Origin of the sequence: Chitinophaga pendula (genome assembly GCF_020386615.1) — a bacterium.
GTDB classification, from domain to species: Bacteria; Bacteroidota; Bacteroidia; order Chitinophagales; family Chitinophagaceae; genus Chitinophaga; species Chitinophaga pendula.
Genome location: NZ_CP077769.1, coordinates 57,672 through 288,357, shown reverse-complemented (window position 1 = coordinate 288,357; position 230,686 = coordinate 57,672). Strand labels below are relative to the sequence as shown.

The 230,686-nt window shown below is 48.9% G+C and carries 177 protein-coding genes (2 of these 177 only partly in view); 78 read left to right on the top strand and 99 right to left on the bottom strand.

Annotated features, from left to right (window positions below):
- The 6 genes from KTO58_RS01075 to kduI all read right to left on the bottom strand — a co-directional run.
- Positions 1-358 carry the start of a DUF2264 domain-containing protein gene (locus tag KTO58_RS01075; RefSeq protein WP_095841164.1) on the bottom strand. Its footprint begins 908 nt before the window's first position, so only the first 358 of its 1,266 coding nucleotides appear in the window; the start codon lies at positions 356-358; its stop codon lies off the left edge, out of view.
- A 9-nt stretch (positions 359-367) separates the two neighbouring features.
- Positions 368-1,567 (bottom strand): glycoside hydrolase family 88 protein, encoded by a 1,200-nt coding sequence (locus KTO58_RS01070; protein ID WP_095841165.1) that lies wholly within the window; start codon positions 1,565-1,567, stop codon positions 368-370.
- 135 nt (positions 1,568-1,702) lie between these two features.
- A complete protein-coding gene (locus KTO58_RS01065) occupies positions 1,703-2,767 on the bottom strand; it encodes a LacI family DNA-binding transcriptional regulator (RefSeq protein WP_095841166.1) in 1,065 nt (354 codons plus the stop codon).
- 110 nt (positions 2,768-2,877) lie between these two features.
- Positions 2,878-3,642, bottom strand: a complete 765-nt coding sequence (gene kduD, locus KTO58_RS01060; protein ID WP_095841167.1) for a 2-dehydro-3-deoxy-D-gluconate 5-dehydrogenase KduD — start codon at positions 3,640-3,642, stop codon at positions 2,878-2,880.
- 37 nt (positions 3,643-3,679) lie between these two features.
- Positions 3,680-4,849, bottom strand: a complete 1,170-nt coding sequence (locus KTO58_RS01055; protein ID WP_225860000.1) for a BT3233 family polysaccharide utilization protein — start codon at positions 4,847-4,849, stop codon at positions 3,680-3,682.
- A 54-nt stretch (positions 4,850-4,903) separates the two neighbouring features.
- Entirely contained in the window at positions 4,904-5,740 is an 837-nt protein-coding gene (gene kduI / locus KTO58_RS01050) for a 5-dehydro-4-deoxy-D-glucuronate isomerase (protein ID WP_095841169.1), read from the bottom strand.
- Positions 5,741-6,066: 326 nt separating this feature from the next.
- Between kduI and KTO58_RS01045 the strand changes: the two genes are divergently transcribed.
- Complete coding sequence (locus KTO58_RS01045) at positions 6,067-7,713, top strand: UxaA family hydrolase (RefSeq protein ID WP_095841170.1); 1,647 nt, start codon at positions 6,067-6,069, stop codon at positions 7,711-7,713.
- 80 nt (positions 7,714-7,793) lie between these two features.
- Here the strand turns inward: KTO58_RS01045 and KTO58_RS01040 are convergent, their stop codons facing one another.
- The 5 genes from KTO58_RS01040 to KTO58_RS01020 form a co-directional block, all read right to left on the bottom strand.
- Positions 7,794-9,086 (bottom strand): MFS transporter, encoded by a 1,293-nt coding sequence (locus tag KTO58_RS01040; protein ID WP_095841171.1) that lies wholly within the window; start codon positions 9,084-9,086, stop codon positions 7,794-7,796.
- Between the two features lie 106 nt (positions 9,087-9,192).
- Positions 9,193-9,858, bottom strand: coding sequence for a beta/alpha barrel domain-containing protein (locus tag KTO58_RS01035; protein WP_095841172.1), 666 nt, complete (start codon positions 9,856-9,858; stop codon positions 9,193-9,195).
- A gap of 1 nt (position 9,859) precedes the next feature.
- A complete protein-coding gene (locus KTO58_RS01030; RefSeq protein ID WP_095841173.1) occupies positions 9,860-10,858 on the bottom strand; it encodes a sugar kinase in 999 nt (332 codons plus the stop codon).
- 18 nt (positions 10,859-10,876) lie between these two features.
- Complete coding sequence (uxaC, locus tag KTO58_RS01025; RefSeq protein ID WP_095841174.1) at positions 10,877-12,271, bottom strand: glucuronate isomerase; 1,395 nt, start codon at positions 12,269-12,271, stop codon at positions 10,877-10,879.
- A 51-nt stretch (positions 12,272-12,322) separates the two neighbouring features.
- The gene (locus KTO58_RS01020; RefSeq protein WP_095841175.1) at positions 12,323-13,846 is read right to left on the bottom strand and encodes a tagaturonate reductase; all 1,524 of its coding nucleotides are present in this window, start codon (positions 13,844-13,846) and stop codon (positions 12,323-12,325) included.
- A gap of 278 nt (positions 13,847-14,124) precedes the next feature.
- Here KTO58_RS01020 and mnmA point away from each other — a divergent pair, with 278 nt between their 5' ends.
- Positions 14,125-15,231: a tRNA 2-thiouridine(34) synthase MnmA gene (gene mnmA / locus KTO58_RS01015; protein WP_095841176.1), complete on the top strand. Its 1,107-nt coding sequence runs from the start codon at positions 14,125-14,127 to the stop codon at positions 15,229-15,231.
- A gap of 164 nt (positions 15,232-15,395) precedes the next feature.
- Positions 15,396-17,069: a S8 family serine peptidase gene (locus KTO58_RS01010; RefSeq protein WP_095841177.1), complete on the top strand. Its 1,674-nt coding sequence runs from the start codon at positions 15,396-15,398 to the stop codon at positions 17,067-17,069.
- On the opposite strand, the gene KTO58_RS01005 is transcribed toward KTO58_RS01010, so the two are convergent.
- The 3 genes from KTO58_RS01005 to KTO58_RS00995 all read right to left on the bottom strand — a co-directional run bounded on the left by KTO58_RS01005 (position 17,070) and on the right by KTO58_RS00995 (position 22,977).
- Positions 17,070-18,242, bottom strand: a complete 1,173-nt coding sequence (locus KTO58_RS01005; protein WP_095841178.1) for an RsmB/NOP family class I SAM-dependent RNA methyltransferase — start codon at positions 18,240-18,242, stop codon at positions 17,070-17,072.
- Positions 18,243-18,459: 217 nt separating this feature from the next.
- Positions 18,460-20,034, bottom strand: a complete 1,575-nt coding sequence (gene odhB, locus KTO58_RS01000) for a 2-oxoglutarate dehydrogenase complex dihydrolipoyllysine-residue succinyltransferase (protein ID WP_095841179.1) — start codon at positions 20,032-20,034, stop codon at positions 18,460-18,462.
- 144 nt (positions 20,035-20,178) lie between these two features.
- The gene (locus KTO58_RS00995; RefSeq protein ID WP_095841180.1) at positions 20,179-22,977 is read right to left on the bottom strand and encodes a 2-oxoglutarate dehydrogenase E1 component; all 2,799 of its coding nucleotides are present in this window, start codon (positions 22,975-22,977) and stop codon (positions 20,179-20,181) included.
- A gap of 340 nt (positions 22,978-23,317) precedes the next feature.
- Here KTO58_RS00995 and rpsT point away from each other — a divergent pair, with 340 nt between their 5' ends.
- Positions 23,318-23,572, top strand: coding sequence for a 30S ribosomal protein S20 (rpsT, locus tag KTO58_RS00990; protein ID WP_095841181.1), 255 nt, complete (start codon positions 23,318-23,320; stop codon positions 23,570-23,572).
- Positions 23,573-23,671: 99 nt separating this feature from the next.
- The gene (locus KTO58_RS00985; protein WP_095841182.1) at positions 23,672-25,399 is read left to right on the top strand and encodes a M14 family metallopeptidase; all 1,728 of its coding nucleotides are present in this window, start codon (positions 23,672-23,674) and stop codon (positions 25,397-25,399) included.
- Here KTO58_RS00985 and KTO58_RS00980 read toward each other — a convergent pair.
- The 11 genes from KTO58_RS00980 to KTO58_RS00930 all read right to left on the bottom strand — a co-directional run bounded on the left by KTO58_RS00980 (position 25,396) and on the right by KTO58_RS00930 (position 35,739).
- Positions 25,396-26,439: a beta-ketoacyl synthase chain length factor gene (locus KTO58_RS00980; RefSeq protein WP_157753300.1), complete on the bottom strand. Its 1,044-nt coding sequence runs from the start codon at positions 26,437-26,439 to the stop codon at positions 25,396-25,398. The two genes, KTO58_RS00985 and KTO58_RS00980, sit on opposite strands and share 4 nt — an antisense overlap.
- Positions 26,440-26,455: 16 nt before the next feature.
- The gene (locus tag KTO58_RS00975; RefSeq protein WP_095841184.1) at positions 26,456-27,670 is read right to left on the bottom strand and encodes a beta-ketoacyl-[acyl-carrier-protein] synthase family protein; all 1,215 of its coding nucleotides are present in this window, start codon (positions 27,668-27,670) and stop codon (positions 26,456-26,458) included.
- A gap of 16 nt (positions 27,671-27,686) precedes the next feature.
- Positions 27,687-27,950, bottom strand: a complete 264-nt coding sequence (locus tag KTO58_RS00970) for a phosphopantetheine-binding protein (protein WP_095841185.1) — start codon at positions 27,948-27,950, stop codon at positions 27,687-27,689.
- Positions 27,951-28,043: 93 nt separating this feature from the next.
- The gene (locus KTO58_RS00965; protein WP_095841186.1) at positions 28,044-29,330 is read right to left on the bottom strand and encodes an ABC transporter permease; all 1,287 of its coding nucleotides are present in this window, start codon (positions 29,328-29,330) and stop codon (positions 28,044-28,046) included.
- 7 nt (positions 29,331-29,337) lie between these two features.
- Entirely contained in the window at positions 29,338-30,084 is a 747-nt protein-coding gene (locus KTO58_RS00960) for an ABC transporter ATP-binding protein (RefSeq protein WP_225859999.1), read from the bottom strand.
- Between the two features lie 35 nt (positions 30,085-30,119).
- Complete coding sequence (gene darH / locus KTO58_RS00955; protein ID WP_095841756.1) at positions 30,120-31,124, bottom strand: BtrH-related acyltransferase DarH; 1,005 nt, start codon at positions 31,122-31,124, stop codon at positions 30,120-30,122.
- 53 nt (positions 31,125-31,177) lie between these two features.
- Positions 31,178-31,576, bottom strand: a complete 399-nt coding sequence (gene DarG / locus KTO58_RS00950; RefSeq protein WP_095841188.1) for a flexirubin biosynthesis protein DarG — start codon at positions 31,574-31,576, stop codon at positions 31,178-31,180.
- Positions 31,577-31,684: 108 nt separating this feature from the next.
- The gene (gene darB / locus KTO58_RS00945) at positions 31,685-32,821 is read right to left on the bottom strand and encodes a dialkylresorcinol biosynthesis protein DarB (RefSeq protein WP_095841189.1); all 1,137 of its coding nucleotides are present in this window, start codon (positions 32,819-32,821) and stop codon (positions 31,685-31,687) included.
- Positions 32,822-33,076: 255 nt separating this feature from the next.
- Positions 33,077-33,997, bottom strand: coding sequence for a hypothetical protein (locus KTO58_RS00940; RefSeq protein ID WP_095841190.1), 921 nt, complete (start codon positions 33,995-33,997; stop codon positions 33,077-33,079).
- A 245-nt stretch (positions 33,998-34,242) separates the two neighbouring features.
- On the bottom strand, positions 34,243-34,914 hold the full coding sequence (locus KTO58_RS00935) for a class I SAM-dependent methyltransferase (protein ID WP_095841191.1): 672 nt from the start codon (positions 34,912-34,914) through the stop codon (positions 34,243-34,245).
- A gap of 96 nt (positions 34,915-35,010) precedes the next feature.
- Positions 35,011-35,739: a head GIN domain-containing protein gene (locus KTO58_RS00930; protein WP_095841192.1), complete on the bottom strand. Its 729-nt coding sequence runs from the start codon at positions 35,737-35,739 to the stop codon at positions 35,011-35,013.
- 166 nt (positions 35,740-35,905) lie between these two features.
- On the opposite strand from KTO58_RS00930, the gene guaA reads away from it, so the two are divergent.
- The 5 genes from guaA (at position 35,906) to KTO58_RS00905 (ending at position 43,962) form a co-directional block, all read left to right on the top strand.
- The gene (gene guaA, locus KTO58_RS00925; RefSeq protein WP_095841193.1) at positions 35,906-37,444 is read left to right on the top strand and encodes a glutamine-hydrolyzing GMP synthase; all 1,539 of its coding nucleotides are present in this window, start codon (positions 35,906-35,908) and stop codon (positions 37,442-37,444) included.
- 174 nt (positions 37,445-37,618) lie between these two features.
- The gene (locus KTO58_RS00920) at positions 37,619-38,935 is read left to right on the top strand and encodes an ABC transporter substrate-binding protein (protein WP_095841194.1); all 1,317 of its coding nucleotides are present in this window, start codon (positions 37,619-37,621) and stop codon (positions 38,933-38,935) included.
- Between the two features lie 164 nt (positions 38,936-39,099).
- A complete protein-coding gene (locus KTO58_RS00915; protein WP_095841195.1) occupies positions 39,100-40,995 on the top strand; it encodes a carbohydrate-binding protein in 1,896 nt (631 codons plus the stop codon).
- Positions 40,996-41,321: 326 nt separating this feature from the next.
- Positions 41,322-42,347: a ligase-associated DNA damage response exonuclease gene (locus KTO58_RS00910; protein ID WP_095841196.1), complete on the top strand. Its 1,026-nt coding sequence runs from the start codon at positions 41,322-41,324 to the stop codon at positions 42,345-42,347.
- Between the two features lie 10 nt (positions 42,348-42,357).
- Positions 42,358-43,962, top strand: coding sequence for an ATP-dependent DNA ligase (locus KTO58_RS00905; RefSeq protein ID WP_095841197.1), 1,605 nt, complete (start codon positions 42,358-42,360; stop codon positions 43,960-43,962).
- Here the strand turns inward: KTO58_RS00905 and KTO58_RS00900 are convergent.
- The gene (locus tag KTO58_RS00900) at positions 43,946-45,328 is read right to left on the bottom strand and encodes an MFS transporter (RefSeq protein WP_095841198.1); all 1,383 of its coding nucleotides are present in this window, start codon (positions 45,326-45,328) and stop codon (positions 43,946-43,948) included. The two genes, KTO58_RS00905 and KTO58_RS00900, sit on opposite strands and share 17 nt — an antisense overlap.
- A 120-nt stretch (positions 45,329-45,448) precedes the next feature.
- Here KTO58_RS00900 and KTO58_RS00895 point away from each other — a divergent pair, with 120 nt between their 5' ends.
- Positions 45,449-45,946 (top strand): Lrp/AsnC family transcriptional regulator, encoded by a 498-nt coding sequence (locus KTO58_RS00895; protein ID WP_095841199.1) that lies wholly within the window; start codon positions 45,449-45,451, stop codon positions 45,944-45,946.
- A gap of 13 nt (positions 45,947-45,959) precedes the next feature.
- Here the strand turns inward: KTO58_RS00895 and KTO58_RS00890 are convergent, their stop codons facing one another.
- On the bottom strand, positions 45,960-46,553 hold the full coding sequence (locus KTO58_RS00890) for a hypothetical protein (RefSeq protein WP_095841200.1): 594 nt from the start codon (positions 46,551-46,553) through the stop codon (positions 45,960-45,962).
- A gap of 79 nt (positions 46,554-46,632) precedes the next feature.
- Here KTO58_RS00890 and KTO58_RS00885 point away from each other — a divergent pair, with 79 nt between their 5' ends.
- The 3 genes from KTO58_RS00885 to KTO58_RS00875 all read left to right on the top strand — a co-directional run bounded on the left by KTO58_RS00885 (position 46,633) and on the right by KTO58_RS00875 (position 49,547).
- Complete coding sequence (locus KTO58_RS00885; protein WP_095841201.1) at positions 46,633-47,493, top strand: helix-turn-helix transcriptional regulator; 861 nt, start codon at positions 46,633-46,635, stop codon at positions 47,491-47,493.
- A gap of 59 nt (positions 47,494-47,552) precedes the next feature.
- Complete coding sequence (locus KTO58_RS00880) at positions 47,553-48,428, top strand: SMP-30/gluconolactonase/LRE family protein (protein WP_095841202.1); 876 nt, start codon at positions 47,553-47,555, stop codon at positions 48,426-48,428.
- Between the two features lie 75 nt (positions 48,429-48,503).
- The gene (locus KTO58_RS00875) at positions 48,504-49,547 is read left to right on the top strand and encodes a S66 peptidase family protein (protein WP_095841203.1); all 1,044 of its coding nucleotides are present in this window, start codon (positions 48,504-48,506) and stop codon (positions 49,545-49,547) included.
- On the opposite strand, the gene KTO58_RS00870 is transcribed toward KTO58_RS00875, so the two are convergent.
- Positions 49,540-50,865 carry an NCS2 family permease gene (locus KTO58_RS00870; protein WP_095841204.1) on the bottom strand — a complete coding sequence of 442 codons (1,326 nt, stop codon included), beginning with the start codon at positions 50,863-50,865 and terminating at the stop codon, positions 49,540-49,542. The genes KTO58_RS00875 and KTO58_RS00870 overlap by 8 nt on opposite strands.
- A gap of 56 nt (positions 50,866-50,921) precedes the next feature.
- Here KTO58_RS00870 and KTO58_RS00865 point away from each other — a divergent pair, with 56 nt between their 5' ends.
- From KTO58_RS00865 to KTO58_RS00855, 3 genes are read left to right on the top strand one after another with little or no spacing between them, the layout of a single operon-like run.
- Positions 50,922-53,384 (top strand): ligase-associated DNA damage response DEXH box helicase, encoded by a 2,463-nt coding sequence (locus KTO58_RS00865; RefSeq protein WP_095841205.1) that lies wholly within the window; start codon positions 50,922-50,924, stop codon positions 53,382-53,384.
- Positions 53,385-53,422: 38 nt separating this feature from the next.
- Complete coding sequence (pdeM, locus tag KTO58_RS00860) at positions 53,423-54,076, top strand: ligase-associated DNA damage response endonuclease PdeM (RefSeq protein WP_198315061.1); 654 nt, start codon at positions 53,423-53,425, stop codon at positions 54,074-54,076.
- 27 nt (positions 54,077-54,103) lie between these two features.
- Positions 54,104-55,003, top strand: a complete 900-nt coding sequence (locus tag KTO58_RS00855; RefSeq protein ID WP_095841206.1) for a histone deacetylase family protein — start codon at positions 54,104-54,106, stop codon at positions 55,001-55,003.
- Positions 55,004-55,119: 116 nt separating this feature from the next.
- Here the strand turns inward: KTO58_RS00855 and KTO58_RS00850 are convergent, their stop codons facing one another.
- Positions 55,120-55,872, bottom strand: coding sequence for an XRE family transcriptional regulator (locus tag KTO58_RS00850; RefSeq protein WP_095841207.1), 753 nt, complete (start codon positions 55,870-55,872; stop codon positions 55,120-55,122).
- Between the two features lie 108 nt (positions 55,873-55,980).
- On the opposite strand from KTO58_RS00850, the gene KTO58_RS00845 reads away from it, so the two are divergent.
- Positions 55,981-56,436, top strand: a complete 456-nt coding sequence (locus KTO58_RS00845) for a hypothetical protein (protein ID WP_095841208.1) — start codon at positions 55,981-55,983, stop codon at positions 56,434-56,436.
- A 102-nt stretch (positions 56,437-56,538) separates the two neighbouring features.
- Here KTO58_RS00845 and KTO58_RS00840 read toward each other — a convergent pair whose 3' ends face one another.
- A complete protein-coding gene (locus tag KTO58_RS00840) occupies positions 56,539-57,207 on the bottom strand; it encodes an SdpI family protein (protein ID WP_095841209.1) in 669 nt (222 codons plus the stop codon).
- Between the two features lie 332 nt (positions 57,208-57,539).
- Here KTO58_RS00840 and dinB point away from each other — a divergent pair, with 332 nt between their 5' ends.
- The 4 genes from dinB (at position 57,540) to KTO58_RS00820 (ending at position 62,765) form a co-directional block, all read left to right on the top strand.
- Positions 57,540-58,709, top strand: coding sequence for a DNA polymerase IV (gene dinB, locus KTO58_RS00835; protein WP_095841210.1), 1,170 nt, complete (start codon positions 57,540-57,542; stop codon positions 58,707-58,709).
- On the top strand, positions 58,700-61,666 hold the full coding sequence (locus tag KTO58_RS00830; RefSeq protein WP_095841211.1) for a DNA polymerase III subunit alpha: 2,967 nt from the start codon (positions 58,700-58,702) through the stop codon (positions 61,664-61,666). The genes dinB and KTO58_RS00830 overlap by 10 nt, the downstream gene beginning before the upstream one ends.
- A gap of 41 nt (positions 61,667-61,707) precedes the next feature.
- On the top strand, positions 61,708-62,166 hold the full coding sequence (locus KTO58_RS00825) for an Xre family toxin-antitoxin system antitoxin (protein WP_157753301.1): 459 nt from the start codon (positions 61,708-61,710) through the stop codon (positions 62,164-62,166).
- Positions 62,167-62,273: 107 nt separating this feature from the next.
- A complete protein-coding gene (locus KTO58_RS00820) occupies positions 62,274-62,765 on the top strand; it encodes an RES family NAD+ phosphorylase (RefSeq protein WP_225859998.1) in 492 nt (163 codons plus the stop codon).
- Positions 62,766-62,844: 79 nt separating this feature from the next.
- On the opposite strand, the gene KTO58_RS00815 is transcribed toward KTO58_RS00820, so the two are convergent.
- The 9 genes from KTO58_RS00815 to trpS all read right to left on the bottom strand — a co-directional run bounded on the left by KTO58_RS00815 (position 62,845) and on the right by trpS (position 75,402).
- Positions 62,845-64,167: an aspartate kinase gene (locus KTO58_RS00815; protein ID WP_095841213.1), complete on the bottom strand. Its 1,323-nt coding sequence runs from the start codon at positions 64,165-64,167 to the stop codon at positions 62,845-62,847.
- A 48-nt stretch (positions 64,168-64,215) separates the two neighbouring features.
- Positions 64,216-65,289 carry an Ldh family oxidoreductase gene (locus KTO58_RS00810; protein WP_095841214.1) on the bottom strand — a complete coding sequence of 358 codons (1,074 nt, stop codon included), beginning with the start codon at positions 65,287-65,289 and terminating at the stop codon, positions 64,216-64,218.
- Between the two features lie 31 nt (positions 65,290-65,320).
- Positions 65,321-65,635: a DUF3467 domain-containing protein gene (locus KTO58_RS00805; protein WP_095841215.1), complete on the bottom strand. Its 315-nt coding sequence runs from the start codon at positions 65,633-65,635 to the stop codon at positions 65,321-65,323.
- Positions 65,636-65,782: 147 nt separating this feature from the next.
- On the bottom strand, positions 65,783-67,279 hold the full coding sequence (locus KTO58_RS00800) for a SusD/RagB family nutrient-binding outer membrane lipoprotein (protein WP_157753302.1): 1,497 nt from the start codon (positions 67,277-67,279) through the stop codon (positions 65,783-65,785).
- Positions 67,280-67,307: 28 nt separating this feature from the next.
- A complete protein-coding gene (locus KTO58_RS00795; RefSeq protein ID WP_095841217.1) occupies positions 67,308-70,508 on the bottom strand; it encodes a SusC/RagA family TonB-linked outer membrane protein in 3,201 nt (1,066 codons plus the stop codon).
- Positions 70,509-70,684: 176 nt separating this feature from the next.
- Positions 70,685-72,733, bottom strand: a complete 2,049-nt coding sequence (locus tag KTO58_RS00790) for a ComEA family DNA-binding protein (protein ID WP_095841218.1) — start codon at positions 72,731-72,733, stop codon at positions 70,685-70,687.
- Positions 72,703-73,524: a PorV/PorQ family protein gene (locus tag KTO58_RS00785; RefSeq protein ID WP_157753303.1), complete on the bottom strand. Its 822-nt coding sequence runs from the start codon at positions 73,522-73,524 to the stop codon at positions 72,703-72,705. Before KTO58_RS00785 ends, KTO58_RS00790 begins: the two co-directional genes overlap by 31 nt.
- A 174-nt stretch (positions 73,525-73,698) precedes the next feature.
- Entirely contained in the window at positions 73,699-74,334 is a 636-nt protein-coding gene (locus KTO58_RS00780; protein ID WP_095841220.1) for a deoxynucleoside kinase, read from the bottom strand.
- Between the two features lie 57 nt (positions 74,335-74,391).
- On the bottom strand, positions 74,392-75,402 hold the full coding sequence (trpS, locus tag KTO58_RS00775; RefSeq protein WP_225859997.1) for a tryptophan--tRNA ligase: 1,011 nt from the start codon (positions 75,400-75,402) through the stop codon (positions 74,392-74,394).
- A gap of 212 nt (positions 75,403-75,614) precedes the next feature.
- Between trpS and gatC the strand changes: the two genes are divergently transcribed.
- From gatC to KTO58_RS00760, 3 genes are all read left to right on the top strand, one after another.
- Positions 75,615-75,905: an Asp-tRNA(Asn)/Glu-tRNA(Gln) amidotransferase subunit GatC gene (gatC, locus tag KTO58_RS00770; RefSeq protein ID WP_095841222.1), complete on the top strand. Its 291-nt coding sequence runs from the start codon at positions 75,615-75,617 to the stop codon at positions 75,903-75,905.
- A 2-nt stretch (positions 75,906-75,907) separates the two neighbouring features.
- Positions 75,908-76,621: an ABC transporter ATP-binding protein gene (locus KTO58_RS00765; protein ID WP_095841223.1), complete on the top strand. Its 714-nt coding sequence runs from the start codon at positions 75,908-75,910 to the stop codon at positions 76,619-76,621.
- A gap of 101 nt (positions 76,622-76,722) precedes the next feature.
- Positions 76,723-77,283 carry a cob(I)yrinic acid a,c-diamide adenosyltransferase gene (locus tag KTO58_RS00760; protein ID WP_095841224.1) on the top strand — a complete coding sequence of 187 codons (561 nt, stop codon included), beginning with the start codon at positions 76,723-76,725 and terminating at the stop codon, positions 77,281-77,283.
- Here the strand turns inward: KTO58_RS00760 and KTO58_RS00755 are convergent.
- Positions 77,280-77,933 carry an ABC transporter ATP-binding protein gene (locus KTO58_RS00755; protein WP_095841225.1) on the bottom strand — a complete coding sequence of 218 codons (654 nt, stop codon included), beginning with the start codon at positions 77,931-77,933 and terminating at the stop codon, positions 77,280-77,282. The genes KTO58_RS00760 and KTO58_RS00755 overlap by 4 nt on opposite strands.
- A 99-nt stretch (positions 77,934-78,032) precedes the next feature.
- Between KTO58_RS00755 and KTO58_RS00750 the strand changes: the two genes are divergently transcribed.
- On the top strand, positions 78,033-78,254 hold the full coding sequence (locus KTO58_RS00750; RefSeq protein ID WP_012794455.1) for a DUF2795 domain-containing protein: 222 nt from the start codon (positions 78,033-78,035) through the stop codon (positions 78,252-78,254).
- Between the two features lie 224 nt (positions 78,255-78,478).
- Here the strand turns inward: KTO58_RS00750 and KTO58_RS00745 are convergent, their stop codons facing one another.
- The 6 genes from KTO58_RS00745 to KTO58_RS00720 form a co-directional block, all read right to left on the bottom strand.
- Positions 78,479-79,306 carry an enoyl-ACP reductase FabI gene (locus tag KTO58_RS00745; RefSeq protein ID WP_095841226.1) on the bottom strand — a complete coding sequence of 276 codons (828 nt, stop codon included), beginning with the start codon at positions 79,304-79,306 and terminating at the stop codon, positions 78,479-78,481.
- A 123-nt stretch (positions 79,307-79,429) separates the two neighbouring features.
- Positions 79,430-81,079, bottom strand: coding sequence for a DNA repair protein RecN (gene recN, locus KTO58_RS00740; protein WP_095841227.1), 1,650 nt, complete (start codon positions 81,077-81,079; stop codon positions 79,430-79,432).
- A 207-nt stretch (positions 81,080-81,286) separates the two neighbouring features.
- Positions 81,287-81,505 carry a type II toxin-antitoxin system Phd/YefM family antitoxin gene (locus KTO58_RS28850; RefSeq protein WP_095841228.1) on the bottom strand — a complete coding sequence of 73 codons (219 nt, stop codon included), beginning with the start codon at positions 81,503-81,505 and terminating at the stop codon, positions 81,287-81,289.
- Positions 81,506-81,572: 67 nt separating this feature from the next.
- Positions 81,573-83,057, bottom strand: a complete 1,485-nt coding sequence (locus KTO58_RS00730) for a tetratricopeptide repeat protein (RefSeq protein ID WP_225859996.1) — start codon at positions 83,055-83,057, stop codon at positions 81,573-81,575.
- A gap of 167 nt (positions 83,058-83,224) precedes the next feature.
- Positions 83,225-83,977, bottom strand: coding sequence for a zinc ribbon domain-containing protein (locus tag KTO58_RS00725; RefSeq protein WP_095841230.1), 753 nt, complete (start codon positions 83,975-83,977; stop codon positions 83,225-83,227).
- Between the two features lie 3 nt (positions 83,978-83,980).
- Positions 83,981-85,075: a Nif3-like dinuclear metal center hexameric protein gene (locus tag KTO58_RS00720; protein WP_095841231.1), complete on the bottom strand. Its 1,095-nt coding sequence runs from the start codon at positions 85,073-85,075 to the stop codon at positions 83,981-83,983.
- A gap of 88 nt (positions 85,076-85,163) precedes the next feature.
- Between KTO58_RS00720 and KTO58_RS00715 the strand changes: the two genes are divergently transcribed.
- Positions 85,164-86,675, top strand: a complete 1,512-nt coding sequence (locus KTO58_RS00715; protein WP_095841232.1) for a carboxypeptidase M32 — start codon at positions 85,164-85,166, stop codon at positions 86,673-86,675.
- Positions 86,676-87,044: 369 nt separating this feature from the next.
- Here the strand turns inward: KTO58_RS00715 and KTO58_RS00710 are convergent, their stop codons facing one another.
- From KTO58_RS00710 to KTO58_RS00700, 3 genes are all read right to left on the bottom strand, one after another.
- Complete coding sequence (locus tag KTO58_RS00710) at positions 87,045-87,761, bottom strand: DsbA family protein (RefSeq protein ID WP_157753305.1); 717 nt, start codon at positions 87,759-87,761, stop codon at positions 87,045-87,047.
- Positions 87,762-87,890: 129 nt separating this feature from the next.
- Positions 87,891-88,595 carry a thioredoxin domain-containing protein gene (locus KTO58_RS00705; protein WP_095841234.1) on the bottom strand — a complete coding sequence of 235 codons (705 nt, stop codon included), beginning with the start codon at positions 88,593-88,595 and terminating at the stop codon, positions 87,891-87,893.
- Between the two features lie 6 nt (positions 88,596-88,601).
- Positions 88,602-89,183, bottom strand: coding sequence for a methyltransferase domain-containing protein (locus tag KTO58_RS00700; protein WP_095841235.1), 582 nt, complete (start codon positions 89,181-89,183; stop codon positions 88,602-88,604).
- 250 nt (positions 89,184-89,433) lie between these two features.
- On the opposite strand from KTO58_RS00700, the gene KTO58_RS00695 reads away from it, so the two are divergent.
- The 3 genes from KTO58_RS00695 (at position 89,434) to KTO58_RS00685 (ending at position 98,371) form a co-directional block, all read left to right on the top strand.
- A complete protein-coding gene (locus KTO58_RS00695; protein ID WP_095841236.1) occupies positions 89,434-94,302 on the top strand; it encodes a PKD domain-containing protein in 4,869 nt (1,622 codons plus the stop codon).
- A 159-nt stretch (positions 94,303-94,461) separates the two neighbouring features.
- Complete coding sequence (locus KTO58_RS00690; protein WP_198315062.1) at positions 94,462-97,290, top strand: T9SS type B sorting domain-containing protein; 2,829 nt, start codon at positions 94,462-94,464, stop codon at positions 97,288-97,290.
- A 55-nt stretch (positions 97,291-97,345) separates the two neighbouring features.
- Positions 97,346-98,371 (top strand): PorP/SprF family type IX secretion system membrane protein, encoded by a 1,026-nt coding sequence (locus KTO58_RS00685; protein WP_095841238.1) that lies wholly within the window; start codon positions 97,346-97,348, stop codon positions 98,369-98,371.
- A gap of 69 nt (positions 98,372-98,440) precedes the next feature.
- Here KTO58_RS00685 and KTO58_RS00680 read toward each other — a convergent pair whose 3' ends face one another.
- From KTO58_RS00680 to KTO58_RS00660, 5 genes are all read right to left on the bottom strand, one after another.
- On the bottom strand, positions 98,441-99,460 hold the full coding sequence (locus tag KTO58_RS00680) for a DUF4302 domain-containing protein (protein WP_095841239.1): 1,020 nt from the start codon (positions 99,458-99,460) through the stop codon (positions 98,441-98,443).
- Positions 99,461-99,479: 19 nt separating this feature from the next.
- Positions 99,480-100,334, bottom strand: a complete 855-nt coding sequence (locus KTO58_RS00675; protein WP_095841240.1) for a substrate import-associated zinc metallohydrolase lipoprotein — start codon at positions 100,332-100,334, stop codon at positions 99,480-99,482.
- 1 nt (position 100,335) lies between these two features.
- A complete protein-coding gene (locus KTO58_RS00670) occupies positions 100,336-101,772 on the bottom strand; it encodes a RagB/SusD family nutrient uptake outer membrane protein (protein ID WP_095841241.1) in 1,437 nt (478 codons plus the stop codon).
- Between the two features lie 11 nt (positions 101,773-101,783).
- Entirely contained in the window at positions 101,784-105,158 is a 3,375-nt protein-coding gene (locus tag KTO58_RS00665) for a SusC/RagA family TonB-linked outer membrane protein (RefSeq protein WP_157753306.1), read from the bottom strand.
- A gap of 263 nt (positions 105,159-105,421) precedes the next feature.
- Entirely contained in the window at positions 105,422-106,600 is a 1,179-nt protein-coding gene (locus KTO58_RS00660) for an acyltransferase family protein (protein ID WP_095841243.1), read from the bottom strand.
- Between the two features lie 151 nt (positions 106,601-106,751).
- On the opposite strand from KTO58_RS00660, the gene KTO58_RS00655 reads away from it, so the two are divergent.
- From KTO58_RS00655 to KTO58_RS00645, 3 genes are all read left to right on the top strand, one after another.
- Positions 106,752-107,219, top strand: a complete 468-nt coding sequence (locus KTO58_RS00655) for a redoxin domain-containing protein (RefSeq protein WP_095841244.1) — start codon at positions 106,752-106,754, stop codon at positions 107,217-107,219.
- 148 nt (positions 107,220-107,367) lie between these two features.
- On the top strand, positions 107,368-107,733 hold the full coding sequence (locus KTO58_RS00650; protein ID WP_095841245.1) for a T9SS type A sorting domain-containing protein: 366 nt from the start codon (positions 107,368-107,370) through the stop codon (positions 107,731-107,733).
- A 69-nt stretch (positions 107,734-107,802) separates the two neighbouring features.
- Complete coding sequence (locus KTO58_RS00645; protein WP_095841246.1) at positions 107,803-108,768, top strand: SEL1-like repeat protein; 966 nt, start codon at positions 107,803-107,805, stop codon at positions 108,766-108,768.
- Between the two features lie 204 nt (positions 108,769-108,972).
- On the opposite strand, the gene KTO58_RS00640 is transcribed toward KTO58_RS00645, so the two are convergent.
- Complete coding sequence (locus KTO58_RS00640; RefSeq protein ID WP_225859995.1) at positions 108,973-110,145, bottom strand: class I SAM-dependent rRNA methyltransferase; 1,173 nt, start codon at positions 110,143-110,145, stop codon at positions 108,973-108,975.
- 139 nt (positions 110,146-110,284) lie between these two features.
- Here KTO58_RS00640 and KTO58_RS00635 point away from each other — a divergent pair, with 139 nt between their 5' ends.
- The 9 genes from KTO58_RS00635 (at position 110,285) to KTO58_RS00595 (ending at position 122,463) form a co-directional block, all read left to right on the top strand.
- Positions 110,285-110,866 carry a nucleotide exchange factor GrpE gene (locus KTO58_RS00635; RefSeq protein WP_225859994.1) on the top strand — a complete coding sequence of 194 codons (582 nt, stop codon included), beginning with the start codon at positions 110,285-110,287 and terminating at the stop codon, positions 110,864-110,866.
- Positions 110,867-111,032: 166 nt separating this feature from the next.
- Positions 111,033-112,196 (top strand): molecular chaperone DnaJ, encoded by a 1,164-nt coding sequence (gene dnaJ / locus KTO58_RS00630; RefSeq protein WP_095841247.1) that lies wholly within the window; start codon positions 111,033-111,035, stop codon positions 112,194-112,196.
- 242 nt (positions 112,197-112,438) lie between these two features.
- On the top strand, positions 112,439-113,044 hold the full coding sequence (locus tag KTO58_RS00625; RefSeq protein WP_095841248.1) for an RNA polymerase sigma factor: 606 nt from the start codon (positions 112,439-112,441) through the stop codon (positions 113,042-113,044).
- A gap of 93 nt (positions 113,045-113,137) precedes the next feature.
- Positions 113,138-114,316: a FecR family protein gene (locus KTO58_RS00620; RefSeq protein WP_095841249.1), complete on the top strand. Its 1,179-nt coding sequence runs from the start codon at positions 113,138-113,140 to the stop codon at positions 114,314-114,316.
- Between the two features lie 253 nt (positions 114,317-114,569).
- Positions 114,570-118,097 (top strand): SusC/RagA family TonB-linked outer membrane protein, encoded by a 3,528-nt coding sequence (locus KTO58_RS00615; protein ID WP_095841250.1) that lies wholly within the window; start codon positions 114,570-114,572, stop codon positions 118,095-118,097.
- Between the two features lie 10 nt (positions 118,098-118,107).
- The gene (locus KTO58_RS00610) at positions 118,108-119,559 is read left to right on the top strand and encodes a RagB/SusD family nutrient uptake outer membrane protein (protein ID WP_198315063.1); all 1,452 of its coding nucleotides are present in this window, start codon (positions 118,108-118,110) and stop codon (positions 119,557-119,559) included.
- 18 nt (positions 119,560-119,577) lie between these two features.
- Positions 119,578-120,483: a hypothetical protein gene (locus KTO58_RS00605; RefSeq protein WP_095841252.1), complete on the top strand. Its 906-nt coding sequence runs from the start codon at positions 119,578-119,580 to the stop codon at positions 120,481-120,483.
- Between the two features lie 35 nt (positions 120,484-120,518).
- Complete coding sequence (locus KTO58_RS00600) at positions 120,519-121,640, top strand: TlpA disulfide reductase family protein (protein WP_198315064.1); 1,122 nt, start codon at positions 120,519-120,521, stop codon at positions 121,638-121,640.
- Positions 121,641-121,737: 97 nt separating this feature from the next.
- Positions 121,738-122,463, top strand: a complete 726-nt coding sequence (locus tag KTO58_RS00595) for an O-methyltransferase (protein WP_198315065.1) — start codon at positions 121,738-121,740, stop codon at positions 122,461-122,463.
- A 12-nt stretch (positions 122,464-122,475) separates the two neighbouring features.
- Here the strand turns inward: KTO58_RS00595 and KTO58_RS00590 are convergent, their stop codons facing one another.
- Together KTO58_RS00590 and KTO58_RS00585 are read right to left on the bottom strand one after the other, a co-directional pair.
- Positions 122,476-122,727: a phosphopantetheine-binding protein gene (locus tag KTO58_RS00590; RefSeq protein ID WP_095841254.1), complete on the bottom strand. Its 252-nt coding sequence runs from the start codon at positions 122,725-122,727 to the stop codon at positions 122,476-122,478.
- Between the two features lie 19 nt (positions 122,728-122,746).
- A complete protein-coding gene (locus KTO58_RS00585; RefSeq protein WP_095841255.1) occupies positions 122,747-123,604 on the bottom strand; it encodes a 3-hydroxyacyl-CoA dehydrogenase family protein in 858 nt (285 codons plus the stop codon).
- 845 nt (positions 123,605-124,449) lie between these two features.
- Here KTO58_RS00585 and KTO58_RS00580 point away from each other — a divergent pair.
- Genes KTO58_RS00580 through KTO58_RS00570 form a run of 3 tightly spaced genes read left to right on the top strand, consistent with a single transcriptional unit; the run spans position 124,450 to position 137,937 of the window.
- The gene (locus tag KTO58_RS00580; RefSeq protein ID WP_225859993.1) at positions 124,450-135,510 is read left to right on the top strand and encodes a non-ribosomal peptide synthetase; all 11,061 of its coding nucleotides are present in this window, start codon (positions 124,450-124,452) and stop codon (positions 135,508-135,510) included.
- A 46-nt stretch (positions 135,511-135,556) separates the two neighbouring features.
- A complete protein-coding gene (locus KTO58_RS00575) occupies positions 135,557-136,513 on the top strand; it encodes a class I SAM-dependent methyltransferase (RefSeq protein WP_225859992.1) in 957 nt (318 codons plus the stop codon).
- On the top strand, positions 136,510-137,937 hold the full coding sequence (locus tag KTO58_RS00570; protein WP_198315066.1) for a high affinity choline transporter 1: 1,428 nt from the start codon (positions 136,510-136,512) through the stop codon (positions 137,935-137,937). Before KTO58_RS00575 ends, KTO58_RS00570 begins: the two co-directional genes overlap by 4 nt.
- On the opposite strand, the gene KTO58_RS00565 is transcribed toward KTO58_RS00570, so the two are convergent.
- From KTO58_RS00565 to KTO58_RS00530, 8 genes are all read right to left on the bottom strand, one after another.
- Positions 137,938-139,704, bottom strand: coding sequence for a YfbK domain-containing protein (locus KTO58_RS00565; protein ID WP_095841257.1), 1,767 nt, complete (start codon positions 139,702-139,704; stop codon positions 137,938-137,940).
- A gap of 137 nt (positions 139,705-139,841) precedes the next feature.
- Positions 139,842-140,384: a hypoxanthine phosphoribosyltransferase gene (gene hpt, locus KTO58_RS00560; RefSeq protein WP_095841258.1), complete on the bottom strand. Its 543-nt coding sequence runs from the start codon at positions 140,382-140,384 to the stop codon at positions 139,842-139,844.
- 64 nt (positions 140,385-140,448) lie between these two features.
- Positions 140,449-141,864 (bottom strand): glucosaminidase domain-containing protein, encoded by a 1,416-nt coding sequence (locus KTO58_RS00555; RefSeq protein ID WP_095841259.1) that lies wholly within the window; start codon positions 141,862-141,864, stop codon positions 140,449-140,451.
- Between the two features lie 61 nt (positions 141,865-141,925).
- On the bottom strand, positions 141,926-142,567 hold the full coding sequence (locus KTO58_RS00550) for an O-methyltransferase (protein WP_095841260.1): 642 nt from the start codon (positions 142,565-142,567) through the stop codon (positions 141,926-141,928).
- Positions 142,568-143,081: 514 nt separating this feature from the next.
- On the bottom strand, positions 143,082-143,780 hold the full coding sequence (locus KTO58_RS00545; RefSeq protein ID WP_095841261.1) for an LOG family protein: 699 nt from the start codon (positions 143,778-143,780) through the stop codon (positions 143,082-143,084).
- A 25-nt stretch (positions 143,781-143,805) separates the two neighbouring features.
- Positions 143,806-145,287: a sodium:solute symporter gene (locus tag KTO58_RS00540; RefSeq protein ID WP_225859991.1), complete on the bottom strand. Its 1,482-nt coding sequence runs from the start codon at positions 145,285-145,287 to the stop codon at positions 143,806-143,808.
- 541 nt (positions 145,288-145,828) lie between these two features.
- Entirely contained in the window at positions 145,829-146,959 is a 1,131-nt protein-coding gene (locus KTO58_RS00535; RefSeq protein WP_095841264.1) for a TIGR03364 family FAD-dependent oxidoreductase, read from the bottom strand.
- A 56-nt stretch (positions 146,960-147,015) separates the two neighbouring features.
- Entirely contained in the window at positions 147,016-147,693 is a 678-nt protein-coding gene (locus KTO58_RS00530; protein ID WP_157753307.1) for an HAD hydrolase-like protein, read from the bottom strand.
- 643 nt (positions 147,694-148,336) lie between these two features.
- Here KTO58_RS00530 and KTO58_RS00525 point away from each other — a divergent pair.
- From KTO58_RS00525 to KTO58_RS00505, 5 genes are all read left to right on the top strand, one after another.
- On the top strand, positions 148,337-148,546 hold the full coding sequence (locus KTO58_RS00525) for a hypothetical protein (RefSeq protein WP_095841266.1): 210 nt from the start codon (positions 148,337-148,339) through the stop codon (positions 148,544-148,546).
- Positions 148,547-148,648: 102 nt separating this feature from the next.
- The gene (locus KTO58_RS00520; RefSeq protein WP_095841267.1) at positions 148,649-150,088 is read left to right on the top strand and encodes a S41 family peptidase; all 1,440 of its coding nucleotides are present in this window, start codon (positions 148,649-148,651) and stop codon (positions 150,086-150,088) included.
- Positions 150,089-150,105: 17 nt separating this feature from the next.
- A complete protein-coding gene (locus KTO58_RS00515) occupies positions 150,106-151,230 on the top strand; it encodes a histidine kinase (RefSeq protein WP_095841268.1) in 1,125 nt (374 codons plus the stop codon).
- Positions 151,214-152,329: a histidine kinase gene (locus KTO58_RS00510; RefSeq protein ID WP_095841269.1), complete on the top strand. Its 1,116-nt coding sequence runs from the start codon at positions 151,214-151,216 to the stop codon at positions 152,327-152,329. The genes KTO58_RS00515 and KTO58_RS00510 overlap by 17 nt, the downstream gene beginning before the upstream one ends.
- On the top strand, positions 152,326-153,072 hold the full coding sequence (locus KTO58_RS00505) for a LytR/AlgR family response regulator transcription factor (protein ID WP_095841270.1): 747 nt from the start codon (positions 152,326-152,328) through the stop codon (positions 153,070-153,072). The genes KTO58_RS00510 and KTO58_RS00505 overlap by 4 nt, the downstream gene beginning before the upstream one ends.
- Before the next feature lie 60 nt (positions 153,073-153,132).
- Here the strand turns inward: KTO58_RS00505 and KTO58_RS00500 are convergent, their stop codons facing one another.
- A complete protein-coding gene (locus KTO58_RS00500; protein ID WP_095841271.1) occupies positions 153,133-153,711 on the bottom strand; it encodes a hypothetical protein in 579 nt (192 codons plus the stop codon).
- Between the two features lie 58 nt (positions 153,712-153,769).
- A complete protein-coding gene (locus KTO58_RS00495) occupies positions 153,770-155,179 on the bottom strand; it encodes an FAD-binding oxidoreductase (RefSeq protein WP_095841272.1) in 1,410 nt (469 codons plus the stop codon).
- A gap of 78 nt (positions 155,180-155,257) precedes the next feature.
- Between KTO58_RS00495 and KTO58_RS28745 the strand changes: the two genes are divergently transcribed.
- On the top strand, positions 155,258-155,383 hold the full coding sequence (locus tag KTO58_RS28745) for a hypothetical protein (RefSeq protein WP_255408033.1): 126 nt from the start codon (positions 155,258-155,260) through the stop codon (positions 155,381-155,383).
- Between the two features lie 19 nt (positions 155,384-155,402).
- Here the strand turns inward: KTO58_RS28745 and KTO58_RS00490 are convergent, their stop codons facing one another.
- The 10 genes from KTO58_RS00490 to KTO58_RS00445 all read right to left on the bottom strand — a co-directional run bounded on the left by KTO58_RS00490 (position 155,403) and on the right by KTO58_RS00445 (position 173,207).
- A complete protein-coding gene (locus KTO58_RS00490; RefSeq protein ID WP_095841764.1) occupies positions 155,403-156,428 on the bottom strand; it encodes a PorP/SprF family type IX secretion system membrane protein in 1,026 nt (341 codons plus the stop codon).
- Between the two features lie 5 nt (positions 156,429-156,433).
- A complete protein-coding gene (locus KTO58_RS00485) occupies positions 156,434-160,114 on the bottom strand; it encodes a DUF7948 domain-containing protein (protein WP_157753308.1) in 3,681 nt (1,226 codons plus the stop codon).
- A 331-nt stretch (positions 160,115-160,445) separates the two neighbouring features.
- Positions 160,446-164,117: a DUF7948 domain-containing protein gene (locus tag KTO58_RS00480; RefSeq protein WP_225859990.1), complete on the bottom strand. Its 3,672-nt coding sequence runs from the start codon at positions 164,115-164,117 to the stop codon at positions 160,446-160,448.
- Between the two features lie 163 nt (positions 164,118-164,280).
- Positions 164,281-166,437, bottom strand: coding sequence for an ATP-dependent DNA helicase RecG (gene recG, locus KTO58_RS00475; protein WP_225859989.1), 2,157 nt, complete (start codon positions 166,435-166,437; stop codon positions 164,281-164,283).
- A gap of 43 nt (positions 166,438-166,480) precedes the next feature.
- The gene (locus KTO58_RS00470) at positions 166,481-167,806 is read right to left on the bottom strand and encodes a citrate (Si)-synthase, eukaryotic (protein WP_095841275.1); all 1,326 of its coding nucleotides are present in this window, start codon (positions 167,804-167,806) and stop codon (positions 166,481-166,483) included.
- Between the two features lie 869 nt (positions 167,807-168,675).
- Positions 168,676-169,488, bottom strand: a complete 813-nt coding sequence (locus tag KTO58_RS00465) for a hypothetical protein (protein WP_157753310.1) — start codon at positions 169,486-169,488, stop codon at positions 168,676-168,678.
- A 428-nt stretch (positions 169,489-169,916) separates the two neighbouring features.
- Positions 169,917-170,996 carry an LptF/LptG family permease gene (locus KTO58_RS00460; protein ID WP_095841277.1) on the bottom strand — a complete coding sequence of 360 codons (1,080 nt, stop codon included), beginning with the start codon at positions 170,994-170,996 and terminating at the stop codon, positions 169,917-169,919.
- Positions 170,997-171,120: 124 nt separating this feature from the next.
- Positions 171,121-172,251 carry a tRNA guanosine(34) transglycosylase Tgt gene (tgt, locus tag KTO58_RS00455; RefSeq protein ID WP_095841278.1) on the bottom strand — a complete coding sequence of 377 codons (1,131 nt, stop codon included), beginning with the start codon at positions 172,249-172,251 and terminating at the stop codon, positions 171,121-171,123.
- Between the two features lie 411 nt (positions 172,252-172,662).
- Entirely contained in the window at positions 172,663-173,046 is a 384-nt protein-coding gene (locus KTO58_RS00450) for a hypothetical protein (protein ID WP_095841279.1), read from the bottom strand.
- Positions 173,043-173,207 carry a hypothetical protein gene (locus KTO58_RS00445; RefSeq protein ID WP_157753311.1) on the bottom strand — a complete coding sequence of 55 codons (165 nt, stop codon included), beginning with the start codon at positions 173,205-173,207 and terminating at the stop codon, positions 173,043-173,045. Before KTO58_RS00445 ends, KTO58_RS00450 begins: the two co-directional genes overlap by 4 nt.
- Positions 173,208-173,242: 35 nt before the next feature.
- Between KTO58_RS00445 and KTO58_RS00440 the strand changes: the two genes are divergently transcribed.
- From KTO58_RS00440 to KTO58_RS00415, 6 genes are all read left to right on the top strand, one after another.
- Complete coding sequence (locus tag KTO58_RS00440; RefSeq protein ID WP_095841280.1) at positions 173,243-174,376, top strand: glycosyltransferase; 1,134 nt, start codon at positions 173,243-173,245, stop codon at positions 174,374-174,376.
- Positions 174,377-174,458: 82 nt separating this feature from the next.
- Positions 174,459-175,100 carry a 16S rRNA (guanine(527)-N(7))-methyltransferase RsmG gene (gene rsmG, locus KTO58_RS00435; protein WP_095841281.1) on the top strand — a complete coding sequence of 214 codons (642 nt, stop codon included), beginning with the start codon at positions 174,459-174,461 and terminating at the stop codon, positions 175,098-175,100.
- Positions 175,101-175,250: 150 nt separating this feature from the next.
- Positions 175,251-175,814 carry an RNA polymerase sigma factor gene (locus KTO58_RS00430; RefSeq protein ID WP_095841766.1) on the top strand — a complete coding sequence of 188 codons (564 nt, stop codon included), beginning with the start codon at positions 175,251-175,253 and terminating at the stop codon, positions 175,812-175,814.
- A gap of 14 nt (positions 175,815-175,828) precedes the next feature.
- The gene (locus KTO58_RS00425) at positions 175,829-176,302 is read left to right on the top strand and encodes a hypothetical protein (RefSeq protein WP_198315067.1); all 474 of its coding nucleotides are present in this window, start codon (positions 175,829-175,831) and stop codon (positions 176,300-176,302) included.
- Positions 176,303-176,400: 98 nt separating this feature from the next.
- Complete coding sequence (locus tag KTO58_RS00420; RefSeq protein ID WP_095841282.1) at positions 176,401-176,610, top strand: hypothetical protein; 210 nt, start codon at positions 176,401-176,403, stop codon at positions 176,608-176,610.
- Positions 176,611-176,717: 107 nt separating this feature from the next.
- Positions 176,718-177,998, top strand: a complete 1,281-nt coding sequence (locus KTO58_RS00415) for an MFS transporter (protein ID WP_095841283.1) — start codon at positions 176,718-176,720, stop codon at positions 177,996-177,998.
- Positions 177,999-178,086: 88 nt separating this feature from the next.
- Here KTO58_RS00415 and KTO58_RS00410 read toward each other — a convergent pair whose 3' ends face one another.
- Positions 178,087-179,970 (bottom strand): M1 family metallopeptidase, encoded by a 1,884-nt coding sequence (locus KTO58_RS00410; RefSeq protein ID WP_095841284.1) that lies wholly within the window; start codon positions 179,968-179,970, stop codon positions 178,087-178,089.
- 359 nt (positions 179,971-180,329) lie between these two features.
- Here KTO58_RS00410 and KTO58_RS00405 point away from each other — a divergent pair, with 359 nt between their 5' ends.
- Positions 180,330-181,013 carry a nitroreductase family protein gene (locus KTO58_RS00405; protein WP_095841285.1) on the top strand — a complete coding sequence of 228 codons (684 nt, stop codon included), beginning with the start codon at positions 180,330-180,332 and terminating at the stop codon, positions 181,011-181,013.
- Between the two features lie 41 nt (positions 181,014-181,054).
- Here KTO58_RS00405 and rsmI read toward each other — a convergent pair whose 3' ends face one another.
- From rsmI to KTO58_RS00385, 4 genes are all read right to left on the bottom strand, one after another.
- Complete coding sequence (gene rsmI / locus KTO58_RS00400; protein ID WP_095841286.1) at positions 181,055-181,726, bottom strand: 16S rRNA (cytidine(1402)-2'-O)-methyltransferase; 672 nt, start codon at positions 181,724-181,726, stop codon at positions 181,055-181,057.
- A gap of 91 nt (positions 181,727-181,817) precedes the next feature.
- Positions 181,818-182,063, bottom strand: coding sequence for a phosphoribosylformylglycinamidine synthase subunit PurS (purS, locus tag KTO58_RS00395; RefSeq protein WP_095841287.1), 246 nt, complete (start codon positions 182,061-182,063; stop codon positions 181,818-181,820).
- Between the two features lie 73 nt (positions 182,064-182,136).
- Positions 182,137-182,904, bottom strand: coding sequence for a CDP-alcohol phosphatidyltransferase family protein (locus KTO58_RS00390; RefSeq protein ID WP_225859988.1), 768 nt, complete (start codon positions 182,902-182,904; stop codon positions 182,137-182,139).
- A gap of 191 nt (positions 182,905-183,095) precedes the next feature.
- Positions 183,096-184,388, bottom strand: coding sequence for an aminopeptidase P N-terminal domain-containing protein (locus KTO58_RS00385; RefSeq protein WP_095841288.1), 1,293 nt, complete (start codon positions 184,386-184,388; stop codon positions 183,096-183,098).
- Between the two features lie 939 nt (positions 184,389-185,327).
- Between KTO58_RS00385 and pckA the strand changes: the two genes are divergently transcribed.
- The 4 genes from pckA (at position 185,328) to KTO58_RS00365 (ending at position 190,944) form a co-directional block, all read left to right on the top strand.
- A complete protein-coding gene (pckA, locus tag KTO58_RS00380) occupies positions 185,328-186,929 on the top strand; it encodes a phosphoenolpyruvate carboxykinase (ATP) (RefSeq protein WP_095841290.1) in 1,602 nt (533 codons plus the stop codon).
- 325 nt (positions 186,930-187,254) lie between these two features.
- A complete protein-coding gene (gene folD, locus KTO58_RS00375; RefSeq protein ID WP_095841291.1) occupies positions 187,255-188,142 on the top strand; it encodes a bifunctional methylenetetrahydrofolate dehydrogenase/methenyltetrahydrofolate cyclohydrolase FolD in 888 nt (295 codons plus the stop codon).
- 191 nt (positions 188,143-188,333) lie between these two features.
- Positions 188,334-188,915: a 7-carboxy-7-deazaguanine synthase QueE gene (locus tag KTO58_RS00370; protein ID WP_198315069.1), complete on the top strand. Its 582-nt coding sequence runs from the start codon at positions 188,334-188,336 to the stop codon at positions 188,913-188,915.
- A 133-nt stretch (positions 188,916-189,048) separates the two neighbouring features.
- Positions 189,049-190,944: an OmpA family protein gene (locus KTO58_RS00365; RefSeq protein WP_095841293.1), complete on the top strand. Its 1,896-nt coding sequence runs from the start codon at positions 189,049-189,051 to the stop codon at positions 190,942-190,944.
- Positions 190,945-191,278: 334 nt separating this feature from the next.
- On the opposite strand, the gene KTO58_RS00360 is transcribed toward KTO58_RS00365, so the two are convergent.
- A complete protein-coding gene (locus KTO58_RS00360; RefSeq protein ID WP_095841294.1) occupies positions 191,279-192,115 on the bottom strand; it encodes a 5'-nucleotidase, lipoprotein e(P4) family in 837 nt (278 codons plus the stop codon).
- A 52-nt stretch (positions 192,116-192,167) separates the two neighbouring features.
- Between KTO58_RS00360 and dprA the strand changes: the two genes are divergently transcribed.
- The 6 genes from dprA to KTO58_RS00330 all read left to right on the top strand — a co-directional run bounded on the left by dprA (position 192,168) and on the right by KTO58_RS00330 (position 200,938).
- Positions 192,168-193,271 carry a DNA-processing protein DprA gene (dprA, locus tag KTO58_RS00355; RefSeq protein WP_095841295.1) on the top strand — a complete coding sequence of 368 codons (1,104 nt, stop codon included), beginning with the start codon at positions 192,168-192,170 and terminating at the stop codon, positions 193,269-193,271.
- Between the two features lie 149 nt (positions 193,272-193,420).
- Positions 193,421-194,893: an IMP dehydrogenase gene (gene guaB / locus KTO58_RS00350; protein ID WP_095841296.1), complete on the top strand. Its 1,473-nt coding sequence runs from the start codon at positions 193,421-193,423 to the stop codon at positions 194,891-194,893.
- A gap of 132 nt (positions 194,894-195,025) precedes the next feature.
- Entirely contained in the window at positions 195,026-196,645 is a 1,620-nt protein-coding gene (lnt, locus tag KTO58_RS00345) for an apolipoprotein N-acyltransferase (RefSeq protein WP_225859987.1), read from the top strand.
- Positions 196,629-197,432, top strand: coding sequence for an alpha/beta fold hydrolase (locus KTO58_RS00340; protein ID WP_095841298.1), 804 nt, complete (start codon positions 196,629-196,631; stop codon positions 197,430-197,432). The genes lnt and KTO58_RS00340 overlap by 17 nt, the downstream gene beginning before the upstream one ends.
- 11 nt (positions 197,433-197,443) lie before the next feature.
- Entirely contained in the window at positions 197,444-200,077 is a 2,634-nt protein-coding gene (locus KTO58_RS00335) for a PKD domain-containing protein (protein WP_095841299.1), read from the top strand.
- Between the two features lie 105 nt (positions 200,078-200,182).
- Positions 200,183-200,938: an SDR family NAD(P)-dependent oxidoreductase gene (locus KTO58_RS00330; RefSeq protein WP_095841768.1), complete on the top strand. Its 756-nt coding sequence runs from the start codon at positions 200,183-200,185 to the stop codon at positions 200,936-200,938.
- A 528-nt stretch (positions 200,939-201,466) separates the two neighbouring features.
- Here the strand turns inward: KTO58_RS00330 and sov are convergent.
- Positions 201,467-208,723, bottom strand: a complete 7,257-nt coding sequence (gene sov / locus KTO58_RS00325) for a T9SS outer membrane translocon Sov/SprA (RefSeq protein ID WP_095841300.1) — start codon at positions 208,721-208,723, stop codon at positions 201,467-201,469.
- 39 nt (positions 208,724-208,762) lie between these two features.
- On the bottom strand, positions 208,763-209,350 hold the full coding sequence (gene ruvA, locus KTO58_RS00320) for a Holliday junction branch migration protein RuvA (protein ID WP_095841301.1): 588 nt from the start codon (positions 209,348-209,350) through the stop codon (positions 208,763-208,765).
- 226 nt (positions 209,351-209,576) lie between these two features.
- Between ruvA and KTO58_RS00315 the strand changes: the two genes are divergently transcribed.
- Complete coding sequence (locus tag KTO58_RS00315; protein ID WP_225859986.1) at positions 209,577-210,575, top strand: beta-ketoacyl-ACP synthase III; 999 nt, start codon at positions 209,577-209,579, stop codon at positions 210,573-210,575.
- 173 nt (positions 210,576-210,748) lie between these two features.
- On the opposite strand, the gene KTO58_RS00310 is transcribed toward KTO58_RS00315, so the two are convergent.
- Entirely contained in the window at positions 210,749-211,444 is a 696-nt protein-coding gene (locus KTO58_RS00310; RefSeq protein ID WP_095841303.1) for an NUDIX hydrolase, read from the bottom strand.
- A 29-nt stretch (positions 211,445-211,473) separates the two neighbouring features.
- Positions 211,474-211,971: a DinB family protein gene (locus KTO58_RS00305; protein ID WP_095841304.1), complete on the bottom strand. Its 498-nt coding sequence runs from the start codon at positions 211,969-211,971 to the stop codon at positions 211,474-211,476.
- Between the two features lie 115 nt (positions 211,972-212,086).
- Here KTO58_RS00305 and KTO58_RS00300 point away from each other — a divergent pair, with 115 nt between their 5' ends.
- Both KTO58_RS00300 and KTO58_RS00295 read left to right on the top strand, forming a co-directional pair.
- Positions 212,087-212,551 (top strand): GNAT family N-acetyltransferase, encoded by a 465-nt coding sequence (locus KTO58_RS00300; protein ID WP_095841305.1) that lies wholly within the window; start codon positions 212,087-212,089, stop codon positions 212,549-212,551.
- Between the two features lie 52 nt (positions 212,552-212,603).
- On the top strand, positions 212,604-213,449 hold the full coding sequence (locus tag KTO58_RS00295) for a GNAT family N-acetyltransferase (protein ID WP_198315070.1): 846 nt from the start codon (positions 212,604-212,606) through the stop codon (positions 213,447-213,449).
- Positions 213,450-213,503: 54 nt separating this feature from the next.
- On the opposite strand, the gene fabD is transcribed toward KTO58_RS00295, so the two are convergent.
- The 3 genes from fabD to KTO58_RS00280 form a co-directional block, all read right to left on the bottom strand.
- Positions 213,504-214,394 (bottom strand): ACP S-malonyltransferase, encoded by an 891-nt coding sequence (gene fabD / locus KTO58_RS00290; protein ID WP_225859985.1) that lies wholly within the window; start codon positions 214,392-214,394, stop codon positions 213,504-213,506.
- 351 nt (positions 214,395-214,745) lie between these two features.
- Positions 214,746-215,342, bottom strand: coding sequence for a GTP cyclohydrolase I FolE (gene folE / locus KTO58_RS00285; protein WP_095841769.1), 597 nt, complete (start codon positions 215,340-215,342; stop codon positions 214,746-214,748).
- Between the two features lie 112 nt (positions 215,343-215,454).
- Positions 215,455-215,868, bottom strand: coding sequence for a 6-pyruvoyl trahydropterin synthase family protein (locus KTO58_RS00280; protein WP_095841308.1), 414 nt, complete (start codon positions 215,866-215,868; stop codon positions 215,455-215,457).
- Positions 215,869-215,985: 117 nt separating this feature from the next.
- Here KTO58_RS00280 and mqnB point away from each other — a divergent pair, with 117 nt between their 5' ends.
- A complete protein-coding gene (gene mqnB, locus KTO58_RS00275) occupies positions 215,986-216,672 on the top strand; it encodes a futalosine hydrolase (RefSeq protein ID WP_095841309.1) in 687 nt (228 codons plus the stop codon).
- A gap of 59 nt (positions 216,673-216,731) precedes the next feature.
- Complete coding sequence (locus KTO58_RS00270) at positions 216,732-217,529, top strand: 1,4-dihydroxy-6-naphtoate synthase (protein WP_095841310.1); 798 nt, start codon at positions 216,732-216,734, stop codon at positions 217,527-217,529.
- A 1-nt stretch (position 217,530) separates the two neighbouring features.
- Here KTO58_RS00270 and KTO58_RS00265 read toward each other — a convergent pair whose 3' ends face one another.
- The 9 genes from KTO58_RS00265 to KTO58_RS00225 form a co-directional block, all read right to left on the bottom strand.
- A complete protein-coding gene (locus tag KTO58_RS00265) occupies positions 217,531-218,835 on the bottom strand; it encodes a cryptochrome/photolyase family protein (protein ID WP_095841311.1) in 1,305 nt (434 codons plus the stop codon).
- A gap of 83 nt (positions 218,836-218,918) precedes the next feature.
- Complete coding sequence (locus KTO58_RS00260) at positions 218,919-219,758, bottom strand: aminotransferase class IV (RefSeq protein ID WP_157753313.1); 840 nt, start codon at positions 219,756-219,758, stop codon at positions 218,919-218,921.
- A 148-nt stretch (positions 219,759-219,906) separates the two neighbouring features.
- Positions 219,907-220,563, bottom strand: coding sequence for a 3-oxoacid CoA-transferase subunit B (locus KTO58_RS00255; RefSeq protein ID WP_095841313.1), 657 nt, complete (start codon positions 220,561-220,563; stop codon positions 219,907-219,909).
- Positions 220,564-220,616: 53 nt separating this feature from the next.
- Positions 220,617-221,309 carry a CoA transferase subunit A gene (locus KTO58_RS00250; RefSeq protein ID WP_095841314.1) on the bottom strand — a complete coding sequence of 231 codons (693 nt, stop codon included), beginning with the start codon at positions 221,307-221,309 and terminating at the stop codon, positions 220,617-220,619.
- Between the two features lie 23 nt (positions 221,310-221,332).
- Positions 221,333-221,791: a DUF4296 domain-containing protein gene (locus KTO58_RS00245; protein ID WP_095841315.1), complete on the bottom strand. Its 459-nt coding sequence runs from the start codon at positions 221,789-221,791 to the stop codon at positions 221,333-221,335.
- A gap of 150 nt (positions 221,792-221,941) precedes the next feature.
- Positions 221,942-222,922, bottom strand: a complete 981-nt coding sequence (porD, locus tag KTO58_RS00240; RefSeq protein ID WP_225859984.1) for a type IX secretion system protein PorD — start codon at positions 222,920-222,922, stop codon at positions 221,942-221,944.
- Positions 222,915-224,126, bottom strand: coding sequence for a bifunctional phosphopantothenoylcysteine decarboxylase/phosphopantothenate--cysteine ligase CoaBC (gene coaBC / locus KTO58_RS00235; RefSeq protein ID WP_095841771.1), 1,212 nt, complete (start codon positions 224,124-224,126; stop codon positions 222,915-222,917). Before coaBC ends, porD begins: the two co-directional genes overlap by 8 nt.
- 143 nt (positions 224,127-224,269) lie before the next feature.
- Positions 224,270-224,611, bottom strand: coding sequence for a DNA-directed RNA polymerase subunit omega (locus KTO58_RS00230; protein ID WP_095841316.1), 342 nt, complete (start codon positions 224,609-224,611; stop codon positions 224,270-224,272).
- Complete coding sequence (locus tag KTO58_RS00225) at positions 224,580-225,410, bottom strand: outer membrane protein assembly factor BamD (RefSeq protein WP_095841317.1); 831 nt, start codon at positions 225,408-225,410, stop codon at positions 224,580-224,582. Before KTO58_RS00225 ends, KTO58_RS00230 begins: the two co-directional genes overlap by 32 nt.
- Positions 225,411-226,221: 811 nt before the next feature.
- Between KTO58_RS00225 and mraZ the strand changes: the two genes are divergently transcribed.
- From mraZ to KTO58_RS00200, 5 genes are all read left to right on the top strand, one after another.
- Positions 226,222-226,686 (top strand): division/cell wall cluster transcriptional repressor MraZ, encoded by a 465-nt coding sequence (gene mraZ, locus KTO58_RS00220; RefSeq protein WP_095841318.1) that lies wholly within the window; start codon positions 226,222-226,224, stop codon positions 226,684-226,686.
- Positions 226,686-227,606 carry a 16S rRNA (cytosine(1402)-N(4))-methyltransferase RsmH gene (gene rsmH / locus KTO58_RS00215; RefSeq protein ID WP_225859983.1) on the top strand — a complete coding sequence of 307 codons (921 nt, stop codon included), beginning with the start codon at positions 226,686-226,688 and terminating at the stop codon, positions 227,604-227,606. Before mraZ ends, rsmH begins: the two co-directional genes overlap by 1 nt.
- A 187-nt stretch (positions 227,607-227,793) precedes the next feature.
- On the top strand, positions 227,794-228,186 hold the full coding sequence (locus KTO58_RS00210; RefSeq protein ID WP_225859982.1) for an FtsL-like putative cell division protein: 393 nt from the start codon (positions 227,794-227,796) through the stop codon (positions 228,184-228,186).
- 85 nt (positions 228,187-228,271) lie between these two features.
- Complete coding sequence (locus tag KTO58_RS00205) at positions 228,272-230,338, top strand: PASTA domain-containing penicillin-binding protein (protein WP_225859981.1); 2,067 nt, start codon at positions 228,272-228,274, stop codon at positions 230,336-230,338.
- Positions 230,338-230,686, top strand: partial view of a UDP-N-acetylmuramoyl-L-alanyl-D-glutamate--2,6-diaminopimelate ligase gene (locus KTO58_RS00200; protein WP_095841320.1) — the beginning only. The gene runs 1,118 nt beyond the window's last position; only the first 349 of its 1,467 coding nucleotides appear in the window; the start codon lies at positions 230,338-230,340; the stop codon falls past the right edge of the window. The genes KTO58_RS00205 and KTO58_RS00200 overlap by 1 nt, the downstream gene beginning before the upstream one ends.

The window sequence follows — 230,686 nt, the reverse complement described above, 5'->3', positions numbered from 1 at the left end:
TCAGTTGCGCCCTTACGTTTCCTTCGGCAGTATTGTCAGGGCCTAGTTCCAGCCAGGGAGCGATACCCGCCATGGTGCGTCCGAATGCTTCCAGGTAGGTCACTTTCTCTACCGTTTTTGCGTATTGGGGAGCTTTTTCCGTTGGCATCCATTGCTTGAGCTGTCCTTTGGCCAGGTGTTCGAGGACTGGAGTTGCGATCTGCTGCAGTAAGGCTGCCCAGTAGGATCGATCTTTCCCGGCGGCGGATGCTGGATCTGCTGTAATTGTGGGCGGTGTACTCCACCAATCGGCAGTGGCCGGTATGGTACTCACCACGCCGGCCACTGGTATTGCTTTTAAAAAGTTCCTTCTATCCAAGGCTTTATATTATTTCGCCCATTGCTTATATCGCAGGAGCGCTTCTACAAAATAGTAATCGGCATAGGTCAGCGGTACGTCTACCTCTGAATTGTGGGGGAAGGAACCGGTGCTATGCATTAGTATAAAGTTATTATTTTCTCCGGCCTTTGCGAGATAAGCGGGGCTGGCGAGGTTGATCAGTACCTGTTCGGCGGCGTTCCAATAGCGTTTGGTGTCTGTACCGCTGGTATAGCGGCTCAATTCGAGCAATGCGGAGGCCATTACAGCGGCAGCGGATGCATCGCGGGGAACATTAGGGATGCCAGGTGCATCATAATCGTAGTAAGGTATGAGGTCTTTAGGCATCCTGGGATGATTGAGCATATAGTCGGCGATATGGCGGGCTTGCTCCAGGTAGGCCTTGTCTTTGGTTTCCCGGTACATCATGGTGTATCCATATAGGCCCCAGGCTTGTCCTCTTGACCAGGCGGAGCTATCTGCTGCTCCCTGGTGAGTTTTTTTCTGGAGTACGGCACCTGTTTTCGGATCATAATCGATGACGTGATAGGAGCTGTAATCTTTGCGGAAGTGGTTTTTGATCGTTGTATTGGCGTGGGTGGTGGCGATATGTTTAAACGAAGTATCGCCGGTGGTGCGGGTGGCCCAGGTGAGCAATTCGAGGTTCATCATGTTATCGATGATAACAGGGAATGTGAATTGTCCATGGTCCCAGGATTTGATACATCCGACCGTTGGGTTAAAGCGGGTTGACAGTGTGCGGGCGCTGGTAACCAGGACGTCTTTATATCGCTGGTCTTTGGTGATGCGGAGGGCATTGCCAAAGCTGCAATACATCATAAAGCCCAGGTCGTGTGTTCCTTTATTATACTGTTCTTTTTCCACAACGGCCAGGCGTTTGAGTGCTTCTTTTTTCAACGCTTCATCTTTGGAGAATTCATAGAGCAGCCAGAGGGTACCTGGGTAGAAGCCACACGTCCACCAGTTGGATTTGGCGGTTACCAGGCTACCATCTTTGGGATTGGTCGTTCTGGGTAACAGGCTATCTGGTACGGTGGTGGCCATGCGTTTGTATTGTTCTCCGGCGAAGGACAATGTTTTATCTGCCAGTTTTATGATTTCCCGGCGGCTCATTTTCTGTTGTGCCTGCGACTGTGTGATCATTCCTGCTAGCAGGAGGTGGCATGCGATCAGTGTTAGTTTTTTCATATCGAGTACAAGTAATATTTAGTGTGCGTCTGACAAGGGTGCAGACCTGCATCAGGTTGACGAATAGCGTACTGCAAACGTTTGAAATATTAGTGTATTAAAAGCAGGTATTGGCTACCTGCTTTTAATGTCATTCTATTTGGCTTTCTTCTTAGCCGGTTGTTTCACGGGTGTGGCGGCGGCGGAAGATAATCGTTCGATCAGCTGTGTAGGAATAATTTCCTGTGTATACTTAGACGGGCCGGAGGCTGGTGACTGGATCAGTTCTATGAGTGCAGCAACGACTCTTTCTCCCATCAGTGATGGATGTTGATCTACGGACGTGATGGGGGGTGTTACGATCTCAGTACGCGGGTCATTGGAGTATCCTACGATCTTTAATTGTTCCGGTACTTTGATATCTATGGTACGGCAATACTCCAGTATCGTGATAGCGGTGGTATCGTTGGCAGCGAAGACGCCATCCGGGTATGGCGGTTGTGCGAATATTTTTTCACATACCTGCCAGGCGTTGTCCCTTGTTAATTCCTGATAAAATACCCTGGATTTTTTGAAGGGTAATTTATGTTTCTGGAGGGCGGCCTTGTATCCGGCCACGCGTTCGACATAGAGGTTACAGGACAGGGGACCGGAGATATGTACGATATCTTTGCATCCTTTATCGATGAGGTGTTCGGTAGCGGTATATCCACCGAGGTAGTCGTCGCCTTTTATAACCTTTACATTATAGTCTTTAGGTACGCGATCGAAGAACACGAGGGGGATATTGTGTTGTGTGAACACGTCAAAATGGGAAAAGTCGGTGGTATGCAAGGTGGTGGAGACAGCGACAGCATCTACACGAGCGGAGTAGAGGGTGTTGACCAATGCTACTTCCTGTTCGTAAGAGTCGTTGGACTGGCAGATGATCAGGTTATAGCCATGCTCCTGCAGTTTGTTTTGTATGATGGTACTGATTGCTGCGGGGAAGAACATGGAAATGCGAGGTACTACCAGGCCTATTGTTTTGCTTTTATTGCTACGCAGGCCGGCTGCCAATGCATTTGGGCGATATCCCAGTTTGCGTGCCATTTTTTTTACTTTCTCTTTCGTTCGGGCACTGATGTTGGGATGATCGTTCAACGCTCTTGATACGGTAGATACTGATAGTTGCAGTTCTTGTGCGATGTCTACGATCGTTTTTTCTGATTTTTTGTTCATATGTCAGCAATTAGCTGTTAAAGCGTGGAGGTGGTATTATGCCTTTTGCCGTCCACTGTTCACTGTTTACCTGCCATCGTGGAATTGTCTGTCCTCCCGGGGGATGTGGTTTATCTTCCCATCCATCCTCCATCTACGGTTAATATAGTGCCATGGACATAATCTGCGGCATCAGAAGCCAGGAATACTACCGGGCCTTTGAAATCTTCGGGTTGCCCCCAGCGGCCGGCGGGTATACGTTCGAGAATGCTGCTGCTTCTTTTTTCGTCTGCCCGCAACGCCGAGGTATTGTCGGTGGCTATGTAGCCAGGTGCGATAGCATTGACATTAATACCTTTAGCGGCCCATTCATTTGCGAAAGCTTTTACCAGGGATCCTACTGCTCCTTTGCTGGCAGCATATCCCGGTACGTTGATCCCACCCTGGAAGGTAAGCAGTGATGCTGTAAAAATAATCTTTCCCTTTCCATGTGCAATCATTGTTTTGCCAATTTCTCTTGTCAGGATAAATTGGGCGTTGAGGTTGATATTGATCACTTCGTCCCAATATTCATCCGGATGTTCTGCGGCAGGCTTACGAAGAATGGTGCCGGCATTGTTTACCAGGATATCTATGACCGGGAATCCGTCATTTATCTCCTTGATAAATTTATACAAAGCATCCCGATTTCCAAAGTCGCATTGAAAGCCATAGAATTTTCTTCCGGCGGCGATGACTTCTTTTTCCACCTCGCTCCCTTCTTTTTCGAGGGAAGCGGAGACTCCTATTATATTGGCGCCTGCTTCTGCGAGGGCGACTGCCATTGCTTTGCCTATTCCCCGTTTGCATCCGGTAACGACCGCGGTCTTTCCCTCGAGGCTGAACATATTGATCATATAGTATTGCTGGTTAAGTAATGTAAGGTAGTGCGTGTTATTGCACTTTCACGGTAAGCGGCTGTTGTATTTTCCGGGCGAACTGTTGCAGGTAGGTAAACCACTGCTGTTCATTTTTGATGCGACCGGCTTTGTCCCAGGCTGCTCCGAAGTAATATACGAAAGGTTCGCCGGCGGTTGCTTTTGCTTTTGCCAGCAGGTGTTGGGAGGTCACTAACATGCCTGGTACAGCAGCAGGGAATACGCAGCCTATACCTGAGGTACCATCTTCTCCATGTTGGGGTTCCCAATATCCCAGTACGCCTTGTTTTTCGTCGAGCAGGACGGCCCCAGGTTCTTCTCTTTTAACGATACCTGCCACTACCGGCAATTTATCGCCATTGAATACATACTGTACGGACATTTTGTTGAGTTGGGAGCCGGCATCCAGTGAGATGGTCTTCGTCGCTGATACGGTGGTATTACCCGCCTTCCAGGTATCGTATATCAATTGAAAGGTGGTGCGCAGGGGGCCATTATCCAGTACCTTGTAGGTTTTATATTTCCTGGAGAAGTTGATGGAGTCTCCTACGAAAGGCGCATTATCACCAGCTCCGAGGGTGAATCCTACTTTATAATAATCGAGGCCTTGTCCATTATCGTGGTGATAATTGTCCAATTTGTACCAGTTGTCTACTACAAGGTCGCTGGTACGTTTGCTCCAGAAGTCGATGCCATGGGCATTTTCTTTAGGGAAGTTTTCGAGGGCCGGGCCGTACATGCGGAATACTACGCGATCGTTTTCCCAGGCGAAGTCGTCTTTGCGTTCGGGTACGAAACGGCCGAAAGTACGGGATTTGACTTTGGCCGGTTGTCCGGGTTGGATGCTCAGGGTAATGGCGCTCTTTGCGGGCAGGGATACCTGTACCAGCAGTGCTACCGGCGCTGGTTGTCCCAGGGTGATCAGTTGATATGGTATCTCTTTCCCTGTTTGTTTATTAATGATACGGAAGGGTGCTTTAGCGAGGGGCTCCCATTTGTTGCCGAATGCTGCCGCTGGTATTTCTACCACTTCTTCTTCGCGGGCGACGTCGGCCGGGTTGCTGATACTGATAGCTGTCTTTTCAACACTTAAAATCTGTTGTTTATTTGGCGCCGCTTGTACTAGCTGTTGTGAGGTCAGCCAGGTGATGCTGCAGCAAGCAAATGCCAGGATAATCTTTTTCATGACGGAATTTATTGGATTCATGTAATAGACGGCCCCTTGAAGGTACTGATCTGATTATCTGAGTTCGTTGATGGCACATACGTCCATATCTCCGTAGTCGAGGTTTTCGCCAGCCATTCCCCAGATGAAGGTATAATTGCTGGTACCGGCGCCTGAGTGGATGGACCAGGGTGGGGATATCACGGCTTGTTCATTCTGCATCCATATATGGCGTGTTTCCTGTGGCTGCCCCCAGAAGTGGCAGACAGACTGGCCTTGTGGTATTTCGAAATAGAAATAGACTTCCATCCTACGGTCGTGGGTATGAGCGGGCATGGTATTCCATATATTGCCGGTATGCAGTTCGGTCATTCCCATTTGCAGTTGGCAGGTTGGCAATACGGAGCTGACCAGTAATTTATTGATCGTACGATGGTTGGCGGTTTCCTGTGCGCCCAGTGTTACAATTTCGGCCTCTTTACGGGTGATGTGCCGGGTTGGATATTCGCGGTGCGCGGGGGTGGAATTCAGGTAGAACTTTGCCGGCGCGTTCTTTTCTTTGCTGCGGAAGATGATCTCTTGTTTACCCCTGCCGATGTACAAGGCTTCTTTATATTCCAATTCGAATACTTCTCCATCTACTGATACGGAGCCGTGGCCACCGACATTGATAATGCCGAGTTCTCTTCTTTCGAGGAAGTAGGATGCTTTCAGTTGCTCGACAGGAGTGAGTATTATTTCCTGATCTACAGGCATTACGCCACCGGTGATAAACCGGTCATAGTGGCTATATACCAGCTGTACGGTATCTTTTTCAAACAAGCTGTCGATCAGTAGTGCTTTCCTAGATTCTTCTGTGGACCATCTTTTTACTTCTTCGGGACTGCTGGCGTATCTGGTTTCTGCTTTCATACTCATGCCTAATTTTACATTAAATGATTATCAACTGCGGAGATACGGAAAGATATAGCTAAATACTGAATCTTGCAAACGTTTGCATTTTTTATGATGACGCTGATACTATCTATACATAGTATGCTAAAAATTATTATGTATGTTTTAGCAAATAGCCCAAGAATCCAAAAGGTTCATTTTTCCTGTATGGCATTGCATTTCAGGACTTGTACAATCCTTATAATAGTGGTAGTTTTAGGAAGATTTTAAATAGTCAAAATCACATTATGGATTAAGATTTTAGTATTAATTGAGCTAGGGCTAATTATCTACTTTTATCAATTATGAATACGTATTTACAGATACATCCGGATGATAATGTGTTGGTAGCATTACAGGATCTTCGGGCAGGTGCTATCATACCATTTAATGGCTCATCGATTGAACTTACGACAGATATTCCAGCGAAACATAAATTTCCCATATCGGCATTGCGCACGGGTGATCCTGTTGTGATGTATGGTGTATTGGTGGGTAAGGCGACGCAGGCGATAGCGAGCGGGGAAAAAATCACGACGACCAATATACAGCACGAGGCGAATTCCTTTCATGAGAAGGACAGTAATATTCAGTGGCAGGCACCGGACGTGAGCCAGTGGCGGGATCGTACATTTATGGGATACCAGCGGGAGGACGGGCAGGTCGGCACCCGTAATTTCTGGTTAGTGATACCCTTGGTATTTTGTGAGAACCGGAATGTGACGGTGATCAAGACGGCTTTTGAGAAGGGGCTTGGATTTGCGCCTACGGAGGTATATAACGAGCAGGTGGAAGACCTGGTTGCGTTGTATAAGCGCGGGGATATGGAGGCGCTGCGAGGTTATGAGGCCAGCCGGGCGAGTGCAGCTAGTAAGCGGCATACGATCTTTCCTAATATTGACGGTATAAAATTTCTGACACATGAAGGTGGTTGTGGCGGTACGCGCCAGGATTCTGATGCTCTATGCGCGTTGCTGGCCGGGTATATACATCATCCGAATGTGGCGGGGGCGACGGTACTTAGTTTGGGTTGTCAGCACGCACAGGTTTCCATATTAATGCAATCGGTGAAGCGTCTTAATCCCACGTTTAATAAACCGGTATTGGTATTTGAGCAACAGAAGAGTGCATCTGAGTTTGCGATGTTAAGTAATGCTATTAAGGAGACGTTCCTTTCATTGGTAGAGGTGAACAAGCAGACCCGTCAGCCGAGTCCCTTGTCTAAACTGGTGATTGGTCTGGAGTGCGGGGGATCTGATGGATTTTCGGGTATTTCTGCGAATCCGGCGGTAGGACATACTTCTGATTTGCTGGTGGCATTGGGAGGTACATCTATCCTATCTGAATTTCCGGAGTTGTGCGGTGTGGAGCAGGAGCTGATCAACCGATGTACGAGCACGGAGATATCTGACAAATTTATCCGGATCATGCGGGCATATGAGACACAGGCACGGTCTGTGGGTAGTGGTTTTTATATGAATCCTTCTCCCGGAAATATCAAGGATGGGCTGATCACTGATGCGATCAAATCTGCCGGTGCGGCCAAGAAGGGAGGTACATCTCCTGTTACTGACGTGCTTGACTATACGGAATATGCGACTAAACCCGGTCTCAACTTGCTTTGTACGCCTGGTAATGATGTGGAGTCTACTTCTGCGGAGGTAGGTTCTGGTGCTAATATTGTTCTTTTTACCACGGGTTTGGGTACCCCTACGGGCAATCCTATTGCTCCTGTGCTGAAGTTGTCCACTAATACGCGTCTGGCGCAGCGCATGCCGGATATTATCGATATTAACACGGGTACGATCATCAGTGGGGAACACAGTATTGCGGAGATGGGGGAACACATCCTTGAGATGGTGATCAAAACTGCCAGCGGTGAAATGTTGACAAAAGCGGAGCAGTTGCGCCAGGATGATTTCATTCCGTGGAAGCGAGGTGTAAGTCTATAGTTTATTTCATTTGTTATACGGTAAAGGGCCGGCTTCATTTGTAAGAAGCCGGCCCTTTGATATTTATGTCAGGTATTGTTTTATATTTTCACCTGTTCCATCTTGGGAGCGAAGAGGTGCATGACGAACCAGGCTAGGATATACATGCATCCGCAGATGGTAAAGAGGATGTTATAACCAGTGCCGATGTTGCCGAGACCTTTGTAGTGATCCAGGAGGGCGCCTACCAGTAATGGGAACAGGATACCACCGACAGAGCCTGCCATACCGCCGATACCTACTACAGAGCTTACTGCATATTTCGGGAACATGTCTGAGGCGGTGGTGAAGATATTAGCGGACCATGCCTGGTGTGCTGCTGCTGCGAGGCTGATCAATGCAACTACTCCCCATACGTTGGTAGCATACTGTGCGGCCATGATGGGGATTACGCAGATAGCGAATATGAGCATGGATATCTTACGGGAGCGGAATACGGGCCATCCTCTTTCTATCAACCAGGAGGAGAGGTATCCCCCGCCGATGCTACCTATGGTGGTGGCGGTATATACGATGATGAGCTGAGGGTTTGGTTTCTTCAGGTCGAGGTGAAATGTGGTGGAGAAGTAGGAAGGTAACCAGAAGAGGAAGAACCACCATATGGGATCGGTGAGCATTTTGCCGAATACGAAGGCCCAGGTTTGGCGGATAGAAAGCAGTTTACCCCAGGATACTTTTTGTTTGGGTTCTTCGGGTTTTAATTCCAATTCGTTATCGCTGTGAATGAAGTCGTATTCTTCTTTTGACAACTTTTTATGTCGGGCGGGGATCTCGTACATTACCAACCAGAATACGAGCCAGATAAAGCCGACGATACCTGTCCAGATGAAAGCTTCCTGCCAGCCGTAGTTACCTGCCAGCCAGGGTACTACTGCGGGAGCTACTACGGCACCTATATTGGCGCCGGAGTTGAAGATACCTGTGGCGAGTGCTCTTTCCTTTTTAGGGAACCATTCTGCTACTGATTTGATGGCGGCCGGGAAGTTACCCGCTTCGCCCAGTCCCAGCAAGGCACGGGCGAAACCGAAACCGAGGGTTGTTTTAGCCAGGGCATGTACCATTGCGGCGACGCTCCAGATGATGATGGATACGGTGTATCCCATTTTTGTACCGATACGATCGACGATTCGTCCGAAGAAGAGGAGGCCGATGGCATAGCAGGCAGAGAAGGCCATGACGATATTGCCATAGTCAGTTTCTGTCCAGTTGAATTCCTTTTCCAGTATAGGTTTCAGGAGACCGATCACCTGCCGGTCGAGATAATTAATGGTGGTGGCGAGGAACAGTAGTGCACATATGCGCCAGCGGTATTTTCCGACTATTGTGGCATTCATTAGAACGATTTTGGAATTTATAAAGTGCTTAAATTAAGCTATTGTTCCTAAAAATGCAAACGATTGCATTAACTTACTTCTATTCATGTTGATACGTATGCGGGTATTATCCCCGTAAGGCGTTTATTAGCGAGAGTGCCTGGCTGATAGCGATTTTGAGCGCCTGATAGTCTTGTTTATCTATGAGGCGTTTATCGAGCAAGTTGGATCCCATTCCTACGCATACGACCCCTGCTTCGAACCAGGCGTTGATGCTGGCGGAGCTGGGTTCTACGCCACCTGTTGGCATAAATTTAAGGCCAGGGAACAGTGGTTTGATGGCTTTGACGAATCCGGGTCCGAGGACATTGCCCGGGAATAATTTTACCAATGTGGCTTGTTGTTGTTCTGCCTGGGCGATCTCGGTAGGAGTCATGCAGCCAGGTATCCAGCAGATGCCTGCGTTGCGGCAGTAGGTGGCAGTGGCGCTATCGATGATAGGGCTGACGATGAAGTCGGCGCCGGCACCTGCGAATGCTTCTGCGTCGGCGGCTTGTTTGATGGTGCCGATACCCAGGTACATATCGGGCATGGAGACCAGTTTTTTATCCCGCATGGCGGCGAAGTTCCGGCGGGCGTTGTCGCCCCGGTTAGTGAATTCAAATACTCTTATACCTGCTTCGTAACAAGCCTGTAGTACTTCGCAGCAGACGGTTTCGTCATCATGATAGAATACTGGTATGATGCCGCTCTGTGAAAATGCGTTGATGATAGTGCCGGTTGCTGGTGCCATGTCAGATCAGTTTTAGGATGTTGTCTTTGCCGGTGAGGTTAAAGTCACCTTTATAGAATAGTTTCGCGTATGCTGCAGCAGCAGCGTAGTTGATGGTTTGTTGTGCATCCATCTTATTGAGTTGTGCATATATTAGGCCAGCCATAAAGCTGTCTCCGCTCCCTACTCTATCTACTACTTCGTTGGTTTCATATTCCCGGGATACGGTCTGTGCTGTACCATCGAAATAGGAGGCATAGTAGCGGTTGTGGGCGGGTGCGGCGGAGAATCGGAAGGTGAAGGCGACCTGTTTGCAGCGCGGGTAGCGGTTGATGATGGTGCGGGCTACTTTTTCTGCGTTGTCGAGGTATACCTGTTTATTATCGGCGGCCAGTGCTTCGGTATCGAGTGGTGTACCGAGCATTTGGTGTGCAGCCCAGATATTTCCCATTATCACATCGCAGTATGTGGCCAGTTCGGGCATGATGTCTCCTGGTTGTTTACCATATTGCCACAGTTTGCTGCGGTAGTTGAGATCTGTTGAGATGATCAGTCCTTTGCGGGAAGCGGCTTCCAATATTTCTTTGCAGACTATTGCGGCATCGGCGTTGAGTGCTGGTGAGATGGCGCTCCAGTGGAACCATCCGGCATCGCCGAGCCAGGCGTCCCAATCGACGGATCCGGGGGTGATGGTGCTGAAGGAGGAGTATTTGCGATCGTATACTACTTCTGCATGTTTCAGATCGGCGCCTTGTGCCAGGTAGTAGGCACCTATGCGGTCGCCGCCCCAGAGCATGCGATCGGTGGATACGCCCAGTTGCTGCAGTTGATCGAGCACTTGTCTGGACAAGCCGTTGTCGGGGACTTTGCTGATATAGGCGACGGGGACGCCCCAGTGCCCGAGGGCTGCGGCTACGTTTGCCTCTGCCCCACCTACGTATAGTGCAGCATTGTGCTCATTCCAGGAAGGCGATAAGCGTAATAATATTTCTCCGAATGTGATGACTTTTACTGGCTGCATGATATCTATCGAAAAATCTTAGAAGTTAAAATACGCTTTTGCGTTGTGATAGCAAATATCCTGTACCATCTTTCCCAGCCATTTTGTGTCGGCCGGCAGTTCTCCGTTTTCCACATCGTTGCCGATGAGGTTACAGAGTATGCGGCGGAAGTAGTCATGGCGGGAGTATGAGAGGAAGCTCCGGGAATCGGTGAGCATGCCTACGAAGCGGCTCAGGAGGCCCATGTTACTAAGCGTATTCATTTGTTTTTCCATTCCATCTTTCTGATCGAGGAACCACCAACCTGAACCGAACTGCATTTTGCCCGGGACGGTGCCATCCTGGAAGTTGCCTATCATGGTGGCGAATACTTCGTTTTGTGTAGGGTTGAGATTATAGACGATTGTTTTGGCCAGTTTGTCGCGCTGATCGAGTTGATCAAAGAAGGCAGCCATTGCGCTGGCGTTCTGCCAATCGCCTATGGAGTCTACGCCGGCATCTGCGCCCAGTTTGCGTAACAGGCGGCTGTTATTATTACGAATGGCGCCTACATGGAATTGTTGTGTCCATCCTTTTTCATGGTTCCATTCGCAGATGCACTGCAAGGTAGCTGTTTTAAACCTGGCGGCATCGGTTTCGCTCACGGTTTTGCCTGCACGCAGTGTAATGAATATAGTATCTAGTTCGGCAGCGGTAAAAGGCGTATAGAAGAATGTATTGAGGCCATGATCGGATAGTCTACCTCCCATTGCATGGAAGTAATCGTGTCGTTGCCGGAGCGCGCTGAGCAAGGCATTGTATGTGTTGATGGTCGTATTGGTAACGCCCTCCAGTTTATCCAGGTATTGATTAAAGGTTACTGGTTCTTCTACGGCGATTGCTTTATCGGGCCGGAAGGTTGGTAATACATTGACGCCAAATGGTTGTTGTTTTATCTGCTGATGATATTCCAGGTTGTCGCAGGGATCATCTGTGGTGCACAAGGTATCTACGCGGAAGTGTTTCAGCAGGCTTTGTGTGGACCATTGCGGTAGTTGTGCATTGCACTGTTCATATATGCTGGCGGCGCTGTCTGCGTTGAGCAGATCATGTATGCCGAATGGGTTGAGCAGTTCCATATGCGTCCAGTGGTAGAGTGGATTGCGCATGGTATAGGGTACTGTTTCTGCCCATTTCAGGAACTTGGTGTAGTCGTCGGCGGTGCCGGTGATATTCTCTTCGGCGATACCGTTGGCACGCATGGCCCGCCATTTATAGTGATCTCCTTTCAGCCAGATGGCGGTGAGGTTTTCGAACTGTTTATCCTGTGCGATCTCATCTGGCGGGAGGTGGTTGTGATAGTCGATGACCGGCATTTCTTTTGCGTAGTCGAAGTACAGAGTCCGGCTTGTTTCTGTTTGCAGTAAAAAGTCTTCTGACAAAAACTGTTTCATAAATCGTGGTTATTACTAAAGCAGCATTACGATGATGTGATAATATTCCTTTTATAGCTGAGGTGTTGCTATGCTTATCTGTTGTGCATACTTCATAGCGCCTTCGCGTATCATGCCTTGCAGGTGTGTGGCGACCAGGTCTGTGAAGCCAGGCAGTGTGGCAAGATTGGTTTCCCATAGCTGGATGTTGGTGCAGACTTCCTGTACGAGGGTATTGATGGCGGTATCGTTATAGTTTGCTTCGGCGGCATGTTGCCAGTAGGCAGCGAAGATGGCCACGTTGTCGTCTGTGATGAGATATTCGCCCGCCTCGCGTAATCCGAAATACTGGCCACTTTCTTGTTTTACCGGTTTAAGGAACAGGAGCATGGCGGCGAATCCCAGGCACATCATGGGAGGCAGCAGCTGGTGTTGTTCGTAGTAGCGAACCAGTGTGCGTACGTTCCGGGCGTTCATTTTAGCGCTTTCCTGGAAGGTGATGCTGATGAGTTTGTGGGCGATGTAGGGGTTGGCGAACCGGTCCAGTACATCTTGGGCGAAGGTATTTGCCTGGGGGCATATTTCGCGGATGGTCGGCAATATTTCCTGCAGTACGACGGTATGGAAGAATCGTTTCATGAAGGGATCTTCCAGGCATTCGTATACGGTATTAAGGCCGCTGAGGTATGCCAGTGGTACGGCGATGGTATGGCTGCCGTTGAGTATACGCAGTTTTTGTTCTCTGTAGGGGGTTATATCCGGGGTGATGAGCATTCGTTCGTCGGCCTGGTGGAAGCTCATGATTTCGCGGATATGTTCATTACCCTGGATGGCCCATAGCAGGAATGGTTCTACCTCTATCCAAAGTTGGTCCTTGTATCCTGCATCCTGCTGGAGCTGATCGAGGTCTTTGGGTTTACCCGGGACGATGCGATCGACGAGGGAGTTGCAGAAGTGGTTATCTTTTGTGATCCAGGAGACGAATGTTTCGGGTAGTTTATTGAAGGCCGCCAATTTGAGGACGATCTCGAAGAGGAGGTCGCCATTGTTTACGACCAGTTCTGTGGGTACGATGACGAACCCGGTATTTGATCTGCCCTGGAATGTCTGGAAGCGAGTCCAGAGGATGGCCAATAGTTTGCCCGGGAATGAGGTTGGTACGCCACTTGTGATATCTTCTTCGACATACTGTATACCTACTTCGGTGGTGTTGGAGATGATAGTTTGTAAAGTGGGCTGCTGTGCGGTTTTGAGCACCTCCTGCCATTCTGCATTCGATTGCAAAACACGGCTAATTGCAGTGTTAATAAGGACCTTATTCACCAGTTCTCCCTGGGCGACGCCTTTGATGTGGGTGGTGAAGAGGTTATCCTGGCCGGAGAAGTCTTTGGTATCGCCATCGGTGGATTTGATGATAACGATGCGGCCATTAAATATTTGTTGTTTATTGGCTTTATCGACGAGGTAGTCTACCAATCCGCGCAATAGGACGCCGGTTCCGAACTGGAGGATACGTTCGGGAAGTTGGAAGGTATCGGCGCTGATACCGGTTTGCGGGTGGCTCGTGATATAGTCTTTATTTAACATTGGTAACATGCTAATAAATTTAGAGTAAAATGGGCCTTTAGCCAATAAATATATGACCCACTTTTAACATTTTACACTTCTAATGCAAATTATTTATAAAAACCATTAAAACGGCAGCTTTCCTGCTGGAAAAATTTCAACAGGGGGAACACTTTATTAGGAACGGTCATTTTAGCAAGTTTTGTTATACTATAGCTGTAAACTATGGGGATATAGTCAGGATTGATAACCCGGGGTATGTGCTTGGCAGTAAATTCAGTAATTTTGCTCCTTTAATTCATAATAAGATGAGCAGACACGGTAAGGTGCTGGTTGCGATGAGCGGCGGCATAGATAGTACGGTTACGGCGCTGATGCTTCATGAGCAAGGTTACGAAGTGGTGGGCATCACCATGAAGACCTGGGATTATGCATCTGCCGGGGCCAGTAAGAAGGAGACCGGCTGCTGCAACCTGGACTCTTTCAATGACGCCCGTGCAGCGGCCGTACACCACGGATTTCCGCATTTTATCCTGGATATACGGGATGAGTTTGGTGATTTTGTGATCAACAATTTTGTGGAGGAATATATAGCGGGTCGTACGCCTAATCCCTGTGTGTTGTGTAATACGCATATTAAATGGCGGGCGTTGATGAAGCGTGCGGATGCGATGGACTGTGCGTTTATTGCTACGGGACATTACGGTCAGGTGCGTGCATTGGAAAGTGGCCGTCATGTGATCAGTAAGGGTGTTGACGAGCTGAAGGACCAGAGTTATGTGCTGTGGGGATTGCAGCAGGATGTGCTGCAGCGTACTTTGTTGCCATTAGGTCAGTATCGTAAGACGGAGATCCGGCAGATGGCTTTTGATTTTGGTTATCCGGAGCTGGCTAAGAAGGCGGAGAGCTATGAGATCTGTTTTGTACCGGATAATGACTACCGGGGCTTTTTAAAGCGGAAGGTAGACGGGCTGGAAGAGCAGGTAAAGGACGGTAATTTTACGTTGAAGGACGGCACTGTGCTGGGAAAACATAAAGGGTATCCTTTTTATACGATTGGTCAGCGTAAAGGACTTGATATTGCGCTCGGGCGACCTGTGTATGTAACGGAGATCATTCCTGAGACCAATACGGTTGTGCTTGGGGATGAGGCTGATCTGCAGCGGGATGAGATGTTGGTAAGTGGTATTAACCTGATCAAGTATGATCATATTCCGGAGGGGATGGAATCGTTGACGAAGATCCGGTATAAGGACAAGGGGGCGCTCAGCAACCTGTATAATGAAAACGGGCAGGTAAAGGTTCGTTTTTACGAGCAGGTGAAGGGTATTGCTCCTGGCCAGTCGGCGGTATTCTACGAAGGGGACGATGTCGTTGCCGGAGGTATTATACAACGTAGTAATATAGCGGGATAAATTTATTCCTGAGGATATTGTCAGGGGCTGTCTCTTTGTTGAGGCGGCCCTTTTTTGTGGTAGGCCGTGGGCGCTGTATTAAATCATGGTTTTAGTCTGCGCTGTCGCTGCAGTAGGCGGGCACTATATATAACTTTTTGTACATTCGTAGAGAATCGTTCCGTATGTACATATTTGTTCAATCCCGTATTATCCTGTTAATACTTTTACTTTTTCCGCTGGCCCTGTGTGCGCAAGTGAAACGTTATGTTGTGACGTTCCGTGACAAAAAGGGGTCTCCTTATACACTTTCAGATCCGCAACGGTATTTATCTGCGAAGGCGCTGATGAGAAGACAGCATCAGCAGATTGCTGTGGACAGCAGTGACCTGCCGGTATCGCCGGCATATGTGGACAGTTTACGTAAGGCCGGTGAAGTGCAGGTATTGTATACGCTTCGGTGGTTCAACCAGGCGATCATTGCGACGGAGGATGCGGCGGCTATTCAACGTATTTCGCAATTTCCTTTTGTGAGCGGCGCTACTGCTGAAAGCAGGCAGGCGAGTGAACAGCGGGAAACGCCCCGTGTGGGGCGTAATGAGCGGCAGGCGGGGGCGAATGCAGGAGAGTACGGCGGGGGCTTTATGCAGTTACATCTGAATGAAGGAGTGTTTTTGCATGAGAAGGGGTGGAAAGGTGAGGGTATGGTGATTGCTGTGTTGGATGCTGGTTTTCCGGGAGTGGACAAGAACAGGGCTTTTACCTATCTGAACGGCAGGCGTAATATCCTTGCTACGCGCAATTTCAGCGACGGCAGTGGGGAAGTGTATGGATATGGCAGTCATGGTGCGCATGTGTTGTCGATACTGGCAGCTTATTTGCCAGGTGAGATGATCGGCAGTGCGCCGGATGCGAGTTATGTGTTATTACGTACGGAGGAGACGGCTACGGAGTCGCCTATAGAGGAATATAACTGGGTAGCGGCGGCGGAGCTGTCGGATAGTATTGGTGTGGATGTGTTATCCTCTTCGGTGGGTTATACAGAGTTTGACGATTCTGTTTTCAATCATACTTATTCGCAATTGGATGGCCGGAGTACTACGATAGCGCGAGGCGCGGCATGGGCGGCCCGCAAGGGTATATTGGTTGTGAACTGTGCGGGTAACGAAGGGTTCTCTTCCTGGAAATACCTGCTCTCTCCTGCTGATGTGGACAGTGTGCTGGCGGTAGCAGCGGTAAATGAAAGCGGGCAGGTAGCGGCGTTCAGTAGTTATGGTCCTACGGCTGACGGCAGGATCAAGCCGGACGTGGCTGCATTGGGGGTGAATACGCAGTATGTGAATCCGGAGGGGCGTTTGCTTAGCGGGGATGGGACTTCTTATGCATGTCCTGTTATTGCGGGGCTGGCGGCCTGTCTATGGCAGGCTTTTCCCAAGCGCAGTAACCGGGAGATCATGGATGTGATCAAACGCAGCAGCAGCCATTATACGCATCCGGATAACCGTACCGGTTATGGTGTACCTAATTTCCGTATTGCTTACGACCTGTTATTACAGCAGGAGTTGTCGGATACGATCGCGATCCGTAACAGCCTGGGGGATAAGCTGCTGAAGGCGTTCCCTAACCCATTTACCAACCGGCTGAACATCTATTATAAGTCCAGTTCTTCTCTCCCGCTACAATTGCAGCTAGCGGATGCGGGCGGTAAGCTGGTACGTAGCGGAACTATTCCTGCCAGCGAAGTGATTTACGGTTATTTCAACTGGGACAAGGGCTTGTCCGGTCTACCTGCCGGTGTCTATTATCTACAAGCTATCCAGGGTGGTGAGCGTACGGCTATTAAGGTGCTGAAGATGTAGTTATGCTTTGCGGAGTTGTACTGCGAACATGCTATCGGCGCCTCGTGTGTAGCCGGTGATGATCCCGCCTGTTTCTTTTTCTAACGATGTATTATCCAGCAAATATTGAATAACGGCTTCGTTTTCTTCCCTGAATACGGAGCAGGTGATGTATGTGAGCGTGCCGCCCTGTTTGAGGAATGGTATTACGTTAATTGCTATACGCTGTTGTAGTTGGCGGAAGGCGTTGATCTTATCGCGGTGGAAGAAGTACAGATTTTCCGGTGTGCGGGCCCAGGTGCCGGCACCGGAGCAGGGGGCATCCAGGAGGATGTGATCGAATGATTGACCGGAGAAGGTAGCCGGCGGCAGTGGGACGGACAGGTCCAGTATTTTACTCTCGTACTGTTTGACGCCAGCATCGCGGAATCGTTGTTCGAGGTTATGCAGGATGCTTTTGCGGATATCGCTGACCGTTAGTCGTATGCGAGGTTCCTTATCGAGCAGTAACAGGGATTTTCCACCACTGGCAGCGCAGCAATCCCACCAGCGTTCTCCTGCTTTAGGATGCAGTAGTTGTCCTGTTTGCCGGGAGGAGGCATCCTGGATCTCGTACCAACTTTTGTTGGTGATGATGGTATCTATTTTAGTGCTGTTGGGTAATGAGAGTACATCGTTGCCAATCTCCTGATGGTTGATACCTGCCTGCAGGAGCAGGTTGATGATAGCCTGTTGTTTATTGTTGCGAGTGCGAATGAACAGTTGTGGTTGGGACAGAAAGGAAGCGGTGAATGCGGCGGGGTCTACGCCCGGGGACAGTTCGCCGGTAAAGGGGAATATGTCTTCGAGGGCTGGTGTTGAACCCTTGTTGCTATAAAGCGACCATTTCTCAGTGAGCGGGCGGGAGATGTCTGTAGCCAGATTGGGGCGGAAGAAGGTCAGCAATTCATTGGGTTGCTGATCGCAGAGGAACAGTGCCAGGAAGATCCGTTCTTTGACGGGCATTGCATTTTTCCACAGCTGTCCGAGCCGGTAGAAGGCATATACGAGTTGGGATACCCAGCGGCGGTCTCTGCTTCCCATGTGGGGATGTTGTTTAAAAAAAGCCTTCAGGAAGTGATGTAAAGGCTGTGTACCATCGAAGGTATCTATGATCTTTTCTGCAGTGGTTAAATAATTTTCCCAGCGGGTCATTTTGCAAAGATAAAATTATTGGCATCTTTAATTGCTTCTTACCCTGCTACTACCAGTAATTCAAGTTGTTGCTGGCTGTTCGGGTGCTACGACTTATAGTTACGCCTATACGAGTTATGCTCATCCGGAGGCGGATGTGATTGGTTACGGGAGGTATTAAAAATAGGCAAGGGCGGCCTTGTGACGGGCCGCCCTTGTTGTTATGATCAGGTTGTGATTACAATTTAAGTAATGCTTTCAGTGGGTCTTTACCGAACAGGAGTTGTTCAGGATTTTCCAGCATTTCTTTTACTCTTACGAGGAAGCTAACGGATTCGCGGCCGTCGATGATGCGGTGGTCGTAGCTGAGTGCGAGGTACATCATGGGGCGGATCACTACCTGGCCGTTGATGGCCATTGGGCGTTCCTGTATTTTGTGCATACCGAGGATGGCTGACTGCGGGATATTGATGATGGGGGTGCTCATGAGGGAGCCGAATACGCCACCATTGGTGATGGTGAAGGTACCGCCGGTCATTTCGTCCATGGTCAGTTTGTTATCGCGGGCTTTGGTAGCGAGTTCTACTACTTTCTTTTCGATACCGGCCATATCGAGGCTTTCTGCGTTTCGGATGACTGGTACGACGAGGCCTTTAGGGGCTGATACGGCGATAGAGATATCGCAGAAGTCGTGGAATACCAGTTCTTCGCCATCGATGTAGGCGTTTACGGAAGGGAATTCCTGGAGGGCGAAGCAAGCTGCTTTGGTGAAGAAGCTCATGAAGCCCAGGTTCACTTCGTGTTGTTTTTTGAACACCTCTTTGTATTTGCTACGTATTTCCATGATGTTGGTCATGTCCACTTCGTTGAAAGTGGTGAGCATAGCGGTGGTGTTTTTGGCTTCGACGAGGCGGCGGGAAACTGTTTTACGCAGGTTGCTCATTTTCTCGCGGCGTTCGTTGCGGCTGAACAGATCTGTGCCGATGGCTACGCCTGGATTCTGGAGGGCGGAGAACACATCATCTTTCAGGATCTTGCCATGGGCGCCGGATCCTTTGATGGAAGTGGGGTCTATATGTTTGTCGGCGATAACGGCGGCGGCTACGGGTGTAGTTTTGACGTCGTTAGGTATGTTAGTTACGGGTGTTTGTTGTGCTTGTGGTTGTGCGGGTGTTGCAGCGGCGGCTTTAGGGGCTGCAGGTGCTGCCTGGCCGGCTGGTCTGGCGGCGCTGGTATCGATGGTGCAGGCAACGTCTCCGATGTGGAGGGTATCGCCTTCTTTGGCGATGGTTTTGAGCAGGCCAGCTTCTTCTGCGTTGAGTTCGAAGGTGGCTTTTTCTGATTCGAGTTCGCAGATGATCTCATCACGTTCTACGTAGTCGCCATCTTTTTTGGTCCATTTGATCAGGGTTACTTCGCTGATGGACTCGCCTACAGTAGGCACTTTTACTTCGATGGTGCCTTTGTTGGAGGCTGGCGCTGCGGCGGGTGCTTCTGGTGCAGGTGCAGGCGCTGCTGCTGCTGGTGCGGGGGCTGCCTGGGGAGCGGCCGGCGCTGGTGTTCCTGCTGGTGCAGCTGCGTCGGTGTCGATGGTGCAAGCAACGTCGCCTACTTTGAGGGTGGCGCCTTCTGCTGCTGCTATCTTCAGTACACCTGCTTTTTCTGCATTCAGTTCGAATGTAGCCTTTTCGGACTCCATTTCGCAGATCACCTCATCCTGCTGCACATAATCTCCATCTTTCTTCAACCACTTTGCAATTGTTACCTCGCTTATAGATTCTCCTACCGTAGGGACTTTGATTTCGATTACCATATTAAATCAGTTGATGGTGGGCAATTGATAGCGGGTTGTCTGTACCCGCTATCAGCTGCAAATATTTCAATGTTTCTGTTATGCAATATTAAGGGGGAATTACGAAACGCCGATGTATGCATTCTTGCAATTCATTATCTGTTATCAGATATTGAAGGCTGTTTCGATGATTTCCTGTTGTTCGCGGGCGTGTACTTTGGCGTACCCTGTAGCGGTTGCGGCGCTAGGGTTGCGGCTGATAACGCCGTAGTTGATCTGTTTCAGGTTCATTTGCAGGAAGGAGGCAGCGCCCATGTTGAGCGGTTCTTCCTGTACCCAGAACCATGTTGCACCTTTATATTTCTGGTTCAGTGTTTCGAGTTGTGTAACGGGGAGCGGGTAGAGTTGTTCCATACGAACTACGGCTACGTCTTTCCTATTTTCTTTCATTTGTTTTTCGCTCAGGTCGAAGTACATTTTACCGCTACACAGCAGGACTTTTTTGACGTTGGTAGCATCTTCGATGTACGGGTCGTCGATGACTTCCTGGAATGATCCGTTGATGAATTCGTCTACCGGGCTGTAGCTACGTATGTGGCGCAGGTTAGCTTTTGGTGAGAAGTTGATCATTGGTTTGCGGAACGGCCATGCCAGCTGGCGGCGTAGAGCGTGGAAGAAGCTGGCGGCGGTGGTGCAGTTAGTGATAACGATGTTATATTCGGCACACATCTGGAGGAAGCGTTCGAGGCGGGCGCTGGAGTGTTCTGGGCCCTGTCCTTCGTAGCCATGGGGGAGCAACATGACGAGGCCGCTCATTTTCTGCCATTTGGTTTCGGCGGAGGTGATGAACTGGTCGATCAGTGTTTGTGCGCCATTGCTGAAGTCGCCGAATTGTGCTTCCCAGAGGGTGAGTGTGTTAGGCGTTGCGATGGAGTAGCCGTATTCGAATCCCAGTACGGCGAATTCGCTCAGGAGAGAGTTATAGATCCTGAATTTGCCCTGGTTGTCGGAGATGCGGCTGAGGCGGTCGTATTCCTGGTCGGTTTCTTCGTCGCGGAGGATGGCGTGACGGTGAGAGAAGGTACCACGTTTGACGTCTTGTCCGCTGAGGCGAACATCTTTTCCTTCGAGGAGGAGGCTACCGTATGCCAGTAATTCGCCGGAGGCCCAATCGAGGAGGCCTTGTTCGTCGAACAGTTTTTGTTTATCCTGGAGGAGTTTTTCCACTTTACGTAATGGGTGGAAGCTTTCGGGGATGGCCATCATGGCTTTGAAGACCTGGTCGAGTTGTTCTCTGGTGATGGCGGTGGCGGGGGATTTGACAAAATCTTCCGGCGTAGATTTTTTCAGGGAGTGCCACCACTGTTCGGGTTTCTGGTGGCTGTAGGGCAGCGGATGTTGTTTTACTTCATCGAGGCGTTCCTGCAGTTCGGCCCAGAATGTTTTTTCCATTTCCTGAGCGAGTGCTGCGTCGAGGTCGCCATTGGCGATGAGTTGACGGGAGTACATTTCTCTCGGGTTAGGATGGTTATCGATGGCGGCGTACAGTTTTGGTTGGGTGAACTTAGGATCATCTCCTTCGTTGTGGCCATGTTTACGGTAGCACACCATGTCAATAAATATATCGGAGTTGAATTCCTGGCGGTAGCGGGTAGCTATTTCGGCTATTTTCACTACGGATTCGGCGTCGTCGCCGTTGACGTGGAAAACGGGCGCTTGTACGATGGCGGCAACGCTGGTACAATAATCGGAGGAGCGGGCATCTTCGAAGTCGGTGGTGAAGCCGATCTGGTTATTGATGACGAAGTGCATGGTACCTCCTACGTAGTAGCCACGCAGTTTGCTCATTTGTTCCACTTCATATACGACGCCCTGGCCTGCTACGGCGGCGTCGCCGTGGATGAGGATGGGCAGTATTTTATCGTAGTCGCTTTCGTAAATCACATCGGCTTTACTTCTGGCGAATCCGATTACGATGGGATCTACTACTTCGAGGTGTGAGGGGTTGGGGGTAAGTTGGAGGTTCACTTCTTTACCTGCCGGGGTGGTGATCTGAGCGCGGAAACCGAGGTGGTATTTCACGTCGCCACTGCCCATGGTGGTGTCGGGGGTGGAGGTACCTTCGAACTCACTGAATATTTGTTCGTATGTTTTGCCGAGGATGTTGGCTAATACGTTTAGGCGGCCGCGGTGTGCCATACCGAAAACGACTTCCTGTACGCCGAGGTCGGCGGAGGCGTTGATGATGGCATCGAGTGCGGCGATGGTTGTTTCGCCCCCTTCGAGGGAGAAACGTTTCTGGCCTATATATTTTGTATGCAGGAATTTCTCGAACATAACGCCCTGGTTGAGTTTTTGGAGGATGCGTTTTTTCTGTTCGGGTTTTACGGGTTGTCGGAGGGCGTTTTCCATTTCCTGCTGGAGCCATTCTACTTTGCGGGCGTCGTTGATGTAGGTGAATTCGATCCCTACGGTGCCTGCGTAGACCTGTTTGAGGTGGTTGACGATATTTTCCAGGGAAGTTTTGCCCAGGCCGACTACCTGTCCGGCATAGAATTCTGTTTTCAGGTCGTTATTGTCGAGTCCGAAGTAAGACAGTTCGAGGTTGGCATGTCGGTCTTTACGTTCACGGATGGGATTGGTAGTGGATACCAGGTGGCCTTTTTTGCGATAGGCCTGGATCAATCTGTAAACGCCCAGCTCTTTTACCAGCTGCTCATTGGTCACCGGCAAAGTGGATGTGCCCGCGGGCGCAGGGGTTGCGGTGGTGGTCGCAGTGTTGGCGGTGGCGCCTGCTGCTGGTGTGGCGGCGGCTTTTCCGTTGCTGTTGGCTACTGCGAAGTCAAATCCCTGGAAAAATTTTACCCATTCAGGGTCCACTGATTGCGGATCTTTGCGAAAATCCTGATATAAAGATTCTATAAAGGCAGGATGTGAATTGGTGACAAATGAGAAGTCCTTCATTTACAACATTTTTTGCTTGGTCTTCGGATCAAAATACTTTCTGATGCATTCCCAATATATTAATATGGGATTGCAAATATCGCTTGTTTTTTGTTAAAATGGTGTGTAAAATCTTGAATAATAACAGACAGTTTACGTGATTTTGGCCTAAAAAACGGTGATTTGCTGATGCGGTGTCTTTTTGATGGATTTGCGGGTAAGGATGACCCGATCTAAAAGAAAGGGGGTATCTTTGCCAAGTTCTTTTTAAACTATTGTGAAGCGGGCGGTAAAGTACATTTAGTTTGTTTTGTAAAAATGAAATCCTTACCTTTGCCGTCCGAAACTTGAAAATTAGAAAATGGCAAACCATAAAGCAACGAAAAAAGACGTACGTCAGAGCAGAAAGCGTAACGAGCGTAACCGTTACTACGGTAAAACAACCCGTAATGCCATCCGTGACCTGAAAGCTGTGACCGAGAAGGCTGCTGCTGACCAAGGATTACCAGCAGTAATCGCGATGATTGACAAGCTGGCTAAGCGTAACGTCATTCACAAAAACAAAGCTGCTAATCTGAAAAGCAAGCTGGCTAAAAAGGTGAATACACTGGCATAAGAGTAGTGCTCCACTATTTAAGATATTCACAGCTCTTCCTGTAATCGGGAAGGGCTTTTTGCTTTTTCTCCCTTACTGATCACTTTTGTCATAGTTGTTATGAAAACACTGTTACTGCTGGTGGCGGCTTTGATGTTGGCCACTACCCTTCCCGCCCAGGATCTGACTACTCGTTATGAGCGTACAGAAGGCCGTGAGACGGTCACGTATGGTGAATGTATAGCCTATTATAAGCAGCTGGACCGGCTTTATCCGCAGATCAAGCTACTGGAGATGGGGCAGACGGATGCGGGGTTTCCTTTGCACCTGGTGTTATATTCCAATAACAAACAATTTGACCTGGCGCAGTTGCGGCGGCAGAACAAGCGGATCATACTGATCAATAACGGTATTCATCCCGGCGAGCCGGACGGTATTGACGCCAGTATGTTATTGTTGCGTGACCTGGCGACGGGGAAAGCAACGTTGCCGGACAATGTGGTGCTGGCGGTGATCCCGTTGTATAATATTGGCGGGGCGTTGAACCGGAGTAGTTTTTACCGGGTGGATCAGAACGGTCCGGAGGCGTTCGGTTCCAGGGGTAATGCGCAGAACCTGGATCTGAACCGGGATTTTATCAAGGCGGACTCTAAGAATGCGCGATCTTTTTATGAGATCTTCCAGTTGACGGACCCGGATGTGTTTATTGACAACCATGTGAGTAACGGGGCGGACTATCAGCACGTCATGACGTTACTGAGTACGGAGTATAATAAGCTGGGCGGCAGTATGGGAGCATATCTGCACAAGACCTTTGAACCAGCTTTGTATAAGGATATGGCAGCCAGGGGCTATTACCTGGTGCCCTATGTGAATCATTTCGGGGACACGCCGGAGAACGGGTGGATGACATTTAATGATGCGCCCCGATATTCCAGTGGTTATGCAGCATTATTCCACACCTTTGGTTTTGTGCCGGAGACGCATATGCTGAAACCTTATCCACAGCGGGTGAAGGCGACCTATGCGCTGATGCAGTCGTTTATTAGTTTTGTCAGTGCCAACAGTGAGCAGATCCGGGCGTTGCGGGCGGAGACCAAGCGGCGAGTGTTGACGCAGGAGCAGTTTCCATTGCGGTGGGATGAGGATACGAGCCATTTCAGTTATATTTCTTTCAGGGGATATGCTTCCGGTTATAAGCCCAGCGAGATATCTGGTAAGCCGCGGTTGTATTATGACCGGTCCAAACCTTTTGTGCGGGATGTAAAGTATTACGATCGTATGGTTGCCGGGGATTATGTGCAAAAGCCCAGTGCTTATGTGATTCCGCAGGGATGGTGGAAGGTGTTGGCGTTGCTGGAGGCGAATAAGGTGCAAATGAATCGGCTGACGGCTGATACGGTGATTGCTGTGACGTTGTATACTATTACTGATTACAAGACGGGGCAGCGGCCTTATGAGGGGCATTACCTGCATTCGGGGGTGAAGGTGCGCAGTAGTGTGGAGCGGCTTTCTTTCCGTAAAGGTGATTATCTTATACCTATGAACCAGGTAGCCAACCGGTATCTGATGGAGACATTGGAGCCTACGGGTGGTGATTCCTTCTTTGCCTGGAATTTCTTTGATCCTATCCTTACGCAGAAGGAAGGTTATTCCAGTTATGTATTTGAGGACACGGGTGCGGAATTCCTTCGTACGCATCCGGACATCTACCAGGCGTTGGTGGATAAGCGTGCTGCTGACAGTGCATTTGCCAACAATGGTGCTGCGCAGTTGCAATTTGTATTCCGGCAGTCTCCTTATGCGGAGCCGGGATTTATGCGTTATCCGGTGTACCGGATCCCTTAATTTTTTATGCGTTCGAGCAGGATGAAGGCATGTTGCTCGCCGAAGTGGTGATTATATATCAGCACGTGGTTGAGTGCGGCAGGCATTTGCCGGGCCATGGGGAACCATGCGGCCGGCACTTTTTGTGCGCGCAGCATGTGAGCGGCCAGCCAGAGGGCTATGGCGCCGGCGGTTTCGTATTCGCCGGTGAGGTGTTTGAACGGTAGCTGGCAGGTATTATGCAGTACTTGGTCCATGGCGGCGTAGTAGTGTTCGTGGTTGCTATCTCCGCAGCGGCCGGTGATGACGAGGTCAAGTTGCGGGACGGTGAGTTGATGTTGTGCGAGGAAGTCGGTGAGTAAAGTGCCGAGGCGATCTGCGGGGGGCCAGTTCATCATGCGGATGCCGGTGATGGCGGCATAACTGGACGGTGAGGCGGTGTTAGCCAGGGAGAAGAAGGCGGTGCCTTCGCCGGCGATGGTGCCAGGTGCGGGGTTGTCGTAGAGATTGGAGGTGCGTACGGGATGTTCTCTCCAATGTCTGATCCTTCCTTTGATGAATTTATGTTCGGCGGTGATCTCATCGAATGCGCCGGTGAGTATTTGGGTTACGCCATCGTTGAGCAGCATGATGCTATCGAGCAAGGCGCTTTCGAAGGAGAGGCCTCGGTGCACGAAGGTGTTGTTATAGGTGGTGCATTGTTGCTGGAGGGCGATGAGGCCGTTGATGGCGTTATAGGTGGATTGAATGAACGGTGTTGGGTTGAGGGCCTGTTCGTTGTAGGTGCGGATGTCGTGCAGGAAACGTTCGGTGTCTTGCAGGCTTCCTTTGCCGGTGCCGGTGACGATGGCTTCGGGGATGCCGGTGTTGGCATCCTGCAGGCATTTGATGGCGGTGGTCAGGCCCATTTTGAGGAGGCGGCTCATGCGGCGCAGGCTGTTGCCCGGGATGAATGTTTTGTAGTCGGGTTCGACGCACTGGAGCATGGTGGTGGTGGCTGTCAGCATTGGCTGTTGGAATATCTCCCCTTCAAAGGAATTTTGTGGGGTGATGGCAGCCATTCCTTGTATGTAACACTTACCCTTCATATTTGCTGAGGAGCAGGGAGGCGTTATTACCTCCGAAGCCGAATGAGTTTGAGATGACGTTATTGACGGTGATCTGTTCGAGCAGCTTTGTTTGGGGGCTGATGGACAGTTCATCCATTTGAGCGGTGAAGTGCAGGTTGGGCCATATGGAGTGCTGGTGGATGGCCAGTACGGCGTATATGGCTTCTATGGCGCCTGCGGCGGCCAGTGTATGGCCGGTGAATGGTTTGGTAGAGCTGAATGGCGGTACTGTTGTTCCGAAAAGTCGCTGGAGGGCGTTTCCTTCGGAGAGGTCATTACTGAGGGTGGCGGTACCATGGACATTGACGTATTGTATGTCTGCCGGTGTTTTGCCAGCCATTTCGATGGCACCTTTCATGGCCTGGTAGGCGCCATCTCCGTTGGGAGAAGGGGCGGTAGGGTGAAAGGCTTCGTTGGTATTACAGTATCCGGCCAGTTCTGCTATTATGTTAGCGTTGCGGGACTTTGCCAGGGTGTCGCTTTCCAGTATGAGGAAAGCGGCGCCTTCTCCGAGGTTGAGGCCATTGCGGCTGTTGTCGAAGGGGCGGCAAGGTTGTTTATCGATATTTTTGAGGGAGTTGAAACCATTGAGGGTGAAGCGGGTGAGTGCTTCGGTGCCGCCGCAGATGACGCGATTGGCGAGGCCTTGTTTGATGAGGCGGGCGCCGAACAGCAATGCGTTTGCGGAGGAGGAGCAGGCGGTGCTGATGGTGGTGATGTGTCCATTGATCCCGTAATGCTGAGCGAGGCGTAGTGTGCAGTCGGCGCAGTCGAGGGTATCGATATATTTGATAAAGTCGCCATTTTTTTCGGGATCTATGATATCGAAATAGACCTGTTCTGTGTCGCACATGCCGCCTACGGTGGTTGCGTTTACGAGGCCGGTATTGGCGAGGTCGTCGCTGGTGAGGCCTGCCTGCGTGATGGCTTCCTGCATGGCGATGATACCTAGCAGGGAGGTGCGGGTATATCCGGCGGTATCTTGTATTCCGGCCATGGTGGCGAGGGACGAGGATGGATGGCCAACTTCGGCTACGGGCAATACTTCTTTATAGATAGTATTGAGGTATTGTGTCTGTGTCAGCCCGCTACGTTGCTGTTGCAGGCTTTGCAGGTTGCCAGCCACATTATCACCGATCGCGGTGATCATTCCCATCCCCGTTATGTACACACGTTCCGCCATGCAAAAGATTGAGGGCTTAAGCCGGTTGTTTGGATTGGATGAACTCGGCCATGGAGGCTACGGACTGGAGTATCTTACGGCCTTCGCGCGGATCTTCCACTTTGATCTTGTATTGTCTTTCGAGGAGTACCATCAATTCGAGGGAATCGATGCTATCGAGGCCGAGGCCTTCGCCTTCGCCGAATAAGGGTGCATTATCGTCGATATCTTCAGGTTTGATATCCTGTAGGTTTAATGCTTCGATGATCTGAACTTTCAATTGTTGTTTTAAATCTTCCATATGTCGTAGGTAAAAATACAGTTTTACACGTTTTCCATCACAATTTTCCGGATGTCAATTTCTTTTGTCCGGAATTTTGCCCTGTGATCCGGGCTAGTTGATCCTTCTTTTTTCCACCCAAGCGGCGAGCCAGAGCATGGCTACGGCGCAGGCGAGTAGTCTGCCGGCGTTGGTCCAGATGGCTTTAGCGCCGGCGTTGCGCAGGTATATATCGTTGATGGCATCGAGGCCCCAGCTGAGTGGGGACAGGTGGCCGATGACCTGCATTCGAGCGGGCATGATCTCGAGTGGTATCCAGATGCCGCCGATGGCGGATAGGATGACGATGGAGATGGCGCCGAAATTGAGGGCCTGGTTGGGAGTTTTAAAGACGGTGCCGATGAGGACGCCATATGCGGTGGCGGCGAGGCCGATGCAGCTGGCGACGACGAGGGCAGCTTCCTGGCTGTTGCCCAATGCGAGTCTTGGGAGATCGAGGAGGGGTAGCAGGTAAACACCAACGAGCATCATGAGGTAGAATTGCAACACGCATACTGCTACGAAGAACAGCATTTTACCGGCGAGGATGGCGAGGTATGATCCTGGTATGAGTTTCATACGGAGGAGGCTACCATCTTCTCTTTCGCGGATCATGTTGCCGGCGATGGGGATGACGATAAAGAACATGGCGAATATGCTCCAGGCCGGTACGTTGTGTTGTACGGAGTTGGAGATGACATCGATATGTTTATTATCTGATCCGCTTTTTTCGAGGAGGCCGACGGCTTTGAGTTGTATGCTCATGGTATCGTCGGCGGGGAGGTCTTTATTTCGTAGTTGTTGTTTGATCCTTTCGAGGAGGAGGTTTGTTTCGACCTGTGTCAGGAAGTTGTCGAGGGCTTGGTGGATGGCGCTTTTGAAGGCTTTTTTTGCTGCCGGGTCGAAGTATACGGCTACGTTGAGTTCTCCTTTGCGGGCGCCTACGGGTTGTACGGCGGGCATTCCCATCCGGCGGGAGATATCGTTGACGATGCGATTGGCATTGCTGACGATGGCGCCGGTGGCTCCTTGCGGGATGACGATGCAGATCTTGTAGTCGCCTTCCTGGACTAGTTTGCGGGCGTAGGATTCTGTCAGGGATTGTCCTTTGACGGAGTCGATGACGTTGAATTGTCCGTTGGATTGGAGGCCTTCTCTGATATAGCGTGCGAGGCGACCGTGGTCGTTGTCGACGGTGAGTATATCGAATTTTATTTCCTGATAGTCTTTGAAGGGGGCATCCTGGATGAGTGCCATGACGGTGATGAGTATTACCGGCATGGCGAACAGTAGTGCCAGCCCCGCTTTATCGCGGCGGAGTAATATCCATTCTTTCTTTATGGTGGCCAGTAGTCTTAACATAGTTTGATTAGTCTCTTAGCGCCATTCCGGTGTAGTGGAGGAATACATCTTCCAGGTTTTTGCACTCGGGATGTTGGGCGATCAGTGCGGCGGGCCGGCCTTGTACGATGAGGTGACCTTCGTCGATGATGACTACTTCTTCGCACAGTTGCTGGGCTTCTTCCATGAGGTGTGAGGTGTACAGTACGCCTGCTCCATTGTTATTGTATTCGCGGAGGAATTGGAGGATGAGGCTTCTGGACTGTACGTCTACGCCGGCGGTGGGTTCATCGAGGATGAGCAGTTCCGGCTGATGGAGGATGGCAGCGATGATATTGGCGCGGCGTTTCATGCCTCCGGAGAATTTGCGTATTTCTTTGTGGGCGCTTTTTTCGAGTCCGAAGGCGGCCAGGTATTCTTCAATTTTTTGTTGCAGGGCTTTTCCTTTGATGCCATAGAGGTTACCGAAGTATTTAAGGTTTTCCATGGCGGTGAGTTGTGGGAAGAGCGCGATTTGTTGTGGTACGATGCCTATTTTTCTTTTGATGGCTTCGCGGTGAGCGTTGTCTTGCGGTAGTTGCTGGATGTGCACGGAGCCGCTATCTGCTTTGACTAGTCCGCAGAGGATGGCGATGGTGGTAGATTTACCTGCACCATTTGGGCCCAGGAGGCCTACAATTTTACCATCTGGTAGTGAGAAGGACAAGCCTTTTAATGTAGGTTCTGAGGCGTTGTGATATGTTTTATGCAGCTCTTTTACGTGAACGCTGGTCATGACATGATGTGATTAATGCTGGTAACGGGAAGCGTTTACAGCTGTACTTTAGCCAGGCGTTTGAATAATTTTTCTTCTTCTACGGCGCATTGGATGAGCATTTCGCTCAGTTGTGTATAAGAAACGTTGTCGGTGCTGCGGCTTTTGCAGACTCTGCCTGCGTTGAAGGCGAAGTTGCGCCAGAGGTCTCCTATTTGCGTCAGTTCTGTTGCCAAGGTACTTAATTCTTCTTTTTGCAGGATTGTGGCGGCTTCCTGGAGGAAAGCGGCGTACATGAACCGGAATCCGGCGCCGCCGGTACCGATTTCTTCCTGCATGCGGATGATATTGCCGAGGTATAGTGTTGCTTTTCTGTCGCCTACTTTTTCCGGGTATTTGCGGAGTCTGTTAGCGAGGAAGTGCATTCCTTTTACGCCGAACATGGGCAGTGGGATCTTGAGCATATAGTGGCAGGTCTGTTTGATACCCTCGATGATGGGTTTTTGCAGCGACACTTTATGCGGCATATGTATGGGATAATACATTTTGCCTTTGGGTTCCGGGAAACCTTTGGCGAACCGGGCCTGGATGAGGCTTTCGGGATCTATTTCGGTGACGGTGTCCATTACGGGATCACTTACCTGGTAGTTTTCGCCATTTTTGCCATATACGACGAGGTTATGGGCGTTGAAGTGGAATCGGTAGGACGGGGGGAAGTAGGGCAGGTAGTATACGCTGGATAGTAGTCCTACGGGTATACCGGCGCCTACGACTGCGTCGAGGTCGTCCATGGCTTGTTTGGGGTTGGCGTACTGTTTTACCTGTACTTTTACGCCCAATCTTTTGCAGACGCGTTTGAAGATAGCGCCGGGCCATATGCGGTAGGTGGTACCTGGGACGCCATTTACTTTTACGAAGGGCAGGTGGGCGAAGAAGATGCCTGCGCCGATGCCGAACGCCATTGGTTCGCTGATCTCCAATCCATTGTGGCGGAACAGGTTTGAGATCACGCCACTTTCGCAGTGAGCGGTTTGCGTGTGGCTAAATTGTTTATCAGTCATATTTACACTCCGCCCTTCAGTTGATATTCCGGATAGATTATGCTGGAGGGTCATTACTTTACATCTTTTAAATCCTGCACACTGATTTTGAAAGCGTCGGCGTACCGCTGCAGCGTTTTAGGGCTGAGGCGTTTGAATACGGCCGGTTTCATATGTCTTTTCACCTGCCATTGGTATTTACCGACGTAGCTGGCGAGGATGGGTAGGTCCATGATATTTTTTTCCATGTAGTAGGCGATTGGGCTGATCTCTCCGGCGGTTACCTTTTGGTGGGCGATGTTGACGCGGTCGTTGATTTCGTCCCAGGCTTGTTGCATGGCTACGTTTTCGGGTTCCCATCCGGCGCTGGAAACGGGTACGTATTGACCGGAATGGTCGACGGCATACATAAGTTGTTTGAAGGCGCCATCATGCATGTTATTACTATCCTGTGGTACTTCCTCTTTTTTCATATGAAAGCATTAGGTGTCAGGTGGTATATCGCTAAATGGTTGTAAGAAGACAACATGCTTTGGCTTGTTATCTTGTTACAACCATTTTAGTGTGATCCGGTGTGGTGTTTACACGACGGTGATGTGCGTGTAAGCGTATGAAAAGCGGGCGCTTTCTGGGACCATCATGACGATGGTCTGCCCTTTTTTCAATTTGCCGGTATTGAGGAGTTCTTCCAGCATTAAGTAGGGGGAAGCGGTGCCGACGTTACCTACGCTGGTCAAGTTGGTGAACCATTTTTCCTGTGGGATGGGAACACCGAGGGCGGTGATCTCTTCATCTATTTTAAAGCGGAAGAATTCGGAGGACAAATGTGGTAAAAAGTAGTCGAGTTTGTCCAGGTCGACGTTATATTTTTCCACCAGTGATTTGAACATGCGAGCGCCGGAGGGGACGATATTTTTGCCCAGGAGGCGGGTATCCTGTTTGAAGGAGAATACGCTATGAGCGGCCCATTCATCTGGGGTCATATCGATCCATCCGGTGGTGGAGCCATCGGTATTTTTGATGGCGCCGGCGTACATGCAGGTTTCGAGCTGGTGTGCGTATGAAGCGATCTCTACCCAGTCTACTCTGAGGGAGAGGCCGTTATCGTTTGGTTTGTTTTGGAAGAGGGCTGCACTGGCGCCATCGGAGAGCATCCAGCGGAGGAAGTCTTTTTCGAAGGCGATGATTGGATTTTCGTGCAGGTTCTTGAGGTTTTCTGTTTCCGGTTCGAATTTGCGGGAGAGCAGCCAGCTGGAGAATTTCTCGGAGCCGGTGCTAACGGCGTTTTCGCTGTTGCCGCATTTTACGGACATGTAAGCATATTTGAATGCTTGCATACCGGCGGCGCAGGCGCCGGTGGCGGAGATGATCTCTACGGCCGGGGCGTTGATGAGGCCATGTACCATGGCGGCGTGGCCCGGGAGTAGTTGATCTGGTGAGGTGGTGCCACAGGCGAGGAGTTGCAGCTGGCTGATGGGCAACTGTTCGTCGAACAGGCTTTCTACGGCGCGGGCTGTCATCTCTGCGTTAGTGTGGGTGGTGTTACCATCCTTATCGAGGGCATAATAGCGTGTTTTGATCTTATTATTGCCCAGGATGATGTGGCGGGCACGAGAAGGTTTACCATCTACCTTACCCAGGATACTCTCCATATCGTCATTTCCAACTGGCTCATTCGGTAAAAATTTAGAGAGCCGGGTGATATAAACTTCGTTCATTTGCAAATATTCGTCTTTATATTGTTTTATCTACGATTTGCCGGATTTGGCTGCTGGCATGTCAGCATTGGACTGGGCCAAAATGGTGCCAGTGCTTTGTCCGTTCCCCGATTTATGCATTCCCGATCCAGCTTATATAACGTAAATATATAATTATAAATGGATATACAAATATTAGGAATTTAATATATCCCTGGTCATTACAGGTTTGCCTATGTTTAGCCGTTTGTTTGCTGCACTGTAAATGTATACTATTCAGCGTAAACGGATGCCTTTATAGTAATCGACTTCTTTGAGGAGTTGGTCACGTTTAAGGCGTAGGGTGATCAGTGATGATATTTTAGCGATAGGGGATAGTACAAATATACCGACGAGGAGCAGGCCGCGGTACATGGAGACGCGTATTTGGCGGGCGGGAGCGCCGGGGCCGCCTTTAGCGCTGATAAATCTGGACCAATAGCGGAATGCTTTGATGCCTCTTTGTTCGAGGAGTACCAGGTTTGGTTTGAGCTGTACGGCTTGGAGGGAGAGCAGTTCTTGTTGGAGATGTTCCCATTGGCCGGACTGTAGTGCTTTAGTGATGGGGGCAGCGAACCGGGAGGCGGCGATGATGTCTTGTTTTTGCACGCCTGCGGGAGGAAGCAGGGCGGTTGCTTCTTTTTTGCCTTTAAACTGCCAGCGGAGTACGGTAAGGAGGGATACCAGGTTGGGGGAGGTATCTACGAGTACGATATTGCCGACGAGTTGGGCGCCTATATGTTGCAGGTAAGATTTTACTTTTTCTTGTGCGTTGAGCCACATGTTGCGGCATCCCATGAGGGTGATGACCTTTTTGCCTTTGAGTAACCTGGCGGCGCTTTCGCTTTGGAGGAAAGCGGCGGTAGGTTGTGAGGGAGACAGGAACCAGGGCTGGTATGCCAGGATGACCAGGTCGAAATGGGACTGTGGGTCTACCTGTAGTGGTTTTACAGCGCGAGGTGTGCCCTGTACGGTTTCGGGCATGGTATCATAAAACTGTTGTTTATTCCATGGGAAAGGGAAAGGCGCTACAGGTTCTATTTTTTCATAGACAATCGTTGCAACGTCCTGAAGTGGAGCTATCACCGAATCGATAATGCTTTTGAGCTGACCGGTTTGCGTATAGTATATTACCAGGATTTTAGGCCGTTCGTTCATAGTAGGAGTTGAACAATTGAAACTGTAAACATACAAAAAAGTCTTAAAGTGGATATTAAAAAATTTTTGTTTTACAGTCGTTATGTTTCCATCAGCGGCCTTTTTGGCGGGCTTGTGCCTTCGCCAGGTATTGTTGCAATAAGGTTACGGATCTACAACAATACCTGGTCAAAAGGACTTTGAATTATTTTCTAATAGAACTGCAAGTTGCTACTTTATATGATAAATGAAATGTTAAATCCTTCTTACTTTTTTTCTGCGCGCAGGAAGATGCTATCGAGTTGCACCTTTGTAACGCCGTCTGGCGCCAGTTTTTCGGGTTCTTTTATGAAATGATATTCGGTGATATTGAAATTATTTTGTTCGAGGAGTGCGACTGCTTCGTCGGTGTTGTACAAGGTAAAGCCGTGGGAGGTGAATGGCAGGGAGGCCATGCTGTTGCGGCTGCGGATGCCCAGTATGAGCTGGCCGCCGGGTTTAAGTACGCGTAGTATTTCCTGTAATTCTTTGTGTGGCTGGTCCCAGAAGTAGAGGACATTGATGCCGAATATCCTGTCGAAGGTGTTGTCGGCGTAGGGTATCTGATCGGCGCCGGTGAGGTGTAGCTGTACGTTGCCTGCGGTGATGGCGGCTTCGTTACGTTTGCCTGCTTCGGCGACCATTACATCGGAGATATCGATGCCGCAGTACCGGATACCGGGAGCGAGGGATAGTACCTGGGGGATGAAGTGGCCATTGGCGAATCCTATTTCGAGGATATGCTGGTGGGCGGCGGGTTGGAGGAAAGCGATGGTCCTTTCATTGATGAGGCGGTTGCCGAGGTTCATATTTTCTGCCAGTTTCAGGCCATCTTCGCCGCTGGGTTGTCTGAGTTGGCTGGCCAGTTGCTGCATGTTTGGTGGTTGTTGTTCTTTCATTGTTTTTATAATTAATAGATATATAAATTGACAACGCTCCGGAGGGTATGCTCCGGAGCGTTGGTCGTGATAGTATGTTTGTAAAGGTAGTTGTTATCAGTCGGCTTTCTTTACGGAGCCGGAGCCATGGATCCTGGAATCGATCTGTGGGCTGCCTTTATAGCGCACGTCGCCGGAGCCGGAGATGTTGGTTTCCAGTCTAACGGAGGCATGTACTTTGGCATTGCCGCTGCCACTGATTTTTACCAAGGCATTTTCGGAGAGGAGGTCGCCGCCGTCGAAGTCGCCGCTACCGGAGGTATGGAGTTCGAAGTCTTTGGTGGAGCCTTTGAGTTGTACGTTGCCGGAGCCGGAGATGCCTACTTCTACGCTGGGGCCGCTTAGGTTGCCGGTGATGTTGCCGGAGCCGGAGAGGTCGACATCTACTTTTTCTTTGCTGGAGAAGGGGCCTTTGAGGGCGAGGTCGCCGGAGCCGGAGAGTACTGCCTTGTTGATGGTGGAGGTGGTGAGATATATCTTAATTCCTTTGTGGGTGCGGAGGTTGACACCTTTGCGCACATCTACGGTGAGCATTCCTCCCCTGTTATCGAGTTGGATGTAGGGGATGATGTTGTCTTCAGCTTCGATGACAGCGGCTTTGGCGGTACCTTGTTGTACGTATACGTCCATGCTGCCACGGAGTATAACGCCATCGAATTCTCCTACCTGGCGTTCTTCTTTGGCGACGTTGCCGCTACCGTTTACTCTTTGTCCGGATACGTGGCAGCTGGATAATAGCAGCGCGCCGACCATAATGGCGGAGGAAAGGCACATGATCTTTTTCATAAATACTTTAGATTTTAAAATGGCGATTAGAAATTGGAAGCCTGAAGATACAAATTAAAATTTTATCGTCAGTAAGGGGAAGTACGTAAAATATATCAAGATAAACGGGGGGCAGCGGGTATCAAAAAATTGCCGTTTCCCATTTGGCCTTTATCTTTGCACCACCATGACAGAAAAGATACTTATTCTCGATTTTGGTTCTCAGTATACGCAGCTTATTGCGCGTAGCATCCGGGAGCTGAACATTTACTGTGAGATCAAACCTTGCTTACAGCCCATTGCCTGGGACGAATCCATCAAAGGTATAATATTAAGTGGCAGTCCTTTTTCGGTGAATGATCCTACTGCACCCAGTGTAGATATAGCGGCGATGGCGGCACATGTGCCGGTATTGGGCGTTTGCTATGGTGCTCAGCTGATGGCAAAAAATTTTGGCGGAGAGGTAGCGAAGAGCAATATCCGGGAGTATGGCAGGGCATTCATGGAGCACAGTGATCGTGAGGAGCCGTTGTTGTATGACATTTGCGAGAAGAGCCAGGTATGGATGAGTCATTCGGATACGATTGTACGAATGCCGGAGGGTTTTGATATTATTTCCCGTACGGAGAATATTCCGGTGGCGGCCTTCAGGAGTACTACGCTGGCGGCACATCCGTTGTTGGGTTTGCAGTTTCACCCTGAGGTGACGCATTCCCTGGAGGGTAAGCAGATATTACGCAATTTCCTGGTACACCTTTGTAAATGCAGCCAGGACTGGACGCCGGCGGCATTTGTGCAGGAGACGGTGGAGAAGATAAAGGCGCAGGTGGGCGATAAGAAGGTGGTGATGGCGTTGAGTGGCGGTGTGGATTCTACGGTAGCTGCTGAGTTGATCCATAAGGCGATTGGTCAGAACCTGTATTGTGTATTTGTTGACAACGGTTTGTTGCGTAAGCATGAGTTTGAGAGTGTGTTGGAGTCTTACAAACATATGGGTTTGAATGTGAAGGGGGTGAATGCGAAAGATATGTTTTATGATGAGTTGAAGGGGGTGAGTGATCCGGAGCAGAAGCGGAAGATCATTGGTCGCCTGTTTATCGAGGTGTTCCAGCAGGAGTCTACGCAATTGCAGGATATTTCTTTCCTGGGTCAGGGTACAATTTATCCTGATGTGATTGAGTCAGTATCTGTGAATGGTCCGTCTGTGACTATTAAATCCCATCATAATGTAGGCGGGTTGCCTGAGAAGATGAATATGCAGTTGGTGGAGCCATTGCGTTTTCTTTTTAAGGATGAGGTACGCCGAGTAGGTCGAGAGATCGGTATCAGTGATATTTTCCTGGGTCGTCATCCTTTTCCGGGACCGGGGTTGGCGATCAGGATCCTGGGGGACATTACGCCTGAGAAGGTAGCGATGTTGCAGGAAGCGGATGCGGTATATATAGACGGGTTGCGTGAGCACGGTCTTTATGACAAGGTATGGCAGGCGGGTACTATCCTGTTGCCGGTACAGAGTGTGGGAGTGATGGGTGATGAGCGTACTTATGAATTTACCGTTGCGTTACGGGCAGTCACCTCTACGGACGGTATGACTGCAGACTGGGCTCATCTTCCCTATGAGTTCCTGGCTAAGATTTCCAATGATATTATCAATAAGGTGAAGGGTATCAATCGTGTAGTATACGATATCAGTTCCAAGCCGCCTGCTACTATTGAGTGGGAATAGGTTGGAAATGAGGCCCATTTTGTGATAAGCCGTAAACTTCCGTCAATAAGCCTGTAGGGGCGCTGTGATCAAAGTAGTTGACATACAGTGATTATAGTGTTCTGAAAGCCTTACTACCGGCGGTTTACGGCTTCCTCCTGTATTAGGAATGATTTTTGTAAAATTACTGTTGCTATGAGTCAATCGAATATATTGAGACCACTAACAGCAGCGATGGTTTTGGCAGTATTGCTGCTATCCGCCTGTTCCACGTCGAAAAAGAGTACGAGTAAACGTACGGAACCGACTACGACATCGACTAACAAATCTACCCCGGAAAAGAAGACCCCGGAAGAGAAGAAGGTCGCCGGTAAGGCTCCTTTTAATGTACCCGCTTTTGGTCAGGTGGAGAAAAAAGATGTTTACAATGTTGCCATATTTGCGCCGTTGTATCTGGATTCTGTGTTCAACAATACGTTGGAGATTCCCGGGCGGACGATGCCGCGGTATGTGTTACCCGGGCTTGATTTTTACGAAGGGGCGCAGCTAGCCCTGGATACTTTGCAGCAGCAGGGGTTCCGGTTGAATGTATTGGTCTATGACAGCAAAGCCAGGCAGAAGACTATTTCCAGCCTGATCCGCAGTAAGAACCTGGACCAGGTGGATCTGATCATCGGGGCGGTGAATACGCCGGAGTTGAAGGAGTTGAGTGATTTTGCCCGTGACAAGCAGGTTAACTTTGTATCTGCTACTTATCCGAACGATGGCGGTATCAACAACAATCCCTTTTTGCTGATTGCCAACAGTACGTTGAAGACGCATACGGAGGCGATACAGCACTATGTACAGCAGGCTTTTGCCACTAAAAACATTGTGTTGCTGCGCAGGAATACTCCATTTGAGGGACGTATTGCTTCGGATATCAAAGCCGCATATGATAAGCTGGACAACAATAAGAAATCGCGTATACGGGAGGTGATCTGGAATGAGGGAACGAGTGACAATGATCTTGCGCAGTACCTGCTGACCGACAGGCCCAACATCTGTATCGTTACGGCGATGGATGAGCCCGGGGCCAAGTCTATCCTGAAGAAGCTGAGTGTACAGTCGGCGGCTTATCCGTTGCAGATATTTGGGATGCCTACCTGGGATATTATGAAGTTCAAGGAGCCGGAGTTGAAGACTTTGCAGGTGTATTATTCCAGTCCTTATTTCAATGACAAGAACAGTGTATACAGCAAGTACATTTTTGATTATTTCAAGCGGGTGTATAAAGCCAGGCCATCGGATATGGCGTTTAAGGGATTTGAGATGACGTATTATTTTGTGCGTCAGCTGGTGGCTAACGGGGTTTATTTCAATACGGCGGTGAATGATGCTACCAAGCAGGTATTTACACGTTTTAATTACCTGCCGGTGTACCTGAATGGCGATGAGGTGCCCTCTTACTTTGAGAATAAGAACATCTATATTATCCAGAAGGGGGATAGTGTGGATATCAAGATGAACTAAGTGTACTAAATACGTTAAGTTATTATGAGGCCGCCGGGGATTTCCGGCGGTTTTTTTATTTGTGGGTGGGCGGTAGGGGGTACTAGTATTTTAGCACTAATTTAGCTAAATTGGATATTGATAACCCTTTTCCACGTCTATCACCATTTAAAAACTCAGGCCCCATGTCAACCAACATGTCCCTATGCAAACGTTTCCTGCAAACGTTTGTACTTTTAGCCCTGCTGCTGACGGCAGCTTTCCATGTACAGGCACAAGCTCCACGTTTCAAGGTCATTGCCTTTTACAATGGTACTTTTGACGCCGCCCACATCAATTTTGTTAAGGAGGCCAACCAATGGTTTCCGACGATTGCCGCCCAGTACAATTTTTCGTACGAGGCTACTAACAACTGGAACAATCTGAATCTGAATTTCCTATCGCAGTACCAGGTGGTGCTGTTTCTGGATGATCAGCCGTTCAATGCGGCCCAGCGAACTGCTTTCCAGCAGTATATGGAGAATGGCGGTGGTTGGATGGGCTTTCACGTATGTGCTTTTACGACCAATCCATCTGGCTGGAGCTGGTATCACAACACCTTCCTGGGTTCGGGTTCATTCCGGAGTAATACCTGGGGGCCGACCACGGCGGTGTTAAAATGTGAGGACCAGACGCATCCCAGCACGCAGCGTTTGCCCGGGACCTTTACTTCTGCTGTAAGTGAGTGGTACAGCTGGAGTAATGACCTGCGTAACAACGGTAACATCCGTATCCTCTGTTCTGTAGACCCGGTAAGTTTTCCGCTGGGTACCGATCCTAATCAGTCGTGGTATAGCGGCTATTATCCCATCATCTGGACCAATAGGAACTACAAGATGTTGTATGCCAATTTTGGGCATAACGATATGAACTACACGACGAATACTGCGAAGTCGTCGACTTTTGCCAGTGAGATCCAGAATCGTTTTATCATTGACGGTCTGTTATGGCTGGGCGGTGTAGGTACGGGCCCTGCTCCTGCCCTACCGATACCCGGTACGGTGCAGGCGGAGAGCTTCACGACCATGTCTGGTATTCAGACGGAGGTGACTACTGATGCCGGTGGCGGTCAGAACGTAGGTTATACTGACGCTGGTGATTGGCTGGACTACAAGGTGAAGGTGCAGGCGGCAGGTACTTACAATGTGCAATACCGGGTGGCCAGTCAGAATGGCGGCGGCAGTATCCAGTTGCGGTCGGGCAGTAATGTGCTGGCGACTACGGCAATACCCTCTACCGGAGGATGGCAGGTATGGACGACGGTCAATGCTACTGCTACGCTGGCAGCCGGTGAGCAGACCTTACGTATTCATGTAGCCAGTGGCGGGTTCAATCTTAACTGGATCCGGTTTGCTTCGGCATCGAATCCATCCAATGCCCCGGTAGGTCAGGTGATCACGTTGAGAGGCAACAATAACCAGTATGTAAGTTCGGAGAACGGTACTAAAGCGATGCTGTGTACCCGTCCGGCTCCGCAGACCTGGGAGCAGTTCAGCGTAGTGGATGCCGGTGGCGGTAAGGTAGCGTTGCGCAGTATGGCCAAATATGTTTCTTCCGAGAACGGTGCGGCCCCTATCACCTGTAACCGTGCGGCGATCAGTGTTACTGAGCAATTTGAATGGATACAGAACGATAACGGTACCATTTCGCTGCGTGGCAGCAATGGTAACTACGTTTCTTCCGAGAACGGCGTTGCTTCGATGACCTGCAGCCGTCCTACTGCCGGCGCCTGGGAGCAATTCACCTTCACGTCTGTAGGGGCTGTACAGCGGAGCTTCACTGCCCCGGAAAAAGAGGCCGGTGGCATCGTGGTGTACCCTAATCCTTTTGGTGCGCAGCTTAATTATACACTGCCTGATAAATACAGCACTCATACGGCGGTGTTGTATGACCTTTCCGGACGTGCGCAGCTGCGTAGTATGGTGAAGGTTCGTCAAGGTAACTATTCATTGGATGTGAGCAAATTGCCCAAAGGGTTGTATATCCTGGATATCTCCAGCGGTGACTACCATCAGCGGACAAAAGTGCAGAAAGCTGAATAGGGCCTATTGCTACGCTGGCCAATAAACAGTTCCCCCGGGAGTTTAAAAGGGGCTCCCGGGGAACTGTCTTCAGTGAACATGAGCTATACAATGACTATACGTGAACTACATGAAAGGTGGACGTGAACTATACTTGAGCTATACCCTAATTAAGGGAAAGGTGGACATGAACTATACTTGAGCTATACCCTAATTAAGGAAAAGGTGGACGTGAACTATACCTCAGCTATATCGTTACTACGGGAGAGGCGGATTTAAGTGATGGGGCGTATATGCCCCGAATGCGGCATTTACACACCTGGCTGCAAAATTGCGGATATTTGCGTATGAGTTTATTACAATTCACGGAGAAGGGTATTTACTGTGCGGCCGGGGATTTTTTTATTGATCCCTGGCGGCCTGTGGAACGGGCGGTGATCACACATGCACACGCGGATCATGCCCGGATGGGTAACCAACATTACCTGTGTACCCATAGTAGTGTTCCTTTACTACGGTTGCGGTTAGGAGCGGATATTAGTGTGCAGGGGGTGAACTACGAGGAGGTGGTGCGGTACAATGGGGTGCAGTTGTCATTGCATCCGGCCGGGCATATTATCGGGTCGGCGCAAGTGCGGGTGGAATACCAGGGGGAAGTATGGGTGGTGAGCGGGGATTATAAGCTGGAAAACGACGGGTTGTCGCCACAGTTTGAGCCGGTGGCCTGCCATACGTTCATTACGGAGAGTACGTTTGGGTTGCCGATCTATCGTTGGCTGCCGCAGGAGGAGTTATTTGGGAACATGCGGCAATGGATTGCCGAGAACCGGCAGGCCGATAAAAGTTCGGTGTTGATCGGGTACAGCCTGGGTAAGGCGCAGCGGTTGCTTTATCATTTGCGGGATGTTACGGACCGGTTCCTGGTGCACGGGGCGATCGCGGTGCCGCATGCGGTACTGTTGGCGGAGGGATGGCCTTTGCCGCCAGTGGAGCGGATCACGCCGGAGACACCTAAAAGTGCCTTTAAAGGCAGTGTGATCATTGCGCCCCCTTCGGCGGTGGGTAGTACCTGGATGCGGAAGTTACAGCCTTATTCACTCGGTATTTGCAGTGGATGGATGCAGGTACGCGGTAATATGCGCCGGAGTAATGCGGACGCCGGGTTTGCGCTTTCGGACCATGCGGACTGGCCGGGGTTGCTAGAGGCGGTGAAGGCTACCGGCGCCAGCCGGGTGTTGACCACTCACGGGTTCAGCAGTGCTTTTGCGCGGCACCTGCAGGAGTTGGGGATAGAGGCCGGAGAAGTTAAAACGGAGTTCGGACAGGAAGAAGAGGAAGCTATTACTACACCGGAAGACCAGACGACCACTTAACAATATCGCTATGGAAAGATTCGCGCAACTTGTAAAGTTGATCAGCAACAGTACGAAGACCAATGAGAAGCTGGAGGCATTGAGCCATTATTTTGCCACTGCTGATGAGCGGGATAAGCCTTGGGTGCTGGCGCTTTTTTCGGGACGGCGGCCTAAGCGGACGGTCAATTCCACACAGCTGAAAAACTGGTGTTTGCAGTTGACGGGACTAAGTGAGTGGTTATTCGAGGAATGTTATCATACGGTGGGAGACCTGGCGGAGACGATCGCTTTGTTGTTGCCACCGAACGAGGGTCAGGGCAGGCAGCCTTTACATTACTGGCTGGACCAGTTGCAGGTGTTGGAGAAGGCGGCGGAGGCGGATAAACAAGCTTTTATCCTGCAGGCTTGGCAGGAACTGGATACCAGTGAGCGATTGGTTTTCAACAAGCTGATCACTGGTGGTTTCCGTATCGGGGTATCGCAGCAGATGATGGTGAATGCGTTGGCACAGACATATAGTATTATACCTGCTACGGTATCTCATATGATCAGCGGCAACTGGGACCCGCGGCAGACGACGCTGGAGGCGTTGCTGACGGAGGGGCATTCTGGTGCGGACGCCTCCAAGCCCTATCCTTTTTATCTCGCTTATGCGTTGGAAGGCGGGCCCGCTTCGCTTGGTGTTCCTGCGGACTGGGTAGCGGAGTGGAAGTGGGATGGTATCCGTGGGCAGCTGATCAAGCGGGACGGGCAGTTGTTTGTATGGTCGAGGGGGGAAGAACTGGTGACGGAGAAGTTCCCGGAGTTTGCGCCTTTGCTGGAGCGGTTGCCGGAGGGGGTAGTGATCGACGGGGAGATACTGACGTATTCGGGGGAGGCTCCCCTACCCTTTCAGACGTTGCAGACACGTATCGGCAGGAAAAATGTGACCCGTAAGCAACTGCAGGAGGCGCCGGTGATACTGCTCTGTTATGACCTGCTGGAATATGAGCGGCGGGATATACGGCAGGAGCCTTTATGGCAGCGACGTCAGTGGTTGGAATCGCTGGTGGAGCAGGTGAACCATCCTGCTTTGCGATTATCGCCGGTGATCACTTTTGACGACTGGGATGTGCTGACAGGTATCCGCATGCAGGCAAGAGATAAAGGCAGTGAAGGATTGATGTTAAAGCGCCGGGATTCGTCCTACCAGGTGGGGCGTAAGCGCGGTGACTGGTGGAAGTGGAAGATAGACCCCTATACGATAGACGCAGTGATGATCTATGCACAGAAAGGGCATGGGCGGCGTTCCAATCTATATACGGACTACACATTTGCCGTCAAGAACGGCGATCAGCTGGTGCCCTTTACCAAAGCCTATTCGGGCTTGACGGATAAGGAGATCAACGAGGTGGATAACTGGGTGAAGCGGCATGCGATCGAGAAGTTTGGCCCGGTGCGTACGGTGAAACCGGAGTTGGTATTTGAGATTGCTTTTGAGGGTATTGCGACCTCCAACCGGCATAAGTCGGGGGTGGCGTTACGGTTCCCGCGCATCAACCGATGGCGGAAGGATAAGCCGGTGGAGGAGATCAATACATTAGAGGATCTGCAGCAGTTATTGCGAAGCACATTGGTTAATGGACAGGGATAGCGGTATGCTGACGCGGTTCGCGGGCGATGGTGACCAGCAGTACTCCCATTGCGGCCATTGATACCAGTACCAGCAGGGCAGGTAGATACGGCGACCAACCTTTGAGTATGTCTGTTTGCATCATGAGGGAAACGAGGGCGAGGCCCAAGCCTCCACCCATAGCGTTTCCGGTTACATTTACCCCTGCGGCCAGCCCATGTTGCTGTTCAGGAACGTCCTGTACGGACAGGATGGTCAGGCAAGGGAATGCGATGGCCATTCCCAGCGAGTTAATGCTGAGTATAGCCGCATATATAAAGAAATCTGGATAAAAGCCTATTGTAGCGAGTATGAAGCAGATGATCCCGGTAAACATGCCAATATTACCGGCAATGGCGGTCCTTGTTACCCCCAGTTTCCGGAACATCCAGGGCAGCAAAAACTTAGACACCAGTGCCGATAATATGCTGAAAGGAAACAGCAGGATGCCAGCATCCCTGGCTGAGTAGTGGAGGGATTCCTGCAGGAATAAAGATAACAGGAACACGTAGCTCATAAAGACGGTACCCAGCAAGATGGCTCCTGAATTACCGATGATTACACTTTGCCACCTGAAGAGGTGGAAGTCTATTAATGGTGCAGGGTGTTTTCTTTCTCTCCGTATAAAATAGTAAGCTAATACGATAGTGATGGTGAGCAGTGAGACGTAGCTTTTATAGTGGCTGCCTACGGTGCCCAGTGCGTGTACGAGATAGGCGATGAGTATCATGATCGTGGTGAGCAGGACGCCACTGATGATATTGTTGGCGGCAGCTGTCGCCAGGCGTGCATCTGCCGGGATATAAAAGTACCCCAATAGTAATACTCCCATGATGACAGGTAGGTTGATAAAGAAAACCCATTGCCAGCCGGCGTAGCTGGAGAGTATGCCTCCGGTAGCCAGGCCGGTGGCAAAACCGATGGCGGCCATGGCGCCGAATATGCCCAATGCTTTATTCTTTTCTACCGGATCGGTAAAGGTGGCGGTGATCAGGGCGATGGCTGCGGGAATGGCCAGTGCGGCGCCGGCGCCCTGCCATCCGCGACAGATGAGGAGCCAACTGTACTCATTCGTAAGCCCGGCACCCAGGGAGGCGATCATGAACAAAGCGGCGCCGGTGAGAAACATTTTCTTTTTGCCCCAGATATCTGCGAGGCGTCCTCCTAACAATACGCATCCTCCATAACACAGAACATATACGGTCTGTACCCATTGTATGGCCTCGTCTCCGAAATGAAAATGTTGTTTCATTTGGGGGATGGCCATGTTAAGCACGGATACGTCCAATGCTTCGAAAAATATGGCCAGGCAGGAAACGATCAGTATAATGTTCTTCTGTGTAGTCATATGCGCTTGTTTCGTTCTATGCAAACGTATAAACAAAGAACAAATTTGATATACCTTCCTGTAAATTCAGTAAATTGTAGAACATTAGCACCTATTTACAGAACAATATGCTGAAATACTATGGTTTGGGGTATTAAAAGAGAAGAACCTGCAGGGCAGGCGATCAGTTTGGATGAGAAGGACATGCATATATTGCGGTTATTGCAGGAGGATGCCAAGATGACGATCCGCGATATTGCGGCGCAGCTGCATCTGAGTACTACGCCGGTGTATGAGCGTATCCGGCGTATGGAGCAATCGGGGGTGATACAGCAGTATGCGGCGATCGTAGATCCGCGGAAGATCAACCGGGGGTTGACGGTGCTTTGTTATATCACGCTAAAGGAGCACGGTACGAAGGCCGGAGGCAAGTTCATTAATGAGATCATTGGTTTTCCGGAGGTGACGGAGTGTCTGAATGTTTCGGGGGAGTCGGATTTTCTGTTAAAGATACAGGTGCGTGATATGGATGATTACCAGGCTTTTTTTGTGAACAAGTTAGGTGAGGTGGACAATATCAGCCATATGAAAAGTTCATTTGTGATCTCTGTGATCAAGACTACGCATAAGCTGACCTGAGAGGTCTGCTATATTATTCGATCTTTTTGTATTGATCGTATGCGGGGAAGGAGATGTATTCTTCTCCGACACCGGCGCCGGGCTGGTGAACGGTGATAGCGGAGCAGATTGGATTGGCGGCATTAGCGTCGCCGGTCATCTCGAAAGCGATCCCTCTTTTCTTGTCGTCATATAGTGTGATCCGTTTGCCGGTGTGGGTATCTTCGTATACGGCGACCTGTTTGAGATAGGGGAAGGCGCGTTTTATGCCGTGGAGGGGTGTACCTACTTTTATGCCTACCAATGTTTTAAACGAAGTGGTATTGATCCTGATCTGTTTGATGAGCATATCTGGGCCATCGGGGTGGCGGCGTTGGAGGTATACGGCCAGGTAATGTGCGGAATCTATCTGTTTATTTTTATCGCGACCGTACCAGATGGACCATGCTTTTCCCATGGCGGCATCGCCTCCATCGGGGCGGCCTAATTGTTGACTGAGTTTTTCACCGGTGGCGCCGATAGTGGTCTTACCAATATATTTACCCGGTTCTATACGCCAGGCGCTCTGAGCATTTGATTGAACTGCCATTCCTATGAGGCTGCATAACAGTAAGTATATGTGTTTCATAGCCCTTTCTTTTACTGGGAGGGGTGCAAAAAGCAAGCCAGCCTGTACATACGGCTGGAAGAAGTCGTAACTTTAGGCTATGCTCAGATATCCTGCATTAACGAATGGCATCCCTGTACCGATGGAAGGTTTTGGTCCGACCCCTGCTATTTACAAGCAAAGTACCACGTCCCACCGCAAGACGGTATATCTCACGGAACATATGATCCTGTTTATTCAGCGGGGTCGTAAGGTGTTGCATTTTGGTGAGCGGACGGTTGAAGCGGACAGTAACACGTTCATGATCATGAAAAGCGGTGTGTATGTGATGTCGGATGTGGTGCCGGAGGAGGGGATGTATGAAGCGGTGTTGCTTCATTGTACGGATGAGCAACTGCGTAATTTCCTGGTACAGTATGACTTGATGCCGGCGGCGCCTGTAGCTGCGGGACCGGATCAATTGCAGCTACCGATGAGCTCCTTGCTGGAGACCTTCCGGAAGCAGTACCTGGAGTATCTGCAACGGCCGGCGGAGCAATTCCCGGCTATTCAGGCATTAAAGCTGCAGGAGCTATTATTGTTACTTGTATCGGCTCCTTATAAGGCAACGATATTGCCTTTTTTGCAGCAGATAGCGCATCGTGTGCCGGCGGATATCGATCATGTGGTGCACACACATTTGTTCCAGCCGGTGACCATAGGAGAATTGGCCCGTCTCTCTCATCGTAGTCTGGCTGCTTTCAAGCGGGATTTCCAGGAAAAGTATCAATGTTCTCCCCGTAGGTGGATTACGCAGCAGCGGTTGCAACATGCGCATATGTTATTACAGAACACACAGGAGCAGGTGGCTAATATAGCCTTACAATGCGGGTTTGACAATGTGCCGCATTTTATCCGCATCTTCAAGCAGACGTATGGTTTTACGCCTAACAGTATCCGGACCAAAAGAGCAATTTTTTGAGCTTTCAGCGTTATCAGCGGGGCTGACCGGACTTTTACTTTTGTATAAAATTATACAACATGAAAGTTCAAGTCTTATTGGCTGGCATATCTTTACTGCTCACTTCCCAGTTATCTGCGCAAACGAAGGTTTCCTATCTTACTACTGCTCTCCGGCATCCGGAAAGCGTCATTTCTGACGGTAAATATTACTATGTATCTGATATAGGCGCTGCTATGCAGCCGACGGTAAAAGACGGTGACGGCGCGATCGTCCAGTTGTCTGCGGACGGGCAGGTCCTTTCTGCCAATATTGCAAAAACGCCACTGGATGCACCCAAAGGTTCTGCTATCATCAAAGGGGTGTTGTATGTAGCGGATGTGGATAAGATCCGTGCGATCTCGCTGGCTAGCGGTGAAGCGTTAGCTACCATCGACTTCAGTACCTATAAGACCTCTTTTCTGAATGATGTGGTGACAAAGGATGTGCATACGCTTTTTGTTACCGCCAGCGACCTGGGCAAAGTGTTTGAGGTACAGCTTGGCGCTACGCCGGTGATCAAGGATCTTGGTGTTACGCTGCCGATGACGAACGGATTATCTTATGAAGCGCATCAGCAACGGTTGTACATTAACACGATGGGGGCGCGCGGTGATGGCGAAATAGGTTTTATCAGCTGGCAGGCAGGCAAAGCGGTGTATAGCCGTATTGGTAGTGACAGTGGTATTTTTGACGGACTTGCGGTAGTTGATAAAAATACGCTGGTGTATTCTGACTGGAGATCTTTTGAAAAGGTGGCCGGTGTGTTGAAAAAGATCGATGTCCGCAGTGGGGCTGTGGTGAGTGTGCCGTTGCCGGTTATTGCGGGGCCAGCGGATTTTTACTATGATGCGAAGCATCATCGTGTATTGTTACCAGTTATGTTAGAGGGTAAGATACAGGTGATTGATCTTTGATGCGATATTTCTCCATGGTCACCTGTTCGTGCAGGTGGCTATGGATGATTGGCAAATAATGCCTATTTTCCTGTTATGAACAGGAAATCTTTTTTATCCCGTATGCTGGGAGCAGGTCTGGCTCTCCCCTTCTCCGGTACTTTAGCGTCGGCGGCACCTGCTGTTGCGCCTTCCCGTTCTCCTCTTATTCCCCCTTATTTATCTGCCGGTGATACCATCGGCATCACTTCTCCTGCCGGTTATATTACGCATCAGGAGATACAACCTGCGATCCGTCTTCTGCAAAGCTGGGGGTTCACCATTCGTGTGGGTAATACTATTGGCAAACGAGATTTCAGCTTTGGCGGTACTGATGCGGAGCGTTTGCAAGATTTGCAGGCGATGCTAAACGATACCGGGATCAAGGCTATTCTGTGTGCCCGTGGAGGTTATGGGTGTGCGCGTATATTGGATCGGCTGGACTTTACTATTTTTTCCAAACATCCGAAATGGGTGATCGGCTTCAGTGATATTACGGCGTTGCTTTGTCATATACACCGGCATACTGGTGTAGCGACGATCCATTCCAAGATGTGTAATAGTTTTCCGGATAGTTTTGAGCAAGCGGATGCTGTTGTGCAGGATACGATCCTTTCTATCCGGCGGGCGTTGCGAGGCGATGTGATGCAGTATACGGCGCCGGTGCATGCCAATAACCGGCCAGGCAGTGCCAGCGGGTTGCTGGTAGGCGGTAACTTATCTATGTTGCAGAGTATTGCGTCTACGAATTCGGAGATAGATACGATTGGTAAGATCTTATTTCTCGAAGAGGTGGGTGAATACCTATATAGCCTGGACCGTATGCTAGGCAATCTGCAACGTTCCCGCAAGCTGGATAGCCTGGCGGGATTGATCATTGGCGGTTTTAACCGTATCAGGCCGGATGATCCCGGTGAGGAGTTTGGCCGTAATCTGTATGAGATTGTGCTGGATAAGGTACGTGACTTCGGGTACCCTGTATGTTTTGATTTCCCTACCGGGCATCAGAAGAACAACTATGCGCTTAAGTGCGGCGTGATGCACCGGCTGGACGTAGGGAAAGAGCAGGTGTTGCTACGGGAGCTTAAGCCGGTTATTTGATCAGGAAGGTCATGATGAACAATATTGACAATATATACATGATGGGGCTGATGGCTTTATATTGCCCTGTTAATACTTTCAGTAATACATAAGACAACATACCGAAAACGATACCTTCTGCGATGCTGTAGGAGTAAGGCATCATGGCGATGGCGAGGAATGCCGGCAATGCTTCTGTTACGTCGTTGAAGTCTATCTTGGTGACGGCGGTCATCATGAGCATACCGACGATTATCAATGCTGGTGCGGTGGCTGCTTGAGGTATCATGGCGAACAGGGGTGCAAAGAACAGGGACAGGAGGAACATGCCGGCGATGGTGAGGGCGGTGAGGCCGGTGCGGCCGCCGGCGGCGATACCACTGGCGCTTTCGACGTAGGCGGTGACTACGCTGGTGCCCATGAGGCCTGCTACGGTGGTACCTACAGCATCTGCCATCAGTGCCTGTTTGGCCCTGGGCAGTTTGCCATTGGCATCCATTAGTCCGGCTCTGTTGCACAAGCCGATGAGGGTACCGACGGTATCGAAGAGATTTACCATGAGTAAGGTGAACAGGATGACTACCATGTCCAATGTGAATATCTTGTCGAACTCCAGTTGAAACGCGATGGGGGCTACGGATGGTGGTAAGCTCACGAGGCTGCCATTTTCCGGCCAGTGAGTGAGGCCGAAGGGGATGCCGGCGATGGTGGCGGCGAGAATGCCTATGAGGAGGGCGGCATTGACCTTTTTGTACATCAGTACGGCGGTAACGATTATGCCGATGAGGGCGATGAGGGGGCCGGCGGCGGTTACTTCTCCCATTTTGAGGATGACGCCTTCCAGTTTGCCATCGCCGACGTGTCGCATACCGGTCTGGATAATGCCTGCGTTGGCCATACCGATCAGCGCGATGAGCAAGCCGATGCCGACGGAAATGGCATGTTTAAGATTTTCGGGGATGCTATCGATGATGGCTTCGCGTATGCGGAATAGGGACAGGAATATAAAGATGATGCCTTCGAGGAAGACGGCGGTGAGGGCGAAACGCCAGTCGTATCCCATGGCGGCGACGATGGTGTAGGCGAAGAAGGCATTCAGGCCCATGCCGGGTGCGAGGCCTATCGGCAGTTTAGCATAGCATGCCATGACCAGTGTGCCGGCGGCGGCGGATAGTGCGGTGGCTGTGAGCAAAGCTTGAAAATCCATGCCTGTTGTGGACAGTATGATGGGATTGACAGCGAGGATGTACACCATGGTGGAGAAGGTGGTCAATCCGGCTAATATCTCTTTACGGACGGTGGTCCGGTTTTCTTCCAATCTGAAAAACTTTGCTAACATGGCGCAAAAGTAGTGAAATGGGGAAAGTTCTCCATTTTGGTGTAATTTCATAGCTTATGACGAAAGGATGGAAAGTGATCACGGACTGGCTTGCGGCCAAGGAGTTGCAGCCATTTGCGTTTCAGGCGGAAGCCTGGGAACATTATCAGCGAGGTCGCTCCGGCCTTGTAAATGCTCCTACCGGTTATGGTAAGACCTACTCTCTTTTTCTTGCTGTTGTGATCGCCTGGATCGATGCACATCCGAAGGATTATCAGCAAAGGACCAAAAACGGTTTACAGTTATTATGGATCACGCCGTTGCGTGCGCTCGCCAAAGATATTGGCCGGGCAATGGAGGAGGTATTGCAGGAGCTAGGCATTCCCTGGCAGGTGGGGTTACGTAATGGTGATACGCCTATGGCGACGCGGCAGGCGCAGAAGAAACAGATGCCGGAGATTGTGATCATCACTCCGGAGAGTCTTCACTTGTTGATCGCGCAAAAGGAGTATCCTAAAGTATTTAAGACCTTACATACTATCGTTGCGGATGAGTGGCATGAGCTGCTGGGCAGTAAACGCGGAGTGATGATAGAGCTGGCACTTTCGCGGCTGAAGGGATTAGCGAGAAAGGAAGGTCGTCCGCCGTTGAAGTTGTGGGGAATATCGGCGACGATCGGCAATCTGGAGGAGGCATTGGATGTGCTGCTTGGAGAGCGGGATGAGCGTTCTGTGATTGTACGGGCGAAGCTGCAGAAACAGATCAACCTGCAGAGTATATTACCTGATGAGATCGAAAAATATCCGTGGGCGGGGCATCTGGGTACGAAGTTGCTTTACAAGGCATTGCCTATTATCATGGAGAGTCAGACGACGCTGCTCTTTACCAATACACGCGGCCAATCGGAGATATGGTATCAGGAGATATTACGGCAATGTCCGGAGCTGGCAGGCGCTATTGCCTTACATCACGGTTCTATAGACATGGAGTTGCGGATATGGGTGGAAGAAGCCTTACATACTGGTATTCTGAAGCTGGTGGTATGTACTGCCAGTCTTGATCTGGGGGTGGATTTCCGCCCGGTGGATACGGTGATACAGGTGGGCAGTCCGAAGGGGGTGGCGCGTTTTTTTCAACGAGCGGGGCGTAGCGGTCATCAGCCCGGTGCGGTGAGTCGTATACATTTTCTGCCTACTCACTCGCTGGAGCTGGTAGAGGCTGCTGCTTTGAAGGCTGCTATGGGGGAAGATATGATAGAAAGCCGGATGCCAGTGTTGTTAGCATACGATGTATTGTTGCAATACCTGATGACGCTGGGTATCTCTGACGGTTTTTATGCGGCGGAGATATTTGCGGAGGTGCAGGGTACTTTCTGTTACCGTGATATTACGACGGAGGATTGGCAGTGGATACTATCTTTTCTGACGACGGGAGGGGAAGCGTTATATAGTTATGATGAATTCAAGAAGCTGGAGCGGGAAGGGGATCTGTTCATCTGTCGTAGTCGTATGCTGGCTTTACGGCACCGGTTGCATATCGGTACGATTGTCAGTGATGCGATGCTGAAGGTGAAGTTTATGGGCGGCGGTTATATCGGGATGATAGAGGAATGGTTTATTGCGCGGTTGCAGCCCGGCGATACATTCGGGCTGGCGGGGCGTATACTGGAATTTGTGATGATCAAGGATATGACGGTGCTGGTACGTAAGTCTTCTGTGAAGCGGGCGACGGTGCCCAGCTGGATGGGTGGGCGTATGCCGTTGTCGGCTAACCTGGGGAAGATCCTGCGGCGGAAGTTCAATGAAGCGTTGTCGGGTGATACTACTGATCCAGAGTTGCTGGTATTACAACCATTATTTGCTTTACAGGAAAAGTTATCTCATATTCCTACTGACCAGGAGTTACTGATTGAAAAGATCCATACGCGGGACGGGTATCACCTATTCGTGTATCCTTTTGAGGGGCGGCTAGTGCACGAGGTGATGGCTGCATTGCTGGCGTACCGTATCAGTCAACGGCAGCCTATTACTTTTTCTTTTGCGATGAATGATTATGGCTTTGAGTTGCTGAGTGATCAGCCTATTCCTGTTACGGCGGAGGATGTGCGGGAGTTGTTCAGTACGGAGCGATTACATATAGAGTTGCAGACCAGTGTGAATGCTACGGAGATGGCGAGGCGTAAGTTCCGCGATATTGCGGTGATCGCCGGACTGATCTTTCAGGGGTATCCTGGTAAGCAGAAGGCTAACCGGCATCTGCAGTCGTCGGCATCTTTGTTATTCAATGTGTTTAAGGACTATGATGCGCACAACCTGTTGTTGCGACAAGCTTTTAATGAGGCATTCTTTTACCAGATGGAGGAGGCGCGTTTGCGGGAGACGATGGAGCGTATCTATCATGGCCGGATCGTTATTACGGAGCCGGATCAGTTAACGCCGTTTTGTTTTCCGATCAAGGTGGATAGTTTGCGGGAGAATCTTACCAGTGAGAAGCTGGAGGATCGTGTAAAGAAGATGTTGAACAAACTGACCGAAGATTAATCCCTATTTTTGTGCCTCTTTAAAAAAACAAGCAGGACGTGGAGGAAGTGGTATTTCATTTCAAGCAGCAGCAGTGGCGGTTATTAGCCAGTAAGGCGATCTATTGGGAGGAAGAGCAAGCGTTGATCGTATCGGATCTTCACCTGGGTAAATCGGCACATTTCAGGAAGGCGGGTATTGCGGTACCTGCCAATATTATACAGGAGGATCTATACCAGTTACAGCAGCTGATCACCCGTTATTGTCCGCAGCGTGTTATTGTGGTCGGGGATATGTTTCACAGCAGTACCAACAATGATGTGGAATATTTCCGGTTATGGCGGCGGCAATTCCTGCAATTGCGTATTGAGCTGGTGAAGGGTAATCATGATATATTACCGGCTGCACTTTATGCATCTTTATCTGTACAACTTCACGATGAGCTGACCATTGGTAATATTCGTTTTATTCATGAGCCCTGTGATGAGGGTGATGGGGAAGTATATACTTTTTCGGGGCATATACATCCTGGTATGGCGGTGAGTGGGCAGGGGCGCCAGCGGTTACGGCTGCCCTGTTTTTATTTTGGCCGGCACTGTGCGGTGTTGCCGGCGTTTGGTAAGTTTACCGGACTTGCGATGATCACACCGGAGGAGGATGAGACGGTATTTGTGATAGCGAATAAGGATGTGATCCAGGTGAGTGGTAATTGATCATTTATTTATTTCAGTGATTACACCATGTTTATTGCCTACGATCCTATATATGCACACCCGTTGCCGGAGGGGCACCGTTTTCCCATGGTAAAATATGAATTGATCCCTGCGCAGTTGCTGCGGGAGGGAGTGATCAGTGCGGAACAGGTATGGCAGCCGGCACCGCTGGAAGAAGCTATTATTTTACAGACACATGATGCCGCTTACTGGCATAAGTTACAGCATCAGACGTTGAGTGATAAGGAGCAGCGGCGTATCGGGCTGCCGCAGTCGCCGGCATTGACGTTACGGGAGATTGTGATCAGCCGGGGTACGATCGACTGTGCTTTGCATGCTTTGCAACACGGGGTGGCGCTGAATGTGGCTGGTGGTACGCATCATGCTTTTGCGGATCGTGGTGAAGGGTTCTGCCTATTGAATGATTTTGCTATTGCGGCCAATTACCTGTTGGGGCAGGGGTTGTCGCAGCAGGTGTTGATCATTGACCTGGATGTGCACCAGGGGAATGGGACGGCGGCGTTATTTGCTGATAATTCGCGGGTATATACTTTTAGTATGCATGGGGCGCACAATTATCCTTTTCATAAGGAGGTTTCGGATTGGGATATTCCATTGGCAGATGGTTTGGATGACGCGGGTTACCTGGGATTGTTGGAGGAGGCATTGCCGGTGTTATTGGAGCGGGTGCGGCCTGATTTTGTTTTTTATCTTTCTGGGGTGGATATACTGGCGACGGACCGCTATGGTAAGTTGCGGGTGACGGAGCGGGGCTGTATGCATCGGGATGAGTTAGTGTTCCGAGCGTTGGCGAGGGAGGGCATACCATGTGCGGTGGCGATGGGAGGAGGTTATTCTACGCGGATCAGGGATATTGTGAATGCGCATTGCAACACTTTCCGGGTGGCGGCGGCGATCTATCACTAGATGTATGGGCATGACATTATGAATCCGGGAGGGCTGTTGGGTCCTCCCGGATTCATTGCATTAGGGGGTTGTTGTCAAGGATGATATTGTTGAGTAGAATGGCGTAAATGAGTGTGTCAGTTCTTCATTTTTTTCTTGAGCATGCTTACCTGGTCTTGCAGGTGGCTGACCATATCGGCGAGGTGGTTTACGCTCAGGCGGCTTTGTTGGCCGGATTTGCTGATGACGGCATCTGATTGCCATAGTTCGAGTATTTCGTCCATTCCGACGGAGTAGGGTTCGAACTGTGGGTTATCGGATACGAGGGTCACTTTACCCTTGGTGCGGTTGCTTTTGAGGACACGTTTAAAGACGATTCCTTCTCTGCTGGTGACTACGACATAGGTTTCATTGTTTTTGATCTCTTCCCAACCATCTACTTTATGGCAGACGATGACGGAGCCGGAGGTAACGGGTAACATGGAGTCTCCGGCTATTTCGAAGGCTCTGTAGTTGCCGGCGCCCAGCATAGGGAGGGTGAAGGTGTTGAGTTCTTCGATGAATTCGTCGTCATTATATCCGGCGAGGTAACCAGCGGCGGCTTTCACGGGGACAAATTCGATGGCCTGGCGGCTATTGCCCATTTTTTGCTGGCGTCTTCTTTCGAGGAAACTTTCCTTCGGGGAGGAGAGGTCTCTTCGGAGGAGGTCATCTATAGAGACGCGGAACATATCGCTTACCTGTTCGAGTACTTCGGTGCGAGGTTCGGCGCGTTCTTCTTCATAGGCTCCGAGGAGGGAGCGTTTGATACCTAGTTTATCGGCAAACTCCTGTTGTGTCCAGCCTTTTTGCTTGCGCAGGAATTTAAGATTCTGGCATACTACTGACATAATCTAAATTATTTAGTACTATACTAACAAAATTAGCAATTAATTTTTGGAATTACCAAATTATATTGCGCGGCTTGGCTTATTTTTGCTGCGGTTAAATCTGATATTATGAACGATACGTTGCTATTAGTACATTCTGTATTGAGATGGGCGATCCTGTTATCTGCTCTTTGGGCTGTTTTTCGTGCATGGAAGGGGGTTAGCAGTAATGCGCCTTTTGCTGCTGCCGACAATAAGGCTGGTCTTTTCTTCCTGATCTTTATGGATCTTCAATTGTTGATAGGTCTGGTAGTTTATTTCACCAGTCCGCTGGTAACGGCTGCCCGTGCGAATATGGGTGCTGCTATGAAAGATCCTGCGCTGCGTTTCTTTTCCCTGGAGCACGTGTTGCTGGCGGTGGTAGCGTTGGTGTTGGTTCATATCGGGCGTTCCAAGGTGAAAAAGGCGCCTACTGATGCGGCGAAGCATAAGAAGGCGTTGATCTTCTTCGGCCTGGCTTTGCTGGTGCTGTTGCTGATGATCCCCTGGCCGTTCCGTGCTGCTTTAGGCAGAGGTTGGATATAAGTAATGATCAAATCACTTTCTACATAAAAGTAAGGTCCCGGTAATCAGCCGGGACCTTTTTTTGTGTCAACCAAATCTACATACTAAAATATGGTATCTCTTTTACCCTTTATCCTCGTTGTCGAGGCGGAAAGAATATATATAGGGCAGTGCTGCGAGCAGTGCTGCTACTACAATAATGAGGAATACGCCGGTAACGAGGGGCAGGAAGAAGCCCGCTACAATGATCACGATGCCGGTACATAGCCAGAGGGTCCCTGCCATGGCATGTGTTTGTTTCCAGATATTATCATCCTTCAAAGTCCAGGGGGTTCTGACGCCTACGAAGTAATTGGGTTCCAGTCTGCGCAGGTAACCGCCTAAGACGACGATCAATGCGCCGACACCGACGAACGCCCACCGTTCCATGATCAGGGGTCTTCCCTGGCTGACGATAAATATGATCATGCAGGTAAACAGGGCCAGATAGAGGTGGATGAGCCAGCGTATCCGGTAATATTTACGGTGGAAGGATGCTGCTATGGAGACGTCTGTATCGCTTTCTTTGGGAAGGTAGCGGAACAGGAAATAGAGCAGCAGGTTTGTAAGGAACAGAAAGATCATGACAAGGAGAAAATCGTTCTTGCTTCCGATACGTTGGGGTGCTCCTTCAGCATCAAAGTTAGACGGTAATATTTCCGGTAGTGAAGGCCAGATCAATCCCAGGTAGACCATGGGGATGAGCAGCAGGATCAGGAATATTACTTCTGTCAGATAGTCCGGTTTTTTCATAGAAAATAGTTTTAGTTGAAATGACTATTTCCCTGTTCTATAGTGTTATAGTTATTACACATAGCAGGTGAATTATGTTCTATTTCATGATAAAAATAACCCTACCCGAAGTTTGTCCGCTGTCAGTATGCCTTTACCCTCGCCTATCCATATATTATTAATTGTCAGTCACTTACTCACCTAATTACTAATATAATTAGTAATAACTAAAAATATTAGTACATTTGTTACCGAACAATAACAATAGCCGGGACTGGATCATTGCCACTATTACGAGTATATCGGTACAAACTTCAGACCATTACGTTTCCTGTATCTTTTATTCAACGTATATGATTGCTTTAGCGGATAAACGGACGATCGCACATTTTGACCTGGATTGTTTTTTTGTATCTGTGGAATGTCTTCGCGATAGTCAATTGAAGGGTAAGCCGTTATTGATCGGCGGTCATAGTGATCGTGCGGTGGTGGCGGCATGCAGTTATGAGGCGAGGCGGTATGGTATTCATTCGGCGATGCCGATGAAGACGGCGTTACGTCTTTGTCCGCACGCGGTTGTATGTGGCAGTGATCCGGAGCAATACAGTGTGATGTCGCGGGTAGTGACGGAGATTATTGCGGATCAGGCTCCACTATATGAGAAATCGTCTATCGATGAGTTCTACCTGGATCTAACGGGGATGGATAAGTATTTTGGTTCGATGAAGTGGACGGTGGAGTTACGTCAGCGGATCATGCGTGAGACGGGGTTACCGATCTCGTTTGGGTTATCAGCTAATAAGATGGTATCGAAGGTAGCAACGAATGAGGCGAAACCCAACGGGCAGCTGGAGATACCCTTTGGCGGGGAGAAGATTTTCCTGGCGCCTATGCGTGTGGAGAAACTGCCCATGGTTGGTAAGGAGACAGCGTTACAGTTGCACCGGCGGGGGGTAGAAACGGTAAAGACGCTCAGCGAGGTACCTGTGGCGTTGCTTGAGGCGTGGTTGGGGAAAAACGGTATATCGTTGTGGAACAAAGCGAATGGTATTGATAACTCCCCGGTGATTCCCTATCATGAGCAAAAGTCGATCTCTACGGAACATACTTTTCAGGCAGATACGATCGACATGCGTTTTTTGCATGCGGAGCTGGTGAGGATGACGGAGAAGGTGGCTTTTGAGTTACGTCAGCAGGATAAGCTGGCTGGTTGTATCACGGTAAAGATCCGTTATGCAGATTTTGAAACGGTGAGCAAGCAGTTAAGTATTGCTTATACCTGTAGTGATCATGTGTTATTAGCGAAAGTAAAAGAGTTATTCAGCAAGTTATACGACCGGCGGCAGCTGGTGAGGTTATTAGGTGTACGGGTATCTCACCTGGTACAGGGCAATTACCAGATCAGCCTTTTTGATGATACGCAGGAGATGATTGCGCTCTATCAGGCGATCGATCATATCAAGCACCGTTTTGGATCACAATATCTGATGAAAGGCACCAATGTGAAGAAAGCATGTACCTGAACTGCAAAACATATTTCAGCCTGCGTTATGGCACGATTGATACGGAAATACTGGTAAAAACGGCCAGAGATCATGGGATTACGTCGCTGGCACTGACCAATATCAATATTACTTCTGATACCTGGTCTTTTGTACAACATTGCCAGCGGTATAATATCAAACCTATATTAGGATTAGAATGCAGGAACGGGCATACTTTCCGTTATATTTTACTAGCCAGGGATATGGAAGGCTGGTTGCATATCAACCAGTTCCTGTCCCATCATTTACATACGGATACTCCTTATCCGGAGCGTGCCCCTCTCCTTCCGGGTACTTTTGTGATATATCGCTGGGGGCAATTTGATCCGAAGCTGCTGGCTCCCCATGAATTAATTGGTATACGGCCCCGGGAGGTCAACAAATTATTCCGGGTGGATACACTTTCCTGCAAGGATAAACTGGTGGTATTGCAACCGGTGACCTTCCAGGATTCTGCGTATTATGAACTGCATCGTGTATTACGAGCGGTGGATCAGAACATCCTGATCAGTCAGCTGGCAGGTGAAACTATTGCGGCGGCGGATGAGCATTTTATTGCACCGGCGGCGTTACTGGATCATTTCCAGGCATATCCGCATATTGTGCGTAATACGCTGTTGGTGATGGAGGCCTGTTCTGTACAATTTGATTTTAAGGTACCCCGGAACAAAAGGACTTTCACGGGGAGTGTTGCGGCGGATCATGCGAAGCTGCGGGAGTTGGCTTATGCCGGCATGGAGCAACGTTACGGGAAGGATCATGCGGTGGCGCGGGAGCGGATCGAGAAGGAACTTCGAATTGTTGACCAACTGGATTTCAATAGTTATTTTCTTATCACCTGGGATATTATCCGTTATGCGAGGCATAAAGGCTTTTTCTATGTAGGCAGGGGGAGCGGCGCCAATTCTATCATTGCTTACTGTTTGCACATTACAGATGTGGATCCTATTGCGCTGGATCTTTATTTTGAACGATTCCTGAATCCACAGCGGAGTTCTCCGCCTGATTTTGACATTGATTTTTCGTGGAGGGACCGGGACCAGATCATCAGTTATGTATTTGAAAAATACGGGCAGGCGCATACTGCGTTACTAGGCATGGTATCGACGTTCCAGCGAAATGCGATCGTGCGGGAGTTGGGTAAGGTGTATGGATTGCCGAAAAGGGAGATCGACCTTATTCTTGAGCATCCGATGAGTATGTCATTGAATGGTGATGATATACAGCGGAAGATATTGGCGTATAGTAAGCTGATGACGGAGCAGGATGAGCAGGAGAAATCTTTTCCTAATCACCTGAGCATTCATGCCGGTGGTATCCTGATCAGTGAGGCGCCTATTCATCAATATTGTGCTACTTATATGCCGCCCAAAGGTTATCCTACTGCGCAGCTGGATATGCATCAGGCGGAGGCGATCGGGCTTTTCAAATTTGATATACTCAGTCAGCGGGGGCTGGGGCATATACGGGATGCGATCACGATGATCAAGGAGAATAAGGGGGTAGAGATAGACATTCATGATGTGCAGCGTTTTATGCAGGATGAGCAGGTTAGGCAGCAATTGCTAGCGGTAAATACGATCGGTTGTTTTTATATCGAGTCGCCGGCGATGCGACAATTATTAAAAAAGTTACGATGCGGAGATTACCTGTCGCTGGTGGCAGCCAGTTCTATTATCCGTCCTGGTGTGGCGCAATCGGGTATGATGCGGCAATATGTACAACGTTACCGGCAGCCGGAGACGGTACACTACCTGCATCCTATCATCGAGCAGTTGCTGAAAGAGACGTTTGGGGTGATGGTGTACCAGGAGGACGTGATCAAGGTGATACATGCCTATGCGGATATGGACCTGGCGGATGCGGATATATTACGCCGGGCGATGGCGGGTAAGTATAGAGGGCGGGATACCTTTGCGAGTATAGAGCGGCAATATTTTGATAACTGCATGCGGCTGGGTCGTCCGCGGGAGACCAGTGAGGAGTTGTGGCGGCAGATATCCAGTTTCTCTGGCTTTTCGTTTTCGAAGGCACATTCTGCCAGTTTTGCGGTGGAGAGTTATCAAAGTTTATATCTCAAGACTTATTTCCCTGCGGAGTTTATGGTAGCGGTGATCAATAACTTCGGGGGGTTTTATAACCGGGAGCTTTATTTCCGGGAGTTGCAGCGTACGGGCGTACAGGTATGTCCTCCCTGTGTCAATAACAGTGAGTATTATACGCGTATCAGCGGAGCAATCGTTTATACGGGGTTTATTCACCTCGAGCGGCTAGAGGAAGGGTGGATATCGCATGTATTAAAAGAACGTCAGCAGCATGGTCCTTATGCCGGTCTGGAGGATTTTACGGAACGTATCCATCCTGCTCCTGAGCAGTTGGAGTTGCTGATCCGTATCGGCGCATTCCGGTTTACGGGTTGTACCAAGAAGGAGTTATTGTGGAAGAGCAGCCTGTTGCTACGGGCGAGGGAGGGGCACGGTGATCTATCATTATCGCTGTTCCAGACGCCTGTGGTGAGTACCAGTGAGCTACCGGCGCTTACTTATCACCGGCATGAGGATGCGTTTGATGAGATTGACCTGTTGGGGTTCCCGCTTTGTTCTCCTTTTGAGGTGCTGGAGCATGACCAGGAGGCATATATTACGGCAGCGGCTTTTCCTGTTTATCTGCGGCAGACGGTATTTTTGCTAGGTTACCTGGTCTGTACCAAATATAGCAGGACGCAGCAGGGAGAGCCGATGTGTTTTGGCACTTTTTTGGACAAGGAAGGGATGTTTGTGGATACGGTACATTTTCCGGACAGTTTACGGCGTTGTCCTTTTCAGAAGGAGGGATTTTATGTGTTGCAGGGTGTTGTAAGCCGGGAATATGACGTATATACTTTGGAAATCAATTATATGCGAAAGATTGGATATTTTGAAGACAAAGTGTTTTAAGACGACAAAAATACCTATCTTTGTGACAAATGTCGTTAAGTATGAAACATCAACAGAATCGGGAATACCCGATGCAGGAGCAGGCTTTGATGGTAGTGCATGACGCGCGAGCGGCCTATGCGGGTAGCCGGGGGTATTTTTACCTGATAGAATTATCCAGAGACGGGGTTATTAAGAAAGCATTGATGAACCTTACCCAGCAGTTGTCATTTTCTTTGTCCGAGATAGCACGTGTACTTCATGTATCAGAACGTACTTTACAAAGGTACCAGGATAACGAGAAGCTGGCGGCCGATTCTTCAGAGCGGGCCATATTACTGTCCCAGCTTTACCAACATGGTGCGGATGTCTTTGGTGATCTCGAGAATTTCAAGGAATGGATGCGTACTCCTCTGCCTGCCTTTAATTATCAACTACCTATTTCCCTCTTAGATACTACATTTGGCTTTCAGCTTATCGAAGATGAGCTGGGCCGTATTGCGCACGGTGTATTTGCTTAGCTGCGCGAAGCTGGCTTTATATGATGAGCCCTTCCTTGCAGGCATATCTGAATGCCTGTATTGTAGTATTATTTACTAACTATGATCACCTGAAAATATTAAGCTGTTTGTCAGCTATCCTTATGGAAGTATACAGAATCAGCAAGTGTGCCTATATACAAGACCTGACTGGTACCGGTGCCCGTTTATATGGGGGTCGTTGGAACAGTAAGGGACATGCTATTGTATATACGGCCGGCAGCCGGGCGCTGGCAGCCCTGGAGGTACTGGTGCATGTACCTTTGAAAAACATTGTACAGGATTTTTGCATTGCCACTATTGAGATCCCGGACGGGATCGCTATACAGACGCTCACGCGTAAGGAGTTGCCATCCGGGTGGCAGTCACTGGCGCCGTTCCCGGAGTTACAGTGTGTGGGTGACCAATGGATAGAGGAAGGTAAGTATGCTGTTTTAAAGTTGCCTTCTGTGGTGATACCGGAGGAGTTTAATTACCTGATCAATCCTTTACATCCGGAGGTAAGTGGTATCAAGATATTGAGCCAGCAGCCATTCCATTTTGATCCCCGTTTGCAGCAAAAGGACGAGGGAGTTACCTGACAACGTTTAATAGGATAATAAAAATAAAAGAGGGACCTAAGTGGTCCCTCTTTTATTTTATGTTGTTGCTGGAAATGGATCAATCGAGGTCGAACAATCCTTTGTTCAGCAGCTGGAGTGTTTTTTCTTTATACTGTCCACCTACCAGGATGGATATGTTGTGGCGGCTACCACCGTAGGAGATCATACGCAAGGGTACTTCGTCCAGTGCGTTAAAGAGCTTCTTCAGGATGGAGGGAGTGGCTGCCACTTCGTTGCCTACGATGGAAACGATGGATTGGTGGTGATCCAGCTCTACGGTACCGAAGGGTTGCAGTTCTTTCAGGACCTGGTCGAGATGCTGGTTATTATCGATGGTGATAGATACTGCCACTTCGGAGGTGGTGATCATATCGATGGGCGTGCGGTATTTTTCGAAGACTTCGAAGATCTTACGGAGGAAGCCATATGCGAGCAGCATGCGGCTGGATTTGATCTTGATGGCGATAATGCCATCTTTTGCGGCGATCGCTTTTACGCCATCACCGTTTGGCAGTTCGGTAATCAGGGTACCTTTTGCTTCGGGCTGCATGGTATTCAGTAATCTTACCGGGATATTAAAATGCTGGGCAGGCCAGATGGAAGCAGGATGTAATATTTTAGCGCCGAAGTAGGCTAATTCTGCTGCTTCGTCGAAGGACAGTTGTTCGATGGGGAATGTTTTGTTCACGACACGCGGGTCATTGTTGTGCATGCCATCGATGTCCGTCCATATTTGCACTTCTTCGGCTTGGATAGCGGCGCCGATGAGAGATGCGGAGTAATCGCTACCACCACGTTTGAGGTTGTCCACTTCTCCCCGGGCGTTGCGGCAGATATATCCCTGAGTTACGAAAATGGCCTGATCTTTATGTTTGGCGAGTAGGTTGCCCAGCTTGATCTTGATCTTAGGTATTTCCGGTTCCTCATATTCATCGATACTCATAAAGTCCAGTGCCGGGAGTAATACGGCTGGCAGGCCGGCTTCTTCCAGGTATACGCAAAAGAGTTTGGTGGAGAGCAGTTCTCCCTGTGCCAGGATGTCTTTATTCAGCGCTTCATTGAAAGATATCTTCAGAATGATATTCAGGAACTCAAAATGTTCGTCTACAATTTCTTTTGCTTTAGTGCGGGTGCTGTCTTGTTTGACCAGTTGCTGGCAGAAGGAGCGATAATGTTCTTCCAGCTTATCGATCTGCTGCTTAGCCAATTGTCTGTCGCCTGCGGCCAGGGAGGTACCTATTTCCACTAAAGCATTGGTAGTACCTGACAGGGCGGAGAGCACCACGATCTTAGGGTGCTGGTCAGCAGAGATCAGGTTTGCAACTGCATGCATACGCTCTGGTTTGCCTACAGAAGTACCACCGAATTTTAAAATTTTCATTGCTGTTACTTATTATATTTTAAAGTTCCGATTTCCTATGATGGTTTGTTAAAAGTCGAGTTTGAATTTCTGTCCTACATCCTGCAGGTCTTTTACTACGGGAGTCAGCAGAGGGATGCCGGTGTGTCTTCTTTCTTTTTCCATTTCTCTTTCGGGATCACCGGGGATGAGTACCTGGTGTCCGGCTACGGGGGTAGCGGATCTGAACCGGCTGATCCATTTATCCATATGGGATTTGAATTCATCGGCCGGGCGGAAGGCATCTACTCTCATGGCGCCGAAGAAATGTCCCAGTCCTTGTCCGACGGGGTCGGGGGCCAGGGGCAGGAAGCTGACGAACGGGGGTGCCCATGGGCCGTAGTTGGCCCCGGACAGTACTGCTGAAAAGATATCGACGATAGCGCCGAGGCAATAGCCTTTATGGCTTCCATGCTCCCTGTCACCACCAAGTGGCAGCAAGGCGCCACCATCTTTCAGTTCGTGGGGATTTGTGCTTGGCAGTCCTTCGTTATCTTGTATCCAGCCATAAGGGGCTGGTTCGTTTTTGCGTTGTAGTATTTCCAATTTACCATTGGCGGCGGTGGTAGTGGCAAAGTCAGCCACGAATGGAGGCTGTTTGCCTGCGGGTACTGCCACAGCGATAGGGTTGGTACCCAGCATACGTTCACGGGAGAAGGTAGGTGCGACCAGTGGGCTGGCGTTTGTCATAGCCATTCCTATCATATCGTGATCGAGTGCTTTCATGGCATGATAGCCAGCGATGCCGAAGTGATTGGAGTTTTTTACGCTTACCCAGCCGGTGCCAGCGATGGTTGCTTTTTGTATGGCGACCTTCATAGCGTAGGGGGCTACAACCAGGCCCAGTCCGCTATCTCCATCGACAACGGCGGTACTAGGTGTTTCGTGTACGATGCGGATATCTGGCTTTGCATTGATACGTCCGGCTTCCCAGAGGCGAACATAGCCTGTAAGGCGGGCTACTCCGTGGGAGTCTACTCCCCTCAGGTCTGCTGACAACAGTACTTCGCTGGCTACAGCAGCGTGTTCCAGCGAGCATCCCATCCGGATGAAGACCTCATGGGTAAATTGATATAGATGGTGGTAAGAAAAGGTATTCGCCATTCGGAAGTCACTATTTACGGATCACTGCTAATTATGCCTGGGCGGAGGGGCCTCCGAAGTTCATGGGCATAGAAACCGGGTCCTGGTCTTGTATGGGACCATGTACGGACTCATATTTTTTGATGTTTTCCATCATGGCCTTCATGAACCGTTTAGCATGCTGAGGAGTGAGAATGATGCGGGACTTTACGCGGGCTTTAGGCAGGCCTGGCATGACATTGACAAAGTCTACCACGAACTCTGCGTTGGAGTGGGTGATAATGGCCAGATTGGCATATATACCTTCTGCTACTTCTTCACTCAGTTCGATATTTAACTGGCTCTGTTCCTCTTGCTGATTTTCCATGTTGTTCGGTTTACGTGGTACAAAAGTATAAAAGAGCGCGTGAAAACAAGGTCTATTTTTTCATGGGGTAATAAGAGGGGGTATAAAAGCAAGAGCTGCCGGATGGCGGCAGCTCTTTCAACAGGATAATATGAAATTGGTCTATAATTATTGTTTGTCCCACCATACGCGGCCGTAGTAGGAGTTTTCGCTACTGTTAACAGTATACCGTGCAGCGGCTTGTTTATATGCGTTGGTGTTCAGGTTTCTTTCGTTGGAGCCGTAAGGGATACGGCGAGGTATTGCGAGGTTTGCCCCAGGGGCGGGAGCGAGTTCAGGAAGACCGGTCTTTCTCCATATTGCCCATCCTTGGCGGCCATCCGGAAAAAATGCCAGCCACTCCTGTGTAATAATCTTTTTGGTAGCATCTGTGGTCAATGCGATGGCTGGGGAAGCCATGAATGCATCAAATGCGGTCTGATCAAATACCCCCCATTGTTTCCAGGAAGCCTCAATACCGTTTTTGTAAGCGGTAGCGGCGTCCCCACCCCATCCGAGGTTCGCAGCTTCAGCTCTAGACAACCAAATATGTGCAGCTGTGAGGATATACATGGGGGAAGTTGGCTGCCTGTATGACGCAGCAAATGGACGTGCCCAGGTAGGGTTTGCATTTGAAAAAAGTACGGCATCTTCTCTGGTAAGACCGTAAGGGAATCCTACTTCGGAACTGCCAAATACGGCGCGGCGACGGTCATTAGTATTTTTCAGCTGATTGATCACCACATTTGTAACTGCCACATCGGATCTTTTGATCACTGCGGCGAACTCATAGAATGGGTTCATAAAACGTGCGCCACCCGGATAATCCAGTTTAGCATTCTGGCTATTATCTTCAATGACGCCTGCACTTAATGCGCTGTTATATTCTGTTTGTGCAGTGGCGGGATTGATTTTGGACATTCGAAGCGCTATCAGCAGGCGCAGCGAGTTGGCAAATTTGATCCATTTGTCTTTATTGCCGTTGAACCAGATATCTCCCTGAGGCATTTCACCACTATCGAATTGAGCGGTAGCTTCCTTGAGTTCTTTCAATAGATCGGGATAGATATCTTTTTGTTCTGTATATGGTACTGCGTCTGTATTTTTCAGTGCCTCTTTATATGGCATGTCTCCGTACTGGTCGGTGAGATTCCAGAACAGATATGCTTTTAATATACGAGCTACTGCAATCTGGTTCTTTACAGATCCATATAGCACTGCTGTAGCTGCGTTTTCGGGTTTAGAGACGTAGTTGATGATATTTTGCAGATCGAACAGATTTGCGCCCGGCATAATACCTACGTTATCTGCATCGGAACCTGCAAAGAAAACATCCCAGTTATAGTCTGGTATGGCATAACGAGCCTCTTCCGTGTATTGGCTTTGCGTGAAGTACTGGCAATACATACCTTGTGTACTTGTATTTCGATAGAAGTTACCATCGAATACGAGTCCACCGGTACCGGACAATACGCTAGTCAGCAATGCAGAGGGCACGGGGTTGGGAGTAGTGTTAGGATCAAAGTTAGTGTCTCCGAATTTATCAATCTTGCTACATCCTTGTCCCAGCGCTCCTAAAACGCCTAGACTTACGATAAATGTATATTTTAAGAATTGCTTTTTCATACTAAATATTTTATTGCAACGGATGTTTTTAGAAACTAAACTTAACATTAAAGCCAAGTGAGCGAGTACCAGGGAACTGGCCACTTTCACCAGCATTATTTGATATTTCTGAAGGATCAAAATTCTTCGCTTCACGATATATCAGCCATGGGTTACGGGCGAGTACGGAAACATACATACCTTTCACCCAGTTGGTAACACCCCACTTTCTGAGTGGTAAGTTATATCCAAGGCTTATTTCTCTCAGTTTCACAAACGTCAGGTCATGAATGAAAGGTTCAGCAATCTGGTTGTTATAGTATTGTTGGTAGTAGCGTTTTGCCGGGATGTATAAATCAACGGGGGTTTTACCATCTGCGGTAGAGACGCCGGTAACGTGTACACCGCCGCCATTGGCTACGTCGTCACGTACATTTTTACCTTTATCGTTGGTAGATGCGGTTACGTCCAGCAATCCAGAGAATGTTGAAAAGTTTTCTGTGAGGGAGAAGAACTTACCACCCACCTGATAGTCGACGCTGAAGGCCAATGTAAAATCTTTGTAGCTAAAGGTATTTGTCAAGCCACCTGTAATGCGCGGAACGATAGAGCCCCATTTCTTTTCGCTGTCGGTTACATATGTACCCAGTACCGGATCCAGTAGTGGTTGACCATCTGCATTACGTTTAATACCAGCGCCAATCAGTTGTCCCCAGTTTTCGCCTTTCTGCTGGAATGCACGAGCGAAGCGGGTACCGAATGCTGTGGCATCAAGTTGAATCCTGTCAACGTTGTTATACAGGGAAACTACTTTGTTGCTTAACAGATAAGAGAATGATTTGCTTACATCCCATGTGAAGTCTTTAGACTGAAGGATCTTGGCAGTCAGTAATAATTCGATACCTGTTCTTTTAACTCTTGCTGCGTTTACTACTCTGGTTGTGAATCCACCAGCGCCACCCACTGTCACTGGCAGTGGTGCGTTGTTATTGTCTTCATTATAATACAAAGCGTTCAGGCCGAATCTGTTGTCCAGGAAGCGTACGTCGAAACCTGCTTCATAGGTAGTGATCAGAGAGCCTTTGAGGGTTGAATCCGGGAAGGAGTTTGGTGTACGCATTACGATGTTGCTTCCCCATTGGAACTGGTCCAGTTTATAGGAGAAGTTGGCCTCATGGAATCCGAGGTCCAGTGGTTTTTTACCCCAGCTGGCAAATACTTTACCGAAGCTCAACCAAGGCAGCGCGTTGTGAGTAAGTTCACTAAAGATGAAGGTACCACCAACAGAAGGTGAGATCAGGCGGTTGCCACTTGAAGGCAGTGTAGAATACCAGTCTGCGCGTACTGCTGCGTTAATGTTGATGATGCGTTTATAACCGAACTCACCTGATGCGAAGAGGGAGTTGGTTTTATATGATCTTCTTATATTTTCGAGGCTGGGTTGGTCTTTTGAGTTGGTGATCGCGAAGAGATCTGGGATAATAAGACCATTTGAAGTTTTCTGAAGTGCTGTTTTCTCTTCTCTGGTAAAGATGTTACCACCTGCTGTCACATTGATATCAAAGTCGGTGATCTTTTTATTGTAGGTAGCGATCAACTCGTAGTTGGTTTCATCATAACTTTCCAACCGGGTATCGTAGCTAGCCAGTTTACCGGTTTGTCCACCACTTCTTTCGATGATGGATTTAATTTTATTTTCTCTGTTTGTTGTTAACAGGTCTTTTCTAATGGTACCTCTTAAGCTTAATGCGTCATTGAATTTGTAGGTCAGGAATGCATCTCCGAAGAGTCTGTTCCTGGTCTGGTTGTAATCAATGTTATCAAAATAAGCATATGGATTATACCAATAGTTATTTTTCCAATAGTCTGTCGGGCCTAAATCGAGATAGGAGTCGGGGTTGTTACCGTTCCATCCGGCGAGGGTACCGGTAGGGTTTCTGAGGCCTCTCAGTTCTCTCAGTTTGCTCATATCCAGTTCTCTGTGGAACCACTGAGAGAAGTTACCAGCGGACTGGTTGCTATAGGCATCATCAAATTCTCCTCTGATATTTGTGGTGGTGTAGTTAACATTTGCGCCTGTAGTGAAGTGAGGATTCAGGTCGTATGATCCATTGAAAGACAATGCATTCCTTTTTGAGCTGGTACCAGGTAGCATCCCTTTAACGGATTGATTGGTATAGGAGATGCGCATATTGTATTGTTCTCCACCTTTGGTCAATGCGACGTTAGTATTACTTGTGATACCGGTCTGATAGAAATCTCTTACGTTATTAGGTTGTGCTTGCAACCTTTCTGTTTTACCAGTGTACTGTGTACCAGGTATCCAAGCGTACCAGGGTGCATATTCCTGTCCTTCTATGCGTGGGCCCCAGCTGGCATCATCTGTGTGATCCAGGTAGGATTTTCCATCGAGGGCTTTCCATTCGTCGGGCATACCTGCTTCATACTTAAACGGAATGAGAGAGCTTACACCACCGCCTGCGTATTGGTTTTGGTATTTAGGCAGGATATACACTTTATCGAAGGTGATACCTTGGTTTACTTCAATTCCGAAACCGCCTTTAGATCCTTTCTTCGTAGTGATCATAATGGCACCGTTTCTGGCACGACCGCCCAATAGTGCTGTTGCGTTCGCACCTTTCAGGATTGTCACATCTGCGATGTCATTGGGGTTAATTTCAAAAGCACCTACGATCGTACCATCTACTACATAGATAGGATCTACGTCTTTCAGTCCAAGGCCACCACGAATACGCAGGAAGCCCTGTGCATCGAGTTTCATAGGCGATTGTCCTTGAAACTGCACACCTGCCACTTTACCCGCCAATGCATTGTTTACATTGGTTTGTGGGATTACATTAAGTTGTTCTGTACCGATTACCTGGGAGCTATAGGAGGTATTACGCTGGGCTTTCTTAATACCGAAAGCGCCGGTTACTGTTACCTCTTTTAAGTTTACGTCAGAAACATTGAGTGCAACGGCAACGATATTGCCTGACCCAACAGTAATTTCTTTGTCCTCCATCCCGAGAGCGGAAACTTTTAAGACGGTGCCGGTTGAAACTTTCAACACGAAACGTCCATCAGCGTCTGCGGTAGTACCAGAATTTGTCCCTTTGATTTGTACAGTTGCGAAAGGTATAGGGGCTCCGTCTGAGCCAGTAACTTTACCTGAAACCTGGCGTTGTTGTCCATAGGCCAGGCTTACACTCACCAAAAAGATGGTGAAAAAGAGTAGAGCCTTTTTCATAAAAGATTTAGATTTTGGTTGACAACAGCAATTTATATAAATTTTTTCCTTACTCCCAATAAAAATTTAACAGAGCTTTAACCTGTGAGAAAAACCAAAATTCTAAACAACTTAGAATCAGCTCCTTGAAAATCGGGACCTGTACATTTATTTTACACACGGAAATTTAGTTGCTGTTAAAAGAGGTATTGCCATTGACACTGAAATGTATGCTTCGCTGCGCCATTAATGCGGTCCCAGCCACTACCTATGAACTGGCGATCTTCGTATAATGTCTGATGCCAGCGTATCCATGCTGTGATGCGCCGGTTGCATTTCCATTCTCCCTGCAGATAATATTGCCAGCCGCGGCCGGATAGCTGTGCCACTGCGTAATTGTATAACATGCCCCCTTCGGTGATATAGAGGCGGTTGTCGCTACCACCTGTATTAAATCTGGTACCTCTTGCCGACCAGCGCCAGTGGCTGTTTAACGGCTTATATCGTAGTTCTACGTAAATGACTCCCCCTTGTTGGATCATGGCATTCTTATTTATATACTGCCATTCCGCTCTCGTACGACAAATGAGGTATTTACCTAACGGGAAACTGGTTTGCAGGCGGATACTTTTCTCTATTGCTTTGTTGACCGGTCGTATGAAGCTGCTGTCGTCTTCAGCAGCGATGGGGCGTTGTTGTACGTGCCAGGCGAAGTAGCAGGTGATCTGTTTACGCGGGGTATAGGTAAACGCCAGCAGGTATTCGCTGCCGGCGGAGGGTGCATTGATCCGATATTTTAACCAGGGGAAGCGGTATCTATCTGCGAATGCGTCGAGATAGAGGCGTTGATGCAGTTTTAGTCTTAGAGCAGCGTATATTCCCTGTTCATTGACATTCTGATAGCTTTCGCCGAATGCGTGTGCATACAGTGATTGATAGGCTCTATGGTAGCTTCTATATAACACGGCGATATCTACAGCAGGGGCTACACTGGCGAGTGCCCCCATTACTACTGCCGGTTTGCGATTGCTGCTCATAGCGATCTCTCCGAAGTAATGTATGTTCTTCCATGTCAGGGCATAGTCGATACTTCCTGCCAATAGTTTATTTCCATGGAAGGTAAAGCGATTATAGGCGGCGGTGGCCTTTTGCAGCGGAGCGGATAATTGGTGAGCGATCATATTGAGACCAATGTGCCAGTTGTCCCGGTGATAGGAAAGGTTAGCACCGGCAGTGAGTTGCCGGACGGTTCCTTTTTTGGTATTCTCGTTGATAGAACGATGATAGCCGGAGGTGGTGAAGGCGGTGATCCATTCCAGCGTATCTGTCGAGACGAGGTTGCCATCCAGGCGGCGGGAGGAGCCGAAGGCGGTGAGTTGCCAGGCTTTTTGTTGTAAGGTGATGCCGGCTCCGCGGAAGAAATTGAATTCTCCTGCGGATGCATAGGGTCGCAATATATCGCCCTCCCGTTTTATCTGCATGACGGCAGCGCTTTTGTCGAATGCCAATGCTTGCCAGTTGAGGAGTCCTTGTCCGAGATTGGCGGTGAAGTCTCCTATTGCCAGTGCTTTTATGTGTTTATAATCCCGCAGGAACAGGTGTGCGCTGTAGAAGTCGAAGCCTTGTTTTTGTGTTCCTTTAAACAACTGTTCGCCTGCATCTTTTTCCATCAGGAGGCCCCAACTTATATGCCGAGGGAGGCTATAACGATATCTCAGGAGGAGTTGATCGGGACTGCCGGTATAATGTGCGGCGGTGGTATCTGTGCGGTGGTAGCCTCTAGGGGCTGGTAGTTGCCGGTCATATCTGATCAGCAGCTGGTGAGTGCCTTTGCGGAGATAGTCCCGCGGGGTTACCGCTTGTGTGGCGTCGTTGACGGTTACGTAGGGCAGTAACTGTATGATCACGGAGGTATCGTACCCTGGTATGGCTTGCAGTTCATAGATCGCTAGGAATGGCCCCATGAGTCTGCGGTAGTTGAGTAGCTGTGTTACTTGCAGGGGGTCCAGTATGCCGAGTGCTGTGAGGGTGGCTGCGTCGGCTTTGTTGAGGTCGATCTTGTGCCTGCTGAAGGATTGTAGTTGCTGCCAGTGGTTGTCATCGTCTGGTAGTTCGGCACGTGCGGTCTGGTTTTCCAGCTGGGTTTCGGCTGCGATGTTTTCCTGTGCCCGGGAGCGAAAGGTTGTTAACGACAGTGATAGCAGCAGGATAAGTGTCAGCCTGCAATTTTTCTTTTTTGTTGCCATATGATGGTGAGTCCCGGGGTGATACCGAGTATGGGGTGATAGGAAGCGGATATACGTAGCCGGAGGGATTCCCAGCTGCAGTCGACGGCGGCGGTATTCAGCTGTGGGGTGGTGGAAATGCCCAGCATGATGGCTAGTGGCTGGACTATCCTGTATTCGAGCATGGCTCTTGCGTTGAGGGGTTGTGTTTGTTCTTTGACGACCTCTGCGCTGAGCAGGCAATTGCGGGACGCTTCGTATCCGATGCCGGCGGACCAGATGGACGGTAACGGTTCGCGGGTGGCGCCTATTTGCTGTGCGGCGGGGTTGATGGTATGCAGGCCGGCGTGCCAGCTGTTGTTGATATGGAACAATATGCCGGCTTCAGCGGTGACGGTGCTGGCGGCTCCGTAGGTGGGTATGGACCGGGAAAGATAGTCCAGCTGCAGGCCTATGCTGATCTTGGTACCTAAACGGCGGCCATAGGCGAGGGCTATTTTTTGTTCTTTGTAGGCGGTAAATCCATACTGTTGCGCGGTGAGTCCGAAGGTACCGGTGGATATGGGTACGGCAACGGTGGCGGTGTAGGTATTCATTGCATTGATCATGAAGCGGCGTTCTGCGTGTATGCCGGCGGTGATGGTGGTGATATGGGCCAGTGCGGCCTGGTTTTGCTGGGGTGTAAATGCATGTTGAAAGTGCAGGCTGTAGGTACCTGTTGTCTGGTATTTGGCAGCGGGCAGCCAGGCGGGTTGAGCCTGGAGTGCAGGGGCCATACATATACACACGACGAATGAAACGATCTTTCTCATGGGGTTATCTATACGCTATATGGTGCTACAGCATTTATTGCAAGGGGTATTCCCTTGTATCATTCAAACGTGTGTGTATTTCTCTGGAAAATGATGGTTAACTGAAAGTGGAGTACTAATATACAAAAAAAAGCAAACGGCAACTTATACGTGAACAAGTTGCCGTCAATTTATTTAAAACAGTCCGTGGAGCTGTGCGTCTATTTTGTTGATGATCTCTCCGAGGTCTTCTTCGCTTTCGGGGAATTTGTTTTTATCGATATCGATGATGAGGAGCGGACCTTCTTTATATTTTTCTATCCAGTTGTTGTAGAATTCGTTCAGGCGTTTGAGGTAGTCGAGCCGGATATTTTCTTCGTACTCACGACCTCTTTTCTGTATTTGTGCTACGAGTGTGGGTACGGAAGCCTGGAGGTAGATCAATAAGTCGGGCGGTTTGACCATTGATTTGAGTGTTTCGAAGAAATTGAAGTAGTTATCGAAGTCTCTTTTGGTCATGAGGCCCATTTCGTAGAGGTTGGGTGCGAAGATGTGGGCATCTTCGTAGATGGTTCTGTCCTGGATGACGGTGTCTCTGCCGTTTTGTATTTCGAGCAGTTGTTTTAATCTGCCATGCAGGAAGTATACCTGGAGATTGAACGACCAGCGTGGCATATCTTCATAGAAGTCATTGAGGTAAGGATTATGTTCTACGTCTTCGAACTGTGGCGCCCATTTATAGTGTCTGGCCAGCAGTTCTGTGAGTGTAGTTTTGCCTGCTCCTATATTTCCCGCTATTGCGATGTGTTTGATCTTATTATTTTTTGCCATGCTGAATGATAAGTCGTAAATCTTTTTTGTTTTGTCCCTATGGATAAAGATATGTGATCAATAGTAGTTGATACCGATATGTTTTCTGGCTTTGTTGAGGGTAGCGGCGGCGCTTTCTCTGGCTTTTTCTGCGCCGTATTTCATGATACGGTTCAGGTAGGTTTGGTCTTGCTGGAGTGCGGCTGCGTTTTCGCGGATGGGTGCGATAAAGCTGACCATATCTTCTGCCAGTTGTTTTTTCATATCGCCGTAACGGATGCTTTGGTCCTGATAGGTGGTTTCGAAGTGTTGGAGCACATCGGGAGTGGAGACCAGTTGCATGAGCTGGAACAGGTTTTCCACTGATTCGGCGCGTGGTGCGCCTGGTTCTACGGGACCGCTATCTGTTTTTGCTTTCATGATTTTTTTGCGGATGGCGTCGTCGGCATCGGCGAGATAGAGGGTGGCCATTTCGTTTTCGCTTTTGCTCATTTTGCCGTTGCCATCGAGGCTGGGGATGCGGATGAGGTTATCGCCGAAATTGAAGGCTATTGGTTCGGGGAATACGTCGCCATAGCGATTATTGAATCGTTGTGCGAAGTTGCGGGCCATTTCCAGGTGTTGTTCCTGGTCTTTGCCTACGGGTACTTTTACGGCGCGGTGGATGAGGATATCTGCGCTCATGAGTACGGGGTATGTGAGGAGGCCGGCGTTCACGTTTTGTGGTTGCAGGCGTACTTTGTCTTTGAAAGTCGGTACTTTTTCCAGTTCTCCTTTGTAGGCCATCATATTGAGGAGGAGATATAGTTCTGCGATCTCAGGAATATCGCTTTGGGCGTAGAGGGCTACTTTTTCCGGATCGAGGCCGGAGGCGATATTTTCTGCCAGTACGCGGAATACGCTGGCGCGCAGGTCTTTAGGATCTGGGTGTGTGGTAAGTGAATGCCAGTCGGCTACAAAGAAATAGCAATTGTAGTCTTCCTGCATACGGATATAGTTGCGGATAGCGCCGAAATAATTTCCTAAGTGTAAAAAACCGGTGGAGCGGATGCCGCTTACCACTATTTCTTTTTCATTAGCCATACTCATAATGGGGTGCAAGTTAAGAAATCTGACAGAGCAATTGCCACGGAACGGTTACAATTTCGCAGCGGCGGGGATGTATTACCGGGATGGTGGTGTTGTTGGCGGATGTGGGTATTGGGCATGGAGTGGTTGGCTGGGCTCACCATTTATCCTTAATTTTGGCAACGCTTATAATTATCTATAATAATTCATTACCTTTTCGTTTAATTTGATCTATGGAAGTAAATGACGCATTGGTGTTACAATTGGCAGCTCTTTCCAAGCTGGAGTTCAGTGAGCGGGAGCGGAAAGATATCCGGCATGATCTTCAGCAGATGATCACGTTTGTGGACAAGCTGAATGAGTTGAATACAGCAGATGTAAAGCCCCTGCTTCATCTCACGGAGGAGTACAATGTGCTTCGTGAGGACCGTGTGATTACGTCAGTAACGCGGGAGGAAGCGCTTAGTAATGCCCCACTGGCCAGTGAAGAGTACTTCAAGGTTCCAAAAGTTATTAAAAAATAGATATGCATCCACAGGCTGTTATCCACCTGGAAGGTATCCGGAAAAGTTATTATATCGGCAAGAATGAGTTGCCGGTATTGAAAGGTATTGATCTGGATATTCGTAAAAATGAGTATGTAGCATTGATGGGGCCATCCGGCTCCGGTAAATCGACCCTGATGAACATATTAGGATGTCTGGACACCCCTACAGACGGCCGGTATGTATTGAGTGGACATGATGTGAGCAAGATGGAGGACAATGATCTTGCGCATGTCCGTAATAAGGAGATTGGTTTTGTATTCCAGCAGTTTAACCTTATGCCCCGTCTTACAGCGCTGGAGAATGTGGCGGTGCCTTTGATCTATGCCGGTGTCAGCAAAAAGGAGCGGGAGGATAAGGCCCGAGCTATGCTGGAGAAGGTGGGATTAGGGGAGCGTTACAAGCACAAACCTAATGAGCTTTCCGGTGGTCAGTGCCAGCGTGTGGCGATTGCGCGAGCGCTGGTGAATGATCCTTCCCTTATTCTTGCGGATGAGCCTACTGGTAACCTGGATACGAAGACCTCTATTGAGATCATGGAGATCTTTGGTAAGATCCATGCTTCGGGCAATACGGTGGTGTTGGTGACGCACGAAGAGGACATTGCGGACCATGCGCGCCGGGTAGTGCGGTTGCGAGATGGTGTGGTGGAGACGGACAAGCTGAATCCGAAGTACCTGGAGGTGCAATCTTAGCCGTGATATTGGACAGTAAAGGTGGTGGCTGCGTCTTATCTTTGGTATGATAAGAGCGGGCATTGATTTGTCTGTCAGTATTCACAGAAAGTATATATAACATGTCTTTTAAGATATACACCAAGACGGGAGATAAGGGAAAGACCTCTCTGATAGGCGGCACGAAGGTATCCAAGAGCCATATCCGTATTGATGCCTATGGTACTGTAGACGAGTTAAACTCCTATATAGGGTTGGTCAGTGATCATTTAAGTGATGAGGCCACCAAGTTGTTCCTGAAAGAGATACAGGATCGTTTGTTCACTATTGGTTCTTCGCTGGCGTGTGATCCTGATAAGGACACGAAGATGAAGATACCGGATCTGCATGAGTCGGATATACGGTTGCTGGAGACAAATATGGATCAGATGGATGCGGAGTTACCGCCGATGAAGTCGTTCATATTGCCTGGCGGGCATGTGGCGGTGTCTACCTGTCATATTGCGCGTTGTGTGTGCAGGCGTGCGGAGCGGATATGTGTGGGTATGCAGGAGTCGGATATGTTTATAGAGCCGTTGGTGTTGAAGTATATCAACCGTTTGAGTGATTATCTTTTTATGTTATCCCGTTGGGTGGCGCACCGGTTGGGTGTAGCGGAGATACCCTGGAAGCCGCGGGTTTAGTTGATTATTTTCCCATCTTTCATTACGAGTTGCCTGTCGCTGAGGGGGGCTAATTCTTCATTGTGTGTAACGATGATGAATGTTTGTTTGAATTGGTCCCTGAGGTCGAAGAAGAGGTTGTGTAGTTCGCGGGCGTTTTTGGAGTCGAGGTTACCGGTTGGTTCGTCGGCCATGATGATGGCGGGATCGTTGATAAGGGCTCTGGCTACGGCTACGCGTTGTTGTTCGCCACCGGAGAGTTGGGTGGGTTTATGGTCCATCCGGTCTTTGAGGCCTAGTGTTTCGAGCAGGAATTTGGCTTTTTCTTTTATTTGGTGGTTTTTTTTGCCGGCGATATATCCGGGTATGGAGACATTTTCCAGGGCGGTGAATTCGGGGAGGAGGTGATGGAACTGGAAGATGAAGCCGATATGTTGATTTCTGAAGTCGGCGAGGGCGTTTCCTTTGAGGGCGGTGATGTTGGTATTGTGTAGCCATACCTCTCCTGTGGAGGGGGTATCGAGGGTACCTAGTATATGCAGTAAAGTACTTTTGCCGGCGCCGGATGAACCGACGATGGTTACGATCTCTCCCTGTTGTACTGTCACGTCTACTCCCTTCAGAACGTGTAAGTTGGAATAATTTTTGGTAATGTTGCGAGCGGTAAGCATACTCAAAGAAAAGTAATTAACCGTTAAAATAGTAATAGTTGTTTATTTCAAATTAAATAATACTTTTGCGAAAATTCAGAAAGTAAAACTTTTAATAACATGTACTGGACATTAGAATTAGCTTCGTACCTGGAGGATGCTCCATGGCCAGCTACAAAAGACGAACTCATCGACTACGCCATCCGTTCCGGTGCACCGATTGAAGTGATTGAAAATTTGCAGGAACTGGAGGATGAGGGTGAAATTTACGAGGGAATAGAAGATATCTGGTCTGATTATCCGTCGCAAGATGACTTCTTTTTTAATGAGGACGAATATTAGGCATTTCTCCCTGTTGTAATTTCCTCAACAGCCTATGCTAAAAGAACTGAGCCGCTCCCTGCCGGGGACGGCTTTTTTTGTGTCAAGTGATCTGATTTGTGTCAACTGATCTGTGAGGGTTGGGGAGGGGGGGTATATTGGGATGTATTTAATGGATAAAGCCTCTTAGCTGTGTATTGTGGTAACAGCTAAGAGGCTTTGAATATTTTATACAGGAGTGGTTATTATTGGTTCTCCTGGAGTTTTTCCATATCGTTAGCGATGATCTGGGAGATACCTGTGAAGGAGAATCCACCATCGTGGAACAGGTTCTGCATAGTGACCATGCGGGTGAGATCGGAGAATAATGTTACGGTGTAATCAGCGCATTGTTCGGCGGTAGCGTTGCCTAGGGGGCTCATTTTTTCGGCGTAGTCAACGAATACGTCGAAACCTTTTACGCCGCTACCGGCGGTTGTTTTTGTAGGTGACTGAGAGATGGTATTGATACGTACATGTTTTTTAACGCCATAGTGGAATCCGAAGCTACGGGAGATGGATTCGAGGAGGGATTTGGCATCGGCCATTTCGCTGTAGTGTGGGAATACTCGTTGAGCGGCGATGTAGGTGAGTGCGACAACGGAGCCCCATTCGTTGATGGCATCCATTTGGTAGGCGGTTTGCAGTACGCGGTGGAGGGAGATGGCGGATATATCCATCGTTTTATGATTGAAGTCGTAGTCCAGTTCTGTATAGGACTTTCCTTTGCGCATGTTCATGCTCATTCCGATGGAGTGGAGTATAAAGTCTACGCCGCCGCCGAAGTGTTCCATTGTTTTGGTGAACAGGTTCTTTATGTCGTCCATATTGGTCACATCTGCCGGGATTACAGGCGCTTTACAGATCTCTGCCAGTTTGTTGATCTCTCCCATGCGCAGCGCGATCGGTGCGTTGGTGAGTACGATCTCCGCACCTTGCTCTACACAACGCAGGGCCGTTTTCCAAGCGATGGATTTTTCGTCCAGTGCGCCAAATATGATACCCTTCTTTCCTTGTAATAAATTATGAGCCATGTGGTCTTAAATTAATTTCGGCAAAAATAGTCGTTATAATTAAATTCCAACATATAAAAACAAGAATATGCCTTTTAAGCCACTACAGGGGCTTTCAGGACATACAGGTGGATATAGGGGGGATTATCTGACCATTTCGCGGGCATTCTCGAGGGCGGCGGCGGTGGGTTTTTCGCCGCTGAGCATTTGAGCGATCTTATTGATGCGTTCTTCCTGTTCGAGCAGTCGTACCCGTGTGTGGACCTTATCGGCTTTGGCGTCTTTGTAGACGAAGTAGTGTGCATCGGCGCGGCCGGCGATCTGTGGTTGGTGGGTGATACAGATGATCTGGTGGCCTTTGGCGAGGTCTTTCAGGATGATACCTACCTGCCGGGCTGCTTCGCCGGAGATGCCGGTATCTATTTCGTCGAATATGAGGGTGGGTAGTGCGACGGACTGTGCGACCAGTGATTTGATGCAGAGCATGAGGCGGCTAAGTTCTCCACCGGAGGCTACTTTGCGTATGGGGGCGAACTGGTTGCTTTTATTGGCATCGAAGAGGAATTCGATGCGATCCTGGCCGTATGGGTTGAGGGGGCCGGGGGTGATATCTGCGCGGAGGCGGGCGTTGGGCATGCCTACCTGTGCCAGGAGGGCGTTGACTTGTTTTTCGAACGGTGCGACCTGTTTCTGGCGGTTGGTGGTGATGGTGGTGGCCATTTGCCGGAGGGACTGTTCGAGGGCGGCCTGGTCTTTTTCGAGTTGCGCGAGTTGTTCGTCGAGATTGAGTACGCTATCTACTCGTTGGGTGAGTTGATCTCGGAGGGTGATGAGGCTGGCGGTATCGGAGAGGCTATGTTTTTTGAGGAGGCGGTAGCCGAGTGCGAGCCGTTCGTTGACTTGTTCTATGCGGGCGCCATCGTAGTGTATCTGGTGGTTAATACGTTCTACATCGGAGGCGATGTCCTGCAGTTCGACGTATGCGGACAGGAGTCTGTCTGCGATGGTGGGCACGTCCTTATGGTATTCGGAGAGTGCCTGCAGGGAGGATTGTATTTGTTTGAGCTGTTGTACGATGGGTTGTTCCTCTTCTTCCAGCTGGTAGTATACTTTAGTCAGGATGTTTTTGATCTCTTCGGCGTGGCTGAGTACTTTGAGTTCTTCATCGAGTTGTTCGATCTCATTTTCGGTGAAGGCGGCTTCATCGAGTTCGTCGAGCAGGAATTTGTTATAATCGAGTTCTTTGTTGGCGTTGTCTCTTTGGTCCTGTAGTTGTTTCAGCTGTTTTAATACCAGCAGGTATCGTTGATAGGTTTGCTGGTATTGTAGTAGTTGTTCGGGTTTGTTGACGAGGGCATCTACTACTTCGCGCTGGAAGTCGGATTTTTCGAGTTCGAGGGTATCGAACTGTTGGTGGAGGTCGACGAGGTGCTGGCTCAGTTCGGAGAGCTGGGACAGGTTGACGGGTGTATCGTTGACGAAGGCGCGGGATTTGCCGGCGGCGCTGATTTCGCGGCGGATGATGAGGGCGTCTTCGAGGTCGAGTTCATGGCGGTGGAAGAAATCGGCGATGCGTGTTTGTTTTACTTTGAAAAGTCCTTCTATGACGCATTTACCGTTTTTATCAAACAGTACACCGGGATCGGCTCTTTCGCCGAGGATGAGGGATAATGCGCCGAGGAGGATGGATTTGCCAGCTCCTGTTTCACCGGTGATCACATTGAAGTTGCCGGAGAAATCTATCTCCAGATGATCGATAATAGCGTAGTTCTTAACAGTTAGTCTTTGTAACATAGGGAAACCAAAATAAGCGCTTCACTGCGTTATGTAAATGCGTAGCTAAAATTAAGCTACAATTTTGAGGTGACAATTTTATGTTTTCGTTCTCTTGTAATTGTGGGGAGGGTGAGTTCATTTTTTCAGAAGAGCAGCAACAAAAAAGCAGCCTTTAAAGAGACTGCCTTCATTCATATATTTAATATTTTTTCAGTCGAATGTTAATCATAATGATATAATCTTCCCAGGCGGTTCTGTTAAATGAGTTCTGTTCTTTTCTGTTTTCATGAGGTGTAATGTCTCCTGATAAGAATTATACTCCTCCAGGGAGATTATTACTACGCTTTCTCCATCGCTTCGAGGCACTATCAAAGTATCCTGGTTTTTGGAAACATTATCCAGATACATTTTCAGTGATTGTCTAAACTGCGTGTAAGTTAACAACTTCCATATTATAATCTAAAGTACGTAAATAAGTACTTAAATCGGTACCTATAAGGTATGATAATGCCTAATTGCCGTTGACGCGTTGGATGCCGGCTTTAGAGCGTTGATCGAGGGAGTTTTTGTAGTCGTGGCCTTTCATGTCGAGGCAGGTCTGGAAGTACTGGAGGGCTTTGGCTTTATCGTGTCGTTTTTCGTAGATATAAGCCATTTGGAGGGATGCTCTGGCCGCAAAGTATTCGGGGCGGTTGGTGCCTACTTTGATGGTGGCTTCGTACATGTTGATGGCTTTATCGTCCATTCCCAGTTCGTCGTAGATGCGGCCGAGGCGGTAGGCGTATTCGAGTTTGCCTTCCATTTGGGGGAAGTCGGCGGCTTTTTTGGATTGGAGGAGTTTGAGGGCATCGTTGAAAAAGCCGCCATCGCTGAGTAATCTTGTTTTGAGGAGCAGGGGGTCTGGCCATTTGCCGCTTTTGGCCTCTTTGAGGGCTTGTTTATCGGCATCGGTTTCGGTGTTACCCCTGGAGAGTATTTGTTCGCGGTATTTATTGGCGGCTTCCATATTGCCCTGGAGGTAGTAGTACCAGCTGAGTCTTTGGAGGGCTTCTTTGACGTAGAATTTGCCTTTAAAGTTGCGGATGAACTTTTCGAGGTATATGTTGGCATCTTTATCGAGGCGGGTGAGTTTGAGCAGGCCGAAGAGGTAGTTATGGTATTCGATATCGGCGTATTCGGCGCTATCGTTTCTTTCGGTCAGTACTTTGATGCCCATGGATGCTTTTTGGTTGTTGAGGGCGAGGTTACCGACCATTAGGGCGAAGAGGTAATTATTTTTTGTATCCAGTTGTTTGCGTTGGATGAACTGCCATACGTCTTCGGGTTTATTTTCTATGAATAGTTTGAGGTAGCAGTAGTAGTAATAGGATTCGTCTTTGAAGAGCATGGCGGTGGGAGCGCTGCTATCGATGAAAGACTGGAGGGTGGTCATTCCCTGGCGGAGGCTTCCTTTGAGGCCCAGTATGTTGGTGATCCATTTATATCCTTCGGGTATGGTACCGAAGACGGTTTGCATGGTACCGAGCAGCATGTTGTTGGGTTGGAACTGGGGGAACCGGCGTTGGTTGTCTTTGAGGGTGATATAAGCTTTGCGTATTTCCCATACGGCGTCCCATTTTTCGCCATATTTCACTTTGATCATGGCCCATTGGAATTTGATGGCGGCCTGTGTGTAGAGGAAGTATGGTGAGTTGTCGGGGCCTTCGGCCATTTTGTTCAGGCGTTCGTTGCGGGATTTTTTGCGGTTAGCGTATTCTTGTGGGTCTTCGTTAAAGAAGAGGGGGAAGAAGTCGGCGTAGTTGTCGAGGAAGTAAGGGATGAGGTTATCGGGATGTTCTTGTTTTTCGGTTTGGAGGAGTGCTTTTCCATCTTCTATTCGCAGGGCCATGATGGCGTCGAAGGCTTGTTTACACCTGGGGTTGAAGTCATAAACTTTTTGTTGACCGTTGGCGATGGTTGCTACACTCAGCAGGAGGGCCAGGAAGAGAAAACGCATAGCTGCAAATGTATTGAATTCTGGTGTGTATATATTTTTGAAAGATCGATATGGCCTCACTATTGCATTTTTGGGATAAGCACCAGCAAGTATTATGCTAAAAAAAAGCGAGGCGCCCTTTTGAAGGGGCGCCTCGCGGGAATATGGTGGTATCGAAGTTGTTATGCTTAGATGGTTACGGTGGCTTCGAGGTCGTTATCTACTACGATACGGCCGCAATGTTCGCAAACGATGATTTTTTTGCGTTGGCGGATTTCGGCTTGCCGTTGTGGGGGGATTGCGTTGAAGCAACCGCCGCAGGAGTCGCGTACGATGGTAACTACTGCGAGACCGTTACGATAATTCTTACGGATCTTTTCGTAGGCGGCGAGGAGTCGGGGTTCTACTTTGGTACGAGCGTCTTCGCTTTGTTTTTCGTAGCCTTTCTCTTCTTTTTCGGTTTCGCCGATAATTTTTTCCAGTTCTCCTTTTTTGTGTTTAAGGTGACCTTCTTTATCGGCGATGGCTTTTTTAGCGGCTTCGAGGGCGCGGTTTTTATCTCTTACTTCTTCTGTTGCGTCTTTGATGTGTTTTTCGGCCAGTTTGATTTCGAGGTTTTGCATCTCGATCTCTTTGGTGATGGCTTCGAATTCACGGTTATTTTTAACGTTATCCTGTTGTTTCTCGTATTTTTTAACCAGGGCTTCTGATTCTTTGATAGCTGCTTTTTTGTTCCCAACGAAGTCCTGAATGCTTTGCAGTTCATCTTCCACGTGAGAGAGGCGGGTGTTCAAACCCTCGATCTCATCTTCCAGGTCTTTCACCTCGATTGGCAACTCCCCTTTCAGCACCTGCATCTCATCCAATTTGGAATCAATTTTCTGTAACCGCAGTACAGATACCAGTTTTTCTTCTACGGAGTATTCTTTTACAGTAGCCATGTATTATAAATAATTTACCGGGTTTGTACGAATGCTAGATTTTAGAGGCGCAAAATTACGGAAATTTTCGGTCAATATAATATAAAATAATTCTACTGTGAACTGTTCGCTTTCAAAATGTCCGACGTCTGCTATAATCAATTGGTTTTCAGCATCAAAAAATTCGTGATACTTAAAATCGGCGGATATATAGGCATCAGCGCCGGCGGCGATGGCTTTTTTGAGCAGGAAGCTACCTGCGCCGCCACAGACGGCGACTTTATGGACTTTTTTGCCTCTCGGGGGGGTATAGCGGACGCAGCCGGTGCCTGTTTGTTCCTTGACGAGGCGGAGGAATTCCATTTCGTCGAGGGGTTGGGGCAGTGTGCCGATGAGTCCGGAGCCTACCTGAGGGTACGCATTCTCGAGTTTGACGATATCGTAGGCCACTTCTTCGTAGGGGTGGCTTTCGAGTAGTGCCTTTATGATGCGGTTTTCCAAATATATGGGAAAAATAATTTCCAGTTTTGTTTCTTCTTCAAAATGGAGTTGGCCGGGTGTACCGACGAAGGGGTCGGTATTATCGGCGCCTTTGAAGGAGCCTTGTCCTTTGGCGTTGAAGCTGCATTCGCTATAGTTGCCGATATGGCCGGCGCCGGCGGAGAAGAGGGCATTTCTGACGGTATCGGCGGCATGGTGTGGGACGAAGGTGAATAGTTTGTACAGGAGGTCTTTTTTAGGTTCGAGGACCTGGCATTCACGGAGGGCGAACCGGTCGGCGAGCATGCGGCTAACGCCGTTGCGGACATTGTCGAGGTTGGTATGGGCGGTGTAGACGGCGATATCGTTTTTGATGGCTTTGATGGCGACTCTTTCGACGTAGTTCCTGCCGGTGATCTTTTTGAGGCCGCCGAATATGATGGGATGGTGTGCGATGATGAGGTTGCAGCTTTTTTCGATGGCTTCGTCTATCACGGCTTCGGTGGTGTCGAGGGTGAGTAATGCGTTGGTGACTTCCCAGTCGGGGTTACCGAACAGGAGTCCGGCGTTGTCGTATCCTTCCTGATAGCGGAGGGGGGCGAATGTTTCTATTACCTGAATAATGTCCCTGATCTTCATGCCTTAAAATTAAGGAGGAAACGGGTATTGGCATGCAGGTATTCGCTATTTAGCTATAAATCCCTAACCTTGCAAAAAAACAAGCAGCATGACAGTAGCTGGAAAATCGAGTCAATCGCTATATCAGGAGTATAAGACCCAATTACAACGTATTGCAGATGTGAGGAATGCCTCGGCTGTGCTTGCCTGGGACCAGGAGACCTATCTGCCGGAGCAGGGGGCGGCCTTCCGGGGTCAGCAGCTTACGACCTTGTCGACGATTGCGCATGAGTGGAGTACTTCGGCGCAGTTAGGGGCGTTGCTGGAGGAATTGCGGGGCAGGACGGATCTGCGTGCTACAGAGCAGCGGAATGTGCAGTTGTCGTATGAGGATTATGAGAAGCAGCGGAAGTATCCTGCCAGTTTTGTGGCGACGTTGTCGCAGACGACGAACGAGTGTTACCATGCGTGGATAAAGGCCCGTAAGGCCAACGATTATACGGTTTATGAGCCATTGTTGTCGCAGATGGTGGCTTTAAAGAAGCAGGAGGCTGATCTGCTCGGGTATAGCGGGCATCCTTACAATGCGTTGCTGAATGAGTATGAGAAAGGGGCTACGACGGATATGCTGCAGGCGATCTTTGAGGATGTGAAGACGCAGCTGATGCCGTTATTGCGGACGATCAGCAGCCGGGGTCAGGTGGATAAATCGTTCCTGCATAAACACTATGAGAAGGACAAGCAATGGGGCCTGGGTATGGAGCTGCTGAAGGCTATGGGTTATGATCTGCGGGCGGGCAGGCAGGATGTATCGGAGCATCCGTTTACGACCAGTTTCAACCCACATGATGTGCGGGTGACAACGCGTATTGATGAAAAGGACTTTGGGAATATGACCTGGAGCTGTCTGCATGAGGGGGGGCATGCTTTGTATGAGCAGGGATTGTTGGCCGAGGAGTATGGGTTGCCCTGCGGGGAAGCGACCAGCCTGGGTATCCATGAGTCGCAGAGCCGGTTGTGGGAGAACAATGTGGGCCGGAGCCAGGGTTTCTGGGCGCATCATTACGGGAAGGTGCAGCGTTTGTTTCCGGAGAGCCTCGGGGAGGTGTCGCTGACTGATTTTTACAAGGGGATCAACCAGGTGAGTCCCTCGCTGATCCGTACGGAGGCGGACGAGCTGACCTATCATTTCCATGTGATGATCCGCTATGAGATAGAGAAGGGGCTGCTGGACGGCAGTATTGGCACGAAAGACCTGCATCATACCTGGAATGCTTATTACCAGGAATACTTGCAGGTGACGGTACCGGACGATCTGCGGGGTGTGTTGCAGGACATTCACTGGGCACATGGGGGATTGGGGTATTTCCCGACCTATTCGCTTGGCAGTTTTTATGCGGCGCAGTTCTTTGCAGCTGTCCGTAAGCAGATCAAGGACCTGCCGGAGCAGATCGCGAAGGGGGAATATGGTGCGTTATTGCACTGGTTGCGGGAGAACATTCATGTACACGGTCGTTTTTACACTTCCAATGCGCTTTGTGAGAAGGTGACGGGAGAGCCCCTGCATTTCCGTTACTTTATGGAATATGCGCAGGAGAAGTTCAACGGGATCTATGTCTGAGAGCAATCTAATCCATTCACTATCAATACAATAGACACTAAAAAATACATAATAACCTAATAATCAGGCTATTACCCACCTGTTGTATAGCCGTTGTATAAGCATTGTATAAGCGTTCTATAGTCATTGTATAAGCTATCTATACCCATTGTATACTCATTGTATAGGCTTGCCTATGCTTCGCTTATACAAATGTTATACGAATGATACAGGAATGATACAGGAATGATATAGGAACATGTTTGGAAAGTGTCTTTCCTGATAAGTACAATTGTCTGGGAGGGTATGTAATGAAAGCGGCGATATCAATCAGATATCGCCGCTTTTTTTTATGAGGAGGAAACTGTAGTCTTTGTTTGCAGGCGTTTATCAGCAGGCGTCGGGATTGTTTACGGAGCAGCTCTCTCCTGCTGTGCTGATATCGGTGATCTGCGGGCGGGTTTCTGCCAGTACGCTATCGACGCGTTGCCGGAGGGAGTCGTAGTCGGTATATCCCCTGGCGATGAGGTAGCATTTATCTTCGGCTACCTGCATTAATACGGCCGGGTATCCGGTGACCTGTAATTGTTTGGCCAATTGGAATTCGTAGCGGGCTTCATCGAACAGTTGTTCGTCGTTGAAAATTTGTTCGAAGGCGGCCTGGTCTATGCCATAGCTGGCGGCGATGGGCAGGTAGGTATTGATATCGGTGAGGTCTTTGGCGTCTTGGAATACGGCCATTTGTACATCGCCGGCCTGTTGGGCTTGTTGGCCCGGGGCCAGTGTTTTGAGGGCGATCATCGCTTTGGCCGGCAATTCACTGTTCATAATTCGGGAGGAATTGGCTGCTTGCCGGATGAAGTCGAGGTATTTTTCGCCGAAGGGTACACCGGTGGTTTCCTGCACGCGGGTGTAGGCGGCGATGGGGTCGTCGAAGCGTTTGAGCAGTTCGGTGACGGGCATGTCTTCGGGGATCATGCCGCCGCTGAGTACTTCGGTATCGAGTACGCCCGCGTATTTTTCGGACAGTTTACGGATGACCGGGCTGAAGCCGTAGCACCAGCTGCAGTAGGCATCCATGACATATATGAGTTTAGGTTTATTCATGATTGTTATTTGCATTGTGTGAAGAGGGATCAAAAAGCGATCCACCAGGAAAAAAGATGCCATTGCGGCGTATTGCGGGGGCAGATGACGTCACAATGGCTTATGTGGAATGCTGATCCATCCATGTGTTTACTGGCGGAAGGCATTGTCGAAGTCGGTGGCTGGTACGATTCCTTCTTTGCGGCCTATTTCTTTACCATCGCGGTAGAAGATGAAGGTGGGCAATGTGGTGACGTGGAGTGATTTCATGATGGTCTGGTCTCTTCCGCCATCTACTTTTACGAGTTTAACTTCTTTATGAGCCTGCAGGTATTTTTGGACGACGGGGTCCATTTTACGGCAAGGTGGGCACCAGGAGGCGCCTACATCGACGAGTACGAGCTGGCTGGTGTTGAGGGCTTTTTCGAATGTTTCGGGGGACTGTTCGGGTTCTTGTTGTTTGACGCCATCGAGGCTTTTGCCTGCTTGTTTCCAGGCGTTGATGCCACCTTTGAGTTCTACTACTTCTTTGAAGCCGTTATCGCGGAGGGTTTTAGCGGCGTCTGCGCTACGGGCGCCGGCGAGGCAGTAGATATAGACGGGTTTATCTTTATCGAGGGCGGCTACTCTGGTTTTAAATTCATCGGGCTTTTTATAATCGGCCTGGAGGGCATTTGGCAGGTGGCCGGTATTAAATTCTGCGGCAGTTCTTACGTCAAATATCTGTACGCCCGGTTGCTGCATGCCTTCTTCGAAGGTTTCAACGTCTACTGCTGATTTTTTGTCCTGGGCTATTGTGGCGAAGTGCATACTCAGCAGTATGCAGAGTAGCCACACACATTTTCCTGTTTTCATATCTGTTTACTTTTTGACAAGGTTGATGAACAGTTCCTTATCCTGGCGGGCAGGATGCGAATTGTAACACGTTTCAAAGGTCCTGAAATTAAAATAAGGCGACAAGAGGTCGCGGTATTCTGCGCTATTACCACCAAAAGGCGGGCCAGGAGGTGGGAAGTTGCGATCGAAGAGGACGCCTACGAGCTGTCCGGCCGGTGCCAGTAGCTGGTGTATATGTTTGACATACTCGGGTCGGAGTGCGGGATCGAGGGCGCAGAAGAAGGTTTGTTCGATTATGAGGTCGTAGGTATCCTGGTGTTGGAAGAAGTCTACGTTGTGAACGTTGATATCGGTGCCATCGAATTTGTGCAGGAGGCGTTCGGTGACGACTGGTGATATATCGAGGACGGTGATATTGGTGAATCCAAGTCGCCAGAGGTAATCTGCTTCATAGCTATTGCCACCGCCGGGGATGCATATGCGTTTATTCTTATCTGTGAGCTGATCGATGTAATTGCGGAGGGGTGGGGATACTTGTCCCATGTCCCATTCGGTTTGTCCCTGTTGGTATCTGTTGTCCCAGTAGTTCGCATCCAATATGTCCATGGTGGGTGGTTTTATAGTGGAAAGTTATATTAAATGTGCTTTAAATTATGTCTAACCTGTGAAATAGTAAAACGGTTTGCGGCCCCGACATTGCGTACAAACAACACTGTTGAGTATTACATTTTTATGTCATAATGTGTTATAAAGTGTGCTTCCCTGCGGTTTTAAGGCGGTAAATCTGAAAAAGGCGCATACCTTTGCATTGAAAAAACCATTTGATCCGTCCCGAGCGGGTGATAACCATTCCTAGATGAATTACCAACTGCACCTATACCAACGGGTATGCTACCGGCACGTAGTTTTATGCCTGACATGGCTATTTTTTGGCTTTATGACTGGCTATGGTCAGTCGAAGCCTTCTTTTATTGCATCCAAGTCTTCTGGATGTGTGCCATTGTATGTACAATTCAACAATACATCTGATCAGCCAGCGGAGAGTTGGGAGTGGACGTTTGGTATTGGGGCGGGGTCTACGCAATGGGAGCCCGGTAAGATCTTTGATGTGCCGGGGACTTATACGGTAACGTTGACGGTGAAGTATGCGGGGCGGCCTGCGGAGCAGGTTTCGCAGCAGATTACGGTGTACAAGAACCCGGTGGCGGCGTTTACGCCCTCGGTGATGCAAGGATGTACGCCGTTGGCGGTGACGCTGACGGACCGGTCGTCTCCCGGAGACGGAACGATTGCGAAGGTGACCTGGGATTTCGGGGACGGTACCAGCGGGGAGGGGGCAACGATGGCGCATACTTATACGACGGGCGGGCGGATGAACATTTCGAACATTGTGACGAACAGTCATGGGTGTACCAATGGATCTTCGCAGGTGGTGGAGGTGCAGGATGCGCCGGTGGCCAGTTTCAGCAGTGACGGGCAAGGTACTTGCCAGGCGCCCCCTTATAATGTACATTTTTTCAATACGACTAAGCATCCCGGAGGTACGGTATTGACGTATGAGTGGAATTTCGGGGATGGGACGACGAGTACGGAGGAGCATCCGCAGCATACTTACCAGACGGAAGGTTTGTTTACGGTGACGTTGACGGCTAAGACCAGTGGTGGGTGTGTGCATACGATCCGGGAGGCGGATTACATTGCTATTCAGCAGATAAAGCCTGATTTTGCGCCTGCGCAGACTATCTGTACCGGTAACCGGGTGACGTTGACCAATACTACGCAGCCCAGGCCGCGGCAGGCGATCTGGACGTTCCCGGACGGCAGTACGCAGCAGGGTATCCATGCTACCTATACTTTTGGCAGTGCCGGTGATTTCCAGGTGAAGATGCTGGCGATCGGCGACGGTTGCCAGCAGGAGATTACGAAGACGGTGCATGTGGAGACGCCGCCGGCGGTAGGCTTTACGGCGACGCCTAATCCCAGTTGTGCGATCCCTTCGAGTACGCAGTTTACGGCGCAGACGGGTAATGCGGTAAAATGGTACTGGAGTTTTGGTGATGGTGGTACTTCTACGCAGCAAAACCCTTTGCATGCATACCAGGCGGAAGGTAAGTATACGGTGACGCTGGTGGCGACGAATGCGCAAGGTTGCAGCCATTCGCTGACGCTCAAGGAATATATACAGCTTAAGCGGGTGGAGGCGACTATTACGCCAGCGTTGGCGGAAGGGTGTTTGCCTTTTGAGGCTTCATTTACCTCTTCTGTGAACACGCTGGACCCGGTGGTGAGTTACAAGTGGGATTTTGGCGACGGGGCTACCAGTACGGATAAGGCCCCTAAACATATTTATACGACGGAAGGCAATTTTGCGGTGACGCTGGAGGTAACGACGGCAGGGGGGTGTAAGGTGACGACTGGCGGTATGGCCAGTGCGGGCCGTAAGCCGGTGGTAGATTTTGATGCTACGCCGAAGGAGACCTGTCAGCCGACGAATGTGCAATTTACGAACCTGTCGCAGCCCAGGGGTACTTCCTGGTATTGGTCTTTTGTGCAGGACGGTACGAACAGTTATGATGAATCGCCGAAGCATCAGTTCCAGCATTTCGGCAATCATGATGTGGCGTTGGTGGTGAAGAACTACGGGTGTGTGAGTACGTTGCTCAAGAAGGATTTCGTTAAGATCTACCCGCCGGTATCGCGGTTCCGGGTGATCAAGGATTGTGATAACAAGTTATTTTATCGTTTTGTGGATGAATCGGAGTTTGGGCCTGACAATCCGAAGCGCTGGAAGTGGGATTTCGGGGATGGCAGTGCTATTGTGACGGATCAGTCGCCCTCTCATAGTTATGCGAAGCCCGGGCAGTATACGGTGGTGTTGACGGTGAGTGACGGGCATTGTGAGTCGGTGAGTCGTCAGGTGGTGAATGTGATCGACGAGCATCCGACGTTGACGGTGAATGTGAACAGTGCCTGTATAGGCGGAGATGCGTTCCGGTTTATGGTGGGGCCGATGCAGTATGGTAATATTCTGTTGTACCGTATCAACTTTGGGGACGGGACGGTGGTGACGATCCCGAGGGAGCAGTTTGATGCTTCCCAAGCGGTGGTGAAGCGATATAGTTCATCCGGCAAGTATGATGTGTACCTGGAGATTGTAGATGCGAACCAGTGTACGGTGCAGTCGCCGATATTACCGATCGTGGTGAATGGGGCGAAGGCGCGGTTTACGGTTGACGGGCAGGCCTGTAAGGGCAGTACGATGACTTTCAAGGATGCTTCTTCTGCCAGTTCGGGCAATAAGATCACGAACTGGACCTGGCGTTTTGCTGACGGGACGCCGGATGTGGATGTGGCGACCCGGCCGGAGCATTATCCTCATAGTTTTCAAAATTTTGGTCAGTACCCGGTGCGGTTGGTGGTGACGGATGAGCATCAGTGTAAGGATTCGGTGACGACTACGGTAGATGTTGCGGTGATCCGTGCGGTGTTCAGTACGTTGAGTGCGGAGGCCTGTCTTAACAAGGATTTTTCTTTCTTCAGTACGTCACAAGGGGCGACGAAATTCAAGTGGGATTTTGGGGACGGCGGTACCAGTACGGCGGAGAACCCGGTGCATCAGTATCAGCAGCCCGGTCAGTACAATATTACGCTGACGGTGGCGAACAGCCAGGGATGTGAGGACCGTACGACGGCCAGTAACTATATCCAGGTGGGAGATCCGCGGGCGGCGTTCAGTTTTCCGTCGCAGCTGGCTCCCTGTCCGCCGGTGCTGGTATCTTTCACGAATGCTTCTACCGGTTATGTGCGTAGTGCCTGGGAGTTTGGGGACGGCAGTACATCGCAGCAGCAGACGCCTACGCATGCTTATAACCGACCCGGTGATTACCCGGTGACGCTGACGGTGTATACGGAAGGCGGCTGTAGTAATGCATTATCTAAGAACATACATATACAGGGACCTGACGGGCGGCAGACGGCGACGCCGAAGGATGCGTGTTTGCCGGCGGAGGTGACGATGCGGGTGACGGCTACGAATGCGGTGAAGTATATCTGGGATTTTGATGATGGTACGGTGATGACCGGTACCACGCCCAGTGCTTCTTACACCTATCCGAAGGAAGGTGTTTATTATCCCCGAGTGATACTGGAAGATAACCGCGGGTGCCAGGTGCCGGCGTTGGGTAGTGAGCGGGTATTGATCGACAAGGTATTGGCTGATTTCACATCTGATGCGACGCTGGCTTGTGGCGGCGGTATTATCCGTCTTACGAATAAGAGCAGCAGTGTATCGAATACGAAGGAAGGACGTGCGATGAGTTATGCCTGGGACTTTGGGGTGGCGGACCGTACGGATGATGTGAGTAATGTTGCTGATCCGCAATTCCGTTATGACAAGCCCGGAGATTATACGATCAAGCTGGTGACGACCAGTGCATTTGGGTGTAAGGCGGAGGCGACACTTCCTATTAAGGTAGCGCCGCAGCCTGTGGCGGAGATATTGCCGATCACTCCTATCTGTGCGGGTTACAGTGTGCGGTTGCAAGGGCGGGAGACAGGTAATTTGCCTGGTACGCAATGGACCTGGCAGGTGGGTGATGGTCAGCCGATGAATGTGATAGAGCCGCCTCGGCAGACTATTTCACAGCCCGGCGTTATCCCTGTGAAGCTAACGATTACTAATGCGGACGGTACGTGTCCGAATACGGCGAATGCGACTATTACGGTGCATGCTCCTCCCCGATTGAACCTGGGGTCGCCGCAAAATGTATGTGTGGGATCTTCGACGCAGTTGCAAACGAATACGGACCCTGGTACACAGGTGACATGGACGAACTACCAGATCTCTAATATTCATAGTTTATCGCCCGTGGTATCGCCATTGGTGGATACGGTGTATCATGTACTTGCGGAGAGCCAGTATGGATGTACCAATGAAGCGGATATACGTGTAACGGTGACGCAGCGGCATAAGGTACAGGCGGTGAATGCGGAGATGTGTAACGGTAAAAATGTGCAGTTGCATGCGAGTGGGGCGACGCGTTATCAGTGGATACCCGCTGAAGGGTTGAATCGTTCTGATGTAGCAGATCCTATTGCCAGTCCTGCTATTTCGACTACCTACGAGGTGGTTGGTTTCGGCCGGGATGCCTGTTTCCGGGATACGGCACGTGTGTTGGTGACGGTGCGGCCTTCTCCGCAGATCAATGCGGGGCAGGATATGGTGGTGCCGGTGGGTTCGGAGATACGGATACCGGCGCAGGGTAGTCCGGACATTACGCGGGTACAATGGCAGCCGGCGACCGGGTTAAGTTGTACGGATTGTCTGCAACCGCTGGTATCGCCTAAGACGGCGATGACGTACCTGGTAACGGCCAGCAATCAATACGGTTGTGTGAGTACGGATGATATTACGATCAAGTTGGTTTGTCAGTCGGGGGTTACGTTCCTGCCTAATACCTTTACGCCTAACGGGGACGGTCAGAATGATGTGTTCTATATACGCGGGAAGGGTATCCGGTTGGTGAAGGTGTTCCGGATCTTTAACCGGTGGGGGCAGGTGATGTTTGAGCGCGGCAACTTCAATATCGAGGATATGTCGATGGGATGGGACGGTAAGATCAACGGGCAGGTGGTGAATCCGGAGGTGTTCATTTACTATGCAGAGCTGGTCTGTGACACGGGTGAGCTCTTTGTGTTGAAGGGGAATGTGACGGTGTTGCGATAACGATACGGGCCGGGGGCGACAGCTCCCGGCTTTTTTATAACCAATTGATACTTAATATGAGCGGATATTACATCTGTTACATTCTGTAATTTTTCTTAATTTGTAGCAATTTTACCATACCTATCTCCTATGAAATACCTTAGGTCAACGTTTTTTCCTATGCTGTTGCGTGTTATGCTGGTATTTGCCGGCATTGGTTACAGTGTGGCGGTGACGGCACAGCAGGCTACTTATACTTACACGGCTGATCCGACCACTCATTGTGCACCAGCTACGCTTTCTTTCAAAAATACTTCTACGGGTGTTGCTACTTCTTACCAATGGGATTTTGGTGACGGGCGGCGTGTGACGACGACGGATGCGCAGGTGACGTATACTACGCCCGGTACTTACCGGGTGAAGCTGACGGCGACTTATAGTACGGGTACCAGTGAGGTGTGGAAGGACATTACGATACATGCAACGCCGAAGCCGGATTTCACGGTGGATCAGGCTAGCAGTTGTAAGGGTTATACGGCGACATTTACGGAGTATACGAGCAACGGGGTATTGCGTACGTGGGATTTCGGGGATGGCAGTGCACCGGTGACGACATCGAACAATTATGTACAGCATGTGTACAGTAAGGCCGGTCATTTTGATGTGACGGTGAGTGTGGCGAATGCGCAAGGATGTACGGAGACTATTACGAAATATGCTTTTATCAAAGTGGAGCTGCCGGTATTGGTGCTTGCTGACGGTGGTACGGAGGGATGTGCGCCATTCGATGCTATGTTGACGGCGACGGTGAGCGGGTTGGGGAATAACCTGGTGACGGCGTATCAGTGGGCATTTGGAGACGGCAGTATGCAGACGACGAGTGTGCCCAATGTACGTCACCGGTATGCGAATGTGGGCGGGTATGATGTGACGCTGACCATTACTACGCAGCAAGGGTGTACGGCTACGCGTACGTTTGCTCGGCGGGTAAAAGCAGGTACGGCGCCCGGTAATATCAGTTTTACGGTGACGCCTGCGGTGGTGAGTTGTACGGGAGCGCCGGTGCGATTGCTGGCCGATGCGACGAATGCGGATGATTACCGTTGGGATTTTGGCGACGGTACGACGGCGGCGGGTGCGGATCATGATATTACGCATCAGTTTCGTGCGAACGGCATGCTGACGGTGCGGATGCAGGCCGGTTCGAATGGTTGTTACCAGGCGGCGGCGCCGGTGGAGGTGCAGGTGAACGGTGTGGTAGCGCGGTTTAGCTGGCAGCGGTCCTGTACGAACAAGAATGAATTTATTTTCACGAACACTTCTGTTACGGTCCCCGGGGTGACCTATGAATGGGATTTTGGAGACGGCAGTACGCCGGTATCCAGTCAGCATGCGACGCATATTTATTCACAACCTAACAGTTATACTGTCAGGTTGACACTTAAAGACGCGGCCAACAATTGTACGACCAGTGATTTCCAGACGCTTACCTATTTCCGGGCTGATTTCAACACGGGGGTAAACACTATTTGCCGCGGGCAGGATATCAGCTATGGGGTACTGAATGTACCCTCTCAGCTGGTAGGAGGTTACAGCTGGCGTTTCGGTGACGGCGGGGTGGTGAATACGACGTTGCCGGATGTGCGGAAGCTGTTTGCCAACAAGGGGACCTACACGGATACGCTGATCATCCAGTACAAGGATGCCAGTTTATATTGTCCGGATACGATTGTGAAGCAGCACCATATTAACATTATAGCGCCGGTGGCTGATTTTGCGGTAAGTGGGACGGCTTGTACGGGGCAGCCGGTGACGTTGGTGAACAATTCTCAGCCCAGTCCTAATATCCCATTGACCAGCTGGCGGTGGCAGTTGGGCGGCGGTGTTACTTCGACGGCGCAGGCTCCTACCCCACTGACCTATACTGCGGCAGGTACGGTGCGTATCAAGCTGGTGGCTATTGACGCCCGTAACTGTGTAGATTCTATCGAGAAGCAGGTGATCATACAGCCGGTGCCGACGGTACGGGCTACGGCGCCCGGGAGTAAGCTCTGTGAGGGTAACAGTATTACGCTGACGGCGCAGACCAATGCGGCGGTGCAATGGTCGCCACCGGTGGGATTGAGTTGTACGGATTGTGCGGTTACGCAGGCCTCTCCTACTGTTAACAGCAAGTATTATGTTACGGCGACCAATGTGCAAGGCTGTTCGGTGAAGGATTCTATTACGTTGCAGGTGGTGCCGAAGGTGCAGCTGGCGGTGCGGACGGATACGACGGTATGTGTGGGTAACTCGGTGTTGCTGACATCTTCGGGGGCTACCCACTATAGCTGGTCGCCTGCGGATTACCTGACGGTGACCAATGTGGCGGCACCTATTACTACGCCGGCGGGGGACATTGTATATACGGTAACGGGATCTAATGACGGTAGTTGTCCATCGGAGAGCAAGCAGGTCAAGATATCGGTACGGCCGTTGCCTACGGTGAATGCCGGCAGGGATCAATCGGTGATCGTGGGGACGCCTATTACGTTGCAGTCTACCTATAGTGCGGATGTGGTGAAATGGGAATGGACGCCGAAGGATTACCTGGATTGCGGTACTTGTCCTACTACCCCGGCTTTGGTACGGAAGCCGACTACTTATAGTCTGACGGTGACGAACCAGTATGGTTGTATCAAAAGTGACGTGGTGGATATTGAGCTGATATGTAGTCAGGATGTGGTTTTCATCCCTAATGCCTTCAGTCCTAACGGGGATGGTCAGAATGACATTTTTTATGTACGGGGGAAGGGTATCCAGGTGATCAAGTCGTTCCGGATCTTTAACCGGGTGGGCCAGGAGGTGTTCCGGCGTGAAAACTTCAACATTGATGATGTAAGTTTCGGATGGAATGGTACCTTTGCCGGCAAGCCGCAACCTGCGGATGTATATGTTTATTTGCTGGAGGCCTACTGTGACACTCAAGATTTCTTCCAGCTGAAGGGGAATATAACGTTATTCAGATAGTTTTTCGGACAATTTTAGAGCACCATAGACCATACCTAAAAAAACCTTTGCCAATATGAAAGCCTTTAGAGTAATACTGATGGCTATTGGTATTTGCGGTACTACAGCCGTGAATGCCCAGGACATACACTTATCCCAATTCTATGAGACGCCGATCTTACGCAATCCTGCGTTGATAGGTATTTTTAATGGGGATGTAAGAGTACAGGCGGTTTACCGCAATCAATGGAACAGTGTCACGATCCCTTACCAGACGGGGACGGTAAGCGGGGAGTTAAAGTTTCCTGTAGGCGCTTATGACTTTGTCACTGCCGGTGTGCAGATGACCTATGACCGTGCGGGCACTTCCCGGTTACAATCGGTGCAATTCTTACCTGCTGTCAACTATCATAAATCGCTCAGTGAGACGCGGAACATGTTTCTGTCGCTGGGATTTATGGGCGGTGTTGTGCAGCGGCAGTTTGACCCCTCTCATCTGACTTTCAACAACCAGTATATGGGGGGACGTTTTGACCCCTCGGCTCCTACCGGTGAGGAGGGGCGGCTGGCATTGCAAGGGTATACTTACCTGGATGCGGGTGCAGGTATGAGTTTTAACAGTACGATCGGAGAAGATGTGAATTACTTCTTTGGGGCAGCGGTGTATCATTTCAACAAGCCGAAGGTATCCTTTTATAAAGACAAGACGGCGGAGCTGGCGATGAAGTTCACTATCAACGCTGGTATTACGATCCCTATGTCGGAGCGGGTGAAGTTCATTGGTCAATATAATCAGCTGCACCAGGGTTCTTATACGGAGTTCATTGGCGGCGGGTTGATTGGTTATGGATTGATGGACCAGGGTTTGGAGTCTGACCGGGGTATTTATGGTGGGTTGTTTTTACGCTGGAATGATGCGATCGTGCCGGTGGTCAAGCTGGATATGGGTAAGTATGAGATAGCGGTGAGTTATGATGCCAATATTTCGAAGCTGCGTACGGTGAGTCAGTCTTTTGGCGGCTTTGAGCTGTCGCTGGTGTTCAAGGATTTCCTGAACAGCCGGAACAGTACATTAGAGAGTGTGAACTGCCCGAGATTTTAGGCGGATATCTGCTGATAATACGAAGCCCGGACATGTAGTATGTCCGGGCTTTTTTATGAAGAAGCCGGATCAGAAGTTTTTATACTCTCCTGTCAGGTATTCTTTGCCTGTTTTGTCATATGCGGCGACGCTGATGGTTACCTTTCCCCCCTGTTTGTCTACTTTGTTAACAGCCAAGTAGGGGGTTTTGATGGCTTTGGCCATTGCTATGTTGTGACCGACGGGCTCTGTGAGTGTGCTTACCCGGAAAGGGATGTAGAACCAGGCGTTGTGTCCCTGCCGCGCTACCGGGTAGGTATCCGCTGTATTTCCATTCAATGCAACGTAATTATAAAACGGGTACATTTTGTCGTACACATCGGCAGACGGATTGCCTGAGATCGGGTCCCAGTTTTGCCAGGCAGCCAGGAATGGTTGGATGGTACTCAAGTCAAATAGGAAAGGGATGCTTATGTTGGCTACCGGCTGTTGGTAGCGGAGATTTAATGTTCCCTGTATGCCATTAATGTCTTTGAGGTCCGTTATATTTCTCAGGTCGAGTAATACGGCATCGTCTGCCCATTTCCAGCTATCTGGTCTTTTAAACAACACAAATGTTGCTCCCCCTTCGGGTTTATAGGCTGCGCCACTCTTCAAGCATTGGATGGTGATGGTTTCTTTTTGTACATCCAGTACTTTGAATACGTAATCGGTTATATTGCTATAGGGGCTACCCATGCGCATCAGGGAGGATATGACCGATCCGCCGGAGAAGTTGAGTAAGGTGCCGGAAACGCCTTTGTTCACCAGGTAGGTAGATTTGTTTTGGGTGGTGGTACCGTATACTGTTCTCATGCTTACGATATTTTTCGCGGTATCAAACTTCATTACGACTGGTACGTAGACGGTATCAGACTGTTCTGTTTTGACCATTATCACCCAGCCATTGGGTGCGCTTCCCAGGTTTCGCACGAGTTCCTGTTCTGTGGCGGTGACTGTTGCCGCGAGTTTTTCTGTAGTGGTGGTAATGTTATCTTTTTCGCAGGAAGCGATACTGGCTGCCAGCAGACATAATATATACCCAGCTATTGGTTTAAATAATTTATACATACAGGTTCTTTTAAGAAGATTAATAAATGAGTTTATAGATCACCTGCTGTAGTTTATGCAGATCCATTCCTTTATCCTGGTAGTATTTATAGATGTAGTTGTATTTAATCTTCAGTTTATCATTTGTATCGATCAGTTTCAGTACATCTTGTTTGGGATACCTGGTGATATGTTCTACGGTGGTGGCGAAATCTTCTTCGGGGGCGAAGCCGCCATATTTTCTGAAGAAGCCATCTTTGTTGGCCTGTGCATCGGTTTTGGTTGGCCAGGCTTCTTTATAGTAGGTGCCCACGGATATACGGTCGAAGAATTCTCCTCTACCATATTTCTGATCCTGATTATGTGCATGTTCGTGCCAGAGGATGACCACATGATCATGTACGGCAGCTTTATCGAGTAGGTTCAGCTGGTTGATGCCACCCATTCCCAAGCGGTAGAACTGGCCGTTGAAACCCGCGCCGCTTCCGACATCGGTACTGGTGGGATGGGAATGATAGTAACCACCCATGAGTACGAATTCTACCGGAGTCTGGTCTTTAAAGTATAGCGGGAAGTCTTTTTTCAAGGGTTCCAGCCAGAGGCGTTTCAATACGTTACGGGTGTAGGCCAGGGCTTTATCATAATTAGGCGGATAATAGAAATCATTGGGACGGATGACCTGTGGCGTGTATTCGTATACGATCTTCACGCCATAGTCCCGGTATATGGAGTCGCATAATGAGTCGAGTGCATTCCATTTATCCTTTGGCTTATTATTGATCGCGAAATAGTCAGTATTTGCTGCCGGCAGTGATAAATGTTGTTCTTTCTTACACGCGGTAAGCCATACGATGGTGAGGAGGATAATTGATATAGATAAGATTGCTTTTTTCATGTTATCTGGGATTTAGTTGACCTTCCAATACGGGATTACCTATTCTTGCGTTAAGCGGGATCTGCAAGGCTGTTCTCGGATCATTGGGTAGCAATGTAGCATCGATGGTATTAGAAAACTGATCCAGTTTGTGTGCTACTTTTATTCCCAACCTTTTGACATCGAACCATCTGAGTCCTTCTGTCAGGAATTCGACGCGGCGTTGATCATATACGAGTTTCAGCAACGCGGCGTTGTCCATACCAGCGGTATTGAGTGGTGTATAGGTGACCATTCTTACTTTTCTCAGTTCTTCCAGGTCCTGAATAGCGGTGGCAGGGTCGGGTGCTGCTTTCCTGAGGTTAGCCTCTGCGCGGGACAGCAATACTTCTTCCATATTGAAATAGGAATAGCGGGACTTTTGCCAGTCTGTTCTATTTTTTACCATATAAGTAGCGTTGTCTATTACGGTACCTGCATTGGTTGTTATGGCATTTCTGTAATCATTGACGGCGAAGATATTCAATGCTTCTTCGGTGATATAGAATCCGCCCCAATTATTACCGAAGGGTTCATGTACGTAGTCTGACTGAACTGCCAGCAGGATATTGGGATGGGAGGAAGGATCATTAAACTGTTGTGAAAAAAAGTTCCATCCGGCTGCATATAGTACATCGCGGTCTTTTTTGAGGTCTCTCAGTACACGACCTTTCTGACCGATGGCTTTGTCGGCGTAGAGGACTGTCTTCTCAAAGTTGGACTGGTAGAGGTTCAGCCTGGTAGCGAAAGCATAGGCAGATGCCAGTGAAAACCGATATGGACTGGACGGCACTTCTGACGGATATTTTTCGAAGATATCGATGGCCTGGTACAGGTCTTTTTCGATCTGGTCGTATGCCTGTTTGACGGTCGCCCTGGCGTATACCGGTCTGTTGGATTTATTTACGTTCAATTCGAGTGGTACGGCGAGGTCTTTGTCGTATGTGGCGGGATTGTAGTGTTTACCGAATAGATTGGTCAATATAAAGTAGCAATAGGAGCGGATCAGTAGTGCTTCTGCTAATACGACCTCTTTTTTGCGGGTATCTCCTGCTGCTGCCATTACATTTTCTATCACGACATTGGCCATATATATCTTGCTGTAATATCCCCTGTAAGCGGTAGCAGGAGAGTTGTAGTTCAATATGTAGTCATAATCATCTTTGAAGAGATACAAGGGTATGTATATCGGTTTCCAGGCACCTTGCATCAGGTTGGATACCAGTTTATAGTTATCCGTTAAAACTTCTGTAAAGAGGTCGTATCGCACCGGGTAAGCGCTTTTAGCAACGCCGGCATAATCTTCCACGTTCTTAATTTCCAGTCTGTTATCGAACGGTTCATCCAGGTATTTTTTACAGGATGTAAGTACGCTGGGGAAGGCGATGAATATGATGATACTAAAGATAATTTTCTTCATGTCTGTAAGGATTAGAAGCCAACACTAAGGCGAAAAGAATAAGTTCTTGGATTCGGGAGGTTCACACCTGTTATATAGAGATCAGGATCTACTCCTCTAAGTCTTTTGCTACCCCAGAACGCGATGTTATTGGCGGCCAGGGACATCCTGGCGCTTTTGATAGCGCGCATTCTGCTGAGTAGTCGTTGTCCTACATTGTAGCTGAGCATTACTTCGCTCAACCGGAAGTGGCTGGCATCTACTACTCTTTCGGTGCTTCTGTTGTAGGCCAGTTCATTGATAGCAAAGTAGGTGTCTATATAGCTTTGCTGTACGGTGGTGAGCAGGCCGGGGATATTAGTCTGGGTTTCGTTGCCAGGTGTTCTCCACATGTAATTCAGGTCTGCGCTTTTGGAGGTATTGTCTTTGTATGTGAGTTCGGCGATAGGATTTTTGAATACTTTATGGCCCAGGGCATATGTCACAAATACTCTTAGTTCGAGTTGTTTGTAGCCGAAGTTGGTAGCAACGGAGCCTGTAGAGGTGGGTGTGCGGGAACCGACGTATTGTACCAGTGATCTATCCTGATCTCCGGGGAGTACATCGCTCACGACGCCCTTGCTGTTATAGAAGGTAGGTCTGCCAAGCTGGTTCAACCCGGCATACCGGAATGCGAAGAGGCTTTCGAGGGGATATCCATTGAGGCCATAGCCGGTAGGGCGTGTGATGGTAGTGAGGTTAATGGAGGCGAGTTCGCCATCTACTATCCTGTTTTTCACATATCCGTATACGAGGTTAAATCCCCATCTGAAATCTTTACTGCTTAATACATTGCGAATGCCGATATTGATGTCCAGTCCTCTATTTTCCATGCTGGCCCAGTTGATCTGTTTAGTACTGAATCCTTCTTCCAGGGCGGTATTGAAATTGGTAATGAGGTCTTTATTTTTTCTGCGGTAATATTCTACGGAGCCGGTGACATTATTGTTGAACAAGCTGAAGTCCATTCCGAAATTGACGATATAGTCGCGTTCCCAGTTGAGGTTGTACAATTCTGGTGCGCTGATACGGACACCTACATCATTATTCTGTGCGTCATACCTAATGAGGTTTTCATACACGGCATTCATCATGGGCGAGGTGCGGAAGGTATTACCACGAAGGGCGTAGCTGGTTCGCAGTTTAAGGGATGATATTTTATCCTGCCAGTTTAGTTTTTTGAAAAATTCTTCCTGTTCTACGTTCCAGGAGAAGCCGAAGGAATAGTTAGGCAGGAATTTGGTGCGTACGCTTCTACCGAAGATGTTGCTACCATCCAGTCGTCCTGCTGCTTCGAAGTTATATTTTGACTTGTAGCTATACTGATGGGAGGTATAGAATCCCAGGTTCCTTTCTGTTTCAAATGATTCCTGGTGCAGCAGGTCGTTGTCGTTGACTGCTTTCATGTATGCGAGCATAGAAGGCGATGTTCTCTGGCCTGCATAGTGGAGGTATCCGAATACTTTATCATAGTTATAATCGGTTTTATCGGCTCTTACTTCGACGCCGGCCAGTGAGTTCAGCGAATGTTTCTTCCATGCTTTATTAAAGGTGAGCTGATTTCTCAGGTAATAAAACTTACCAGCATTGGAGCGTACGATCTTAATACCACCAATGGGTAGGATCGTTGCTTTTATTGCGTTGGGATCGTTAGGATTCTGATACAATAAGTTATTGGCATTTCTCAGGCTGTTTGTATAGTCGACGCGATAGGCGTTAGCGAGGTTAGATCTTTCGGTAGCTGTTTGAGCGCTGTTACTTACGGTGCTCCGGAATGAGGCGGTCATTTCGTAGGTGAGTGCGGGGGTGATCTTGACGGTGGGCCGTACCATCACGCGGAATTCCTGCGCTTTCAGTACACCGAAGTTTTCTTCCAGCTCGGTTAGTATATTAAACGGGGCGAGGTTGCTCAGGTAATACTTTCTTGAGCCATCTTCATTATAGGGATACATGGCTCTGCTGGTACCTGTCGCATATCCTGCGGGATTGATCTCAAAACTTCTGGATACGTCTCCATAGCTGGTGGTGGCGTTCTGTGTGCCCGGTGTGTTTTGTGAGCGGCCTACGTAGTTAGCGTTGATATCGATGCTGAGTACTTTATTGAGGTTGAGTACCTGTCTGAAGTCGGTGGTATATCTTACGTTCTTAAAGCCGATGGCCTGTCCGTTGTCATGTACGTAACTACCGGAAACGTAGAAGGTATTTTTTTCATTACCACCGGAGAAGGACAGGTTATGTTCCTGTACGATGTTATTTCTAAACAGCACGTCAAACCAGTTGGTATTAGCGACGGTTGCTTTATCGAGGTCGCGGTATACTTCTTGCAGGGAGCTTTGTCTGAGGCCATATCGTCTGAAAGCTTCTGTAAAGGGGCCTGTTACTTTAGGCCAGTTATCGTTGGAATAGTATCCGGCATCGAACAGGCGTTTATACAGATCCATTTCCTCCCGTGAATTCATCAGGTTGAATTGGTTGATATTGGGTTTGAGGCCTATGTTGATAGCGGTGGTAAAGTTGACGGCCAAATTACCTGCCCGTCCTTTTTTGGTGGTAATGGATATGACGCCATTGGCAGCGCGGGTACCATAGAGGGAGGTTGCTGCACCATCTTTTAGGATGGATATGTCTTCAATATCCTGGGCGTTTAGGCCAGCGATAGCGGAGCCTAACAAGGCGGCGGGGTCGCCGGAGTAGAGTTGCCCTACGCTTACATTTGCCGGCGAGGAGATTGGTATTCCATTTAGTACATATAGTGGTTCCTGGTTGGCGGATATGGAGGCGTTACCACGTATACGGATCTTTGGAGAGGTGCCGAAGGTGCCGGATACGTTTTGTACGGAGACGCCTGCTGCTGCGCCCTGCAACATTCTTGACACATCAATATATCCTGTTCTGTCGAATACCTGTTTATCGATCTGTGTGACGGAGCCTGTAAATTTTCTTTTATCCAGTTGCTGAAATCCGGTAACGACTACTTCATTGAGGCTTTTGTCGCTGCGGCTTAGGGCTACGGCTGTCAGGTCTGCATCTGCTCTTAATTCCCGGGTTTGATAGCCGATATAGGAGAAGACCAGCGTCACCTCTTTTTTTTCCACTTTTAGTGAAAATTCGCCCGCAGCGTTTGTCAGGCTGTGGTTTCGTGTTCCCTTTTCTATTACGGTGGCACCTGGCAGGGGATTTTTATTTTCATCCAGGACTTTTCCTTTCACGATTATCTTTTCCTGTTGTTGCAAGCTGCTATTGCTGTTATTTACCGGCGCTGCCGTTGTTACTACAGTAGTGAGCAAGGAAAGTGAGAGTAGTGGCAGGTATAGTGTTTTTTTCAAGGCATAGGTTCCCCCTACGACCCTTGCAGTCATTGAATACATATACATCGATCTGGTTTTAAGTTGAGTCGGAAATAAATGTGGAGTTACGGACAGCTGTGACGATCCGGTTTGATTCTTTTTGTGATTTTAGTTGTGATATAATGTTAGTCCGATCAGGCTGATTTATTATGTAATACGCTATACTGGAATGAATGTAATATCAGGCATAGTTCATAAGCTGTATACCTATAAGATACCCGCGTTTGATTTTTTTGCCCTTTGATTGTATTTTTTTTTCCAGAAAATTGTCTTGTCGTAGCGGGTTAGAGGTATTTACTGATCCAGTTGCTTTTCCTTAGTATAACGGTTGCGCACCAACTAAGTATGATACCGACGATGGTGGTAATAAGGAATTTGGAGATGGCGGAGATGTTGACAGGCAGGAGGAAGTACTGGCACCAGACTACGAAGATGTAGTGCAGGAGGTACATGCCGTATGCATTTGCTGCCAGTGATCTCCAGATGGTGCTGGTATGCGATATGAGCTGGCGGAATAGGGTGAGGAAGGCAATGCAGGTAAGTGTGCAGGAGAGTATCCACAAGGTGCTGTGCAGGAGGGCATATTGCCAGGCGGTCACCTTTTTGTCGGACAGCAAGGAAAGTAGCGGTACATCTGTTGCTTTGATGAGCAGGAAGGCGGCGATGGCGGCGGGGATCCACAAGGGCCATTTTTTTACGAGCGGGCTGTTGATGGCGAGGATGCCATTGTCCAGGCCCGGAGCGCCAATGATAGCGCCTGCTACGAAGTAGCCACCATAGAGGAAGAATCGGCTGAGCTGGAAGTCGAAGGGGCCGATGCCGATCCAGAAACCGGGGTCTATTATGAGGGTGATGGGGACATATAGGATCCAACTATACAGAAAGGCTACCAGGCATATACGAAAAGGCCGGTGTTGCTGTGCGGCGAGGGATTTGCCGATCCGGTTGATGGCATTGGTCCATATGCGGGCACCTTTGGCGAAGCAATAGCTATAGAAATAGAGTAGCCAGATGAACCAGGGTGGGCCTACGGGCCATGCTTCAGTAGTAAAGTAGTCTATGATATATGCTTTGATACCGTGCTGGGGATGTCCCTGGTAGTAGGCGGGATAGTAGGCCAGCATCATCAGGAGGGTTACGCCTACCAGGAAGGGGATGAAGAGGCGGTTACGTCTGTCACGGATGAAGGTGGGTATGCCTTTGCGTTGCAGGCTGGGCATGACGAATATGCCACTGATGAGGAACATCAGTGACATGAAGAAGATATCATTGCAGGAGAGGAAGATGTCTATGGCTTTGGACCTGGCGTTATCGACGACGGGGTGCGTGGAGAGGATATAAGCTTGGGGGTTGAAGTGCCCGAAGGTAGCATATGCAAGTGAAGCATGGTGGGCTATTACCAGCAGGGTAATAAAAGAGCGGAGGTTATCCACCCAATCGTTACGGGTCGATGGTTGCGTCATGGTTTCAGGTGTTATTACAAACTTAACAACAAAGCTGCAGTCTTTTGGTATTGTTTACTACTTGACAGCTTTACATCTTTCACATTTTCCCTTACATTTACGCCCGGAATTTTATTCCGGATTTTCTTTCACCCTTTAATTTTTACCCGCTATGCAAGTAACCGTAGGCAGTAAAGCACCGGATTTCAAATTATACAATACAGAAAAGCAACCGGTATCTCTGGAGGACTACAAAGGTAAGAACCTGTTGATCCTGTTTTTTCCACTGGCTTTTACAGGAGTATGTACCAAAGAGCTGTGCAGTGTAAGAGACGGCCTGGCTAACTACAACAACCTGGCTACTGATGTGGTTGGTATCTCTGTGGATTCTCCCTTTTCCCTAGGCAAATTCAAAGAAGAGCAGCAGTTGAACTTCCCGCTGTTGTCTGACTTCAACAAGGCAGCTTCTCTGGCTTATGGTGCTTATTATGACAAATTTGCACTGGACCTGGAAGGCGTATCTAAACGTTCTGCGTTTGTGGTAGACAAGGAAGGGGTTGTTCGTTATGCGGAAGTACTGGAGAATGCTGGTGATCTTCCTAATTTCGAGGCGATCCACGAGACCCTGAAGAGCTTATAAACAAAAAGGGGCATTCAAAACCGTTAAAGTTTTACTAAATAGTCGCGGCAGGCCTTCTTAATTGGCTTGCCGTTTGCTATTTTTAATATGTTTACGTGGTAAAATTTAAATTGCAGATATTTGAAAAAAACTTTATCTTTATAAGACTATGTTGAAAACCTCTACTCTCTTCATTTTATTATTCGGATTTGCATGCATGCTGCCTCTGGCCGGCAGGGCGCAGAGCGGCAAGCCCTTTTCTTCCGAGTCGTCAGAGGGTGTGGTGAAGCTGGTTAAGTTGTACCCTAATCCTGCTACTACCAAGATCAATTTTGAATTACAACAGCATAATAACGACAAGGTATATGACCTTATTGTGTATAACTTCCTGGGAAAGAAGGTTGATCAGGTAAAAAGAATCAACACATTAACGATAATGAACCTGGATAACTACTATAGTGGTGTTTATATTTTCCAGGTGCGGGATCAGCGCGGCAACCTGATTGAGTCGGGTAAGTTCAACGTCGTCAAGTAGTTACGTTATTTATTCTATTATCAGGGGGCTGCCGATGGCGGCTTTTTTTGTGCCTTATGCCGGCGGATAATGCGTACCTTGCGTAAAAGCCGTAATCCATTGACCTACAGATCATTTTTCTCCACTTTAGTACTGATATTATCATTTTTTGGTTCATTATATGCCCAGCAAGCGGCGGATAGCAGCAAGGGAGCTGACTTATATGATAAAGCCCGGAAGGTGCTTTATCCGGCAGATGGCGGGGAGGGGCGTTATGAGGCGTATGCCCTTTTATTGCGGCAATCGGCGGCGGCTGGTTATTCGCGGGCGCTGTACGATATGGCGCGGCATTTTTCGGACGGCGGCCCCTGTGGGGATTATACGACGCGGGTGGATTGTGCATTTAAGGAGGATAAGGACAGTGCGCGGCTACTTTACCGTGTGCTGGCGGCAGCCGGTTATGTTCCGGCTCAGGAGCAGGTGATCTCTTATAGCAGTTATTATGACGATCCGGCATTGGATGAGGCAGCCAATGACAGTGTACGTTTTCTTTGGTGTGTAGCCTGTGCTGACAAGGGTAGCCCGCTTTGTTTGTCGCGGTTGGCGGTACTATATGAATCTGGTATTGGTACGGCCGTCAGCCAGGAGAAGAGCCTGGAGGCGATTAAACGCACCGGGGGCTTGGATTTCGACCAATATGAAAACATGGATGATACCAAGGGGGTTATTATGTACAGCCGGCTGGAGCTGGCTTACCGGTACCAGGTGGCGGATAGTATTGACAAGACGTTGTTCCGTTCTGAGACGCGTGAGATCCGGCCTATTCCAATTGATTATTTTGAGAGTTATGTGTGGTGTTTACTTTGTAATGAGAACAAGCGGCATTATATAGACGGGTTTGATCTGCAGGATTTGTTGTTCAAGTTGACCCGGCAAGCGGCATCCCATCTTTCAGCGGCAGAGCAACAGGCAGCTGTGGCGCGTGCTGGTGCTATTATCAAACGTCCTTTAAAAAACATGGGTAAGTTATACCAGAAAGAAAGCTGGCGGGATTAGTTTTTTTCTTGTGTGGTATTGCGCTACTGCAAGGTGTTAGCGGATGCTATGTCATGTGGTATCCTATGGTGATGTTTCGCGTATTTCATTTTTTGTCAGGGTACACTACTTATCAGGTGACGCCATAGTGTCTGTATTTTGATAAACGAGACAGGGGCGCTCTGTATTGCAGAGGGCCCCTGTTCTGTATGATCTCTTCCCGGCTCAGGATACCTCTACGATGAGGAATTTGAGGTAGGTAGTATTTTCTATGTTCCAGAGGATGGGGTGGTCCTGTGCCTGTGTTTGGAAGGTCACCTGGCGGAGTTTCTTTTTGGCATCTTTGGCGGCCATGTCGATGATCTCCAGGAATAGTGACGGAGGTACGAGGTTGGTACAGGAAGCGGTGACCAGGAATCCGCCCGGTTTGAGGAGTTTCATACCACGGAGGTTGATCTCTTTGTAGCCGGTAATTGCTTTCTGGATGTTTTCCCTGCTTTTGGTGAATGCGGGTGGGTCGAGGATGACTACATCGAATTTCTTCTCGTCGCGGGTCCACTGTTTGAGTACGTCGAATGCGTTGACAGCCTGGAACTTGCATATATCCTGCAGGTTATTGAGTTCGGCATTGCGACGGGCGGTGTTGACGGCGTGTTCGGAGATGTCGAGGCCGAGTACGCTTTTGGCACCATAGTGGCCAGCATGACAGGAGAAGGTGCCGGTATAGCAGAACGCTTCGAGTACATCGGCATCTTTGACGATATGCTGGATGGCGCGGCGGTTGTCCTGCTGATCGAGGAAATAGCCGGTTTTCTGGCCATTGACGATATCTACATGGAATTTCAATCCATTTTCGTTGAGGATGATATCGGTATTGAAGGGAGCGCTGAGGAATCCTTTCTGTTGTGGCAGGCCTTCCAGTTCGCGTACGGGGACGTCATTACGTTCGTAGATACCTTTTGGGGAGAAGATGGCGTTGAGTGCATCTATGATGGCTCCTTTCCATTTATCCATGCCCAGGGCGAGGGTTTGCAATACGAAGTAGTCGTTGAATTTGTCGATTACCAGTGCCGGCATTTCGTCGGCTTCGCCGAATACGAGGCGGCAATTTTCCACATAGCCTAGTTTTTTACGATATTCCCAAGCTTTGAGCAGGCGGTGGTGGAAGAAGGCGGCATTTACCTGTTCGTCTTTATCCCTAGTGAGGATGCGGACCAGTATCTGGGACTGGGGGTTGATATAGCCACGTCCGACGAAGAATCCCTGGTGGGTGTGTACATCTACGATATCGCCGGCATTTACGGGGCCGTCGATCTCTCCTACTTCATTGCCAAACACCCAGGGATGGCCCTGTAATACTCTGTTCTGTATCTTCTTTTTTAAGAAAACTTTTGTCATTTATTCTGATTCGAACCGCAAAGGTAGCTAAATTCATGTTTGTACGTCGGTTTTTCAGGGGATAGACCGTCAATTTGTCGTCTTTAAAGCCTTGGCAAAATAATTGTCTGGTGTACTTTTGCAGATAATTATAACCATCATGACAGTAAACGAAAAAGACATGCAGGCAAACGGACAGGCTAATGCTGGCGCAGAAGGAGCCCAAAACACGCCAGGGAACACAGCAAACACTAGCGAGACCTCTAACCTGAATGCCGACGTGAATGAAACCGGCGAACTGGACAAAAAGCAGCAGGAACTGGGTGAGATGCGCGATAAATACCTGCGCCTGGTTGCGGAGTTTGACAATTACAAGAAACGTACTGCCAAAGAGCGTATAGAGCTGATGCAGACTGCCAACCGCGAGGTGATTGCTGCGTTGTTGGATGTGCTGGATGATTCTGAGCGTGCGAGCAAACAATTAGAGCAATCGGCAGACATTGCCGCTATTAAAGACGGTGTAATGTTAGTTTTCAATAAGTTAAAGAGCACTTTACAAGCCAAAGGTTTGAAGCCTATGGAGAGTGTACATAAGGAATTTGATGTGGATCTGCACGATGCTATTACGGAGATCCCGGCTCCTACCGACGATCTGAAGGGTAAAGTGCTGGACGAGGTGCAGAAAGGGTACTACCTGAATGACAAAATTATCCGTCATGCCAAGGTGGTAGTGGGTAAATAATGCCGATCTGACATAAGCGACAGAAGAAGATTTCCTGATTTTGGGGCTTGTTACGAACACCACAGTATAGCCTTTCTCCTATACCGGAGGCGGACGGTCATCCAGATCAAGGAACATATATAATAAAAAAACACGCCGAGCCCAGCTCGGCTTTAAGCGTATTAAAATGTCTACCAAGCGAGATTTTTACGAGATACTGGATGTATCCAAGTCCTCCTCACAAGATGAGATCAAGAAGGCTTACCGCAAGGTGGCTATGCAGTATCATCCTGACCGTAACCCCAACAATAAGGAAGCGGAGGAAAAGTTCAAGGAAGCTGCTGAAGCCTATGAGGTACTCAGCGATCCTGATAAACGTGCGCAATATGACCGTTTTGGTCACGCCGGCGTAGGAGGTAACCGTGGTTATGGTGGTGCTGGTGGTATGAATATGGATGATATCTTCTCTAATTTCGGGGATATCTTCGGCGACGATCTGTTTGGCAGCTTTTTCGGAGGCGGCCAACGTGGCGGTGGAGGACAGCGTCGTGGCCGTGGTACCAGGGGTTCTAATCTGCGGGTGAAGATACGTCTGACATACGAAGAGATTGCCAAAGGCACCAACAAAAAGATCAAAGTAAAGAAACATGTTCCTTGTGGTACTTGTAACGGGCTGGGGGCTAAAGATAAAAGTGCTTTCCAGACCTGTGGTACCTGTGGTGGTTCCGGGCAGGTAAGAAAGGTAACACAGACTTTCCTGGGTCAGATGCAAACGGTGACCACTTGTCCTAACTGTAACGGGGAAGGGCAGACCATTACTAACAAATGTACCAGCTGTAAAGGTGAAGGCCGTGTATATGGTGAAGAGATGGTAAGCATCGATATCCCTGCTGGTGTACAGGAGGGTATGCAGCTCAGTATGAGCGGCAAGGGTAATGCCGGCGAACGTGGCGGCGCCCCTGGCGATCTGCTGATACTGATAGAAGAGGAGCCACATCCGGAGTTGCACCGTGACGGTCTGAACGTGGCTTACGACCTCTATATCTCCTTCCCGGATGCCGTATTCGGCACTTCCCTCGAAGTACCTACTATCGACGGTAAAGCCAAGATCAAGATACCTGCCGGTACCCAGAGTGGTAAGATCTTCCGGCTGAAAGGTAAGGGCTTCCCTTCCGTTAACTCTTATGACAAAGGCGATCAGCTGATCCACGTGAATGTGTGGACGCCACAGCATGTGTCTGCCGACGAGAAGGCGATGCTGGAGAAATTGCAGACGGCTAATAATTTCCAACCTAATCCGGAGAAATCTGAAAAGGGTTTCTTTGAGAAAGTAAGGGATATCTTTAGTTAAGCCTATCATTATAAAATATGAAAAGAGAACAGGCCAAAACCTGTTCTCTTTTTTTATGTCTATTAACTGGCAGTATAGGAACCAATATTTCTGCTTCCCCATATTCCCTATACATACTGTCTTTAAACAGTATAAAGTCCGTTTAACACATCGAAGAAGCGAATTCTGGAAAGTTTTTGATATTTTAGCCCTCACCAACCAACCAATCTATCATCGCATATAAAAGGGGGACATTTCAACTAATGGATGCATATAACGAGCGAGACATCATCGGCCGTATCGTTGCAGGAGATGAGGCAGCCTTTGCTGTGTTTTTCCGGCGTCATCACCCGAAGATATACCAGGTAGGGCTGTTGCTGACACATAGTGCGCAGCAGGCTGAGGAGCTGGTACAGGAGGTGTTTATGAAGGTATGGCTGAAGCGGGCACAACTATCGGTTATTACAGATGTATCTTCCTGGCTGTTTATCATTGCCCGTAATGATGCTTTTAAAGCTTTACAGCGTCATAGTCGCCGGCAGGAGCTGTTGCAGTCGCTGGCTATCTCGCAGGACCTGGAGGATGTCTCGCATGAGACAGATGATCTGATCATTTATCGTAACTATCACGAGTTGTTAGGCAAGGCTATCAGCCGCTTATCGCCCCGGCAGCAGCTGGTATGGCGGCTCAGTAAGGAAGAAGGACTGAGGCGGGAAGAGATTGCGGCGCGGCTGGATATACGGCCTGACACTGTCAAAGAATACCTGGCTGCGGCCACCAAACATATAAGAGCCTACCTGCTGTCTCAGCAAGGTATTAAAACAGGTGTAGAGGTGCTATTTATCTGGAGCCTGTATATGATGCAATAATTTTTTTTATTTCCCTCCCCCCAAAATAACTGTTAGCAGGATCTTTATTTATATCGCCAGCATGTATCATCTATAACAGGGGCTTTATTACACATGGACCAAAATCGACTTACATATCTGTTCGGCAGACATATTGCCGGCGATGCAACAACAGCTGAGATCAATGAATTCAATGCGCTGGTACAGGATGCACAATATTCAGCGCAGCTTATCTCACTTATTGACACCTTACTCTATGATATTCCAGGGGACAAAGGCCTTCCAGAAGACCGTATTACTGCTGTACTCAGTAATATCACGCAGGTATCTGCGCGGCCTGGCAGGCGGGTGATTATGCATCGATGGCGGTGGGCGGCGGCAGTAGCTTTACTCGTTGTTGCCGGTTATGCAGGCTATCTGCTACTACAGACCGGTAAGCGCTCCGCTCCTTCCCTGTCGCTTGCTGATCAGCGCGGGAGTATCAACAAGGCAGTCCTGACATTGGGTAATGGAGATACGCTGATACTGGATGACGACAACAACCGGGTGATCAATCTGCAAAGCGGTAAGCTTGTTCAGCGAGGCGGGCAGTTGCAGCATATGACTGGTAACACTACAGGAGCACCTGTGATCAATACATTGACAACTCCTGCCGGCGGGCAGTATAAGGTGATATTGCCGGATAGTAGTGTGGTATGGCTGAATGCGGCCAGTAGTCTGCAATACCCGGACCACTTTAATGGCCCTCAGCGGAGGATCACATTAGTCGGTGAGGCCTGTTTTGAGGTGCATGCGGCAGCTAGCCAACCCTTTATTGTACAGACGGCATTGCAGGATGTGATCGTGCTGGGTACGGCCTTTAACGTCAATGCTTATGCCAATGAATTTAAGGTGGTGACTACCTTACAATCAGGCGCTGTTAAAGTATGTATGCCCGGCAGTACATCGGGTCAAATATTACATCCGGGAGAGCAAGCAGTGAATACGGTACAGCAGCCGTTGCCGGCGGTATCTATGGTAACTGCAACTGATGCGATGGCCTGGAGAGATGGGCTCTTCGTTTTTGACAATACCGATATTCCTACGGTAATGCGTGTATTAGAGCGTTGGTATAATGTCAGGGTATCTTACGAAGGAGGTGTGCCGGATGTTCATTTTACGGGGCAGGTAGCCCGTTCGGGTTCATTGAGCGATGTATTGCAAATGCTCACACAAATCAGCCATGTACATTTCAGACTTATAAAAGCGAACAACGAGAGCGGCCAGGACGTGATTCAAGTATTAAATAAATAACAACCGGTGAGGAGGACCGTACCATTACAATCTAATTGCCATCTAAGCAGCGCACACTAAACAGATCAACCATTTCTTAATAACAGTTATCCGGTGACAGCCGGCATTTTATCAACACAACATGTACCATCGGGGCGTGCTGGTCAATTATTGCCTACGCATCACACGCTTTCCGATCGGTATCTGGCCTGACAATGAAATCCGGCAGTTCCCACCACTCTGACTACCGGGGAGGCTATTAAAGCTCTTAACTATGATTAGATTCAAAAGCATGCCGGCATTGGCTATGGGGCTATTGCTCAGTCTTCAACTGCCGGCGCAGAAAGTCACTCTCAGTGCGCAAAACGTTTCTCTTGACCGTGTGTTCAAGGAGTTGCGCCGACAAACGGGGTCATTATTCCTATACAGTAACGAGACATTAAACAGCGCGAGCAATATCTCGATCGACATCAGAGACGCGTCGTTACGGGATGCATTGGATCGCATCACTGCGCATCAACCTGTTACCTACACCATTACCGACAACCATACGGTATTGATCAAACCGAAGGAGCCAACCATTAATGCAGCACCTACACCGCCACCAGCGAGGTTGACCGGCACTGTTACCGACAGTAAAGGTCAACCGCTGATCGGTGTAACGGTAAAGGTGAAGGGTACTACTATTGGTGCTATCACCAATGCGCAGGGGCAGTACACTTTGCATGTTCCGGATAACAGTGCGACACTGGTATTTTCTTTTATCGGGTATACTAGTAAAGAGGAAAAGATCAACGCCCGTAACAATATCGATATGGTATTGCAGGCGGAGGATAAAAGTATGAATGAGGTGGTGGTTACCGGTTACCAGCGAATAGAGCGACGCGTATTGACATCCGCTATTACCAGTATTAAGACGGAGGATCTGAAGAATATCAACCAGCCTAATATCGACAAGCTGCTGCAGGGGCAGGTACCAGGTATGACGGTGATGAGTACTTCCGGTGCACCCGGTGCGGTGCCACAGATCCGTATAAGAGGTACCTCTACGCTCAGTGGTAATACACAGCCGTTGTGGGTAGTAGACGGTGTAATATTGGAAGATCCTGTCAATGCTTCTGTCGATGATATCCTGACCAACCGCAACCTGATCGCTTCTGGTATCGGGGGGATCAATGTGGAGGATATTGCGACGATCAACGTATTAAAAGATGCGGCTGCTACGGCTATCTATGGTACACGGGCAGCCAACGGGGTAATTGTGCTAACCTCCAAGAAGGGGCAGGCTGGCAAGACACGGATGAACTTCACCAGTTTTGTGACGGTAGGTATGCGACCGGAGATGAAGGATGCTTATATGATGAATTCGAAGGAGCGTATAGACGTGAACCTGGAGATGATGCGCAGGGGTGTATTGAATGCCACTTCGGGCCGGGCTGGTGAATATGGTACTGCTACTGATTTTGAGCGTGCGCTGATTGATGTGCATGACCGTAAGATGAGCTGGCAGGATTTTGAGCAACGTGTTAATCAGTTGGAGCAGGTGAATACGGACTGGTTCAAATACCTGTTCCGCAATTCAGTTACGCACCGGCAGAACCTGAATATTTCCGGCGGTAATGACAAGACGACGTTTTATTTATCCGGCAGTTATATGGACGAGCAGGCTACCGCATTGCAGACGGGCATGAAGACTTATACGGGTTCATTGAAGGTGTATACCAAAGTAAGTCCCTATCTACGGGTAGGTGCTATGTTGGATGTAAGCAACCGGGCCAATGAGAGTTTTTTTGCCACTGACTCCCGGGAGAATCCGTTTGAATGGTCCATTTATACGACCCGGGCGCATAATGCGTATGATGAGCAGCAGCAGTACAATTACCTCTATTATAGCGGCATCAAATACAATTTCCTGGAGAACCGCAATTACGGCTGGCGTTCTTCCAAAAACTTTGGTATACGAGGAACGATAGACCTGGAGTGGAAGCCATTGAATGCAGTGATCGTTAACAGTTTGTTCTCTTTCAACAACCAGAATACGACGGAAGAAGATATTGCTACGGAGAACAGCTATTTCGTGAAGAGCCGGCAACGGGATGTTATTGAGATCGTTGATTATACGGGTGTGCAGTTGTGGAAGGATGGCGGCTATCGTAAAGGCGGTAATAATAACAACAGTTCTGTCACTTTACGTAATCAGGTATCTTATATGCCGGTCGTACATCAGCATCACCGGTTTGATATCATGGCCGGTCAGGAGATCAGGGTATCCCGGTATCAGAAGGAGACGACAGAGATCTATGGCTATGTACATGAGCGCGGGCATCAGCAGATACCTCAGTTTGCGTTGATGCAGAAGTTAGGTGTTCCTTATTGGCGGGAGGATCTTAGCCAGAGTGCGGCATTGTCTTATTTCGGTGTAGCCGGTTATACTTATAAGAACCGTTATACTGTCAGTTTTAATGCCCGTACAGATGGTTCCAACCGCTTCGGATTAAAGACCAACCAGTTGTTTCAGCCATTGTGGGCGGTAGGTTTGAATTATCAACTGAAGGAAGAGCCGTTCCTGGCCGGTAAGGACTGGCTCAGTTATCTGACCATACGTGCCTCCTATGGCAGCCAGGGGAATGTGGCATCCCAGGCTTATTCGGACCTGGTAGCCACTATTGGTAAAGCAGATCAGGCAAATAAAGACAACTACCTGCAGATCACTTCTCCTAAAAACCCCCATCTTAAGTGGGAAAAGAACTACACTACGAACCTGGCGCTGGAGTTTGGTTTATGGAAGCGGCGGTTCACGGCGACGTTGGAATACTATCATAAGAAAGGTGTAGATCTGCTGGGATACAAACAGGTATCGCAGGTATCAGGATTCAATACTATACAAGTGAACTGGGCATCTATGAAGAACAGTGGGATAGAGCTGTCGTTGAACACTATCAACATCGACACTAAAGACTTCCGTTGGTCTACTAATATCAATGCCGGTTATAATAAAAACGAGGTACTGGAGGTGTATTCATTGCCCAGTGTTAATTCGCTGACGAATGCCCAGCGTTCGAGTCATACTAATGCGGCTATTCCCGGTAAACCTATTAATGGTTTATGGTCTTTCCGTTATGCCGGATTGAATAAGGAAGGCCGGGCGACCTTTTATACGGATAAGGCGGGAGAGACGGTACTCTCAGGTATGCGATCTGTAAACGGGCTGGAGTACAGCGGCACTACTATGCCGGTTATACAGGGAGGATTCACGAATACGATCAGTTACCGGAAGTTGACGTTATCTGCACTTTTCATAGGCAGTTTCGGGAATGTGATACGGTTACGTAACCTAACGAGAGGGTTCATTTTTTCATTTCCGGAGGCCAGCCAGAACTTGTCGGCGGAGATGGCGCAGCGTTGGCGTCAGCCCGGCGATGAGTTGCATACCAATGTGCCTGTACTGGAACCATACAATGACGTACCTGGTCTTACTAATGCTGCTCCATATAACGGGCAGATGTATGACAATAGCGACCTACGTACGGTAAAAGGTGATTTTGTACGGTTACAGAACCTTTCTCTTAGTTACGACCTGTATACGACAGCGATGCGTAAACGCGGTATTCAGAACATCCGCTTTATGATACAGGGTAACAATCTTCATGTATGGAAGAATAAGTTATTAAAAGGGCAGGATCCGGAAGCTACTGGTTCATTGATGAACTATAAGGAAACCAACAATGCGAATGTTTCTTTTGGTAATACATATTTGCCGATACCAAGATCTTATTCTTTCTCTCTCTCCTTACAATTTTAAATCAGCCGCTATGCATAGGACATATACACTTTTGTTATTGCTACTTGTGTCTGTAGTCAGCAGTTGTAATAAGCTATTAGATATCAAGCCGGTGAACAGCATGGTACCGGTAAGCCTGGAGGATTATGAATCGGTGTTGCTGGGCGGTTATCCCCGTACTGATTTCTTTATGAAGACGGAGTTGATGACGGACAATGTTTACGCTAACCTTATTACGTTATATAATCCAACGAAGGAACAGGAGCTATGGTTTACCTGGGCGCCGACGAAGCAGCTGGATGGTGTAGAGACTGATCCTAACTGGGGGCAGTTGTATTCGTCTATATTCTATGCCAATACGGTATTGGATCACCTGAGTAATTATACGCCACAGGTATCTGAACGGGAGCGGTATGAAACGGTGAAGGGGGAAGCGTATGCTTTACGTGCGTTCAGTTATTTCTATCTGGTCAATTTATATGCCGAGCCTTATAGTACTTCAACCCTGGAATCGCCTGGAGTTCCTATGCCATTGGAGGCCAAGGACGTGTTAAAATATACGCAGAATAATACCAGGGCTACTGTCGGCAAAGTATACGAGCAGATAAAGACGGATATTGGCGAAGCGGCGCGGTTGCTAGCGGGAAAAAAGAGTAGTAGTAAGTTCCGGTTTGATGCGGGATCGGTGCAATTGTTCCGGGCAAGGGTGGCGTTGTTTACGGGGCAATACGACGTTGCCATACAAGCTGCCACGGATGTGATGACGAATAAGCCACTTGCCGACCTCAACACCTTACAACCCCGTATTGATGATAAGGGAAACATCAATGCCTTCAGCGGTAATACCGGTTTTATAGATACGGATTATAAGAACGAGGTATTGTTCTTTATGGGAGGCAGTGCTAATACCAACATGTACTATTACTCACAGTATATGTTCAAGCCATCGCCGGAGTTGCTATTGCTATGTAACCGGCAGGAGAATGTAACTGATTATCGCAAATATATCTTTTCCTCTTTTGCTGATCTGAACACCAGTGATGGCAAGCAGACTGGCAGTACGATGTATAATATGTACGCCAAGCAGGAGAATCCCAGCTATTTTATCGGGCTGAAGGTGAGTGAGGCGTATGTGATACGTGCGGAAGCGTATGCGCGTCAGCAGCAATATGAGGCGGCATTATCAGATATCAATACGTTGCTGGGACGCCGGATCAAGCGGGGACAGTTCGTGGCATTGCGGCGAGGGGATTTTGCCAGTAATGATGCGATACTACAGCGGATATTGGAGGAGCGCCGTTTGGAGACCGCCTTTGACGGCGGTTTACGATGGATGGATTTGCGGAGACTGGGTCGTCCGGCGCTGGTACATGTATTCAAGAATGGTCAGACTTATGAGCTGAAGAAAAACGATAACCGTTACCTGTTGCAGATACCTGTATCGGAGCAGATCAACAGTCCGGAGATGCCCATTAATCCATAATCATTTCAATTAATAGTGATGAGATCTACTTATCTATTTATACTACTGTTGCTGCTATTATCAGGATGCAGTAAAGACGAAGTACCGGGAAAGACGGATGCGTTAGGTATAGCTACCAATTTTGCGCCCCCTGCCAATGCTCCGGCTGCTGTCAAGGAATTATTTGACCGTTATCAGGTGTGGGTGCGTATGGATTTTAACGACTGGAAGGAGGTAACCAATGGTGTGTTGGCGAGTGATCCTATTAACCGTTGGGGGGTAGGGAAAATACATGATACGGCGCGTAGCAGTGCTATTCAATATGCGCAAGCCCTGCTTTCGAATGTATCTCCTGCCTTTGCAAAACGTTTCTTTCCACTGGAAATGTTTTTCGTAAAGAGCTATAGTGGTAGTTTCTGGGCGAAAGACATCACCAGTATAGGGCGTAGCCGGCTTATCATCTGCTGGCCTAACCAGATGCAAGGTGCGTTACCTATTACGGATGCGGTGCATCATTATTATCAGGATTCTGTATTGACGCGCAGTGTATGGTCTGCTATAGGGCAAATGGTTGCGGCACGTATAGAGCAGCCGATCAATGAATTTGTGATTGCGGGGAAGGCTTATGACAACGGGGAGGCTTTGGACAAGATCTGGAAGCAATATGAGCTAGACGGTGATGCGGAGGCCAGGGATGCAGCGAGGATAGAGGTGGCACGTAATGGTGGCTTTATCACGATAGGTGGGGCTAACAGTTTTGACAATGATTTTACGGAGTGGATGCGATTATTAGCTACGGAATCGTACGATCATATCAAACGGCAGTACCTGGACAACAGTCCGGCGAGAGCGAGGAAATACGAGGTGATCATCCGATACTTTAAAAGTTACGGATGGGATATTCAACAGTCAGGGAATCAATACCGGCAGTGGCTGGATCAATAAACGTCAATTACCAATATTAACAATATACCATGCACATGAACAAGGTTTTTATCACAGCGCTATGCCTGTTGCCATTTGCTACGCACGCACAGGAGGCAGATTATACGATACAAGGGCAACTTGGCAAAAGCAATGTTTATCCCAAGGCCTATTTATACAGCAGCAACGGTAAGGGGAGGCTAATCGATTCTGTAGACATCAAGGACGGCGCTTTTATTTTTAAGGGGCGTACTGACCGGTCAGCCAAGGCCTTTTTATTTACCGGTCATAGCCTGGCGCAGTCTTATGCCGGGGATCGGGTGATCTTTTACCTGGAGAAAGGGAATACGAAGATACAGTCTCCGGATTCGCTTGCGCATGCCAGGGTGAGCGGCGGTACGGTGAATACTACTTTTCTTGCCTATAAGGCGTTGACAGCAGCGACAGATCGTCGTTCGGACTCTATTACCAATGCGTATTATGCGATGACGCCGGAGGAGAGGGCACAGGAGGATTTCAAGAAAAAGTATCAGGCTGCCAATGCAGCATTGGCAGTAGCGCAAGGACAGATCGTAAAGACCTTTATCAAGAAGCATCCGAATACGATCGTTAGTCTTGATGCCTTGTATGAGTGGGCAGGAGATGATCCTGATCCGGATGCAGCGGCGCCGGTATTTGCGCTGTTATCCAATGAGATGAAAACAAGTAAGGCAGGGCAGCGGTTTACACAGTTGCTGGAGACCCAGCGTAAAACGGCTATTGGCGTAACGGCGCCTGTTTTCACACAGCCCGACACTACCGGCAAGATGGTGTCTTTACAGGATTTTCGCGGTAAATATGTATTGGTGGATTTCTGGGCCAGCTGGTGTGGTCCCTGCCGCAAGGAGAATCCTAATGTAGTAGCCGCCTATGAACAGTTCAAGGATAAGAATTTCACCATTGTGGGTGTCTCCCTGGACAATCCTAATGGGCGGTCTTTTTGGTTGCAGGCTATTCATGATGATAAACTTGCCTGGTCACAGTTGTCCGATCTGAAAGGTTGGAAAAATGAGGCAGCTCAGTTGTATGGAGTACAGGGTATCCCTGCAAATTTCCTGATCGGTCCGGATGGCAAGATTGTGGCTAAACATCTGCGCGGTGAGGATCTTAAAAAGCGTCTTACGCAATTGTTGCAATAGTTTTTCGTGTCCACCTCATATGCAATCTGCCCCTGTGTTGTAATGACGCAGGGGTTTTCTTTTTCTACGGTATTGATTTTTGGTACTCCCACCTGAAATGTTTAATTTAATTGTACAGTCTATTAACCCGGCTGTCAACAACTATTTTCTAACATTGTTCCGCTTACTTATGGAAAACGCCCACTACGAACTGGTATCACCAGCCATACAATCTTTTGTTGAATCGTATCTACAACCTGAATCTGATATTCTGCGTGACCTGAATGATTTCACGCAACAGAAGGCACCTTTCCCGGAAATGCTTGCAGGACATTACCAAGGTGAGTTATTACGTATGTTCAGTAAGATGATACAGCCAGCTGCTATTCTTGAGATAGGTACTTATACCGGTTATTCTGCTATCTGCCTGAGTGATGGGTTGCGGCAAGGAGGCGTATTGCATACGATAGAAGCGAATGAGGAGCTGGCGCCGCATATCCACTCATTTCTTGAAAGGGCAGGTTTATCGGCGCAGGTAACATTACATATAGGGGATGCCCGCAAGATAGTCCCGGCATTGCAGGATGTGTTTGACCTTGTATTTATTGATGCAGACAAACCCAGTTATGCGCTTTATTATGACCTGGTCTTTGATAAGATCAGACCAGGTGGTTATATAATTGCGGACAACATTCTCTGGAGAGGAAAAATAACGGATGAAAGTGCCACTGACCGTAGTACAGTGGCACTAAGAGAATATGTGCGTAAGGTACATGCTGATGAACGCGTAGAAAATATTATTCTACCTATCCGTGATGGTTTGATGGTAGCCAGGAAAAAATAGTATTGGGGGCCATCACACATTTGCTGTGGTGGCCGAACTTTTTTTGCCGGACACGAAGGTGGTAATGTTATCTACGGAGTTGAAGTTGGTGATATTCATTTCATCATTCGACACGGAAATATTGAATTCCCGTTCCAGGTACATAACCAGTTGCATCGCAAAAATGGATGTTACCAGTCCCAGTTCGAATATATCGTCTGTATTGGAAAAGCTGACGTCTTCCCCTATACGTTGTTGAAGGTATGATCTGATAGCCTCTTTCATAAGATTGTTTTTAATGTCTTTAGTATTTATAGAATCCCTGACCTTTTTTGATCCCGAGCAGTTCTTTATCGACCATTTGCTGGAGTATTCCTGCAGGTTTATATTTATCGTTAGCAAATGAGTGGTGTAATACTTCCAGGGAATAGAGAATGGTATCGATGCCGATGAGGTCTGCGGTTTGTAGTGGTCCCATTTTGTGGGAGAGGCACTCTCTGAATATCTGATCGACTGCATGAGCGCTGCCTATACCTTCTTCCACACACATAGCGGCTTCATTGATGTACATGAGCATTACCCTATTGGATACAAATCCGGGGGCATCATTGACCAATACACCTTTCATCTTCATATCTGCCAGCAGGTCTAATGCTCTTTGTATGGTGTTATCATCAGTGCTGGCTCCTTTTACAAGTTCGAGCGTTGGCATCAGATGTACGGGATTGACGAAGTGCATTCCCATGACTCTTTCCGGATATCGCAGTAGTGCAGAGAGTATTCCGATAGGTGTTGCGGAGGTATTCACTGCTACAAGTGCTGTATCATTAACCACGTGATATAGTTCTTTGTACACGATTGTTTTGATCTCGATCTTTTCGGGCACATTTTCAATAATGACGGTCGCTTCTTTCAATGTGGACAGAGAGGTGGTCAGGGATATGTTCTGCAGGATATTTTGATTGATGCTTTGAGGGGATTTACCGCTTTTCTGCATCAGCAGGTCCAGCCGTTCTATATTCCTTATACGGGCAGCGGCTTCCTGTAATTTATCCTCATTTACATCTACCAGGGTTACGTCATATCCGTATTTAGAGAACTGGTGGGCCACTCCTTGTCCCATTACGCCAGCTCCGATGACGCCTATTTTTTCTTTTTTCATATGATATCTTCAAATGCTTAAATTTCCTGACAAGCAATACATAGCTGATGGCCTCCATGAGGTCATAATGTATAGCCGTTAGCGCATAGCTTATGCGCTACGTTGTAGTAATGTTATATCAGCAGTATAGCAACATCTGCGATCTATTTGTATTGACAATGAAGCTCCATGCAGGCGGAAAAGAAGATACATGGGCAGTTCACGGGTAACATATATTTAGATCAAGCGCTCCTTCCAGGCATTGTTATTACGATAGAGGTTGAAACGAAACCATAGGCAATCAAAAACTAATAGTCCGGCAAGGTTAAACGAAACGATTTCTGGGTTGTATACTTGGCTTTATAGCTACTTCTCTATCATTCTAAACGCACTTTCAATTTTTCGAATCTATACAAATAATATCAATTAAAAAAATAATTGTCCGTTGTATGGCTTTATCTATAGGTATTTACATGTATCCGGCATGATTGTTTTTTTAGCACAGCCAGTATGGTATCAATTTTTTTTATTAATTTCATTCAGTCTACAACCCGCTATCAACTTTAGTCTTGCAATGTTTAAAACAAGCCCAAATATGAAAAAGCTCATAACACTATACTGAATTATATCCATTCATTTTCTGACAGACTTCGTACGAGGGTAAGTTCCCTGCAGCCAGCATGATGTGTTACTGTCTTCCTATATGCCGCCAATACAATAGTTACAGTTCTGTCGTGTTATAATACACCCGTCCATTTACCTAGTACGTGTGTTAAGTTATATGTTTGTTTCAACCGCAGCCGAGGCCAACAAGCGCTCCTGTTCTTGTCATTCTATCATTGCCACTCTACCTAAAACAATGCACTATGCCAATTCGTGCCATCAGCTTACATCCTGCACAGCGAGATATTTATTTTGACCAGTTAGCCCATCCCGATAGTCCACATTATGTTACCGCCGGTTACCTTATTTTGAGAGGGAATTTGCATATTCCTTATTTCAGAACGGCGGTAGCAGATATGCTTAGTGCGCATGATATATTCCGTATGCGATTTGATCTCCGGTCGTCCACACCTATGGGTTATGTTACCGCTGCTGAAGTGATTATTCCCCTGCAAGAATCAGATTATAGTCAACATGTGGCATCTGCGGCGGTGGCGAAGCAATGGCTACAGGAACAATGTAATATTCCATATGATATCCATAAAGACGCGGTGTTGTTTGACCACTATCTCATTAAGATATCTGAGGACGAGTATTGGTATTGTTTCCGGCATCATCATTTATTATTTGATCTGTATGCCTATCGTTTGTGGCTGCTTGCTGTAGCCAGGAGCTACAGGATGTTGCTGGCAGGCGATACTACTACGTCGCTTGCTGTGTCCTCCTCTTATATAGCTGATATTGAGAAGGCGGCTGCTTACTGCGCGACGCCCGGCTACCAGGATCAAGTAGCTTACTGGTCTCAGCAGTTAACTCATAAATGTCCTAAGATCTTTCCACACAGCTATGCAACTGGTGATCCATCCGGCAAGGTTAGCGGGGTGTATACCTATCAGTTGACTGCAGCGGAAAGAGGCAACTTGGATTATGTTATTGCTGCTACCGGTCATATTGGTTTGCAGAAGCTGACGGTAGCTGCCTTACTCATCTATTTTTCCCGGGTTAATGCGCAGCAGCGGTTAATGTTGGGTATTGCGAGGCATAGGCGGAGAACGACAGCGCAGCATAATATTATTGGTACCTATGCGGGTATTGTACCGTTTATTGGTCATTATCATCCTGAGGAGATGCTGTCTGCATTGCTAGCTACGATAGACCGTTCGCAAACGGAGGACTTGAAAAATCAATATGTGGGATTGAGTGAGTTGAGTCATTTACTCAGGGAGCGGGCAGGTGATATGTCATTGTTCGAGATCGTAGTGAATCATGCGGCATTAAATTTTGAGCTGGATATGGGCGGCGATCTACAAAGCAGTTTCCACCAGTTATGGAACGAGGCAGAACAAAGGCCCTTACGCGTATACTGGCAGGAATATGGAAAACATCAGCCTTTACAGCTCACCTTACTTTACCGGTATGACACCCTGACACCGCAGGATGCAGCCATGCTCACCCGACGGTTATTATATATTATAGGGCAATTTGCTGATAAGCAGCAGGAGCAGGTAGGTGCTATTGATATTCTTTTGCCGACAGAAAGAGCGCAGTTGTTGCACAAGCCGGGTATGTCTACTTCTTTTAGTGATCAGACTATCAGTAGCCGCTTCGCCGCACAGGCGGGGCGCGTACCGGATCATGTTGCACTGACCTTTGGAGAACAGCAGTTGTCTTACCAGGAGCTTGACCGGCGATCGACCTTGCTTGCAGCGCAGCTTATCCGTCATGGCCTGCTGCCGGACACCTTTATCCCGGTATGCCTGGAACCATCTATTGACATGATCGTTGCCCTGATCGGCATCTTAAAAGCGGGGGCCGCCTATGTGCCTGTAGACCCCTCCTATCCTACCGAGCGGATACGGTTCATCTTACAGGATACGGCGGCTACGCTGGCTATCACTACTGAAACACATCTTCCGCTGTTGCAGACGATCTGCGCAGAGGTACATAGTCCTACATTCCTTACGGTACAGGTGCTCCTGCAGACTGATGCCTTGCAGCCCGAAGTGTTGCCTGTAGTCAGCCCGCAGCAGGCGGCCTACGTCATCTACACATCCGGGTCTACCGGGCAGCCTAAAGGCGTGATCATTGAGCATCGTAATGTCATCAGCCTGTTTGATGCCACGGAGCCTTTATTCCAATTCCGACAATCAGATGTCTGGACATTGTTTCATTCTTTCTGTTTTGATTTCTCTGTGTGGGAGATGTATGGCGCGTTATTGTACGGCGGCAGGCTGGTTGTCGTTCCCAAACATATTGCCAGGGATACTCCTGCATTTGCCGCTTTATTGCATAACGAGCAGGTAACCGTACTCAATCAGACACCTGCTGCCTTTTATGTATTGCAGGACACTATATCCGCGGTGGCTGACAACTTCCCTGATCTCTCCGTACGCTATGTCATCTTTGGCGGGGAAGCACTCAACCCTGCCAAACTAAAACCATGGCATGCAGCTTATACTACCTGCCGCCTTATCAACATGTATGGTATTACAGAGACGACCGTGCATGTGACCTTCCAGGAGATCCATGCACAGCATATACAGGCAGCCACTAGTGTAATCGGTAAACCCATTGCTTCGCTGACGGCTTATGTACTCGATGCACAGGCACAGTTGCTGCCCGAAGGTGTACCCGGGGAACTCTATATCGCAGGAGCAGGTTTGGCAAGAGGGTATCTGAACAGGGAAGCTCTTACTACCGAACGTTTTATTGAACATTCTACTATTACTTCACAACGATTGTATAAAACCGGGGACCTCGCCAGGTGGTTGCCTGACGGGACACTGGAGTACCTGGGACGTATAGACAACCAGGTGAAGGTGAGAGGGTATCGTATTGAGCTCGGTGAAATTGAAAATGCGATACTACAGACCGGGCTTGTCAAACAAGGAGTCGTATTAGCCAGGGCCTTGCATAAAGGCGCTGGTGAAAAACACCTGGTGGCTTATATCGTACCTACCGGCGCCTTTGACAAAGCAGTTATGATCACGGCCCTGCAAGGCAGGCTGCCCGACTATATGGTTCCACAACTCTTTGTTGTTGTAACAAAAATACCACTTACCAGTAATGGTAAGGTAGATCGTGATGCGTTACCTGATCCGCAATCGCAAACCATACAGATAGCGCCTCGTAATGAAACGGAGCAGTTGCTGCATGATATCTGGCAAGGCGTGTTAGGTGCGAAAGCGATCAGTATTACTGATAATTATTTTGAGCTAGGCGGGGATTCGCTTAACCTGATACGCGTGATCAACCGGATCAGGCAAGTCTTTCAGAAAGAGGTGCTGGCCATCGATCTGTACAGGGCCACTACTATCGGCGCAGTGGCTTCGTTGATAGACACTTTACCGGCACTCGGCAGCTATCAGGAAACAGTGCGGTCGGTATCTGAGCTATTGGAGGAAAAGAAAACCAGGTTGCTTGCTGTATTGCCCGATGCAGCAGAGGTGGAAGATATCTTTCCGATGAGTGATATTCAGTTGGGTATGATCATCGCTTTCCTCAAACATCCAGGTGCAGCTATTTACCATGATCAGTTTTCTTACCGGCTACCTATACATCTGAATATCCGTTTATTTCAACAAGCATTACAGTTGATTGTACAGCAGCACGGTATATTAAGGACTTCTTTTCAGCTCGACCTTCTTACAGCAAGTGTGCAGGTAGTGTACCGAACAGTACCTGTACCTTTACCGGTTACGGATATCCGGGCGGCAGCAGATGTAACGAAGGCGCTGGCTGATTTCCTAGCTGCTGAACGAGCCCGGCCCTTTATCATCGAGCAGGCGCCGTTATGGCGTGCCAACCTGTTACAGGCGAGGGATCATTATATCTTTGTATTACAGTTTCATCACGCCATAGCTGATGGATGGAGTGTGGCTTCTTTTAACACGGCGTTAAATAACCTCTATCTCCAATTAGTGGGAGGGGAAATCCCCAGTCAGTTAACACCATTAAAAAGTACTTACCGGGATTTTGTTATACAGGATATCATAGAGAAAGATAATGAGGCAGCCAAAACATTCTGGTCACATGAATTATCTGGTTATAAGCGATTAGATCTTTTTTCGGAAGATACGCTCTGTCATCGTTTCAAAAGGAAGTTTGATCCCGCATTTTTTACTGCGTTAAAAAGTAAGGCCGCTGCAGAAGGCTTATCGTTAAAAACACTATTCCTTGGAGCAACGGTCTATACCCTGGGATTGCTGCATTATGAAAAAGAAGGGACGATTGGTTTAGTAAGCAATAATCGTCCGCTGGTAGAAGATGGGGATCGATTGCTGGGATGTTTTCTGAATACGATCCCGTTCAGGTATACGATGCCTACGGCATTAGATAGCTGGCAGCAGTTCTTTGCACAATTGGAGCAAAAGCAGCTGGCACTGCAATCTCACGACCGGCTGCCTTTATCGGCTATCACCCATGCTGCCGGTAAGGGGCCTGCGCAGGAGAATCCTTTTTTTGACGTATTATTCAACTTTGTCAACTTCCATGTATATGACCAGTTCTCAGAAGGGTTGACCGCGGGTAATACTGCTGATGAAAGGTCAGTGTTGTTCAGTAATCATGCCTTTACCAATACGTTCCTGGACTGGAGTATCAGTATCACGGAAGATGAGTTGATCCTTTTAGTATCTCAAACCCGGTCTTTCAAATGTGGTCAATCGATGGAGGAGATCTATACTTATTTCCACCAGGTATTAATACAAATACTTCGCCATTATGACGATACGATACAGCGGGATCATATATTATCAGCCGGGCAGGCGTCCGTCGAGATTATTCCTGCCATGAAAACTAACTATCCCAGCATCGTGGATCTTTTTGCCAGACAGGTGATGAGCGTACCGGGTCATATTGCACTGACCTTTGGAGAACAGCAGTTGTCTTACCAGGAGCTTGACCGGCGATCGACCTTGCTTGCAGCGCAGCTTATCCGTCATGGCCTGCTGCCGGACACCTTTATCCCGGTATGCCTGGAACCATCTATTGACATGATCGTTGCCCTGATCGGCATCTTAAAAGCGGGGGCCGCCTATGTGCCTGTAGACCCCTCCTATCCTACCGAGCGGATACGGTTCATCTTACAGGATACGGCGGCTACGCTGGCTATCACTACTGAAACACATCTTCCGCTGTTGCAGACGATCTGCGCAGAGGTACATAGTCCTACATTCCTTACGGTACAGGTGCTCCTGCAGACTGATGCCTTGCAGCCCGAAGCGTTGCCTGTAGTCAGCCCGCAGCAGGCGGCCTACGTCATCTACACATCCGGGTCTACCGGGCAGCCTAAAGGCGTGATCATTGAGCATCGTAATGTCATCAGCCTGTTTGATGCCACGGAGCCTTTATTCCAATTCCGACAATCAGATGTCTGGACATTGTTTCATTCTTTCTGTTTTGATTTCTCTGTGTGGGAGATGTATGGCGCGTTATTGTACGGCGGCAGGCTGGTTGTCGTTCCCAAACATATTGCCAGGGATACTCCTGCATTTGCCGCTTTATTGCATAACGAGCAGGTAACCGTACTCAATCAGACACCTGCTGCTTTTTATGTATTGCAGGACACTATATCCGCGGCGGCTGACAACTTCCCTGATCTCTCCGTACGCTATGTCATCTTTGGCGGGGAAGCACTCAACCCTGCCAAACTAAAACCATGGCATGCAGCTTATACTACCTGCCGCCTTATCAACATGTATGGTATTACAGAGACGACCGTGCATGTGACCTTCCAGGAGATCCATGCACAGCATATACAGGCAGCCACTAGTGTAATCGGTAAACCCATTGCTTCGCTGACGGCTTATGTACTCGATGCACAGGCACAGTTGCTGCCCGAAGGTGTACCCGGGGAACTCTATATCGCAGGAGCAGGTTTGGCAAGAGGGTATCTGAACAGGGAAGCTCTTACTACCGAACGTTTTATTGAACATTCTACTATTACTTCACAACGATTGTATAAAACCGGGGACCTCGCCAGGTGGTTGCCTGACGGGACACTGGAGTACCTGGGACGTATAGACAACCAGGTGAAGGTGAGAGGGTATCGTATTGAGCTCGGTGAAATTGAAAATGCGATACTACAGACCGGGCTTGTCAAACAAGGAGTCGTATTAGCCAGGGCCTTGCATAAAGGCGCTGGTGAAAAACACCTGGTGGCTTATATCGTACCTACCGGCGCCTTTGACAAAGCAGTTATGATCACGGCCCTACAAGGCAGGCTGCCCGACTATATGGTTCCACAACTCTTTGTTGTTGTAACAAAAATACCACTTACCAGTAATGGTAAGGTAGATCGTGATGCGTTACCTGATCCGCAATCACAGACCATACAGATAGCGCCTCGTAATGAAACGGAGCAGTTGCTGCATGATATCTGGCAAGGCGTGTTAGGTGCGAAAGCGATCAGCATTACTGATAATTATTTTGAGCTAGGCGGGGATTCGCTTAACCTGATACGCGTGATCAGCCAGGTGAGGAAGGTATTCCGCAAAGAAGTGTCTGTAGCGGATCTCTATAAGGCTACTACTATCGATGCGTTGGCTTCATTGATAGATACGTTACTACCTGCGGATCATTACCAGGAGCAGGTACGGCAGGTAGCAGTTATGTTGGAGGAGCAGCGACGTTCATTGCTGCCGCTGCTGCCGGATGCGGCTATGATAGCAGATCTTTTTCCGATGAGTGATATCCAGCTGGGTATGATCGCTACCTCCCTTCAATACCCAGACGCCGCGATCTATCATGATCAATTTGCTTACCGGTTAAGTAAGGATGTTGATATTGTGCGCTTTAAAAAAGCGCTGGAATTGATTGTTGCCCGACACGGCATATTACGGACGGCATTTCCGATCGAACAACTTTCTGCAGGTATACAGGTTGTTTATTCCACTATACCGGTAGCACTACCGGTGGTAGATATCCGGGCGGCAGCAAATATACATGCGGCGTTATTAGCATTCCTGGCGGAAGAACGGAAGCATCCTTTCATCGTTGACCAGGCCCCGTTGTGGCGAATGCACCTATTGCGGACTTCCGATCATTATTTATTTGTGTTACAGTTCCATCATGCCATTGCGGATGGATGGAGTGTGGCATCGTTTAACACATCATTGAACAATCTTTATCTGCAGCTCGCTGCAGGCGATCTATCTACATTGCCACCGTTAGGCAGCAGCTACAAGGATTTCGTGATACAAAATATTATTGAGAAGGATAGTGCCGTTACGAAGGAATTCTGGATCAGGGAATTAGCCGATCATAAGCGGACAGATATCTTTTCGGAGGAGCATCATTTTCATCGTTTCAGGAAACGCTATGATCGCGCATTCTTTGCGGCGTTAAAAGATAAAGCGGTAGAGGAGGGTGTATCATTGAAGACATTATTCCTGGGTGCGACTATCTATACGATCGGTTTATTCAGTTATGAAAAAGAAGGTACAATTGGCCTAGTGACCAATAACCGGCCATTGGTAGATGACGGGGATCAGCTGTTGGGCTGTTTTCTGAATACCATTCCTTTCCGGTATATGATGCCCACGGGAGCTGAGAGCTGGAGGGCTTTCTTTACGCAGCTGGATCAGCATCAATTAGCTATTCAGCCTTATAACCGTATGCCGTTGCCAGCGATCGCGCAGGCGACCGGTAATAATGAGCCCGGTAAAAATCCTTTTTTTGACATCCTTTTTAACTTTGTCAATTTCCATGTATATGAGCAGCTGGAGGCAGGCGCATTTGAAGCGCGATCTGCTGATGAAAGAAGTATTGTAGTAGACGGTTATGAGCAGACCAATACTTTCCTGGATTGTTCCGTTAATATCACCGGTGATGAGTTACATGTTATTTTCTCTCAGTCACGGCGATTAAGCAGTGGCCGGTCGATGGAGGAGCTGAGCGAATATTTCCACCGGGTGTTGGAGCAAGTGTTGGCGTATTATGATCTACCGGCAGACCGGCGCCGGATACTAGGACAGGAGGAATGGAACAACCATTATGGTACACTCACGACTGCTACGATCTATCCTGACGCTGCAGGCGGTCTTGTTCCTCTTTTTGAGAAGCAGGTGATTGTGCAGCCGGAAGCGGTTGCATTGGTATCCGGAGCGGATGCAGTTAGCTATGCTTCGTTAAACAGGCAGGCCAATCGATTAGCCTTTTATTTGAGACAGCGCGGTGTGGAGCGCAATGTCCCGATACCTATCTGTATAGACCGGTCGATCAATATGATAGCAGGTATCCTGGGTATATTAAAAGCCGGGGGTGCTTACCTGCCGCTAACACCAAGCTATCCTCCGGAGCGTATTCTTCAACTATTGGAAGGTATTAATTATCCGGTGGTCATTACATTAGCATCGCACCGGCCCCTGTTGATGAGTGCTGGCATTCCTGAAGAACGGCTTGTTTGTCTGGATACGGCAGCGGGGTTAATATCGGATCTGCCCGCGGATAACCTACCAGGACTTACACCTGAAGGAGCAGCGCCGGATGATCTGGCATGTATCATGTATACTTCCGGTAGTACCGGCCGGCCTAAGGGCGTGATGATCACTCACCGTAATATAAGCAGTATGCTGTGGGCCAGTAAACACCTGATGATAAAAGCTTCGGAATCTGTTTTATCTACCGGAGCTATTACGTTTGATGCTACGCTCTTTGAATACTGGTGTACGTTACTCAACGGCGGGCGGCTTGTGCTCTGTGAGCAGGCGCTTTTGCTGGACAGTAGCTATCTGCGGGAGGCGATCTCTTACCACGGCATTAAAAAAATGTGGTTTACTTCCAGTTGGCTGAATCAGCTGGTGGAGCATGATATCCGTGTGTTTGAAAACCTGGATACTGTTATTACGGGTGGGGATAAATTATCTCTTTACCATATCAGGCGATTATTATCGGCCTATCCGCGTCTTTCAATTATTAACGGGTACGGACCAACAGAAAATACGACCTTCTCTCTTTTGCATTTGGTCAGTCATGACGATATGTATGGAGAAATCCCTATAGGACTTCCATTGGACTATCGTACGGCTTATGTGCTGGACCGGCAGGGAATGCCACTGCCAGCGCATGTGCCGGGAGAGTTATATGTAGGAGGAGTGGGATTGTCGAAAGGCTATCTGCAATCTGCGGCGCTGACTGCGGCGAGATTCCTTCCTCATCCTTTTCTGCCCGGCATACAACTTTACAATACGGGCGACCTTGCGCGTTACCATATAGACGGCACTATTCATTTTATGGGCAGGACAGATGACCAGGTAAAGATCAGGGGATTCCGGGTAGAACCCGGCGAGATTGAGCAAGTCTTATTAAAAAGCGGTATGGTGAGCCAGGTGGCCGTCAAGGTATATCAGCCGGTGGAGGGACATAAACAGCTGATCGCGTATATAGTACCCGGTGCTAATCTTGACACGGATCAGTTGGCTCTGTATTTAAAGGCAAACCTGCCTGATTACATGATACCGGCGGTATTGCAAACTATCGATGTTATGCCGCTACGGCCCAATGGTAAGATAGACCGGGATGCGCTGGTCTTTTCTATTGCGGACCAGGTGGAACGGGTATATGCGCCTCCCCGCAATATGACGGAAAGGCAGCTTGTTTCTATCTGGCAATCGGTATTGCACGTTTCCTCTGTGAGTGTGACAGATGATTTCTTTTTGCTGGGCGGGCATTCCTTGCTGGTGATCAGCGTGAAAGCCCGGATACGTAAGTTATGCGGTAAGAACGTAGCTATCAGTAAACTCTATCGATACCGTTTACTGGCGGACCTTGGGGTTTACCTTGACAGCTTACCGGCTGAAGGTATGGTTGATTACGAGGATACGGTCGTACCTGTTAAACGGTTGGCTGGGGCTGGTATCCCACTCTCTTTTGGACAGGCTGAGTTGTGGGCAATGGACCAGCGAAGCGGTAGTGTGCATTATCATATTCCTAAGGTATACCAGCTACGGGGGCATCCTGATGTTCCTTCATTGGAGCAAGCTTTCAGGCTACTCGTCAATCAGCATGAAACATTACGTACTGTTATCCGGGCTACCGGAGATGATTCAGCGGTGCTTTCTTATTTGTTACCGGAGGATCAATGGCAGCTGCAGTGTGTTGGTCAGGCAGATGTACCGGCGGGGGTGATTGCCGCGGTTGCCGGAGGTGTGCCTGCTGTAATTGACAAGGTGGCACATACGGTGCTTTACGATTATGTACGGGGACTGCTGGACCAGCCATTTGACCTGGGCCAGGATCATATGTTGCGGGTGCAGCTGGTATCGTTTGGTGTGGATATGCACCTTCTCACTATTAACCTGCATCATATTGCGGCGGATGGCTGGTCGATGGCTCTCATAATGGAATCTTTCATTCGTTTATACAATATTGTTAGTGCCGGGACATTGCCGGTGGTAGATAAGCCGGTGGTACAGTTTGCGGATCATACGTTGTGGCAGCAGCAGTATATCCGTTCGGGTGTGATGCGAAATAAATTAGCGTATTGGGAAGATGTGCTGCGGGATATGGCGCCATGGTCACTTCCTACTGATCACCCCAGGCCTCAACAGCTAAGTTACCGGGGGCATACGATCGATTTTCGTGTAGATCAGACACTTGTTATGGCACTTAAACAGTTGTCGTTACAGCAGGAGTGTACGTTGTTTATGACTTTGCTGACGGCCTTTAAGGTGGTGATCGCCCGTTACAGCGGGCAACGGGATATTTGTATTGCTACTGTATCTGCCGGAAGGTCGCAGCAGGAGGTGGCTCAGACGGTTGGATTCTTCTCTAACAACTTCCTGTTATTACGAAGCCTGTTGGCGCCCCAGCAGTCTTTTAGTGATCTGTTGCATGCGGTAAGGGAGACAACGATCTCTGCTTTTGAGCACCAGGATGTTCCTATTGAAATGATACAGGAGCGTTTGGGTTATGGTATGGAGGGTATGCACCCACCGATGTGGCAGGCGATATTTATGTTACAGAATATGCCACCATCCCCCGCATTAGAGCTCACGGGCTTGCGTGCATCGGAGATCGGTATTGCGCGGGAGACCAGTCAATTTGAGTTAAATGTGGGTGCTCGGGAGACGGCTGACGGCTTATTGCTGGCGGTGGAGTACAACACGGACCTGTTCTATGAAAGTACGATCCGACGGATATTTGCACACTATCTGTCTTTACTGGAGGCTATTACTCAGCTACCGTTGCAAACGGTGCATGTTGGTGATGACGGTGAGTCTGGCGTATTGCCAGCGATAACGATCTCTGGTAGTAGCTGTTAAAAAACAGGGTAGCAATACTAAAAACTAGGATATCTTTGCTGCTGCTATGGATCAATCTACTTCGAAAATACAGATGTTTGAGAACCGGCTTGCCAAGGTATTCAAACACCTCAGGAAGACGGCACGGCGGCAGGAGATCACCTGTTACCGGGTATATGACGATGATATTCCGGAGTTTCCTTTCAGTATTGAATTTTACGAAGATTACATTTATGTAGCGGAGTATCATCGTAAGCACGGTATGGAGGAGGAGGCGCATGAGGCCTGGTTGGACCAATGTATTGAAACGATCAGCCGGGTGTTGGAAGTGCCGGCAGAAAATATTTATATTAAACAACGGCAACGGCAGCAGCACCGGCAGGGAGGACAACAATATGAGAAGTTGTCTTTTGAGAGTAAGGAATTTACTGTGAAGGAAGGCGGGTTGAGGTTTAAGGTGAACCTATCAGATTATTTGGATACGGGTTTATTCCTGGATCATCGTATTACGCGGGGTATGGTGCGGGAGGAGGCTGCCGGCAAAAAGATACTGAACCTGTTCTGTTATACCGGTTCGTTTTCGGTATATGCTGCTGCGGGGGGTGCTACGGAGGTGACTTCTGTGGATCTTTCGAAGACTTATCTTGGCTGGGCGGAGGAGAATATGCGGTTGAATGGTTTTGATGCGGAGCGGCATCATTTTGTACATGCGGATGTGTTACAATACCTGGATACACTTAAGATCAACACGTACGACCTGGTGATACTGGACCCTCCTACATTTTCCAATAGTAAGCGGATGAAGGATATCCTGGATATACAAAGGGATCATGTAGATATTGTGAATCGTGTATTGATGGCAACGAGGAAGGGAGGGGTTGTATATTTCAGCAATAATTACCGGCGTTTTGTATTAGATGCCGATAACATATCAGCCAGCTCTATTAAGGACATCACGGCACAGACGCTGCCTTTTGATTTCCAGCAGAAGATGATCCGCAAATGTTACCGTCTTGTAAAATGATCGCGATTTCTTTATTATCCGAGCAAGCTATATTGCCCTTATTTATATTGGTCTATCTGGTTGTTACGATTTTGATCGGGCAGTGGGCAGCCCGGCGGGTACATAGTACCAGTGATTTTGTGGTCGCCGGCAGGAATTTGCCTTTGGGGATGAGTGCCTGTGTGATTTTTGCGACCTGGTTTGGATCGGAGACGATGCTGGGATCTACCAGTGAGTTTGCGCAGCATGGTTTTCTGGGTATTATGGAAGATCCCTTCGGTGCATCGCTTTGTTTGTTGCTGGTGGGCTTATTTTTTGCCCGGCCCTTGTATCGATTTAATATCCTGACTTTCTGTGATTTTTTCCGTATACGATATGGCCGTAAGGCGGAGGTGATCTCTGCGTTGCTGATGATCCCTTCTTACTTTGGGTGGATCGCTGCGCAGATTGTGGCTATGGGTATTGTGATCAATACGGTGATGGGCGTACCGCAGGAGATTGCGATGATCATCAGTGCTTTGATCGTGATGGCCTATACTTATTCGGGGGGGATGTGGTCGGTATCTGTTACTGATTTTGTGCAGACGATCATGATCATTGGCGGGTTGATCATCCTGGCCTGGACGTTTGTGAGCCAGGCGGGCGGTTTGGGGCGTGTGTTACAGGAGACGCCGGCGCATCATTACCGTTTCTTACCTGATCATAACTGGCATGACTGGTTGAAGTACCTGGCGGCGTGGATGACGATAGGGTTGGGTTCGATCCCTCAGCAGGATGTGTTCCAGCGATTGATGTCTGCCAAGAGTGAGCGAGTGGCGGTGTATTCATCTTTTATGGGAGCCGGAATGTACCTGGTGATCGGGTTATTGCCGGTGCTGATCGTTATGTGTGCGCGAGTATTATATCCTTCATTACTGGCTGGCGAGACGGAAAAGATATTACCTAATATGGTATTACAGCACGGTTCGTTATTCATCCAGGTGATGTTTTTCGGGGCTTTGCTATCGGCTATTATGAGTACTACAAGTGGTGCGATATTGGCGCCGGCTACGGTGTTGGGAGAGAACCTGATCCGTCCGTTCTATAAAAATATCAATGATAAGCAGTTGTTGTTGGTGATCCGGCTATCGGTGATCGGGGTGGCGCTGATATCGTTGGTGATGGCCTTGATCAGCCGGAATATTTATGAGTTGGTGGCGGATTCTTCCATACTCAGTCTGGTTTCATTATTTGTACCATTGACAGCCGGTATTTATTGGAAGGCGGCGAACAATGCCGGTGCTATTCTTTCTATTCTTCTTGGTACGGCTGTTTATCTCATTACGGAGTATATAGCCTCTCCGATCCCTTCGCTGATGACCGGTTTGGGAGCCAGTATTGCCGGTATGTTGCTGGGGGTGCTTATATGGGGACGAGATGCGGCGGTGGTAGCGCCGGAGCAGTGATCATTTGATCTGTCCTTGTTTTTTCAATTCTTTTACCAGTTTGACGAATTCCTGCCGGTATCCGCCGGGATCTTTTCCTTTGGCATCTTTGGCGATATCTATTATCAAGGTGCATTCTCCTTTTCCTTTATAGGCAGACCGGCGTAACAGCAGGCCGAGCAGCGCTACTGCACTGGCGAAGCGGAAGTCATTGCCGGCAGCTTCGAATGTGGTACTGCTGGCAGGTACCTCTTTCTGCAAGGTATAGGTGGCGGTATCCCTGGGGTCGTGGTACTGTAGTTTCACTTTTGCCAGGAGGCTATCCTGTTGCCAGGCAGACGAGCCGGGGATGATCTCATACATGGCTACGGCGCAATGTCCTGCGCCTACTATTCCACCGATTATTTTTTCATTGGAGTCTTCTGTACGGAGCACTTTGTTTTCGTATCCTATCAGGCGGTATTCCTTTACTAGGTTGGGGTTAAAAGTTAATTCGGCTCTGACATCTTTTGCGATGGTGAAGAGGGTGCTACCGAATTCCCTGGCGAACACTTTATTTGCTTCTTCGAGGTTGTCTATATAGGCAAAGTTCCCATTTCCTTTGCTGGAGAGGGTTTCCAGTTTTGAATCTTTATAATCTTTCATGCCGACGCCGAGGCAGGTGAGTAATACGCCGGTTTCTTTCTTTTGGAGGATCAGTGTTTCCATATCGGCATCGCTGGATTGGCCGACGTTGAAGTCGCCATCGGTGGCCATTACGACGCGGTTATTGCCGGAGGGGATGAAGTTTTCTTCCGCGATCTGGTAGGCCATTTTGATGGCGGCTTCGCCGCCGGTGGCACCGCCGGCGCTCAGGTAGTCGATGGCATTGAGTATTTTCTCTTTTTGGTTGCCGGGGGTGCAGGGGAGGATGATACCCGGTGAGCCGGCATAGGCGATGATGGCTACTCTGTCTTTAGCGCGGAGGTTATTGACCAGTACGCGGAAGGCGGCTTGCAGCAACGGTAATTTATTGGGTGTGCCCATGGAGCCGGATACATCGATGAGAAACACGAGGTTGCTGGGGGGTAGGCTATCGATGTTGACTGTTTTAGCGCGGATGGCTACCTGGAGTAGCTGGTGCCCTGGTTGCCATGGGCAGTCGGCTACCTGGCTGTGGATGGCCATGAGTTGTTGTCCGGCGGGCAAGGGGTAATCGTAGTGGAAGTAGTTCATCATTTCTTCGATGCGGACGGCATCTACGGGTACCCGTTCTTTGAGTCTCATGAAACGGCGGATGTTGCTATAGGCGGCTCTGTCTACATCTACGGCGAAGGAGGAGACGGGGATGCGATCTGTTGCGGCGAATTTGTTTTCGTAGATGGCGCCATATGTTTCGTCGAAGAAGTTGCTGACGCCCATTCCCATGGCGGTATTACCGTAGTTGGGGTTGGTGCTGTGAGAGAACCGGGCTTTAGCTTTGGCTTTGGCGATGGCGATCTCATCTACCTGCTTGTCAAGCGGGCTTAGTGCAACCAGCATTCTGTCGTAGTGCTTCAGTGCGATCTTTTGTGGCCGGTATGCCTGGTGGGTGAACAGCAGGTGGGTGCTGCCAGCCGGAACGACGATACGAAAAAGGCCATAACGGTTAGTGGTGGTTTTGGTGGTATCTTCTGCTACGTGGATCTCCACACCTGGGAGTGGCTGGTGTGAGATACTGTCTTCTACTGCCCCTGTTACCCATACCGTTTGCGCATGTGCCCCTACCGATGCCCATAAGAGAACGAATAGTATAAGGAGGTGTTGCATCTGTTTTACCCCGGGGTTGAGGTGCTCAAGTTACAGAATAATACGGAGTCGGGAAAGCAGGGATATGGGGGTGGTGATAAAAAGGCGGGGGGCGGCCTATGCTATGGTGCCGCCCCTGCTTTATACTGATGTTATTTTTATTCGTTTTCCACCAATTGGTAGATAGCGGGCAGGTTACGGCCCAGGCCATCGTAATCGAGGCCATACCCCAGCAGGAATTTGTTGGGTACGGAGAAGCCGAGGTAGTCGATATCGATCTTGTGGGTCATTGCTTCGGGTTTGGTGAGCAGTGAGGCTACGAGCAGTTTTTTAGGCTGCTGGTGTTCGAGCTGGGGCAGGAACTGGCTGAGTGTTTTGCCGGTATCTACGATGTCTTCCAGGACTACTACGGTACGTCCGAAGAGGTCTTCATCGAGGCCGATGGCAGTTACGACATTGCCGGTAGATTTGGTGCCTTTGTACGAAGCTAGTTTAATGAAGGATATTTCCGCATCGATGGTGAGGTATTTGAACAGATCGGCGGCAAACATGAATGAGCCATTCAAAATAGCGATGAACAATGGTTTTTCGCCTTGCAGGTCTTTGTTGATCTGATCGGCCATCTCCTTAATACGCAGCTGCAGCTCTTCCGGCCCGATATAGGGTTGAAAGTGCTTGTCATGACATTTGATTACTGACATTCTCTTCAAATTGTAGATTACAGATTTTGTGTGCTCTTTATATACGATTATTTAAGCGTCCTGGTTATTTACCTACCAATAGTCGTTGTCCTATTTTGATATCGTATCCTTGCAGGTTGTTCCATTCCTGGAGGAGTGATATGCTGACATTGTAACGTTTGGCGATGGCGAACAGCGTTTCTTTGGGCTGTACGTCGTGGTATTGCATTGCGCCTGCGCGGGAGGGCTCTGAGGGGGCCGGTGCGCTGGCCGGGTATGCGGGGGGTAGAGCGGGGCCGGAAGGCTTTACGGTTCCCATTTTCTTCAGGTCTTCGACCATACCGGGGGGTAGGTTATTGGAGGCCTGGGGATTGGGTTGAGCTTCGGCGATCTGGCCGTTGTTATTTGACTTGGCGATTTCTTCTTTGATGCCTTTTACGAATTGGCGAGGGGAGAAATCTTCGTGTTGTTCGTCGAGCGGGCGTAATACGGCTTCGGAGCGAAGGCGGGGGGTACGGGAGGCGTATCCATCGAGGGCGAGTTTTTCGCCTGCGGCGGGTTCTTGTCCGTATTCCATTTTATTTCTACGCTGGAGCCAGCGAAGCTGTATGCCTTCGGCCTGGGCGATATCGTGCATATTTTCTCCCGGTTGTACGATGTGGTAGTCGTCTTTGCCTTTTTTGCTTTTTTTCTGTAAGAATACGAACATGCCTTTAGACAAGGGGGAATCGTCGAGCAGGTCATTGTATTTTACGAGGTTGCGGAGGCGGATATCGCGTTGATCGGCGAGCTGGATAAGGGAGGTACCTGCGGGCAGGTATAGTACTTTACGGCCATTGATTTCGAATACACCTTTAGGGTATTCTTTGGGAGGCTGCGGGTTGGTAAGGAAGTTAGCGCGATCGTTCTTAGGTGATGCCGGAGCGGGTGCGGCAGCGTATACCGGGTCGTTCTGTTGGGTATCGGTGCTGCTGCTTTTTTTGCCCATGGCAATCAGCGTGTAGTCCTGTAAGTTATTATCTTCTATGATCTTAATGAGCTGTTGCGGATAGGTGCGGCTGGTAGCGTATCCTGCCTGTTTGAGGCCGTATGCCCAGGAGCGATAGTCTTCTGGTCCGAACTGGAAGAGGAAGGCATAGCGCGGGTTATTGCGGAGGAAGTTAGAATGGTCGCGATAGGAGGCGCTTGCGTTATCGTATTTGCGGAAGCATTCCTGGCGGGCGTCGTCGTCATAGTTGACGGAGGGACCTATCCAGTTGTTTTTACATTTGATGCCGAAGTGGTTGTTGGAATTGTTTACCAGCCAACCGTTGCCTGACTGTGTTTCCAGGATGCCCTGTGCCAGTTTGATGGCGGCTGGTACGCCGGAACGGTTCATTTCCTCTATGGCAATATTTTTATACGTGGCGATATACTGCGCCGTCGTCATGTTCTGCGCCTTCAAACAGGGCATGCAGCCAATAAGAAAACAGACCACTGACAAGAATTTTCTTACTTGCATGTATGGTTGAATTTAATGGGTTTCTGAGCGATTCACGGTTTTCTCTTCACGTGATCATTTATTATTTTTTCCGGATGATGAGTACACCATCGCGGATAGTAAGTAGCAATTTTTCGGCACGGCCATCGGCCAATACTTTTTCACAGAACCGCACCATTGCTTTGGCGTTGGCGCTTTGTTCGGCGGCGGGTAGTAGTACTTCGCCGTGATAGATGACGTTATCGGCCAGGATGAATCCACCGGTCCGGAGTTTGTCCCATACGAGGTCGTAATAGTCATCGTAGCCAGCTTTGTCGGCATCGATGAAAACGAGGTCGAATGTTTCGTTCATCTGCGGGATGATGTCCACGGCTTTTCCGATGTGCATCTTTATTTTATCTGCCAAACCTGCTTCTTTAAAATAGCGCAGGCAACGGTCTTCCATTTCTTCGTTGATATCGATCGTATATAGTAATCCATCGTTTGTGAGGCCCTGGGCGAGGCAGATAGCGGAATAACCGGTATATGTGCCAATTTCCAGGATGCGGCGAGGACGGATCATATGGCTGATCAGCTGAAAGAATTGCCCTTGCAGGTGTCCGCTTAACATGTGCGGGCGTTCTACTTCCAGATGAGTTTCCCTGTTCAGGCGGCGTAATACCTCTGTCTCAGGGCTGGTATATTTCTCTGCAAACGCTTCTACGGCAGCTGGAATTACATCCATATATAAATTTTCTGCAAACCTAAGATTTTTATATGTGAGAGTTTGCTGATTTTAGGATTTTCTGGCATATTGAAGGATGGCTGCAGCCCTCCGCACCTGGGGGTGTGGAATACGGCAGACAGCAGGTAGAACACGTATAAAAGCTCTTACCAGGCGCTGCGCGGGTTGACTTACTCCAGCTTAACTATTTAGCTTTCAGCTACTTAATATTTCATTTTTTATATCGGCAGGTAGTTGTCGCCCAAGGTATTAACGATTCTACAAGGATTTTTATGATATACGGGGTAAGTGGGGGGCCGATGAGTGTGTAGAGCACACTATCTTTTCCGGAAGACCTTTTTGTACTTCCACGGTAACATTTCAGGTGTAAAGTTGTGTTGTGCTGTCATGCAAATGGATCGTCTGTTCAAAGACATTTTTATGAATTTCAAAGGAGCGGTGTTTTTGAAAAATATAAAAGGCCACCTTTCGGTAGCCTTTTAAGGAAGTGATTTTTCAGCGTTGCGTTCTTTTTTTAGAAGTTAGGCCGCAATTTGTTGGTCGTGTAGAATACGCGGAAGTATTCTACTACTTCGTCTGCTGTATCGAATAGTTTGAGAAGTCCGAGGTCTTCGGGGGAGATGTTGCTTTCTTTTTCCATCATGGTGGTCCGGATCCAGTCGAGCAGGCCGCCCCAGTATTCGCTACCGACGAGTACGAGTGGTGTATCCGTCATTTTTTTGGTTTGGATGAGGGTTGCTACTTCGAAAAATTCGTCCATGGTACCGAATCCGCCCGGCATCATAACGAAGCCCTGGGAGTATTTGGTGAACATGACTTTACGGACGAAGAAGTAGTCGAAGTGTAGATTTTTGTCGTGGTCGACATATGGATTAGGATATTGTTCGTGTGGGAGGGTGATGTTCACGCCTACGGATTTGCCTTTGGCTTGTTGGGCGCCTCTGTTGGCGGCTTCCATAACGCCGGGGCCTCCGCCGGAGATGATACCGAATCCTTCTTCTGCCAGTCTGCGAGCTACTTCTTGTGAGAGTTCATAATATTTGTTGCCTTCTTTTGTGCGGGCGGAGCCAAAGATGGAGATGCAGGGGCCTATTTTAGCGAGGGCTTCGAAGCCTTCGACGAATTCGGCCATGATCTTAAATATCTGCCAGCTGGAATGTGCTTTGGTTTCTGTCCAGTCTCTTTCTTTGAGATTTTTGAAGCTGTCGTTCATCTGCAATTACATTTAGTGAAAACCATCAGGTTGTTTGTACCGCTTGTGGTTTACGGGAAAACAATAATAAGCCACAGTAGGTGAACAGCCCGTTTACAATCAATAATTCGTTACCGAATTTATAACCATTTAGCCATTGTGCCGAATATTTGCTCAGAATAAAGCAAAGTGCCGGTGCGATAAGGCATACGATGATGGAGGCGCCATCGAGTGTGGGGCGTTTGTTGAGGATGCCGAATGCGAACAGGCCTAGCATGGGTCCGTATGTGATGGTAGCGAGGAACAGGACGGAGTCGATGATGGCCTGTTGGTTATAGGCGCGGAACAGGAGGATGGTGAGCAGTAGAAGTGCTGCGAAGCCTATGTGTACTGCATTTTTGATATTGCGGTTGCGGCGGGTCACTGTTTCCGGGTCGAGGTTGAGTATATCGATATAGAACGAGGTGGTGAGGGTGGTCAGTACGCTGTCTGCGCTGCTGAAGGTGGCGGCGGTGAGGCCTACGATGAATACGATACTGGCGAATGTGCCCAGGTAGTTGAGGGCCAGCATGGGGAACAGGTTATCTGTCAGCAATCTGCCGGTTACTGCGTCTTTAGGGATGGCGATGCCTTTGGAGGTCACGTATTGATAGAGGAGGATACCGAGGGAGAGGAAGAAGACATTTACGATCAGTTGCATGATGCTGAAGGAGTATATGTTCTTTTGTGCTTCGCCCAGTGTGCGGCAGCTCAGGTTTTTCTGCATCATATTCTGATCGAGGCCGGTCATGGTGACGGCGATCATCATTCCGCCGAAGAAGTCTTTGGGGAAAAAGTTGGCTGCTTTCCAGTCCCAGAAGAAGGTACGGGAGTATTCGCTGTTGACGACGTTGCTGACCAGGTCGGCGGGGCCCCAGTGAAGTTCCCGGCAGATCACGACGATGGTGAGAACGACGCCACCGAGGAGGAAGATGGACTGGAGTGCATCTGTCCATACCAGGGTTTTGATACCACCGCGATAGGTATATAGCAGCATGAGTATGATCATGACGGATACGGATACGCGGAAGTCGATGCCATAGTAATCGAAAACGAATATTTGCAATACGCCGGCGACGAGGTAGAGGCGAGCGGCGGCGCCTACCAAGCGGGAGAGTATAAAAAATACGGCACCTGTTTTTTGTGTGACGGGGCCGAATCGTTCCTGCAGGTAGGTATATATAGAGGTAAGGTTACGCCGGTAGTATAAGGGCAGGAGTACATTTGCGATGATCAGGTAGCCGAGTACATAGCCCAGGATGACCTGGAGATATGAGAATTGTGCTACGCTTACTTTGCCGGGTACGGATATGAAGGTGACACCGGACAGGGAATCGCTGATCATGCCGATGGCTACGAGGTACCATACGGAGTTGCGGTTGCCGGTGAAATAAGACTGGGCGTCGGCATTACGGGTGGTGATATAGGATATCAATAGCAAGACGAAGAAATAGCAAGCTATGAATAATACGAACACGGCTGGAGCCATAATCTACTTTTGGTTTAGTGAATAAAAATAGGGATTTCGGGTTAGTAATGCACAGAATTGTGTGGGCGGTGGTATTGGAGGGCGGTGGGTGGATAAAAAAGAAAAGCAGGTAACTTAAAAGAAACCTGCTATTACATTTAACACGTTATGAACGTGCAGTGACTTACCGAGTAAGTACTGCAAACGAGTTTTATATAGTTTGCCTATTTATTTTCATGATTTATAATGGTGACAAGTATCGCATATTTTCCGTTTATCATAGCATAGGTGACGGGGGTACTTGCGTATCGTTCCTGGTTGCCATTGCCGGCGTGATGGTTGATAGTGTTATACCTGCCGGGGCAATGAAGGGGGATACTCAGCTACCTGTATGCATGATAACGTGGTTATATTACATCATTTGCCCGGATTACAGGTAATGATTACGCGTAATTTTACAAAAATATAGCAATAAAGTTCATCATATCCTAATTATTTACATAAAAAAAGCAAGCGATTGGAGAATCGCCTGCTTTTTATTTGGTGAAACACAATATGGGATCTATGTCTTTGCTACCAGTTCTTCGGCCAGGCCGAATGACAAGGTCATCCCTGCGCCGCCGAGGCCATTTACGATAGTGACGTTTGGTTCGGGGGAGAGGACGATATCGGTTTGTCCATTGGTGAGTTTGGGATAGATGCCATGCCAGCGTTCTTGTATGGTGAAGTCTGGTGCTACCAAGAAGGTGTGGAGGTAGTCCAGGATGAGTTGATTGATATTTTCTTTGTCGAAAGGTTCGAAGTCGGGACCATATTCGTGTGAGTCGCCGATGGTCAGTTCGCCGGCACCGTTCTGGGATACCAGGAGGTGGATGCCATATTGTTGGTATGCTGGCATTTCGGCGTTGATACGATCTTTCAAGGCGGCGAGGCTATTGCAATGGGCGAATGCGCTGTAGTGCAGGAGGGTAAGTCCGGCACAGAGGGCGGGACCTAGTTGCCAGTTGTTTGGCTGGGCGACGGTCCGCATCATTTGCAGTTTGCATTTGGTGAGGGATGCGTTGGCGTATTCGGCCGGATATAGTGTTTCGAAGTCGGCGCCGCTGCAGACGTATACCTGTTCGACCTGCCATTTTTCGGCAGGCGTTTGGAGGAACGGCATGGTGATGTTGTTGATGGCGGTGCCGAAGCGAAAGGTCACTCCTTGTTCCTGGAGGTAGTCGGCGATAGCGGCGCTAGCTTGTCGTGGGTTGACGGTCATTTCTGTGGGGCTCCACATTCCGCCCAGCAGGCCGGTTGTTTTTACAGCGTTGCTGTGGTTGGCGATCTGTTGTGGGGTGAGGAGTTGACAGTCGTATCCGGCAGCCGGTGCATTTTGTATGAATTCTTCGAGTACTGCCAGTTCGTCTTGGTTGTATACGAGGTGGAGGGAGCCGGTTTCCTGGCATTGGAGGCCGGTTTTGGCGGCCAGTTCCTGCCAGGTACGTCTGCTGTTCATGGCGCGTTGGTACATTTTCCCGGCGGTCTGACCGATGGGCCATACGAGGCCGAAGTTGCGTATGGAGGCGCTAATGGCTTTGCTATTGCGTTCGAATACGACTACTTTTTTACCCTGGCGGGAGAGGTGGTATGCTATGGCGAGGCCTACGATGCCAGCGCCGATCACTGCTATATTGGCCTGTTGTTGTTGCATGGGACTGCTTGCTTGTTTAGCTAATATATACTACTATTCTAAAAAAAGGGGAAAGATCAGAAAAGTGTCAGGACTTCATTGAGATGGGCCACGAGGTGGGTATGAGGGCCTTTTTCGAGTTCCGGGCGGCTATAGGCGCCGGTTGTTACGCCGATCACGTATTTGCAGCCTGCGTTGGTACCTTCTTCGAGGTCGGAGATGGTATCGCCTATTTTCATGACATCCTGTATGCTGCGGATACCCAGTTGTTCCATAGCGCGATAGATCATGTATGGGTATGGTCTGCCATGGGGTACTTCGTCGCTGGTTACGACGATATCTACCAGGCCTTGTTCTGTCCAGCCGACGCGTTGGAGGATCACTTCGGTGATGGCGCGATCGAAGCCGGTATCGAGGGCTATTTTGATTCCTTTTTGTTTAAGTGCGCGGAATACGTCGGAGGTACCTGATTTTTCCCTTACGTTTTCGTTGGTTTTGTAGTGTGTGATCATGTCCTGGACGAACCGGGTATGGAGGGTATCGATGCTGGCAGGCTCTTCGGCTCTAGGGTCCTTTTTTATTGACAGTAAATGTGTGATAGCAAATGGTTTAGCATAACCCATTACTTCATTGACTTCTTCGAGGGATACCTCGACACCGGCGTCAACGAGTGTTTTACGGAGTACTAGTCCGACATTGGATTCATCATGCAGGGTGGTGCCGGCGATATCAAAGACGGCTAATTGTGGAAGCATATTCATTGGCTTTCATTGTTTTGTTCTGAAAGCCGCAAAGATAACAGCCCCGCTGTAATAAAGTTTAGCCTTTATAAACAATTAACATGGATTTAAAGTACTTTCTTGGGGCATACTGGTATTTAGTATGCCCGAGGGGGAGGCGGTTATTATTTGAGAGAAAGATTCCCAGGCCATAAATGGCCAGAATGGTTTCATTCGTGTGTGTGTGTGTAAACCCTTAGAGTAGTATTATTACCCCATTAATTACTTCCGGTATAGGGATAAAACAATAAAGACCTTTAAGGATCCCTCTATATGCACAGTATCCTGAAATAAGTTAGCTGGCATAGGTTATGCGAATAATTTCTCTATAATTGGCATGTACAAAGCTAGGGTACGGCAAGTGGGAGGCCCAATATTATACACGGATGGGTAGAATTTAAGGACGGATTTAAGAAAAGGCGGTTAAAGTGGTATTCTGCGGGAGTTTTACTGCAAAATGGGAGCAATAAGGTATTGATCATTACAGGTATTGCATTGGTCTATGCAATCGGCGGATCGGTACTAAATTTATCCTGACCGTTGTATTTCGGGATATCTTTGTTAGTATTGCCTGGACTAACCCATTGTTTTGTTCACAAACTAAACAATTTGATTGACCATGAAAACCAAACAAGTTAAGTCCAGTGGCAACCCAGCACTCAAACTCAACCGAATCAAGATCGCGAAATTAAGTTTCTGGCATGGGCCGCACGTGCTCACACCTACTACGGTTAACACCGGTATTGCGTCATGGACCTGTTCGGAGACCACCAGTGTAGTGGGTACGAACGAGGGAACCGGCGGAGGAAGTGCGGGCCTGCCTAAATAGAGTAAGCCGGCGCTAAAAGCATTCTTATGAGATTAGCCAACGGCCGACCTCGAAAATCGGGCAGGAGATGGTATATCCATAACCGAGACAAAACTGCCAACAATGAATAAGTCCGCGTTTTTAGTTTTACTGTTCTTTTTCGTTCCTTTTATCACTTATTCACAAGACTGTCACTGCCTTAATAATTTTGAGTATTTAGTACGAAAGATCACGGAGAATTATCCGGGTTTCGAGGATAAGGTCAATAGCCGGACCGTTGTGCAATATCAATATTACACGGATAGTTTGCGTAGGCTGGCGGCCTATGCTACGGCGGAGCGATGCCCATCGGTATTGCGGAGCTGGCTGGGCTTTTTCAAGGACAAACACCTGATTCTGCGTTTGTCGGGAGGAGTTGGGGAGCAGGCGTACGTACGTTCGGTATTTGCGGCGGCTCCTGCTATGGCTATAGATATCGGGGCGGTACGCCGGCGTTTTGCCGGTGTTGGGAAGGGAGGTATTGGATTGGAAGGGATCTGGCTTTCTGCTGACAGTGCTTTTGAGGTAGCGTTGCTGCGGAATGCTGAGCGGCGGTACCAGGCGGTGGTGTTGAAGGCGGACAGTGTATTCTGGATGCCGGGGCAGATCAAGTTTGAGATGCTATCGACGGGTCATAATAGTTATCAGGTAATGTACCGGAACCGGGATCATGAGGAGGAGATGTCGGGTGTGGTGGCAGAGGAGGAAAGTGCGGTACTTCGTTTTGCTGGTACGGAATGGAGGAAGTTGTTGGCGGGGGGAAATAACCGGCGTGCAGCAGATCCGGCTGATGATGCGGTGATTGCTTTTAAGATATTAAATCCGCTGACTACCTATCTGCGGTTGAATAGTTTCAGTATTGTGTATAAGTCGGTAATAGACAGCCTGATCAGGCAGCATTTACCGGATATTACGAGCCGGCCTAACCTGATCGTGGACCTTCGTAATAATCGTGGGGGGTATAGTATTGCTTTTGAGAGTTTGTTGCCTATTATTTATACTGGGGAGATCCGGGCTCCGCGGGCGAAGGTGTTGGCTACGCGTGACAATACGGCTTTGTTTGAAGAGTTGGTGGCAGACCCTCGTATCCCTGCTAAGAATAAGGAGGTGCTGGGGCCTTTGCTGGTGAGTATGAAAGCACATCCGGATACTTATGTGATCACGGAGGAGGAGATATTTCAGTCGGATACGGTGTATTCGTATCCTGCCAGGGTAGCGTTGTTGATCAACGAGCGCAGTGTAAGTGCTGCGGAGGATCTGATCATGCGAGCGCGGCAGAGTAAAAAGGTAAAGGTATTTGGCAGGAACTCTGCCGGTAGCTTTGACTATTTTAATCTTGTGGGTCCTCGAACTATGCCATGTAAACACTATATTTACTACTGTCCCACCTCCAAAGGGATGTGGGTGCCTGAGCATCCCATTGACAATATAGGATTGCCCCCGGATATCCCTATCAGTGAGGTTACTGATTGGGTATCATACATTAACACCTATTTCCAACACCAGAAAAGCTGGCGGAATTAACACCAAAATTGCCCCCTATGAGCAAACAGCCATCTGTGACCCTTAAAGAGATCATTATCCATACGGTGGTATGGATACTATATATCTCCTTTGCTATCAGTGTGCAGCTACATTTGTCAAAGAAAGTATTTCCTTTCGTTTATGAGAGTGTTGGTTATTACCTCATTAACGTAGGTGTTTTTTATTTGCATTCTCTTGTGATACTTCCCAGGTTATTGGGTCAGCAAAAGTATGTGTTGTATGGTCTTGCGGCGATCGGGATGTTGTCGGTGGTAGTGTTGTTCCGCTATGTGATATCCAGCCAGTTGCTTCCTCACCTGTTGCCGTCGCGTCCGCCGCAGCAGCCTTTTATCCCTATGTTCCTGAAAGCCTTATGGGGTTGGTTCCAGTTCATGTTGTATTCGATGGGATATTGGTTATTAAACACGCTGATCCAACGGGAGAAGGAGTTGCATAATACGCAGATGGACCTGGCGAGGCAGGAAACGGAGAACCTGATATTAAAGCAGCAACAGTTACTGGTGCAGAATGAGATATTAAAGGCGCAGGTGAATCCTCATTTTCTGTTCAATACGTTGGGTTATTTCTATAATAAGTTGTGCAAGCCCTATCCTGGGATCGCGCAAGGTATTATTGCGTTGACCAACATTATGCGGTCTTCGTTGCAGTACCAGCAGGAGCAGGAGGATATTTCCATAGAGGAAGAAGCGGAGAATATCGCGCACCTTATTTATATTTACCAGTTGTGTTATGCTGGGGCGGTGCGGATATCGCTGGATACGTCGCTGGAGAGCGGGCATCATCCTGTAACGCCTAATATACTGGTAACCATTATTGACAGTGTGATCAGCAATATCAACTTTGATGCGGCGCATGATGAGGTGAATATCTCGCTGCAGGAGAGCAATCATCAGCTGACATTGAGTATTGCTGCCAGCAGGACGTTGATTCAGCAGAACATCCTGTTGGAAAGTAAGATGAACCAATTGAAAGACTACCTGGTGACTTTGTATGGTGAGCATTGTTTTTTTATTTATGAAGAGCATAACCGGCGTTACCGTATTTGCCTGAACATTCAGACGAGCCCCTCCCCTACCAGTTTATCCACTGCACATTCGTTAAGTTATGCCAGCTATCAATAAGAAACATTTCCGGACGGTATTGATCCATTTGCTTATCTGGATATTGTATGCCACGTTTGCTACGGCGATCTATGCCAATATGAAAAATAAGTTTGCGGTGGTGGTATATGAGGCGATCGCTTCTTATGCGATCTGTGCCAGTATATTTTATTTCAATGCTGATTTTCTGTTGCCCAAATATTTTGCGAATAAGCGGTATGGTTATTTCATTGCCGGGTTGGTGCTGACGTTGTTGTACAATTGGTTTATCCGGTGGTGGATGGCATTTTACGGTATGCCTTTTCTGACGAACCGTCCTCCATCCATTGCGAACATAGACCCTATGGACCTGTTCCTGATCAATGCCTGGTGGTGGTTTCAATACATCGTATATTCATCCGGGTATGGTTTCGGAAAGATGTTGATACAGAAGGGCAGAACACGCAGGCTTGCTGCGGCAGCGATCATAGAGCGGGAGAAGGACCAGTTATTATTACAGCAACAGAAGCTGACGCTAGATAACTTTCTGTTAAGGACGCGTATTAATCCAAGTTTTCTGATCAAAACGATCAGCAGCTTTCATGATAAGATTGCTACTACTCATGGTGAGGTAGGTCAGGGAATGCTGGCCTTGAGCAGTATTATACGGTCGTCGACGCAATTGCCAGACGATGATGATAAGATCTCTCTGACGGAGGAGGTGAAGAATATCCGCCATCTTATTTCTATTTATGAGATGCGGTATAATAATGATGTACATATACATTTTGTGCAGCGTGGTCATACGGACCGGCATCGTATACTACCTCATCTGCTAATCACGTTTGTAGAAAATGCTTTTAAACACGGGGATCTGCATGATATTAAATATCCGTTGGTGATCACTTTAGACATCAGGGAAAATGAGATCTATTTCAGTACCCGAAATAAAAAAAGGACGGGTCCGAAGGAAATATCTACAGGATTTGGCTTAACTTATATCCGGACACAATTGGAAAACTTTTACGAAGACAGTCATCAGTTCAATACGGAAGAAGATGATGATGTGTACAGTGTGTATTTAACCATTTATGCCAAATCAGCGAATAAAATACCATTCCCGTTAATTCTGACAACATGATCTCTTGTTATATCATAGACGATGAGCAGCACTTTGTAGATATCTTAAAGGAGTATATACAGCAGACGCCTTATCTACAGTTGGCGGGTAGTTCGACCAAACCTTTTGACGGGATTGCGGAGATCACATCCAGTGGTGTACAGCTGGTATTTCTGGATATTCATATGCCGGAGGTATCGGGTATCAGTTTATTAAAGATCTTAAACCTGAATAACAACAAGGTGATCTTAACGACGGCGTACAGTAAATATGCCATTGAAGGATTTGAGAATGATGTGATCGACTATTTATTAAAGCCTATTACCTACCAAAGATTTCTGAAGGCCAGTCATAAGGCATTGAAGCTTTTTCAGATGGAGTCGAACCCGGCGCCTGCGAAGGCGCTTCCGGAGGTCAGTGTATCGCCGGAGAGTGATTATATTTTTGTGAAGGGGGAGTTTAAGGGCAAACATATCAAGATCAACTATGCTGACGTGGATTACATAGAGGGGTTAAAAAACTATGTTGCTTTTCATTGCGGGCGGGAGAAGATCGTAGCATTGATGAATATGAAAACGTTGGAGACGAAGTTGCCTTCCCGGTTATTTTACCGGATACACAACTCTTATATAGTAGCACTTGATAAGATCGTTGCGATAGAGGGCAACCAGGTGGTGTTGCGTAGTAAGGAGGCGACGTCTATTTCATTGCCTATTGGGGTTACGTATAAATCAGAGTTCCTGGAATATCTGAAAGTGACCTGATAAAAAAAGGCCGTGATAATTATATCTACCACGGGCCTGTTGACGATTATCTTTTATTGATCAGAAACCGAAGTTCACTCCGCCTCTGTATATAAGTCCATTTTGATAAGGGGAATTTCTATCCTGCACGACATCATACAGTAACATAAAGCTGATGGCAGCGCGTTCGCCTACGGGTTGGGAGTAGCCACCGCCGAGGAGCAGGCTGGGTACGCCATCATTGCCGGACAGGGTACGCTTAGGATCCTGGTAGTAGGTGCTTTGGATCTTTACGAAGTTGTATTCGGGTTGTACGTGAATGAAAAGTTGGTCGAAGGGGTATATGCGACCCCAGAGGCCGCCACCGAAAACGGTGTATTTATCGCGTTGTATGGTATTGTCATAGATATCTCTCCAGCGTTGGGAGCCGTATTGGCCGTTAAGATTTATTCCGGCGGCAATCACATGGGAGAAGCGATATCCGATAGCCGGGGAGAGATTGATATTGGTATAGTTGCCGAAGATGGCGCCTACTGATCCGCCGATGATGAGGCGGGATCTGTCAAACCCTTTTCGTTCGCTGGTATCTGTCTTATAATACTGTGCCTGTGTCAGTTGAGTGCTGATCAGTAACAGCAGGATGATCCATAAACGTTTCATAGTAATACATTTATTCGGTTGTTATAGTTAACGTTTCTTTAGCATGCTACCCCTATAGTTAACAGTCAAATATTTTGCCTCTGTTCAGGATATGTTTGGGGTCGAATGCTTTTTTAATCTGTCGCATGAGGTTCATGGAAGCATCTGTGAATATGATATCCATGTAATCTTTTTGTACGAGTCCGATCCCATGTTCGCCGGAGATGGTTCCGCCCAGTGATTTGACCAGTTCGAATATTTCGCGGATACCCTGTTTGAGGGTACCGTTCCATTGTTCTTCGGATAGTTGTCCGCGGATGATATTGACATGCAGGTTACCATCGCCGGCATGGCCATAGCAAACGGAATGGAAGCCATATTTGCGGCCGATCTCTTTTACGCCTTTGAGCAGGATTGGTAGTTCTGCGCGGGGCACTACGGTATCTTCTTCTTTGTATACGGAATTGGCTTTTACTGCTTCTGCGACGCGGCGGCGCAGTTTCCACAGTTCTTCTTTCTGCTGGTGATCTTCTGCGAACAGGATATCGCCGCTGTCAAAGCCGGCTACTACGGTGGCGATGCCTTCCATTTCCTGCATGAGCAGTTCGGGATAGTTGCCATCGACTTCGATGAGCAGGTGTGCCTGTACGTCTGGTTCGAGTTTTACCAGGCTGCTGTCTACATATTGCATTACCCATTCGAGGGCATCCCTTTCCATGAACTCCATGGCGGAGGGAATGTATCCAGCTCTGAAGATAGCGCTGACGGCGGCGCAGGCGTTTTTTGCTGCGCGGAAGGGCACCAGCATGAGCAGATCATATTTAGGGAGGGGGATGAGTCGCAATACGATCTTGGTAACGATGCCCAGTGTGCCTTCACTGCCTACTACCAGCTGTGTGAGATTATATCCTGTTGCATTTTTCAGCACATTAGCGCCTGTCCATATCACTTCTCCGGTAGGCAGTACCATTTCCAGGTTAAGTACATAATCTTTTACCACGCCATATTTCACAGCTTTGGGGCCACCGGAGTTTTCGGCAATGTTACCACCGATAAAACAGGAGCCTTTGCTGCTGGGATCTGGTGGGTAGAACAATCCTACTTCTTTCACTGCATTTTGCAGTACTTCGGTAATAACGCCAGGTTCTGTTACTACCTGTAGATTACGTTCGTCGATATGAATGATGGTGTTGAATCTTTCCATGGAGATCAATACGCCTGCATGCTGTGGCAGGGCGCCGCCGCTCAGGCCGGTACCGCCACCCCTGGGGGTGACAGGCAGGTTTTCCTGATAGCAGTATTTCATGATCTTACTAAGTTCTTCTGTCAGGGAAGGTTTGAGCACTACTTCGGGCAGGAAGTGGAGGTCTTCAGTTTCGTCGTGTGCGTATGGCGACAGGCGTTCTTGATCTACCAGTACATTATTTTCTCCCAGCGTTTGCCGGAACCAGATGATGTGTTCTTCTTTGAGTGTATTGAATGTGATCATTGCCTGAAACTGATAAGTTAGTCTTGTAGTGCTAAGATAATGATTACCTACGGTGAGGCAAGGTGCAATTTATGTGTAATGCGTCGGGGAGCGAGTGTGGAGGTTATCAAATGGTTGGTGAAGGATCGTCATGTGATGACGTTGGGTGCGGTTCACCTGGGTGTGGAGGCGATGCCTTCGGCGGAGGGCGACCCGCTGCGATAGTTTCCTGCTGATCGTATTATCAGAAGGAAGGACAGAGTGTGGCCCTGCGAGCGCCGCTGAAGCTGCGGTTCGGGTATAGACCTGTGTATACGATACCGATTTCATAGGCGCCGCGGCGGCCATTTGCGTTGGCGAACTGGGAGGTGGTGACATCGTAGTTAAACATCATTTTGATGTTGGATATCTGGTATCCTACGAGGAAGACGGCGGCATCGTTGAGGCGGTAATATGCGCCACCGAACACTTGTTTGGAGCCATCGCCGGAGAGGTTATAGGCAGCGTTGCCACCCAGTACGAATTCGCGGGCTTTGGCTTGTACGGCGTAGTAGGCGGCGGGGTTGATGATCACGTTGTCGCTTACTTTAAAGCTACCGCTAAGGAATCCTATATAGCGGGGATCGATCTGGTTATTACCGTTATAGAAGCTTTCTCTTGGTTTGTTGATATGTTGTACGGAGAATCCGGCGTTGATATAAATATTGTCAGTTGGGAAGTAGGCGTAGTTCATGCCGACCTGGAGGTCGAAGTAGTTGGCGCGTGAGTTGGCGATGGGTTCGGCGGTGGGTACGCCGGCGTCGAAGAACTGGCCGTTCCATTGGTCGCCGAAAGTCAGTTTGGTGACATCTACGCGTTTGTTGGCAACGCCTGCATTGAATCCCAGTGATAGGAGGCTGCTGAATCCGAGGAGCTGGTGGTAGGCGATGGAGGCGTATCCTTTGGTGGAGGTAAGGTTGCCGGAGCCAGCGACATCGCGTAGCAGTACGCCGCCGATACCTACCCAGCCATATTCGAGTCGATCGCGGAAGAGTTGTGCATCTGCGAATACGGACATGGTTTTATAGGGTACCGGGATGGAGGCCCATTGGTTTCTATAGTTGATCCCTACGCGGTAGTTACCATCGGGAATGAAGCCGGTGTTGGCCGGGTTGGTGGTCAGTGGTGAGTTAAAGAATTGTGAGAAGTGTAAGTCCTGGGCGGAGGAGGACTGTCCTATTGCCATCAACCCTATACATAATACCGTAGTAAGCTTAATCAGTTGTTTCATAATTATCATCTTAAAAGGGTGACATTTCCTGTTCTGTTGGCCCTGGTTCCGTCGCTGAATTCTATATTCACTACATATGCGTAAGCATCCATAGACTGTACAGTTCCTCTGAATTTACCATCCCAACCTATTTTCGGGTCGTTGCTTTCGAATACCAGTTGTCCCCATCGGTTGAACACTTTGATATTGAAGTGGGAGATACCGAATCCTTTCACAAAGAATACATCGTTGACGCCATCGCCGTTGGGTGAGAAGGCGTTGGGTACATCGTACAAAGGTACGACTATCGCGCTCACTTGTTTGCAGACGGTGTCGGTACAGCCGAAGGTATTGGTAGCGATGAGGCATACTTCGTAGGTACCTGTTTTGTTGTATTGATGGGATGGATTAGTTGCGGTGGATATTTCGCCATCGCCGAACTCCCATATGTAGGAGATGGCGCCATTGGACTGATTGATGAATGACACCGGTGTATTTTCCTGTGGTTTTTGCGGTGTGAAGTCGAATTCAGCTGTTGGCGGAGGGCTGACGATGATGGTCATGACCGTATCGTCTTGTTTATTACAGGTGTTATTATCTACGGCCTGGAGGTGGATATTGTAGGTACCTGGTACGGTATAGACATGTACCGGGTTGACTTCGTTGGAGGTGGGAGATCCATCTCCGAAGTTCCAGGTGAATGTTTCGCCACCCAGGCTGGTATTATTGAATTCTATGGTAGCGGGTACGCAGGCGCTGTCGGGTGCGGTGAAGCTGGCGACTACGTTGGCGGCTACCCGTAATTGCATATTGATGGTTTCGGGTGCGTTGCAATAGTTGGTGTCTATCAGCGTCATGGTGACGTTGTATACGCCCGGGTTCTGGTATTGATGTGGGAATACGCCGACGCCGACGGAGTCGGGGCGGGAACCATCGCCGAAGTCGAGCAGGAATGATTTGTTAGTGAACGGTTTGCCTGCCGGCGCGACGGAGCCGGTGTTATCGAATTCGTAGGAGAGGGCTTCGCAAGGTTGGAGGCGGCGGTTGACGAAAGCCAGGGTGGCTCTGTCTTCGCGTACTTTCACTTCTGCGTAAGCGGTATCGGCGCCATTACAGGTGGCGGGATCTTTTTTGACGAGGCGAACGATATAGTCGCCGATGGTATTGAAGGTGTAGGTGAATGGATCTTTGGTGGTCAATACGACTGGTGTGGTTTGATTGATCACGGTCCATTCCCAGGTTTGAGCGTTAGTGCTGGTGGTATCTTCGAAACTGATGGTGGCCGGTACGCAATAATTTCTTTTGCGGTCGGTTGTTTTGATACCTGCTTTGACGCCATCGAGGTTGAATGCGATTTTGAGGGCGCCGAAGTTACAGTATGGAGGTGCGGTGGTGGCGTATGTGCCAGGTGTGACCGGGTATCTGAACTTGTACGGTGAGTTAGGAGAGCTGCACCAGGCACAGATACCCTGGTAGATGACGCCATTACGATCGAAGCGGCTGGTGCCGCCATCTACGTGTTCGGACAGGCCGTTGCCACCGAAGTAGCTGGCGAAGAGGATGTTGGTGGCATCGCGTTGTAATACGAAGAAATAGAAATCGGCGCCATCGGTGGTGGCTTGCAATGGATCTTTCAGTGGCAGGCCGAAGGTATTTGAGTTCGGGTATTTGAGTTGTTCGTTGATCCCGCCGCCCCAACCGGAGACGTATACATTTTCGCAGCGGTCGACGAGGAAAGCGACAGGTGACAGGCTGGGTGCTGAACCTGCTTTTCCGAAGGTGGTAGCGTATACGAAAGCGGAGAGGTCACCTTCCAATTTGGAGATGAACTGCCTGGAGTTGTTATTGAAGAAGGAGGCGGTACCGGTGGGTTGTTTGATGGGCCAGGAGCCTTCTGTGGTGCCCATTACGTAGATATAGCCTTTTGTATCGAGCTGTATGCCATACACCTGGTCTGGTGCAGGGTTGTCAGCGCCGAGGAAGGTGCTTTGCAGGACGGTGCTACCATCGGCGGAGAGGTGTGTGACAAACCCATCGCAGATGCCACCGCGGTAGTTAGGGTACAGGCTTCCTGCGGTGGTGGGGAAGTTGTTGCTGGCGGTACCTCCGGCGACGTATACGCTATTGGTGCCGTTGAGTGCCAGTACGTATGCGGCATCTTGCTGGCTTCCTCCGAGGAAGGTGGCCCAGATGAGGGTGGAGCAGGTGGGATCTATCTTCATTACGACGCCATCCTGTACGCCGCCGAATGTTTTCTGGTAGGCATTGGTGGTAACCGGGAAGTTGGCAGATTGGGTACAGCTGGCGATGTAGATATATCCGGCGTTGTCGATGACTACTTCGCTGCGGGCGTCGTCGCCATAGTTACGGAGGAGGCTGAAGGTGCCTGCCTGTCTGTTTTCGCGGATGTTGACGCCATCGTCTTCTGTTCCCCCTATGAGTAGGGAGCCTATCATGGCGGTGCCGGTGGGATTGAGTTTGATGACGGCGGCATCCCATTTGCCGCGTGGGCCTACGGACGTTTTGAACGGGAAGTTGGACGAGTTGGTCCTTCCGGAGATTACGAGGCTGCCTTGGGCATCGACGAAGAGGCTGTGCGGTTGTTCATCGCCGCCGCCGCCGATGTAGGTGGAGTATATAACGCTACGTCCGTTGGCGCTGAATTTGGTGATACCGATATCGGAGGCACCTCCTGCGTAGGCATTTTGGATGGCTCCTGGTGTGGTGGGGTAGAAATCGCGGTTGCGGATGATGCCGCCGCCGTAGAAGTTACCCTGTGCATCGTAGGTGGCGGTGAAGCCCCAGTTGTCAGCCTTTGCACCGGTGAGGGTGGAGAAGACGTATGTGGGGTCGATGATCAGTGGAGACTTATTATCGTAGTCGCCGATGACGTTAAAACCTACCTGGTTGCCCTTGAGCTGATAGCTTACCTTTACGATTACACGTTGGTTATTAATAAACTGATAGGCGTAGGGTGTTTGTTCTATTACGTCGCCTACGGAGGTATTTACGTGTAGTTGTCCTTTTTTGATGCTGATACCGGTGATGCCGTTGTATAATAATTTGACGCGGGAGAGATCGGCGCCGGGGTTGACTATCAGGTCATATTTCAGCAGGGAGGCTTCGGAGTATACCTGCATGTCGATGCCGGGATACAGGCCGGTATAGTTGACGCGTTGGTAGGATCTTACTTCGGAGGCCCATTTGGACGGTTCGTTGCCGATGAAGTAATTAGCGTATCCTTCCTGGGTTTTATCGGCGGTTATCTGTGGATTTTCTGCTGCATTGAGGAAGGTGACATTGTAGAAATGTGCCCTTACTTTGGGGGCTTCGGGAGGCGGAGCGTTTGGTACTTCCGGGTAGGAGGTGGTGGGTGAAGCAGGTGCGGTAGTGACCTTGCTGTTATCGATATGCGGGTTGACACCGCTGCCCGGGGTGTAGTGTCCGTGGGTGTAGTCGGACAGTTTATCCTGATCTTCTTTGTTTAGCAGGAAGAATCCGAATCCATTCTTTTTGAGAGAAACTACGCTGCCACCGAGGTCGGTTCTGTACAACACATCTTTATGCCATTGGCCTTTGTTCTCTGAAAATGAGAGGGGTGCGAAATTACTGCTGGTTTCCTGCTGTTGAGCCTGCGCCGGTTGAAAAAACGCCGGAAGGAGCATTAGCAAACATCCTACCAAACCAACATACGACGTAAATTTCACGAAATAGTTTTAGTGTTTGTGTACTTAAGTAATTTACAAAAATTAACGCAGAACTGCTTATAAAAGTTACCATTCCAGGTAAAAATAACATCAGGTATCGAATGCGGAGAAGTGTAGATTTTGCAGCATAGGAATGAAACTTTAGCCAATTAGCGATGAGCAGGTATTTGTTGCTCTTATTTCTCTTTAAAGTATAACGTAAAAGTGTGCCGGAAATTTTGTGTGACTGCGAATTTGAGCAGGTTGACCATTAAAAAATCCTTGTTGGCAAGCTAATGTATTGCCGGTCATGGTGTTTTGTTTTTCCATGACCGGGCATTGCGGGCATCTGTTACCGTAATAGGGTCAGGTTGCCGGTTTTATTGGCTTTTGTACCATCATTGAATTCCAGGTTGATGACGTAGGCGTATGCGTCCATTGACTGGAGGCTGCCTTTGAATTTGCCATCCCACCCTATGTTGATATCGTTGCTTTCGAATACTAGTTGTCCCCAGCGGTTGAATATTTTGATATTGAAGCGGGAGACGGCGAATCCTTTTACATAGAATACGTCGTTGATGCCATCCCCATTTGGTGAGAAGGCTGAGGGGACATCATATAGGGGCACTACGATGGCGCTTACTGGTTTGCAGACGGAATCTATGCATCCGAACTGGTTGGTGGCGGTGAGGCATACTTCGTAGGTGCCGGTTTTGTTGTATTGATAGGTTGGATTGGTCTGTGTTGATTCGTGGCCATCGCCGAAGTTCCATACGTAGGAGACGGCGCCATTGGACAGGTTGGTGAATGATACCGGTGTATTTTCTTTTGGTTGTTTGGGTGTGAAGTCGAAATCAGCTGTTGGCGGTGGGCTGATGATGATGGTGCTGGTGGTATCGTCCTGTTTGTTGCAGGTGTTATTGTCTACGGCTACCAGGTGGATATTGTAGGTGCCAGGTGTGGAGTAAGTATGTGTTGGATTTACGTCGGTGGAGGTGTTTCCGTCGCCGAAGTCCCAGGTGAAGGAGGCGCCTCCCTGGCTAGTGTTATTGAATTCGATGGTTGCCGGTGCGCAGGCGCTATCTGGGGCGATGAAGCTGGCATGTACGTTGGCAGCCACCCGTAGTTGCAAGGTGATGGTTTCGGGTGCGTTACAATAGTTGGTATCTACCAATGTCATGGTGACGTTGTATACGCCCGGGTTCTGGTATTTGTGTGGGAATACGCCGATGCCGACGGAATCTGCCGGGGAGCCATCGCCGAAGTTGAGTACGAATGATTTATTGGTGAACGGCTTGCCTGCGGGGGCGATGGAGCCGGTGTTATCGAATTCGTAGGAAAGGGCTTCGCAAGGTTCGAGCCGGCGGTTGACGAAGGTGAGGGTGGCTTTGTCTTCGCGTATTTTTATTTCTGTGAAGGCGGTATCTGCGCCATTACAGGTAGACGGATCTTTTTTTACGAGTCGGACGATGTAGTCGCCTACGGCATTGAAGGTGTAAGTAAAAGGATCTTTGGTGGTCATTACTACTGGTGCGGCTTGGTTTATGACGGTCCATTCCCAGGTTTGTGCGGTGGTGGAGGTGGTATCTTCGAAGCTGACGGTAGCTGGTACGCAGAAGTTATTTTTGTTGCCGGTTGTTTTGATACCAGCTTTGACGCCGGCGAGGTTGAAGGCGATTTTGAGGGCCCCCAGGTTACAGAATGTGGGAGGTGCTGTTGCGTAGGTTCCAGGGGTGACTGGGTATCTGAATTTGGGGGCACCGGGGGCGGAGCACCAGGCGCAGATGCCCTGGTAGATGACGCCATCGCGGTCGAAGCGGCTGGTACCTCCATCTACGTGTTCGGAGAGGCCGTTGCCACCGAAGTAGCTACCGTAGAGGATGCCGGTGGCATCCCGCTGGAGTACGAAGAAATAGAAATCGGCGCCATCGGTGGTGCTTTGCAAGGCATCTTTGAGCGGGAGGCCGAAGGTGTTGGAGTTCGGGTATTTCAGTTGCGGGTTGATGCCGCCGCCCCAACCGGAGACGTAGACATTTTCGCAACGATCTACCAGGAATGCTACGGGAGACAGGCTGGGCAGGCTGGCGGCTTTTCCGAAGGTGGTGGAGTATATGAAGGCGGAGAGGTCGGGTTGTAATTTGGCGATGAACTGTTTAGAGTTGTCGTTATAGAAGGTGGGGGTGCCTGGTGATTGTTTGGAGGGCCAGCTACCTTCTGTGGTACCCATTACGTATACGAATCCTTTGGCATCGAGCTGGATACCATATACCTGGTCGGCGGCCGGGTTGTCGGAGCCGAGGAAGGTACTTTGGAGGATGCTGCTGCCATCGGCGGAGAGGTGGGTGATGAATCCATCGCAGATACCGCCACGGAACCCATTGTAAATGGAACCGGCGGTGGTGGGGAAGTTGGAGCTACCGGTGCCCCCTGCTACGTATACGCTGTTGGTGCCATTGACGGCCAGTACGTAGGCAGCATCTTCGAGATTGCCGCCGAGGAAGGTGGCCCATAGGAGGCTGGAGCAGGTGGGGTCTATTTTCATGACTACGGCATCTTGTGAGCCGCCGAATGTTTTCTGGTAGGCGTTGGCGGTGACGGGGAAGTTGGCGGAGCGGGTACAGCTGGCGACGTAGATATTGCCGGCGCCATCGAGGACAACTTCGCTGCGGGCATCGTCGCCATAGTTGCGGAGGAGGGCGAATGGTCCTGCTTCTCTGTCGTCGCGGATGTTAACGCCATCGTCTGCGCTGCCGCCGATGCGGATGGCGCCGGTGATGGCGGTGCCGGTGGCGTTGAGTTTTACGACGGCTATATCCCAGCCACCGGAGGTGCCGGCGGAGGTTTTGAAGGGGAAGTTGCCGGAGCGGGTGCGGCCGGCGATGACGAGGTTGCCCTGAGGGTCAACGAAGAGGCTATGCGGTTGTTCGGCACTATTGCCACCGATGTAGGTGGAGTAGATGGCATTGCGGCCATTGGCGCTGAATTTGGTGATACCGATATCTACTCCGCCGGCGTAGACGCTTTGTACAGCGCCGGGGGTGGTGGGGTATCCGTTGGCATCGCGGACGATGCCGCCGCCGTAGAAGTTGCCCTGCGCGTCGTAGGTAGCGGTAAAGCCCCAGTTGTCGGCTTTGGCACCGGTGAGGGTGGAAAAGACGTAGGTGGGGTCTATGATGAGTGCGTATTTATTGTCGTAGTTGTTGCCAATGCGGAAGCTGACCTGGTTGTTTTTAAGCTGGTAGCTTACTTTGACGGACACACGTTGGTTATTGATGTATTGGTATGCGTAGGGGGATTGTTCGATAACGTATCCTACGGAGGTATTGATATATAGCTGGCCTTTTTTTATTTCCATGCTGGTGGCGCCGTCGTACTGGAGTTTTACCTGTGCGGGGTCGGCGCCCGGGTTGACGATGAGGTCGTATTTCAGTTGGGAGGCTTCTGAGTATACCTGCATGTCGATGCCGGGGTATAGGTTTTTATAGTTAACGCGCTGGTAGGATTTTACTTCGGAGGCCCATTTGGACGGGTCATTGCCGATGAAGTAGTTGGCATATGCTTCCTGTGCTTTATCGGCCGTTACTTGCGGATTATCTGTTGCGTTGAGGAAGGTGACGTTATAGTAGTGCCCTCTGACGGCGGGATTTTTTTGTTCGGAGAGTACTGGATTTTCTTTCACGGGTGTTTGTGAGGCCGGTGTGGGGGTGGTTACTTTTCCATGTTCGATATGAGGATTATCGTTGTTGCCGGGGCGGTAATTGCCATGGGCATCTTCGGATAGCTGGTCGAGGTCTTGTTTATTGAGCAGGAGGAATCCGAAGCTATTTTTTTTGAGTGTGATGACGCTGCCGCCGAGGTCTGTTTTATAGAGGATGGCTTTATCCCACTGACCTTTATTTTCAGAGAATGAGAGCGGTGTGAAGTTGGCGGCAGGCGGGTATTGCTGAGCCATTGTGTTCAGCGGGCCAATCAGCCACGTTATTAGTATACATCCGAAGCAGCGTAGATATAGCGAAAGTTTCAAAGGAATCGATTTAACGTTGTTATACTTAAAAGCGGCTTAATTGTAAAAACGCCTGAGGCGGTTAAAAGTTACAGTGTGACATTGTTTGCATGGCCGGGATGAAGGTACGAGCGACGGCGTAGCGATTATACTGTCATATTTGCTGATAATAACGTATAAGGCGCTAAGAAATTTTACTCCACTGGGATTTTGCCCGTTGTGATACGAGGAATTCCTGTAGTGGTGTATTTTCCGGGAGTGCCAGGTCCGGGTCTTCTTCGAGTATTTTTTCTGCGGATTGTCTGGCGGCTTCCAGGATGGGTTTGTCGACGATGATATCGGCGATGCGGAGGTCGAGGGCACCGCTTTGGCGGGTGCCTTCGATATCACCGGGGCCTCTGAGTTCCATATCTTTTTCGGAGATGATGAAGCCATCATTTGTTTGTACCATTACCTGTATGCGTTCTTTGGAATCTTTTCCCAGTTTGTTACCGGTCATGAGGATACAGAATGATTGTTCGGCGCCGCGGCCTACGCGGCCTCTGAGCTGGTGGAGCTGCGAGAGGCCGAATCGTTCGGTGCTTTCGATGACCATTACGGAAGCGTTGGGTACGTTGACGCCTACTTCTATGACGGTGGTGGCGACCATGATATGTGTTTCTCCTTTTACGAAGCGTTGCATGTTTGTTTCTTTCATATCTGCCGGTTGCCGGCCATGTACCATGCTGATATAAAACTGCGGTTCTGGGAAGAATGCTTTCACTTCTTCGTAACCTTTCATGAGGTTTTCGTAGTCGAGTTTTTCTGAATCTTCTATCAGCGGGTAGACGATGTATGCTTGTCTGCCTTTTCTGATCTCTTCGCGGATGAAGTCCATTACCTGTGGCCGTTGGTATTCGGTGCGATGTACGGTGGTAATGGGTTTACGGCCCGGGGGCAGTTCGTCGATGACGGATACATCGAGGTCGCCATATACGGTCATGGCGAGTGTTCGAGGGATGGGAGTGGCGGTCATGACGAGGATATGTGGCGGGATGGTATTTTTCTGCCACAGTTGTGCTCTTTGTGCGACGCCGAACCGATGTTGTTCGTCGACGATGGCCATTCCGAGATTTTTGAATGCGACGCCTGTTTCGAGGAGTGCATGGGTGCCGATGAGTATGTGCAGGGAGCCATCGGCGGCGGCGGCCAGTGTTTCTTTTCTGGCTTTTCCTTTAATGGAGCCGGTGAGTATTGCTACTTTGACCGGCATTCCTTGGAGGAGGGCGGATATACTTTTAAAGTGTTGTTGTGACAATATTTCTGTGGGAGCCATGAGGCATGCCTGGAATCCGTTGTCGAGGGCGAGGAGCATGGTGAGGAGTGCGACCATTGTTTTGCCGCTACCTACGTCTCCCTGGAGGAGCCGGTTCATTTGTTTGCCACCCATGGTGTCCTGTCTGATTTCTTTGAGTACGCGTTTTTGGGCGCCGGTGAGCGGGAATGGCAGGAATTCGTTGTAGAACTGGTTGAATATGTCTCCTACTTTATCGAAGAGGAAGCCATGTGAGAGCATTTTTCTTCTGAGTTTGAGGCGGCATATCCTGATCTGGGCGATGAATAGTTCTTCGAATTTGAGTCTGCGGCGGGCGAGGGCGGCTTCTTCTTCTGATGCGGGGAGGTGTATTTTGAAGAAGGCGGTGGCTCTGCCCATCAGGCGGTACTGGTGGATGACGGAGGCCGGGATATTTTCCCGTATTTCCAGCGGTGATAGTTGTTCGAGGAGGTTGAATGTCAGTTTGCCGATCGCTTTAGCGGTGAGGCCTCTGGCTTTCAGTTTTTCGGTGGTGGAGTATACGGGTTCGAGGAATTGTTTTCCTGCGGCGATATCTTCGGTGAGGAGGTCCATTTCCGGGTGAGTGATCTGCATGATGCCATTGAAGGGGGCGATGCGGCCGTACACCAGGTAGGCGACGTTTTCGCGGAGGGATTTCTGTACCCATTGCCATCCCTGGAACCATACGAGTTCTATGGAGCCGGTTTCGTCGCGTAGGGTGGCGACGAGGCGTTTTCCTTTTTTTTCTCCCAGGAGTTCTATGTGGGTGATTCGTCCTCTGATCTGCACGAATTCCATGTGGCTGCGGAGGCTGCCGATTTTTTCGATCTTGGTGCGATCGACGTAGCGGAATGGGAAATAGTGGAGGAGGTCTCTGAAGGTGTGGATGCCGAGTTCTTTGCGGAGTAGTTCACCCCGTTGAGGTCCGACGCCTTTGAGATATTCAATGGGACTGGATAATATGGCGGTGTGTGTAGCTATTGTACTGAGATTGATCTGTTTGTATCCTAAAAAAGCAAAAGGCAAACAGTACTAAACCATTTGCCTTTAGCATGTATTGCAAAGATAATTATTCTGCTGTTGCGTCTACTTTACCTTCGACGAAGTGTTTCATCCATTCGGAGGTAACGGATTTAGGTCTTTCGAGGGACAGGCCTAAAGCGCGGTCCCATATGAGGGAAGCGAGTACGCCTAATGCGCGGGAAACGCCGAACAATACGGTATAGAATTCGTATTCTACGAGGCCGTAGTGGACGAGGAGTGCTCCGGAGTGTGCATCTACGTTAGGCCAAGGGTTTTTCACTTTACCTAATTCGGAGAGGATGTCCGGAACGGTATCGTATACCATCCAAACGATGCGAACGAGTTCGTCGTTGGGGAGGTGATTTTTAGCGAATTCCATTTGTGCGGTGAAGCGGGGATCGGTTTTACGGAGTACGGCGTGGCCGTATCCTGGTACTACTTTACCTTCTGCGAGGGTTTTGCGTACGTATTTTTCGATCTCTTCTTTGGTGGGGATTCCACCGCCGAGTTCTTCGCGCATGCTGAGTATCCAGCGGATCACTTCCTGGTTGGCGAGGCCGTGGAGGGGGCCAGCGAGGCCATTCATACCGGCAGCGAAAGACAGGTAAGCATCGCTGAGGGCGGAGCCTACGAGGTGAGTGGTGTGTGCGCTTACGTTACCACCTTCATGATCGGCGTGGATGGTCATATAGAGGCGCATCAGTTCGTGGAAGCCTTCATCCTGGTATCCGAGCATATGAGCGAAGTTGCCCGCCCAGTCGAGCATACCGTTGGGTTGGATATGTTGGCCACCTTTATATTTGCGGCGATAGATGTATGCTGCGATGCGAGGGAGGCGTGCGATGAGGTTGAGAGCATCCTCATACATGTAGCTCCAGTAGTCTTTTTTATTGATGCCTTCTGCGTAAGCTTTAGCGAAGAGGGATTCGGTTTGCAATGCCATTACGCCCACGGTGAACATGGTCATGGGGTGCGTAGTGATAGGCAGCGCTTCGATGGCATCGAATACGTGGTTAGGTACGTGGGAGCGGCGTCCGAGGAGGCTGGAGATGTGTTGTACGTCTGCTTCTGTAGGTAGTTCGCCTACGAGCATGAGGTAGAACAGACCTTCTGGGAGTGGTTCGGAGCCACCGGGTACTTTAGGCAAGCTTTCCTTTAGTTCTGGGATAGAGTAACCGCGGAACCGTATACCTTCGTTTGCGTCGAGCAAGGAAGTTTCTGTTACCAGACCAGTAATACCTCTCATACCCTGATATACCTGGGAGATTGTAACATCACCAATCTTTTTGTCGCCGTGATTCTTCACTATGTCTTTCACCTCTGCGTTGAGCTCATCGGCTTTCACCTTGAATTTTTCTTTTATGTACCCCATTTTACTGCGAAAATTTAGTAGTGTAAAACAAAATCGATCAATTGACAAATGTAACGATTTGTTAATGAAGTTGGCACATTAAAACACAGATTCCCATAGGATTTTTTAGGTGGCGGGGAGCGGGCAATTTATCATAAAAACCTCTTTATTAGCGGGTTAAACATATAATCTGTGATAAGTGCAATGGATATTAAAGAAATGTGAAATTTTCATTAGTGCGACGGGGGTTGGATTTGCGGGGGTGTGGGTGCGAGCGAGCGGGTGTGAAGCGAGTGTGAGCTTGCGGGGTATGGGGTGGGTGTGCGGGCGTGTGGGCCAAGATGCGTGGAGATGGAACGAGCGGTGTGAGGTGTGAGGATGACCGGAAGGGCGTGGGGAGATGAGCGGGATGCAGAGCGAGGGATGCGTCTGCGGGGGGGACGGCGAAGATGCGTGGAGATGGAGCGAGCGGTGTGAGGTGTGAGGATGACCGGAAGGGCGTGGGGAGATGAGCGGGGTGCAGAGCGAGGGATGCGTCTGCGGGCGTGTGGGCCAAGATGCGTGGAGATGGAACGAGCGGTGTGAGGTGTGAGGATGACCGGAAGGGCGTGGGGAGATGAGCGGGGTGCAGAGCGAGGGATGCGTCTGCGGGCGTGTGGGCCAAGATGCGTGGAGATGGAACGAGCGGTGTGAGGTGTGAGGATGACCGGAAGGGCGTGGGGAGATGAGCGGGGTGCAGAGCGAGGGATGCGTCTGCGGGGGGACGGCGAAGATGCGTGTGTGTGGGTATGTGAAGGAGAGCATGCAAGTGTATAAAACGTGTGGTACCTGCAGCAATAAAAAAGGAGAGCCATTCGGCTCCCCTTCTATTTGTATACTGTTGTCATGTTCTAATGCTGTGTTGATAGCTCATATAACAATTTCCCTTTGCGGACGGATCCCTTCTCATTTGCGTTGATCACTTCCTGAGCATATAGCGCCATTTTATTGCCATCAAGGGACATATTATAGAGGAAGGCCACCGGTTGTTCTTTACTGTTCACAGGCGTCAGGAAAATAATATCTGAAGTATCGGTAGTCTGAATACAATCGCCTGCATAACAAAGCTGGTATGATGCGTACCCCGGGAGACCTGTTACTATTCCATCCTCCTTAAAGACAACGGGCAACGCACCAGGCGCGGCAGGTTTGCCCTCCTGTGTGATGAGATGATACTGCCGGTTGCCGAACAGTGACTTACGCAGTTCGCGGTCGAAGGTGGCATCAGGTGTTTCCAGCGGTGCATCTACTTTTACATATTGTTCTTTGAACACCTGGCCATCGGCGTATTCTACTGCCATGAAGGTATTACTATCTGCGAGGTTCTTATGAATGTATACACGGGACGGCAGGTCCAGTTTCAGGGAATCTCCTTCCCGGGTAAAAGGGATAGCGTCGGGTTCTTCAAAGCCATTAAATGCCAGTACGCTGTCTTTCAGTTCCGGGCTGAATGACAATGCTACCCAGCCATATACGGGCGCACTTGTGTGTGCAATGCTATGGTTTTCAGCAACCTGGCGGAGATAATCGGCAGCCAGCCATTGTCCGGCCATTTCGGTACCTGTTTTTGTATCTGCGGATCTGGAAGTTCCTGTATTACAAGCGGTAAGGGCGTTACCGGCCAGCAAAAAGGCGATAATAGCTAACGTTGGTCTTCGCATCATATTGGTTCCTTTAGGCCCTACAAGGAACATATTCTATGCCACTTCTTCCTATTGTCGGAATGTTATATGAAAGGGAGTGTGTATTCGTGTACCGCATTATTCTCATTTTGGCTACTACTTAACTCGATAGGGCAACAAAGCCACTTCCCTCCTACCGCCCTTTGCATCGAACAAACAACCACCGTAAAATGCGACAAACGATCTTCCTTTCCGGCGTTTCGGCTGGATCAGGTAAAGCCACTGCACCATTATTCCAATGAAGGGACTGGCCTATTATGACAACGATGCGTCATCCGGAGGATGCTGGCCAAGTCCGGTAGCTGGACCATGTACCCCTGCTGCCACTGGAGGTGTTTAGCGATGAGCGGATGATGTGGCAGATCAGTTGCCTTATGGCAAAGTTTTCACATTAAATAACGGATGTTGCCTCACTTTGGTGCTCTGCGATAGAGGTAGAATGCGAGGCCGCCGAAGATGACGTTAGGTATCCACACGGCGATGATCGGGTTCAGGCCTGCTTTGATAGAGAATACGGTGGAGAATTGGAGGAAGATGATATAGGATGCGCTGATCACGATACCCAGGGCGAGGTGGAGGCCACTTCCGCCCCTGACTTTTTTGGAGGCGATGATACCCCCTATCAGGGTGAGGATGACCACGGCAGCGGCGGATGCGGTGCGGCGGTATCTTTCTACATAATAGGTATTGAGGCCTTCTGTACCGCGGAGTGACTGCCGTTTGGTAAAGGCGACCAGTTCGGGGGTGGTCATTGCTTCCTGGCGGTTTCTTTCTTCTATCAGCTCTTTGGGAATGAGGGGTATTTTGAGTAGGGTATCCTGGCGGCTGTTCCATTTTTCGACGAGGCCGTTGATGGAGCGGGTGGATACGTATTCCAGTTTCCAGCCTTTGGCTATGGAGTCCCAGGAGATACGGTCGGCCATGAGTTTATAGTTAAGGTTTTGGCCATTGACTTTTTCGAGGGTGAAGTTGTTGCCGGTTTTATAGTTCGGGTCGTAGGAGCCGAACGTCACGTAGGTGAAGCTATCCACGCGGGTAGTTTTGTCGTACATGGTACGCTGATCTTCGTGACTGTTGATATACTTGTTTTCGAAGGTGGTGCGGATGCGGTTGGCGTTGGGGACAGTCCAGCGGTTGCCGAGCCAGAGGATGGTACTGAACAGGAATGCGCCTATCCAGTATGGGCGCAGGAAGCGGCGGAAGCTCACTCCGCTACAGAGGATAGCGATGATCTCTGAGCGGTAGGCCATTTTGGAGGTAAAGAAGATAACGGATATAAAGATGAACAAGGGGAACAGGAGTGCGGCGATATGGGGGATAAAGCCGAAATAATAGTCCACCACGATGGTCATTAAGGACAGGTTATTGCTCATGAAGTCGTCGATCTTTTCGGTGATATCGATCACTACGGAGATGACGAGCAAAATCATCAGTGAGTAAATGAAGGTCCCTATGAATTTGCGCAGTATATACCAGTCTATCTTGGTCATTGCGGGTATTGCGATTTATATCTGTGTCCTTTTGTTCTGGAAATAAGTTACAATGTACGATTTGTGAACTTGTCTCCTGTAAATCTAAAATGTTAAATCCTTATTACGAAGGAAAATAGTGGATTTACAGTCTTGTTTGCAGCTGGGGTATCATGCTTTTTTTCCAGGCGTTGAAGGTGCCTGCCAGTATCTGGCGGCGGGCTTCTTTCACGAGTTGGAGGTAGAAGGCCAGGTTATGGATGCTGGCCAGCTGCATGCCTAGTATTTCGCCGGCGACGAAGAGATGACGGAGGTATGCTTTGCTATAGGTGTTGGTGGCGAAGCATTCGTTATGTTCGTCGATGGGGGCGAAATCGTCTGCCCATTTTTTGTTGCGTATGTTGATGACGCCGTTCCAAGTGAACAGCATACCGTTGCGGCCGTTGCGGGTAGGCATTACGCAGTCGAACATATCGATGCCCAGGGAGATATTTTCGAGGATATTCCAGGGGGTTCCTACCCCCATGAGGTATCGGGGTTTTTCTTTGGGCAGTATGTCGCATACGAGGCCGCACATTTCGTACATATCGGCTTCGGGTTCGCCTACACTGAGGCCGCCGATGGCGTTGCCGGCGCAGTTGCGGGCAGCGATCTCTGTTGCGGAGATGGTGCGGAGGTCTTTATAAGTGCTACCCTGTACGATGGGAAACAGCGTTTGTTCGTGTCCGTACGCGGGCGTGGTCTCGCGGAGGCGTTGGATACAGCGGTCGAGCCAGCGGTGGGTGAGTTCCATTGACTTTTTGGCGTATCGGTATTCAGAAGGGTAAGGCGGGCATTCATCGAACGCCATGATGATATCGGCGCCGATGGTGCGTTGGATGTCCATTACGCTTTCGGGAGTGAAGAGGTGTCGGGAGCCATCGATATGGGATTGGAAGAGTACACCTTCTTCTTTGATCTTACGGTTGGCTGCCAGGGAGAATACCTGGTATCCGCCGCTGTCGGTGAGGATGGGTTTTTCCCAGGTGTTAAAACGATGCAGGCCGCCGGCTCGGGAGAGTATGTCCATACCTGGTCGGAGGTAGAGGTGATAGGTGTTGCCGAGGATGATCTGTGCTTGAACATCGTGGCGCAATTGTTCCTGTGTAACGGCTTTTACGCTACCTACGGTGCCTACCGGCATGAATATGGGCGTCTCTATGGCGCCATGGCCGGTGGTGAGTATTCCGGCTCTGGCGTTGCTATTGGCGTCTGTCGTTAAAAGTTCAAACTTCATATGATGGCTACTTGCGAGTGTGCTGCCCGGGTACTGCCGGGAGTGGCTGTTGCGGCTGCTACAGGCACTGCTGGCGGTATCGTTGCGGCCGGCAAAACTAAACTAAAAAATCCACGCTTGGCGTGGATCTGTGAATTTAGCCCGGTGCGGAGCGGGGTTGACTATAGCTAAGTATTTTACATTCAACTCCTTATATCTCTCAGCAATGATAGTGGCAGTCTTACCCGGATCGGCTGATCGTCCGGGTATTGGCGGCGGCATTACCGGGATTTCGTCGCTCTGGAGGGGGGCCTGTTGTAGGAGGTCGAACGGTAATATTTTCTGGTCTTTTTTCCGGTCATATTTACTGACGAGGTCTCAAAGGTATATTATTTACCCTTGAGACCTTTTATATCTTTAGTAATCAATTATTTATGAATGGCTTAGTTGTGCGCGCAGGCTTTTTTTCTGGAGGACAGCCATGGCAGCTACCCAGATGGCTACCAGCGTGATCGCTACGCTGCCCAGGGGGGAGATAATGTCTTTGAGGAATACCAAGGCGATGGCGCTCATAATGACCCAGAGGGTATCGAGGGTGATGATGGTACGGACGGCCCGGATATGGGAGGCGGTGTTGAGGGCGGTGAAGCCGACGAAGGCGGCGAACAGGGCCAGGAAGATACCTACCTCTGTGAAGGGTACGGTGTTGGTGAGGCCGAAGAGGGTTGCGACGGGCCTGGCGGCTACGACGAGTGCGATACCTGTAATGCCGCTACTGATGGCGTTGATCATCATAATGTTTTTCAAAGTTATCATTGTTGTAAGTTTTGATGTGTTATTGTGATGATGCAAAGGTACTTGGGCGAGGGGGCGTTGGAGGTATCCTGTGACGACAACTCGTTATCATTTGGCGCCAGGCGGCGGGTGAGGAGGTTCATTTTCAGGTTGAGTAAGGTGGAATTTATCCACAAACGCATACAGATGATCGAAATCGTATATATTTGCCGTCACTATGTTCGACAGCCTGGGAATAATTGTTTTTTACTGTTTTGCTGCTATCGCCGGAATACAGGTGTTTTATTACCTTATTTTCTTTTCGCGGCTAGCCTTTTACCGACGACAGTTTGACCAAGATCACACGCCGTCGGCGGAAGTATCTGTGATCATTTGTGCGAGGGATGAGGAGATGAATCTGCAGAAGTATCTGCCCAGTGTGTTACAGCAGCGATACCAGGTACATCACCAACCTTTATATGAGGTGATTGTGGTGAATGACAATTCAGAAGATGACACGAAATACTACTTACAGTCGATAGAGCCAGGTTATCCACATTACCGGCATATAGAAATCAAACAACCCGCCAAGTTTATCCCCGGAAAAAAATACCCGCTCTCCATAGGTCTCAAAGGTGCTAAATATGAGAATGTGCTGTTAACCGATGCTGATTGTAAGCCGGGCAGTACGTATTGGTTGTCTTTTATGAGCCAGGGGTTTACGGAGGGTAAGGAGATTGTGCTGGGGTATGGGGCCTACCATAAGAAGCCTGGTTTTCTGAACAAGGTGATCCGTTACGAGACGTTTTTCAGTGCGATGCAGTATTTATCGTTTGCGTTGTCGGGTATTGCGTATATGGGTGTGGGGCGTAACCTGGCTTACAAGCGGGAGTTATTTTTCCGTCAGAAGGGGTTTACGGCGCACCAGCATTTGGCCTCTGGGGATGACGATCTGTTTGTGAATGCGGCTGCTACTAGTCGTAATGTGGCGGTGGTAGTAGATCCGCAGGCTTTTACATATTCTGAGCCGAAGAGCAGTTGGAGGAGTTGGTTCCGTCAGAAGACGCGTCATATGTCGACGGGGCGACATTATAAGTTCGGGCATAAGTTCTTGTTGGGGCTGTTTTCATTGAGTCAGTTCCTTTTTTATCCTTTTTTTATTGCCGGGTTATTTTATCACCCGATGTTATATTATGTGTTGGGCATCTTTGTTCTGAAGGTGCTGGTACAGTCCATTATCACATACAAGGCGATGCAAAAGCTGGATGAGCCTGATCTTTTCAAGTATGGCTGGTTGATGGATATCCTTATGTGCCTGTATTACATTATCTTCACACCTGCATTATTATTTAAGTCCAAGAACAGGTGGTAGTCACCATGTTTGGGGGATTATACCGTTGCTAGCGGTATTTTTATGTGCCTTCCGATGAGGAGGGCATCGCTAATTATACGATATGGAGATCATTTTAAAATACTTTGACGACTTTTCGGATACGCAGATGCAGCAATTTCAGGCATTGGGGGGGCTGTATAAGGAGTGGAATGAGCAAATCAATGTGATATCGCGGAAGGATATTGATGCATTGTATGAGAAGCATGTGTTGCATTCGTTGGCGATAGCTGCTATTGCGGATTTTGCTGATGGGATGACGGTGCTGGACCTGGGTACGGGGGGTGGTTTTCCTGGTATTCCGTTAGCGATCTTTTTCCCGGAGGTGCAATTCCACCTGGTGGATTCTATCGGCAAAAAGATCAAGGTAGTGGAGGCGGTAGCGGAGGCTTTGCAGCTGCGTAATGTGACGACTGCGCATAGTCGTGTGGAGGATGTGAAGCGGAAGTTTGACACGGTGGTATCTCGGGCGGTGGCGCCGTTGCAGGATCTGTGGAAATGGAGTAAGCCGGTGTTGCGGAAGTCATTACAGCCGGATTTGCGGGCGGCTCAGGAGGAGCGTGATTTTCGGGGCCGGTTGATCTGTCTGAAGGGCGGTGATCTGGCGCAGGAGATATCGGAGAGTGGTTGCCGGCCTTTGCTGACGGACATTTTCGAGTTATTCCCGGAGCCTTACTTTGAGCAGAAGTATGTGGTGGTGGTGTAAGTGCTGTTAATGAATGTGTTATAAAAAGATGTTAACCCCTGCTATCCTATTTTTCTTACCCCGGAAAATTTTTGACCAATTGTACAATATCCTACCACTTGTATCGTCTTCCTTATTAAGATGAAAGAGTTGGTCCTCACACCCACATCTATGGTTCAAGAACAAAACGAGCGCATACAGCAGACCGTCAGGCAGGAGCGTAAGCGTTTGCTTCACTTTATTCGCCAGCGGGTGAATAATGTGGCGGATGCGGAGGATATTTTACAGGATGTATTCTACCAGTTTACGGAGTACCTGCGGTTGGGTAGTCATATAGACTCTCTGACGGGGTGGTTATTTGCGGTAACGCGAAATAAGATTACGGATTGGTTCCGTAAGAAGCGGGAGAGTAATTTTTCGGATCATACGGCGGTGGTAGATGGGGAGGAGCATTTGTTTCTGACGGAGATGCTGGCGGACACGGGTGTTACGGGGCAGGCGGATGCGCCGATGTTACGTAAGGTGATGGCGGAGGCTATCATGCAGGCAGTGGAGGAGTTGCCGGCGGAGCAGCGGGATGTGTTCCTGCAGCATGAGGTGGAGGGTAAATCCTTCAAGGAGATGTCGGAAGCGACGGGTGTGCCGGTGAACACTTTATTGTCGCGCAAGCGGTATGCTGTATTGTATTTGCGTGATCGCCTGGAACAGTTGTACCGGGAGTTATTAAATGACTAATTAAACATATTATCATGGGAAGAATACCAAGGGGCAGTGGAAAAAAGATCGGCCTGGGCATACTTAAGTTTGTAGTGTTGGGTGTGCTATGTATAGGGGCGTTGGGTTTTGTGATCATGATGCTGTGGAACTGGCTGGTACCTGAGTTGTTCCATGGGCCAATCATAACGTTCTGGCAGGCATTAGGTATTTTATTGCTGAGTAAGTTGCTTTTCGGCTGGCACAACAGTGGCGGGCATGATGGTGGCTGGGGATTTAAGGGGAAGAAGCAATGGAAGGATAAGATGATGAACCGGATGGAGCGGTTAGATCCTGAGCAGCGGGAGCGTATCCGGGAGCGGTTTGCGGAGCGTTATGGGGAGTGTGTGAGCCGGTCTCGTTTTGGCCGATCTGACAAGGATGCGGGCCGGCAGGGTGGCGGTTATCGTGACTGGCGGAATGAGGCAGGCGAGGGTAATAATGAACCGGAACGTACTGAAAATATTTAACTACCCGCGGATAAGCGGGAAGGCGCTGGTGAATGATACTTTCGCCTTCCTACTTTCCGAGGTAGCACCACACCATTACCATGCAAAACACTGTTCTTATGATCGGAATATTCAAGACCAACATTGCCACCCGGCGTGATAGTCTGGAAATGTTAACAGCGATCCGCCGGCAATTCCAGGTAGGGTCCTGCAATGTAGACCTGGAGGACTGCGACAAGGTATTACGTATAGTCGACATGCCGGTATCAGAGGATACGATGATTGATTTTGTAAGGCGTAGCGGATTTGATTGTGAATTACTGGATTGATATTTTTCTCTTCTTTTTGTGCGTAGCCGGCTGACGAATCCTGATCGTCATTTTAGTATAGGGGGTAACCGGTTTTTTGGTTAATTTATGTCCGGAAACCATTAGTTATGAGGCCCTTTTATGCGATTTTAGCCAACACCTTTGCTACGTCCATCACCAATACATTTGTCTGGTTTGCGGTTACTTTCTGGGTATACCTGGAAACGAAATCTGTGCTGGCGACGTCTGTCATGGCGGGCGTATACGTTGGTACGGTAGCGTTATCGGGGTTCCTGCTCGGTTCGATCGTGGACCGGTACCGGAAGCGGACGTCCATGATGATCTCCAACATCGCGTCGCTGGTACTATATGTGATTGCTGCTGTGCTGTATGCGACGGCACCGGCAGGTGCTTTCAAACACGACGATAGTATCTTACTCTGGGTGTTCATCCTGCTGGCCTTGTTTGGCGCCCTGGCAGGCAACCTGCGTGGTATTGCGCTACCTACAATTGTGACCATTATGATCCCTCCTGAAGAGCGGGATAAAGCGAACGGGATGGTGGGCACGGTGAACGGCGTATCTTTTCTGCTGGCCTCCATTATGAGTGGTATGGCGGTAGGTTTCCTGGGTATGTTCTGGATACTGATCGCGTCGCTGATACTCTGCCTGTTGTCCATTCTTCACTTATTGGCGGTACATATCCCAGAAAAGGAGATCGTGCATGGTGATACGCCCCACGGCGCGATAGATGTGAAAGGGACTATCAAAGCGATCCATCTTATCCCCGGTCTTTTTGCCCTGATCTTTTTCAACACATTCAATAACTTCCTGGGGGGCGTATTTATGTCGCTGATGGACCCTTATGGCCTGACGCTGGTATCGGTGCAGGTATGGGGTATATTATGGGGTGTACTGAGCCTGGGATTTATCCTGGGAGGCATTATGGTAGCCAAGCGGGGATTGGGTGAGCGGCCTATACGTACGTTATTTCTTTGCAACGTGGTGATGTGGATCATTTGTATTTTCTTTACTATCCAGGCATCGATCGTGCTCCTGGGTGTGGGTGTGTTTATCTACATGTGTCTCATTCCTGTCATAGAAGCTGCGGAGCAGACGATTTTGCAGAAGGCGGTACCGCTGGAGCGGCAGGGGCGTGTATTTGGTTTTGCGCAGAGTATTGAGCAGGCGGCTTCTCCGATCACGGCTTTTGTGATAGGGCCTGTAGCGCATTTCATCTTTATTCCTTTTATGACTACGGGTAAGGGGGTGGAGCTATTCGGCAGCTGGTTTGGCGTGGGTACCGACAGGGGTATTGCGCTTATCTTTATCATTGCCGGTACTATTGGGTTGATCGTCACTTTGCTGGCGATGCGGTCGTCTGCTTACCGGCAGTTATCTCAATTATAATCCTCTCTCCTACCCTGTAAAAAGCTCTCCGGATGCTGTACCTGCTGGAGGTATGGCATCCGGAGAGCTGGTATTTGGCCAGGTGATATTATTGTACTATCAGCCTGTTGTTGCTGCGATCGATATCGGCCAGTCTTTGGCTGGGGTCTATCTCTACTTCTTTGATAGCGGATAATGGCAGGTCTATTTCCACTTCGTAGGTGGGATGTGTCCAGTACCAGCCATCGTGTACTACGCGTTTCATGGAGGCATCTTCATTAGGTTTTTCGCCGAACATGATGGATAGTGGTACGTAGTGCATTACTTTATCGCCGGTCTTAGGTGTTACGACGAGATCTATGGGCATGGGCATTAGTCCGACCCTGGCGAGGCGTACGATTGTTTTATTCCCTTTTTCATAAATGCTGTCGATACCGTAGTCGATGTGTTTGGTGGTATAAACCAGGTATTGTTTGTACCAATCGAGCTGTATACCGCTTTGTTTTTCCATGATGCGGATGAAGTCGTTTGGATTGGGATGTTTGAAGCGCCAGGTCCAGTAGTAATTGAGGAGGCCTTTATCGCGATTGGCGGCGCCGATGATGTATCCCAATTGTTCGAGGAATACGGCTCCTTTTGCGTAGGCGGTGGTGCTATATCCGAAGTTGGTATTGTAGTGATCGGAGTGGGTGGACATGGGCTCTTCCCGGCCGCTGTTGGCCAGGGCGAAGTAGGTTCGGTAGGAGCCGGCATGTGGATTTTGTCCTTTGAGGGAGTCGATGGTGTTGTAGATGGTATTGTCTTCGGCGAAGGTGGTGAAGCCTTCATCCATCCAGGGGTAGAGGCTTTCGTTGGTAGCCATCATCATCTGGTACCAGCTGTGCATCCATTCGTGGATGGCGACATTGTATAGTCCCATCATTTTACCATTTCCCATGATGAGAGTGGCCATTGGGTATTCCATACCGCCATCGCCGCCCTGGATAAAGGAGTATTGTTTATAGGGGTAAGGGCCATAGTGTTGTTTGATGAACGCGTAGGCCTTGGGTATCATGTTAGCCAGTTGTGGCCAGGTGGTTTTGGTGGTTTCGTTTTCGATATAGAAGAAGTGGGCGGTGAAGCCATCTACCTGTTGGGTGATATGTTTATAGTCTGGATCGGCGGCCCATACGAAGTCGTGTACGTTGGGGGCTACGAAGTGCCAGGTGAGTTTGTCGCCGGCGGGGGTTTGTACTTTGGAGCCGGGTGTTTCGTATCCGTGGCCGATCTGCTGGGGGTTTTGGAGGTAGCCGGTACCGGCGACGGTGAATGCTTTATCGATGCTGATCTTTACGTCATAGTCGCCCCAAACGCCATAGAATTCGCGGGCGATGTAGGGTGTTGGATGCCAGCCTTCGTAGTCGTATTCGCACATTTTAGGGTACCACTGTGCCATGGAGTAGTCTACGCCTTCGACGTTATTACGGCCGCTGCGGCGTATTTGTACGGGCACCTGTGCTTCGAAGTCCATATCGAAGGTGGTGGTGGTACGTGGCAGGATGGGTTTGTCGAGGGAGACTTCGAGGATGGTTTCGATGACCTTATAGTTTTGTTTTCTGCCATCGCGTTTGAGGGACAGCACTTTCTGGTAGCCGACTTCGTTGGGTTCCAGTTTGGAGATGCGGTCGCGTACGCGCTGGTCCCAGTCCTGCATGTTATTGCCCCGGCGATCTTTGCCATACACTACTTTTCCCAGTTCGCGGCTGCGTACGTCCATCATGCTATTGGGCTGGAATGCGTTCCAATACAGGTGGTAGAAGACCTTGTAGAGGGTATCAGGGGAGTTATTAAAATATTGCAGTTTTTGTTTACCACTGAGGCGGTGTGCCTGTACATCCATGTTGATGTCCATTGTATACTTTACCCTTTGTTGCCAGCGGTCAGGCTGAGCCTGCGCGGCTGTTGCGAATAGCAGACATAGGGCAATGCTTTTTCCCAATAGCAATTGCTTCATCGACGTATTTCCATTTTTGATTAAGGTGCTAATTTATGACAATTTCGGTGAGCAGCTTTCCAAAAAATGGTTGAAAGGCGGTATGGTATTCGTTCCATGTGATGTAATTGGTGGTAAAACACGCTGTGACACATGAAAAGAATAAATATGCGGCGGTGTTATGTAAAATGTAATTAAATGCTGTTTATTTGTAGGCGGCACCTGGTGGTACCATTTGTAGCGGACTATTACCCTTGTTTGTGTGCAGGCTGTTCTCTTATCAATATGCGGACATTGATAAATAGCCAGGTGAGGAGATGTGGTTATCATCTTTTCATATTACCCTTTACAACAATCATCTAAACCATAAAAAATGTAGTATGTCAACCAAAAGAATCATTGACGGTTATCCATTTGTGGACTATACACATGATACTTATGAGCCCTCTGCAATGCTGCGTCAATCTCAGGATTTCCTGCATTGGATGGACAAACGTCGTACTGTCCGCGACTTTTCAGACCGGCCTGTATCCCGGGAGGTTATTGAGAACATTATCCTGACGGCGAGTACGGCGCCATCGGGGGCGCACAAGCAGCCGTGGACGTTTTGTGCGGTGGAGCGCCCTGCGATCAAGCAGCTTATCCGTCAGGAAGCGGAGGCGGAGGAGTACCGGAGTTATAACGGGCGCATGAGTGAGGAGTGGTTAAAGGATCTACGGCCTTTGCAGACGGACTGGCAGAAGCCTTTCCTGGAGGTGGCGCCCTGGCTGATCATTCTGTTCAAGCGTATTTACGAGGTAGAGGAGAATGGGCATAAGCATAACAACTACTATGTGCAGGAGAGTGCGGGTATTGCTGCGGGTTTTTTGCTGGCAGCGATCCATCATGCTGGGTTGGTGGCGTTGACGCATACGCCGAGCCCGATGAATTTCCTGGGTAGTATTCTGGAGCGTCCGGAGAATGAGAAGCCGTTCCTGCTGGTACCGGTGGGTTATCCGGCGGAGGAGTGCTGGGTGCCTGATCTGCGTCGTAAGGCGCTGGAGGAGGTAGCGTTCTTTTATTGATAGTTATTTAGCGGGAGCTCTTTATATGAAGGGGTTCCCGTTTATCCATCTTTTCCCTGGAGGATAATCACGATCTCTCCTTTTACGCCTTTTTCTGCGAAGTGATCCCTTACTTCCTGTAGTGATCCTCTTTTATTTTCTTCAAACATTTTGGTGAGTTCGCGGGAGACGCAGCAAAGTCTGTCGGGGCCGAAGTATTGTATAAAGTCTTCGAGGGTTTTGACGAGGCGCATGGGGGATTCGTAGCATACGATGGTGCGGTCTTCTTCTGCAAGCCTGGTGAGCAGGGTATGGCGGCCTTTTTTTGGTGGGAGGAAGCCTTCGAAGGAGAAGCGGTTCATGGGGATGCCGCTGTTGACGAGGGCGGGTACAAAGGCGGTGGCGCCGGGGAGGCATTCGACGGGTACGCCGGCGCGGATACATTCTCTTACGAGCAGGAATCCCGGATCGGAGACGCCTGGTGTGCCTGCATCTGTGAGGAGGGCCATGGTCTTACCGGCTTGCAATTGTTGCAGCAGGTGTTGTAATACTTTATGTTCGTTGTGTTGATGGTAGGGGGTAACGGGCTTGCTGATCTGGTAGTGTTTGAGCAGGAATCCGGAGGTGCGGGTATCTTCTGCGAGGATGAGGTCTGCGTCTGTCAGTACTTTAACGGCGCGGTAGGTGATATCATCGAGATTACCTATTGGAGAGGGAACTATATATAATTTCATTGATGTACGATTTTAGACCTACGACCTGAGATTTGTTGCCTGAACATTTACATGAGATCGTAAATCTAAAATCGTAAATCGTAAATGTGGCTTACTGGATATTTACTTCAAAAGACTCCATTACCTGGTTAGCCAGGAGTTTCTGGCAGGCGGTTTCGGCGATCTGCAGGGCATCTTCTTTGGTATTGGCTTCGATATGCAGGGTAATGTGTTTGCCTATTCTCACATCATTGATCTGGTTCAGACCGAGGTTCTTCAGTCCGCTCATTACTGCTTTACCCTGAGGGTCGAGCAATTCTTTCAGTGGCATCACATTGATATGTGCAGTAAAAGTCATTGTGCTAAAAATTTTGACGCAAAACTATAGAATAAATAGATAAGAATTAACATTTTGTCGTTGCGGGCGGCCATTAAGTGGTGCTGATCTTAGGAGGCGCTACCAATGAGAGGATGACGTATGCCAGGAATATGAAGGGTACGGCGGCATATTGCAGGAGAGGAATACTGATGATGGCCAGGGCAATGAGGAGGAAGCGAGGCCAGTTCTTGGCGACAGACAGGCTTTTGAATTTAAGGCTGATCATTGGTATTTCTGCGACCATGAGGTAGCAGAGTATGGCGATGATGCCGTAGAGTACCCATATATGCTGGAGCCAGTGAGCTAGGTTGAAGGAGTTGTACAATACTATGAGTGGGAAAGACGCTACCAGCAGCCCTACTGCGGGAGTGGGCATGCCGATGAAGTTTTCGGACTGCCGGGTATCGAGGTTGAACTTAGCGAGGCGATATGCTGCAAAACACGGTACCAATAGGGCTGGAGCGAGGTTGACGTAAGACACATCGAATACGTCGGGCATTTGCATATAGGCGGTACGGAGCAGGCGGAACAGGATCATACCAGGTACGAGTCCGAAGCTGATGACATCCGCCAGGGAATCGAGTTCTTTACCCATGGGGGATTGTACTTTGAGCCAGCGGGCAACGAGGCCATCGAAGAAATCGAAGACCCCTGCGAGGACTACGAGTGCGGAAGCCCAGTATACGGGGGCCGGGTTAGTGATGGTATAGTCATTACCATTGAACTCTGCGATGTATTGAGGGGCGTGCAGGATGCAGATAACGGCGAGGGCGCCGCAAAACAGGTTGCACAGGGTAAGGATGTTAGGTAATTGTTTCATAATCTGGTCCATGAGGGTCCGCTCATGGTTGGTAAGATTTTATTAGACGATATACATTCGAACCGGACGCGCCGCTAATGTAGAAATATCGGCGTATAAATCGGTAAAAATTTCCGGGCGGCGGGTAGATAAAAAGATATGTTCCGCACGACGGGCGCGGAACATACCAATTATTTATTGTTTGCGGCTGATCAGTGTTTCATCAGCGTTTCTATTTCATCTGCGGTGATCGGGATATTTTTCATCAGGTCTACGTTGCCGGAGGCGGTGAGCCAGATATTGTTTTCTATACGGATGCCGATGTTTTCTTCTTCTACATAGATACCAGGTTCTACGGTGAGGACGGCGCCTTCGGGGATTGGTTTCCAGAAGGAAGGACCGAGGTCGTGTACATCTATGCCCAGGTGGTGGGAGATGCCATGGTAGAGGTATTTGCGGTAGGCAGGATTTTCCGGGTCTTGATTGTTGATATCTTCCTGTTTGAGGAGGCCGATCTTCACGAATTCTTTGCCTGCTTCTTCTCCTACCATTTCGTGGTATTTGCCGATGGTGATACCAGGGCGGAGGATGCCTTTGGCATAGTTGTGCAGGTGGAGGCAGGCGTCATAGATCTCGCGCTGGCGTTTGGTGAACTTACCATTTACGGGTACGGTGCGGGTGAGGTCGGCATTATAGCCACCATATTCGGCGCCGAAGTCCATCAGTATCAGTTCTCCATCTTTACACTCCTGGTTGTTGGCCACATAGTGCAAGGTACGGGCACGGTCGCCGCTGGCGATGATGGAGCCATAGGCTTCGCCGCCGGAGCGATTGCGGAGGAATTCGTGGAGGATCTCTGCATGTATCTCATGTTCCCATACGCCAGGTTTGATGAACTGGAGGAGGCGGCGGAAAGTTTTTTCGGTGATGTCGATGGCTTGCTGGATCACTTTGATCTCGTCTGCGGTTTTCACTGCGCGTACTTCTTTCATGATAGCGGCAGCGCGCAGGTAGTTATGCAGTGGGTACCTGGTACGCATTTCTTCTGCATAGCGGTAGTCGCGTACGGGTACGAGGTTAGCCTTACGATTGTTCTCGTTGGAGTTGAGGTAGATATTTTCTGCCTCATGTATCCATTGCTGGAGTACGGCATCCAGGCTATCGAGCCATACGATGGTATTGATACCGGAGATAGCGAAGGCTTCCTCGCGGCGAAGGCGGTGACCATCCCATTTCTCTTTCAGCTCATTAGGGCGGACCAGTACGAGTACTTCGCGGTATTTAGGATCCGGATGGTCCGGGTATAGGATGACCATGGTATCTTCCTGTTCGATACCGGTGAGCCAATAGAGATCGGAATTTTGCTTAAAACGGTGCAGTGCGTCTCCATTGGTAGGGAGCTCATCGTTTGAGTTAAAGATGGCGATGGACTGCGGCTTCATTTTAGCGATAAAACGCTGACGGTTTTGGACAAATATCTGCGCATCCAGAGGCAAATACTTCATAATGAATGTTTTATATGAAAATGTATGATTTAAATCCAAATAAGGCGTCAAACCTACAGCAAAATGACGAAATGGGAAGTGGATTTTATGATGTGCGGAGTGGTAGCCCGGGCAATGGGGTGGAGTTCAGGGTAATTTTGGTAAAGCGGTCCAACGGGCGGGAAGTACGCTTTACTTATACAAATGGTATAGGAAAAGCGCAGGAAAGGTGGACGTGAGATATAGGATGACTATAGGAATGTTATAGGAAAGGTGGACGTGAAGTATAGTTTACTTATACCGATGCTATAGGAGAAGCGAAGGAAAGGTGGAGGTGAGTGAAACCGGAACTTTTCTAATTTTGACCACTTTTCGTATTTTATGATCCCGGGGCTTTCACCCGGGTGAAATTATAATCTGACGGCTGCGGCCACCACTTCATTATGTTACCTATATAGACGGTGTTGACCCGTCGCAAGTGGAGCGGATGATGAAGATGGGTATTGGAGGTATGACGGGGAATAACCTTTTTGGGGGATATCGGTTGGTTCTCGATACGAAAAAAGGGAAACTTCGGGTTGATAAAGTAGGCTTTGGGGGGTAAGGGAGGGGCGGCAATCGATAGCAATATGGCTGTTAATATGACTTAGCATATTAATCAAAAAACGATCAAACGCTGTACTAACGGGCTTATCAAGGCATTAAAAGAGTTGACAAAGTATTTCACGCGTTCATTTTTGCACTGGTAATCAGCATATTAATAATAGCTCATTTTTTACTATATATTGACAGCTAATTCCTTTGCGTTTTTAGCAAATAAAAACGGGGCTATTAAATATTATTTAAACAAAAAAAGGTTAGGTGGCTGAATTGTCTAAATTTCAATGGGACAACACCTATAAAATTTGACAATATCAAAAAATCGCTAGTTTTGCTTTTACACCAAAACAATCTTGCTTTATGCAAATGAGCAGCGTAAGGAATCCCATTACAGACTTACGGGAATTAGGCATAGAGAACACGGCTAATATTTTTTATCAACTTTCGCCGGACGCCTTAGTTACCCAGACCTTGGCCCGCAAACAAGGTGAGTTATCTGACAGTGGCGCACTGGTCGTGCACACGGGAGAATTTACCGGCCGTTCACCCAAAGACAAGTTCATAGTAAAGGATGACAAGACCCTACATACTGTTAACTGGAATGACTTTAACATTGCTATAGAGCCTGCCTCTTTTGACAAGCTGTATAATAAGGTTACGAAGTATTTTGCAGGTAAAGAGGTATGGATGCGGGATTGTTATGCCTGTGCAGATGCTAACTATCGTATCAACATTCGTGTGATCAACGAGATGCCATGGGCGAACCTGTTTGCTTATAACATGTTCTTGCGTCCTTCTGAGGAGGAGCTGGAGTACCTGGATATAGACTGGACGATTATACAGGCACCTGGCTGTATGGCGGATCCGGCTACGGATGGTACCCGTCAGCATAATTTTGCTGCGGTAAGTTTCAGTAAAAAGATCATCCTGATTGGCGGTACTGCTTATACGGGAGAGATGAAGAAGGGTATTTTTACTATTCTGAACTATGTACTTCCTCATGAGAAGGGGGTATTGAGTATGCACTGTTCTGCCAACCAGGGTAAGGACGGGGACACTGCGGTGTTCTTCGGCTTGAGTGGTACTGGAAAGACGACGCTCAGTGCTGATCCGGAGCGTAAGCTGATCGGTGACGATGAGCATGGCTGGACGGCAGAGAATGTGTTTAATTTCGAAGGTGGTTGTTATGCCAAGTGTATCGACCTGAGTGAGGAGAAGGAACCACAGATCTTCCGGGCGGTGCGTGAAGGCGCTTTGCTGGAGAATGTGGCATTCTATGCTGGTACTAACCAGGTGAATTATGCAGACAAAAGTATTACGGAGAATACCCGTGTATCTTATCCGTTACATTATATAGATAATGCGATGGAGCCTTCTGTGGGTGGTATTCCGCAGAATATCTTTTTCCTGACCTGTGATGCTTACGGGGTATTACCTCCGATCTCCAAGCTGACGCCTGGTCAGGCAATGTACCAGTTTATTTCCGGATATACAGCTAAGGTGGCTGGTACGGAGGCGGGTGTAACGGAGCCTAAGTCTACGTTCAGTGCATGTTTTGGTGCACCGTTCCTGCCATTGCATCCTGCGAAGTATGCGCAGATGCTGGGGGATAAGATGCGTAAGCATGAGGTGAATGTGTGGTTAGTAAATACCGGTTGGACCGGAGGTCCGTATGGTGTAGGTAACCGTATGAAGTTGAGTTATACCCGTGCGATGATCGGTGCTGCTTTGCGCGGAGAGCTGGATGAGGTTACTTATCATGAACAGCCGGTATTTGGTTTTGCTATTCCGGGCAATTGTCCGGGGGTACCTGGGGAGATCCTTGATCCGCGTAACACCTGGGAGGACAAGGAGGCGTATGACAAGCAGGCGGCTAACCTGGCTGGCCAGTTTGTGCGTAACTTTGAAAAGTATGCTGCTGAAGCGGGAGAAGAAATTTTATCTGCATCTCCAAAAATTTAATTATATTGTAGGTCTTTAGCCTTGTAAGTTCCACCGCATGTAACAAGTTCAGTAAAGGCCATGCCTTGACGCAAAACAAGTTCCGTATCAGTTTCGTTCTGAAAACACGCGAACTTGTTTTGCGGAACTTGTGGGAATCCTCTCCTTTTTACTCTTTTTATTCTCTTTCGCTTAGAAGACGTATCCCGATCAAAAAAGTACTACTCCTTTTTAGCTGATAATATTTTTTTCACTATAACCTGTGGCTATTATTGGTGCTTGTTAGGCGATGAGTATCAATCACAAATCGGATGGACGCATTTGTGATTTATGATTACCTTTGCACATGCAAATTATAGACGGTAAACTTGTATCTGAGGCTATCAAGGCCCAGCTGGCCACTGAAGTGGCGGCATTGAAGGCTGCCGGCAAAAAGGTTCCTCACCTGGCAGCGATATTAATAGGCAACGACGGCGCAAGCGAGACTTATGTAGCATCCAAGGTGAAATCTTGTGCGGCGATCGGTTATGACTCTACCCTGCTGCGTTTTGACGCGCAGATCTCCGAAAAGCATTTACTGGACCAAATAGCATTACTCAATGAAAATCCTGATGTAGACGGTATATTGGTACAATTGCCATTACCTAAACACATCAATGAAGAGTTGGTGATCAATGCTATTGATCCCAGCAAGGATGTGGATGGTTTTCATCCGGTGAATGTAGGTAAGATGGTAAGTGGTTTACCTGCATTTATTCCTGCGACGCCTTATGGCATTATGTTGTTGTTGGAGCATTATAATATTCCTACGAAGGGTAAACATGCGGTGGTGATTGGCCGCAGCCACATTGTGGGTACGCCGATCAGTATCCTGTTGAGCCGTAACAGCAATCCTGGTAACTGTACGGTTACGCTGTGTCACTCTCAGACGGCTAACCTGGCGGAGATCTGCCGGGAGGCGGATATCATTGTGGCGGCGATCGGCAGACCTAATTTTGTGACCGGTGATATGGTGAAAGAAGGTGCTGTGATCGTTGACGTGGGTATCAACCGTGTTGCTGATGAGAGTAAGAAGAGTGGTTTCCGGTTAGTGGGTGATGTGAACTTTGCGGAGGTATCTCCCAAGGTAAGTTTTATTACGCCGGTACCGGGAGGTGTTGGTCCGATGACGATCGCTGCGCTGTTAAAGAACACTTATCAGGCATGTATCGGAGAAAAGGGCAATCTGAACTAAGAAACCAAAAATACAGCTGATTATCAGCTATTTAAAGGGAACGTATCGCACGTTCCCTTTTTATTTATTTGCAGGAGGCATGCTATTGCCTGCGGAATATTTGGCATTTGCCCTGCGATTTAGGAACTTTGCGGCAAATTATGTCTACCGTCTCACTACATACCAGTACCGCTATTGCCACTTTGCCAGTTATGGAAAGCTTTTATACGCTTCAGGGCGAAGGACTTTACCAGGGGCATGCGGCTTATTTCATCCGGCTTGGTGGCTGTGATGTAGGTTGTCATTGGTGTGATGTGAAGGATAGCTGGGATGCTGCCAAACATCCGCAGGTATCTATTGCGGAGATCGTATCGAGGGCTTCGCAGCATCCGGGTCGCCTGGCGGTGATCACTGGTGGAGAGCCGCTGTTGCACAACCTGGATGGTCTGTGTAAGGCGCTGCATAAGGCTGGTTTTCGTACGCATATGGAGACATCCGGTTCTTCTCCATTAAGTGGTAAATGGGATTGGATCACTTTATCTCCCAAAAAATTCAAAGCGCCGCTTCCTGATATTTGCCGCCAGGCGAATGAGTTAAAGGTGGTTATTTTCAACAAATCTGATTTTGCCTGGGCGGAGAAGTATGCTGCGCTGGCGGGCAAACACTGTAAGCTCTATCTGCAACCTGAATGGGATCGTGCGGCAGAGATGACCCCGCTTATTGTGGATTATATCAAAGAGCATCCGCAATGGACCTTATCTGTACAGGTGCACAAGTATATTAACGTTCCCTGATCTTTCCCTGGCGGGAGTGCCCGCATCTTCCAATATTACGCTGGCTTTTTTCGTTACTTTACAGGCAGATAAATATAAAAGTAACTTAATACCTTTTCTGGTCTAGGGCTGGGGGAGGGTACAGATATCGACTATGAAAAAGTGTTCCCTGTTCTTAATAGGCTGTTTGTTGTTGCCTGTCCTGTTTGCTACGGCTCAGGTAGTGACTTATGAGACGGCGCCTAAAAAGGCCCAGCAATATTTTGACAATGCTATTACGGCTGTCCGAGGGTTCAACCTTCCGGAGGCGGTGCGTTTGTTGGGAGAGGCCATCAAGGTGGCGCCTGGTTTTGCGGATGCTTATGGTCAGCGAGGCATAACATATGTGGAGCTAAAACAATACAAAGAGGCGCTGGCCAGTTTTGATAAATTAAAGCAGCTGGATAGTGGTGCCTTGCGGCCTGCAACGTTATCATACTCGAAGGCACTGGCTGGCGGAGGGCGCTTTGGGGATGCGCTGGCAGTGGTCAACCGGTACCTGGAGACCACGAAGTCGAAAAATCCTACTGCGGAGCGTTTAAAAGCCAATTACGAGTTTGCGTTACAATATGCATTGAAGGCGGTGCCTTTTGAGCCACATAACCTGGGAGAGCATATCAACAGTAAAGATCCGGAGTACTTTCCTTCGCTTACGATCGATAATAAGACGCTTGTATTTACCCGGCGGGTAAACGGGCGTAATGAGGATTTTTTTGTGGCCAGCAGGGATAGTCTTGCCTGGGCACCGGCGAAGGATATGGGGGAGCCGGTAAATTCTGCCTTTAATGAGGGTGCGCAGCAGATCTCGCAGGACGGGGAGATGCTTGTATTTACCGGATGTGATTTTCCTGGCGGGTTGGGTAGTTGTGATATTTATTTTTCCCGGAAGACAGCTAACGGCTGGGAGGCCCCTAAAAACATAGGCCCGTCTATCAACACACGCACTTGGGAATCGCAGCCTTGTCTGTCGCCCGACAAGCAGACGCTGTACTTTGTACGGGAGACGGATGATCAGAGTGCTGATATATTCCTGAGCAAGTTACAGCCCAATGGGCAATGGGGGCGGGCGGAGCGGCTGGGGCCTAACATTAATACAAGAGGCAGGGAGACGACCCCATTTATACATGCCGATAACCAGACACTTTTCTTCGCCTCCAACGGTCATGCCGGTTATGGCAATATGGATATGTTTTACAGTCGCCGGCAGCCGGATGGTAGCTGGGGGCCTGCGGTGAACCTGGGTTATCCGATCAATACGATCGACGAGGAAGCCAGCCTGATCGTAGCTGCTGACGGTAAGACCGCTTACTTCGCTTCTGACCGAGCAGACAGTAAAGGTTCGCTGGATATTTACAGCTTTGAATTGTATCCGGAGGCGCGTCCCTTGCAGACACTTTATGTGAAAGGATATGTTTTTGATTCTGTCAGCAATGCCCGGCTGGCGGCTCAGCTGGAATTGACGGATCTGGGCACGGGGCAGGTGGTCAGTGTACTGCAGAGTGATAAGGACGGTAACTACCTTGTTCCGCTGCCTGTAGGGAAAGATTATGCATTTAATGTAAACAGGCGTGGTTACCTGTTTTATTCTGATAATTTTTCGCTGCAGAGCCGTCAGCCCGGAGAACCATATGAAAAGAACATCCCCTTGCAGCCTATCGCTATAAGGGCCAGTATTGTATTGCATAATATTTTCTTCGCCACCAAACAATATACCCTTCAGCCAGCGTCTGTGAACGAGCTGGACAAATTGATCCGATTATTACAGGATAACCCTGGTATGCGTATCGAGATTGGCGGACATACGGATAATGTAGGCAGTGATAAAGACAACTTGTTGTTGTCGGAAAACCGTGCGAAATCGGTAGTGAAGTATCTCACCGATAAGGGAGTAGCTGCTACGCGGTTACAAGCGAAAGGTTACGGGGAGACGCTTCCGGTAGCCAGCAATGATACGGAGGAAGGCAGGGCACAAAACAGGCGGACGACCTTTACGGTACTACAGGTGCAGTAGCTTATATTACCTTTCGCTCTATCAAACTACCATACACCATTATGTAAGAAACCACCATTCTTGAGGCAGTGGCGTTAGCCACTACTATCCGGCAGTTGCCCGCAGGCAGGGCTCCTTTATGGGGGCATTTCAATGCGCAGCAGATGATAGCGCATCTTAGTATGGAAGAAGCACAGGACCAGTTGCTGGCAGAAGTAGCAGATTTTCATACTTACCATTTATCACATCCGGACCACCGTCCTGTACATCCTTTGGCCCGCTCAATTATGAGGAGTGGTGTATGTTTCACACATAACATTTCAATCACCACTTTGAGCAGTTTGGTTTGTAGTTGTTACTGTTTATAATTTCTGAGTTTCTTCTCCAATATGGCTTCTTTTTCTGTGGGAGAGAGCTGGTGTTGATAGTTGTATAAAGCACCTTCCCAATCGCCGTACATGGGATTCGGCAATACGATGAAGCGATTGCCGAAGTTGTTTGCTGCATTGCGGGTTGCTTCATCGCGCTCTTCTGCAGGTTGCTTGTCGAATATTTCTGAGAAGTCGCCCAGGTTATCGCCCATCAGTAGTGCTATTTCATGGGATTGAAGCACTTGCCGGCGGCGGGATTCTTTACCGGAGGTGGTGGTTTTCAGCAGCAGGTGTTCTGCATCTGCGTCGGGGAATCCCCAGTGGCGGAGGTTGGATAAGGTAGCTTCTTGTTCTGCCTGCAGGCGGTTAGTGATATAGAATACTTTCACGCCTTTAGAGGAAGCATATTTCAGGAATGACAAGGCGCCGGGAACGGTATCGGCATCGGCCTGGTCGGTCCATTGTTTCCAGGAGTCATTGGAATATCCTAATCCCTGCATGGATCGATGCACGGTATAGGGGCTATTATCGAGTACTGTTTCGTCGATGTCTGTAACGACGGCCAGAGGTTTATCGTGACCTTGCTGTAGTATTTGATCGAGGCGGAAGATAGCGGTGTTATAGGCTTGAAAACAGAGGGCTTTATATTCGGAGGAGCGTTGTTGCCAGAGGGCTGCCCAGGCGGGGCCATAGGGTAGCAAGGGCTCTTTGCCGTCTTTGCCAGCCGTCGTGGTGGTGGTAGCGGTGGTAACGGGGGCGGGCGTTTTACAAGCGGCGAAGGATAAAGCCAGTATCAGTGCGTAGCGATAGCTCTTTTGCATACTAAATGAATATTGGATTAAATTCGTGTGTTGTCCACAAACTTAGACAATTATGCCCCAAGAACTGTACTACCAGGTAGCGCTTACACAAATTTCACAAATAGGTGATGTGATCGCGAAGCGATTGATCGATCATTTTGGCAGTGCCAGTGCGGTATTTGCTGCGAAACGTTCTTTGCTGGAGCTGGCACCGGAGATCGGTACTATGCGGGCGGCGGCGATCCGTCAGTTTGACAATTTCGCCCGTGTGGAAGAGGAGTTACGTTTTATAGAACGTTACCAGATACAACCTGTCTTTTACGGGGAGCCTGCTTATCCGCAACGATTATATCATTGTCATGACAGTCCGGTATTGCTATATTTTAAGGGATCGGCAGTGCTTAATGCCCCGAGGATGGTAAGTGTCATCGGGACACGTTCGCCCAGTGCGTATGGGAAAAAAATGTGTGAGCAACTCGTGCATGAGTTGGCAGATACAGGCGTGTCGATTGTGAGCGGGCTGGCCTACGGCGTAGATGTGATCGCGCATAAAGCTGCGCTGGAAGTGGGGCTGCCTACAATAGGCGTGCTGGCGCATGGGCTGGACCGGCTATATCCTGCGGCTCATAAGGCGGTAGCACAACAGATGACGGCGCAGGGAGGATTACTTACGGATTATATGAGCGGCACGTCTCCCGACAAACAGCATTTTCCGATGCGGAATCGTATTGTAGCGGGGTTGAGCGATGCGACGATCGTGATAGAAAGTGGTATAAAAGGGGGTTCATTGATCACAGCAGGTATTGCTTACAGTTATAACAGAGATGTACTGGCTTTGCCCGGGCGAGTGGGAGATACGCAGGCGGCAGGTTGTCTGCAACTGATAAAATCCCAGCAAGCAACACTGATCACATCGGCATCGGATGTAGTGCAGCTGATGGGCTGGGATATGGCAACATCTGCTGTGAAAGCGCCGATACAGGCTGATTTGTTTGTAGCGTTGAGCGATGAGGAAAAGCATATTCTTTCACTCTTTATAGAGAAAGCTGAACTGCATATAGATGAAATCTATATCAGGAGTGGTTTACCTGGTAGCCAGGTCGCTACTGCGGTGTTAAACCTGCAGATGAGTCATCAGCTGAAATGCTTGCCGGGACAGGTATTTCAGCGAACATAAGTACGAGGTGTTTTTCAATTTGAAAACCGTGTTCCGGCAGTGGTTGATGATTGTCTGCTATCCGTCATGGTTGTGAGCGATTTCGTATTTCCCGGAAATAGGTGTACATTTGCGTGCAATTATTTTTTAAACTGACAAATAATTGCATCATGCCTGCGGGAAAATCCAAACCGAAATTTGTAGCTGACGGACTCACCTTTGATGATGTTCTACTGGTTCCAGCCTATTCAGAAGTATTGCCCAAAGAGGTCAATATCACCACTCAATTAACAAAAAACATCCGGATCAACATCCCCATGGTATCTGCTGCGATGGATACTGTAACGGAAGCTAACCTGGCGACCGCTTTAGCGCGTCAAGGAGGAATTGGCATCCTGCACAAGAACATGAGCATCGAGAAGCAGGCAGAACTGGTGCGTAAAGTAAAGCGTAGCGAGAGCGGGCTGATACTTGACCCAGTAACGCTGAAAGCAGATGCGACCATTGGTCAGGCGCTGAAGATGATGAAAGAGAATGGTATTGGCGGTATTCCTATCACAGATGATAATGACAAGCTGGTAGGTATCCTGACCAATCGTGATCTCCGTTTCGAAAGGAACGTGAAGAAACTGGTAAGTGATGTAATGACCAAGGAAAAGCTGATCACTGCTCCTGAAGGTACTGACTTGAAAAAAGCGGAGAAAATATTACAGCAATATAAGATCGAGAAGCTGCCTGTTGTAAGTAAACAAGGTAAACTGGTAGGTTTGATCACCTATCGTGATATCCTTCAGCTGACCAGCTATCCGAATGCGGTAAAAGACGGATACGGTCGTCTGCTGGTAGGTGCTGCATTGGGTATTACACCTGATGTGCTGGAGAGGGCACAAGCGCTGATCAATGTGGGAGTGGATGTAGTATGTCTTGACAGCTCTCATGGTCACTCCATTGCGGTGATCAACACGTTGAAAAAGCTGAAGAAAGCATTTCCTAAACTGGAGGTGATTGCCGGTAACGTAGCCACAGCAGAAGGTGCAGCTGCACTGGCAGCGGCTGGTGCTGATGCAGTTAAAGTAGGGGTAGGTCCCGGATCCATCTGTACTACCCGTGTCGTAACAGGTGCTGGTTTCCCTCAGCTGTCTGCCGTTATGAATGCTGCTGAAGCGCTTAAAAAGACCGGTGTTCCCGTAATCGCTGATGGTGGTATTCGTTATACCGGTGATATGGTGAAAGCCATCGCCGCCGGTGCCTCTACCATCATGGCGGGTTCTATTTTTGCTGGTGTGGAAGAAAGCCCCGGAGAAACGATCATCTACGAAGGTCGTAAGTTTAAATCCTACCGTGGTATGGGTTCTCTGGAAGCAATGGTAGAAGGAAGCAAAGACCGTTATTTCCAGGAAGAGGACGACATCAAAAAACTGGTACCGGAAGGTATCGTAGGTCGCGTTCCTTATAAAGGTATGCTGGCAGAGGTGATCCAGCAATTTGTAGGCGGTCTGCGTGCTGGTATGGGTCTTGTAGGTGCGAAAGATGTGAAGACATTACAGGCGGCACAGTTCATCAAAATCACAGCTGCTACCGTAAAAGAGAACCATCCGCATGATGTGGTGATCACTAAGGAAGCACCTAACTACAGCAGATAATTGCATTATCATTATCTTTCCTAAAAGCCTCGCATACCATGCGGGGCTTTTTATATTTGTATGAAAGATGAAATATATCCTTTCCTACCGCCATCAAAGTCTTATTTTTGAAAGACTATAGCGCATAAAAGTATGGCAGACCGTTCCTTACGCAGATCATTAGTTTTCGGGTTAAGCATCCTTTGCGGATTGTTGCTCTGGGGGGCATGGCCCACCTCGCCGCTGACACCTCTTATATTCATCGCCTTTCTCCCTTTACTTTATCTGGCCGAAAAGCTACAAAGCCGGGGTGCCTTTTTCGGAGCCGTCTTTTTATCCATGCTCATCTGGAACAGCTGTACCACCTGGTGGGTAGGTAATACCACCGTACCGCTCAGCGGCGTACTCGCCAATTTTGCTAATTCGGTATTGATGTCTATTCCCTGGCTGGGGTATTATAATACGCGCAGACGGCTGGGTACTACACCCGGTTATTTTGCATTGATCGTATACTGGCTCACCTTTGAATATATTCACCTCAACTGGGAATTCAGCTGGCCCTGGTTATCACTCGGCAACGTATTTGCCATGCATCCCAACTGGGTACAGTGGTATGAGTGGACCGGCGGCAGTGGTGGTGCTTTGTGGATACTGGCAACAAATATCCTGGTATACGAAACCCTGCGAAAAAGGCATGCTTATACCTGGAAGAACTTATTTTGGAAAGAAGGCTGGAAGGTAGTGGCAGTCATCGCTCTCCCGCTGCTGATCAGTACGATCGTCCATCTTCAATTCAAAGCACCCCAGGAATCGCCGGTGCAGATAGTAGTGGTACAACCTAATATCGATCCCTATGATAAGTTTTCGGAAGGCGCCAGTACCCTGCAGTTATCGCAGCTGATCACGCTTACCAAACAAAAAGCCAACAAGCAGACGGCCTACATTGTATGGCCGGAGACCGCATTATTTCCCACCGGGGGCTGGGAGCATACCCTCAATGAACAACCTGAGATCATCGCGATCCGGGATATGTTGAAGGAATATCCCCAAGCCAGACTGATCACTGGTGCCACCACGCTGAAACGGTATAATAGCAAAGATGATATGCCTTACTCTGCCAGGCAACAGGATGATCTCTATTTCGATGCTTTCAATACCGCTTTGCAGATCGATACCTCTCAACTAATACAGATCTATCATAAATATAAAATGGTACCAGGGGTAGAATTGATTCCTTACTCCCGGTATATTAAGTTCTTAGAAAACTGGGCCTTGGATATGGGTGGGATCAGTGGTAGTTACGGGCGCACGCCAGGCGTTAAAGTGATGGAAAATCCGGCGCTGCATCTGAAGGTATTTACATCCATCTGTTATGAATCTATCTATGGTGAGTTTGTAGGAGAGCATATACAACTGGGCGCCAGCCTGTTATTTATCATCACGAACGATGGTTGGTGGGGGAATACAGAAGGACACCGGCAACACGTGCAATATGCCCGGTTACGTGCCATAGAAAGCAGGCGTTGGATATCCAGGAGTGCCAACACCGGCATTTCCTGTTTTATTGATCCCAATGGCGACATTCAGCAGGCGCAACCCTATTGGAAAGCCGGCGTTATCAGTGGAAATGTAACTCCCAGTCACGATCTTACGTTCTATGTACGTTTTGGGGATCTTATTTATAAAGGTGCGGCGATATTTTGTATCTTATTACTGATTTATACTTTTTACTTACGATTTACCAGGCAGCAACATCATGTGGAAAGAAATTAACAACGATACTCATAAAGGTGCATATCAACTGACAGGAGAAGGAGCTACGGTGGTGCTTATACATGGCTTTGGAGAAACCAGTAATGTATGGAAACGACAGCAGGCCGCGCTTGAGCAACATTTCCAGGTAATAGTGCCGGAGTTGCCCGGGAGTGGCAGAAGTCCGCTAGCGGAAGATGTAAGTATGGAGGGGATGGCAGGATTTGTACGTGCAATATTGGCAACAGAAAAAGTAGAGAATGCCGTTATCATCGGACATTCCATGGGTGGATATATTACATTGGCGATGGCCGCTCAATACCCGGAAGTATTTATGGGATTGGGGCTTTTTCACTCTACAGCAAAAGCAGACAGCGAAGAAAAGAAAGAAGCCCGCCGTAAGTCTATTAAGATGATACAACGATATGGTGCGGAGACTTTTATCAGGCAAACCCAACCTAATATGTTGAGTGCTGCATCCCGCAAAAGAGCACCGGAACTGATAGAGGACTGTATACAGGAAGGCTTGCAATGTCCGCCGGAAAGTCTCATTGCCTATTATGAAGCGATGATAGCCCGTCCGGATCGCACCGCGGTATTACAGGTATTGCCAGTCCCCGCATTGTTCATCATCGGCAAAGATGACAATGCGATACCATTAAATAATATTCTGCCGCAAGTCAGCTTGCCATCCATCAGCAGTATTCATATATTTGAAGATGTCGGACACCTGGGTATGTGGGAAGCCGCTGATACAAGCAACCTGGTACTCCGGCAGTTTATTGAGTTTTGCCAACATCGATCATAAATCAACCAAAAGTGAAACGCTCCCTCCTATTACTCATATTCCTTACCTGTGCATTTTTAACTGTACAGGCTTCTCACATCATAGGAGGTGAGATGTATTATAAATACCTGGGAAAAGACGGTAGCCTTAACCGTTATGAAGTGACTCTCAAACTATTCCGTGTATGTGAATCAGGTGGGCAGATCGCTCCGATGCCTACTGCGGTTTATTTCTCTGTTTTCAGTAAAGACGATAATACAAGGGTCAGCCAGACACAATTCGGCCGTTCAGGATTTGAAGTAAAACAACTGGGTACTATAGACCCCTGTATCGTCAATCCTCCCCGGGTTTGTTTTGAAATAGGTTTGTTTGTCGGTATAATATCCGTACCTGAAAATAATCTCGGTTATACCGTTGCTTTTCAGAGTTGCTGCCGGGATGAGTTCATGGTCAACATACAGGTCATCCTGCCCAGTAATGGCGGTACGACCGGTACCGGCGCTACTTACTTTACAGAATTACCTGGCAGAAGTTTCAGCGAAATAGGCAACTCCAGTCCTGTATTTGCCAAGGATGAAGCAGTACTGGTATGTGCCGGTAAAAACTTCTCCTACGACTTCTCTGCTACAGATCCCGATGGCGACCGTCTTGAATACGAATTCTGTAATGCCTATACCGGCGGACAGACAACGCCGGGTACTGGCGTCCCCCCTCCCGCTACCAGTCCCCCTTATCAATCCGTTGACTATATCAGAGGGTTTACAGCCACACAACCACTGGGGCCTGATGCAAAAATAGACCCGGTAACTGGTATCATCTCCGGGAAAGCACCCGCCGCCGGGAAGTATGTCGTGACCGTATGTGTAAAAGAATTCAGGGGTAACAAACTGTTAGGCACTCATCGTAAGGACTTCCATATCAACATCACCACCTGTACCAAACTAGTAGAGGCGGCAATGCCAGACAAATATGCAGATTGCAGCGGTCTTACTGTTACTTTTATCAACAACAGTACACCTGGTAAGACATACGACTGGGACTTTGGTGATGGTACAACATTACAAACCACCAGCACCGCTCCGATCCCGCACACCTATGCAGCAGAGGGCACCTACATCGCGAAATTATATGTGGACAAGGCCAGCAATTGCGGCGATAGCGCATTGGCTACCGTATACGTATATCCACTGTTAAGCCCTTCCTTCAATGTAACGGGACTCTGTGCGACTAAACCTACCAGCTTTATCAACGGTTCCAATACCAGCAACCCACGCGACCAGATTACGTATTATCGTTGGGATTTCGGTAACCCGGGTACGCTGGAAGACACTTCCAATATCAGGAACCCGCAATACCAATATCCCGGTCCCGGCACCTATACCGCCAAGTTACTGATGCGTACACAACTTGGCTGCGAACGTACCATCAGCAGTGACATAACTATCTACGATAAGCCACCGCTGACCGTTACCAGCGACACCGTACTTTGTATCAAGAACTCCCTGCAGCTGAAGGCAGAAAGTCCTATCAATGGTACTTATTCCTGGACACCTAATTATAATATCGTCAATCCGCTGACAGCCACACCGACTGTATCTCCCAAAGTAGATACGGAATATAAAGTGAGGTTTGTTGACATCAGCGGTTGTGATAATACAGCCAGTGTGAAAATAGATGTGCGGGATACGGTAAAGGTATTTGCTGGTACTGACAGCACCGTATGTACCGGAGATCAGCTCACATTAAGAGCAACAGCAGACGGTCCTTATAGCTTTACCTGGCTGGACCTGAACAATAATAATACTGTAGTAGGCACAGATGCGATATTGAATATCACACCGCCACCGCCAAACCGCAGCTATGCGGTAGAAGTAGATCTGGGTAACTGTAGTTCCAGAGATACCATCAACCTGAAGATGGTAGATCCTCCTAAAGCCTATGCAGGAAGAGATACCAGCATATGCACCGGCGACGAGATCACGCTGAACGCCAGCGGAGGATCTTCTTATGTATGGTCACCGGCTACGGCTCTTTCCAGCCCCAGGCAAGCCATTACCAAGGCAAGGCCCATGCAGACTACCAATTATATTGTAACGGTAACAGATGTATTAGGATGTCCCAAAGCAGTAAATGATACAGTATTGATCACCGTTATTCCTCCCGTACCCGCGTTTGCAGGCAACGATACCATATTGATAAAAGATCAGCCTTTTCAGCTACATGCTACCGGCGGTGTCAGATACGTGTGGACACCTACCGATGCTCTTAACAACCCTAATATATCCAACCCTATCACTAATATCAACCGCGACTTTACCTACCGGGTCACTGTATATACTGCAGAAGGGTGCAATGCTACAGACGATATCTTCATCCGGTTTATCGCCGGTCCAGCAATATACATCCCAACAGGGTTCTCTCCCAATGGAGACGGGCTGAACGATATCTTCCGGCCTATCCCTGTAGGTATCGTCCAAACCGATTTCTTCCGGGTATTTGACCGTTGGGGACGCCTGATGTACTCAACAGTAGAATATCTGAAGGGATGGGACGGCACCGTCAATGGTAACCGGGCGGCGATCGGCACCTACGTATGGGTGATACAAGGCAAAGATATCAATGGCAACAAAGTGTTACGAAAAGGTACCGTCACACTTGTGCGCTAGCCCGGCGCACTACCTTCCTTCAAGCATTTCCTCCTGGCATAGCATCCTGTCTGCAGATAACACAGGATGCCCTACCTTTATACTCTCAAAAACAAACCCGCATATATGTCAATTGCTCTTATTACCGGCGCTACCGCCGGCTTTGGTGAAGCCTGTGCGAAGAAGTTTGCGGCACAAGGTTATGATCTGATCATCACAGGTCGCAGACAAGACAGATTAGATGCCCTGCATGTTCAGTTAGAACAGGAATTTGGGGTACAGGTACTGACACGCTGTTTTGACGTACGCGAAGAACAAGCCGTTTATGATGCCCTTGATGGCATGCCCGAGGAATGGAAAGCGGTAGATGTATTGATCAATAATGCCGGCCTGGCACTGGGATTAAGTACAATAGATGAAGGCAGCACAGAAGACTGGAATACGATGATCGATACCAATGTAAAAGGGCTATTGTACGTCTCACGTACCGTTATCCCCTGGATGAGAGCACGTACTAAAGGCCATATCATCAATATCGGCTCTACTGCCGCCAAACACGTTTATGCCAAAGGAAATGTGTATTGCGCCAGTAAAGCTGCCGTAGATGCCATTTCACAGGGTATGCGTATCGACCTGCTCCCCTACCGTATCAAAGTGACCGCCGTACATCCCGGAGCAGCAGAGACAGAATTCTCCTTGGTACGCTTCAAGGGTGATGCTGACAAAGCCAGTAACGTATATACAGGCTTTACACCGCTTTCAGCCACAGATGTAGCGGATGTGATATGGTATTGCGCGTCCCTCCCGGTACATGTTTGTATCAATGACCTGGTACTAACACCACTGCAACAGGCAAATGCTTACTATCTGGATAGAAATTGACACGATCATGTGATGTTAATTATTATATAAAAAATATACATTTGATAATATTAACATATTTGCTGTTCTTCGTAAAAGGCGAAGAGAGTCTTCCGGAATGCTGGCTAAGCTATTAGTAACTAACATGTGCATCGAGATAAAGTAATAATTTATTAAAACCAGCTATTCCCAACCCATGACCAGCAAAGTGTAGATTTGCGTTACAATGTTTGAGACTAACTATCCATAATATCTATACCATATCCCTATGCTTACATTTGTAACAATTTACATGCTGCGCCTGTATTATCCCAGGTGGAAGGATCAATGGCGCTTCTATTTTGACAGATCCAGAAGGAATAATTACGGCCGTTGGGCAATGAAGCAAGATTGGGTGGGCGAAAAACAGTATTCCTTCGGGTACAGTTGAAGATCTTACAAAAGCCTCGTATAATACGAGGCTTTTGTATTTATTGGCGGTATACCATAAAAGTAGGGAGTTGATGATGATCATCAACCCCCAATTTATTATTACTAATCGGCTTATTGTTATTGCGTCAACATAAACCTCACCGTCAGACCACCGCGTGTATTGGTGATCGGGTAGGAAGTAGATATCACCGGGATCGTCTGCCGGCGATCGTAGAAGAAACGCAAGTTCAGACGATTGTTCACGATATAGTCAATAGAAGGCGCTATACCGATCACTTTCTGACCACTGGTCGGAATCACCTGGTCGGCATCCAGTCGGTTATTCACCGTACGATCATCACGAAGGCTCATATCCAGTCGCAGGTTCAGATCGTTCTGCAAACGCTTACCGCCATCTTTACCGATCTTGAATGGCAGCGGGAAGCCACGCATACGGTAGCCAGCGCCTACCACGATCTCACTCGAACGCAGCTCGGTCAGCTGGTAATCGATCAGACTGAGCGCCAACGAACGGCTCTTCTTAAACTCCAGCCGCGCATTCAGGCTATTGGTAAAGGTCATATCGAACCCTATCAACGGTGCAAACTGTTCTGTAAGCGTAAGGTTCGGCACCAGGAAATAAGGTATGTAGTTGCCCGATACCGGATCTACGAAGCCCGGATAACCAGCCAGCCGCGGATCTTCATAGAACAACGCTGTATTGTACGAGTTCATACTCAGGTTACCCACGTAAGCATGGCTCAATGTCAGGTTAGTCAGGAAGTTACGGAAGGGATGCAGCTTACTCAACCCATTATAGGTGACACGCCAGTTAGGACGCGGTATAAAGCTCTTGAACGGATTAGAGCGGATGTTGCCGTTGTTCTGTTTCAACAACCCTATCTTACTGGGATCTTTACCAGTATAAGCTGCTAGGAAGGCTGGTATCAATACATCCTGTGCATAACGCCCGTAACCATAACGGTAATTAGGATCTTTAGGATCATACAAAGGAACGCCCGGCTGATTACTATAAGGGTTTTGGGCGCCTAAACGTTCTGAGATGACCCTTCTATAGCTTTCAAAATCACGGAACGTTTTAGAGATACCATTTTCTGAATCGATCTTTTTAAACATCGTTTTGATCGCGATATAAGTGATCTCAAAGCCACCCGCATCGTACGGACTTTGGTGCTGGAACCCTGAATCGGTCACATTCTTGAACAGCTCCGTATGCGTTTTGGAGAACGATTTGGTGATGTTCAGGTCGATACGCAAATCAGGAGCTGGTTCCAATTGTGCCTGCGCATCCAGTCTTTGTGTAAACTGTTGCTGGAACTGGATATTGAATAGCGTATCTGGCGTCACCAGTCCTTTCTTCGCAAAGTTGTCCAACCACTTTTTATCCGGTTGATGTCCGAATACAAATGCCAGCCCCGGTGCCATAGATGCCCAGTTCATTCCCAATACTTTGGTACTGTCAATATAACCTGGCAAACGTGTACCCGCATTCTCTGTGTAGTTGATACCGATACGTTTGATGGACAACAGCGGTTTCATCACGGCTTTGAGGATTGGCGATATCTCTCCTGCACTTTCATCCTTCTTCGGTTGCGGTTTATTCTGCTGTTGGTTATTGTTATTGTTCTGCTGAGGTTGATTGGCCTTTACTGGCGGCGGCTTACTCGATGTTACCTGCCGCAGGAACCGGGAGCGGTTATACAGCTCGGTAAACTTCAACTCTGCAGTAACCGTTTTCTGTTGCGTGTTCTCTATCGCATTACCGAGATATAAAGCCAACCTGGAAGCACCTGTCCAGCGGTATTCTGTACTATATCCTATTGCTACATTCGTCCAGCTTAACAATGGGAATTTAGCCGTCGGTAATGTATAAGTGATATTGGCCGACTGGAAGTAGTTCGTTGTACGTCCCAGTTTGAACAGGTTCCGGCGTACCGTATCCTTTTTCTCTTTTGTATTGATCCGGCCATAAGGTTCATCGATACGTGCGTTGTTAACCGCGTTAAAGTCGATGGAGATACTCTTTGTCAGATCCCATTTAAGACCATAGTAACGGTCAAACGTAAAGTATTTATCGTAAGTCTCAGGTAGTTTAAAGCCGGCATCTCCCCCTACATTTCGTATACGTGTAGCGCCGAACTGACGAGTTATATCTGCACGGAAACTGATAATAGAAGGCACGTAGTTGATATTAAAGTCGCGTATCAGCGACAACCAATGCGACTTACTTTTGATCAGCCTCTTAAATGGCTCCAGGAACCTGCTTTGCCCTGCATAGTTATACCCCAGGCCACCACGATGTTTGGTGAGGATATCATTTTCGATGATGGGGCTATGACGGTATATCTGCGAGAAGGAATAACTGATATCAAAATTCTCCAGATCCCACACCTTCAGCTTTTTACCCTGGTTCAGTTTACGCACATTCGTAAAGTTCAGACTCTTAATAGAGGTGAAATCCTGTGCATCCCGCTTGATAGAATCCCGCTGTGCTTTGCTGCGGGCTAACCTCATCTTATCTTTTAGTTTGATATCCAGATCGTAAGGATCATATTCCGGGTTACTGGTTGTCTGCGAATACCCGGCATATACTGGGATAGACAACCCTGCTTTCTTGGGCAATAACTTACCCAGATCCAGATTAGCCGCCACATCATATTGCAGGAAGTTATCCCGGAACCGCTCATTCACCCGTTGATCTATATTTCCAAAACCAGCAGTATGCATACTACCAGAGGCCGTAACCGAACCGAGATCGGCCAACTGTATATCTACCCTGGCCAGCGCGGCGTACCCACCTTTCTCATCCAGCCCGCTTACGCGCAACTCATTCACCCAGATTTCCCCACACTTAGGCATACCATCATCTTTAGGGTTCAAGACACCGATCATAAAGTTCCGTACGTCGCCCAGGTTAGGATTACCTACCACTACCAATGTACGACCGGAACCGTCTGCCTCCGTATATGGTAACAGCGGAGAGGCACCGGCATTATTACGTTTCATCTTCAGCTCACTCAACCTGGTCATCGTCAGGTCGATATTGTTACTATCCGGCCATATATCCGTATCACGGGTAGCAAAGAATGGTGTCAGCTTAAGCGGTACCTGATATTCATAATAGTTCTCTACAAAGTCGCTACCCATACGGATTACGACCCGCAGGTCACCGTCTTTAAGAGAGGTCTGCGTACCTACCGCTTCCCCGTGTATGAACATCTGCAATTGCTTGTACTGACGCATGTCCATATTCAGGTTCTTATACAACGCCCTGGTATCACCGTCTTTCAGGTTACAGATCTGCATGGACAACGCCTGCTCATTCAACTGTAAAGTAGTATTGTTGGTGCTGACAGTATTCTGCCTTAACACACCCGGAGGCAGCACATAAGGTATAGGCTTACGGGAAGAGTTCTCCTCAATATTTACAGCAGAAGAGTTGAAGGTCGTAGTCTCATCAACAGGGATCGGATCACCGGGCTTCAGTTCATACTGATACCGGCGCCACTGGTTACGTACCAGCTCCAGCTTGGCAAAACGCAATACGATAGAATCCTGGAAACCGGTCAGGAACATACGCATAAAACGTATAGACTTGAAATCAGGGATGTTACCGATCTTCCTGTTATAGTTGGCGATCGGCACCTTAAACTGATACCAGGTCTCCTTCGTCTTCTGCCCGTTTGCCAGCGTCACATCCGCCTGTATCTTATCTACCACATAGCTCTCACCGATGTTCATGTTAGGCCGCAGCTTTACCATGTACTGGAAATACTCTTCCGTTTCATTCAGCGTGTTATCCCTGTTCAGGTCCTCCGACTCCGGAATGTTGGTCGAAGCAGAAGAATATTGAGACTTACCGTCAGATACCGGCGAGTTACCTTCCGGTTTGCTATAGTATTTATAACGCTGCAGGATAACGGGATTGCCATTATTGGTCTCGTAAGTAGGCAGTTTATCATACTCACTGTTACGATAGTGACGATAGTCATCATTCGACGGGTCCAGTCTTGCACTCTCTCTCAAGGGAGATCCTGCAGGGAAGTTACTCTGCAAACGAGCCATGTAATCCTTATAGAAATTAGCCTCATCGTCAGAACGCAGACCGTCATATCCCACATCCTGGTAAGCGCGGATCGCAGGGTCATTATCAAATGCCTGAGTGATCTGTTGCTGAAATTTAGGAATACGTCCCCAGTTGGATGTATCTATTTTATTAGGCTCCCGGTTAGGATCAGGCAATCCGTTCTCGAAGAATTTGCGTGAATCCTTCAGTACATCCTCCGATACGTTACCAAGGTTAAAGTATAGTTGACCACCGGTGCTATTGGGATTTTTAATGAAAGGATCCTGAACCCAGAACTCAATGAATTCTACGTTGGAAGTTTCAAAGTCACTGTTGTCGATCGCACGCATGATACCACCCCATTTTTTGGCCGGATTACGCAGACGTCCGTTCGCATCGATGCTGTCCGGGCTGGCAGTATAGTTATACGGACCACGCTCCCGGGGATAATAGGCCAGGTCTAATGTCAACAGCTGGCTTTGTCCAAAGTCTGTAGAACGATTGGTAAATACCTCCTTCTGATACACCAACCGGACCCTCGGGTCAGACTGCTCTTCCTTCGTAATGTTGTTAGGTAATCCGGGCGACTTCGGTATCTGTAAGGTCGGTTCTATATTATACCAGGATAGCAACGCACGGTTCTTACCATAAGAAAGTGAATTGTTGGCATCCGCCTCGGGAAACAGGATCGCGCCGTTTTCATCAGTAGCACCCTTCGGCGTAGACGCCAGGAACCAGTTAATAGCCGGGAACCGCAGATCAAGCCCACTCCTCGAACCTTCAAAATCATCTATGAACACCTGCCCCTGCTTACCTCCTGGTGCATTGATCAGCTTACTGTGCCCGGGAAACAACCGCGCTACCTCACCGGTGAACAATATGCTCGAAGGTGCCGTAGTACTATAGTTAGGTAACTTATCCAGGAAGCGCGTCAGGCCTTTCCACTCAGAAGCATAGTTCACATCCAGCCCCACCATCGTATTGCGGATAGGATCATCGCCGAAGTTCACCTTCTGGTAATAAGGCCGCTCACTCATACGTACTAACGTACCTCCCAGACTCAGCTTATCATTCACCACATAGTCCAGTCGCGTACCCAGGTAGTTACGCACCTGCTGGCCGAACAGCGCATTATTCTCAAACTGTACATTCACAGGCATCCCTGAGTTCAATACCCCTGAGTTAATGATCTTCAGCCGTCCCAGATTATAGTCAATGATATAGTCGACGTTTTCCCTTAACTGCTGCCCGCCGGCCGTTACCACTACCGAACCGGGAGGGATGTTAAATCCACCCAGCAATATTTCAGAGGAATTACTTGACTTGTAAGAACCTTTCAGGATGAAGCGATTTAATTGAGGGAACTGCTGCGCCACCACTTTAATAGAGTCATACAGCACATTGTAAAGATATTGCTTCTCTAAAGCCACATCCCCGCCAAATGCCGGTTTCAACCCAGCGCCGAATGGCTCCAACATCGGAAACATCACCTTACCCGTCATGGAATTAATCGTATATCCTTCCACATAGTCAAACACCCCATCCGGTTGCGGGTCATTCTGGTTATTCAGACGGTCCAGGTTAAGAATGGTAATAATAGGAGCACCGGAATAAACACCTTTGGCATCCGGTATATAACGTTTCTCACTGGGCGTACGGTCGTCCGTACCAGGATCTTTATAATAAACGTCCAGCTTAAAGTCCTGGCGGTTTACCTGGAAAGCATTGGTAGCATACACGTTTTTCATCATCAGGTCCCAGATAGGCAACGCCGGCCTCGCAGATGTAGCTTTCAATAGTTTGAGGAACAGGATACGCTGATTGGCACTATTATTCAGATCCGGCGGTACATCCTGGGAAAACTCCCCCACCTGGTACACCCTGCCATTGTAAGTATACTGATAGGCTACCGCCAATGCCTCATCCGGCTGCAACTGCTGGTTAAGAGAGATAAAACCCAACTGACGGTTGATCACATACTCCGAAGAGTCCAGCTTACGGGCAAAGGTCTTTTCAAACTCCTGCACCGGCTGAATATTCATCGACAATAACCGGCTGACTACCGTCCCGGTATTACGCGCACCACCATCAGTAGCCAGTTTGGCATACAGGTCATTCGCGCCGTTAGATGGCAACTGAGAACTGGTTGTCGGTCTGATGTCAGTATTAAAGGGGAAACGTTCACCAAGGTCCATCAAACCCACGATGTCACGGGTCTGTGTCGTCGCACCGGTCTTATTGGTCACCCACACCTCTATACGATTCACATAGGCCAGTGACCGGATCACCGGCAGGTTCGACATAGCAAAATTGAAAGTATCCCGGAAGAAACGACCTAAGAGGAAGTGCCGGTTGTCTTCGTATTCATCAGCACGGATCACAAAGTCCTGTACCTGCGTACCGCCTTTGATCAATAGGTTCTGCTTCTGCGATTTCTGGTTGGATAACACACTGGTCACCGTCAGCTTGCCAAACTGCAACTGCGTCTTTACACCAAACAAAGACTGCACCCCGGATATCAGCGAACTACGCAAAGGAAAACTAACGTTACCCGCTTCTATCTTTTTGATGATCTCATCCTCAAAGCCGGTGTACTCCAGCTTCACCTGGTTCTCAAAATCAAAGGTGGATTGTGTATTGTAGTTCGTGATCAGCTTCAACTTCTCACCGATCTTACCCGTTACGTTCATGTTGATCTGCATGTCAAAGTCAAAGCCTCCGTTCTTACGGGCTTGCTCCACCAATACAGGGTTACGGATGTTCTGCCCTTGGTAACCAAAGGTCAGATCCACACTACCTTGTGGACGGATATCTACTTTACTGCCACCAAATACACGGTCAAACAGGTTGCTGCCATAATAGAGATCGGGGCCGCTTCCTCGTTTATTCAGGCCACCTAGCGTGCCCGCACGCTTCTCCCAGTAACTGCGCTCACTTTGTGAAGACTGTAATTTGTAAAATTCATCAAAGCTTAGGGGTGTGGGGTTTCTGTAATATTGGTTGCCTATCTTTTCGGTTACGGTGTATTGCTTGGTTACAGGGTCGTATTCTACTGTTTTCTTAATGCCAGATGGATCCTTCAGATCTATGCCATTACGGACCGGCTCCGTGATAGTGGTACCGTGTCTGTCTCTGATAGGGTATTTCAAGGTATCTTTCCTGGCAGTATCCTTTGAGGTAGTATCAGTTTTCCAGTTCGCGCTGTGATGATAACTATAACCTGATCGGTTCCCGGCTGCTGTTCCAACAATAATAAAAGATACGACGCCTATTACTGCAAAAGCACCAAAATATGTCTTTCTTGCCAAGCGAATAGGTTTTAATAGAGGTCTTTTATAGAAAAAATTTTATAAGTTTTTAAGGGATTTCTTAATTAATCCTTCCAGATCCTGCAATTGTGGCTCAGCTTTCAATACCTTCTGAATAGCCTGCTCTGCCATATTACGGGCTATTCCGAGAGTGATCAGAGCATTTAACGCATCTTCTTGTACCGTATTGTTCAAAGCAGAAGATAAATATACACCCGCATCCTTCCGTTTACTGATCTTATCTTTCAGTTCCAATATAATACGCTTGGCAGTCTTCGAACCGATCCCCTTCACACTCTCCAGCATCTTCTCATTCTCCATCGTAATCGCCCGCTGTATATCTTCAGGCTGTAACGACGACAACATCATCCGGGCCGTACCAGCCCCAATACCAGATACACCTATCAGTAACAAAAACATACTCCGCTCGGCTTCCTCAAAAAAACCATATAAAGTGTGCGCATCCTCCTTAATATGTAGATAAGTTAACAACTTGCAGCTGTCCAACTGCTGGATCCGCGAATAGGTATGCAAACTAATCTGCACTTCATAGCCAACTCCCTGGACATCTACATACACCATGGCGGGAGATTTATAGGCTAGTTTTCCATTAAGGTAAGCAATCATAGCTGCAAAAGTGCAATAAATTAAACAAAATAAGCAATCGTCCGCAAAATTCACAGTTTCTTTACCACCCCCCAATAATATCGCATATCCCCCACACACCCCCACTGCCCGCAACCCTCTCGCACAGCAATGCCCCCCTCCCAACACCATCCCCCTTAAATCACATTTTTGAAATTCCTTTTATGTCGTATTTTTACGCCTCGTTTTAAACATTTATTTAATCTATATGAATAAAATAACGGCCGCTATCACAGCGGTGGGTGGTTATGTTCCGGATTACGTACTGACCAATAAAGAACTGGAGACGATAGTAGATACAACCGATGAATGGATCATCACACGTACCGGTATTCACGAGAGAAGGATACTGAAGGGAGAAGGCAAAGGCACCTCCGAACTCTGCGTCCCTATCGCATTGGAGGTCTGCCGCAAAAGAGGTATCTCCCCCGAAGAAATAGACGTGCTCATCGTAGCCACCGTAACCCCAGACATGGTATTCCCCGCCACTGCCAACATAGTTACTGACAAAATCGGCGCTAAAAACGCCTTCGGTTTCGATATATCCGCAGCATGCTCCGGATTCTTGTACGCACTGGATACCGGTGCCCGCTTCATCGAAAGCGGTAAATACAAAAAAGTAATGGTCATCGGCGCCGATAAAATGAGCTCCATCATCGACTACACCGATAGAACCACCTGCATCATCTTCGGCGATGGCGGCGCAGGCGTACTCCTCGAACCTAACGAAGATGGTTTCGGCCTCCTCGATAGCATCCTCAAAAGCGATGGACATGGCCGCGAATACCTCCACATGAAAGCCGGTGGCTCCGCCAAACCCGCTACCCTCGAAACCGTAACCGCCCGCGAACACTACGTATACCAGGAAGGTAAAATGGTATTCAAATACGCCGTCGCCAACATGGCCGACGCCGCACACGATATCATGACCCGCAATCACCTCACCGCCAACGATATCGCTTGGCTCGTACCTCACCAGGCCAACAAACGTATCATCGACGCCACCGCGCAACGTATGGAACTACCCGAAGAAAAAGTCATGATGAACATCCAACGCTATGGCAACACCACCGCTGGTACCATCCCCCTCTGCCTCTGGGACTACGAAAAACAACTCAAAAAAGGTGATAACCTCGTACTCGCTGCCTTCGGCGGCGGATTCACCTGGGGCGCCTCCTACATCAAATGGGCGTACGATCCTAAATAATAACAACTTATCATAACAAAAAAGGCGGTCCCTCCATAAGAGACCGCCTTTTTTATGCGTCAAAGTCCAAAATACACCCCCTGCAAGGAATTGAAATACAGTATGTTATCGCTCACGTCCACCTCTCCTGTATCATTCCTATAGTCATCCTATAACATTCCTATATCCCCCGCCTACATCTCAAATACAAACCCCTTCTTCGTCAATAACTCATACTTATTCTTATCAAACCGGTAAAGATGAGCCCCCTTCTTCGATGTCGTCTTATCCTTCTCATCCAACTTCTCCAGTATATTCATCGACAAGATCTTTTTACGGAAATTACGCTTGTCCAACTCATGCTGGTAGATCTCCTCATACAAACACCGCAACTGCGATAACGTAAACTTCTCCGGCAACAACTCAAAACCAATCGGATGAAATTGCGCATTATCCCGCAACTTCCGCAACGCATCCGCTATCATCCTGGAATGATCAAAGATCAACTCCGGTATCTGGTGCAATTCCAACCAATGCGCACCGTGCTCCTGCGCCAATATATGATCATGCTCCTTGATACGGATCAACGCATAATAAGCTACCGACAACACCCGTGCACCACTATCACGCTCCACCTCTCCATAAGTATACAGCTGATCCATGTATATATGCTCCAACCCCGTCGTCAATTTCAATACCCGCGCTGCCGCCGCATCAATACTCTCTCCATCCTGTACAAAACCTCCCATCAACGACCACTCTCCCTGCCGCGGCGCCACCTTACGCTGCATGATCAACAACTTTAGCTTGCTCCCTTCAAAACCAAATATAATGCAGTCAACAGCAACCAGGTGCCGGGGCACGGTAGCATAGTAGGATTGAGAACTCATGTCGTCAAATTATATAAAAAATCTAAAGTTCAGGATTGTTTCCGCTGCCGGGTAAACTCAATATAACTCAACCCCGGTAATTTACGCACACCTGCCTGCCGCAACAACGTGATCAGTTGCCCCCGGTGATAGGTAGCATGATTGAATACATGCTGCAACAACTGCAACACAGCCGTCTTATAGGATTTGCGACTGTGAATATAAGCGATCGTATGCCCCAGCTTCACAGGCGTCGCCTCCCGCACCCAATCCACCCACACCTTCGACTGATCCAGCCACAACTCACACCCCCTGGCAAAACTGCCGCCAAAATCCTCCGTCGGCAACTTCACCTGCTCTGCTAATAATAATCGCTGATACCACATCACCTCCGTATCCCATAAATGATACACCGTAGCCCTAATCGTACCATAACTACCGCCCATCTCCGTGTCCAACTGCTCCTCCGGCAGCTTTAACAACAACGACGCCAACTTCCCGTTAGCCCAGAGATTATAAGCCGCATAACTGATGAACATTTCTTTCATGGGCAGTATTTGTTAATTTTATCACGCAAAAATAACAGCTATTAGCTATTCTTGTACATAATCACTGCCCTCCGGTATACACCCGGATAGCGCATCGCTCACTCAAGATACAATTATGAAGGAAGTTACCGTTAGACACGCCCGCAAAGAAGATTGCGAAAGAATCATGGAATTGATTAAAGAACTGGCCACCTACGAAAACAAACCCGATGCCGTAGTAGTATCAATGGAACATTTCGTCAACGCCGGATTCGGACCCAATCCCGTATGGACAGCCCTCGTCGCCACCACATCCGAAAATGACCAGGAACTCATCGTCGGCTTCGCCCTCTATTACAAACGATACTCCACCTGGAAAGGCTGTCGCCTCTATCTCGAAGATATAAATATCACCGATAGCTATCGCGGAAAAGGTATCGGCAAACTACTCTTCGAACACCTCATCCAGGAAACTAAAGACCTCGGCTTCACCGGCATGATGTGGCAAGTACTCGAATGGAACGAACCTGCCATCAACTTCTATAAAAAATTCAACGCAGACTTCGATCCCGAATGGATCAACGTACATATCGATATGTAAACAATAGCCTGAAATATGCAAGCAACCGGAACCTGCCTCAACATACATGCCCATGATACAGTTTAATAACCTGGCCGGCCAATCACCGGAGACCATCTGTAATACATTCAACTACGCCTTTAGCGACTACGTCATCCCCTTCAAGATCAACCTCCCCCTCTTTCAACAGAAAGTACAGGGCGAAAATATACAACTACCCTTCTCCGTAGGTGCCTTCGATAATGATCAGCTGGTCGCTTTCATGTTACATGGCACCGACGACAACGGCGCTACACCTACCCGCCTCTATAATGGAGGCACCGGCGTAACCCCCTCCCACCGCGGCCAACGCCTCGTGCAACAAATGTACGCACAAGCCATCCCCTCCTTTATAACAGCCGGCATCCGCGAGCTCATCCTGGAAGTCATCAGCACCAACACCCCTGCTATCAAAGCATACGGCAGCTGCGGCTTCCGGCAATCCCGCGTCTTCCACTGCTTTAAAGGAAATATCCTTCCAGCTCCCATGCCCGAAAATATCCGCATCCTCAACACCCAACATCCCGACTGGCAACTACTGGCTTCCTTCTCCACCCAGCAACCCAGCTGGAGCAATAGCCTCGACAGCATCCGCCGCGAAGGTAATAACACCACCACCTGGCTCGCTTACAAACACAACGAAATAATAGGCTTTATCAGCGTATTCACCGGCAACTGCCGCATACGACAGATCGCCGTACATCCCGATCACCGCCGCCAAGGCATCGGACAGGCCCTCCTCTCACATGTAGCTACTACACTCCGTCAACCGCTCACTATCATCAACGTAGAAGAAGAGAACACCACCCTGCAAAAGTTCCTCCTGAATGCAGGCTGCCAACACACCATCTCCCAATACGAAATGATCTGCCAGCTCTAAATAAAAAAGGCTACCCGTGATTATCAGGTAGCCTTCCCACTATCATCGTTTCATTTAAGAAATACCGTTCACAACAGCATCCTTCTTTATCTTCAGGATCAACCCCTGTAATACCTTACCAGGGCCTACCTCCGTAAATTCAGCCGCTTCGTCTGCGATCATCGCCTGCACAGACTGTGTCCATCTTACCGCGCCTGTCAGCTGCTCTTCCAGGTTCTGTTTGATCACAGCTGGATCAGTTACCGCCGCCGCTACCACATTCTGGTATACCGGACAACTAGGTGTACGGAAAGTCGTCTTTTCAATCGCCGCCTTCAGCTCCTCTTTCGCCGGCGCCATCAATGGTGAATGGAATGCGCCACCTACAGGCAATATCAGCGCACGCTTTGCACCGGCTGCCTTCATCCGCTCACAGGCGATCTCCACACCCTTCAAAGCACCGGAGATCACCAGCTGACCAGGACAGTTATAGTTAGCTGGTACTACCACCGCTCCCGTCTCCGCCGTAACAGCCGCACAGATCTCCTCTACCTTTACATCGTCCAGCGCTAACACCGCCGCCATAGTAGAGGGCTGCAGCTCACATGCCTTCTGCATCGCATTCGCACGGATAGCTACCAAACGCAGCGCATCCTCAAATGTCAACACACCATTAGCTACCAACGCAGAAAACTCACCGAGCGAATGACCCGCTACCATCGCTGGCGCCGGATGCTCCGCACACAAAAAGGCAATCACAGAATGCAAGAACACAGCCGGCTGTGTCACATTCGTCTTCTTAAGATCCTCCTCCGACCCCGTAAACATCACGTCGGAGATACGAAAACCTAATATCTCGTTTGCTTGCTCAAATAACGCTTTTGCTTGCTCATTGGTCTCATACAAGTTCTTTCCCATACCCGGAAACTGAGAGCCCTGGCCTGGAAATACGTATGCGTGCTTCATGCTGGTTGAATTGATTTTTATTGTTAAGCAGGGTGGCCCCGGACCATCTCCAAAATGATCCACTATCCATTACAGCTGTCCCTATTCGATTTATAGCAATTCCCCGGACACACCCATTATCCTTTTTATAAATATCTTCCCTTTTCGGTGTGCAAAGATTCATACTATTAACCACTTCTCAAAGAATCATTTATAGCATTTTTGGGGGATGCCCCTCCCACATCAACTCCCCTCCGTGGAATAATTACGCAGGTATCACCATAAAAAGCAGGTAGGTGTCTCATATCTCCCGATACAAAACACCTACCTCCCTGGTATAAATAAGACTTATAAGGCGTATCCCGCCACTGACTAGTTGGACCTGCGACCTATCAGGCGAATAAACTCAGAACGGGTCGTATTGTCCTCGAACTGACCGGAAAATGCCGACGTCGTCGTCACAGAATTCTGCTTCTGCACCCCACGCATCATCATACACAAATGCTGCGCCTCTACCACCACTGCCACACCCTGCGGCTCCAGCGTCTCCTGGATAGCATCCAGTATCTGGTGCGTCAAACGCTCCTGCACCTGCAGCCGGCGCGCAAATACATCCACCACCCGGGCAATCTTACTCAACCCCGTAATGTAACCATTCGGGATATAAGCCACATGCGCCTTCCCGAAAAACGGCACCATATGGTGCTCACACAATGAATAAAGCTCTATATCCTTCACAATCACCATCTCACTGTAAGACTCCGTAAACCGGGCACCACGCAATATCTCCTTCGCATCCAGACTATAACCCTGCGTCATATACTGCATAGCCTTCGCTACACGCTCCGGGGTCTTCAACAATCCCTCCCTATCCGGATCCTCACCTAGTAAAGAAAGGCTGCTGCGATAATGATGAATTAACGCCGTCGTCACCTCCTCATCAAATGATTCTATTTTTTTATATGCCATGTGCTTAAAATTTCCAGGATTCATATTACCCGGCGCTGCCATTGCAAAGGCCAGCCATGCCGGTATAACTCGACTACCAACTCACAATCCGCATTGCTATGACCTGTTCAGATCATTTGCCGCCATAATATTCCACGTAAATTCGAGGGGTCTCGTACAGCTTGATACAATGCAACTGTACATCCGCAGGTAAATGTGGGACTAACTGCTCCCAGATACCAATGGCCAAGTTCTCCGCAGAGGTAAACTTGCCTTCCATAAAATCTACATCCAGGTTCAAATTACGATGATCAATCTTCTCTACCACCGTATCCTTGATAATATCCCCTAATGTCTTGGCATTAAATACAAAACCTGTCTCAGGATCGGGTACTCCCTTAACAGTCACATGTAACTCATAGTTATGACCATGCCAGTTATCATTGGCACATTTTCCAAATACGTCCTGATTCTTTTCCTTACTCCATGCAGGGTTGCTCAATTTGTGTGCGGCATTGAAATTCTCCACACGCGTTAAATAGATCATTATCGTTTAAGTTAATTTCAGGCAAATTTACCATTAATCCACCTTTTCCACTAAAATGTCCAGATTAGTGATAATTATTTGACCCACTCTCCAACCTTTTTACCCTAAGTTTGTATCATGAATATACTGCTTACAGCCGCCACCATACTGGAAATAGCCCCCTTTACCGCCTTGCTCCAACAACGCGCGATACAGATAACAGATAATGTTTATAAGTTGGGCGATCACCACCTCACCGTCCTCATCGCCGGCATCGGCATGATGCCAGCCGCCTGGAGCCTCGGCAAATACTTCGCCGCCACAAAACCCGATATCGCCATCCAGGCCGGTATCGCCGGCTCATTCCGCACAGACTGGCCCCTGGGCAAAACCCTCGCCGTCAACCAGGAATACCTCGCCGACCTCGGCGCCCAACTCGCCTCCGGCGAATTCAACGACCTCTTCGATATGCAACTCTGGCAACCAGATATCCCCCCCTTCAACGGCATCGCCCTCACCAACAACTTCCAAAGTATCCCCCCCATCACACACCTCGATACCGCCTCCGCCGCCTCCGTCAACACCGTCACCGGCACCCTCCACACACGCGATCATCTCATCGCCAAATATCACCCCGATCTCGAAAGCATGGAAGGCGCCGCCTTCCACTACGCCTGCCTCATGGATCGGATCCCCTTCCTCCAAATAAGAACCATCTCCAACTACGTCGAACAACGCGATCGCAGCAAATGGAATATCCCCCTCGCCGTCCGCGAACTCAACCAATCCCTCTCCCTCCTCTTCCAAACCTGGAACATCTGGTAAATACACAAATCAACTACCTTTACACCTGGCACCTATAGCCACCAAAAATTGGTAAGATCATGGAACTAACGCTCGGATTTTCACCTTGCCCAAACGATACCTTTATCTTTGATGCACTGGTTAACAATAAGATAGATACAGCAGGACTCTCCTTCCATACACAACTCGAAGATGTCGAAACACTCAATAAATGGGCCCTGCAAGGAAAACTCGCCATCACCAAACTAAGCTTTGCCACCTACCACCAGGTAAAAGATAAATACGACCTGCTCAACAGCGGTAGCGCCCTGGGCCGCGGCTGTGGCCCCCTCCTCATCGCCCGCCAACCCATCCCGCAAGACGAAGTCCCAAACAGGAAAATAGCCATCCCCGGCCAGCTAACCACCGCCAACCTCCTCTTCTCCATCGCCTTCCCCGATGCCACCCGAAAAGAAATAATGCTCTTCTCCGATATAGAAAACGCAGTCCTCGATGGACGGGTAGACGCAGGCGTCATCATCCACGAAAACAGGTTCACCTACCAGCAAAAAGGATTGGTAAAGATTATCGACCTGGGAGAGTACTGGGAACAAACAACCGGCAACCCCATCCCCTTGGGCGGCATCTTCATCCGTAAAGACATCCCCGCACACATCCGGCAGCAAATAGATCAACTCATACATGAAAGCCTCCGCTACGCCTGGAAAAACTATCCCCAGCTGTCTGACTACGTAAAGCAACATGCTCAGGAGATGGAAGAAGCCGTTATGCGCAAACATATCGACCTTTATGTCAACGACTTCAGCCTCGACCTCGGCGCCGAAGGCCAGTCAGCAGTAGAAACACTCTTGCAGAAAGCCGCACAGGTCACCATATAGATTATCCTTTTAACGCCTTACCATATGCCTCCAGGGCACGCTTACGCGCGTCCTCATGCACCACTATAGGCTTGGCATACGTCAGTTCCTCCAACTCCGGCACCCAATGCCGCACATACCGCAGCTCCTTGTCAAATCGCTGCGTCTGCAACGTCGGGTTGAACACACGGAAATAAGGCGCCGCATCACATCCACATCCCGCCGCCCACTGCCAGTTACCATTGTTCGCCGCCAGATCGTAATCCAACAACTGACGCGCAAAATAAGCCTCCCCCCAACGCCAGTCTATCAACAAATGTTTGGTCAGAAAACTCGCAACGATCATACGCACCCTATTGTGCATAAACCCTGTAGCATTCAACTCCCGCATACCCGCATCCACAATCGGATAACCCGTCTGCCCCTCGCACCAACGGGCAAACTCCTCTTCATTATTCCGCCACTTTATTTTATCATAATCCGCCTTGAACGACTGATGCACCACCTTCGGAAAGTGCCAGAGTATCGTCATAAAGAAATCCCGCCAGATCAGCTCATTCAGAAAAGTATCATTCAGCTCCATCGCCTTCCTGGCCAACACTCGTACACTGATCGTACCAAACCGCAAGTGCACCCCCAAATGAGTCGTCCCCTTAATCCCCGGAAAATCCCTCGTCTTATCATAATGGCTGAGTAACTCACCCTTCACCTGTATACCGGGAAATCCACGCTCCCCTTCCTTAAATCCCATCGCTGCCAACGAAGGTATCTGCCTCGGCGACTGCTGAAAAAAGTGTTTGAAATATTTCTTAGTAGGATAAGATTGTAAGTAAAAATCATTGAGCAACGACTTCCAGCGTTTGCTATATGGTGTGTAAATAGTATAGGGCTCTCCATTATCTTTCAACACCTCGTCTTTCTCAAATATTACCTGGTCCTTGTATGTATGAAAAGCAATACCTTTCCCCTCCAAAAGCTTACCTATATCGGCATCCCGCTCCCTAGCATAAGGCTCATAGTCATGATTGGTATACACTGCCTGCACATCATAATGCGACAGCCAATGTGTAAAAGCCGCTTTCGCCGTTCCGTGGAATACATCCAGCGTACTACCCATCGACTCCAGCTCTTCCTGCATACCAACCAGTACATCCCGGATGAAGGTCACCCGCCGGTCGTCCTTCGATTCCAGGTCATCCAATATGTCCGTGTCAAATATAAATACCGGCACTACCGGTACACCTGCCTTCAATGCATGATATAAAGCTGCCTGATCCTTTAGCCGCAGATCACGCCGCAACCAACATAAATTCACCGTTTTCGCCATTGTCAGTATTTACTGTGAATAAAATAAATCCCACACCGGAGGATGTGGGATACCTACGCAAATAAAATGCTAATATCGTGGATTTATAACTGGCTTTCTTGTAACATTTCATGCAGGATCGCTGCCGCCGCATTACCATAACTACTGTCACGGAACACTTCCACCCAACGCAGCCCATAAATTGAATTAGTCAGGAAAATCTCGTCCGCAGTCTCCAGGTCTTCTATTGTCAACGGTTGTTCAACGATCTGGAAAGGCAATTCCATCCGCAACAAATGCTTACGCATCACCCCACACACCCCTCCTTCCGATAACGGCGGCGTCAGTAAGGTCTTTTGTTTTACAATAAACACATTCGCAATCGTCGAATCTGCTACCCGCCCATACTGGTTTAATAATACCACCTCGTTCAACCGGTGCTGCTTCGCATACATCGCCGCCATCACGTACGGCAGACAATTGTTCGATTTAATGTTCGCCAGCTTATCACAACTCTTCCGCGCATCGGGAAACACATCCAGGCTCAATCCCACCTCGTTCAGCTCCAACACCTGCGATGCCAGCTCCGAACACTGGATAACGAACTGAGGCCGGTTATCCAGCGGATCATATAGACCACCATCCGCTCGAAACACCGACAAACGGACACGTGCCAGCTGCTGCACATTGTTCTTAATGCACAGCTCCCGGATCAATTTCGTAAAATAACGCTTGGTAAATAACTGCGGCAGGTCAAAATGAAGCAGGTGCATACTGGCGAATAATCGCTCAAAATGAAGGTCCTCCAGCAATACATTACCCTGGTATACCTTCATGGTCTCAAAACAACCGTCACCATATCTGAAAGATCGGTTATCGGCTGTAAAAATAGGTTCTCCGGCTGGAACTAACTTACCGTTATAACATAGATGACCAACTTGCACTTCAAACAATTTTAACGGACTGTTAAGTTACGAAAAATATATGGCAGTCCCCGGCTTGTCCACAACTTTAACCCTTCTTTTACCCCCCAAAAAAATGCTTTGTATCGCACATGGCAATACAAAGCATCTTATCATTAAGTTTCACTACTTATAAACGCATCTCAGGTATATCCCCGTCCACGATCAATCGCCCCGCTGTCTTGGCAACGATCTCCGCCACACTCACACCTGGAGCCCGCTCCAGCAACCGGAAACCGTCCGGCGTTACATCCAGTACCGCCAGCTCCGTCACAATCTTTTTCACACAGTTCACACCCGTCAATGGCAACGTACAAGCCGGCAACAACTTACTCTCCCCCTTCGGGTTCGTATGCATCATCGCCACTATTATGTTCTTGGCAGAAGCCACCAGGTCCATCGCGCCTCCCATACCTTTTACCATCTTACCCGGGATCTTCCAGTTGGCAATGTCACCACCGTCAGATACCTCCATCGCCCCCAGAACCGTCAGATCCACCTTGCCCGCTCGTATCATCCCGAAACTCTCCGCCGAATCAAAAAAACAGCCGCCGGCAGCCAACGTTACCGTCTCTTTACCCGCGTTGATCAGATCCGCATCTACCTCCGCTTCCTTCGGATAAGGGCCCATCCCCAACATCCCGTTCTCCGACTGCAACATGATCGACATCCCCGCCGGAATATAATTAGCCACCAGGGTAGGAATACCTATACCCAGGTTCACATACATACCATCCGCCAGTTCCTGCGAAATCCTCTTCGCAATACCGTATTTATCTAAACTCATAAGATCAGAATGGATTTTTTTGGTGTTAAGATTTGTTGTGATTGCTTACGCAATTATATCTTCAGGGTCTTACGCTCAATGCGCTTTTCATAGTCATGCCCCTGGAAAATACGGTGTACGTAAATACCAGGTACATGGATATTATCAGGGTCCAATTCCCCCGCAGCTACCAGCTCCTCTACCTCCACAATAGTGATCTGGCCCGCCTTCGCCATAGATGTACTGAAGTTACGCGTCGTCTTTCGGAATACCAGGTTGCCCATCGTATCCCCCTTCCACGCCTTTACAATGGCAAAATCCGCCGGCAAAGCCAGCTCCATCAGGTAATGTTTCCCGTTGAACTCACGCACCTCCTTACCCTCAGCGATCTCCGTACCATAGCCTGCAGGCGTAAAAAATGCAGGTATACCCATACCCGCCATCTGGATCCGCGTAGCCAGCGTACCCTGAGGGATCAGGTCCACCTCCAGCTCGCCAGACAATAACTGCCGCTCAAACTCCGCATTCTCCCCCACATAAGACGACATCATCTTTTTGATCTGACGCGTCTTCAACAACAGCCCCAATCCAAATTCATCAACGCCCGCATTGTTCGAAATACAGGTCAATCCTTTAATTCCTTTGCGCACCAGCGCAGCAATACAATTCTCCGGTATACCACACAACCCAAAGCCCCCCAGCATCAGCACCGCACCATCCGGTATATCATGTATCGCTTCGTCGGCATTTGCTACTACTTTGTTCATGTTTTGGTGTTTTTGAAAAATGATTATTTCCGCTCAAGAAAAGGAATAATGGTATCACCCCTGCCCCGCAGCACCGCTTCCTTCGCATGCATAAAGTAATACCGCACCCCATTGATAGCCGTACCTTCCTCCGGCAAAGCAGCCTTACGTTTACCCAACTCCGTCATCACCATCTCATACACCGATTTTAACCGGTCAGGATGCGCCTCGTAAAACCGGTAACTGGTCATAAACCCCTTCACCGTCAACCCGTGCAACGCCAATATCTGACCATAATAAACCTTCACATGCTCCTGACGGATGGAATCCGGCATAGGCCGCGCATTGGTCTCCAATAACGACATACTGTACCCGTCCGCAAGACTCATGTCTAACAACACGTCCCGCATCTGTTCCTTTTCCAATATACCCTTCGGCACCTTGTCCGCCTCCCCGCATGCCGCAACCATCAGCAACAGCAATAGCATATAAATTCTGTACATAGCATTGCAATCTACATTTTATACCGAACATTTACACCGCACAACAGGGAAAATATTCCACCCCCCCTCACGTAAAATGCCCTTCCGGCTGGCAACTCCATCGCCGCCAACCGGAAGGGCATCCCCATAATATCATAACAATACAATCACTTACTTCATCTGCTGGTACTTAGTCGCATTAGGCACATCCATCTGTGCCAGCATCTGCGCCGCCCGGCTCTTCTCCTGCGGTGGCGCCTTCGAAAATACCTTCTGCAGCTCCCCGGACTTCGCCGCGAAAAACGTCTGCAACAACATCGAATTAGGCACGTCCGAATGAATAGCAAACAACAGGTTCAAACTATTCAGAATCGCCGCCCTCCCCTTCACCGGATCATCATACATCACATCCAAACCCTCCCGGTGATAAGCATACATCGCCTCATGAAACCGGCTGAACTTGGCATTCAATAAATTATCCTGCAACCAGTAACGGTTACGGTTACCTTCAAAAGGCTTCCAGCCACTCACATCCTTCCCGTCAGGCGCATTGCTCACAATGTTCAACGCCTTCTTGAAATATACATCCCCGCCTCCGGGCGAAAAAGAATCATAATCCAATCCCAATATAATATTCACATAGTAAGCCATCACCGCCGTCAGGTTAGATGCCAGCGGATCATTACCCACCACCCGGTTGTCATTGAACTCCAACGGCTGGAACTCCACATAACGGAACAACACATCGTTATCCTGCGTATTCATGATACTGCTTACATAACCGGAGTTAAACACCGGCCGTGTAGCCTGCACCGTCAGCTTCGCCTTATAGGTGTTCCCTCCCACATTCTCCGTCACATTCAACAGGAAATTACATTCTATCCGCTCCGAAGGCGCATAGGAATCATCCGTCCACCGGCGGTTGTTCAGGAATTCTTTCAGGGCTGTCTGTAATGTAGTAAACACCTTGCGGTCAGCGCCAATCACCTGCGCCGCCTGCACGGTCACATTCGCCCGTATCTCCTGCGCCAGCATCCGCACAGGCATCGCAGCCATCAACAATAAGAATAGCCATAGGCTACGGGATACATACAATGGGGCCCGCGCGCCGGCATCAGCACCGGTATACACAACGGTAGTACAATTATTCATGTTGGAGTGCTATTATAGCGGCAACGATATCCTTAGCCACCTCTTGCTTTGATTGCAGTGGTAAGCTCCGCTCCCCGCCATTTTTATCAAATAAGGTTACTTTGTTCGTATCATAATTAAATCCGGCGCCTTCATCATTCAGCGAATTCATTACGATCATATCCAGGTTCTTATCAAACAACTTCTTTAACGCATACTCCTTCTCATTATTGGTCTCCAACGAAAAACCTACCAACAACTGGTCAGCAGATTTGTTGTTGCCCAACGTCCGCAATATATCATGCGTCTTCTCCAACTCAATGTTCATCTCCGCCTCCGTCTTCTTGATCTTCTTATCCACCACATTCTTAGGCCGGTAGTCCGCTACCGCCGCCGCCATCACCACAATATCCGCCAACGGGTAGTTCGCAATACAACTGTTGAACATCTCCGCCGCCGTCTCCACCGGTATCGTCGTAATACCCTCCCCCCGCGCCGTCAAATGCGTAGGACCCAATACCAGCTTCACCGTAGCTCCCGCAGCAGCCAACTCCTCCGCAATCGCTATCCCCATCTTACCACTCGAACGGTTACTGATAAACCGTACCGGGTCTATCGGCTCCACCGTCGGACCCGCCGTCACCAAAGCCATCTTACCCGCCAACGGCAACGCCGCCGCTGCACCAGACTCCGCAAAATGCTGATGCAGATACGACACGATCGCCTCCGGCTCCGACATCCGCCCCTCTCCATACAACCCGCTGGCCAACTCCCCCGTAGCCACCGGCAACTGCCGGTGCCCAAAAGATAACAACCGCTCCACATTCGCCTTCGTCGCCGCATGATGCCACATATCCTCATCCATCGCCGGCGCAAACAACACCGGACAAGTAGCAGATAAATACGTAGCCATCAACAAATTATCACACAACCCCTGCGCCATCTTAGCAATCGTATTCGCCGACGCAGGCGCTATCACCATCACATCCGCCCAACGACCCAACATCACATGGTTATTCCAGCTGTTATTGTCACTCAGGTCAACCACCACCTCATGTTTGGATAATGTAGATAACGTCAGGGGAGTAATAAAATTACAGGCAGATGGGGTCATCACAATTTTTACGTCTGCACCTTCCTTTACCAGCAAACGGGTCAGCGTAGCTACCTTATACGCAGCGATACTGCCGGAAACCCCTAATAAGATTTTCTTTCCTTGAAGCATATATTTCAGTCCTTGGCCCACTGGCCAAAGCCCGCAGACATAGCCGCAGACCAAAAGACAGGAACCCGTTCAAAAACAAAAAGCGGCAGAAATAATCCTGCCGCCATGAAGTTAAATATTTTTCCTAATTATAATCCATCCTATCAGCTGTACAGATCATCGTCATTCCGACGGAAGTAGATCTTGTCATCCAGGAACTCCTGGGTCGCCTGAATAGCCGGGTTGGCCAGACGCTCATAAAAACGGGAGATCTCGATCTGCTCCTTATTCTCGTGCACTTCTTCCAGGTTATCAGTATGGCTGGCAAACTCCTCCAGTTTAGAATGCAGCTCTTCCTTAACGGAAATGTTGATCTGATTGGCGCGTTTGGCTATAACGGCAATAGATTCATACAGGTTACCGGTCCTGTTCTTGATATCGGTAGTGTTCTTTGTCTCTACCCAAGGATTAAGACTATTGGTTAGACTTCTCTTTATCTTGCTCATTATCCAGCGTTTTAATGTTGTTTTGTGCTAAGGTATAATATTTTTCCGCTTCAGGCTTCATTTTGCTGCTCGGATAGTGATCCGCAAAATCCAGGTACTCCGTTAGCACCTGCTCAAAACGTTCCTTCTGCTTGTCTCGGACACTATTCCGCGCATAGTTGAAATATGCCTTGATAGCCATATATTTATAACCGTCGCTCCTATCAGAATCCGGGTAGTTACGCATCAGGCTCTTAAAAGCAATGCCCGCACTCTTGTAATATCCCAGGTTATAATAAAGCTCCGCATTGTTAAACTCCTTCTTCTCCAGCTTCCGCCTGCACAACTCTATCACCAGGTTAGCCTCCGCTACCTTCTCCGCCTGCGGATAGTTGTTGATGAACGTCTGCATCGCCGCAATCGCCTTCATCGTATTTGTCTGATCCAACGTCACCTTCGGAGACTGCTTGTAATAACAATAAGCCTGCATATAATCCACCTCTGTCGCCCTCGGACTGTTCGGAAACGCATCCAGGTAGTTCTTGAAGTGATAGGCAGCCTGCACATAATCCTTCAGGTAATAAGAACAATAAGCGTCCCGGTAATATATATTCTCAAACTTCTCAGTCCCCTTATATACAGGGAACAATTCCTCAAAAACAGTCTGAGCCATCTGGTACTTCTTCTTTTCGAACATCTTATTCGCATACGCCAGCTTCCGCTCAGGATCATTGCTCTTCTCGATCCTACGCAATTCGTTATTGCACGAAGTGGTCACAATTGTAGTCAGTATCCCGGTATATAGTACTATTTTCCGCATAAAAAGGATCGCAAAGTTAAGGATTAAATGTAAATTTAAGGTAGACCGCCTTCTGTAGAAGTTAAAATTTTGCAAAAGCCCACTCCAAATAGTCCTTGAAAACGAACTCATTAATAACCATAAAGAAGCATCCCATATCTTTCTAAAATAAAGACAGATAATTATACATAAAACAAATATATTATTCAATAGTTTCCCCCACCACATACTTCCTACTCCACTTCCTCCCACCCCATAAAAAATACCGCTGCCCTCTTCTTAAACCGTTATTTACCGTCTATTTTTCCCCGAATAGCGATATGCTTCTGTCCACCTCTCCCATAGTTTTCCTATAACATTCCTATATCTCACGTCCACCTCTCCCATAGTTTTCGTATAACATTCCTATACCTCACCTCCACCTCCCATATAACACGCCCATACCATACACCTTCCCCCACCCTACTCACTCCCTCAGGCAACTCCCTTGGCACATATACCCCTCAAAAACCCTGTACGACAAGTCCGAAATGACTCCGTCCCCATTTTATTCACCGCTCCCCTTTTTTATTTCCACTCACTATCCTACTCTCAAACACCCGGCTGATCAGTATCTCCATACTTTAATCACACGAAATGAACATTATCGAACATGTTATTAACATGTATTAAAAACTTATTCACACACAACTTAACAAATTACCACCTAAACCCCACCACGCAGCCAATGGCTTGCTGTGGAAAAAATTTATAATGCCTTTTTTCGTTAAAAAGTGGGAAAAAGTGTTATTTTGTGTTAGAAATTAGATTTCAAAGACTTTCGCCCCATGGTATGATTGGTTTTCTAGGTGAATATGAGGCTACGCTGGATGCAAAAGGGCGCTTTTTACTCCCGGCCGGTTTTAAAAAACAGCTGGGCGAAAGCGCAGGAGAACAGTTTGTCATCAACAGGGGGTTCGAAAAATGCTTGTCTTTGTATCCAATGAACGAATGGCAGCCCATCTTTGAACGTATCAGCAAACTCAACGACTTCGATCCGAAAGTAAGAGAATTTCGCCGGTACTTCCTCAATGGAGCCACTATCCTCGAACTGGATAGCGCCGGCAGACTGCTCATTCCAAAAAACCTAACGTCGTATGCCAACCTCGAAAAAGACATCGTACTGGCAGCGGCAACCAATAAAATAGAGATCTGGGATAAATCAAAATACCAGGAGTTCTTTGAAAATTTCTCACCAGGCGCTTTCAGCGACCTGGCTCAACAGGTAATGGGGGGCGATAACAACCTGTCGATCTAATGAAGCGTATGGAAGAAGGAATGCAATCACAATATCACCTGCCGGTACTACTGCACGAAGTCATCAACCTCCTGCAGATAAAACCCGATGGCGTATACGTAGACGCTACTTTCGGCGGAGGCGGCCACTCAAAGGCCATCCTCGAACGCCTGAGCAGCAAAGGTAAACTCATCGTCTTCGATCAGGACGAAGATGCCTACAACAACCGTATACAAGATGAACGCGTCACCTTCGTCCAACAAAACTTCCGGCACCTGCAACGGTTCCTGAAACTCCATAAAGCCTTCCCAGATGGTATCCTCGCCGACCTCGGCGTATCATCACACCAGTTCGATACCGCCGAAAGAGGATTCAGCACCCGGTTCGATGCAGACCTCGATATGAGAATGGACCAACGCGCCGAAACAACCGCCGCTCAAATCATCAAAACATTCTCAGAAACAAAACTGCAATGGATCTTCCAGGAATATGGAGAAGTCACCAACGCACGTACACTGGCCAAAACCATCGTACAACTGCGCAAAAACCACCCGATCAAAACAATCGCCGAATTCAAAGCGCTCATTCAGCCTATCGTAAAAGGAAATCCGCATAAATACCTCGCTCAGGTATTCCAGGCACTGAGAATCACCGTCAATGACGAAATGGGCGCACTCAAAGAGCTGCTCCAACAAGCCGCTCAAGTCCTGACCCCAGGAGGCAAAGTAGCCATCATCACCTTCCACTCCCTGGAAGATAGATTGGTAAAAAACTTCTTCCGGTCAGGAACATTCGAAGAAAATGATCAGGCATTCTCCTTCGAAAATCCCCCAAGGATCTTCAAACTGATCACAAAAAAACCGGTGACCGCCTCCGCAGAGGAACTGAAAATAAACGCCAGATCCAGAAGCGCTAAACTAAGGGTCGCCGAAAAATTGTAAAAAACAGCTTCCTATATATCAGCGATGACAACAGCTACGCCGTGATCCAAATCACCTCGCAGCCAGCCGATAAAGTAAAAGCCTACCCGCGTCATCATCAATAACGACGCAGCACAGGCAATTATATCAGCACATCCCTGAAGTCCTACCCTATTTAAATGCTATTTTGACCAAATTTTTTATCGCGATGAATACATTGCAGGAAGAGGATATAGAAACAGTACCAGATAAAGACGATCACGTAGAAGAGAACGTCACCCCACTCGATACCAAAAAAGAGTGGCGACTCCGTATCAACTACAAGGCCATGACTCAAAACATGCCCTTTATCCTGTTTCTTGCCCTGCTAGCACTGATATATATCGCTAACAGCCACCTGGCTGAAAAAAAGATCCGCAGGATCAACAAACTGGGCAAAGAAATTAAAGAACTCAAATGGGAATATCTAAACGTTAAAAGCGAACTGATGTTCCGAAGCAAAATGAGCGAAGTAAGCAAAGCAGTGGAACCACTAGGCCTTAAACAACTGAACATGCCACCGCAGAAAATCGTCCAGCCCAACACAGAAAAAAAAGAATAATGTCATATAAATCCCCCCGGCCTTAAAACCAGGGGACTAATAATAAAAATTGGAAGTAAAAAAAGACATATTATGGCGAGTCTATTTGTGCTTGATTGGCATGGTGCTCTTCGGCGTCGCCATATTGGCAAAAGTATTTTACATCCAACACGTTAAAGGCCCCTACTGGCGAAACATGGCCGACAGCCTCCACACCCAATACGTGGAACTCGACGCCGATCGCGGTACCATCTACTCCGAAGAAGGTAGAATGCTTTCTACCTCCATCCCATACTTCGATATCAGGGTGGACTTCGCCGCAGATGGCCTCCGAGATAAAAATGGCAAAGTCTTCAAAGAAAATGCAGACTCCCTCGCCTATCGCCTCTCCATCCTGTTCGGAGATAAAACACCGGCCGAATACAAAACATTACTCCGCGAAGGCTACAAAAGCAAAGACCGGTACTTCCTGCTCAAACGCAACGTACCGTTCGATCAATACCAGCAACTAAGAGCCTTCCCCATGTTCCGCCTCGGCCCTAATAAAGGCGGCATGATCGCTGAAACAGAAAACAAACGCATCAACCCGTTCAAACTGCTGGCCAACAGAACCATCGGTCTCGCACGGGAAAATGCCCAAAACGTAGGCCTCGAAAGAACCTACGACGAATACCTAAAAGGAGTCACCGGTAAACGGCTTATGCGCCGAATCGCCGGTGGCACCTTCGTTCCGGTAGAAGGATACGATATCGAACCCGAAAATGGCCGCGATGTCGTTACCACCATAGATGTCAATATGCAGGACATCGTCGAAACCGCCCTCATGAACATGATGGTGAAAAACGAAGCCGAACATGGCACCTGCATACTCATGGAAGTAAAAACCGGCAAAATAAAAGCAATCGCCAACCTCGGCCGACAACCAGATGGCAGCTACTTCGAAGATATGAACTATGCCCTCCAGGTCGCAGAACCCGGATCCACCTTCAAAGTAGCCACCATCATCTCCGTATTGGAAGATAAATACGCCACCATCAACGATAAAGTCGACCTGAACTATGGCGTATGGAAAGTCGGCAGGAGAACAGTGTACGACTCAGAAAGACACCATCGTACCACCGTAAGCATTCAACAGGCTTTCGAACTGAGCTCCAACGTAGGCATGGCAAAACTGGCAGTACAGTACTATAGTCGAAAACCAAACGCTTTCGTCGCACACCTTAAGAAATTAAAACTCGACCAAAGCACCGGCATCGACCTCGTAGGAGAAGGACACCCGGTCATCAAAACCACCGCCTCTAAAACCTGGAGCGCTACCAGCCTCCCCTGGATGGCTTTCGGTTATGAAGTCCTCGTAAGCCCCCTGCAAACCTGCATGCTGTACAACGCCATCGCTAACAATGGTAAAATGATGAAACCTTACCTCGTCAACTCCATCATGGAATACGGTAAAGTCATCAAAGAATACCAACCCTCCGTCGTGTTGGATAGCATCGCCTCCCAACGCACCGTGAGACAACTCAGAAGAATGCTCGAAGGTGTAGTCCTCAATGGTACCGCCAAAAAACTCTGGACACCATACTACACATACGCCGCAAAAACAGGCACCGCCCTCGTCGCCAATGGCAACAGAGGATACGCCGACAAAATATACCAGTCATCATTCGCCGGATATTTCCCGGCCAATGATCCGCAATACACCTGTGTAGTCGTCATCAAGAACAAACCGCATGCGTTACAGTTCTATGGCGCCTCCGTAGCTGGACCCGTCTTCCGGGAAGTAGCCGACAAACTCTACGCCATCGCCGTAGACCGGCAACAACCCATGACCGCCAAACCACAGGTCGATACACTCCTCGCCATGAAAGCAGGCAGAAGCGGAGAATGGAAAGAAATTTTAAATACCCTGCATCTACCCATGCAGGGTAACGTCAATAACAATAACTGGGTCAACGCGAAAGTCAACGACAAAAAAGTCGCTTTCCAACCCATCACACAGGCCAAAGGCGCTGTGCCCGACGTTACCGGAATGGGTCTCAAAGACGCACTCTACCTGCTCGAAAATGCAGGCATGCGCGTAGTAATCAAAGGCGCCGGAAAAGTAAAGACACAGTCAATACCCGGCGGCGCCAAACTGGCTAAAGATCAGACGATCACAATAGAACTGAGCTAATGAAGACGTTGCGCGACATATTGTATAATGTAAACATACTCGCCGTTCATGGGAATAGTGATATCCCCGTGAACGCTTTGAGCATCGATTCCAGGAACATCCGTCCCGGCGATACCTTCATCGCCATCAAAGGCGCACACAGCGATGGACATACCTACATCGATAAAGCCATCAGCCTCGGCGCCAACGCCATCATCTGCGAATCAATACCCGAATCCCAACACAATAACGTCGCCTACATCCAGGTAAGCAACAGCGCCACCGCTTGCGGTATCATGGCGGGCAACTTCTACGATAACCCGTCCCGTAAACTGCAACTCGTCGGCGTCACCGGTACCAATGGCAAAA

Excerpts from the sequence above, each read along its gene's own strand:
- fabD (WP_225859985.1), bottom strand. The coding sequence starts at position 214,394 with ATGAAGCACGCATACGTATTTCCAGGCCAGGGCTCTCAGTTTCCGGGT.
- KTO58_RS00845 (WP_095841208.1), top strand. The coding sequence starts at position 55,981 with ATGAACGATACGTTGCTATTAGTACATTCTGTATTGAGATGGGCGATC.
- KTO58_RS01010 (WP_095841177.1), top strand. The coding sequence starts at position 15,396 with ATGTACATATTTGTTCAATCCCGTATTATCCTGTTAATACTTTTACTT.
- KTO58_RS00460 (WP_095841277.1), bottom strand. The coding sequence starts at position 170,996 with ATGACCAAGATAGACTGGTATATACTGCGCAAATTCATAGGGACCTTC.
- KTO58_RS00765 (WP_095841223.1), top strand. The coding sequence starts at position 75,908 with ATGCATCCACAGGCTGTTATCCACCTGGAAGGTATCCGGAAAAGTTAT.
- KTO58_RS00825 (WP_157753301.1), top strand. The coding sequence starts at position 61,708 with ATGAAACATCAACAGAATCGGGAATACCCGATGCAGGAGCAGGCTTTG.
- uxaC (WP_095841174.1), bottom strand. The coding sequence starts at position 12,271 with ATGAAACAGTTTTTGTCAGAAGACTTTTTACTGCAAACAGAAACAAGC.
- lnt (WP_225859987.1), top strand. The coding sequence starts at position 195,026 with ATGGCAGACCGTTCCTTACGCAGATCATTAGTTTTCGGGTTAAGCATC.
- KTO58_RS00780 (WP_095841220.1), bottom strand. The coding sequence starts at position 74,334 with ATGGCAAAAAATAATAAGATCAAACACATCGCAATAGCGGGAAATATA.
- KTO58_RS01055 (WP_225860000.1), bottom strand. The coding sequence starts at position 4,849 with ATGAAAAAGATTATCCTGGCATTTGCTTGCTGCAGCATCACCTGGCTG.
- KTO58_RS00390 (WP_225859988.1), bottom strand. The coding sequence starts at position 182,904 with ATGAAACAATTACCTAACATCCTTACCCTGTGCAACCTGTTTTGCGGC.
- folE (WP_095841769.1), bottom strand. The coding sequence starts at position 215,342 with ATGGCATATAAAAAAATAGAATCATTTGATGAGGAGGTGACGACGGCG.
- KTO58_RS00490 (WP_095841764.1), bottom strand. The coding sequence starts at position 156,428 with ATGAAACAACTGATTAAGCTTACTACGGTATTATGTATAGGGTTGATG.
- KTO58_RS00575 (WP_225859992.1), top strand. The coding sequence starts at position 135,557 with ATGGATCAATCTACTTCGAAAATACAGATGTTTGAGAACCGGCTTGCC.
- KTO58_RS00280 (WP_095841308.1), bottom strand. The coding sequence starts at position 215,868 with ATGATCTATTTAACGCGTGTGGAGAATTTCAATGCCGCACACAAATTG.
- KTO58_RS00340 (WP_095841298.1), top strand. The coding sequence starts at position 196,629 with ATGTGGAAAGAAATTAACAACGATACTCATAAAGGTGCATATCAACTG.
- KTO58_RS00975 (WP_095841184.1), bottom strand. The coding sequence starts at position 27,670 with ATGGCGGAACGTGTGTACATAACGGGGATGGGAATGATCACCGCGATC.
- KTO58_RS00695 (WP_095841236.1), top strand. The coding sequence starts at position 89,434 with ATGAATTACCAACTGCACCTATACCAACGGGTATGCTACCGGCACGTA.
- KTO58_RS00610 (WP_198315063.1), top strand. The coding sequence starts at position 118,108 with ATGCATAGGACATATACACTTTTGTTATTGCTACTTGTGTCTGTAGTC.
- KTO58_RS00250 (WP_095841314.1), bottom strand. The coding sequence starts at position 221,309 with ATGAACAAAGTAGTAGCAAATGCCGACGAAGCGATACATGATATACCG.
- KTO58_RS00265 (WP_095841311.1), bottom strand. The coding sequence starts at position 218,835 with ATGGCGAAAACGGTGAATTTATGTTGGTTGCGGCGTGATCTGCGGCTA.
- KTO58_RS00725 (WP_095841230.1), bottom strand. The coding sequence starts at position 83,977 with ATGGCTACTGTAAAAGAATACTCCGTAGAAGAAAAACTGGTATCTGTA.
- recN (WP_095841227.1), bottom strand. The coding sequence starts at position 81,079 with ATGTTACAAAGACTAACTGTTAAGAACTACGCTATTATCGATCATCTG.
- KTO58_RS00850 (WP_095841207.1), bottom strand. The coding sequence starts at position 55,872 with ATGTCAGTAGTATGCCAGAATCTTAAATTCCTGCGCAAGCAAAAAGGC.
- KTO58_RS00690 (WP_198315062.1), top strand. The coding sequence starts at position 94,462 with ATGCTGTTGCGTGTTATGCTGGTATTTGCCGGCATTGGTTACAGTGTG.
- rsmI (WP_095841286.1), bottom strand. The coding sequence starts at position 181,726 with ATGAAATTATATATAGTTCCCTCTCCAATAGGTAATCTCGATGATATC.
- KTO58_RS00415 (WP_095841283.1), top strand. The coding sequence starts at position 176,718 with ATGAGGCCCTTTTATGCGATTTTAGCCAACACCTTTGCTACGTCCATC.
- odhB (WP_095841179.1), bottom strand. The coding sequence starts at position 20,034 with ATGGTAATCGAAATCAAAGTCCCTACGGTAGGAGAATCTATAAGCGAG.
- KTO58_RS01005 (WP_095841178.1), bottom strand. The coding sequence starts at position 18,242 with ATGACCCGCTGGGAAAATTATTTAACCACTGCAGAAAAGATCATAGAT.
- porD (WP_225859984.1), bottom strand. The coding sequence starts at position 222,922 with ATGAATAATTGTACTACCGTTGTGTATACCGGTGCTGATGCCGGCGCG.
- KTO58_RS00880 (WP_095841202.1), top strand. The coding sequence starts at position 47,553 with ATGAAAGTTCAAGTCTTATTGGCTGGCATATCTTTACTGCTCACTTCC.
- KTO58_RS00625 (WP_095841248.1), top strand. The coding sequence starts at position 112,439 with ATGGATGCATATAACGAGCGAGACATCATCGGCCGTATCGTTGCAGGA.
- KTO58_RS00430 (WP_095841766.1), top strand. The coding sequence starts at position 175,251 with ATGGTTCAAGAACAAAACGAGCGCATACAGCAGACCGTCAGGCAGGAG.
- KTO58_RS00555 (WP_095841259.1), bottom strand. The coding sequence starts at position 141,864 with ATGCAAGTAAGAAAATTCTTGTCAGTGGTCTGTTTTCTTATTGGCTGC.
- KTO58_RS00870 (WP_095841204.1), bottom strand. The coding sequence starts at position 50,865 with ATGTTAGCAAAGTTTTTCAGATTGGAAGAAAACCGGACCACCGTCCGT.
- KTO58_RS00810 (WP_095841214.1), bottom strand. The coding sequence starts at position 65,289 with ATGGCGAATACCTTTTCTTACCACCATCTATATCAATTTACCCATGAG.
- KTO58_RS00410 (WP_095841284.1), bottom strand. The coding sequence starts at position 179,970 with ATGAAGCAATTGCTATTGGGAAAAAGCATTGCCCTATGTCTGCTATTC.
- dnaJ (WP_095841247.1), top strand. The coding sequence starts at position 111,033 with ATGTCTACCAAGCGAGATTTTTACGAGATACTGGATGTATCCAAGTCC.
- KTO58_RS00720 (WP_095841231.1), bottom strand. The coding sequence starts at position 85,075 with ATGAAGATCAGGGACATTATTCAGGTAATAGAAACATTCGCCCCCCTC.
- KTO58_RS00700 (WP_095841235.1), bottom strand. The coding sequence starts at position 89,183 with ATGGACATATTGGATGCGAACTACTGGGACAACAGATACCAACAGGGA.
- KTO58_RS00680 (WP_095841239.1), bottom strand. The coding sequence starts at position 99,460 with ATGTATAAATTATTTAAACCAATAGCTGGGTATATATTATGTCTGCTG.
- KTO58_RS00445 (WP_157753311.1), bottom strand. The coding sequence starts at position 173,207 with ATGCGTTTGTGGATAAATTCCACCTTACTCAACCTGAAAATGAACCTC.
- rsmH (WP_225859983.1), top strand. The coding sequence starts at position 226,686 with ATGAAGCGTATGGAAGAAGGAATGCAATCACAATATCACCTGCCGGTA.
- KTO58_RS00600 (WP_198315064.1), top strand. The coding sequence starts at position 120,519 with ATGAACAAGGTTTTTATCACAGCGCTATGCCTGTTGCCATTTGCTACG.
- guaA (WP_095841193.1), top strand. The coding sequence starts at position 35,906 with ATGACAGAAAAGATACTTATTCTCGATTTTGGTTCTCAGTATACGCAG.
- KTO58_RS00620 (WP_095841249.1), top strand. The coding sequence starts at position 113,138 with ATGGACCAAAATCGACTTACATATCTGTTCGGCAGACATATTGCCGGC.
- KTO58_RS00370 (WP_198315069.1), top strand. The coding sequence starts at position 188,334 with ATGGAAAGCTTTTATACGCTTCAGGGCGAAGGACTTTACCAGGGGCAT.
- KTO58_RS00675 (WP_095841240.1), bottom strand. The coding sequence starts at position 100,334 with ATGAAAAAAGCAATCTTATCTATATCAATTATCCTCCTCACCATCGTA.
- guaB (WP_095841296.1), top strand. The coding sequence starts at position 193,421 with ATGCCTGCGGGAAAATCCAAACCGAAATTTGTAGCTGACGGACTCACC.
- KTO58_RS00755 (WP_095841225.1), bottom strand. The coding sequence starts at position 77,933 with ATGCTTACCGCTCGCAACATTACCAAAAATTATTCCAACTTACACGTT.
- KTO58_RS00960 (WP_225859999.1), bottom strand. The coding sequence starts at position 30,084 with ATGACCAGCGTTCACGTAAAAGAGCTGCATAAAACATATCACAACGCC.
- darH (WP_095841756.1), bottom strand. The coding sequence starts at position 31,124 with ATGACTGATAAACAATTTAGCCACACGCAAACCGCTCACTGCGAAAGT.
- KTO58_RS00665 (WP_157753306.1), bottom strand. The coding sequence starts at position 105,158 with ATGTATTCAATGACTGCAAGGGTCGTAGGGGGAACCTATGCCTTGAAA.
- KTO58_RS00535 (WP_095841264.1), bottom strand. The coding sequence starts at position 146,959 with ATGCAACAACAACAGGCCAATATAGCAGTGATCGGCGCTGGCATCGTA.
- KTO58_RS00920 (WP_095841194.1), top strand. The coding sequence starts at position 37,619 with ATGAGTCAATCGAATATATTGAGACCACTAACAGCAGCGATGGTTTTG.
- KTO58_RS00565 (WP_095841257.1), bottom strand. The coding sequence starts at position 139,704 with ATGCAACACCTCCTTATACTATTCGTTCTCTTATGGGCATCGGTAGGG.
- KTO58_RS00660 (WP_095841243.1), bottom strand. The coding sequence starts at position 106,600 with ATGACGCAACCATCGACCCGTAACGATTGGGTGGATAACCTCCGCTCT.
- KTO58_RS00300 (WP_095841305.1), top strand. The coding sequence starts at position 212,087 with ATGAAGGAAGTTACCGTTAGACACGCCCGCAAAGAAGATTGCGAAAGA.
- KTO58_RS00895 (WP_095841199.1), top strand. The coding sequence starts at position 45,449 with ATGGTTTGGGGTATTAAAAGAGAAGAACCTGCAGGGCAGGCGATCAGT.
- KTO58_RS00595 (WP_198315065.1), top strand. The coding sequence starts at position 121,738 with ATGTTTAATTTAATTGTACAGTCTATTAACCCGGCTGTCAACAACTAT.
- KTO58_RS01040 (WP_095841171.1), bottom strand. The coding sequence starts at position 9,086 with ATGAATGCCACAATAGTCGGAAAATACCGCTGGCGCATATGTGCACTA.
- pckA (WP_095841290.1), top strand. The coding sequence starts at position 185,328 with ATGCAAATGAGCAGCGTAAGGAATCCCATTACAGACTTACGGGAATTA.
- KTO58_RS00840 (WP_095841209.1), bottom strand. The coding sequence starts at position 57,207 with ATGAAAAAACCGGACTATCTGACAGAAGTAATATTCCTGATCCTGCTG.
- kduD (WP_095841167.1), bottom strand. The coding sequence starts at position 3,642 with ATGATCAATATGTTCAGCCTCGAGGGAAAGACCGCGGTCGTTACCGGA.
- KTO58_RS00710 (WP_157753305.1), bottom strand. The coding sequence starts at position 87,761 with ATGAATAAACCTAAACTCATATATGTCATGGATGCCTACTGCAGCTGG.
- KTO58_RS00450 (WP_095841279.1), bottom strand. The coding sequence starts at position 173,046 with ATGATAACTTTGAAAAACATTATGATGATCAACGCCATCAGTAGCGGC.
- KTO58_RS01065 (WP_095841166.1), bottom strand. The coding sequence starts at position 2,767 with ATGAACAAAAAATCAGAAAAAACGATCGTAGACATCGCACAAGAACTG.
- KTO58_RS00520 (WP_095841267.1), top strand. The coding sequence starts at position 148,649 with ATGAATAAGTCCGCGTTTTTAGTTTTACTGTTCTTTTTCGTTCCTTTT.
- rsmG (WP_095841281.1), top strand. The coding sequence starts at position 174,459 with ATGGAGATCATTTTAAAATACTTTGACGACTTTTCGGATACGCAGATG.
- KTO58_RS00865 (WP_095841205.1), top strand. The coding sequence starts at position 50,922 with ATGACGAAAGGATGGAAAGTGATCACGGACTGGCTTGCGGCCAAGGAG.
- KTO58_RS00305 (WP_095841304.1), bottom strand. The coding sequence starts at position 211,971 with ATGAAAGAAATGTTCATCAGTTATGCGGCTTATAATCTCTGGGCTAAC.
- KTO58_RS01045 (WP_095841170.1), top strand. The coding sequence starts at position 6,067 with ATGAATACGTATTTACAGATACATCCGGATGATAATGTGTTGGTAGCA.
- KTO58_RS00905 (WP_095841197.1), top strand. The coding sequence starts at position 42,358 with ATGGAAAGATTCGCGCAACTTGTAAAGTTGATCAGCAACAGTACGAAG.
- KTO58_RS00745 (WP_095841226.1), bottom strand. The coding sequence starts at position 79,306 with ATGGCTCATAATTTATTACAAGGAAAGAAGGGTATCATATTTGGCGCA.
- KTO58_RS00805 (WP_095841215.1), bottom strand. The coding sequence starts at position 65,635 with ATGGAAAATCAGCAAGAGGAACAGAGCCAGTTAAATATCGAACTGAGT.
- mraZ (WP_095841318.1), top strand. The coding sequence starts at position 226,222 with ATGATTGGTTTTCTAGGTGAATATGAGGCTACGCTGGATGCAAAAGGG.
- KTO58_RS28745 (WP_255408033.1), top strand. The coding sequence starts at position 155,258 with ATGCGTCGGGGAGCGAGTGTGGAGGTTATCAAATGGTTGGTGAAGGAT.
- hpt (WP_095841258.1), bottom strand. The coding sequence starts at position 140,384 with ATGTCAGTAATCAAATGTCATGACAAGCACTTTCAACCCTATATCGGG.
- KTO58_RS00670 (WP_095841241.1), bottom strand. The coding sequence starts at position 101,772 with ATGAAGAAAATTATCTTTAGTATCATCATATTCATCGCCTTCCCCAGC.
- KTO58_RS00270 (WP_095841310.1), top strand. The coding sequence starts at position 216,732 with ATGGAACTAACGCTCGGATTTTCACCTTGCCCAAACGATACCTTTATC.
- rpsT (WP_095841181.1), top strand. The coding sequence starts at position 23,318 with ATGGCAAACCATAAAGCAACGAAAAAAGACGTACGTCAGAGCAGAAAG.
- ruvA (WP_095841301.1), bottom strand. The coding sequence starts at position 209,350 with ATGATTGCTTACCTTAATGGAAAACTAGCCTATAAATCTCCCGCCATG.
- KTO58_RS00585 (WP_095841255.1), bottom strand. The coding sequence starts at position 123,604 with ATGAAAAAAGAAAAAATAGGCGTCATCGGAGCTGGCGTAATGGGACAA.
- KTO58_RS00580 (WP_225859993.1), top strand. The coding sequence starts at position 124,450 with ATGCCAATTCGTGCCATCAGCTTACATCCTGCACAGCGAGATATTTAT.
- KTO58_RS00935 (WP_095841191.1), bottom strand. The coding sequence starts at position 34,914 with ATGAAAGAACAACAACCACCAAACATGCAGCAACTGGCCAGCCAACTC.
- KTO58_RS00230 (WP_095841316.1), bottom strand. The coding sequence starts at position 224,611 with ATGAGCAAGATAAAGAGAAGTCTAACCAATAGTCTTAATCCTTGGGTA.
- KTO58_RS00550 (WP_095841260.1), bottom strand. The coding sequence starts at position 142,567 with ATGGATGTAATTCCAGCTGCCGTAGAAGCGTTTGCAGAGAAATATACC.
- KTO58_RS00295 (WP_198315070.1), top strand. The coding sequence starts at position 212,604 with ATGATACAGTTTAATAACCTGGCCGGCCAATCACCGGAGACCATCTGT.
- KTO58_RS00980 (WP_157753300.1), bottom strand. The coding sequence starts at position 26,439 with ATGGCTGCCATCACCCCACAAAATTCCTTTGAAGGGGAGATATTCCAA.
- KTO58_RS00605 (WP_095841252.1), top strand. The coding sequence starts at position 119,578 with ATGAGATCTACTTATCTATTTATACTACTGTTGCTGCTATTATCAGGA.
- KTO58_RS00255 (WP_095841313.1), bottom strand. The coding sequence starts at position 220,563 with ATGAGTTTAGATAAATACGGTATTGCGAAGAGGATTTCGCAGGAACTG.
- KTO58_RS00545 (WP_095841261.1), bottom strand. The coding sequence starts at position 143,780 with ATGAACGACAGCTTCAAAAATCTCAAAGAAAGAGACTGGACAGAAACC.
- KTO58_RS00385 (WP_095841288.1), bottom strand. The coding sequence starts at position 184,388 with ATGAAGTATTTGCCTCTGGATGCGCAGATATTTGTCCAAAACCGTCAG.
- KTO58_RS00365 (WP_095841293.1), top strand. The coding sequence starts at position 189,049 with ATGAAAAAGTGTTCCCTGTTCTTAATAGGCTGTTTGTTGTTGCCTGTC.
- KTO58_RS00420 (WP_095841282.1), top strand. The coding sequence starts at position 176,401 with ATGATCGGAATATTCAAGACCAACATTGCCACCCGGCGTGATAGTCTG.
- KTO58_RS00405 (WP_095841285.1), top strand. The coding sequence starts at position 180,330 with ATGTCAACCAAAAGAATCATTGACGGTTATCCATTTGTGGACTATACA.
- KTO58_RS00245 (WP_095841315.1), bottom strand. The coding sequence starts at position 221,791 with ATGTACAGAATTTATATGCTATTGCTGTTGCTGATGGTTGCGGCATGC.
- KTO58_RS00915 (WP_095841195.1), top strand. The coding sequence starts at position 39,100 with ATGTCAACCAACATGTCCCTATGCAAACGTTTCCTGCAAACGTTTGTA.
- KTO58_RS00800 (WP_157753302.1), bottom strand. The coding sequence starts at position 67,279 with ATGAAAAAGCAATTCTTAAAATATACATTTATCGTAAGTCTAGGCGTT.
- KTO58_RS01030 (WP_095841173.1), bottom strand. The coding sequence starts at position 10,858 with ATGCAGCCAGTAAAAGTCATCACATTCGGAGAAATATTATTACGCTTA.
- KTO58_RS00225 (WP_095841317.1), bottom strand. The coding sequence starts at position 225,410 with ATGCGGAAAATAGTACTATATACCGGGATACTGACTACAATTGTGACC.
- KTO58_RS00570 (WP_198315066.1), top strand. The coding sequence starts at position 136,510 with ATGATCGCGATTTCTTTATTATCCGAGCAAGCTATATTGCCCTTATTT.
- KTO58_RS00530 (WP_157753307.1), bottom strand. The coding sequence starts at position 147,693 with ATGCTTCCACAATTAGCCGTCTTTGATATCGCCGGCACCACCCTGCAT.
- KTO58_RS00645 (WP_095841246.1), top strand. The coding sequence starts at position 107,803 with ATGCGTACCTTGCGTAAAAGCCGTAATCCATTGACCTACAGATCATTT.
- KTO58_RS00970 (WP_095841185.1), bottom strand. The coding sequence starts at position 27,950 with ATGGAAGATTTAAAACAACAATTGAAAGTTCAGATCATCGAAGCATTA.
- KTO58_RS00900 (WP_095841198.1), bottom strand. The coding sequence starts at position 45,328 with ATGACTACACAGAAGAACATTATACTGATCGTTTCCTGCCTGGCCATA.
- DarG (WP_095841188.1), bottom strand. The coding sequence starts at position 31,576 with ATGAAAAAAGAGGAAGTACCACAGGATAGTAATAACATGCATGATGGC.
- KTO58_RS00785 (WP_157753303.1), bottom strand. The coding sequence starts at position 73,524 with ATGAGAAAGATCGTTTCATTCGTCGTGTGTATATGTATGGCCCCTGCA.
- gatC (WP_095841222.1), top strand. The coding sequence starts at position 75,615 with ATGGAAGTAAATGACGCATTGGTGTTACAATTGGCAGCTCTTTCCAAG.
- KTO58_RS00425 (WP_198315067.1), top strand. The coding sequence starts at position 175,829 with ATGGGAAGAATACCAAGGGGCAGTGGAAAAAAGATCGGCCTGGGCATA.
- KTO58_RS00310 (WP_095841303.1), bottom strand. The coding sequence starts at position 211,444 with ATGAGTTCTCAATCCTACTATGCTACCGTGCCCCGGCACCTGGTTGCT.
- KTO58_RS00750 (WP_012794455.1), top strand. The coding sequence starts at position 78,033 with ATGTACTGGACATTAGAATTAGCTTCGTACCTGGAGGATGCTCCATGG.
- KTO58_RS00790 (WP_095841218.1), bottom strand. The coding sequence starts at position 72,733 with ATGGCAACAAAAAAGAAAAATTGCAGGCTGACACTTATCCTGCTGCTA.
- KTO58_RS00875 (WP_095841203.1), top strand. The coding sequence starts at position 48,504 with ATGAACAGGAAATCTTTTTTATCCCGTATGCTGGGAGCAGGTCTGGCT.
- KTO58_RS00505 (WP_095841270.1), top strand. The coding sequence starts at position 152,326 with ATGATCTCTTGTTATATCATAGACGATGAGCAGCACTTTGTAGATATC.
- trpS (WP_225859997.1), bottom strand. The coding sequence starts at position 75,402 with ATGAGTATGGCTAATGAAAAAGAAATAGTGGTAAGCGGCATCCGCTCC.
- tgt (WP_095841278.1), bottom strand. The coding sequence starts at position 172,251 with ATGAAGTTTGAACTTTTAACGACAGACGCCAATAGCAACGCCAGAGCC.
- KTO58_RS00910 (WP_095841196.1), top strand. The coding sequence starts at position 41,322 with ATGAGTTTATTACAATTCACGGAGAAGGGTATTTACTGTGCGGCCGGG.
- KTO58_RS00650 (WP_095841245.1), top strand. The coding sequence starts at position 107,368 with ATGTTGAAAACCTCTACTCTCTTCATTTTATTATTCGGATTTGCATGC.
- KTO58_RS00655 (WP_095841244.1), top strand. The coding sequence starts at position 106,752 with ATGCAAGTAACCGTAGGCAGTAAAGCACCGGATTTCAAATTATACAAT.
- KTO58_RS00640 (WP_225859995.1), bottom strand. The coding sequence starts at position 110,145 with ATGACAAAAGTTTTCTTAAAAAAGAAGATACAGAACAGAGTATTACAG.
- KTO58_RS00525 (WP_095841266.1), top strand. The coding sequence starts at position 148,337 with ATGAAAACCAAACAAGTTAAGTCCAGTGGCAACCCAGCACTCAAACTC.
- KTO58_RS01070 (WP_095841165.1), bottom strand. The coding sequence starts at position 1,567 with ATGAAAAAACTAACACTGATCGCATGCCACCTCCTGCTAGCAGGAATG.
- mnmA (WP_095841176.1), top strand. The coding sequence starts at position 14,125 with ATGAGCAGACACGGTAAGGTGCTGGTTGCGATGAGCGGCGGCATAGAT.
- KTO58_RS00965 (WP_095841186.1), bottom strand. The coding sequence starts at position 29,330 with ATGTTAAGACTACTGGCCACCATAAAGAAAGAATGGATATTACTCCGC.
- KTO58_RS01020 (WP_095841175.1), bottom strand. The coding sequence starts at position 13,846 with ATGTTACCAATGTTAAATAAAGACTATATCACGAGCCACCCGCAAACC.
- KTO58_RS00985 (WP_095841182.1), top strand. The coding sequence starts at position 23,672 with ATGAAAACACTGTTACTGCTGGTGGCGGCTTTGATGTTGGCCACTACC.
- KTO58_RS00360 (WP_095841294.1), bottom strand. The coding sequence starts at position 192,115 with ATGCAAAAGAGCTATCGCTACGCACTGATACTGGCTTTATCCTTCGCC.
- KTO58_RS00510 (WP_095841269.1), top strand. The coding sequence starts at position 151,214 with ATGCCAGCTATCAATAAGAAACATTTCCGGACGGTATTGATCCATTTG.
- KTO58_RS00615 (WP_095841250.1), top strand. The coding sequence starts at position 114,570 with ATGATTAGATTCAAAAGCATGCCGGCATTGGCTATGGGGCTATTGCTC.
- KTO58_RS00515 (WP_095841268.1), top strand. The coding sequence starts at position 150,106 with ATGAGCAAACAGCCATCTGTGACCCTTAAAGAGATCATTATCCATACG.
- KTO58_RS00685 (WP_095841238.1), top strand. The coding sequence starts at position 97,346 with ATGAAAGCCTTTAGAGTAATACTGATGGCTATTGGTATTTGCGGTACT.
- dinB (WP_095841210.1), top strand. The coding sequence starts at position 57,540 with ATGATTGCTTTAGCGGATAAACGGACGATCGCACATTTTGACCTGGAT.
- kduI (WP_095841169.1), bottom strand. The coding sequence starts at position 5,740 with ATGAAAGCAGAAACCAGATACGCCAGCAGTCCCGAAGAAGTAAAAAGA.
- dprA (WP_095841295.1), top strand. The coding sequence starts at position 192,168 with ATGCCCCAAGAACTGTACTACCAGGTAGCGCTTACACAAATTTCACAA.
- KTO58_RS00330 (WP_095841768.1), top strand. The coding sequence starts at position 200,183 with ATGTCAATTGCTCTTATTACCGGCGCTACCGCCGGCTTTGGTGAAGCC.
- KTO58_RS00495 (WP_095841272.1), bottom strand. The coding sequence starts at position 155,179 with ATGATCACATTCAATACACTCAAAGAAGAACACATCATCTGGTTCCGG.
- KTO58_RS01035 (WP_095841172.1), bottom strand. The coding sequence starts at position 9,858 with ATGGCACCAGCAACCGGCACTATCATCAACGCATTTTCACAGAGCGGC.
- KTO58_RS00930 (WP_095841192.1), bottom strand. The coding sequence starts at position 35,739 with ATGAAAAAGATCATGTGCCTTTCCTCCGCCATTATGGTCGGCGCGCTG.
- KTO58_RS00465 (WP_157753310.1), bottom strand. The coding sequence starts at position 169,488 with ATGATGCGAAGACCAACGTTAGCTATTATCGCCTTTTTGCTGGCCGGT.
- KTO58_RS00470 (WP_095841275.1), bottom strand. The coding sequence starts at position 167,806 with ATGGGGTACATAAAAGAAAAATTCAAGGTGAAAGCCGATGAGCTCAAC.
- purS (WP_095841287.1), bottom strand. The coding sequence starts at position 182,063 with ATGACTTTTACTGCACATATCAATGTGATGCCACTGAAAGAATTGCTC.
- KTO58_RS00730 (WP_225859996.1), bottom strand. The coding sequence starts at position 83,057 with ATGCGTTTTCTCTTCCTGGCCCTCCTGCTGAGTGTAGCAACCATCGCC.
- KTO58_RS00315 (WP_225859986.1), top strand. The coding sequence starts at position 209,577 with ATGAATAAAATAACGGCCGCTATCACAGCGGTGGGTGGTTATGTTCCG.
- KTO58_RS00635 (WP_225859994.1), top strand. The coding sequence starts at position 110,285 with ATGACAGTAAACGAAAAAGACATGCAGGCAAACGGACAGGCTAATGCT.
- KTO58_RS00815 (WP_095841213.1), bottom strand. The coding sequence starts at position 64,167 with ATGAAAATTTTAAAATTCGGTGGTACTTCTGTAGGCAAACCAGAGCGT.
- KTO58_RS00830 (WP_095841211.1), top strand. The coding sequence starts at position 58,700 with ATGTACCTGAACTGCAAAACATATTTCAGCCTGCGTTATGGCACGATT.
- KTO58_RS00795 (WP_095841217.1), bottom strand. The coding sequence starts at position 70,508 with ATGAAAAAGGCTCTACTCTTTTTCACCATCTTTTTGGTGAGTGTAAGC.
- KTO58_RS00210 (WP_225859982.1), top strand. The coding sequence starts at position 227,794 with ATGAATACATTGCAGGAAGAGGATATAGAAACAGTACCAGATAAAGAC.
- KTO58_RS00540 (WP_225859991.1), bottom strand. The coding sequence starts at position 145,287 with ATGGCTCCAGCCGTGTTCGTATTATTCATAGCTTGCTATTTCTTCGTC.
- coaBC (WP_095841771.1), bottom strand. The coding sequence starts at position 224,126 with ATGCTTCAAGGAAAGAAAATCTTATTAGGGGTTTCCGGCAGTATCGCT.
- KTO58_RS00855 (WP_095841206.1), top strand. The coding sequence starts at position 54,104 with ATGTTTATTGCCTACGATCCTATATATGCACACCCGTTGCCGGAGGGG.
- folD (WP_095841291.1), top strand. The coding sequence starts at position 187,255 with ATGCAAATTATAGACGGTAAACTTGTATCTGAGGCTATCAAGGCCCAG.
- KTO58_RS00440 (WP_095841280.1), top strand. The coding sequence starts at position 173,243 with ATGTTCGACAGCCTGGGAATAATTGTTTTTTACTGTTTTGCTGCTATC.
- KTO58_RS00500 (WP_095841271.1), bottom strand. The coding sequence starts at position 153,711 with ATGAAACGTTTATGGATCATCCTGCTGTTACTGATCAGCACTCAACTG.
- KTO58_RS00890 (WP_095841200.1), bottom strand. The coding sequence starts at position 46,553 with ATGAAACACATATACTTACTGTTATGCAGCCTCATAGGAATGGCAGTT.
- darB (WP_095841189.1), bottom strand. The coding sequence starts at position 32,821 with ATGAACGAAGTTTATATCACCCGGCTCTCTAAATTTTTACCGAATGAG.
- KTO58_RS00995 (WP_095841180.1), bottom strand. The coding sequence starts at position 22,977 with ATGAAGGACTTCTCATTTGTCACCAATTCACATCCTGCCTTTATAGAA.
- KTO58_RS00885 (WP_095841201.1), top strand. The coding sequence starts at position 46,633 with ATGCTCAGATATCCTGCATTAACGAATGGCATCCCTGTACCGATGGAA.
- KTO58_RS00760 (WP_095841224.1), top strand. The coding sequence starts at position 76,723 with ATGTCTTTTAAGATATACACCAAGACGGGAGATAAGGGAAAGACCTCT.
- mqnB (WP_095841309.1), top strand. The coding sequence starts at position 215,986 with ATGAATATACTGCTTACAGCCGCCACCATACTGGAAATAGCCCCCTTT.
- KTO58_RS00715 (WP_095841232.1), top strand. The coding sequence starts at position 85,164 with ATGACAGTAGCTGGAAAATCGAGTCAATCGCTATATCAGGAGTATAAG.
- KTO58_RS00705 (WP_095841234.1), bottom strand. The coding sequence starts at position 88,595 with ATGAAAACAGGAAAATGTGTGTGGCTACTCTGCATACTGCTGAGTATG.
- KTO58_RS00940 (WP_095841190.1), bottom strand. The coding sequence starts at position 33,997 with ATGAACGAACGGCCTAAAATCCTGGTAATATACTATACGCAAACCGGT.
- KTO58_RS00590 (WP_095841254.1), bottom strand. The coding sequence starts at position 122,727 with ATGAAAGAGGCTATCAGATCATACCTTCAACAACGTATAGGGGAAGAC.